We start from the raw sequence: 207,472 nt of genomic DNA, 5'->3' as shown, positions 1-207,472 counted from the left end.
CGGTTTTCGGGCGTCTATTGATTTGAATTTTTCAAGACGATTTGTTGTAAGCCGCCGTTCATGCGTCTCGCAGCATTGGTCATAGTGGGCTCTCTTTTTCTCTTTTGCCGCGCGGTGCGCGAACGGCCGATCTGGGGGTGAAGCGACCTGCGCTGCACGGCTGACGAACTGGTAAGATGCGGGACAAACAGACCTTGACCAGTCAAACTCGAACGTCCGCTTTAAGCTGGCGATCTGCAGGTAGAGACCGTAAACACCCTTGAATTTAGCGATCGCTCCAGATGCTCAGACACTTCCTAGCTTGCTATCGTCTCCGAAAGACAAGGGCGAGATTGTTCGCGGGCATGTCGATCGCCTGTATGAACTCTAGGTTTGCTTCCTTTCCCTCAGATTTGACCCAGGCATCATCCTTATATCCAATTTCGGAATCAGATGTGCGCAAGCTGGCGTCAAACCGCGCATCACCCTCGCTCGTCAGCTCACCATCCCGTTTGAACGGTCCGTAAACTAACAACAGTCCTGTTCGGATCAAAGCTTTTGCTGCCTCTGCCAACAGTACCCTGGCCTCGGCTGCGCTGATAAGATGAAACAGGTTAGCCGTTAAAATAAGATCATTAGGAGCGATAGTGTTGCCCCAACCAGGTTGGGTGGCGTTCAACACAAGCGGAGGCGCGATGTTGGATAGACCGCTCTCAAGAGTGTAAGCTGTGATGCTGTTTAATCGAACCTGCTCCACTTCGGATGGGTGCCAATGCAAAGCTCGCATTGCTGCGGCAAAGGCAACGATATGTTGGCCGGTGCCGCTTGCGATCTCCAAAGCATCGCCAGTTAAGGGTGCGATGGACGAGACTGTTTCGCACAAGCTTTCAGTATTTCGCGATGCCGAAGGCGCATAAAGCTTCCCGCTTGCGTCAGGTACGGTCGCAATAGAGGCACTGGGTGGCGGGACGCGAATTTCCATCAAACATCGGGTTCCCGGTGGAGGGTTAAAGCTGAAAAACTCTGATCGGTTGGCATGATTTCTATCTGGTTGATATTCACATGTGAAGGCTGCGAGATCACCCAACTTACAGCCTTTGCCACATCGACAGGCTGTAATCCTCGAAAGTCTTGAGAGGCGGCTGTCGCCTTTCCTTCATCGCCGCGAAATCTAACGGAAAAGAACTCGGTATCTGTTACAAGTCCCGGTTGGATGTCTGTGGCGCGTATGCCAGTTCCTGCAAGGTCCGCTCTGAGGTTGAGGGTGAAATGACGAACAAAAGCCTTTGAAGCACCGTAAACATTCCCACCGGGGTAGGCATAGGATCCAGCGATCGAGCCGATGTTTATGACATGACCTGTGCCTCGTGCCACCATGTCCGGTAAGAACGTATGAACCACCGACAGCATTCCGGTGACATTGGTTTCAACCATTCGTGCCCACTCATCAAAATTGGCGGAACTAGCCATATCTACACCAAGTGCGAGTCCAGCCGCGTTTACGATGGCGTCGACAGAGACTGCCTGATCCTCAAGGGCGTCCCGTAAACTGCACACTGCAGCGCGGTCAGTGACATCAACTTGAACAGGCACCAAGCTGTCACCCAGCTTGGCTTTAAGTTCATGAAGCTTTTCGATCCGACGAGCAACGGCAACAACGACATGCCTTTGCTTAATCAACTCTTCGCAAACGGCAGCACCAATCCCGCTTGACGCTCCAGTGACAAGGATGTTCATCGCTCACTCACCTGCAATTTGTGCTTCGCCATTGCCAAACGACCAATCAATCAGATCGTTTTCGTTTAGAATTATCATTACGTCCTGTTTGCGCCACGCGACTCTGGAGTGCAGGTTTTCGGCAATCGCATTGTACAGGGCCCTTTTTTGTTCCGGCGTGCGGCCATGCTTCATGGTGATCTGAACAAAAATACACTTTTCCGAGCGATCTACGCCAAGGTAGTTGTCGTCATACATCAACTCGCCCTCGCCGTGTTCGGACAGAACCTGAAATTTGTCATCCTCAGGAATGTTGATCGTTTTGAACATCGCGTCGTGAATGGCTTGGCCGACGTTTTGTTTGAAAGACACAGTTTCTCCAGCGGGGATAGCGATACGGACGAAGGGCATAGTGTTACTTCTTTCTTAGGTTGTTGCCATTGCGGCGTTATCTACGACGAGCATTTCGCCGTTTATGAAGCGGGACTCGTGGCTGGCCAAGAACAGGACAGCGTCTGCAATTTCATCAGGTTCAGCCATGCGCCGTTGAAGGGCTGTGATAACTTCGATGCCGTTGATCGCCCCAAGCGCTTCCAATTCGCGAAGTTCATGATTCCCATGATCCGTTCGGATGAAACCGGGGCAAACAGCATTGCAGCGCACGCCACGGTCGCGAAACTCCGCTGCGATTGCACGTGTGAGTTGGACACAGGCACCCTTACTTACGCAGTAGGCCGCCTCCATCGCTGACGCACTGAGCCCTGAAATCGAAGCCATATTTACGATGCTGGCGTCTACTGATTCCAACATATGTGGTAGGAAACATCGAATAGAGCGGACCATACCCATGAGGTTGGTTTCCATGATCTCGGTCCATTCCCCATCCGAAGTTTCGAGGAACGGCTTTACGAGGATCGTGCCCGCATGGTTATACAACACATCAATCTGTTCGAACTGCTCCACCGTTGCTTTTGCTACGCGCTCAAGCTGCTCAACAGATGTCCAGTCGCACTGCCAAAAACGGGCCGAGAGGCCTCGATCCGTAAGGTGTTTAGCAAATGCGTCGCCTTCATCGGCGCGCAAGCCCAACATCACAACATTAGCACCCTGTTCAGCAAATTTACCGGCAGCAGATTTTCCAACCCCACTGGACGCGCCAACAACGACAACAGTTTTGCCATCAAAGCGCATTTGGTTCCCCTGCAGTGTAGGGTTCGATTGCGGACAGTTCGCAGGCGAGATTTACGGCATCTACCAGATCATTGCCTCCACGCCCTTGCGCTTGCAGCATGCGGTAAATGGACAGGCCCAGATTATTCAACGGCATCGAAACTTTGAGGTCACGCGCCAAGTATTCACAAAGCCGCAGGTCTTTATGCTGTAGATCGACAGAGAATCCGGGCGCATAGCTTTGCGCCCGGACCCGAGGCGCAAAGTAGTTTTCCAACCAGTAACTATTGGCATCTGTGTGTGTGAATGTCGTAAGCATCGTCTCAAGATCAATGCCCGCCGCTTTACCCAAAGCAAATGCTTCTGCTGCCACTAGATTGTGCAGGCCAGAGATATAGTTGCTGATCAGTTTAACGATGCTCCCAGTCCCGGCAGGCCCGAGCAATAGTGGGTGCTGACCAAGGACATTCATCAACGGCAGTGCTTTTTCAAACGACACTTCGTCAGATCCAGCCATGAAAGTCACATTGCCGTTTTTTGCGCCATCAACGCCTGCGCTCATCGGTTCACCACCGCTAACAGGCGCTTCAACGTAGTGCAGTGACGCGTCATGAGACGCTTGGTAATTCTGACGCGCAGTAGCTGGGTCTATCGTACTTAGGTCCAGAACGACTGCGCCGGGTTTTGCGGACGTCAAAAGGGGGCCACTCTGCGCGAATATTGATTTGCTTGCAACGGGATCCGGTAATGCAAGCAGGATGAAATCAGCATCTGCGACGGCGCTTGCAACGTCATCATGAAATGCCGCGCCCAAGCTTTCGACCTCAGAGCGTTTGGTGCTGTCCGTGTCGTGAACGTGGACGTTGTTGAATGCGGTTACGAGGTTGGCAAGGTAGATCCGACCAATAGACCCTACGCCGATTTGTGTAATTAGGTGTGACATGGCAATCGCTCCGTTTCAGTCTGGGCGTCTCGACAGGTATCGAACCGCCGTTGACTGTGACTAACGCGATATATACGATTTATTATAACGAATATTTTCAAAGCAATGATTTAGGAAATCTAATGGATAGAAATTTCGACACTTTGGTCTTACGCACCTTCGTCGCGGCGGCCGAGTGCGGTGAATTTGCGCATGCATCACGGGTGGTTGGTCGCTCTCAAGGTGCCGTCAGCATGCAAATCCAAAAACTCGAAAGGGTTGTCGATCAAACGCTTTTTCTGCGCCGCAAGGCGGGTGTGTCACTGACCGACGCGGGTCGCCGTTTTCTACCGCATGCAAAAAATATTTTGGATGCTAAGGACCATGCTCTGCGGGAAATGGCGGGGTTTAATGTGCAAGGTGACGTGCGTGTCGGGATACCACAGGATTTTGCGGAAACCTTCCTCCCTGGCATTCTGGGGGCGTTTACACGGTCGCATCCATCTGTCCGATTGACGGCGCATGTTGATCGCAATGTGGACCTTGGCGAGGCTGTACGCCGTGGACACCTCGACCTTGCTTTAACCTTTGGTCTTCACACCGCCGCCGAAGGGCAGGTGCTTGCAGAAGTTCCTGCGGTCTGGATTGGACCCAAAGACTATCGTGTTAGCGTTGAAAAACGCGTCCCACTCGTTGCGTTCACCGCACCGTGTATATTTCGCGAAATTGCCCAGAACAGTTTAACTTCTTGCGGGTTAGGGCACCTTGTTTCGATGAACAGTACAAGTTTGCAGGGACTATGGACGGGCGTGAATGCGGGTTTGGGAATTGCGGTCAGAACGCCCATTCAACTTCCTCCACATCTTACGGTCTTGGGTGCCGAGGCTGGGCTCCCGCCTTTACCATCCGTGAAAATCAGACTGCACCATGCAGAACATACTGCGAGCGAAGCCATGGTTAGGCTGAAGAATATTCTAAAAGAAGAGATCGCGGCTCATCTGCCGATGAATCTCATGCAGTAGTGGCAGCTGACCAGCATCTAGCCCATAGCTGGCCTACAAAAGTAACTGCCGCGCCTTACTTAACATAACAAGATAACTGATCGAAGCGGACATTCATGCGCCGTGCAGCATCTGTTAAAGTTGGGCTCTTTGCAGCCATCGGATGCGGCGCAGCATCTGCAATCTTGGCCTCGGCTGGCGTCACTCACGGCCCATTGCGGCCGTTGACCGCGTCATCTCGTTGCTGCGGTTGCAGTCGCATAGCAGACGTTCAACGTCGGCGCGAAATCACAGAATGCGTAGACATCGCCACCGATCAAACACTTCCAGTCGGAACATGATGACCGTTGCCCCACTGTCGTGGGGACTGCCCATACATGCGTTTGAACTCCCGACTGAACTGAGAAAGGCTGACGTAGCCGACGCCGATAGCCGCCTCGTTCACTGTTATGCCCCCTGCAATCTTCATGGCAGCATTGTTGAGCCGCATTGATTTCACGAATTGGATCGGAGCCATTGTTGTGACTTGTTTAAACTTGCGATGAAAAACGGCACGGCTCATGCCTGCACGGGACGCCATCTCATCAATAGAGATTGGCACATCTAAATGGGACGACACATGCGCAATGGATCGTGCAATGGCGTTACCAGCACCAAAGGCTTGCCGTGCAAACAAGCCAGCCTCGCCTTGCAGGATCGCATAATAAAGTTCACGCAGTCGAGCATCGCCAAGAACTGCCACGTCGGTTGGATTTGCGCCAAGCTGTAAAAGACGCAAAAGCGCATCGGTGAAACCTTCATCCCATTCTGCCAGTCTGATCCCATGCGCCCGCAGGTCGCCTTTGACCATGGGAAGCGCGCCGTCGACATTTTCCATCTCTAAAGTCAGTTCCGTCATGACCCGTTGGTTCAGCGAAATAAAAACACCATAGAGAGGATCATCAATGGATGCGTTAGGTGTCCCAGCCTTCACTGGCATCGACATAGGGCAGCACAAATACTTGCTGTCGTCGTAAATAAATCGATGGCCATCCAAGACTGCCTCCTTGGACCCACTAACGATAGCAACGACGCTGGGTTCATACACCGCCGGAACACAAGGGATCGCTTGTGTTGCGCGAAACAAGCGCACACCCGGCATGCCGGTTTCCATCAAACCGTCTTGGTCCGTGCGATCTTCGATAAGTTGTTTGATACTTTGTTTGCTCATGCAGCCAATTTAGTGTCTCAGAATCCGCGCTGGCAACCCAAACGATACAATCAGGCAAATATTAGCGACGATCCCGCCTATTTCAAGGAACCAGCGAGAGTTATCTACACCTTTAAGACGCGAACAGGCACCGCGCGGCTGGTGTGCCGACTCATAAGGACCAACACGATGGCAGATATGACATTCGGACCCAAAGGCTGGACGACAGAACGCCTCGGCTCACTCGTAGGAAAAACCTATGTGATCACCGGTGCCAACTCGGGTGCTGGTTTCCAAGCTTCGCGCACCTTTCTATCAAAAGGCGCAAAGGTTGTGATGCTGAACCGCAGCGCAGAGAAATCAACCGCCGCTGTGAAAGACCTGAAAGACGAATTCGGTGCGGAGGCCGATGTCAGCTTTGTACGGATGGACCTGTCTGATTTGGCAAGTGTACGCACCGCCGCAGAAGAGCTGATGAAGACTGTTCCACAAATCGACGCGCTGATCTGCAACGCAGCTATCGCACAAGTGCCAACCCAGAAGTTCACAGTTGATGGGTTTGAAAGTCAGCTTGGCACAAACCACTACGGCCATTTTGTGCTGTGCGGGGTGTTGTTTGACAGGATCGAAGCCAGCAAAGGCCGTATCGTCGTTGTTGCTAGCCTTGGCTACAACATGGGGATCAAAACCATCCAATTCGATGACATGAATTGGGACAAGAACTACGGCGCCAATCCTGTTTACAGCCAGAGCAAGCTGGCCCAGATGATGTTTGCATACGAGTTACAGGATCGCCTGAAGGGAACAGGCTTGAACGTTCAGGTCTACGTCTGCCACCCCGGTGCCTCCGCGACATCACTTATCAGCACGAGTGGAGGTCTCATAACGCGGTTGACGTGGTGGCTGATGAGTAAGACGCCGATGGTCCAAACGGCCGAGAAAGGGGCTTACCCCGAGATCATGTGCGCGACCGAGGACGGGCTGGAACAGCGCGCGCTTTATGGCCCGACCGGGTTGATGCAAACGGGCGGACCTGTTGGCAAGGGCACGCTCAATCCTCATGCCTATGACAAGGCGGTCATGGAAAAGCTGTGGAGAGTTTCTGAAGAAGCCACGGGATTCAGTTGGGCCTTCTGATTGCCTCACTGATGCGGAGTGCTCAAGACTGTACGTAGCAGCAGACATCACACTGCAGCCGGGTCACCACCCAGGCCTCGAGGTCTCGGTCATCAAGGGCGGCCCATAGCGGGCTCTCAACTCCTTTATCGGATGCTGCGGTTGCAGCCCGCTTTGCGGTCATTCGCCGCATGAGCGAAACTGGTGGATGGACGAACTCACACATCGCGGGACTATGCGGACCTTAGAGCGTTCTCAACCAATGGCTGCTTACAATAAGTGTGATCAAGGCCTCAACGAAAGCAAAGAGCAGTCGGACAAAAGGCCTACATCGACTACGAGAACGGTGTGGCCGGATCAAAACTCGTGCCCGGTCGTCTTGAAAACTGCTCGGCCGATCTGGAGCGATACGCAATTAGAACGCCATCAGAAAGCTCATCGGCGCAGCATCAAACTGATGCGGCACCGGTCAAAAGTCTGCAGATGGCTCTACACCTCGCAACGATAGAGGGGCATTTGCGGGGGAGGGTCGAATCCTACGTTGGCCGAGCAGGAGACGGGCGACGTCTTCTGCAGTGAAAATTGCTCACGCGAGGATCACGTGATCGGCGGTCAGGATGTCGGGGCTGACATCGGTCAGGAACACCACCGTGTCGCCGTCCAGATCAATGCGCGTATCGTGACCACCGGGCCCGTCTGCACTGACAACCGCCGAGAATTCGGCGAAATCGGCGAACCCAAAGTCGCTCACATCCAGTCTGTCGCCCTCGGCGCCGTCGAAATCAATCACCGTGGTGGACCCGTCGAGGTTGCGGAACGTCATGATGTCCGCGCCCTGCCCGCCCGAGATCCGGTCCGTGCCGCCGCCACCGTCGATGGTATCGTCGCCGGTGCCCGCAAAGATCACGTCATCGGCCACCGTGCCGGTCATCGCATCATCGCCCGTGGTGCCGATCTGCGTCGCGGCGCCCGAGAAATCGCCGCCGAAGATCACGAAGCTCGCGCCGGAGTCGCTGCCATTCGGATCGTCTCGATATGCCCCGACGATCAGATCGTCGAAGCCGTCACCATTCACATCCCCCGCCCCGCTCACTGAGATACCCGACTGGTCAAACTCCGACACCCCGTTGATCACAAAGCCACCAATGCCGCTCTCGATGTCGGACAGCTCCACTGCTGTCCCATCGCTCTTGCCGAAGACCACAAAGCTGGCGCCGGAGAGACTGCCATTCGGATCGTCTCGGTAGGCTCCGACGATCAAGTCATCCAAGCCGTCGCCATTCACATCTCCTGCCCCGCTCACTGACCAGCCAGACCTGTCAAGCAACGCCACACCATTGATCACAAAGCCGCCAATGCCGTCCTCGATGTCGGACAGCTGCACCACTGTCCCATCACTCTTGCCGAAGACCACAAAGCTCGTGCCGGACGACTCTCCATTCGGATCGTCGAGGGGCGCCCCCACGATCAGATCATCGAGCCCGTCGCCATTCACATCGCCTGCGCCGCTGACCGACCGACCGGAGTAGTCAAGCGCCGCCACACCGTTGATCACAAAGCCACCGGTGCCTGCTTCGATGTCGGACAGATTCACCGCATCGCCGTCCCCCTTGCCAAACACCACAAAGCTTGCACCGGAGGACTGGCCATTCGGATCGTCTCCCCAAGCCCCAACGATGAGATCGTCGAAGCCGTCGCCATTCACATCTCCCGCCCCGCTCACCGACCGGCCGGACAGGTCACCCGCCGAAACGCCATTGATCACAAAGCCGCCGATGCCGCTCTCGATGTCGGAAAGCTGCACAACGGTCCCATCGCCCTTACCGAAGATCACGAAACTCGCGCCGGAGCTGGAGCCATTCGGATCGTCTTGTTCTGCGCCAACGATCAGATCGTCCAAGCCGTCGCCATTCACATCGCCAGCCCCGCTCACCGACCAGCCAGACCCGTCACCCTCTGCCACACCATTGATCACAAAGCCGCCAATGCCACTCTCGATGTCGGACAGCGCCACCGCGGTCCCGTCACTCGTGCCGAAGATCACAAAGCTCGCACCGGAGTAGTCGCCATTCGGATCGTCCTGATATGCTCCGACGATCAGATCGTCGAACCCGTCGCCATTCACATCCCCCGCTCCGCTCACCGAGCGACCCGACTGGTCATCCTCCGACACACCATTGATCACAAAGCCGCCAAGGCCGTCCTCGATGTCGGACAGCTGCACGGCTGTCCCATCGCTCTTGCCGAAGATCACAAAACTCGCGCCGGAGTCGTCGCCATTCGGGTCGTCTCGATATGCCCCGACGATCAGATCGTCCAAGCCGTCGCCATTCACGTCCCCGGCCCCGCTCACCGAGTAGCCAGACCTGTCAAACTCCGCCACACCATTGATCACAAAGCCGCTGGGATCCGTGCTGCTCTCCAGTGCAGCAAGCTGGATCGCATCCGACACGCCCGTGATCGTGACGGTGACGGTCTCCTCGGTGCCATCCGCGCTCAGCACCGTGAAGCTGTCGGTGAGCGTCTCGCCTGCGCCCAACGTCTGGATCGCCGCTTGGGTGTTATCCGCCGTGTAGGTCCAGGCGCCATCTGCATCAATGTCAAAGCTGCCGTAGCTGCCAGCCGTGCCGCTCTGCGCCTCAAAGCTGGCCTCGCCGGTATCGACATCCGTCACGCTAAGCGCGCCAGTCGCCGTGAGCGTTGTCGCCTCATCCTCAATCACAGCACCAGTCGTCTCGCCCGTGATCACCGCCGCATCATTGACCCCGGTGATCGTGACGGTGACAGTCTCTTCTGTGCCGTCCTCCGTTTCAACGACGAAGTTGTCGGCCAGAGTCTCGCCCTCACCAAGGTTCTGGATGTCCATCAGCCTGGTGTCCGCCGTGTAGGTCCAAGCGCCATCCGCATCGATGTCAAAGCTGCCGTAAGTCCCGACCGTGCCATTTTGCGCCTCAAAGCTCGCCTCGCCGGAATCGGAATCCATCACGCTCAGCGCACCCTGTACGGTCAGCACAGTGGCCGTGTCTTCCGTCAAAGCCCCGGTGGTCTCGCCGGTGATCACAGCCGCATCATTTTTTCCAGTGATCGTGACCGTGACGATCTCAGGTGCGCCATCCTCAGGGGTGCCGTCGACGCTGAGCACCGCGAAGGTTTCCGTCAACGTTTCGCCTGCGCCCAACGCCTGGATCGCCGTTTGACTGTTATCCGCCGTGTAGGTCCACACCCCGTCCGTCCCTAGGTCGAAGCTGCCGTAGTTGCCCGCCGTCCCACTTTGCGCTTGGAACGACGCCTCGCCCGTATCCGCATCCGTCACGCTAAGCGCGCCCGTCGCCGTGAGGGTCACCGCATCATCCTCGGTCACGTCACCCGTCGTGTCGCCCGTAATCACCGCCGCATCATCGACCCCGGTGATCGTCACCGTCACGGTCTCACTGGTGCCGTCCACAGTCTTGACCGTAAAGCTGTCACTTACTGTCTGGCCGTCAGCAAGGCCCTGTACCGCCGTCAGACTGTTGTCTGCCGTATAGATCCAGGCGCCATCCGCATCGATGTCAAAGCTGCCGTAGCTGCCCACCGTACCGCTCTGCGCCACAAAGCTCGCCTCACCGGTATCGACGTCCGTCACGCTCAGCACACCCGTCGCCGTGAGGGTTGTCGCATCATCCTCAATCACTGCGCCCGTCGTCTCGCCCGCAATCACTGCCGCATCATCGACCCCGGTGATCGTCACCGTCACGGTCTCTTCCATGCCATCCGCCGTTGTCACCGTGAAGCTGTCACTTACTGTCTGGCCATCAGCAAGGCTCTGGAGCGCAGTCAGACTGTTGTCTGCCGTATAAATCCAGGCGCCATCTGCATCGACATAAAAGCTGCCGTAGCTGCCAACCGTACCGCTCTGCGCCTCAAAGCGCGACTCGTCCGCGTTCGGGTCCGTCACATCCAGCTGACCAGCGGCAGTGAGAACATCATCCTCGGTCACAGCACCGGTCGTCTCGCCCGTGATCTCCGCTGGGAAATTCTCTAAAGCGTCCAAGCCACCTGTCAAAGCCGCAAGCCCTAATCCCGTGAACACCGTCAGTCCGGTCGGAACACCCTCGGCGACCCCAACCCCAACCGCCGCTTGCGCAATCGCCTCCGCGACATCCGCAGGCACCAGAACCGAACCGTCCGCCATCACTTGAACGGACCCGGCACCAACCTGCACCTGCGCGCCGTTCTCCAGCGTAATCCGCACCGAACCATCGGCCTGAACATCGACCGATACGACCCCGTCAATCTGACTCAACGAGGTCGATGCCGTCTGCGCCGCGGCCTGTGACGCAAAGGCCGGCAACACCAAGATCAACCCCGCCAACGACGCGGGTTTGCCAAAAGCCGCAACATGACGGCGCATCGCCTCTGACAAAAGCTGACGCCCACGCACGCGCGGCGTTTCACCCTGCGCATCGTCAAGATTGACGTCTTTCATACCGGTAGCCCCTGCGTTCAAATATCATGAGATCAGCCAGCCATGCGGCGCACGAACAGCTGTCACGGCGCACATGCCCGTGATCGAACGCCACAAAACGCAGGTCAGCGGCACGATTGAAATATCGATCCACAGCTTTGGCCAACATCGGCAAACATTTGGCCGAAAAGCGATGTTCGCACATCAGGCCGTTTGAAACGTATGGTGAAAGATTACCGAGGTCATCGACACATAATGTCAGCGTCAGCCTCGCCCTCCCTGACGCTGGAATGGTCAAGCAAGCAGGCCTAGCGCCCGAAACCTCAGCACTTGTTGAATTTTTTGGGCTCTTTTCGCGGCCGTCGGAGCCAATGCAGCATGTGGGCTTCTAGGCTGGCTTGCGAGGTAGAGGACGGCCCAAAGCCGACCTCCACGCATGGTCTGAGATGCTGCGTCGCGGCCCGTCAGACCGGACATTCGCTGCAAGTGCAAAATCAGGGACCGCTCGAATTCACAGACTGCGGACAAAGTGTGAATTCGCTGCGGCGGCGCCAATGGCAGCTTTCATCGGACTGGTCCGCTTCGTCGCAGCATCAACTCAGTATTCATGCAGCCCATCGAAATCTGCCTTTCCAAGTGTGACGCCGGCATGGCGCAGCCCAGCATAGGCCAGGGTCAGGTGGAACAGCATGTTCGGCAGCGCAAAGCGAGCGATGTAGTCGGTGGTTGACTGATCAAGTGATGCCTCTCCTGCCACGTGCCGCACACGCGCCGTCCATTCGAGCGTCGGAAGATCGCTGATGCTCTTGGCAACAGCCGTATGCAGAGCCCGTACAGAAGCAATGCTGTAAGGCTCTTCAATCTCGGGCACATCTGCGCCAGCAGGAAGACACAGGGCCCGACCCGCAAATTGAATCGCAACCGCGAGATGAAAGCCAGTGTCAAAGCTGTCGGGGGCGAGCCTGATCGCCATTAGCGTCTCGGTCTCAGGTTCGTTCTCTAAAATGCCCAACAAGTGATCCGCTTGGCTGAGATAGTGTTTGACCGAGCGGACGAGCGCCGTCTCTGCGGTGAGCGTCATCGCAAATCTCCTTCTGCGAATAACATTTTCGCAGTTTGCATTGATTGTTGAACAGCCTTGGCAGCATAGGCATCCAGTATAATGGTCATTTGACCATTGCGCAGCATCCGTCACTCCGGGCTCACAGCGGCCATCGAATGCGGCGCAGCATCTGTTCAAACACCTCTTGCGCGTCGCCACGAAAGGCCCCTTAGGAGACATTCAACGCCCACTTCCGATGCTGCGGTCGCAATCCGCATTCCTGCCATTCCCTGCATGCGCAAAATCAGCATTTGATTGAATTCACGTCCTGCGGGAAAATGTGCGAATTCGCTAAGTTAACACCAACATCTGCTTTCCCAAGTAGAACCTAGACTTATGCGATGGGTGCCTACTTTGCGATGGCCTCGTCATATGTCTCGCGCGCAGCATCGATCTTGGATAGGTTTTCCAGTGCCCAAAACCCCAAGGCACTGACGGGTTCGCGAAACGACTCCCCCATCTCGGTCAGGTTATATTCGACCTTTGGCGGGATCTTAGGATGATAAGTTCGGTTCACAAGACCGTCGCGCTCCAACTCCTTCAACGTCCGGCTGAGCATACGTTGCGAAATCCCGAGGTTGCGTTTCAGTTCATTGAACCGCAGCGTTCCATATTCGGCCAATGAGATCACGACCAGCACGCTCCACCTGTCACCAACGCGCGATAGAACCTCGTTGATGCGGTGGCAATCTGGGCAACGGTCGTCATCTAACATAGTGGTTCCCTTTTTGTGACCGAGGTTCAGGCATGTGCCTTCTTGCGGCAGTCTTTGGTATCGATTAGATCGTCAGTTACAAATGTATACTGACCCAAAAGGGTCCTGACAATAGGATCAGATCTATGACCGCCAAGCCACTCGACGACCTTTTGAACTGGCGCTATGCCACTAAAAAGATGGACCCGTCAAAAGCCGTCCCACAGGAAAAAGTTGATGCGATCATCGATGCCATCCGCATGGCACCGACGTCCAGTGGCACGCAGCCATTTGAGCTAATTGTTGTGACCAATCCCGACATTCGCAGCAAAATTGCTGAGGCCGCCGGTGGTCAAGCGCAGATCACAGATGGGTCTCATGTGTTGGTTTTTGCGGCTTGGGATAACTATACAACCGAACGGATCGACGAGGTTGTTGACTTGAACGTTGAGGCACGGGGCGACCTTCCGATGCTGCACGCCTATTATGACAATCTGAAGTCCAATTACCTGCCACGCGATGCGGAGACGAACTACGCCCACGCCGCGCGCCAAGCCTATATCGCGCTCGGCATCGCGCTGGTCGCCGCGGCAGAACAAGAGGTCGACAGCACGCCAATGGAAGGCTTTGACCCTAATACAGTCGATACGATCCTTGGCTTGAAAAAGCGCGGTTTGCGGTCAGTTGTCTTGATGCCTTTGGGTTACCGCGACCCGACTGCCGATTGGTTGCTGCCAATGGATAAGGTTCGCAAATCCCGCGACACGATCGTGACTGAGGTCAACTAACATGGGCTTTCTTCGCAAACTTTTCCGCGCGCAACCGCAACCGACGGCCGACGGTGCATTCAGCCCGTCCCCTCTTGCGATCAAATTAGGTACGTCGTCCACCACGGATTATGACGGCGGTGCCTACGCGAAACGCTATGAGGGCACTCGCAACCGCGTCCTGATGATCTGCACCGAAGAGCGCAATATGACGATGGCCAACGGTAAGAAATTCTCGACCGGGAACCACCCTGTCGAGATGGGCCTGCCGATGCTGCATCTCATGAACGCAGGGTTCGAAATCGATGTCGTGACGCCAAAGGGCGCCCCTGTCGCGATCGAAGAATGGGCGATGCCTGCGGATGACGCGGATATTCAGAAATTGTACCGCGACTTGGCCGACGCATTTCAGAACCCCGGCAGCCTTGCCGATTTCGCCGCAAACTCCATGACTGACGACACGCCTTATGCGGCGGTCTTCATTCCGGGCGGTCACGGCGCAATGCTTGGGCTGCCTGACAATGCGGACCTTGGCAAAGTACTACACTGGGCGCACAACACGGGCCTTCATACCCTTGCATTGTGTCACGGTCCTGCTGCGTTGTTGGCAGCAAAGAACGACGCAGGTTTCTTGTATGACGGCTATAAGATCACAGTGTTTCCCGATGCAGTAGACAAGCAAACGCCGATGATTGGTTATTTGCCCGGGCCGATGCCGTGGTGGGTTTGCGAGAAACTGAACGCATTGGGCGTGGAAACCATCAACAAAAAGGCCGACAATTCAACCCATGTCGACCGCCGTCTCGTGACGGGCGCAAGCCCACAAGCTGCCAATACCTTCGGCAGGCTCGCCGCAGAAACATTGCTAAAACGCACTGACGCGAACTCCTAAAACGAAAGGCGCACATCATCACTGACACAAAATCCCCGCTTCGCATCGATATTGTCTCGGACGTGATGTGCCCTTGGTGCGTCATTGGCTACCGCCAACTTGCGACGGCTTTAGAGGCAAGCGATGTGGATCATGAAATCCACTGGCATCCGTTTGAGCTGAATCCGAATATGCCGCCCGAAGGGCAGGACATCGGCGAACATTTGGCCGAGAAATACGGAACAACGCCTGAACAATCGGCAGACAATCGCGCGATGATGACCGCGCGCGGCAAAGAACTGGGGTTTGAGTTCAACTTTGCCGACGGTTTCCGTATGCACAACACGTTCAACACCCACCAGTTGCTGCATTGGGCAAATGAGGTTGGCCGCAAGAGCGATCTCAAGCAGGCGCTGTTCACGGCCCACTTCACCCACGGTCGGAACTTGTCAGATGATGCCGTCTTGGTCGAAATTGCGGATGCGATTGGTTTGGGCGCCGTGGATGCCAAAGCCGTTCTGGAAGATCAAAGGTTTGCGGCCGTCGTGCGGCAAGAGCAGCAGTTTTGGATCCAGCAAGGGATCAACGGTGTGCCTACCTTCATCTTTGAACGGCAGCATTTGGTGACGGGTGCTCAGAGCGTTGAAAATTTCAAAAGCATACTCACTCAGTTGCAACATCAGGATGCCTGACCAGTCCTTTTCTGCAAGTGGGGCAAAAATTTTGTAACTGGATTCTACATTGACCGGTGAATGCCGACATTCGCGGCACGCAGAAATTCGGTAACGTGGAAACTCTGCGGACCTCCGATGCGGCGCAGCATCTAACGGATGAGCTGAAACCTGCACGCCAAGGACGGCCCTTTGCGGACCTTCGCCCAACCATCAAGATGCTGCACCAGCAGCCCGCAAAGCTGCCATTCGTCGCGCGTGCAAAATGAAGGCTGCTCGAACTCACAGATCGCGGGACTTTCCCGACCTTCGCTGCGCCTGCGCCAATGACCGCTTGCTGACTTCAGATCACTGGCCTCGATCAACTCACGCCGTTATGATCCTGTCAAAATAATCGAATTTGAGCAGGTATTAGAGATGTTGCGCAGCAAACAATTTTATCTTTTTTCGGGAGCGCTGATGGCAGGAGTGCTCGGCTTTGCACTTGCATCGTGTGTGCAAAACCCCGCCACAAACCCGGAGTTGGTCACTGCTTCAGACATCACAACAGCACCATCACGTGTCGCCATTACCATTGATGATCTTCCTTATGTCATGCCATCGCGTACCAGCCCAGAAGACGGCTTAAGATACACCAATCAAATCACGGCTGTTCTGCGAGAGCATGGTATTGTCGCAACTGGCTTTGCAGTAGGGCAACAAGTCAATCCCCAATCACTACATGCGCTACAAGCTTTCGCAGATGCTGGCCACACAATTGGAAATCATAGCTGGACGCATCCTGATTATGGAACGCTGACACGCGATGCATTTTTCGAAGAAACGCGTCGGACTGACGAAGTGTTGGCGCAGTGGATTGATGAGCAACGGTTTTATCGTTTTCCGTTCTTGCGTGAAGGGGAGACTGAAGCAACGAAGGCGGCAGCGACAGAAGTCCTATCGGAACTAGGGTATCAAAATGTCCCAGTAACGATTGATAACGATGAATGGCAGTTCAATGCGGATTATGTTGCTGCTCTGGAAAACGGCAATAACGAAGCAGCTGCGATTATAGCACAGAACTATTTGGCCCACATGCACGAGCGCACGTCATTCTTTCAAAGTCTAGCGATTGAAGAACTCGGTGGCGATGTTGATCATATCCTGCTCATTCACCTCAATCGGATCAATGCAGATCACCTTGGGACACTTCTTGATTGGTATGACGAACAAGGCTGGGCTTTCATTCATGTTGAAGAAGCAATGATGCATCCTCTTTTTTCTCGCCCGGACATTTATGTAGGACCGCGTGGGCTGTCTCAGATTGAAAGAGTGCTTGGCGGGAAGCGGGAACCGGCAAGCGCCGCCTGCGGCGTCGGTTCCGGTCGAGAATTCCGGTTCCTCCCCCGCGCAGGCGCGCGGTTCCCTCCCAAATTCACGCCCTCCACCCAGTTGTCATGGCCCCGCCAGGCCGCAGGACGGGCTTTGCCCTTACCTGCTCTGCCCTTCGGAATGCATGGGCATTCCAAACAACAAAACAGGAAGGCCCGCCCATTGGCGGAAAGGGACAAGAGCCCCCGATCGCGTCACTCTAGGAGGGTCACAAATGACCAAAGAGAAGTTTCACGTTTACGCGCATGTCACCAATCAGATTGTTGCGCAGATCGAGGCGGGAACACCGCCCTGGCGCGCGCCGTGGACCGGCGGCGGGACATCGGCCAGCTTGCCGGAACGGTTCAACGGCGAGGCTTATCGGGGCATCAACATCCTGATGCTTTGGGCCACGGCGATGAATAAGGATTACAGTTCTGCCCGCTGGATGACGTTTAATCAGGCCAAGCAACTGGGGGGCCATGTACGCAAGGGGGAGAAATCCGCCACCGTTGTGAAATATGGCACCGTCGAGCGTGAGGATGAAAACGGCGAGGAACGCCAGATCCCCTATGCCAAGGCCTACCGCGTGTTCAATGCCGACCAGATCGAGGGTTTGCCCGCTGACTTCTACATCCTGCCCGATCCGCCCCGTGATCTTGGCACCGTGGCCGATCCTACGTTAGAGGCGTTCTTTGCCGCAACCGGTGCGCAGATCGACGTGACCGAGGAGCCGCGCGCCTATTACAACATCAAGACCGACCGCATTCACATGCCACCGATTGGCACGTTCCACCGAGCGGCAGGATATTACGGCACCTTGGCGCATGAGCTGACCCACTGGACAGGGGCGACAAAGCGGCTGGACCGTCTGGGCCGGTTCAATGATTGCAAGGCCTACGCGTTTGAGGAGCTGGTCGCGGAAATCGAAAACTGCATGCTTTGTGCACAGATCGGGGTCGAGCCTGAATTTGACCAGAGCGCGGCCTATGTGGAAGGCTGGCTTGAGGCGATGACGGAAGACAACCGCGCGATTTTCCGCGCCTCATCCGAGGCGGAGAAGGTCGTGGATTACATCATGGCCCGCACAGCACAGGCTGACCGGATGGCCGCCGAGTAACGGCCCGCACCACCGAAAGACCAAGGCCTCTTCCATCAGACTGGGGCCTTTTGCGTTGGGGTCTGATCCTGGCCATTGGGGGTGTCAGGATGATCTGTCGGCGGGCAACCTGAAGCCCACCCGCCGATAGGCCCGGCGCTTCGCGCGGACGGACATTTCATGCCCAAATCAGCTATTCGTGCAGCACGTAGCTAATGCTACCGCAGTGCCCTAAGTGACCGATGCTGCGGATTGCACGAAGGTCTGCTATTGCGGGTGGGTTAGACTCGACGTGTCGATCTCCCTCCGGTTATGTTCGTTAGCGACTTAATGTGTGTAAGGTGAGACCGTAATGCCGATGCCGTGGACATACCGCCACGCTTCCAAAGAGTGGCGCGCCTTTCTTGATGATGTGAAAGAACGCATGTCTCTTGAGTCCGACAATATGGCTTACACCGCTGTGGATGCTGTTTTGCAAGTCTTTAGACGCCGTTTGACTGCAGAACAGGGGCTAGCTTTTGCGGGCATACTTCCGGCGGTCCTCCGCGCGATTTTTGTGAAAGATTGGGATGTTTCCAAACCGCCGGTTCCATTTGCGGAGCGACAGGTCCTCACTGATGAGGCCAAGCAGGTCCGCGTGAACCACAACCTAACACCAGACAACGCGATCGAAGCAACAGCATGGGCAATCCGACGCTGCACCAACAGTAGGGATTTCGAAAGAGTGCTGATGCAGCTTCCAAATGGGTCAGTGGCGTTTTGGCATGTCGATGTTGAAGACCCAACGGAACTGGATCAGCGGATAATCTAGCAGCGGAAGCGGACCTTCCGAATGAGAAAACGAACGGGAGAAAAGTCCGCATTGTGTGAGTTCAGGTAGGGCGTGGAGAATGCCCGGTCTCGCACCGAGAGTGGCAAAAACGGTCGTTTGCGGCATCTGATAACTGTTGACATTATTAGTGTTACGGCTGACGGCGCATGAATTCCGCAAAAAGCGGAACTGAAAAGTCGAGGAAACCGTGTTCAGTACTGTAAATCATCCCTTTCGAGATAGTGTTGGCGCGAACGGGGCCGAGCGAAGACAGTTTTTTATCCAAAGCCTTCGCAATATCGTTCATGGCGTAGGGACCATCCCCTAGTGTGGCCATGACCGTTACAAACTCTGTTTCCTTCGGCGTCAATCTATCGAGACGTACTCGAAAGAAGCCGTCGTCAAGTGATGCGATGGTCTCGGTATAGGCGTTGTCTACATCCTGTTTGGTGATTTTCGGACCTTCGGCATTGTCCCAGGCCTTAGATGACCACTCTTGCAGAAAAAACGGATAACCTTGTGTCTTGGTCACTATCTCTGCGAGGGCATCATTTGAAATCGTCGCAGCTTCCTCGATAATAGGTTTCTCCACCGCTTGTCTTGCTGATTCTGGGTCCAGCGCGCCGACACCTGGGTAGAGGAACAGTCTTTCAGAGTACGATTTAGCCTCACCAGCAAGGCGTGCAATCTGTGGAAGACCTGCGCCAACCATAATGACGGGCAGGCCCTCTTGTGACATTCGGTGAATTGATACGATGAGAGCGGATAGGTCAGCTTCAGATAGGTATTGCACCTCGTCAATCAGTAGCACCCAACCTTTGCTCCCAGCTTTTGCTGCTTTCCCAATGGCAGTGAAAAGGTCTGGGAGGTCGAACTGAATATCGCCACTGTCCGCAAGTCCAGGTTCGGGTTCGACGGCAATTTCCGCACCAGCCACCTCAATCTTGAATATCGAGGCGAAGCCGCGAAGTCCCTTAAGGCCAAGTTGTGCGAGTTGCTTTGCGGCTTCTATTGATGATAGTGCGCGCAATACCTTACGCATTTCTGGATAAAGAAGGCGCGCTAGACTCTGGTGTTCAGGAGCCTCGATTTTTGAGATGTAATAGCCTTGCTCTTCTGAATTGGGCCGATTTCATTCAGCAAGACTGTCTTGCCAGTTCCCCGCAATCCAAGAAGCATCATGGGTCTCGGATTGCGCCCCAGCAATGCGCGTCCACATGCGATTTTAGCGGCATGCAAGATGTGATCACGCCCTGCCAACTCAGGAGGTCTACTTCCTGCTCCAGGGGCAAATGGATTGCGGTAGGGATCCATCCTAAAACTCCAAAGTGTAGATAACCCTAACTAGGTATAAGGTAGTATAACTTTTAGAGCTATATTTTATTATACATCCTTAGATATGAAGCTGATGGGAAAAGGGCCCCCGCTATGGTTTGAAACGGTCCTTTGTGCCGGTCCGCTCTGCCCCACGCAAACCCGATCACTTAGACATGACAAAAACCTCCGGCAAAACCTATGCAGTTTTGGCAGGTTTTTGACCACCGTCTTAGCGGCGTCTAAGCCACAAACATAGCCGAGCCGTTCCCATTTATGCAGCAAAATCAACAGCCACGATTGGTCACATATGTGACCAAAATCGCAAGGGTTTCCGCCATCCACGGTTCATTGGACTGACCTGCAAGCGAAAAGCGGCTGTTGAGACGTGGACTACACCCGATTGTACCAACCAAAGCAGTAGTGGCTCGCTGACATATCGAAACGTGCCAAGCGATCCAAAGACTGGGGGATGCACTGGGGGATCAGGATCTAAGAAAATCTTCTAACCATATGAACTGAATGTATTTTTATTTTAGTAATGGTGCCCGGGGGCAGAATCGAACTGCCGACACGAGGATTTTCAATCCACTGCTCTACCCCTGAGCTACCCAGGCACGGGAAGGGGTAAACCCCTTGGGTGAGCGCGTTTTAGAAGCCATGCAATCGACTGTCCAGAGCCTTATTGCATTTCGATGAAATGACTTTGCCAATCAGTTAGGTCGGGGCGGTTTTAGGGCGTCTTCACCCTGTGCAATCGCCTGTTCCAGCGCTTCGGTCAGCTCATCCAGATCATCTTCGTTCTGGGATGGCACCGCGTAGCTTCCGCCCAGCCATTTGGCCAAATCCACATCCGCGCAGCGTTTGGAACAGAACGGGCGATACGCCGCGTCGGTGTCTTTCGCGCAGATCGGACAGACCATTACAGCACCTCCAAAGGAACGGGCAGCCTTTCGCGTTTGCGCTGCAATTCATAGTGGCCCAGTGGGGTCCAGCCGACCAAGGCCGTATCAATCCCGTCCGCCTTGAACGCAGACCGCAAGGCAGATTCAATCTGTTTGCGGTGGGCTTTAGACATCGGCGCGAGATCAATGACGATCTGCCCGCCCAGCCCGCGCAGACGCAACGCACGTGGCAGCGCCTTACAGGCCGCTAGATTGGCCTTGAGCGTGGATGCCGGGGACGTGTCCCCACCCGTGTTGACATCCACCGCCACAAGCGCGCGCGTGGGTTCAACATACATGAAGGCCGATGCCTCCAGTGCGACGCGAGGCTGGCCCAATGTCGCCATCTGGTCCAATACGCCATGGTCTTCGAACCCGCCTGCATCCGTTACGACCGTGGCCGGTTCAACCCATTCGCGCCACGCCAAACCGTGCGGGCCGTCGCCATCGGTCAACGCCTCGGGGTCTCCGGTTGCGTCGGCCATGATGGCGCTCGCCATAGCGTCCATTGCGGCGATATCTTCGATAATGTCGTCATCGCTGCCATTTTCACACGACGAGCGAAGGATAAGCCCGAAGCCGTCAGAGACCTCGACCTCATGGGCGCAAGCGAGAATCCGTTCGCGCGCATCATCATCTTTGATCGATCTGCTGACATTTATGCCCGGTTTACCCGGCGTCACGATGGCATAGCGCGATTTGAACAAAACACGGTCGGTGACCGGAATGGCCTTACCGCCGTCCGCATAGCCCGTAACCTGCACCAAGATCGCTTGACCGGGGGCAAGCCCCTTGCCCTGACGCAGAAAGGCCGTTTCACCCTCTGGCAGGCGCAACATCATGCCACCCTGCCCTTTTAGCGGGCGATCACAGACCGCACGAAATATCGATCCCGGACGGGGCGCGCCTTCATCATCAATCAATAGGTCTTGCAGTTTGCCATCAATCATCAAAGCAGCCGCCTCACGGCCCGCTACGTGATCCAGAACGATCATACGCCCCTTCATGTCCAAATCTCCAAGCCCGAGGATTGCAATAAATTCGCTGTTTCCGCCAAAGGCAGCCCAACAACGGCGGAATATGATCCCGAAATCCACGGAATGAACGCGCTGGCTGGTCCTTGGATGGCGTAGCCGCCCGCCTTGCCGCGCCAATCGTCCGTCGCCAGATACCCAGCGATTTCCGCATCTGACAGACGTTTCATTTTAACGTCCGTCACCACATCCTTAACCCGCACGCCGCTTTGTATCTTAACAGCAATCGCGGTGATAACCTTATGGCGCCGCCCCGACATCAGACGCAGAAATGCCTCTGCTTCGGTGGCATCAACAGGTTTTCCCAAAATACGCCGCCCTACCGCAACAGTAGTGTCAGCGCACAGTACGATTTCATCCGCGCCGCACTCTGACGCCAGCGCCTTTTCCCGCGCCATACGCCGCACGTAATCGCGCGGTTTCTCTGCGTCCACGGGGTCTTCGTTTATGTCGGGTGCGCGCACAACATCAGGCGTCAGCCCAAGCTGCGCCAAAAGCTCCAACCGTCGCGGTGAACCGGAGCCTAGAACCAACCTCATGGTCGATTATTTGAAACGGTAATTGATCCGACCCTTGGTCAAATCATAGGGGGTCATTTCAACCTGCACCTTGTCGCCTGCCAGAACGCGGATGCGGTTCTTACGCATCTTTCCTGCCGTGTGCGCGATGATCGTATGGCCGTTTTCCAGCTCGACCAGGAATGTCGCGTTCGGCAAGAGTTCTTTTACGACACCTGGAAATTCGAGCAGTTCTTCCTTGGCCATGTTCTCTCCATCAAAAAGCTCCGCTATGTGCGGACACTGCTAGATGCGACGGTCCGCGCGGATTTTCAAGGGCTAACTAGCTTTTAACGGCTGCGACACGGTGTGCTCAGCATCAAAAGTGAGGCAAAGCGCGTCAATCCGCGTCGTTTCGCGTGCCCCAACGCGCAATCAGGCGATCATGTATCTGATCACGCGCCTGACGATAGGACACAAGGCGCGCATCGCGGCTTTCTCCCAATCCGGTCGGGTCCAGAATCGGCCAGTATTCAACCTCAAGATGGCTGTGGCGCGTCAATTCTTGTGCGCGGCGCTGGCTTGCCGGGGACAATGCAACAATGAGGTCAAAGGACGACAAATCATCGCCCCAGTTTTCCATTTCATCAAAAGATCTGCTGCGATGGCGCGACAATTCCACCTCCAGTTCCTGACAGACAGAAATGGCGAACCCGTCAATATCAAGATCCCCCTTCACGCCAGCAGATTGCAGATACACGTCTGTTCCAAAAAGCTTTTTGGCGATCCCTTCGGCCATGGGGGAGCGCACAGAATTGTGGTCACAACAAAAAAGAATGGACTGGGGAAGTGTGTCCAACTCAGCCTCCGAAGTGCAAAACACAGATAAGCGTGAATAGGCGGCGCGATGTGTCCGTGTCCACTTCCGCCTTACCTTCAAGGCGTTCTTCCAAGACGCGCGCGCCTTCATTGTGAATTCCGCGTCGCGCCATATCGATGGTTTCGATTTGGCTGGGGGCCGCCGTTTTCACCGCATCAAAGTAGCTTTCGCAGATTTGAAAATAATCCTTAACGACCTGACGGAACGGACCGAGGGACAGATGGAATTCCCCCGCTGATTCACCTTTTTCAGTCGCGATTTCAAAAACCAGCCGTTTCTGACGGATCGACAATCCAAGGCGATATGGCCCCGCAGGAACGGCCCGCCCGTCCCGATCCGGCAGAACGAACGAATTTTCCTCAAGCAGATCGAACATCGCGACTTTGCGTTCCTGTTCAATCTCTGGCGTGGGCGGCGGCAGCGCGCTGTCGTCCAAATCGATGTGAATTATCTTCGCCATTACCTTAGTCCCTGTTCAAACGGTCAAGCCGCGCCCGCACGCTCAACCCATGAGCCTCTAAACTTTCGGAAATGGCAAGCCGTTCCGCAGACGGGCCAATCGCGGCGAGGGCTTCTGGTGACATCCGCGCAAGGGTCGTGCGTTTGACAAAATCCATCACCGACAACCCGCTTGAGAACCGGGCAGAGCGCGCAGTTGGCAACACATGGTTCGGTCCGCCAACGTAATCGCCAATCGCCTCGGGCGTCCAAGCGCCGATGAAAATCGCACCCGCGTGGGTGATTTGCGCCGCAAGACCGTCGGCATCTGCCACACAAAGTTCCAGGTGTTCAGGTGCGATTCTGTCAGATAGTTCAACCGCTTGTGCCATATCTTCAACCGTGATGATCGCGCCGTAATCCCGCCAGCTTGGCCCAGCAACCGCGCGGCGTTCCAGTGTCTGCAACCGCGCCTCAACCGCGTCAGCGACGGCCTGCCCGAACGCCACATCGTCGGTGATCAGGATGCTTTGCGCACTTTCATCGTGTTCGGCTTGTGACAACAAATCCAGCGCGATCCAGTCAGGATCATTGTCTTTGTCCGCGATAACCAAAATTTCGGATGGGCCGGCGATCATATCGATCCCGACTTTACCAAACACGCGGCGTTTCGCAGCGGCGACAAAGGCGTTGCCGGGGCCGGTAATTTTATCAACGGGTGCGATCGTGTCTGTGCCATAGGCCAGTGCGGCAACGGCCTGCGCACCACCAATGCGGTACACTTCATCAACACCCGCAATCCGGGCTGCGAGTAAGACAAGCGGGTTCACTGCACCATCCGGCGTCGGGACAACCATGGCCAAACGCCCAACCCCTGCGACCTTTGCGGGCACCGCGTTCATCAACACGCTGCTGGGATAGGTCGCAATGCCACCGGGAACATACAATCCAGCCGCCGAAACGGGCGTCCAGCGCCACCCAAGCTGGGCCCCCGCCTCGTCAGTCCACATCGCGTCTTCGGGAATTTGGCGTTCGTGGTACGCGCGGATGCGGGCCGCAGCCAGTTCCAGCGCCGCGCGATCCTCGTCAGACACCTGCGCGCAATAGGCGTCAATTTCTTCATCTGAAAACCGCAATCCCGTTGCGTCCAGATCAAGGCGGTCAAATTTCGCTGTCAGTTCAAGCACCGCCGCATCACCGCGCGCACGCACGTCAGCGATAATATCAGCCACAACAGCGTCAACATCGGGGCTATCTTCGCGTTTAGCCCCCAAGAGCGCTTGAAACGCGGATTCGAAATCGGGGTCGGTGGTTGATAGAAACTGTGGCATGGCAAACTCCTGTCCGCGATCCATAAAGCGGACGTAGCGGGTCTTCAATCATTTGGCGCACAGGCGACGGCGCGTTAAATCCCCGCAGCAAGCAAAGTCAGGGTGATGCTTACCTTTTGCACCAAAGGATCGGGGTTATTGGCTAGGAATTCCTCAAAGCTCAGGTTTGCAGCGCAGGTCAGTGGGTCTTGCACTGACGCGGCTATCACCGCCTGTCTCATGTCCTCTGACACGTGGTCCTGATCGCCCCATTGTTCCAGTATCATCAGGACTTCGCCGTGACTGGCGGGCGCATGTTCTACGGGCGTATCGCGCCCCGCGGCCAGTGCCAGAAACGTCGCGTTGGCGGATTCCGCGATGAGCTCAAGATTAACCTGGTCAATCTGGTCCAGCCGCAACGCCGCCCCACCCATCAACGCATAGGTCGCGCAAATGTCCGGTGTGTCCGACAAATCCTGCAAAATCGCGACGTTGGCGATCCGCATCCGGTTGATCGCGTCATAGGGCGCTGTTCCGATGTAATGCGCATTCGAAATGCGCAGATTGGACGTAAACTGCTGACCGATCGCAAAACCCTGCTCGCTTGATGCCGCATTCAGCCCACCCGCGTCGTTTGCGAAGGCTGTCGTTTCGCTCAAAAAGGCTTGGTATTCTGGCGAAAAATTATCGCGCAAGATTTCATAAAGCTCGCGTTGTTTGCCCTGTCCGGCGGCCTCGAACAATGCGGCTTCGACATCTGCGTTGGTTGCCAAAGGCGGCTTGGTGCTAAACTGCCAGCCGACGATACCCGCAATCACAACCGCTAAAACCGCTAGAATGTTCTTCATTACCGTCTCCTGATCCGGTTAGGCACCGTGGTCGGGTTTCCCTTTGGAGGGGGCCACATAGGGGCGCGTCACATCCTTCAGAACCACCTCAAGCGCTTCGACTTGCACGCGGATCACGCCGTCCCCCGCAAGGGTTAGTTCAACAAAACCACCACCGTCTTCGCCAGCATCAAACGCGATCGCAAGAACGGACAAAACCATATCTTTGTCGCGCGGATCAACGCCCTGACTTTGGACGCGCATCGCGTCTTCGATCACCAGCACCGACTGGACGCGTTCATAATCGCGCTTGCGGGCTTCGGCCTTGTCTGCGTCTTCCCACCGGAATCTGTTCAGCAGAAGGGCAAAGCGGCGCGCGGCGCGATCCCATTTCATTTCAGACCCCGGAAAGACCGCGTCCTGAATCAAGCCGGACAACACGCCCAGATCTTCAACGTCGAGCGCTTTCAGCCGCAGGGGTTGTTCTGCGCCATCTTCAAAGGTTGCATCGTCGCTCACCGTCCTGCAACCCGTTCGATGTCGGCACCGACTTTGCCAAGCTTTCCGGCCACGTCCTCATAGCCACGATCAAGGTGGTAGACGCGGTTCACTTGTGTTTCACCCTCGGCCCGAAGGCCTGCAAGGATCAAAGACACCGAAGCACGCAAATCCGTCGCCATCACAGGTGCCCCCTTCATCCTGTCAACGCCCGTTACCGTGGCCGTGCCACCGTGGACTTCGATATCAGCGCCCATCCGCACCAATTCAGGCGCATGCATAAAGCGGTTTTCAAAGATCTTTTCTTCCAGAACAGATGTGCCGTCCGCAAAGCAAAGCATCGCCATCATTTGCGCCTGAAGGTCTGTCGGAAAGCCGGGGAACGGTTCTGTCGTCACATCAACGGCGTGGGGGCGATCCCCCTTCAGCTTTACCACAAGGCCGGTTTTCGTTTCCGACACGGAAACCCCAGCGGCATCCAGTTTCTCGGCAAACGCACCAACCAGCGACATACGCCCGCCAAGGCATTCAACTTCGCCGCCTGCAATCACGGGGGCCAACATATAGGTGCCCAGTTCAATGCGATCCGTCACAACAGGGTGCGTGGCGCCGTGCAGGCGATCAACGCCCTGAATGGTAATGCTGGATGTTCCGTCACCGTCAATCTGCGCGCCCATTTTACGCAGGCAATCGGCCAGATCGACGATCTCGGGCTCGCGCGCGGCGTTGTTGATCACGGTTGTGCCTTTGGCCAAAGTGGCCGCCATCATGATGTTTTCAGTCGCACCAACGGATGCAAACGGGAAGTCGATGACAGCGCCCTTAAGTTTACCGCCGTCTGCTTTCGCGTGCAGGTACCCGTCGCGCAGATCAATTTCAGCGCCCATTTTCGCAAGGCCGTCAGTATGGATGTCCATGGGGCGTGCCCCAATAGCGCAACCACCCGGCAAGGACACAATCGCATGTCCCTCGCGCGCCAGAAGCGGGCCAAGCACCAGATTGGATGCCCGCATTTTGCGCACGATGTCGTAATCTGCGGTGGTGTTGATCGCGCCGTGGCATGACATCGTCTGCACTTTGCCGTTCTGCAACGACGTGATTTCAGCGCCCAAAGATTCCAACAGCAACGTCATCGTCTTGATGTCGCTCAGGCGCGGCGTGTTTGTCAGGGTCAGCGGCTCATCGCTCAGCAATGTGGCGGGCATCAATGTCAGTGCGGCGTTCTTGGCGCCTGCAATTTCGATCTGACCAGAGAGCGATTTGCCGCCCCGTACAACGATAGAATCCATGCCTGTTACTCTTTCTCTTTCGCCGGCTTGTCGCCGGACTGTTGTGCCGCCTTTGCGCGCGCCTGTACCTTACGCCGCCCTAGGTTTGCCTTCAACGCGGCCTTAAGGCGATCTTCGCGCGTTTGCGGTCCTTTGGGGGGCTGTTTGCTGCTCATGGGAACCTGTTACACGGTGGCGCAAAAACCGTCCAGTGAGGGCTTGCGGATTGACGGATTTACCTCTACTCCGCGCTCATCGGTCGCTGCTGTAGCTCACTGGCAGAGCACTCCCTTGGTAAGGGAGAGGTCGAGAGTTCGATTCTCTCCAGCAGCACCATATCCCCCACCGTTCAGACCTGTCGTCATCCAGAACACCGGAGCGGCGCGATTACAGTTTGTAGCTGGGCAGTTGGGCCAGTGCATTGCGCAGCGCGTCGCCCCAACCGGATGAAACGGCTTCGTAATAATCATCGCCCAGCTCAATGCGGGGTTTATCGCCGGTTTGAAAACTGCCCGTTTCATAGACTTGCAGGTCAAGGGGTAGCCCCACGGACAGGTTCGCCTTGATCGTGGAATCAAATGAGACCAGCAACAGCTTGATCGTGTCTTCAAAGCTCATGTCAGGGTCATAGGCGCGCACGAGGATGGGTTTTCCGTACTTGGCCTCACCGATCTGGAAGAACGGGTTGTCATCCGTCACTTCGATAAAGTTACCTTCGGGGTAGACCATAAACAGGGTTGGATCGCCGCCCTTGATCTGCCCGCCCACGATGACAGACGCCTTGAATTTTGTAGATGCCTCTGGCCCTGACGCGTTGCTGTCATCGATGACCTCTTTCAACGTCGCACCCACCAACCGTGCGATCTGGAACATGGTCGGCAATTCCAGAATTGTCGGATTGCGTTCTGATGTGATTTTGGATCGCTCATCCAGCAGACTGATCAGCGCCTGCGTTGTGGCCAAATTGCCAGCGGTCATAACTGTAATGACCCGGTCCCCCTCAACGTTCCATGTGAACATCTTTTTGGTGGTCGAAAAGTTATCAACGCCAGCGTTGGTGCGGGTGTCCGACATGAAAACCAAGCCAGAGTTAAGTCGCAGTCCGACACAATAGGTCATTTATGAAATCCAGCAGGTTGTCAGGGGCACCGCGTGCCGACCGCCTATTTATTGCTGAACTTGCAACGATACAATCATTGATTCAGCCGCCGATCCCATACGCATGCCCGTCAGCGGTGCTGCGTCCCGCGAATCCAGTCCAATTGCGATCCTGACGTACCTTTCATCAGGGCTAATGCCGTTGGACACATCAAACCCGACCCAGCCCAGCCCATCAACATGGGCCTCTGCCCAGGCATGGCTTGCGTCCTGATCCACCCTGTCGTTCATCATCAAATACCCACTGACATATCGCGCAGGAATCCCGAACGTCCGTGCCGCAGATACGAATATCTGGGCGTGATCCTGACACACGCCGCCTTTGGCGATGAGGGCCTGTTCTGCGGTCGTACCCGCAAACGTCTGGGCCTCACCGTAGGGTACGACGTCCACAATCGCCTTTGAAAGATCATGCAACGCGGCGAGCGTATCAGTGCGGCCACTGATACCATCCGTCAGTGCCTTCACATGCGCCCCGGCAAGCGTGCGCGGCGTGCTTTGTAAAAAATGCCACAGCGGCGCTGTTCCATAAACCTTACCAAATATCCCGTCAGTGGAATGGGTTTCGATATGGCCAGACACCTGCACGGAAACTTCGCTGACGCCGTTTTCCACCTGCAACAATAAGGTTTCATTCTGATATTGGTCTTGAAAATTCAGTTCCTGATTGGCCCCGGTCAGGGTGACCGCCCAATCCAACACTGTCTGGCTTTTCGACGACACGGGCGTCAGGCGCACCTGTTGAAGCCCGTATGAAACGGGGGCGTCATAAGAGTATTTGGTCGTATGAGTGATTTTGAGTTTCATCGCGCCATACCTACCCTATGAACCTGTAATCTTGTTCAATCTGGCGTCCGATGACTGTCGTATCGTGGATGAAATCCGTGATGAACGCGTGCAAACCATCCTCGAAAATTGTGCCAATCGTGTGTTGGCGCATCTTGTCGCGCTGTCGTTCGATCAAGTCATGGCACGGCATCTTTTGATCGTAGTCTTTTGCGATAAACCCAAGATTTTGTTCAATAATACGGCTGCAAAACGACAGCGATCTTGGAAAGCGACTGTCGAGGATCAGGAATTCGGCGATTTTGGCAGGCGACATATCATCCGTGTTCAGCCAACGAAAAGACCGGTGCGCCGACACGGAACGCAGGATCGTTTCCCATTGCACATTGTCCAACGCAGAGCCCACGAAACTGGCAGACGGAAGCAGCGTGAAATACTTTACGTCAATGATCCTGGCGGTGTTGTCCGCACGTTCCAGCGCGATGCCGATCTGGGTAAAATCAAAGGCGTCATTGCGCAGCATCGTGCCGTGCATCGCGCCGCGCACCAAGGCCGTGTGACGGCGGATTTCACCAAGAACTGAGGGCAATTCAGTATCTTTGACAGGCTGTTTCAGCACGTCGCGCAGGGCCATCCAGCTTTCGTTGACGGCCTCCCAGACTTCTGTTGTCAAAGCGGTGCGCACCATGCGTGCATTCGTGCGTGCCTTGTCGATACACGACATGACGCTTGATTGATTTTCGAGGTCACGCAGCAGGAAATCAACGACGTGCGCCGCTGTATAGCTGTCATATTTCGCATCATATCCGACACGCACACCCGCGGTTGTGACAACCGATTTCCATTCAGATGCAGGATCACTGGAACGGGTCAACGCAATGCGAAATCCGGCCTCTATCAGACGGGCCGTGTTTTCACTGCGCTCCAGAAACCGGAACATCCAGTACAGCCCACCTGCGGTTTTTCCTAGCATGCCACTAGTCCTCCAAAACCCAAGTGTCTTTGGTGCCGCCGCCTTGGCTCGAATTTACCACCAGCGATCCGTCCTTGAGGGCAACACGCGTCAAGCCACCCGCCGTGATGTCCATGCCCTTGGGCGACATCAGCGCAAAGGGGCGCAAATCGACGTGGCGCGGCGCAAGGCCTTTGTCCGCAAAAATCGGAACGGTCGACAACGACAGCGTCGGCTGCGCGATGTAGTTGTTGGGCCGCGCGCGCAGTTTATCCGCGAAATCTGCAAGCTCTTTTTTATTGGCCGCAGGCCCGACAAGCATCCCGTAGCCGCCCGATCCGTGCACTTCTTTGACGACCAGATCAGACAGGTTGTCCAAGACGTATTTCAACGAATCCGGTTCGGAACAGCGGTAGGTTTCGACGTTCTTCAGGATCGCCTTTTCACCTGTATAGAATTCAATAATATCAGGCATATAGGAATATATCGCCTTGTCGTCGGAAATGCCTGTGCCCGGCGCATTGGCGATGGTGATGTTGCCTGCGCGGTAAACGTCCATGATGCCGGGAACGCCCAACATTGAATCCGGGTTGAAGTTCAACGGATCAAGGTAGTCGTCGTCGACACGACGGTACAAAACATCAATGACTTCATAGCCTTGGGTCGTGCGCATGGCGATATGGCCGTCGACAACGCGCAAATCGTGGCCTTCCACCAGTTCAACGCCCATCTGGTCGGCCAGAAAGGAATGTTCGAAATACGCGGAATTGTGGATACCCGGCGTCAGGATCGCGACAGTCGGCTTGCCCTCACAATGGGCCGGCGCGCAATGCGCAAGGGAACGGCGTAGGTTTTTGGGATAATCGCTAACGGGCTGCACCTTGATCTGGCTGAACAGCTCCGGAAACATCTGCAACATCGTTTCACGATTTTCGAGCATGTAGGACACACCGGACGGTGTGCGGGCGTTGTCCTCAAGTACGAAAAACTCGTTTTCGCCTGTGCGCACGATGTCCGTGCCAACGATATGTGTGTAAATCCCGCCCGGCGGCGTCACCCCGATCATCTGCGGCAAATACGCCTCGTTGCGTGCGATCAAATCGACAGGAACAATACCCGCGCGCAGGATTTCCTGCCGGTGGTAAATGTCGTGCAAAAACGCGTTGATGGCGCGCACCCGCTGTTCAATGCCTTTTGACAGCTTGACCCATTCACGGTTCGCGATGATGCGCGGGATCAGATCAAACGGGATCAGGCGTTCTTGCGCAGCATCTTCACCATACACGTTGAACGTGATGCCCGTGCGGCGAAAAAACGCTTCGGCTTCTTGTGATTTCTGGATCAGGCGCGCGGGGTCTTGTTGCTCAAACCACCTACCGTATTCGGCATAGGGCCCACGCATCCCATCGGAATCCAAAAGCATCTCATCAAAGTGTTTGCGTTTCGACGTCATAACCAGACGATAGAGGTTAACCCGCGATCCGCAATGGTATGAGCAATATTAACTGCTAGGCGCGACACGCGAGACCTCAACCGTCTGTTTTATAAGCATCAATTCACCGTAGGAGGTCATGAAAGATACATCCGCCGCATCACGACCCACCCCGATGCGCACAATTTCAGGCGCCTGTGCCATGCCTGTGGGATCAACCAGATGCCAGCGCCCCCCAAGATAGACCTCGGCAACGGCGTGAAAGTCCTGCGGGGACACGTCCGGCGCATAGACGCTCACGAAGCGCGCGGGAACGCCCACCGCCCGCGCCATCGCGATCAACACATGGGCATAATCGCGGCACACACCGGCGCGCGCCGCAAAGCTTTGCGTGGCGGTCGTCTTGGCATCGCTGGCGCCAATATCGTAGGTGAAGTGCGTCTTGATCCAATTGGACATCGCCGCAATCAGCGCCCCACCCGACAGCGCCCCAAATTGTGTGGCGCAGAATTCAAAGAAATCTTCGGGGTAGCAATAGCGCGATGGCATCAGGAATTTCGTCACATCGCCGGGGATAGACGCCAGCGCCGTCTGTGCGCAGCGATCCAGCGCAACGCCGCCGCGCACCACATCCACAATCGCGTCATAAGTACATTCAAATTGGCGTTCCACATGCACCCATCTGCGCAGGCCAAGCCCCTCATCGCCCGAAACCACGTTTGATCCCGCCGCGGTTACCGCATCAACCCCGCCCTTTAGACACAGCTGTTCGTCGTCATGCAGGGCCTCGATTTGCAACAGAACATCGCTGGGCCGGGCCGCTGAATAGACCAGATGCGTTTTAATTCTAAACTGCAAAGTAACCTCTGGGATTTGGAAGGGTGGCGGGCTGTTTTATCGCTAATCCGGCACCATTCACCTGCGATCGGTCGCAAGGTCGGGATGCCCGTAGGCGTCGGGGTATGGCATGGGACGCATGGGGCCTAAAGGGACAACATTGTTCCAGGACCGTCCAAAATACCCCTGCCGGCAATGGATCAATGAATTGCTGTCAGCAACGCCCGGCAACGCATACACACGGCACACCCATCGCCACAGATGCGGATAATCCAATATGCGCGCACCGTTCAGCTTCATGCGTACGTAATACACCGGATCATGACGATACAGCGTCGGAAACAGACGCAAATCTGCTTCCGTAAACGTGTCGCCTGTCAAAAAGGGGCGGTTGTCGGATGCCAGCAAATTTTCCAACTTGGAAAGCGTGTCAAAATAGGCCGTGAACGCCGCCGCATAGATCGCTTGATCAGACGAGAACCCCGCCTTGTAGGCCCCGTTGTTAATGCCGACATAAATCTGCTGGTTGAGGGTATCAATCACGTCGCGCAAAGGCGCAGCCTCATCGCTCTGCGGATAAAGGTCAGGCCGTTTATCGTCTGGAATGCTGCTCCCTAAGGCGCGCGCTTGTGCGTTAAACATGCGGATAATATCAGCGCTTTCGTTTGTAACGATCCGTTTTGTTTTCTTGTCGTACAGGATCGGAACAGACGCCTCATCAGACCCCTCGGCCTCATAAATCTGCTTGGCGAGGCGAAAGGCCTGCCCTGTCGCGGTCTCGCCTGTACATTCGCGCAGTGTCGTACCCGTTAAGGATGCCACGCGATCAGGGTTGAATTCCCAACGGTTCGGCGCGATCGGGTCGTCTTCGGTGGTGCGGCTTGGGAATGCCACGTCCATCGTAATGCTGTCTTGCAACCCCAACACGTTGCGCGCAAGCGTCACGCGGTGGCACCACGGGCAGTTAAGGGCGACAAACACGTGATAGCGCCCCGCCTCAGCTGGAAAATCCGGATCTTCGCCTAGGATTGAACGAAACCCGCTGATTCCGCGTACAAATTCACCCTTTGCGCGACGTGCTGCCGCGTTTTGCTGGGATTCTTCGATGGATGTTTTGGTCACACGCGGGGCTCCTTGTTGATCTGGCGAAGCGTGGTTTAGAATGATCGGCACTGCCAGCCCTAAACGGGTTTCAGCCAGCCTTGATAATGGATCAACGTCGCCCCTGTCGGTGCTTTAAGGTGGACATCAAAATGAAACGTCCCGTCGATCACTGCCTCAGTCGCGATGGATTGGGGCAGCAACATACGCGGAATCGCAATGCCCCACATACGGCCCCTTTTGACGGGAAAATGCAGCTTACCTCCCTGAACTTGAAGGTCTAATTCAAACGTCATCGCGCCAAACCGTTCCGTCATGCCACTAGATCTTGCGCGCAAATGGGATTGAAACGTCGCGCGCCCAAAACGGCGCACCCATGTTTCACCGTTTGGTGTCGGGGTTTTAGTGACCTCAACCTCGATCTCATCGGCGCTAGGGGGAAAGCCGAACAAGGCAGCCGCAACACGGGCTTGCAATCCATTGCCACGTGTCACGCGCGCCAGCCCTTTGAATCTACGTGTTGTTACAGCATCGTGGGTGGCCTTAACGGCCGCAGGCAAACGGTCCATGTCCGCCCCAAGAACCTGCCTGAACATCGGGATACATTCGGCTTCGGTAATTTGCGTTTCGATGTTGAGATCGTCAAAACACGCTTCGATTTTGTCCAATGATATTAAAGACAAAGCAGGCCCCGCACCGTGTGGCAGGCTGGAAATATCACGACAGGCCGCGCGAATTGCGATGGCGGGCGTGTAGGGCCCATCCCCGTTCGTCGCCCGCATGATCCACGATTTGCGTTTGACTTCATTCCCTTGCGCTAAATCGATCTGGACAATCATGCCGCCCCGATCCGTTCCAAACGGCGCCAACACCCGTGCCCCGAACGTCATCAAAGACACGAACCAATCGGTGATCCCAAAGTCCAGCTTACTGCGCAAATAGGATAACAAACCAAGCCCGTACCGCATCACGCCGAGTTCCAGCCCCGCGCGAAAGGACACATTGGGGCAGTCGAAATGATCGGGGAACAGGCGTTGATCCGGCACTTCAATGCGCCAACCTTGGCGGCGATAACCCCCGAAATCATAGGTCTTCGGATCAGACCACGAGCGCACATCAATATCCGAACCTCCCTGTTTTTCGGTGTAATACCGCCCCGTTTGATCCAAGATGCTTTCAACGACAGCGCGCCCGCGCGGCGCTTTGTTGCCCGGTAGAATGGCCGTTTCAATCGCCAACGGGCGTGCGTCGCCGCGCAGACCATCCACAACAGCAGACGATATCGCCGGAACAGACGACATCCCTGAATAAACACATACTCCAGCAACCTTAGCATCGCGCGACAACACGTTGATCCCTTGGCAAAAATCAGCGTTGTCGCACAAATCAAAGTAATGGGCACCTGCGGCAATCGCCGCCTTGGGAACACGGTAAGGATCAGTTCCATACGCATGAAACGGTCCCGCGGCATCAACGATCACATCAAAGGTGTCAAATCCCGTAAGCGGCCCGTCTCGGTCAAATTTCAGATGCTTAAAGTCGGCGAGATTTGGGGCCTTGTTTCCGTTTCGCATGACGCGCCCCCGACCTGCCGGATCGCCTGCTGTTGGCTTTCGTCGGCTGGCAATCGTCACATCATGCCCGTCGCGCCACAAGAGGTCACACAACCGCGCGCCAAATGCGCCCGTGCCGCCGATCACCATAATCTTCATGGCAGCAATCGCGCCCTTAACGCCTCATTGGGAATGTCACACATTTCGGCCCGCCCGAACATTGCATATCGATTGCGCGCAACGCGGGCATACATCCAATCACGGGCTGGTTTGGGAAAAAGTTTGAGCCACGTAAGAAGCCAGCCAAGCCCACCGGTGCGACGACCCAAACGGATCAGCGCATCAAGATCGCACGTCACGGTACCGTCTTCCTCAATGAACAGCCAGCTGTCGGGATCAAGCGGATCAAGCCCATGTTCCACCATCAAAGCCGCCCCGGTTTCACCTTGGATCGGGGCAATACGGATATCGCCCGACCGATCCAACCAATGCACCATTTTCGCGCCAAACGCACATAGCGCACAGGTGCCGTCCATCACAGCAATCGGGTATTGAGCAGGCATCGTGGCCCCTTCCTGATGCGCACTGTGTAAACGCAAAACGCCGCCCCGTCAGGGCGGCGCTTTGTCTCAATTTGCCGAAACCGGATCAGTCGGCCCAGACCCAAGGGCGCGTGAATGACCCAAGAACATCTTTGACCTGTTCGTCCGTCGCGTCACCCGTTCTGGACAGATGCGCAACAAGGCCCAGTTTCTTGTCTTCCATCACGGCTGTCACCTGTGCCCCCACGCCCGCCTTGTCCAGCGATGCGTTGTAAACGCGGGTGATTGCAGATCTGCGCAAGTCGGGTTTGAAGATTTTGCCGACGGCGGTCTTGGGCAGTTCATCCATAATTTCGAGGTGTTTTGGATAGGCCGCACGTTCGTGGATGTGATTGTTGGCAAATTCCATCAGTTCCGCGACCGTGACAGTGGCACCGTCTGTCAGTTCGACGTAGGCGGCGGGTACTTCGCCCGCATGGGCGTCCGGTTGGCCAATGGCACCTGCAAAGGCGACTTCGGAATGGCCTGCAAGGGCTTCTTCGATTTCGGCAGGGTCGATGTTATGACCCCCACGAATGATCAAATCCTTAGCGCGGCCTGTGATCCAAAGATAGCCGTCCTCATCAATGCGGCCCAGATCGCCTGTGCGCAGATACTGGCGGCCTTTGACGTTGGCGCCGGGATAATAAAGGTCCGCGTTTTTGGGCGCTTCGGTATAGGTGTCGCCCTGGGAAACACCGGGCGAATAAACGCAGATTTCCCCAATTTCATCCGTGCCTAGGTCAAGCTGTGTTGCCGGATCGATGATACGGACATTCGTATAAGGGAACGGACAGCCGATTGATCCGACCTTCTTTTCACCCTGTGGCGGGTTGATGGACACCAGACAAGTGGCTTCGGTCAAACCGTAACCTTCGCAAATTGTGACGCCTGCGGCGGCTTCGAATTTCTTATAAAGCTCAAGCGGCAGAGGGGCCGACCCACAGAACGCGATTTTCAACGTAGATGTATCGGCGTTCACGGGGCGCTGCATAAGGGCCGACATGGCCGTCGGCACGGTGATCATAAAGGTCACTTTGTGGCGTTCGACCAGCTTCCAGAAATTGTCGAACACGCCTTCACCGCGATACCCTTGCGGGGTCGGGAAAACGATGTGCGCACCAGACGCAAGCGATGCCCCCATGCACACAATTGTCGCGAACACGTGGAACAGCGGCAGCGGGCATATCTGCACATCGTCCTCAGTGAACAACAACCGATGTCCAAGCCAGCCGTTGTATACGATGCCCGAATTGCGGTGCTGGGCGACCTTGGGCATGCCCGTGGTGCCGCCTGTGTGAAAATACGCTGCTACGCGGTCTTCGGTTGGGTCTTCGAATGTCAGGGTGGTCGGCTGTTTGGCGATGGATTTATTGAAATCCACGATCTTTGCGCCGTGTTTGACCTGCACCTTTGGGCGGATCAGCGGCACGATCAGCTTTTTGATCCCGCCGATGTATTTCAGCAAATCCATTTCGACCACGGTTTTGACATTGGGGGCCATGTCGACGGCCTCAGCCGCCTTTTGCGCAACGTCGGTTTTTGGGAACGCCTTTAGCGTCACAAGAACCTTGGCACCGGTTTCTTTCAGGATCGCGCCGATCTGGTCCGCATCCAACAGCGGGTTGATCGGGTTTACGATCCCCGCAACTGTACCACCCAGATACGTCAGCACTGTTTCCATTGAATTGGGCAACAAGAACGCCACAACATCATCGGACCCGACCCCAAGGTCGCGAAACAGGTTGGCGGTTTGGGCGACTTTACCCTGCAACTGCGACCACGTCAGCGTTTCCGCCGGATCATTGTCGCCAGAAAACATCTGGAACGTAACCGCGTTGCGATCGCCATGTTTTTCAACGGTCTGTCCCAACAGGGCCCAGACGGAATGGGGCAGCTTACGCTCCTCCCACGGCATTTCATTTTCGATAGCATTCCGATCGGCCATTGACGCAAATGTCATTGGTCGCACCTCCCTGTTGATTGTTCCGCCTCCTCCGGCGGTTTTGTCCCTGTAAGCAAGATGTGGCCTATTAGCCCGCCGCGCAAGCCTGACGCTACGAAAAAGGGCATCCCCCCTTTCGGAGGAGCAATCCTACATCAAAATCAAATGAGCTGATTATGCGCTAGTCCCCGTGCGGGATGCGCAGAACTTGACCGGGATAAATATTGTAAGGGTCCGGCAATATTGGTTTACCTGCCTCAAAACCCTTCATGTAAAGGCTCGCACATCTCATTGGATACAGCTTTGCCTTTGACCGCGGCTTTCGCCTTCAACCGAAATGTCCGCAGCTAGACCAAGCTCTGCAATTTCCGTGTTATGCGTTTCAACCGTTGGCGCGTCCGCTATCGATTGGACGAATTCTCCCAAAAATCAAACAGTCCCATCTCGGATCTGCCTGCATTGATCATGGTAGCGGGGCCCTACAGCGCCCAGTGGCCGCGACAGCAGCGGACTTATTCAGCCGCGACCCCATCGGTGAATTGCAGTCGCGCCAGACGCGCATAAAGCCCGTTTTGCGCAACCAGCGCATCATGCGTGCCAATGGCTGCGATTTTACCGGCTTCAAACACGATAATCCGATCCGCCTTTTTGACCGTCGCAAGACGGTGCGCCACGATCAGTGTCGTGCGGTTCTGCGACAGATGATCAACCGCGTGCTGCACCGCACGTTCGGATTCTGCGTCCAGTGCTGAAGTCGCTTCGTCCAACAATAACACAGGTGCGTCGCGCAGGATCGCACGGGCGATGGCAATGCGTTGCTTTTGCCCGCCAGACAGCATCACACCACGTTCGCCCACATAGCTGTCATACCCTTCGGGCAGCGCGGACAAGAAATCATGTGCTGCCGCGGCTTTGGCGGCAGCGATGACTTCGGCGTCTGTGGCATCGGGGCGACCAAAGCGGATGTTTTCACGCGCGGAGGCGGCGAAAATAACAGGGTCTTGTGGGACAAGCGCCATATGGCGACGGAAATCAGCACGATCCAGATCGCGCAGGTCCACACCATCGAGCGTAATTTGGCCTGATGCAGGATCATAAAACCGCAACAACAGCTGGATAATGGTCGTCTTGCCCGCACCTGACGGCCCGACAAGCGCAACGGTTTCACCCGGCTTGACGGTAAACGACACCCCGTCAAGCGCCTGAACGCCGGGGCGCGCTGGGTAGGCAAACCCAACGTCGTTAAACGCAATTTCACCATGGCGCGTTTCCGGGGCAGCGTGCGGCGCAATCGGATCGGCCACAGCATCTTGCGCTGTCAGCAGTTCAACAAGGCGTTCAGTGGCCCCTGCCGCGCGCTGAAGTTCTGACCAGATCTCGGTCAACGCGGCGACCGCACCTGCAACCATGATCGTATAAATCATGAACTGAACAAGTTCCCCGACGGTGATGATGCCCGCCTGCACGTCCGCAGCGCCCATCCAAAGGAACCCGACAATGGCACTAAAGGCCATGAAAATAACAATGGCCGTCAGAACTGCGCGGGTGGCAATGCGTCGGCGGGCGGCATCAAAACTGTGTTCGGTTACACGGTGGAAATTACCACGGCTGACGCCTTCGTGCGTGAATGCCTGCACCGTCTGTGCGGACAGCAATTGTTCGGACGCATCACCGGAACTTTGCGCAATCCAATCCTGGTTTTCCTTGCTCAACTTACGAACACGACGCCCGAGTATAATAATTGGAAAGATAATCACAGGGATCGGCCACAACACCATCAGCGACATTTTCACCGACGTATACAGCATCAAACCGATGCCGCCGATCAGGATCAGGCTGTTGCGAAGGGCAATCGATACGGACGATCCAATCACGCTCAGGATTAGGGTCGTGTCCGTGGTGATCCTGCTCAGGACTTCGCCGGTCATGACTTTTTCATAAAACGACGGCGACATGCCGATCATGCGATCAAACACCGCCACACGAATATCGGCCACAACCCGTTCGCCCAACCGCGTCACAAAATAATAACGCAATGCCGTGCCCACGGCCAAAATGGCGGCAATACCCAGCGCGGCGCCGAAATATCCATCCAGCAAACCCGGCTCTGCGATTTCAAAATTATCAACAACACGGCGCACAGCAATCGGCAACACCAGCGACATAAGCGCCGTAATCACAAGGGCCGTTCCGGCCAGCGCGATCATCCAGCCGTAAGGTTTCATGAACGGCCAAAGCGCACCCAGCGCGCTGATTTCTTTTGATCTTGCGCGTTCTTCGATGGCAAGTTTCGGGGCGTCAGCCATGATCAATCCTTGGGGTCGTCATTTTGGTCACCGAAGACTTAGTCCCGCCTCGCCAGACGCACAACCGCCACCATGTCGCATTTGGCAAACGATCCCCCGAACGCCATCAATTCATAAAGCATCACGAACGCTGAAGGCGCCCAACCCAAGTACAAGTCGATTGCAATCGCAGTACGCAAAAAGGAATTGGTGGAGGTTGGAGCGGGTGGGGGGAATCGAACCCCCATCTCCAGTTTGGAAAACTGGGGTCTTAACCATTACACAACACCCGCTCAACAAAAGTACGCATATTTCATGGATTTGAGGGCGTCAAGACGGCGATCGTCAATGTTTCGCTAACAAGCGCAGTGTCGACGCGACAAACAGCCCAAGTCGCCCCTTACCGATCTATCTGGCTGCTGCAGTGCGGCTTTTCCAATACGCCCATCCTCGACTATTTCTATTAGCGATCTTCAAACTGGAACGCCAACTGACGGTTGATCGTGAGGTGGGAAAACGGCGAACCTAAAACGTCTTCTGCCCTCAATATGACTGTCGCCGCGGCACGCGCGTCCTCGCCTGCGTCATGGTGATGAAACTCAAGCCCTAGGTGCTTTTTGAGGTTGGCCAAACCGTGTCCCCCTGCCCCCTTCAACGCAGGCCAAGCCTGACGGGCAACGGTGACGCTGTTGGTCCAATGTGAGGTTATCATTGGCACGTCATATCGCGCGCAAGCGGACGTGAGGGCCTTTTCATCAAATGTGCTGTGTTGCACAAGTCTGTGCGTGTTCAGAAGGTCAAACAAAAACCCATAGACCGTTGGAAATGATCCAGCGCCCGCGATGGTTTCAGCGCTAATCCCATGCAGCTCGGTATTGAACGACTCAAAAGGTTCCTCCGGGTCAATCAAGACGGAATAGGTCTGCACAGCCCCCGTTTCGCTGACAAAGCAAAGCCCGATCTGACATATGCCACCAATCGTTTTGCCCGCTGTTTCGACGTCTAACGCAATGAAACGAAAGGGGCCCTCGGGCAGCGTCGTGAGGTGTCCGAATTTGTTCAACACGTCAGCAACCTATCCTGCACTCTTCCATTCAATCGGGGTCACGTAGACAATGGCGTCATCGACACTAACCATGACCTCGCCTTCCTGAATGTTCACCTGCACCTTCATTGAGCGATTTGCCAGTTCTCCAAGATCACGGGTCTCCTTCTCCAAAAGGTTCATGACCTGAAGGTTATCAAAACGGGTGGTGCTATTTTTGATCTTTTCCCACCACATTTCCGCGGTCCTACCGCCGTAAGTATAGACAATCACTTTGCTGGCTTTGCCGGAGGACTGACGCACAACCTTTTCGCTCGGAAGCCCTAAAGCTACCCACAAATCCAGCTCCCCACTCAGGCTTTTCTGCCAAATGTCGGGCTCATCATCCGTTGAGAGACCTTTGGTCATCTCCAAATGCTCATGGGCATTCAGGGCAAAGGCGAGGATACGCACCATTAGTCGCTCATCCGTCTCTGAGGGATGTTTTGCCACAGTCAGTTTGTGGGTCTCATAATAATGATGATCCATGTCGGAGACGGAAAGTTCAACTTTGTAGATGGTAGCTTTTTGCGCCATGACGTGCTCCAGATTTGTGAAGATAAACGTACCTAATGCGTTTGGTGGCTTTCTGAAAGAACTTAACGGCTCTGCGCATTGCGGGCGTCAAGACAATGGTCTTAGATCCCTCCAACTATGCAACCAAGACGAAATAGGGGCCCAAACAAGACGTTGGCCCCTGTAGTCATCACCAGTAGGGTACGACTTGGCAAAGCCATCACACATAACAAGCCTTCATCGAGAAAGCTCCAAAATGAAAATCATTCAACACACACTCGCTTTGGTAACGTCCATTGCGTTTTGTTCATCCGCGCAGGCCCAACCGGAGCATGAAGCGCTGCTGTGCAAGGCCGCTGAAACAGGCCGCGTCGTCGAAGTTGTTTTCCACGAAGATGCAAGCAAGGACTGCCTACCACGGCTCGTTGACGTGCACCAAGTCGGCGTCGGAAACAATGGTCAGCTTTATATGCATGGCTGGCAGACCCGAGGCTGTACCAACGGGCGGGACTACGAGTCCGAGCGTATTTTTCGTTTCGACCGGATTCAGTCAGCAGAAATTGTAGAAGGCGAGTTCGGCGAGAGATCCCAGTCGATTAAGACCGGAGGCTGGGATGGCTGCATCGGTTCGAATTGCTTCATTGCCGAAAATATTTGCGAATAGAGCGAAAACAAGAAACGCTTGATACACCGCTTACGGCCCTGAGCAGACATTCATCCTACCAGTCCGATGCTGCAATGCAGCCTGCCAACGCAGACATTCGGGCATTAGAGCGCATTCGAAGGGTTAAGTCTCTTTATCAGCGGCTTAAGTTGCTATCTTAAACCCAGTTGATACGCTTCCATGGTTGCAATTGCGCGTTCGACCGATGCTAGGATTCTTTGACCATTGGGCTGCTGTCTGGAAAAACAGTCGCGGTTATTGGTTCTATCTTCTTCCCTAGCTAAGACCTCAGCATTCAATTTTTCAAAGTATGGGCTGCTTGATCCAAGTTCGGCATACCAATCCGGCGCAGATTCTGAAAAGTTGCTGGTGCGGGAGTAGATTATTACGCTTGGTGAATATTCTTCGAACACCGCTGCAAGAAACAGGGAAATCGTCAAATCCTCACCACCGATAGAGTCTAGGAAATCTGTGCCGTCGAATGCGCCGTGGTGAAGCACTATGAGTTCAGGTTCATGCATGACTATCCTTTCCACTAATTGCTCTGCCTCTTTAGAACCAAAGCTATTGAATGACACTCGCTCTGCAAAAAACTGAAATGGTAGATGCCGCACAATCGGGAAGATATCGTCGATGTTTGTTCTCTGATTTCCAGCCGAAGCATCGCAATAGGCATTGTTTTCGTGCGATGAGTCTATGAAGATAGCTTTAGGTGCGGTATCGAGCACGCTGTTCAGCGCAGCAAGCTCCGGATCATGTTCTGGGCGTCCTTCTTCGACCACTGATTGCGCGATCTGCTGAAGCGCTCGGATGGTTGCGCCAGAGCGATTGAAAGCTTCGATTTCTAGTGCACGCTGAATGCCCGAAATCTCTGCCACCAAACTGATAGCTCTTCGTTGCGCGTCATAATCCGATGTTGATTGTAGACTGGTTACGATTTGAGAAAGCAATCGATCCTCTGCAATCGTTAGCTCGCGATTTCCCTGCTCTCTAACGATCTCCAATTCGGCCTCAAGATGCCCTTGGCTCGTTTCAAACTGGCTTTGTGTTTGCTTCAGATTGAACAAATCTATGCTCAGAACGGCAACAGTTCCAGCGACCGCGGAGACGAAAGGTAAGATGATGTTGGCGCCCGGCCAACGGGACTTTTTTTCTTGAGCCTCCTCTAGAACGAGGTGAATTTTTCGTGGTTCTGCCATACTTCCCTCCGGGGTTCGCATTGATTGATCGCTCAATCATTATCATGGCTTGAGCCCTGTCGTCTGCGGCCCATACCGGCCATTCACCTGACCATAGCAACACTGTGGTGCGGCCCGTCATTTCAGACATTCGTTGCGATTGCGCCAAGTGGTCCGATCCCAACAATCCATACCGATGGTATGGTTCTTTGAAGCGATTACAAATATGCAGAACGGCAGCATGGAATCCAAATGCCGGGGATGCAAAGATTACGAATGACCGCTCCACTCTTCCTGTATTTCAAGATACACCCAAAAAAGAAAAGATTGGAGGTCGAGAAATGAACCCATATGAAGAGCTTTCAGGGGACGATCATGTGGCGTTCCTACAGATCGAAAAAGAATTTCGGCAGCAGATGGAGAATATGCAAGAGGATCAAAATTCGAACTGGTCCTATCTCACTGCTGACTACATGAACAAAACCCTTGCTGCAGCAACGGCATTGAACATTGACGCGCTAACCGGGTTTTCTGTGAGCACACGAGACTCAGATGAACATCGAGAAAACTTCGATGATTTCTTGCGGGCGGTGGATAATGTTATTGTCCAGATGCGCATCATGAATTCGAGAACCCGTAATGCAATGACAGTGGGTTTGACCGAGGCGCAGAAGTCGAAGATCCATCACCTGATTGAAAAAATCAGAACGGAGGTGGAGGGATCGACCACGCCTGAAGATAAAAAAGACAAGCTTTTTGATATCCTCAATAACCTCGCCAAGGAGGTCAGTAAAAACCGGACACGGTATGAGCGTTTCGCAGACCTCGCCCGGTCACTTGCTGGTCTCAGCGGGGATGTTGAGCGAGCGGGCGCACGCCCTTGGTGGCCGTGGTTCGAGAAAATCATGGATCTTATCGATGATGCGAAGGAGGCGGAACCGCAGCTTCCAAAACCACCGGAAATCAGGAAGATCGAACCGCCACGTAAAGAACTTCCGAAGCCATCTGGGGGGTACGGTGACAGGGGAGGATATGATGCAAAAGATCCAGATGATGAGATTCCGTTCTGAATCCGGCTAAGTCAATGTGTGTCAATCGACCTTCACCTAAACCCACTGCTATAAAATCTGTAGAGGCGTAATGAATCAAGTCATCCTTGCGTACGAATGATCTCATCCATCTTATCGGCATAAAAGGATGGGAACTCTGACATCCAGATTCTGGAAATATCGGGATTCGCACGCAAGAGAAGCTTGATTGAATCTTTGTCCCCGATTTCTTGCCCTAAGGCTTCGTACAGCTGAAGAGCTACAACTCTGTCAGAAAAGCCAATTTCGTGAATCGCAATAGCTGTTTCGTTGGGCAACCCATATTTGAGGGCCTTTAATAACAGTTGGAGCCGTTCAATTAGCTCGCCGTCGCCACCTTGGTCGCCATCAGTTTGATGTTGATCAATCAGCTCAATTATTGCGCCTATGATCAAAGTTCCGTCAAAGGAGAAAGCACCGTCACATAAGTTAACGATGTGCTGAATGGTCAGAGATCTAAATTTTGAACCCCAAGTCAGTTTTGCCCCAGATGACTTTAAGAAATTCCATATCGCGTTGTAGGAGCGCCCCTGCGCCCACATCTTCGCCGTCTCGGGCAAAAGTTCTGGATTTGTTAGTTTTTGAGCAGTTTTATTTGTTATGATCTCACCAAGCAGAGGCCAAATATAGTCTACCAATTCATCTCTATCTTGGATGTGTCGTAGACCTTCAATGTTGCTGTCTAACCAACCGGAAATTGCTCGTGCATCATGAAGGCCGAAGAGGGTTCTTCCAAAGTGCTTTACCTTAGGTAGTTGCCTGATCGCGTCAGCAACATTGTCCGAAAGCAACTGGAAGAGCGACAGAATTGTAGCGCGCATTGCTTCGTCTGCTAAGTGAAAAGCCAACGTTCCTTTAGCCAATTCAACCGCGAAACTTTGGCCGATCGCTTCGTCGGTGTCTGGCCAATTTGACACTAAGAAGCTCTCAATTGCTGAAATCAGATCGGCCCGCCATCGGATTCCAGAACGACGTCGGTTTCAGCATTAGAGTCCTGTTCGATGTCTAAGCTCCTTACACGTAATTTCCATCGACGGACGCAGCGCGTCCAGAGAAGGCTTCACATACCGTCGCCCAGTTATCGACAGTGGCGTATGATTGAGCAAGCGACCGACGATCTCTTCAAGAACACCAGCCTCCATTGCCACCGTTGCAAAGGTACGCCGGTGAGTATGTGGGGAATACATCATCCGTTCCGGCCGTCCGAGATATCCAGTTGAAGACTTGGGGGATGGGAACACCCATTGAGAGCTCAGGCCATTGAGCGGCGCTAGGATCTCATGGTGAAACTGCAAAATCGGTAAATCAAAGCTACGACCGTTCTTGGTCATCGGCAGGTGGATATGGTGCTCATGGACGTGCTTCCATTCGAGCGACAGCGCCTCGCTTCTTCTGAAGCCGGTGAACAACAGCAGTTCGTAAAAGACTTTGTGGATTGGATTGAAGAGTTCATCAACAGTCCTCCGCCAATTCCCCAGATCGTCAATAATCTTCGCTTCAAGCGCCTCTTCATACCATTCAACTGCGATAGTCGGACACTCTGGCAATTCGTGGATACGGCGAGCGTGGTTCCAGACTGTGCGAAAGCACTTCAGCACGTGATTTGCCCCCGACGGGATCGAACGCAGGTCGCGGTGGCGTTGCGCAACCATCGACTTAGAGATTTCGTCCAGCGGAAGCTTCATCCAGTCCTTAATGTGGTTGGCGAACTGACGACGGATTTCTTGCTTGTTCGTTTCAGAGCGCAGCTTTGGACGGGCGAGGTACGTTTCCATCGCCGCCTCAAGTGTTGGCGCTCCTATCTGGATCCGCTTACCGGCCCCCTACCCCATTCCAGCGCAAACCCAAGCGCAGTCTGCCGTGCTGCCACAGCCGAAATGACAGGATACCTACCGATCAGAACCCGCTTGGTTTGCCCACCGACGTCCTTCTGAAAATACCATGTCTTAGCCTTCTTCCCGACGAAGAGGACGAGCCCCTTAATCTCGCTATCCCAGAGCTTCTGGGTGCCCGATTTTGTCTGGGAAATCTTTCGAACGTAGGTCTCTGTGAGCTTTGGCATTTTGTCTGCTTTTTGTCGGTAACGGCATGCTAGTTGGTGATATCAGATGATACCCCATGCAGTTCATTATTAAATGAAATGAGGCTGTTAGCAACACCGCGCGACTAGCTGAAACTCAACCACCCTGCTTGGAAAACTGGGGTCTTAACCATTACACAACACCCGCTCACACCGTGTTCCTAAGTGATGGGTGTTGGGGCGTCAAGACGGCGATGACACGCTTCGCACATGCGGACGTAAACCGGCCGGATACCCCGCGTCCGGGATCATATCGAGGATCAACCAGTCAAAGAAATAGCCCCTGTCGACAACGGGAGGTTTCGGCGCGTCACGAACAAAGCGATTGGCCCCGTCCGCGCCCACAACGAAAAAACCGACCACAGCAATTCCGTCCGTGATGTCGCTGGATTCTTCATCGGCGCTGGTCCAACATCTGGATCATTCGAGAGGTGCACTATGATTGATCACATGACGTTCGGCGTTACGAAATTCGACCGTTCTGTCGCGTTCTATGCGGCGGCATTCGCCCCTTTGAACGTCACGCGGCTTTTCACCGTTCCGATAGAACACACGGGCGGCGCAAATGTGACAGGATTTGGGGACGACAGGCCATGGTTCTGGATCACCGACGATGCCCCGACAAAAGGCCCGTTGCACATCGCACTTGCCGCCCAAACCCATGCACAGGTTGATGCATTTTACGCCGCCGCTATCGCAGCGGGCGGCGCCGACAATGGCGCACCAGGCCCACGGCCCCACTATCATGAAAACTACTACGGGGCTTTCGTTCTTGACCCTGACTGCCACAACATCGAAGCCGTCTGCCACGTGGCGCCAGCCAGCAAAAACCACTGATCCGCCCTAAGCGAGATGTACAATTATTTAATATAAGCTTTCAGGAAATCGCCGGTCTTTTCATAGTGCGAACGCAGCAATGCCACCGCATGATCCGAATTTTCTGCAATCACGGCATCCAGAATGTCCTGATGCTCGTCCTCGACCTTGCGTCCCTTATAGTCCTGCGACCGGCCCGCAATATAGCGATACCGAATGTTGAGATCATACAACTGGTCACAAATCCGCAACAACAAAGGCGAATTGCAGTTCCCGATCAGCGTCATGTGAAAATTCTTGTGCTCATGTTCAAATTTGTCTGAACCAATCGCCTTCATGCGCGTCATGCGGTGATGAACAACAACCACATCTTCGATCCATTCAGGGGTCGCGCGCTGCATGCTTTGACACAGTGCTTTGCCCTCTAAGGTACTGCGAAGGCTCAGGATTTCATCAAAGTTTTCACGGCTGGTTTCAGCGGCTTGAAAGCCGCGCTGTTCGTGCCGGACCACAAGCTGATCCGACACCAACAGACTTAGCGCTTCTCGAATGGGTGACGCACCCACATCCAGCACCCGACGCAACCGATCGATTTTGAGCTTCTCGCCCGGTGCGAGCCCGCCCGTCAAAAGCAGCTCGCGAAGCTGACGATATGCCAACTTGGTCGCTGATTCAGACTGGGTTGGAAGGGACTGGAATGGAATGATCTTACCCTCGGTTTAGGCCGCCTTCACTGAGGCAACGATGTTTGCGAATTCCTCATTGGACAAAACATCGCGTTTGGCAATACCTGCCTTTTTAACCTCATCAAGAATAACGGCGATTTTGTCGTCTTCCAGCTCGCCCATCCCCATCTCTCCCATCTTATAGATGATCGATGCTTTGCCGGATTTTTTGCCCAAAACGACCTCACCAACTTTACCAGTCAAGGACGGGTGCGTGGCGAACATCACAAGCGGATCGTTCATCACATAGTTGATGCCAATCCCGCTTTCGCGGATGAAATTGCCGTGGCCCAAAACAGGTTTGTTGCGTGCAATCGGGATATTGGATTTCTGCGCAATCATGTCCGCCAGTTCAGGGATTTTATCGAGCTTGTACTGCGTGTCATATCCATAAAGCAGGTGCAGACCCATCATCAGTTCTTCGAGGGCGGCATTGCCTGTGCGCTCCCCCAGACCGTTTGCGCAAGAATGCACGCACACAGCGCCCGCCGTCACCGCAGCCAGTTCGGTGGCAACACCCATACCGAAATCGTTGTGCGTATGGATTTCAATCGGCAGGCCCGTCATGTCGTTGACCCAGCGCACCATGTGCTTGATCGCCTCTGGCGTCGCGCAGCCCATGGTGTCCACGATGCCGATGGAATCCGGTGCCGTGTGATCCATGATGTAATTGCACAGGTTCGTCAGATCATCCTTGCGCGCGCGGGTCGTGTCGTAGGGAAAGAACAGCGCATGCAATCCGTTGTCTTTGGCGTATTTGATAATCGGGGCGGTTTTTTCAGCCACGTCGCGCCATGTCCAACCGAACTGGGTCACAAGTTTTGGGTAACCAATCGGCACCTCGATCACGACGCCATCCGCGCCACATTCCAGCGCCAGATCGATGTCGGTTTTCATGGCCCGCGCAAAGGTGAAAATCTTGGAGTTCAGCCCGAGTTTCGAAATCTCCTTGATCGCGGTTTGGTCATCCACGGACACAGCGGGCATGCCTGCTTCGATGCGATCAACACCCAATTCATCCAGCTTGGTCGCGATCTCGATTTTGTCATCCACCGAGAACACAACACCCGGCGTTTGTTCACCGTCGCGCAGGGTTGCATCATGGATTTCGACCTTCGGCGGCAAGTTCAATTCGCCGCGCACTTCGGGTTCAAAGTTGTAGGGGCTGACCCACCATTTGCCATCTTCGAGATGTGTTTCGCGCATCTTATGTTCCTTTTCTAAGGGCAGGATTTATGTGTTTTCAGGGACAAGGACGAAATCGAAATCGACCTTGTAATAAGGGACGGTCGCATTGCGTCCGATTTCCAGATCATCGGGCAGCGCGTTAAGATCCGTACTTTCGACGTAGTCCATAATAAGGTCGGATCGCACACCAAACACGGCGTCACGATCAAGGTAGGGATCACCATTGGCGAACACTTCGGTCACGAGAGAGCGCAACCCGTCTGCTTGAACGATAAAATGCAAATGCGACGGCCGCCAAGGCGTGCGCCCTGTGGCGCGGAACAATTCCCCAACAGGGCCATCATCGGGCACCATATAGGGCGCCGGTTTCACGGTTGTCATTGCATAGCGACCATCAGCGCCGGTTTTCATCGAACACGTCAGGTTGAAATCGCCCTGCCCGCCGTCTTGCGAATAATACAGTCCGTTTTCCGCCGTCTGCCAAAGTTCGATCACGGCGCCCTCAACGGGGTTGCCGTCCAGATCACGCACGACCCCTTCGACGACGACTGTCGCGCCCTCGTTGTCTTTCTTCAGATCACCACCAACAGGCAGTTCGGGCGCGCCGACCGAATGGAATGGCCCAAGAACGCTGGAGGACGTGCCATCATGCTGCGATCCGATCATATCCACCAAAGACGACAACCCCGTCACGTCGGAAATGAGCACGAATTCATTGCGTTCATCGTCGGTTATCTTGCCCGCATCCGTCGCAAATTTCAGCGCGCGGCTCCATTCGGCGTGGGTCAGCTGGGTTTCTTTGGCAAAGGCATGCAGATGTTCGACCATTTTGGTCAGCAAGAACATCGTGCGCGGATCGGTGTCATCTGCGCAGTAATCCACAAATGCCTGCGTGATTGTGTCGATTGAGACGTTTTTCATGGGTCTGTGACTCCGGCAGAATTAAAGAAGGGCGGTGGACAGGATCGGGAACTGAATGATCAAGATCAGGACCAACAACATCAAAAAGGCGAACGGCAGTGACCCCAAAAATACATCCTTGAGAGAGATATTCGGATCGTTCAGCGTGCTTTTGATCACGAAACACGAAATCCCTAAGGGCGGTGTAAGAAGGCCAATTTCAGCGCCGATCACAGTCACAAGGCCGAACCAGATCAGGCTAAGTTCCATGCTTTCGATCAATGTGATAAACAGCGGCACAACGATCAGGATGATCGACGCCGTGTCGAGCAATGTGCCCAAGACCAACATCAAGACCACATAAATCAGCATGATCTGAAAGAACGACATCTCCCAGGATTGCAGCAACGCATCCAGCTGATTGGGCAGGCCAGCATAGCCTAGCATCCGGCTGTAAAACGACGCCATCGTGATCAACAACAAGATCGCCGCAGTGATGTGGCCTGTTTCCACAAGTGTTTCCCAGAATTCGGCCCACGACATGGACCGACGGGCAATCGCCACGATCAGCGCAAGCGATGCACCGGCCGCGCCGGCCTCAACTGGGGTCAGCCAACCGGTATAGATACCGCCTAAAACCAATAGGATCAGGGCAACAACGGGCCATGCCTTGCGAAACATTTCACCCCGATCCATCGCGGGGATACTGTCGGTTTTGATGTCCTCGCCGATGAACGACGGCCAGAACCGCGCCATCAAATAAATCGCGATCATGTAAACTGCTGTCAGGATCAGGCCTGGAATGATCCCCGCCAGAAACATATCCCCCACGGACACTTCGGCCACGAAGGAATAGATGATCAACATCGCGGATGGCGGGATGATCATGCCAAGCACGGACGATCCGGCCACAACCCCCACAGCAAAGCGTTTGTTATAATTGTAGCGCAGCATTTGCGGCACAGCGATCTTCGTGAACACCGAAGCTGACGCAATGGACGATCCGGTGACAGCCGCAAAAATCGCATTCGCGCCAACCGTTGCCATACCAATGCCCGCCAGAACCTTGCGGAACGCCGAATTCATCACATCATAAATGTCCCTGCCCAACCGCGCCTTTGACACAAGCAAGCCCATCAACGTGAACAGCGGAATGGTCGCAAAGTTGTATTCCGTGACACCGTCACCCACAGCGACCTTCAGGAAATTGAACGCAAGGATGGGTTTGTCGGACATGATCCAGATCGACACAAACGACACAAGGCCAAGCGCGACGGGAATATAAAGGCCAAGGTACACAAGCACCACGATGGCAAGAACGGACAACATGCCGATTGTAAGAGGATCCATGATCTAAACCTCGCCGCTGGATTGCGCTGTGACGTGATGCGGACCCTGGCTGTCCCCCAAAGCGGTCTTGAAAAAGAATAGAATTGCCGCCCACGCGCAGCCAAACGCGATCACAAGGCGCACGGGCCACCATGGCGCCTGCAAAATTCCGGGCGTCCCGAAATAATCGCACCGCGCAAGGCCGGTTTTGAAATCAGCCCAGATGTTGCCAGTCGGTGCGGGCCCAAAATCAGGTTGGGAAAAGAAATGGCAGCTCTCAAAGCTTTCGGTGAACTCGGGCCAGACCGTCCAGACGATCAGGCACATGAAAATGCACGCGATACCATCGAGGATGCGCGCCAATACGCCACCAAGGCGCGGGGATCGGCTGCGCACCAGCCCCAGAAACCCGTCAGAGCGCGTCAAACGCCCCGTGCGAACCACATCAGGAAGCTGCAAAAAGACAATCAACGCCAAAGAGAAAATCACAACCTCAACCACACCGCGAAACGGCGCGTTGAAGATATTTCGCGACACCACATCAACGTTCATGATCGCCACCAAAGCCAGCAACACAAACGCGCCGCTGACGTTGGCAATGATCGCGACCGTCACGACCCAACTTTCAATTTTTCGAAGACCCGTGACGATCATTTTCATATCCCTATGAGCAGACTTATTCTGCTGCCCAGTCGCGCAGCGGTGTGAAACCTGCATCCGCAAGCTTGCCCATATATGCGTTCAGCATATCGGTGCCCGGCGCGCCTGTACCATCAAGGTTAGCCGCCCATTCAGCAGCAATATTGGGCATGCTGTCGGCCCATGCCTGACGCTCATGCTGGCTCATCTCGACGATTGTGCCACCTGCCGCGACATAGGCCTCGCGGGATGCTTGCGCGCGGTCCATCGCGATGCCTGCCACGTGGTCGCGGTATTCGACCGAAACTGTTTGCAGCACGTCTTTTACCTCGTCGGGCAGTTCGGCCCAAATATCGGCGTTCACTGTGACGGTTTTGGAATTAACCGCACCCAGATCAGCCACCAGCATGTAAGGCGCAACTTCGGCCATACCGAAAGTCACAGCCGCCTCTGGCCACAGCATCGCCGCATCCACAACGCCGGTCTGAACCATGTTGTAAAAGTCTGGCAAACCGCCACGCACACCGGCCGCACCGGGGATACCTTCAAGGTAACGCAGGTTATAACCCGCACCGGCAATCTTCATGCCTTCCATATCCGACAGGCCGTTGATCGGGGTGGTCGAAAATACCTGATACGTGTCCAGCACGACGCCGGTCGCAAGGTACACTTGGTTTTCAGCAGCAAGTTCAGCACCCATCTGTGGGAATTCGCGGGCGATTTCGTCAACCGCTTGTGCGACCACGCGCGCATCCGCCGCGACGAAAGGTGTCACCGCAGAAATACCCTGGGATGGCAGCGAAGAGTTGTGGAAGATCGTGGTCACAATACCGATGTCGCCCAAACCCAGCTTGATGCCCTCCAACACCCCGCGTGGTTTTACGATCTGGCCACCATAGGCTTCCATCCAGTTGATCTGGTAATTGCCCTGCTCTGCCAGCAGTTCATCCACGCGCGGGATGAAAAAGCCGGAAAATTCGGCGACCCACATGGATCGCTCAGGGTACCCATCGATGGCTGTCAGGTTGATGGTTTCCTGGGCTGAAACAGCCCCCCCCATCGCGCCCGTTAAACCCAGCGCAACTGTCGTGGCTAAGGCAATACGTCGTGTCAGTTTCATAGTCTTCTCCTCCCAGAAAAGTGGTTAGTCGGCTTTACGCCAGTCTTCGTTGATGACAGTGCCCGCCCCGCGAAACAGCTTCGCGAGCGGGCAATACTTGGCGACCTCAGCGGCCACGTTGTTCAATTCGTCCTGCGTGACAGGGCCATCGGCAATGACCACAAGATCGATTTCCTCAAACGGGACATCGATCTCTTCGGCCAGCGTCACGCCAAGCCGGTTGAACCGGCATTTGACAGAAATATTCAGGTTGCCGATGTCGACGCCCAGTTTGTTGGCGCACTTGTGGCCAATGGTGTTGGTGCATCCGGCAAGCGCGCTTAGCGCGGTATCGGTTGGCGTGAATCCAAGGTTCGTGCCATGCCGTTCAACCGGTTCATCGATGATCTGCGCCAGATCGCGTGTTCGAACCTGCGCAACCGAATGACTGGAACAAACCGCATCAATCGACAACGTCACTGAGGTTTTCATCTTAATGGCCATAGGCGGGCGGTCCTTAAATTATATCGCACACGTCATCGAAATCGAAACGTGGCAAACGTTGGAACAGCGCGTTTTCATCAGCGTAACCGAGGTTGCACAGAAAGTTGGATTTTAGCGGCGTGCCCGCAAAAAACTCAGCGTCGACAACCGCATTATCAAAGCCAGAGATCGCCCCGACATCCAGCCCAAGCGCCCGCGCAGCAATCATGAAATACGCACCTTGCAAGGTGCCGTTGCGGTAAGCTGTATCTTTGGCGTGTTCCGGCTTGCCCTCAAAATGCGGGCGGCGGTCTTCGTGGGGGAACAGGCGGGGCAGCTCTGTCCAGAAATCAACGTCATAGGCGATGATCGCCGTAACCGGCGCCCCCATAACTTTCGGAACATTCGCAGGTTTTAACGACTTAGAAAGCCGATCTTTGCCCGCGTCAGATCGCACAAAAACAAACCGCGCAGGGCAGGTGTTCATGCTGGTTGGGCCCATTTTGGTGATATCAAAAATACGGTGCAGCAGATCATCACCGACAGGTTTGTCGGTCCACGCATAATGGGACCGCGCCTTGCCAAGGATCAAATCGATTTGCGCCTGATCCAGTGTATCCAAGGTGCCGCGCATGTCGCGCACATCCGCCTGCGCTGCTGTCCGCAGATCATCAAGTGACACATTGTCTGTCATCGAGCCCTCCCAGATTCGTGCACCAAAAGTGTCGTGTTTTCCCGCTCGTGTCCAATAAAATCGATTTTTTTATTTTGCGGCTGAGAATATCGAGGCTAAGGTTAGGCAACCAAGGGGGAGTCGCATCATGCCGAAGTGGGAAGACTACAAGAACGAAGCAAAAGGCCGCGGGGCGCTTGCGATGGAACTGTTTATCGTCAAATCAGTGCCCGCGGGTGATATGGATTTGGTCAAATCGACCCTGCCCGCCCACCTCGCCTATCAAAAAGAAGTAGAAGCAAAAGGAAAGCTGGTCATGGCCGGGCCGGTCTCGGATGCAACGGGCGATATGATGGAAGCCGAAGGCATGATCATCTACCGCGCCGCCAACCTTGATGATGCGCGCGCCATCGCAAACGCGGACCCGATGCACGCAGTTGGCGCGCGGACCTATGATGTTCGCAAATGGCTGGTGAACGAAGGATCCCTGAGTTTCACGGTGTCCTTGTCTTCGCAGTCCGTCACTTTGCCCTAACGCGACAGGAGCATCCCATGCAACGCAATCGATTTCTACCGGACATCCTGACAACCCTGTTTGACCGCAAGCGGGCTACAGGCAATGACACGGACCCGCGTGATATCAACCAGTTGTGCAATGCGTTGCTTGCAGAAGAAGGTTCTGTGTCCGGCCAAAAGCTCGCTGAGGTAATCCTGGCACGCTATCGCGGATTAGACGACGACGAAAAACTGGCTTTTTTCCAATTCCTAAACGATGCGCTGGATATTGACGCCGAAAAGCTGGCTGAGCTGGCCAGCACATATGCCCAAACCCGCGCCCTTGATGATTTTGAACAGCTTGCAAATGCCTCAGCTGCCAAACGCCGCAAACTGCTGCGCCGTTTGAACCAGCCCACGGGTGCGACGGCTGATCTGGTATCAATGCGCGTTGATTTGCTGCGTCTGATGAAATCCCATCCCGACCTAGGACGCACGGATATCGACTTTGCACTGCTTTTGCGCAGCTGGTTCAACCTCGGGTTTCTGGTTCTCAAGCAGATTGACTGGATGGCGCCTGCGTCACTGCTCGATAAGATCGTCGCCTACGAGGCCGTTCATGAAATCGACGATCTGGATGATTTGCGCCGCCGGCTAAGCCCGCCGGACCGCCGCTGTTTTGCGTTCTTTCACCCTGCCATGCCGGATGAACCGCTTATCTTCGTCGAAGTCGCGCTCAGTGATCACATCCCCGGGTCCGTCGATGACGTTTTGTCGGAAGGGCGCGAACCACTTTTGCCCGAACAGGCCACGGCGGCGGTGTTTTATTCGATCTCAAACTGTCAGCAGGGCCTCAAGGGGATCAGCTTTGGCAATTTGTTGATCAAACAGGTCGCCAGACAATTGTCGCTAGAATTGCCGCACCTGACCCACCTTGTCACGTTGTCGCCGATCCCGCGCCTGAACACATGGTTGACCAGCCAGTTGGACAACCCCGATTTCGGCCACATCGCCGCGGATATCCTTGAGGGCACTGCCCCTGCCGAAGATGTGCGCGCCCTCGCTGCGCGCTACCTGCTAGAGGCCAAAGGCGCGTCCGGCGCGCCCGTTGATCCTGTCGCGCGGTTCCATTTGGGCAACGGCGCTGAAGCCTATGACGTCCACGCTAACGCGGACAGTTCAGCCAACGGGCGGGCGCAATCCAGCGGTGCGATGGTCAACTATCTTTATGACCTGACACAGATTGAACGTAACCACGAAGACTTTGCCTTGCGCGGGAAAATCGCTGCCTCGCGCGCGCTCAAGGCGTTGGCAAAGGCACCGTTCAAATCAAAACCGAAAGAACTGGCCTCATGATGCAATCGCGCCAGCTGCCTTGCAAAACAACTGCGAAGGCGCCTCAATAGCAAAAACACGGAACAACTGAAGACCGGCAAAACGCCACAAACTATCTGGGAGGATACACATGAAACTTATGAAAAAACTTGCCTGCGGCACGTTGCTTTTGGCATCAACGGCCGTTGGCGCGCAAACCGTTGAGGGGCCCGAAGTCAACTGGAGCCTGTCGATGTGGGGCAACCCGCGCGCATTGTCTGCTGGCATGGAAGCGATTGCCGATGAAGTCCGTGAACAAACGGGCGGCAACTTTGACATCACCGTTTTCTATGGCGGCCAATTGTCCGGCAGCCGCGAAAATCTTGATGGTTTGCAACTGAACGCTTTTGAAGGCGCGGCGATCTGCAACTTCTATCACCCCGGTAAAAATCCGGCTTGGATGGTGTTCTCGTTGCCGTTCCTGCCCCTTGGCGACCCTGCGGTCGATCAATACGTGCGCTCTCGCATGTTCGAACATCCTGCGATCGTTGCTGACATGGCCGCCTGGAACGCCATTCCGTACCTGTCCGGCCTGTTGCCGCAATACGAAGTCCTTGGCAAAGGCGACGCGCCAACAGATTTGGCAGACTGGGAAGGTCTGCGGGTGCGTGCAGGTGGTGGTCTTGGCGACGCGATGGAAGTCTTGGGCGCAACCAAACAAACGCTGCCTGCGGGTGAAACGTCCACGGCATTTCAGCGCGGCGCGCTTGATGCAGCGGCATTTCCGTACACTTACGCGCACGTGTCCTTCGGCATCGCGGACGAGGCCGATTGGTTCACATCCAACCTCGCCCCCGGCACATCCGAATGCGGCTGGGTTTTGAACGCGACCGCCTATGACGCCCTGCCAGAACAGTACAAGACATTGCTGATGGATCTGCGCGGTATGGGGATGGACGTTGAACAGGCCGCCTATGCGGAACAGGACGAAAAGAACCTGCCCGTCTTTCGCGATACGATGACCGAAATCGTCTACACGGACGAACAGTTGGCCCAGTTCCGCGAAGTTGCAGGCCAACCGGTTTGGGATGCGTGGATCGCCGCAAATTCCGATGACTTCGACGCCCAAGGCGTTTTTGACGCGATCTTCGAATACGCAGAAGAAGCCCAAAACCAGTAAGTCACTGGCCCTAGACCCCGGCGCGGGCGCAATCTTTGCGCCCGCGCCTCAACATGTTTTGCAAAGGATCAGTGATGGCGACGCAGCAACAGGCAACGGGCGGTCTTCTGGGACGGCTCAATCGGGGGCTGATGCCCATAGAAGACGTTGCCAATTTGCTGGCAGCCGCCGCGATCATGGCTTTGATGATGCTCGGAGTGCTGCAAATTGTCATGCGCACCGTGTTCAACGCCCCCATCGACGGCTACATTGATCTCGTTGAACTTTCGATGGCCAGCATGGCGTTCTTGGGCGCCGCCTACACCCAACGCATGGGCAGCCATATCCGTATGGAATTGCTGATGGGCCGTCTGTCGGGACGTGCTCTTTGGGCGGTTGAGGCATTTGGCGCAGCCTTGGCGATGTTTATCATCGGCGTGCTGATCTATTACAGCTACGGGCATTTCCTACGTGCGTTCACATTGGGCGACACAACCATTGATGCTGAATATGTCACGTGGCCGTCCAAGCTGCTTGTCCCGATAGCATTTTCGATCTGGTGGTGCCGCTTGGCTTTGCAATTTGTCGGCGCTTTGCGTCTGGTCGCCGATCCCACCAAGGCCCCGGTTGCCGTGGTCGTCATGAAAGACGTCGCTGAACAGGCACAAGATGAAATTCACGAAGTCATGGGGGACGACGCCGATCTTCCAGAACCTGGCGCAGATTTGGGGGGCAAGTCATGATTATCGGAATTGGAATGTCCGACCCATTTTTGGTCGGGATCATAACACTCAGCCTGCTATTGGTGTTGATTTTCCTGGGGGTGCGCGTTGTCTTTGCAGCGGCCGTTGTCGGCCTTTTGGGCTTGGTTGAATTGCGGGGCTGGGGCCCTGCGGCGGGTATCATCGGGACCATACCCCATTCGAAATCTTCGTCGTACGCCCTCAGCGTTTTGCCGATGTTCATCTTTATCGGCTTCCTTGCGTTTCATGCGGGCATGACACAGCAGTTATTTGATGCTGCGCGCAAATGGCTCGGCTGGATGCCGGGCGGATTAGCTGTGGCGACGGTATTTGCCACCGCTGGGTTTGCCGCCGTTTCTGGTGCATCAACGGCCACTGCGGCGGTGTTCAGTCGCGTCGCGATCCCTGAGATGCTGAAATACGGATATGATCGGCGCATGGCGGCGGGCGTTGTGGCGTCCGCGGGCACATTGGCCACGCTGATCCCACCATCCGCAATCCTTGTGATTTATGCGATCATCGTTGAACAATCGGTGGGCAAACTGCTGCTCGCGGGCTTCCTGCCCGGTATTTTCTCGGCTTTCGTTTACGCGGGCATCATCGTCGTCTGGGCCATGTTGAAACCCGGATCAGCGCCGTCGGTCAAAGGGTTCACATGGGGCGAACGTATGCGCACCCTGCCCGGCATTTCGCCAATCGCTCTGGTGGTCCTCATCATCATGACAGCGATCTACGGCGGTTGGGCCACCCCGACAGAAGCAGGCGCGCTGGGTGCCTTTGTTGTCTTCGTCTTGGCCATTGCGCGCGGCACCCCGATGAAATCGATCAAAGACAGCCTGATGGAATCCGCCAAGCTGACAGTGATGATCTTTTCCCTGATTTGGGGCGTGCTGATCTTCGTGCGCTTCTTGGGCTTTTCCGGCATCCCGGGCGCGTTCACAGAATGGGTCGTAAGCCTCGATGTGGCGCCCATGACAATCATGATCTGCATCCTACTCGCTTACGCGGTGCTGGGCATGTTCATGGACGCCATCGGCATGCTGCTGTTGACGCTTCCGGTGGTCTACCCCGCGGTCATTGCCCTTGGGTTTGATCCGATCTGGTTTGGTATCATCGCAGTAAAAATGGCCGAGGTCTGCCTGATCACACCGCCCATTGGCCTCAATTGTTTTGTGGTGAATGGCGTGCGGCCCGACATTCCGCTCGGCACCGTGTTTCGCGGCGTTGCGTTGTTCTTCATCGCGGATGTCATCACCATTGCAGCCTTGCTCATGTTCCCCGAAATCGTGACATGGTTGCCAAACTTTGATTTCGCTGCATGGTGGGATGGCCTTTGGGCCGCCACCAATTAAGGATCTGACATGCGTTTGCAAACCACCCTCCCGCTGAACCGTGCCAATGCGATTATTGAACAGGCCATTGCCTTGGGGCGCGCGGCGTCGCTGTTGCCCCTGACCGTCGTGGTGCTTGATGCGGGGGGCAAATTGGTGGCGATGCAATGCGAAGATGGATCTGGCCTCACACGGTTCGATATCGCCTTTGGCAAGGCCTACGGCGCGCTTGGAATGGGGATTTCCAGCCGTCTGATCCGCGATCGACTGTCCGAACGCCCAGCCTTTCAAAACGCAATTGCAGCTGCGTCTGACGGGCGCTTCATCCCCGTTCCGGGCGGCGTTTTGATTGAAACCGCTGACGGGATCACAATTGGCGCTGTCGGGGTTTCGGGCGACACATCGGACAAAGACGAATACTGCGCGATTGAGGCGATCAAATCCGCGGGCTACGCATCCGAACCCGCAGAACCGAACCCCGATTGGCGCACATCGTCCCTATCGGACCACTACCCCGCATCAACCTAAAGGACGTGATCGACATGCCGATGGGTCACTTGCAAGCGCGGCAATGCGGCGTCTTCGGGGTCACACAACTGGAACGTCGAACGCCCCTTATAGGCTGTGGGGATAACCATACAGCGCACAAAACGGGTCATACCAACGGTCTGCAACGCAACGGCGCGCACGGGGCTGTTGGCAGGTTCAAACCAGCTCATCCCCGGGTGCATGATCTCGGCTCCGTGCTCGGCCTCGATGCGCAACGACCCGCTGACCAGATGGCGCCAACCGCTGCCCGTATGCGTGTGGCGATGCGCGACGGCACCCACCGGAAACGCGACCTCATCAACACGCAGGGCCCATGGGCGTTGCACCCCACTGACCTCCTGACAGCCCAGCGCCTCATCGCCAGACATCACCGCCGCCGTGATCGCAAAAAACAGATCGCCCTCGCGCCCGTTCATCTGTGCACTGCCAGCAGGAACCGACGCATCCTGCCCGCCAGTGTCACGCCATGCCACACACAAATAAGCCTGGTGCGGGGGCGTTTTCAGAACACTCAAGAACATCATAAATCCCGATCCTATTTATGGTGTCATCCTACATGAAACCCGGCATCCTCGCTACGATCTTGGTCGTTCTGTCGGTTTTTGTGCTCTGCGCGCGGACAATAGGCGGGCCCGCGTTCGAGGTGGGCGCGGGCGTCGGGTTTGGCGCACTTTGCGTGTTCGGGTTGCGAAGCAGCACCATCCGCGAAGTGTTGTTGTTGGGTGTAAGCCTGATCCTAACGGCGGTCTATTTTTGGCGCGAAACGTCCGGTGACACGTTCGCGCAGGCCATCGATCTTGCCGCCTTTTTTGCGGCTTTTATCCTGCTGCTGACGGCCCTGAAAATTGCGGCTGAACGGTCGCGGTCTGTCTTGGCTGTGGGCCGCTATCTGATCCGCCAACCCGCATCGGGCCGCTACGTGGCAACGGCAACCGGTGGGCATTTCCTTGGCGTGTTCCTGAATTTCGGGGCGATCAGCCTGATGGCCCCACTGATCCAGAATGCGGCAAAGGACGACAACGGCATCGTCAACACAGACCTTGAACGTCGCCAGATTTCTGCCCTGCTGCGCGGGTTCGCGTGGATACTACTCTGGGCGCCAACGACCCTAACGCAGGCGGTATTGCTAACGCTGTTCACCGAAATCTCGTACGGCAAAATCATAGCCTTGGGCGTCGCCACGTCTGTCTTGATGGTGTTCATCGGGTTCCTGTTTGATCGTTTTGAATGGCGCGATCTGGCGAAAGACACAGCACCTTCCCCCGCTTTTCCGATGCTGGAATTCGGCCGCCTCACGCTGGTGTGCGCCGCATTGATCATCGCGACGGCGGCTTTGCAAATCGTCTTCGGCTACACCACGGCTCTGTCGCTCATGTTCGTTGCGCCCACGGTGACGGTCCTTTGGTTCATGGCGCAGCGCCCGCGCGCCACCACACGACCCAGCCAGATGGCATTATTCTGGCCCGCCCTAACAGACAATGCCCCCGGTCTGGCAAGATCCGCCATCGCGTTGGGGCTGTCAGGGTTTATCGGGCGTATGTTGGCCGACGTGTTGCCAATGGACACGCTGACCGCATTGATTGATCTGGAAAACGTTCCGGGCTGGTTGTTTTTGGCAGCCCTGCCCGTGCTGATCACATTGGGCGGCCAGATTGCTCTCAGCCCGATCATCCTTGTGGTCTTCATCGGGCAAGTGATCCAGACATTGCCCGTTCTGCCCGCCGACCCGACACACATTGTCTTCGCGCTGAGCGCCGGATGGGCCTTGTCTATGTTTGCGTCCCCGAATGCGACCGCGACCTTGCTGATCTCTGCTACAACAAAGGTGGCCCCGACGACCCTGACATGGGCGTGGAACCTGCGATACGGCGCGGTATGCTACGCCGTTCTGGTCGCTGTGTTTGTTGTCCTTGAAACTTAGCGCGCAGGGATGCCTTTGCCTTTGCCGGTCTCGGTTACCCCGTCGATCAGGATAAACATGATCGTGCACGGTTCGGTCCCGCGATTGGCCCAGGCGTGATTTGTGCCACGCTGAACAACGACATCGCCCGCCTTTAGCAGCACGTCATCTTCTTCGTTGTCCATGACCATCCAGATTTCACCGTTCATCACGATGCCATAATCAACACTGTCGGTGCGGTGCATCCATGGGTGCCGCCCGCCTTGCACGATATTCGCCCCTGCGCCCATTTCTGCAAACGCCGCGGCACCGTCTTCGGATGACAATTTGGCCATGACCTCGGGATCTTCGGGCAGGAATTCGACGCAGCGAAACACCGATCCATTCGCGGGGGGGTGCAGTATGAAGTCCCCCTCACAGGTTTCTGTCGGGCCATCATATTGCGCGGGCGTTTCATGGGTCAGCCAAAAATTGGTCAACCGCACACCCGGCCTGTTGGGGCGTTCCAACATCTGGGTCGCCAACTGATCGCTTTCAATAATGGCCGTTCCATTGGCATCATGGCCTGTGACGACGCGGCGGTAATTTTTGTGCTTCATGGTGTGCTCGTTTTTATGGAGGATGGATGGGAGGCGCGGTCATAAACAACAACCAACGCGAACAGAACCGCGCCGATGGCGGCCGAAATCAGCCCTTGGAACAACAGCAAAAGACCAGCCAACGCCGCGATCAGCCGCAGGGCCGCTGGCAGTTTGCCCGACAAACAGCCGATGATCGCCACTGCGATGGCAAAAGTGCCAGTTGTAGCCGTTAGCACTGCAGCAATGTTGTCAATCCACGTGCCGCCCATCAACAAACCGGGGCCGTAGACAATTGCGAACGGCAGCACAAATGACGTGGCCGCATAGGCCGCGGCGGTCCAACCGACCTTGTTCACATTCGCCCCCGCAATGCCGCCCGCCACATAAGACGCCAGCGCCACGGGCGGGGTAATTGTGGAAATGCAGCCATAGTAAAACACGAAGAAATGCGCCGTCAGCGTCGGCACGCCGAGCTTTACCAGCGCAGGTGCGACAACCGTGGCCAAGATCAAATAGGCCGCTGTCGTCGGCAGACCCATGCCCAAAATAATCGACGTGATCATCGTGAAAAACAGCGCGAGGAACAGATAGCCCCCCGACGCCACATCAATCAGCGTCGCGATTTTGGATCCCAAACCCGTCACGCCCAGCACACCCGCAATGATGCCCGCCGCCGCACAGGCTGCCGAAATCGTCACGACAGACCGCGCGCCCTCTGACACAGACCGCACCAGTTTCTCAAGGAACACGCGGTCCAGCTTTCGGTTCCAGATGACATCGCCCGCGATCAAAACGACCATCGCCCAAAGGGATGCCATGAACGGCGAATAGCCCATCAGCATCATGGTGATCAGCGTGGCAAAGGCACCGATAAACGGCCCCCCCTTGATCAAGACGGCTGACAATGGTTCTTCGCTGACATCGGCCCCCGCATTGGGCGCGATGCCGGATTTCACCGCCTGAAGGTGGACGACCATAAAGGCCGACCCGAAGAACAACAGCGCGGGCAAGATCGCGGCGGCCATGACGGCCGTGTAAGGCACGCCGACAATTTCGGCCATGATGAACGCCGCAGCACCCATCACGGGCGGCATGATCTGCCCCCCGGTTGAGGCCACGGCCTCAATCGCGGCGGCTTGGTGGGGTTGATACCCTTCGCGTTTCATAATCGGGATCGTCACCGTGCCCGTGACCGCAACATTGCCCGCCGCCGACCCGCTGACCATTCCGATCAGCGTTGAAAACAGCACAGCGGATTTGGCCGAAGCCGCGCGAAGCCCACGGGTACACCGCACCGACAATTCAAAGAAAAAATCGCCCGCGCCGAAATTCGACAAGAGCGATCCAAAAATGGTGAAGACAATAATATAAGTCGCCGCCACGCCCACAGGAATACCGTAAATCCCTTGGGTGTCTGTTGTCAGAACAACGATAATCCGATGCAGCGTCGATCCACGCCCCTCAAGCACACCGGGCAAATACGGCGCGAGGAACGGATACAGAAAAAACACCAACGTGATGCAGGCCAATATGTTGCCAATGCCACGCCGCGCGGCCTCAAACACAATCAGCACAAGCACGACGCCCGCGTAAAAATCGGCATCCGTCGTAATGCCGCCCGAAAACGCAATGGGTTTCCACCGGCTAAGCATCCAAAGACTGGCCGCGACGGTGGCGCCAACAAGGATGAACGTTATCAGCGTGTTAAGCTTCGTCCCCTCCAGCCTCTCGCTCGCGGGTTTGATCACGAACAGCAGCGACAACGCCAACATGACATGCGTGACCCGCATCGGCATGGTGGAAATCGCAAACACACCTGACACCACCATCAAATGATAAGCGCCAAGGGCAAACCCCGCCAGAAAGACAGCGTTTTGAACACTCAAATGCCGCGTGATCGATGTCATTGGGGCCTCTCCACCTACAAGGCCAGGGCGCAGCGCGCGCCCCGACTGTTCTTAATCCGAAGGCGAATATTACTGCGCGTCGAAGTAGGCCTGCGCCCCTGCGTGCAGCGGGATCGCGAGGTTCAGCGACATTGCCGGATCGATCTGGCGTGCATTGGCATTTTCGTCCTGCAACTGCGCAAGATTGTCAAAAATAGCCGCCGTGACCGCCTGAACCGTGGCCGCATCAAGATCATTGGGCGCGACCAGCATGTTGTTCACGCCGATCAACATACCCGCATCCGCCATGCCATAAACATCGGCAGACACTTCGACCGGAACAAAAGCGGGGTTGGCCTCTAGTGCGGCGTCAAGCATCCCGTCAGAAAAGCTGATGAAACGCAACTCAGCGCCCGCAGCGGCCTGCATCACGGCGCCCGCAGGATAGCCGGACAAGGCAAGCGTCGCATCAACCGTGCCGTCTGTCAGTTGGCTAAAGCCATCCGAATAGGACACAAAGCTGGGCGTGATATCTTCGATGGTCATATCATGCAGCGGGAACAGAAAATTCACAAATCCCAATGTGCCACCACCCGCAGGACCAACAGCAACGCTTTTGCCGCGCAGGTCTTCGATGGTCTGGATGTCACTGTCTGCCAGCACAACCATGTGCAACACGGACGGGTGCAAGGCCGCGACGGCACCGATATCAATCGGTCCGGTGGCTGTGTAGGGGCCAATGCCCTTCGTTGCCAAAACCGCGAGGTTGTTGTTGGTGATCGCGATCTCGACTTCGCCGCTGGCAATCAGGTTGGGGTTCTGGACGGAACCACCTGTGACAATCGGAACCATCGAAATGTCACCGCCTGCGTGTTCGTTCACGACGTTCGAAATGCTTTGCCCCATCGGGTAGAACGCGCCGCCCAAAGATGCGGTCCCAATCCGGAGCTCTTCGGCGGTCGCTGCTGTGCCCAACCCGGTCAACGCCAGCACGCCGACGGCCTTGCGAATAGAATGTTTCATTGATTCCTCCCTATCTGATGTCAAAACAATACCCACTTTTCACATCAAATCTATAAAAAATCGATATTTTAGGGAGTTCCCATATTAGCCGTTTAGAAACAAAGCATTGCCTTTCGGGCCGACAACAGGCCACCGAAGGGGTGCAGGGTGCCAAGCGCACCACCGCTGTCAGAAATCATGAATACCGGAAAATAGCCCTAAGTCGCGCCAAACGTCAGAGCGTCGGCCCCGCCACAAGGCGTGATCCGTCCGTGAACCGCCCCAACCTAAACCGGGACAAATCATGGCCGGGATCATCACCTGCAACCATATCTGCAACCACACGCCCAAAACCCGGCCCGATGCCAAAGCCGTGCCCGCACATCCCTGTCGCGATGATCAAACCAGGAATGGTGTCGGCGTGATCCACGACAGGCACAACATCGGGCAGCGTGTCGATCATTCCAGCCCACGCCGCCGCAACGCCGACCTGCCCAAGGGCCGGAAATGTCTGTCGAAGATCATCAATCAGCTGGGCCACCTTTTTCGCGTTGGGCGCAGGATCAAGAATACGCATGGCTTCAAACGGGCCGGGGCGATCCATGCGCCAGCGGCGCGGCGTGCCCCACGCATCAGGGTATCCGCGCGGTGCAAACGGGCGCAGCGCCGTTGCGGTCGGGTTTGCCAAAAGCTGCGGCAAATACCGGCGGAACGCACGAAAGGCATCCGGCCCGATATACATCTCGTGGAACCCTTCAGGTGCAAGGGTATACCCACCGTCTTCGCGACGACGAAACGCGAAACGATCATCCACCGCGCCGCCCGCATAAACGTCCGGTACAGGGTGCGTCGCAGCAACCGTCGCGCGCACAGACAACTGCGGAATGGCAATTCCGTGGCGGCGCAAGAACAGGGATGACCATGCGCCGCCAGCCAGAACCACCTTTTCACACGCAATTGTGCCGTGTTCCGTCACCACACCGCGCAACGCACCTGCGGCGCGGTCCAACCCACGGGCCGCGCAATTTTCGATAATCTGCACGCCTTGTTCTACTGCGGCACGCGCCAATCTGGGCACCGCGACCCAAGGTTCAGCGCGCATGTCAGACGCGGTCCACAGCGCGCCTGTCCAACTGCGCGCCGCCGTCGGCATCATCTGCGCGACCTCGCGACTGCTGAGAAGTCGGGTATCAAGCCCGTGATGTTTTGCATGGGGCAACCACGCCTCATACTTGGCCAGTTCCGCGTCATTGTGGGCCAGAAACAGGGTTCCGGTTTGCTTCAATCCGATTTCAGCGCGCAGCGGCGCATCCAGCCCCCGCCAGATACTGTTCGCCTCGATCATAATCGGAAGCTCGGCCGGGTCGCGCCCCTGCTGGCGAATCCAGCCCCAATTCCGGCTGGACTGCTCCCCCGCGATCCGCCCCTTTTCGATCACAACAACACGCAGACCTTTGCGTGCGGCAAACCATGCCGTCATGATGCCAATCACCCCGCCGCCGATAACGACGACATCTGCCACCTTCGGCAGCGGGGCCGTATGTTCGGGTGGATTTTCGATGCGGATCGGAAAAGCTGTCATGCCGATACGTTCCCGCAACTGCGACCAAGGTGCAAGGCCGCGTTAGGCGGGACGGATGGTTTGCGTTTACCAAAAGGACGGCTAGGCTGAACCAGAACGACAAAAGGGGACAGCGCATGCAACGATCCAAAGGACCACGACCATGATTAACCTCGCAATGATCCATCTGCGCGACGATCTGAACACGCATCTGTCCAATCAATTGGGCGTAAGCGAGGATTTGGTGGTGCTCGGCCCTTTGACGGATGCACAGGGGCAACCCACCGCGCAAACACGCAATCGCTTGGCCATGTTTGTCACAAACATCCAAACAGGAAGCGGCACCGCTGTCCCGTCAGGGGTTCGCATGACAGACCGCACGGCAACGTCACCGCAAAGTTGGGCCATAACCGCCAACTTCATGATCGCATCGGGCTATGACACCTACGAAGAAGGACTGAAACTGCTGTCCAGCGCGGTCAAGTTTTTCGCCTTCGAAAAGAATTACACGCCCCAAAGCGCGCCCAGCGTGCCGATACCGATCCAAAACCTGCGGATCGAACCAGTCGACATCGACACCGCAGACATCGGGCCTGTGTGGGCCGTATTCGGGGGGCGGTACGTGCCGTCCGCCATGTATAAACTGACCGCGCTCGGCCCTTACGACAGCATCCAAACAACCGACCCGACCATAACGGGAATTGATCGAGAAAGCAGCTCATGAACAGATTAAGAGAAGTCCTGCGATTGCGACTGCGCCATGATTTCTATCAAGGCGATCCTGCTCCGATCACAGTGGTGCCGAGCGATCCAGAAACTTTCACCACACAATCCCTTTTTCTGAAACCGGATGGCGCGGACTGGAGTATCGCGTCCGATGCGACTGATCTGCCCGCATCGATTGATTTTGAGCTGCGTGCCGACAACGGTGATATCTGGTCAGTCACCGCCAGCGCCAATTGGGCCCAGCGCCCGCTTATCTTGGCCCTGCTCGATCAGGATGACGTGGCGCTTAGCGATGATACCGACACATCCGGCCCCCAAGACAGGGCGCATCCTGTTCTCGCGTTAGTGCGCGCTGCGCCGCACACCGATGGCCGCGTGGTTACGGTATCTTTTGCGGCACCTAGCGTGTTCTGGACGTACTGCATTATCGGCAACGGCAGTGAAGACACCTTCGTCAAAGACCCGCGGGGTGAGGTTGATTTCGAAAACATCGGCCCCGAAACATTACCTTCGGGTGAGATTGTCCAGCGATGGCGGTCCGGCGTTGCCTTGCCTGCCCGCGCCCGCCCCACCCATCAATTCGCCCTGATGAAACATGGGCCCATTGGTGACGAAACGCTCATTCCCGTTTTGCCCGCCGCTGGCCTCGACATTACCACGATCAAGGACGGCGAACCTGATCTTCACTGCAAAATCTACGTCAGCTTATTTTAGGAACCCGTCGGATCGATCCAAAAACGTCATGTGTCTGGCCCGACAATAAGATCGCTTAGGCTTCTTTCAAACGTCTCCATGAAATCCAGCGTGATCTTTGACGGTATCTTGTGAATCGGCCGCACGATCGAAATCTGGTGCGGCACGTTCGGTGTAAACGGGCGATAGCGCAGACGGTCCTGATAGGTCCGCGCATCCAGTTCGCTGACCACCGAAACCCCCAACCCACGCATGACCAATTCGCACGCGGCGGTAAACTGGCGCGTTTCAACAAACGAATGTGGCGTGACAGCGGCCTTGCGAAACACATCCGCAAGGTCTTGATAAAAACTGCTGTCGCGGCGCGTGTGAATGAACCGTTGCCCATCAAGGTGTTCAGGCCCGACGCTGTCCAGCGCCTCAAACGGGTGGCCGGTCGGAAAGATGCAGACCGTTCGAATGTCGAGCGTGTTGCTGTCAATCGCCGGGTGGCCGCCAAAACTGTCCGTGATCCCGCAATCGTACTGCTCGCCTATGATCCATTCGAGGATCCGCTCAGGACGGTCGGGTTCCAGCGTCAGGGTCACATCGCGCCGTTCGGTCAAGAAATCCGTGACAACATCCGGCAGATGGCTTGTGGCGAACCCCGGCAGGCACGCAACCCGAAGGTGCCCGGCGGTGCGCGCGTTCAGGTTCTGGCTGGTGTCGGTGATGTTTTTCATCATCTCAAGAACACGCGCGATATCGGGCAGAATATAACGGGCTTCTTGGGTTGGCACCAACCGCCCGTCCTTGCGATCCAACAGCGCAAAACCAAGCTCATCGGACAAATCCGCCAACAGCCGGCTGACCGCGGGTTGTGAAATTTCCAAACTATGGGCGGCCCGTGTCATCGTCCCGTGATCTGCGACTGATTTAAGGGCCTCGAGCTGTCGTAGCCTTGGTCTGTTTGTCATCGCTTTGCCTGCATGATGGGTGTTTCATAATACTATGTTATGGATTTGCGTTGAGGAATAGCCTTGAATTATGCGAACGCTCGGATAACGTGTAGAAATTCCGCGCTGGCGAAAGGGCTGTCGCGATTCCTGGGAGGAACACATGAAAAATCTAACAACTGGCGCATTGATCGCCGCATCAACGATGTTGTCGCCATTCGCGGCAATGGCAGAAACAGAAGTCCAGTTCTGGCACGCCTTCACGGGCCGTTTGGGCGAATTGGTTGCGGCCCAAGTTGAAGAATTCAACGCAAGCCAAGATGAATTCACCGTCGTTGCGTCCCACAAAGGCAACTATTCCGAAACGCTGAACGCAGGCATCGCCGCATTCCGCGCGGGCGAACAGCCACAAATCCTGATGGTCTTCGAAGTCGGCACAGCCACAATGATGTCCGCGGAGGGCGCCGTGCGTTCTGTCACCGAAGTCATGGAAGCATCCGGTGCTGAGTTTGACCCGGACGCCTACATCGGCGCGGTCAACGGCTATTACACAAGCACAGATGGCGAAATGCTGTCACTGCCCTTCAACGCATCCACGCCCGTTCTGTGGGTGAACCGCGACGCGTTTGAGGCCGCTGGCGTTGACCCTGACACAGACCTGTCCACATGGCAGAACGTCGGTGAGGCCCTCACGGCACTGCAAGAAGGCGGCAGCACATGCCCGCTGACAACCGCATGGCAGTCCTGGATTCACCTTGAAAACTTCAGCGCGTATCACGATGTGCCGTTCGCCACACAAGACAACGGCTTTGCAGGCGTCGATACCGAACTCGCGTTCAACGGTCCGGCACAGGTTGCGCATATTTCCGCGATGGGTGAATGGGCCGCAGACGGCAAATTCTTCTATGCTGGTCGGCGCAATGAAGGTGGCGCGAACTTCCGTGCTGGCGAATGTGCGTTGTTCACCGAAAGCTCTGCGGGTTACGCTGGCATCAAGGCCGAGGCTGAATTCCCGTTTGACGTGCGCCCGCTTCCGTACTGGGACGGCGTCGGCAACAGCCCTCAGAACACCATCATCGGTGGTGCATCCTTGTGGGTGATGGAAGGCCACGAGGCCGCAGAATATGAAGGCGCGGCACAGTTCCTTGCCTATCTGTCTTCGTCGGACGTTCAGGCCAAATGGCACCAGGACACGGGCTATCTGCCAATCACGAACGCTGCCGCTGATGCGACACGCGCCGCTGGCTTTTATGAGGAAAACCTCGGCACCGAAGTGGCCGTGATCCAGATGACCACGAACGAGCCGACGGCGAATTCCAAAGGTCTGCGTCTTGGATCGTTCGACCAGATCCGCGGCATCATTGACGAAGAGCTTGAGGCCGTCTGGTCCGGCGACAAAGATGCGCAAACGGCCCTTGATAGCGCTGTTGAACGCGGCAACGGCCTGCTGCGTCGCTTTGAGCAAGCAAACCGTTAATCGATCAGCACGGGCGGCCAATCGTGGTCGCCCGTCGCACCTAAGGGGCGGGGCACAATGGAAAAACGGGTCACATTCAAGGGCTGGCTTTTGCCGCTGTTGCTGATCGCGCCGCAGGTTATTATTTCTGCGATCTTCTTTTTCTATCCGGCAGGACAGGCCATCTGGCAGTCACTGTTCATCCCAGATCCATTCGGGCTGTCGATGCAATATGTCGGCCTTGGCAATTTCGAATACCTACTGTCGGACCCGTATTATCGCACATCCTTTCTGACGACGGCGATCTTTTCGACCCTTGTCACTCTGTGTTCAATGATCCCTGCCCTGTTCTTGGCCGTTGTCGCGGACCGATTGATCAAAGGCGCAGGCGTATATCGCACCATGCTGATCTGGCCTTACGCCGTAGCCCCCGCCATTGCGGGCGTTTTGTGGCTGTTCATGTTCAACACCCGCGTTGGCGTGGTGTCATGGTATCTTGGCCATCTGGGCTATGACTGGAACCACGTGCTGAACGGCGGCGAAGCCATGGGGCTGGTCGTCGTGGCCTCCGCATGGGGGCGTATCAGCTACAACTTCCTGTTCTTCTTTGCGGCCCTTCAGGCGATCCCGAAATCAGTGATCGAAGCCGCCGCGATCGACGGCGCGCGGTTCTGGCGCAGGTTCTGGACAATCGTGCTGCCACTGCTGTCGCCCACGACATTCTTCTTATTGGTCGTGAACATCGTCTATGCGTTCTTTGAAACCTTTGGTGTCATCCACACCATCACCAGCGGCGGACCACAACAATCGACCACCATCCTTGTCTACAAGGTCTTTTCTGACGGGTTCGTGGGCCAGGACCTCGGATCATCTGCGGCGCAATCCGTGATCCTATTGGTCGTTGTCGGGGCGCTTACGGTGTTCCAGTTCAAATTTGTGGAACGGAGGGTACACTATTGACCCATCGCAGCGATCCCCCTCCCGGTATGGTCGAAAAACGTGGCGCTGGTCTGTGGCTCAGCCATGTGATGATGATTTGCGGCGTGCTGATCGTGTTCTTCCCGATCTGGCTGGCCTTTGTGGCCTCTACGGTGACGCAACCCGAAATCGTGCAACCGCCCATGCCGCTTTGGCCCGGCGATCAGTTTTTCAACAACTACCGAGAGGCGCTGCTGTCGGGCGTAAATGTCCCCGTCGCGACGATGCTTCTCAACAGTTTGATCATGGCAATGGGCATCGCGATTGGTAAAATCATCATTTCGCTGCTGTCCGCCTTCGCGATTGTGTACTTCAAATTTCCGGGCAAGATGATCTTCTTCTGGCTGATCTTTCTGACCCTGATGCTGCCCGTCGAAGTGCGCATCGTCCCAACCTACGAAGTCATCGCAGGCTTCGGGATGCTCAACAGCTATGGCGGGTTGATCCTGCCCCTGATCGCGTCAGCCACGGCGACGTTCCTGTTTCGCCAATTCTTTATGACAGTGCCGGATGAGCTGGCCGAGGCAGCGCGCGTGGACGGGGCATCGCCCATGCGGTTCTTCTGGGACATCCTGTTCCCGATGTCGCGCACCAACATCGCCGCCCTTTTCGTCATTTTGTTCATCTACGGCTGGAACCAGTACCTCTGGCCGCTGCTGATCACCACCGACCCTGAAATGAACACCATCGTTATGGGCATCAAACAGATGTTCCCGTCCGGTGACGATGTGGCGAATTGGCCTGTCATTATGGCGACTTCAATTCTTGCGATGATCCCACCCGTGATTGTCGTGATTTCAATGCAAAAACTCTTTGTTCGCGGACTTGTGGACAGTGAAAAGTAAGGGCGCCCAATGGCTACTGTAGACCTCACCGCCGTCAAGAAACGCTTTGGCAAAACCGAAGTCATTCATGGTGTCAGCACCGCCATCAAGGACGGTGAATTCATTGTCATTGTCGGGCCATCAGGCTGTGGCAAATCCACATTGTTGCGGATGGTCGCAGGCCTTGAATCCGTATCCGAGGGAGAGATCCAGATCGGCGGCAACCGCGTGAATGAGCTGGAACCGATGGACCGCGACATCGCGATGGTGTTCCAGAACTACGCGCTTTATCCACATATGTCCGTGCGTGACAATATGGGTTACGGCCTGAAAATCGCAAAGATGTCCAAGGCCGAAATCGACACGAAAGTCGACGCCGCGGCCAAGCTGTTGCAGCTGACCGATTACCTTGATCGCCGTCCGCGTGATCTGTCGGGCGGTCAACGCCAGCGGGTTGCCATGGGCCGCGCGATCGTGCGCGAACCTGCGGTGTTCCTGTTTGATGAACCCCTGTCAAACCTCGACGCGAAACTGCGTGTGCAAATGCGCCTCGAAATCCGTGATCTGCAAAACCGCCTCGGGATTACGTCGCTGTATGTGACCCACGATCAGGTTGAGGCGATGACCATGGCGGACCGGATGATCGTCATGAACGCAGGCCGCGCCGAACAGATCGGCACGCCACTGGAAGTCTACGAAAAGCCGCAGACATTGTTTGCCGCGCAGTTTATCGGCAGCCCGTCGATGAATGTTCTTGATGGAATGGTCGATGGTGGCACGCTGAAAATTGGCGATGCAATCGTGCCGTCCAATTTAAACGAAAACGGCCCTGTCACGGTTGGCATTCGCCCCGAACACATCATCCCGGATGAAAACGGGCCCCTGTCTATCACCGTCCAGATGGGCGAACCGCTGGGCGCAAACACGCTGCTGCATGGCCGTATTTCAGGGACGCAAGACGCCTTTACCCTCAGCATTGCGGGGGTTCACCACGCAACGACTGGCGATGTGATCCGTTTTGGTGTTGATCCCGGGAACCTGCATTTCTTTGATCCGCAAACCGGCGACAGATTGCCCGACTAGGAACACTGGCGATTTACATATCGTAAGGCGCCCGTTTGGCGCCTATCGATATGCGGGCAGATCAAATCGCCCTTTTTTTCAAACTTTCACCACACGACCACCCTGCTGTAACGCGGCGGATCATCAGGTGCGCGCAAGTCGTGGAAATGGCTGGCGAATGCTTGGGCCAGCGCGATCCGAACGATCATGCGCAACGGTCCCATATGGCGATTCTGATACCCGCATAACGGGAAAATAAGAAGTGAGGGATTCCATACTATCCCCAAAAACAGCCCGTGCTAACGTCATAGTTGCATTTAGGCAAAACGACCAATTTTTCGATTTTATTTTTTCCGTTCTATTTCCCGCATTTTCGCGGATTGGATTGGGTCATGAATTATGTAGACAAGACATTCCTCGCTTTGACGAGCCCTGTAACTGCTTCTGGCGTATTCTCTCAAGAGGCGCTCAAGGCAATTGCCGCGTCGAGCTACGGCATTGCAATGACGGATTTGATCGGTGCGGCAACGCCACGATTTGACAAACTGGACCTTGCTCCTTTTTCAGGATCATTAAGCACCGACATTTCCCGCGACGGGTATTCCGTCCAATACGGCGGGTCGTCAGGATCAGGCGCGATGGCGCTGGACAGCAGCGTGCAGCTCGTCTGGAACGGTGTCATCACAACATCAGCGGCTTTCCCGCAGGCGACCATCGGTGTCGAAAAATCGGTACCCCTGACATTGGCTGCCCTTGACGCTGACATTCCAAATCCTGCACCAACCGTCCCCGCAGAACTCGAAGCTGCGCGGCGGGTTGCACTGCTGGCCCGCCTTGCCGCAAATGCCAACGACGCAAACGGTATCACCGACCAATTGATAAAAGACTGGTTGGCTGACAACGGCGTCACAGACGTGGCGACCCTGCTTGAAACACAATCGGTCATGGCCGCGCTGAGCCAATGGGTGCTGTCCTTCACGCCGGTCCCCGGAACGACGTCCGCGTCCCAAACAGAATTCCCGGTGTCCGCCGCGATCATGGTGCGGGATGTGTCCACACCAGGGTTCAGATTGGTCGATCTTGTTCAAGCATCCCAGAACGTCACCGCGCGGCTGCGCCTTGACGGCATCACCCCAAAAGCAGGCGGCGATCATCTGCCTCGTGGGCGGCCCGTCGTGGTCTGGGTGGTCGAAAAAACATGGTTTGACGACGCCGACTGGCCCGGCGCTGACGCCAACGCACGTATTCAAAATGCCAGCGCTTGGCTTGCCACATCAGGCATAGCCCTCGCCCCGACAACGTAACGACCCCGTCAATTTCGGCGGATTTTTATAAAACTGAATTGCAACGATAAAGGAGGTTACAACATGGCAATCGCATTCCCATTTGTCGAAGTTTCCATTGATACAAAGGGGCTTCAACCCGAGGTCCAACGCGCACCCGGCGTCTTGGCGATCGTGGGTGGCACGAACAACAAAGGATCCGCATCAAACAACGATCCCATTGTTGTCAATAGCTTAGATGACGCAGCCCCGCTGTTCAATGAAATGTCCGGCCCCAATATTGTAGCCAAATCCGCACTTTACAGCGCACTGGAAATTGCATTTCTGCAAAACCCCAGACCTTCCAAAATCTATGCGGTCAAAGCGTCTGCAATCGCCGCAGGATTGACCGCACTTGAGGCCGTTGATGATGTAACATTCGTCGCGGTGGCCGACAAACCCGTCAAATCCGGTTCAGGCGGCAAGACAGCCGTGGCCGCCCTGAAGGCCCACGTTGAAAACCAATCTGCTGCCGGCAACAAACGCATCGGCGTCGCAGCGATTGATCCCGAAATTGCTGTGTCGGCATCCTACGGCGCAGACACTGTCGCACTGGCCACGTCCCTGAAGGCGACAACGCCGCGCATGGTCATGGTGGCTGCACGCGGTGCTGTAAATGGCGACGGCGACAGTGCGGATGTGGCAGCGGCGGCGGCATCTGCCATTGCAGGACAAGCCCCCGCATCCTCAATGGTGCTCAAGAAAATATTTGGCCTGACCATGCCACTATCCACGCAATTCAAACCCGGCGAAATCACTGCGCTGTCCGATGACGGCATCATCCCGATCATCGATCCGGCACTGGTTGCGGGGGAAAGCCTGCACTTTGCCGAAGGCACGCTTTACACAACGGACGCATCCCAGAAATACATCGATCTTGTCCGGCTTTTGGATGATGTTGAGTTCCGCCTGCGCGCCGGATTGATCGGCTTGATTGGCGACGCACGCATCACACGCACGGGCCTTGCCGCAGTCATCCGCAAAGCAGAAGGCATTTTGGGCGTGGTCAAATCGACCGGCGCAATCACGGGGTATTCATTCAATATCCCGGCGTACAACGCGCTCCTCAAACCAGAAGCGGCGCGTAGTGCGACGGAAACGCAGGTCATTTTCACGGCCCGTTCAGAACGGCTGGTGGATATGACGGTGACCATTGTCATTGGCCCTGCAATTCACCGTTTGAAAATTGCGTTGCAGCCAAAATTCTAATTTGAACATTCGAAAGGACAATTGATATGCCCACATGGAATTCACATCTTTCTATTAAATACGACACTGGCGATGGTGAAAAAACAATTACACCGATTGAAAGTTTCCAGCCGACATTCGCGATGAATGCCGAACCGATGCATTCCGTCGAAGCCATCAACATCGGCGTCGTCTATTTGCCCGAACAATTGAATTTTTCAATTACGGTCAAGGCCGTCGGCACTGCCACCGCAGAACTGACGATGTTGGCGGCCAAAGGCACGCCTTTCAATATCGTCATGGAAGAAGTCGACGAAGGTGATGTCGAATGGTCCCTGACAGAAGTTCTTCTGTCGGACTGTATCATCACCAACGCCAACCCGTCGTCAGCCGCAATCTCCGGCGCGCCGACGGCGACGTTCTCGGGCTTTGCGCTTGGCGGCAAAGTGTCGTCTGCGGCCGACAGCGCCGTCGCCGGCGCGCTGTAGGTCGGGGCGGATATGTCTGGTTCCGGAACACCCGGCGGGCGAACGCTGGCCTCGATTGTCGGGGGCGGCGGGCGCAATGGCCCCAAGCGGATCACGCGCACGGGGCTGGCGTTGGTGCACGAAAATGAAATCGTGTACCCCGCCGCCGGATCTGCCGCACAAGCCGTTGCCGCCATCGGTGACGCCAAGGGGGCGGTGCAGGTGTACTTCCCCGTCCAGATTGAAATTCGCGATGTGTCCGCGCGGGAAACCTCCGCCCCGGCGGACACAACCGAAGACATCTTGTTACAGGCTGCGGCTGCCATCGATCCCTGAACGGGGGCAGCCCAACCGCCAAACGGCCACAACAGCATCCCGCTGAACCGTCACGCACGTCTGAAATCCTAACTCCAACCCGAGGTCTAAATGCCCGTTAACGTCCAAATTCCCCTCAAAATCGCGATCGACCCAGCGTTGTCAGGGTCGGCGTTGAGCGGGCAATTGCGCGGGGCTGTGGCCAGCGGGGTTGGGCGTGCATTGGCCGAACTTGATCGCGAAGTCATCGCCCCGCGCGGCGGGTATGCATGGCCCAGCTACGCCGCACCCGATATCACATGGTCCCTTGGTGCGGGCGCCGACGCGATGCCAGCAGATGATTGGCGCGCGGATGTCGAAAACGACATTATGCTGGCGCTTCAGGCGGCGGTAACAGCGGCGCCAGCGACCCACACCAAAGCACTAGATGACGCCCCCGAAGCCGTGCCAAACGCCCCGTCTGAACCATTTGATGCCAGGCGGCTGGACGGTGACGGCAAGTACCGCGTGCATTCCTATGACACCGATCTTCCATCGCCCAGCGCCCCGATTTCGTTGGAATATTTCAACGAGAACACGCAATGGCACACGACGCACAGGACCGCGATTTGGTACTTCAGCGGCACACGCAGCCAGTTCATCCAATTGATGCAGGCCCATCTGGCCCATCACGTCACGCCCCGCCCCCGCGCCGGGCAAGTGTTTGGTCTACTCTACCGCGCAGATGGCAAGTACCAGATCGCTATCATTTCGATAAACCGCGTCACCGACGATGCGGTCTATTTTGACATCACACGCCAATTTTCGCCCGGCGACCGGATGAATATCGTAAATTCCGATGACGGGTCACGCAGAGGCGGCACCCTTGGGAAACGTCCGTGGATGGATCTGGAAAAGCTGTGGCGGTTCACGTCGCGCGACGACCTTGCAGACCGTCAATACGTCCGCTTTTGCGGCATCAGGAACGTCACCCAAAACCCGGTTTCCGGGGAAACCCAAGACGTTGCCGAACACCGCGCTCTTCTTCGCAGGCTTGCCGAAGAAGACGCCAACCAAGCCTACAACGGAACAGGCAGATCAGGGCCCCAACAGGCAGCCGAACTCGACGGGTCATTTTGTATTATCCCCAATGATGCATTTTCAGGCCAATCCCTCCGCCTTTTGCCGATCTGGCGCGTGATCGAAAAAAGCGACGCAGAAGACGGTGATGGCGGTGAACCACCCGCCCATCCAAGTGAGGCAGGCGGCGAAAACGCAGGCGCAGGCCGATCCGGTGGCGACGGTGATGAAACGGGCGGCGGTGGCGGGTCTGATATGGCTGAACCGGGCACGCAACACGGCGCGGGCCAGTCCTCCCGTTTTCCGATGACGATTGGCGGCGAAACCATCACGCTTGATCTGGCCCCCTTCGAAGGTGAGCCAAGCTTTGATGATCTGGGCGCCTTGGGGGATCGCCTGCGCATTTTGATGGGTCAGATCGCGTTTCGCCTTGAAATGCCGACGGGCGAATACCCCGCGTCTTTCATCATCGCGGCAGGTCAGGTTCTGGGCGGACGCGCAAGCGCGGTTGGCCAATACGCGGCCCGCACGCCCGCTGCCACCAATGTGCGAAACACGGCACCAGGGGCCGGAAACCTCGGCGATGTTGACATGGGCGCAACCGACAGCCCGTCCATCCGCGTTCTGCGGTTTCTGGCCGCAACGACACCTTTGATGACCCAGTTCGAACGCATCTTGCATGACATTATCGGGCTGCCCGACGTCACAGCCCTGATCGAAGGGCGCCACGCGGGGCAATATCCGGCGTGGGGTCTGGCGTTCTACAAAACCTATACCCCGATCATCACCGCCAGCGGATCACAGATGTTCCTGCGGGCCTGCCAGATCAAAATGCTGGAAGCCCTGCGCGCATCCCAAGTCGCCATCGAAACCCGTTTGAACCGCTTTGACGACTACTACGCCACGGTGCGCACGATGCTTCTTAGCTTTGTGTCGACCCAGACGGAATTACAGGCGCTGCGCGATCGCCTCGCCGAAGAAGACCCAAGCGTCTCGAGCTTTTCAGCAGGTGTATCCGCCGTCTACAGCACATGGAGCAGCGCACGCGAAGCCCTGTCCCTCAGCATGTCCGACCACTACCTGAACCGGAATTTCCTGACCGAAACACAGGTCGACGGGCAAATTGTGCGCGAAGGCAACACCGTAAAAATCCGCGACGACTCGGGGCGCGATTGGACTCTGGCAGAACTTGACGAAGCAATTGCATTTCGCACCCGCACTGCGACCTCTGCGGACCCGTTGGTTAATCATTTCCGCGACATTCCCGAGGTGGTCGAAACATTCCGCCAGCGCCCCGAAAGCGCATATCACTACCTGCGCTCCCTGCTGACAGAAATGCAGTCCGACAACGCGGACATGCAACGCACTACCCAAAGCAGCGTCAATTTCGCCTTTCGCGCCGGCAAAATCCGCGAAGACCTGCCAAACCGGACCGTGCCGGGCACCGCCGTCGCGCTGCAAGGCATCCACCTGCTGGCACACGAAGCCATCGGCGATGCGTTTCTTGGTGACAAAATCTACGGCATGGGCATCGACCAGTTGATGGATTTCGAACTGGGTCTTCAGGGGCTCATCCTGTTTGGCGAAACAGTGTCTGTGCTGGCGCTGGCTGTCATTTGCCCCCCTGCTGCGGCAGTTCTTGGTGCGGTTTACGCGGGCGCACATTACTACCACGCCTCACAGATGAGCACGCTTTACAACGCGCTGCTGGACCCGGACGGGATCCTCAACAAAGCCGAAGTCGAATTTGATCTGTTTCTTGCAGAATTCGAAATCGTGCTGTCCGTCATCCCAGAGGCAGGCCCCCTACTGCGCGGGGGATCGTTTGCGGGTAAAACAGTTTTGCGCAGCGGTGTGCGTCAAGGCGGGCGGATCATTGCACGGCGCGCACGGCGCGAATTGCTGGTTTCTGTGGGGCGTCAATTGAAACGTGGCCTCGCGCAATCCGTGGTGACAGCCGTGCTGACGGACCGCGCAATGGCCCTCGCCCTGCCCCACCTGATTGGTCCGGTTTTCGCGGAAGTAAACGCCGCAATTTCGCGATCTTCCGGCATGCCGCCACCACCCCCCGTCCCCACAGGCCCAGCGCCCGAAGATATTTCCGGCCCCGAAGAACCCGCATTGATCCGCCGCCTCGAAGAATACGACGACACCTTGCACTTCGATGACAGCACCCATTCCGGGTTGGAGGACGGCGAATGATCATCAATTTCGTCAGACAGGGCTTTCGCGGGTCACTTGATATTTCAGCGACCGTGCGCGGCAATCAAGAATTTCGCGCAGTCGTGCGCCGGATGACGGATGAGCTTGGTATCCCCCACCGCCGTGCACGTCGGATCGCGGAAGACATGGTGGGTTGGGCGGCCTTGCGACACGGCGACAACTTGATCGCAGGGCGCTCAGCGATGATTGACGATATTATCGCAATTCGGTCCCGACTTGATGAACTTTATGCAACGGTTTTGAATTACGACACCACCATTAGGGGCACAGAGCGCCGCGTCGCTGCCCCGCGCGATCTTGATGTGCAGTTGGGTGAACTTGCACAGGCTTATCGCCAGCTTGATGAGCAAATGACACAGCTGCAATTGCCGCTGTATGCATCGCCTTACACATTAGGTGACGTCGGGCTACCCCGCCACCTTCTGGATGAAATTGACAACGCACCAAGATCATCCACATCGTCCCAAACCCCACGCACCCACGCCGAAGACGTACGTGCACAAACGCAATACGACGGAGGCTTTCGTCGCCGCCTGACCGGCATTCGTTACCATTTTGTTCGTCAAGCTGACGGCAGTTATGTACGCTCGTTCACGGACGGATCAACCGCCACCTTGCGCCTGATCGACGGGCGCTACCGTATCACCACGCGCAACCGTGCGGGCACGTTGCTCAGCGAGTTTAGCGAATTCGACATTCTGCACACACCGTTTGGCCGCAAGCCACGCACAAGCGCCGTAATGCAGGCCCACCACGGGATGCAAGATAGCCTGATGGCATCCCTGTTCAGCAGCTATGGGTACAATCGCAATTCTGTTCCAACGATGTGGTTGCGCAATTCACGATCCGGATCGCCGCATGGCATGATCACAAATGCCCAGCACACGCGTGGTGCCCGTCGCCGTGCGGCAGCAGCTGGCACGCCACCACCCGCCGCCGGTGCCACACCGCCCGTTGCCGCCGCCACGCCTCCTGCATCCGGTGTAACGCCACCCGCAGCCGCAGCAGTTACACCACCTGTTGCAGGCACAGGCACCCCTGCACCCAGCACCGGCATGACCTATTCCGACATCCGCACAAGAGCGATCGAGGACTTCCGGCTGGGACAAGTGCCACATCATAAGGCCGTCGAATACCTCGCTGCATTCGACACCTATTTCGAGGCAACCGTGTTGCCCCAATTAAGAGCTCAGGGAGCCCTGCATTTACTGGGCACCTGGACCCCAAGAGGAGGGCTGTAGCAATGACCGATGATACCCGCCCTGACCTGCAAGAAATCATGGAGCTCGTCGCACCGCGCCCAATGTGCCAGCCCGCAACAGAGGCCGACATCCGCGACATGAATATGGCGGCCCGATTGCCGACAGACTTGGCCCGCCTTTATGCCCACGACGGCGCATTCTACCGACCTGGGTTTGAGCTGTTCCCGCCTGACATCTATTGTGATGTCAACGCCAACCGCACCGGTTTCGATCTTTTGCGCGACATGATCTATTTCGCGGACGATGGGGGTGACGGTTTCTATTTTTGCGATCCTGATGACGTCCTTGGGCTCGGTGCCGACGCCATTGGCTGGGTGGATCGATCAAATCTGCACCCCGACGCGATTGTGCCCGTCGGCGATGATTTGGCGGCGGTTTTGCTGCGCCTGTCGCGCGACGAAGACATCGCGCGCGGTAAAACCCTGTCAGAACGCGCGCTGGATCGGTTGCGCCAACGGTTTGCAACCGGATTGCCCAACACGGTGATCGCACGCCCCCCCGCCGATCCACAGGATATTTTCAAAGCATGGCCCGAACGCGGGATCACCATCACCTTCGCCACAGCCGATATTCTAGGCTTGGCAAACGGGCTGCATTGGCCTGCATCCGGTCGCACCATCTATGGCATCGACAAAATCACGATGGCCGAAAACAACAGCCTCGCGGTGGTCGGACATGATCCCGATCTCGGCACGCTGGCCGTGACACGCGGCGATTTCGTCAATCTGCCCGCAGACCGTCTGCTGGCCATCCCCACCCTGAACGAACCATCCAATTATAAAATCCTTGGCCGCATGGCCGACGTGATTGGGTTCTGGATTGATCAACACCAACAGGAGCAAACACCATGACGCGCAAAAGTTTTGAACGCGGCCTACTTGCGCCAGCCCGCGACATGAATATCGGCGTACCCTCTGCGGTGATCGGCTTGTTCCCCGTCGTCGTGCCGCTGTTTTCGGTCTCAACTATCTCGATCACCGAAAGCTTCCATTTGCCGCCCCTCGGGTCGGGCGGGGATCGCGTGTTGATGGACACCCATGACGACACGATATCCATTTCCGCCGTCCTGCCCGGCACTGAACGGTTCGTGTGGAAAAGCGCGCTGGAACTTCTCGCGCAGGTGACCCTTGGCGTGAACCCGTGGCAGTCGATGACGGGTGGTTTGACGGGCGGGATGCAGCTTTGGACGTCGATGACCCTGCGCTCTGACATCTACATCAAGAACCTGTCGTTCTCTGCCACCGCCCAGAAACGCGACGCGATCGATGTGTCTATGACGCTTGCCCATTTGCCGCGAAACCAGCTGCTGACACTGGGGCTTGAAGCCGTCGGTGTTGGCGCCGCTATCGCCATAGATATGACATAGGGAGGGACGCAAAATGAACCTGAATTCCCCGATCACCGCCCGCCTAACACCCGAGGGCCGCCGCCCGCCACGTGATGGCGTGACACTGCTGCGATCCGACATCACACGCGGTCTGCCCCACCGCATCAATATCGCACCGCAGGGCCTTCGTGTTATGTTGACCGTCGCGACGGGTCAGTTTCGCAGCCTTATGAACCTGCCATCCGAAACGCAGGTGTCCCACGGGGCCGCGCAAATGGCGGCGGATGATCAGGCCAACCTTTCAACGCCGCGCAACTTCGCAGACTTGACCGCCCGCAAAGCAAACCAAACCCGAACCGCGCTGGCCCAATCGCGCCAACGTGCATGCCCGCGGCTGGTGTTCGTCAATGATGGAAAATTCGTCGGCCAATGCCCCGCCATCATCGGGCAGGCCGTTTTGATCCCAAGCACTCCGCGCCGGCCAAACAGCGCGGGCACGTGGATCGAGGTAATAGGCCTATCGATACAGGCCGGCGCACTGGTGGGCGGGGCAAGCACATCAAGCTGGATCGAACTGGCATGGCGCGACATCCGCGCAGGCAGCACAACATTTGATTCCCGCGTGCTGCGCCCGGACCTTGCGGACCGTCTGTTTTACGCCCGCACCGACGCCGACGGATCGATCGAGATTGTCCCGTAGAGGCAGAGCTCGCATCAGATGATGCAGACGTGCGCGCACAGGCCGGTGGCCTGAACTGGAGGCTGGCACATGACCGTTTTTAAGCCCACCGAACATCTTAGCCGCGTCCCCTGCTGGGCGTTGCAGTTTTACAAAGCAGGCCCGAACAACAAACCGGACCTGTCGCCCGGATCTGAATTGCTGACCATCGATCAAAGCACGCATTTTGCCGAAACCTCCCTGTCCCTCGAAGGTGGACTGACACCGGGGCGCCTGCAAATTTCGCTGGCCCGTTTGACAGACAACGATTTCGGACTGCTGGCCAAGGAACGGCTGGGTGCAACGGCGGATGATCCCAAACCCATTTACGTGGCAGTATCCATGTATTGGCGCGGCGCGCTGGATCTGTTCGGCGGCAGTTTCGACAAAGACAAAGTCATCGAAATTTTCCGGATCACCAAGCTGAAACGCAAGACCGAAGGGCTTGAGGTGATGACCGAAATCACAGGTCGTCGCGCGGTCTATGACGGGCTCGCCGCGAGCGTGACACCACAAGATCAGGATGCCGTCACGGGTGCCACGCCCCTTGATCGTATCCAGGCCGCCCTTGAAAGCATAAATTGGCAGATCAACACAGACTTTGAAATTCATCCCCATGTACCTGACGCCGAGGGGGAAGATGTTTCCATCGCGCCAAAATCCAAAATGATAGAGGTGCTGACCAAAGCCCGCGAAGAAATCCACCGCCGTCCACCCCATCGGCGCGGTCGCCCGATTTATCTGATACGCGACGGCAAACTACACGCGGGGCCGGGCCGCCCGATCCCGTACGGCGACGCAGACGTAAAAGCACTGACCCCAGACACAGGCCTGATCGAACCCGTCGAAACCGGAACCGTCAATGCGCTTGGATCAGGGCAAACCGCCATCGGGGACGCACCGGATGATCGCGACAGCTGGGCGCTGAAATGCGTGGGCCGGATGGATATTCAACCCGGTGATGTTGTGTGTTTCACGCGCCCGTCCCAACTGGCCGAAACGTTCGGCGGGTTTGGATTGCCGTCCCTTCCGGCAGGTTTGGGCGGGGGCGAGGACGCGCAACAACACCTCTACGTCGCAAGCGTCACCCACACCATGTCGCGCACGACGGGCTGGATCACGACAGTCAACGGCGTGACCGTGGCCGCGACCAATTTCAGCGACACCGCATGGGACGTGTTCCAGATCGACGACCCCCATGAACCCGCCATCAACGAAGAATCCGCGCAGGCGCAGGGCGGCGCGGCGGCCATCAGCCGTGCCATCAACGCGCGAATCCGCCTTGAAATGTCACAACGCCCCGTGTCCGACATCGCAGAAATCCGGGCCCATCACACCGAAACAACCGCCGAAGGCGGCCGCGTGCGTGAAGCGGGGCAAACCTCAACGGTGTTGCGGGGCATTGTTGACGAAGGCGGCCCGGGCCAAGCGCGCCTTGACGAAATCCGCCGCGAAAACGGCACAACTCAGGTCAACGTGCCCTACGCTACCAGTTTTGCATGGGGGCCGTTCGGGCATGTTTTGCCCCGCTATCCGGGCATGCGCGTGATGACAGTCAACAACGGCAACAGCCGGTCTGATCCGGTCGACATCGGCGCGCTGTGGCAGACCCGCGAAGGGTCCCCCATACCAACCCCTGCGCAAACGGGTGACTGGTGGCTGATCCTGCCCGCCTATGAGGGTGACCCGCCGACCGCCGCCGAAGGCACGGACGCGATCCCCCCCAGCGACGCACAGGCGTCCCATGATCTGATCACGGCAAACGGGGGCCGCGGGATCACAGTGAACGGCTTTTCGATCAAAGCCTTCACCGCCGACAGCATGCCCGGTGCAGATGCACGCCCCGACATGGCAGATGACGGCGGCATCATCATCGAACAAGCAAATACAGGGTCTGCCATCAGGATGTTTGCTGACGGACGGATCGAAATCGAAGCCAACACCGACCTGAAATTTACAGCAGACAATATCGCATTGGTCGCGCGTGGCTCTGGCAAGGTGGATGTATCAAATGAATGACAACACACGCACGTTAACCCCAGCGCAAGAACGCAAGCTCCTTAAGTGGGCGCCGACGCTTCAACCGATCTTTCCGGATGCGCACCAATACGGTGACATCAAACTGGGCACAGGTCCAAACGGTACGCTTGATCTGGAACTCGCCCAAGGTCAGGACAATCTTGAACTTCAGATCCGCACGGCCATCGTCACGGCGCTTGGGTCCGACCCGCTGAACATGGATCACGGATTTGGCGGGCATACTGTTATCGCGCAAGAACGCGATCCGGTGATGCGGCGCGAATTGCTGCGCTTTGCGGTGCTGGCCGTTCTGACAGCCGACCCACGGGTCAAGCACGTTGAACGGGTGCTGATCGGCCCCGAAATCGCCGCCTTCTATGGCACCGAAACGCCCCCCAAAAGCATCGACACCTACGGCACGCTCACCGTGGAAGCCCAATTTCATATCGCCCCCGGCGAACCCGTCAGCCTGACTGTTGGCCCCTTGCCAACCGACGCGCTGCTGTAACTGATTTTTAAAGGAGACATTTGGATGACCAATTCAATTCAACAGGATCTGGCCGAAATTGCGGCCATTGATGCCGCCCAATTGCTCGATACCGGGTCTGATGTTTACGGGCTGCAACCGGGGGGATTTGTGCCCAAACCTTATGGGCGGATCGTGGCAGAACAGCTCGCGCTGGCGCAGCGGTTGTTCGGCTCTGACGTTGATCTTGCGGCCGGGTCCGTCATCCGCCGCATTTGTGAACTGACGTCGGCGGAACATGCCCGCACCTATCAAACCTTGTCGGGCATCAACGATGATCAGACCGTGCCAACCGCACGCGGACAGGGGTTGGATCGCCTTGGCGAAGAACTCGGCCTGCCCCGCCCGTTTCTATCTGCCAGCGGTGACGTGACGCTCACTCTTGTCGGGGCGCTACCAGGCGGGCGCGATAGCCTGACAATTCCGGTCGGTGCGCGCATGTTGACCAAGGGCGGCCATCACGTCGCGACCACAAAATCGGTCAGCTTGTCAGCCAACCAGCCCTCCCAAACCGTGACCGTCATGGCATTTTTCCCCGGACCGGAACACAACCTGTCCATCGCTGACTCAAACCAGATCATCACCACATGGAATGCCTTGGACGACGCATTGGGCGCGGTTGAATCCGTCATGACCATCCGCGAAGACAAAACATTGGAAGAGGTCGTGGAGATTTCGCACAGCGTTGATTTGCGTGGCGGTGATCTGCGCTGGAGCGATGATAGATACCGCCAGCTGTTGTTGCGCGCACCGCGGTCCGTCTGGTCGCGCGAAGCCATCGAAATCGCCGTGTCGCTTGTCCCTGGCGTTCGCAAAACAAAGACGATTGATGAATTCGGCGGGCTGGACATCGAAAAATCGATCTTCGGCAATTTCAACTTCGGCGAACGGGTGTTCGGAACCGAACGCGACATTGCATCGCCTTATATGTTCACCATTCTGGTCGCCCCGACAGCGTCAGCAATTTGGCAAGGGCCAGACGGTTTAGCCGCACAGATTGCCGAAGCCGTCGAAGATTTGCGCCCGATCGGGATTTTCCCCGAAATCCGCGAGGCTGCACAAATCGGTGTCGGGATCGAATGTGAACTGGTGGTCGACGGTGTGCCACTGCCATCTGGCAGCCGCGCCACTGTCAACGGATCAGCGCCCGCACGCGCCCTTAAGGCGCGGTTGATCGAACGGGTGCAATCCTACATCGACGCCCTGCCCTTCGGTGAGGCCGTAAGCCCCGCCAAGATCAGCTGGCTGTTGATGAACGAACCGGGTTTGGCCGATGTGCGCGATTTGCGCCTCACGCGTTATCCCGTGTCCGCAGGAGAAATCGATTTCGATCAAGCGCAACAATCAGGTGCGGTTCAACGGCTGGCCTGCGGCGAAAGCCTGCGCACGGGCAAGGATCAGATCGCGATTTTCGCGGACGATCCCAATGATCTGGTCATCGTATAAGGAGGCTTTGCTATGGATGGTACATTCGACATAGACCGCTGGTCTGGCGATTTTATGGGCCAACACGCGGACACAATCGCAGGCCCGCTTTCGTCCACTTTGCGTCAAGAAGAACTGATCGTGAATGCGCGCGGAACCGTGGTATTGCCCGCGGGCAGCTACGCGCCGCTGTTGTGGATCTGCCCAAGGGACGATTTGGGCGATGTCACCCTGCGAGTCGAGGTGACGCAGACCGCACCCGGGCGCAGCCAACGGCTCGATGGGTTGAAATTTGCGCCCTATTCCGAACGGGACGGATTTTTGCCCTACATGTCGCCCACCACCGGCCCGGGTGACAAAACGCTGACCCCTTTCCAGTTTCAGATTGTCGTGCGCAAGGGCGCGCAGGTCATTCCCTTGGGACAGATCAAAAACCATATCAAAGTGCGGGTCACCAATGGCCGTTTCGCAAAACTGATGGCGTTCACCCAAGTCGAAACACTGCGCGTCCGCCGCCTCGGGCGTGAAATGGCGGCGCGTCGGACGTTAATGGGGGCGGCTGGCAACGGGCTTGATCGCATCGGGCGTGAACTCGCCGTGCCACGGCTGGACGACAAAATCGAAGTCAAGAACGGTGAAATGCTCGTCCGTCAGGAAACGGAAACCGACGCTGCGTATCGGCGGCGGCTGGGCATTTATCGCCCGTTTTCGATGCCCACGCGCAACGCGGTGCTGGATCGGTTGAACAACGCCAATTCGGTGCTGCGCCAAACCGGTTTCAAATCAGCATTCGACGTTCTTGAAACTGACAACCCCTTTATGATCGGCTTCAAAATCGTGGCCGTCGGCGAAACCGCGACCGCGGCACGGCGGGCACGGCTGAATTACCTCGCGTATCTACGCGATACCGTTCTGATCGATGCAGCCGCAAACGTCCCCGCAACACGCCATCTGCCCAAAGTACAACGCACACGGGAACAAGCCATGCGCACCCGTTTGCGGGGTGGTTTGCGGTTCAAGTCAGGGATTGAACGATCAATGGCACCGTGGCTTGCCGTGGCGTTTGACCGCCTCGTTCGGTTGGCGGACCGCCTCAATATCACGACTGCGAAATGGCAAATCCTGCAAGCACAAGACGATGGATCCGACAGCCGGTTCGAACTCGGCCTTGCTGCGCGTATCAAGGCGCCGACAGCCGCCCAACTGCGAGCGTTTCGCACGAAATTGCGCAGTGTCAGACTGCCAAAAAATGACCCCGAACTCGCCGGTGTGATTGCATCCCTCAAGGTCAGCGACAATCGCTCAAACGATGGAGCATGGCTGTTCAATGCCTGCGGTTTCAGAACATTCCAGTCGCTTCGGGCTGGTGAAATTCTGGTGTCGCATGCTTCTTTCGGGCCGCTGAACATTTCCGGCCCAAACACGATGACGTTTGAAGACAGCCGTTTAGGCAAAGGCCTGCATGCGCGACTGAACAACAACAGCGGATCGGCGCCTGATCTGGCTCTCAAGAACGCGCTGGCCGCAAATACCCGAAACTGGCCCAACAACCTTGAAACAGGATCGATGCAAACGCAGGCGCAAACATCAGCGGCGTTCAATGACATTGAACCTCCGACGATTGATCTGGAAGGCCTGCTCAAAGAGGTGGGGCTCAAGGGGCCGACGGACTTCACGCATTTTGGCAAGGCCCTGTCATCCTACCCGCGCCATGTGTTTCGCATTTTGGTCTTTGAAGATGGCGTCACCGATGCCCTTGATGACCAGTCTGATGATGCCATTGATTTTCTTGGCTCAATTGCCGACACGCTTGGCTCCAACGGGGCGTCGTCTATGGCCTTTGTTTCGATAAAAGGCAAACTGGCACTGGTCGTGTCATCGATTGGTCTGCCACAAGTCGGCACGAACCTCGGCCCGCGCCGCTCCTCTGACTTTTTCTGGAACGTCCAGGCCGTATCCGCCCCCAACGGGTCGGGCCGATTGCGACTGGCCGGCCAAGGGACACGCGCGGTTCTCAAGGCCCCAAAAGAAGGCGTCTATGCCGTCACCTGCCTTGCCTATTCACGCATCGGCAAAACAGACCCCTTTGAATGGCGCATCACGTTGCCCCGCGACGCAAAGCTGACCTATCCGCAATATGAAATCCTGATGAACATGCTGTCTCGCATGTTCCCGGTTGGTGTCGAAATAAACACATGGGACATCCGCCGCCACAACGTCGCGCTGGACGGGCGCACCCAACAGGCCCTGTCCCCGCGATTGTCGCGATCCTACCGACCTTTCAAACGATCACGTTTCCACGGGACAGGCGACACACCCGCCCTGTTACCACGCACATAAAAAGGAACCAGTATCATGCCTTCAAATGAACTTTATCTGACCGAAAACATCACGTTCGCCACCGCCTATGATCAAATGGTTAGTGCCGAACTCAATGAAACGCAGATCAACACCATGATCTGGGGGATACTGGGCGAAAACCTTGGCACCACACGCCATGTTTTCAACTACTCGGAAACCTTCGACGCCACCCAACCGGGGTGCACTGTCAGCTTTGAACGCAGTTTCACCCATACGGACTGGATTGATGGCGAAAGCGTCGTGCAGGCCGAAGAAACCACCATCGAAGAAGGGTTCAACACCCGTTTTCACCGCATTGAAGACGACCTCGACAGCCTCGGCACGGCCCTTGAAAAAGTATCGGGATGTTGTGGTGACATGCGCGCAGAACTTGCCGCGCGGCTGGGGGAGCTCAGAACAGAAATCAACCGGATCAATACTGAAATCCACAGCAATCACGGAAGCCCGCAGCAGCCGTGGCCGTATTACCCGACGCCGATTAACCCGCCCATCGCGCTGCCCAATCCGATCGTGACACCTTCCCCGATCACCAATCCGGTCGTCGGCCCCTATCCGGTCACCACCTACCCCGGTATCGTTAACCCCTACCCCGGCGGGATCGGTGGTATTGGTGGTATCGGCGGCATTGATATTGGCGGCCAGCCTGTGATGCAGCCTTGGCAGCCCGACAGCACCCCAACCTTTGGTGGCTTCTATGAGGCGACATTGGCCGGAATGGGTCAGCCCGTCTACGACGCCAGCATGGTGATGCGATCAAGCAATAACCCGACGATTGGGACTGTGGCAGGTTTGCCTGCCCGCAGGCTCGACATCGACGAATTCAACGGCACCATGCACGAAGTCTGGTCGACCTCGGCAGGCATGGTCCTCACGCCCGCAGGCGAAGGTATCCAAAGGGAGGATCAGGTCGAACAATCGTGGGTCAACCCCGCCACCAAGGCCGTTGGCGATGTCGCGCAATGGTTCGGCGACAACCCCAAGGCCACCAACGAATTGTTCAACGACAACGAAGTCAGCGTCGGGCAACTGGTCGAAAAATTCGGGTCGGATCGTCTGGATGGGGGCGCAATGCTTGAAACGCGTCTGCGTAGCCTTCCGTCCGGCATGAAGCTAAAGCGCCCGAACGACCTTATCGAAGCCCTTGCAGACCGCGCCGTGACATCCAGCCAACGCGAAGGCGTCGCCATGGAAACGCTGGTGTCCAGTATCGGTATCTCCTCTGGTGCCAAAAACGTCGCAGAGGTCAGCATCGAAAACTACAAAGGCATTCCGGCAAACGTGCGCAACACTCTGATGGAAAAAGGCATCAAGACCGTGGGTGATTTCACCGCGTCTCCAGCGAAAGAAATCGCCGGTATTTTTGAGAATGCGGGCCTTCAAAATGCGGCGTCTTCCGCCGCGCGCCTACAGGGTGAGGCCCAGATGGTCACAAAACTCGGCGCAAGCCTGACAGGGCGAGGAAAGTAAAATGGCACTTAAGGCACTTGCTGTTGTTGGCGATACATCGGCCACCGCGGGCGGACCCGCGGGGCCCGATGGGTCGGCGGGTGCGTGGACACCAAGAACAGTATCAGAAAGCAGCTACACCCAGATGACCAACCACGGCCCAAAGGTCATCTTTGAGGCTGAATGCACGTTTGACTACCTCGGAACTAAAACCAACACGAACGATACGGTCGGCGATTCAACCGTCACGCTCACCGCATCCTCAAGCGTTCTGCGGGTTGATGGCGGCGACGTGCTGCTGGACGGGGACACCGCGCAGGATTCGTGGGGCAACACGCTGACAGTCAGCGCGTCCGCCCCCGCGCAGGTAAAAGTCTGACGCACACACCCGCCGAACCGGCCCTGTTGCAATCCGTCAGTCGGCGTCTGGTGTCTTGAACCCCTGCCGGTAATCTGTCGGGGGCACATTCAACAGACGGATGAACGCGCGGCGCATGCGTTCTTCGTCGTTGAACCCACACAGCGCGGCAATCTGCTTAATCCCGAAATCTGTGGTTTCCAGATAATCACGCGCCGCATCCGTCCGGATCGCTTCGACAGCTTTGGCCGGCGTGATCCCCATCTGGCTGGAATAGGCACGCGCGAAGGTGCGCGGGGTCATGTTCATCTGCTCTGCCAAGGCATCAACATGCAGCGGCAGGGCCAGATTATCCGCAATCCATTGATGCAAGTCCTCAAAACGTCCCGCTGCATCTGTCACCTGCCGCACAAGCACCGGACTGAACTGCGACTGGCCGCCAGACCGTGCCATGGGCGTCACCATAGACCGCGCCATCTTTAATGCAGCGGTGCGGCCCAGATCTTCGGCGACAATGGCCAAGGCCATATCCATCCCCGCCGTGATGCCCGCTGATGTCCAAACGTGATCGTCCTTGATGTAGATAGGGTCCATTTCAACACGCACATCTGGAAACCCGTCAGCCAAGGCTTTGCAATCTTCCCAATGGGTCACGGCGCGCCGTCCGTTCAAAATGCCCGCTGCCGCAAGGATCAGCGCGCCCGAACACACCGAACACACCCGCTGCGCACGCCCCGCAAGGGCATTGAAATCTTCCAGAAAAGCGGCGTCTTTCATCATCGTATAGGCCCCGTCCCCCCCAACGATGACCAGCGTGTGAATGGGACGATCTGCATAGGTCGACATCGGTTCAGTCGCAATCGGCACGACTGTATTTGTGTCCACCATGCCACCGTGATGGGACGTCACCGCACAGCTATACCCATTGTCGCGCGCCGCTTGATCCATCGCATGGCTAAACACCTGCAACGGCCCCGAAAGATCGAGAAGCACAATGTCTGGATAGACAACGAACACCACTTGTTTGGGCTGAAAATGTGACTTGGCAGAAAATGAGGTCATATTGTCATTTATGCCACGCACCACGCTGTTAGTCTAGCCACAGATCACACAGGAGACAGCCGATGCTCACCCTCAAACCCAACTGCGAATGTTGCGACAAAGACCTGCCCCCAACTGCCGACGCGCGCGTTTGTTCTTTTGAATGCACGTTCTGCGCGGACTGCGGTGATACCGTCTTTGCCAACACCTGCCCCAATTGCGGCGGCAATTTTGTCCCCCGCCCGATCCGGCCCGCACGCCTGCTTGAAAAATTCCCAGCCTCAACAGAACGGTTCAACAAGGACCATCCTGAATGCAGCCACCTGCACGCATCATGAACGGAAACTCTATGACCGACCTCCCCCAAATCATAAATTGGCGGCGCCTTGATGGGAATATCACGACGTCCGGCCAACCCACCGAAGACCAGTTGGGCGACATTAAATCCCTTGGCGTGACCCACATCATCAACCTCGGGCCGCATCACAACAAAGGCGCGCTGAACGACGAAGCCGCAAGCGTGGCCGCACTGGGGATGGAATACGTCTATATTCCGGTGATGTTCCAAACCCCGACGGACGCGGATTTCGACGCCTTTTGCGCCGCGCTGGATCGGTTGTCGGATACGAAAATCCACGTCCATTGCATCTACAACGCCCGCGTCACCGCGTTCTTTTATCGCTATGCCAAAGAGGGCCGCGGCATGCCCGTCGCGGATGCATTCGCGATCATGGACGGAATCTGGCGGCCCGGTCAGGATTGGGCCGCGTTCATCGGCGAAGACAGCGCCTTGGGCCAGCTAAACCGCTATGCGGGCGACGATTACGTGGCTGAGAATTCGTCGTAAGCCTCAAGCGCTTTGGCACCGTAGGCAATCGACGGACCGCCACCCATATAGGCGATCATGGCCAGCGCCTCGCACAGCTCATCCCTTGTCGTGCCAAGGCGCACCAGCGATTTGACATGAAACCCGATGCAGCTGTCACAGCGGGTCGACACCGCGATGCCCAGCGCGATCAGCTCTTTGGTTTTCTCAGACAACGCGCCGTTGGTTTTCGCGGCCTTCGACATGGCGCCAAACCCTGCAAATGTGTCAGGCACTTCTTTGGACAGCGCGCCCATCCGGTGATTGGTTTCAGCTAGAAATTTGGTCCAGTTCATCTGCGTCGTCCTTATACTTTGCTCTCGTCAGAGCCCATTTTACGTTCCAGCCAGCGCACGAAGAAACTGATGATCAACACCAGAACAAGGTATTCGAGGATCAGCAGCGAATAGATTTCAAGCGGCCGGTATTCGGTGACGACCAGTTCATTGGCGCGCCGTGTCAGTTCCTGCATCCCGATCACAGACGCGAAGGCCGACATTTTCACAATATAGATAAATTGGTTCGCCAAGGGCGGCAGGATGCGTTTGATCGCTTGGGGCAGGATCACATAGCGCATGGTTTGACGATAATTCAGACCAACGGTTTTAGCGGCCTCCGTCTGACCCTTGTTGATCGATTGAATGCCGGATCGATAGATTTCCGCCGTGAACGCAGAATCCGAAATCGCCAGCGTAATAACAGCCCCCCAGAACGCATCAATGCTGACACTGATGCCCATGGATTTCAGCACCACAGGAAGGCCGTAAAACACCCAGAACAGCATCGGCAACAAAGGGATGGCGCGCACGAATTCGATGTAGACGCGCGATGGCAGCCGGATCCACCGGTTCGCCGACATCCCCGGCAAGGCCACCAACATCCCGATGGTCATCGACATCGCCGCAGCCACCAGCGACAGCACAATCGTCGCGCCCATCCCGTTGATCAAAAACCTGATGTTGTTGTAGCCATTGGGCGTGCGCGGGTCGATCACATACCACCCCCATGTGCCCGGCGTGGCCGCACAACCCGCCAAAGCCACGCACGACAAAACTATGAATGCGGTTCTTAATTTCATGTGCCCGCCCCTAGTGCTGCAAGATTTGCGCAAGGAATTGTTTGCAACGTTCGGTTTTTGGCGCCTCGAAAAATTGCTCGGGCGTTCCGGTTTCGATAATCTCACCGTGGTCCATAAAAATCATCCGGTCCGCCGCACGCCGCGCAAAACCCATTTCGTGGGTGACGACGATCATGGTCATCCCGTCTTCGGCGAGGTCCACAATCACGTCCAGCACTTCGGAAATCATTTCAGGGTCCAGCGCGCTGGTCGGTTCATCAAACAACATGATTTTAGGTTCCATGCACAGGCTGCGCGCAATCGCGACCCTTTGCTGCTGCCCGCCCGACAGCCCACTTGGCTTTTTGTGCGCCTGATCGGGAATGCGCACCCGTTCCAGCAGGGACATGGCCCGTTTCTCAGCGTCTTTGCGCGACATCCCGCGCGCCTTCATCGGGCCCAACGTCAGGTTCTGCAAAATCGTCAAATGCGGAAACAGATTGAACTGCTGAAACACCATACCGACCTCGGCGCGGATACTGTTGATAGACGCCTCGTCCTTCATCAATATCCCATCCACCGTAATCGACCCGCTGTCATGGCTTTCCAGCGAATTGACGCAGCGGATCAACGTCGATTTTCCAGACCCGGACGGGCCGCACACGACGATACGCTCACCGTGTTTCACATTCAGCTCAATATCCTTGAGGGCGTGATAGTCATCGTACCATTTATTCAGGCCGGAAATTTCAATCGCATTGCCGTGAGGCATGATGGCGTATCCTTGAACTCGTGGGAAAAGGCTCTAAAATCTATCTCAATGAAAAATAGAGCTAAATCGCCGAATGAACAGACGCGATTTGGTGCAAATCAACCAACTGGGAAAATAGTATGAATTTTATGAAAACACTCGGCCTTGCAGCGGCCTGTGCAACATCACTTATGGCCGCACCAGCGCTGGCGCAATCTGCCCTGAACGACATTTTGTCGAACGGCGTATTGAAGGTCGGAACGACTGGCGACTGGAACCCGATGTCCGTGCGCGACCCCGCCACGAACGCCTATGTCGGCTATGACGTTGACGTCATGACCCAGCTCGCCGCTGATCTTGAGGTCGAGCTTGAATTCGTCCCAACCGATTGGAAAACATTGGTAAACGGCGTTGTCGCAGGCAACTACCACATCACGGGTTCTGCCTCTATCAGCCCGCCACGCCTGCGCGCTGCGGGTTATTCCGACAGCTACCTGCGCGTTGAAATCCTGCCGTTTACAACAACCGACAAATCCGACCGGTTCAACGATTGGGACAGCATCAACCAGGACGATGTGACCGTAGCCACGACGCTGGGCACCACGTTTGAAAATTCCGTGCGCGAATGGTTCCCAGATGCCAACATCACAGTGGTTGAGGCCCCTGCACGTGGTTTCCAGGAAGTCCTGTCAGGCCGCGCGGATGTGTTCATCACATCCAACATCGAAGGGTCCACCTTGCTGGAAAAATTCCCGAACCTCGCACAGATCGAAGTGACGGAAGCCCGCGCGCCGCAGCCCATCGCAATGTTGATGCAGCAGGACGACCAAGTCTGGATCAACTTTGTAAACAGCTGGATTGAGCTGAAGCAAACCCAAGGATTCTTTGACGAAGTGGCAGATCGCTGGGGTCTGTAAAGCCTTTCACATAAACACTCCGAACCGCGGTCCTGAGACATCAGGGCCGCGGTTTTTCTTTGGACAAAGGCCCGGACAAAATGATCAACGAAGACCTTACCACAGGCCCGATTAACGGGCATTTCCGACGCATCGCCATTCCCGCAGCGGTGGGGATGCTGTTCAGCACGCTTTATAATGTGGTCGATACGTTTTACGCGGGCTTCTTTGGCACGCAGGCCCAGGCGGGGCTTGCCGTTGGGTTTCAGGCGTTTTTCATTCTGGTCGCTGTCGGGTTTGGCCTCGGCTCTGCGATGTCCGCGTTGGTGGGCAACGCCAAGGGGCGCAAGGATGATGCAGACGCGCGCCACCTTGCAGCGCAGGGCATTAGTTTTGCGGTGCTTGCCACGGCGGCCATGATCGCGCTGGCACTGATTTTCGGATCAGCGCTGATTTCCGTCGTGTCCGAACCGGGCGGATACCGCGACGCGGGCCAGTCCTATTTCAACTGGCTGGTCTTTGCCCTGCCCGGTTTCATATTCGCGGGCGCAAGCAACGGCATTTTACAAGCGCGCGGGGACACCGTTTCCATGCAACGTGCATTGATGGTCGCGTTTGGTGCCAATATCGCGCTGAACCCGTTATTGATGTTTGGCATTCCCGGCGTGGTCCCGGGCCTTGGGTTCAACGGGATCGCATTGGCGACAGTGTTCAGCCAATCGGGTGTCGCAGTGTTTATTCTGTACAAGGTGTTCGGCCGTGATTTGATGCAGGATTTGTCAGTGCGCGAATTCGTCCCCACGCTGGAAAAATACGGCGAAATCGCAAAGCAGGCCGCGCCAACGAGTTTCGCGTTGCTGATCACCTTTGCCAGCGGGTTCATCGTGCAATACGCCCTGAAAGGCTACGGCGAAGCGTCGCTAGCCGCCTACGGAATTTCACTGCGCGTCGAACAGATATTCCTGTTGCCCGCCCTTGGGATCACCATCGCCTTGGTGCCCATCGCCGCGCAAAATTTTGGTGCCGGAAACGATGACCGGGTGCGTCAGGCGTTTCGCCGCTGCTGGCACATGGGCGTCATCGGGACCGCTGCCGCGTTTCCGTTTTTGTGGTTCGGGGGCGGGTTTGCAACGTCGCTGTTTTCCAGCGATCCAGAGGTCATCGAAATCGGCGCGCTGTTCCTGAAAGTAGAGGCCGTGGTGCTGCCGATTTACGTCATTCTGTTCTCGGTCAATTCGCTTCTTCAGGCGCTCAAGAAAGCCGTCTGGACAATGTGGATCGGCATCTACCGCCAAATCATCGCCATCGCCCTGTTCATCTGGCTTTTCACGGATGTGTTCGATTGGGGCCTGACGGGGGTGCGGGTCGCGATTGCCGTCGCGGTCGCGACAGGTTTGGTGATGTCGCTGGCCGTGGCACGCCGTGTGGCACGCGACAAAATCGGTGGTCTGACCGAACCGCGCACATAAAAAAACCCCGCAGCGCAATGCTGCGGGGTTTTCTTGATTTATGCGGCGAAGGTTACTCCGCTGGTGTTACGTTCAGATTGGTTGTCACAGCTTCAACGCCCGCCTTTTCACGACGACCATCGTTGTAGATCGCCTTGAGCAATGAAATCGCCATCAACACCATCACGAGTGAGAACGGCAGCGCGCCGATCACCATGGCTGTCTGAATGGCACCTGTACCGCCCGAAATCAGCAGGCCCGCAACAACCAGTCCAAGGGCAGCACCCCAGAACAGAATGTGTGGGCGCGCCTTTGGGCCTTCGTCGCCCGCAGCATTAATGGTGTTCACAATCAACACCGCCGAGTCAGCGGATGTAACAAGGAACGTCATCAAAAGAACCACGATCAACAACGCCATACCCCAAGCAAGGATATCCGCGATGGGGGCCAGCATGAATTCGGTCATGGCAAAGATCTTGTCACCGTTTTGCGCCGCAAAGATAACACCGTCTGCTCCGCCGTTCAGTTCCAGATCAATCGCGGTGCCACCGGCCCACGCAAACCAGACGAAACACATCAACGCAGGCACAACGAGCGCGCCGAGAACGAATTCGCGAATGGTCCGCCCGCGTGAAATACGCGCAAGGAACAATCCGACGAATGGTGCAAACGCGATCCACCAAGCCCAATAGAACACGGGCCACCAGCCCTGCCACTGCGCAAGCAAGAAGGATTCAGACCCTTCAACACCGTCAGAACGGAAGACATTAAAGCTGAGTTCCGGCAGTGCAATGATGTAGTCCCACAGGCCGATGAACATCGCATTGAAGCCAAACCATGTGGCACCAAAGATGATGAAGAAACCCAGCAGGATGATCGACAGCACCATGTTGATGTTGGACAACCACTTGATGCCTTTGCCAACACCGGACAACGCCGACAACGTCGACGCACCCATGATCACCAGCAAGGCCACGATGATACCGACAGTAGATGCACTGCCCGTTTCATCTGTAAGACCGCCGATACCGATACGTGTCAGGCCAGCAACAAACTGGTCCACACCAAAGCCCAGTGTTTGGGCCACACCAAGAATGGTCGCAACCACGGCGACGATATCAATGATGGTTCCCAAAACGCCCGACAAAGCAGACCCGAACAAAGGCGTGAGGCCAGAGCGGATCGTAAGCGGCAGACCACGGCGATAGCTAAAGAACGCGAGCGACAGACCACAAATCGCGTAGCACGCCCATGCGCCAAAGCCCCAGTGCAGGAACGACCATTTGTACGCCATGCGCACGTTGTCGGCAGTGCCGCCATTGGTGATCCCCATGATGGTTTCGGGGTTGGACCCGAAATGCGCGACCGGTTCGGCCACAGCCCATGTCAACATGCCGACACCGATACCGGCACCAAACATCATCGAGAACCATGAGAAATTGGAAAACTCGGGTTTTTCGCCTTCAGCCCCGAGGTTCATTTTTCCTGCCGTCGGCCAGATGGCCAGAACGATACAGACGATAACAAAAAACGCGACAACCCAAATATACCACGCCGCGAAACTCGCGAGGATCGCGGAATTCCATGCGCCGAGCACTTCGCCAGCCCACTCGGGCCACACGATGCACCAAACGACAAGAACGCCGATGATGATTTTACTGATGACCGTCACGTCGACGCTGAAGCCGCGGTAAAAACCGGTCTCCGCCGTCTTGATCGGAAGGTCCGAAAGTGGTGGTTGAATAGACATATCTGTTCCCTGTGCTTATTTTATTGGCGACAGCATCACGCGAAAGTCGCCGTGTGACAAGGTTTGTATCTAAAAAGGTAACAGTGTGTCTTGAAATTCACGAAAAACGACCCATCAGACCGCTAAACGACACCTAATTAGCCATTTTTAAGCGGGTCGATTAGGTGTGGGCCTGCCGCGCGGTTGGAATTTACGGCGGTATCAACGCGGTGAAACTGCAATGTGTCTTCGCTGGTGGCCTGCATCAATGGTGCAGCCCCCTTGCCTTCTTCGCCCAGCCAAAGCGCCCAGTCGTCCGGTTCCAGAATGACCGGAATACGGTGATGGATTTTCGCCATCGCAGCATTCGCCGCGGTTGTGACGATCGCCGCAGTCGCGCCCTGATCCCCCCAATCCTGCCAGATCGCGGCAAAGGCCATGGGCGATCCATCACTGCGCTGCACATACCACGGCAGCTTGCTGCCATCCTCGGGGCGTTCCCATTCGTAAAACCCTGATGCCGGAATAATGCACCGCCGCTGCCGACACGCCGCCATGAATGCGGGCTTTTGCGCAATCGTTTCGGCCCGCGCATTGATCAGCAACGGCCCGCCATTCGCCTTTTTGTACCAATGCGGGATGAAACCCCAGCGCACCGGGGCGTAGCGCCGCCCGCCTTCGCCTGCTGTCACGGCGGACACCTGCACCGTGGGGCAGACATTATAATTGGGCACATCCGGCAGATCGTTCGCGGGGGCGGCGCGGAACAATTGCGACATCGCCGCATGTGGAAGGGTCAGGGCCATACGTCCGCACATGGCGCGACCTTGCACCATGCCCGCAACGCAGCGCAACACCCCAACGCACGCTGTCTTCATCTTGCGTTCACGCCCACGCGGCACACTCGCCCTTGGTTAACCCGTGGGCCTACCTTAGGTCTGCGCCATGGAATTTCGGGACAGCCGGCCCCCTAGACCACCCCAGCCCGTTGCGGGCAGATCGGGTGCAGGGGCGGGTCTATTTGCAGCGTGACCCTGACGGTTATCACCCGTCACGGCGCCTTCCCCGCACCAAACAGTCCTTTCCTAACGATGCCGACTGACACCAGACGCCACTACGAAAAAACCCCGCCGCACAGATCGCGCGACGGGGCCAAAAGACGTGTGAAACGCCGTTTATTTCATGTTGATACGGCCATCCGTATATGGCTGGTACGGCGCATTTGCCGCGATGTATTCCGCCGTCACGTCCGCCAGATCAGGGCCGAAATCATAGGCGTTTTCTGCGTCCGTAAACATCGAGAACCCGTCGCCCCCGTTGCGCACAAAGTTGTTGGACACAGCACCATAGGTTTTACCCATATCCAGTGCTTCACCGCCAACCATCACGTCGGAAATCCGGCTGCCCGGTTCTTGTGACAGATCAACGCTGAACGTCATGCCCGCGACCTGCAAGAAACGGCCAGATCCGTCTTCGTGCTGGGACACTGCATTTTCCAAGGCGGCCATCAGCGTTTCACCAGAAATCTGGAACGTGGACAGCGTGTTCTGGAACGGCAGCACCGTCAGGACTTCGCCCATGGTCACTTCGCCCGCGTCGATATCCGCACGGATACCGCCAGAGTTCTGCAAGGCCACGTCGATGCCTTGATCAGCCACACGGTCAAGCATGGCATCGGCAATCAAGTTGCCCATGTCACATTCCATCTGGCGGCATACGGCGCGATCACCGGTCAACACGCCTGCGGTTTCAGCCACAACGCGGTTGCGGATTTCATCAAGCGGCAGCGCAAGTTCAGCGATACGTGCAACCGCAGCTTCGTCTTCTGCCACAGTCCCGTCAATGATGATCGCTTCGCCGGATGCTTCGGTGATCACACCGTCATCATCAAACGTTACGTTCAGCTCACCGAGGAATTTACCGTAGGCGTAGGCCTGAACAATCGCCGTATCGCCGATCATTGTCGGATACAAACCAGCCGCATCCTCATCATCGCCAAGATACGTGTTAGAATGCCCGCCAACGATAACATCAACACCTGTCGTCGCCTCTGCGATCGCAATGTCGACGTTATAACCAGAGTGGGACAGAACGATAATCTTGTTCACGCCCTCAGCGGTCAGACGATCAACCTCGGCCTGAACCGCATCCGCAGCCGGTGTGAAAATCACATTCGGACCGGGGCTTGCCAGCTCATCCGTGTTTTCAGGTGTCAGGCCGATCATGCCAATGCGTTCGCCGCCACGTTCGATGATCGTGGATTTCTGGATCGCGTCGGACAACAGCGGTTCACCGGACACATCCGCGTTGGACATCAGCACAGGGAAGCTCACCGTGTCGACAAACCCGCGCAGAACCTCTGGGCCATCGTCAAATTCGTGGTTGCCCACGGTCATGCCATCATAACCCAGCTGGTTCATGAATTCGGCCGCCATCGCGCCCTTATAGTAAGTGTAGAACAGCGTGCCCTGAAACTGGTCGCCGCCATCCACAAGAATGGAATTGTTCGTCCGCGCGCGGGCATCGGCGACGGCTGTGATCAAACGGGCCGTACCGCCGAAACATTCACCAGCGTCGTTGTCTTCTGCCGAACAGCCGGAATCATATTTGCTGATCGGTTCGAACCGCGCGTGGAAATCATTGGTGTGAAGGATGGTCAGCGAATAATCCGCTGCGGCCATACCCGCGATCATCGTGAAAGCGGCGGACGTGGAAAGAAGTCGTGCAAGCATTGTAGCCCCCATTGGTTTTTCTGGTTCCAGCTTGGGCCGTTTCGGGTGACAGAGTCAAAGGCAAGCCGCGAAATTGGCGTAACGTCGTCTTGTAACAGCGTGCCGACACTTGACCTTCGCCCAAGGCTTGGGCACTTCGGAGGTATGTTGATCTTTAAAATACTCACCGCTGAACAATGGGCCACGCTGGACGCCACAGGCAGTTTTGCTGGCGCGCCGATTGATCTGGCCGATGGCTACATCCACACCTCGACCGCGACACAAGCGCAAGAGACAACGGACAAACATTTCGCAGGTGTCGAAGGGCTGATGCTCGCTGCACTTGATGTCAAAAGTTTTGGCGATGATCTGGTGTGGGAACCATCGCGCGGCGGCGAAGATTTTCCGCATATCTACAATCGCCCCCTTTTGCGGTCCGAAGTGGTCTGGGCGCGCGCCATGCCGATCCTTGACGGGCGTCATGTGCTTGATCTGGCATGAGGGCGCTTGAATCCATCGGCCTGAAGGCCTTGCGCGCGTTTGATCCCGAAACCGCCCATGGATTGGCGCTCAAGGCGCTCAACACCGGGCTTGGCCCACGCACAGGGCCGGTAACATCTGATCGATTGAAATCCCGTGTTGCGGGGTTGGACCTTCCCAATCCGGTCGGGCTCGCCGCGGGATTTGACAAGAATGCCGAATGTCTGGCCGCCTTGGGCCGCACAGGGTTCGGATTTCTTGAAGTCGGCGCAGCAACGCCCCTGCCCCAAGACGGCAACCCGCGCCCCCGCCTGTTCCGCCTTACCGAAGACGAGGCTGCGATCAACCGGTTCGGGTTCAACAACCAGGGCATGGAACCCATTGCGACGCGATTGGAAAACCGCCCCGCCGGGTCCATCGTTGGCCTGAACCTTGGCGCGAACAAAACCAGCGAAGATCGCGCCGCCGATTTCGCCCGCGTGCTGGCCCGGTGCGGCCCCTTCGTTGATTTTGCCACGGTCAATGTGTCGTCGCCCAACACCGAAAAACTGCGCGACCTTCAGGGCAAAGAAGCACTGGCCGCACTTTTGGGCGGCGTCATGGACGCCAACGCGACTGGCATCCCGATCTTTCTGAAAATCGCACCCGACCTGACAGATACCGACCTCGAAGATATCGCATCAGTTGTTGGCACATCCGGCCTGTCGGCCGTCATCACCACCAACACAACATTGTCACGCGACGGTTTGAACAGCCCCCACAAAGGCGAGGGCGGCGGATTGTCAGGCCAGCCCTTGTTTGAAAAATCAACGCGGGTGTTGGCAAAACTGTCGACCCTCACGGACGTGCCCCTGATCGGGGTCGGTGGCGTGGGATCAGCGCAGCAGGCCTATGACAAAATCCGCGCGGGCGCCTCGGCGGTCCAACTGTATACGGCCTTGGTCTATGGTGGCATTTCGCTGGCAAACGACATCGCAGACGGGCTTGACGCTCTGCTTGCGCGCGACGGGTTTGCAAATGTCGCTGACGCTGTCGGAACCGCACGAAAGGATTGGCTATGATGCCATCGCAGATGACAATCTGGCACAACCCGCGCTGCGCCAAATCGCGCGAAACGCTGGCGCTGCTACAAGACGCAGGGCATCAGCCCGCCGTGCGGTTGTACCTTACCGATACCCCGTCCGAGGCTGAGGTCATCGCGGTGCGCAACGCCCTTGGCGTCACCGCCGACGACATGATGCGCAAAGGTGAAAAGATCTTCAGAGAGCTGAACCTTGCCACCGCGACGGAAGACCAGCTGATCGATGCCATGGTCGCCCATCCGATCCTGATCGAACGCCCCGTATTGCTGAACAACGGCAAAGCCGCGATTGGCCGCCCGCCGGAACGCGTTCTCGATATCGTTTGATTTAGGGCCCCACGGACCTCTCAAGCGCAGGATACCGCGCCCCCAAAGTCAAACCGCGCGCCGCAAAGCTGATCAGCAACGCCATCCAAAGCCCATGATTGTTGAACGCGGGCATCAACGCCAACGCGGCTGCAAAATAGATGACCGTCGAAATCACCATCATGTTGCGCATGTCGCGGGTGCGGGTTGCCCCGATGAATATTCCGTCCAGCATGAACGGCGCGGCGGACAACAGCGGCGTCAGCGCGACATAGAACAAAAATTCGCGCGCGGCTGATCGCACGTCAGGCGCGGTTGTCATCCAGTCAATGATCGTCCCGCCAAAAACGGCAAACACCACCGCGAGCATCAGGCCCGTTCCAAAACACCACAGCGACACCATCACGCTGGCACGGCGAAAGGCGCGGCGTTTTCGCGCGCCCATCGCCTGACCAACAAGGGATTCAACGGCAAACGCAAATCCGTCCATGGCGTGGGCCATGACAGTCAGGAACTGCAAAAGAATGTGGTTGGCCGCAAGGCGCGTGTCACCGTAGCCCGCCCCGAAGAACAGAAAGCTCATGAAGATGGATTGCAGCAACAACGACCGGATCATGATGTCCGCGTTCACACTGGCAAATCGGCGCAGCTTACCGGGGTCCAACAGACGCGCGCGGTCCCGCCACGGGGCCCCATCAAAGGCGTGGCGGCAATACCAAAGGCCAAGCGCGCAGCCAGCCAATTCTGCGATGACTGTCGCGATGGCCACGCCCTGCACGCCCCAGCCAAGGCCAAGCACAAACACCAGATCAAGCGCGATGTTGATCCCGTTCATCACCAATTGCATCACAAGGATCGCACCCGTGCGTTCTGCCGCCACCAGCCACCCTGTGATCGCGAATGTCGCAATCAGGAACGGCGCGGACCACACACGGATTTGCATATAGCTGCGCGCAAGGGTTTCGACCTCGCCGCTCGCGGGGGAAAGCCAGAACCCGAAGGCAAACAGCGGGCTTTGCAATACGAAAATCAGCACACCACCCATCGCAGCTATGCCAAGCGCGCGGATCAGGATGGCCGCGTTTTCTGCAGCGTCCCCCGCCCCGATCGCTTGGGCCGCGAACCCCGTGGTGCCCATGCGCAGAAACCCAAAAATCCAATACAGGCCCGTCAGGATCACAGCACCGATACCAACAGCCCCGATCGGCGCAGCAAGGCCCATTTGCCCGACAACGCCGGTGTCCACCAACCCCAGCAGCGGCACGGTGATGTTGCCCAGAACCACCGGCACCGCGATATGCAGAATGCGGCGGTGGCTTAGGACAACGTCAGCCATCGCTGGGCTTTTGTGGCATCAGGAAATGCCCGGTGGCTTGGGCGAACAGACGGCTGCGGTTGTCCTGCCATGCCTCAACGTGGACTGACGCATAGCGCCGGCCGGACCGGTTGATCGTCGCGCGCGCATAGGCATCGCGCGGCAGCCCGGGGCGCAGATAATCAACGGTGAAATCAATCGTCTTGGGAAGACGCAGCGCGGTGACATCCTCGCCCGCTTCCATGCGGTCCCACATGGCGGCCCAGCTGAGTTCAATAATCGCGGTGGTTTCCAGAAACGCCGCCGTCGCCCCGCCATGGATCGCCGGAAGCATCGGATTGCCGATCAACATATCCTGATAGGGCATAACCCCCGTCAGCTCATCCCCGCGCCGATCAAACCGAAAGCCCATGAATTGAATATAGGGCACACCTTCGATCAGCGATTGAAGGGCGGCGTCGCGGCGTTGTTTGATCACTTGGACGGGTTCGGGGCGTTTCATGATGCTGGCCCCGTTTGAATGGTAAACGCACCTGTGGCGGTCGCGACGGGGCGATCGGTGTCTTCGTCCAGTGCCGTGGCGCGCACAAACGCGACCGAACGCGTGACATGATAACATTCCGCCCGCGCCGTGATGGTCTGACCCGGTGTCGCCGAACGCATATAATCAATCCGAAGATCCAGCGTGGCCGTGCCAATCGGCAGGCTGTCATGCACCATCACGGACGCGCCCGCACAGGTATCCAGCAGTGCGGACACCGCGCCACCATGGATCACGCCGGTTTCAGGATCACCCACAAGACGGGCATCATAGGGCATCGTGATGGTTGCCGTGCCCCCGCCAATATCCGTCAGCGACATCCCCAAAGCATGGGCATGGGGCAATGCGGCGATAAACTGTTTGGCGATTTTGGCTTGGCGTTCGCTGGTCATGCCCCTGTTGAACCCTGCACGACGCAAACACACAACCCTGAAATCACATCTGCGTCGCCAACATTGCCCCAAACCGTTTGCCCGCGTAGAGTTGTCCCAACAACGACGACCCCCGGAGTATATTATGGCAGAGCCGCGTCTGAGCTTTAAAGAAATGTGTGCCAAGTTCGACGTGACCCCACGCACGTTGCGCTATTATGAATATATAGAATTGCTGTCGCCTGAACGGGTCGGGCGATCCCGGTTTTATGGCGCACGCGAATTGGCGCGCATGACGCTGATCCTGCGGGGCCGCAAATTCGGATTCCCCCTTGAGGACATCCGCCAATGGCTGATGATTTACGAAAACGAAGGCACCGAAGCACAGATGAAATTGTGGGTTGAATTGGCCGACCGCCAGTTGAGCGAGCTGACAGAGCAGCGCCGCCAGCTCGATGAAACCATGGACGAGCTTCAATCCCTGCGCGATCTGACAGCAAAAACACTTGGCTAAATATCTCGTCCTTGCCCTGCTGTTGGGGGCCGCGACCCCAGCGAGCGCGCAAATGGCGCTTTTGCCGGATGGCGATTACGCGGTGCAGCTTGGCGATGTGGTGGTGCGTGCGGATGTATCACAAAACCAAACCACGATTTCAGGGCCCGATGTTACAACGTGGAGTGTGCCCGCAACGCCGCGCCTGTTCGGGCTGTCCCCATCCGGCGACCAGATGCTTGCGATCCACGAAGGCAGACATATCGATGCGGTTGAACCGTTTTTGTTGGTGGCGACGGTGTATCGGCGCGACGGCGACGGTTTCACATTTCGCCACATTGCTCTGTCGACCCTTCGCCTGCCCCAAATCCTCCCGCGTGATGACCTTGGATTGCGCTGGCTTGATGCCTTTTCCACGGTGGCGGACGGATGGATTTTGTCTTTGTCGGACGGCAAAACCGCGAAGATTCCATTCAACTAGCGCCTAGGTTGCACCCACAACGGCGACCTCACCGCACCTGCGCTGAGTCGCAGGGTATGGAATTCCATACCGTAAGACCCTTATAAAATAGGGCTTAGGGGGAAACCTCGACCATTCTTCCCTCTTAGATTGTTGCGCAATTTCGTGCGATTTCTTTCCTGACCTTTCGTAAACCCCGTTTTGACGCGGCGTTACGTTTACGTTTACGTCACCGATGCTTGTAGGGTGTGTCAACAACCCTCAGGTGCCGGTCACCCAAACCGCTTTGAGGAAAAGACAATGACGGACAAAACCATGACCATTCGCCAAATGTGCGAAGATTTTGATGTGACGCCCCGCACGCTTCGGTTCTACGAAGCTAAGGAACTGCTGTTCCCGACACGCGAAGGCCAGAAACGCCTGTACGGCAAACGCGACCGTGCGCGCCTTAAACTGATCCTGCGGGGCAAGCGTTTTGGCTTCTCCCTCGAGGAAATCCGCCAACTTCTCGACCTGTACTACATGGACGACAGCCAAGAGACCCAATTGCGCGAAACTTTCGTACTGGCCCAAAAACATCTGGCCGACATGCAAGCCCAGCGCGCCGAATTAGATGAAGCCATCGCCGAGCTGAAAACCCAAATGGATTGGGGTTCTGCACGGTTGGCCAAAATGGAACCAAAGCACGCAGTGGCCTAACGTCACTGCCTGTTTCACAAACGAAGAGAACCCATATGCCGATCTACAACGCCCCCACCAAAGACATGCAGTTCCTCCTTCACGACGTGCTGAAGGTGTCCCAGCAAGACATCCCCGGTTACGATGAACTGGACCGTGATTTCACCGGGGCCGTATTGGAAGAAGCCGGCAAAGTCGCAACCGAAGTGTTGCTGCCGCTGAACCATGTGGGCGACGTCGAAGGCTGCACCTTGGAAAACGGTGTCGTGCGCACACCAACCGGTTTCAAAGAAGCCTTCAAGGCAATGAAAGACGGCGGCTGGACGGCAATGGATTGCGATCCTGAATACGGGGGCCAAGGCCTGCCGTATGTCATGCACACCGCCGCACAGGAAACATTGGTCAGCGCGAACATGGCGTTCCAGATGTACCAAGGCCTGACCCACGGTGCCTATTCCGCGATCTACATCCACGGATCAGACGCGCAGAAACAGACGTACCTGCCGAAAATGACGACCTGCGAATGGACAGGCACGATGAACCTGACCGAACCGCACTGCGGCACCGATCTGGGCCTGATGCGCACGAAGGCAGAGCCACAAGACGACGGCAGCTATGCGGTGACGGGCCAGAAGATCTTTATCTCGGCCGGTGATCACGACATGGCTGATAACATTATCCACCTTGTGCTGGCGAAAATCCCCGGTGGGCCCGAGGGCATCAAAGGTGTGTCGCTGTTTATCGTACCAAAGTTTATCGTGAACGAAGATGGATCACTGGGTGATCGCAACCCCGTCACCGTCGGCAAGATCGAAGAAAAGATGGGCATCCACGGCAACGCAACCTGCGTGATGAACTATGATGGCGCCAAAGGCTATCTGATCGGCGAGATGCACAAAGGCATGCGCGCCATGTTCACCATGATGAACGAAGCCCGCATGGGTGTTGGCCTTCAGGGCTACGCACAAGCAGAAATCGCCTATCAAAACGCAGTGGCCTACGCCAATGATCGTCTTCAGGGCCGCGCTGTCACGGGTGCTGAAAACCCCAACGGTCCTGCCGATCCGCTGATCGTGCACCCCGATATTCGCCGCAACCTGATGGATCAGAAATCCTTTGTGGAAGGCGCGCGCGCGCTGACATTCTGGGGATCAACCCTGATTGACCGCGCCCACAAGAACAACAACGAAGAGGCCGAAGGCCTGATTTCGCTGATGACACCCGTCATCAAAGGCTTTTTGACCGACAAGGGTTTCGAATACGCCACAGCAGCACAGCAGGTCTACGGCGGACACGGCTACATCGAAGAATGGGGCATGTCCCAATATGCCCGCGATGCCCGTATCGCGATGATCTACGAAGGGGCCAACGGCGTTCAGGCGCTTGACCTTGTGGGTCGCAAACTGGCGCAGGACGGCGGCAAGCACGTCATGGCGTTCTTTGAGATGATTAAAACATATGTGTCTGAAAACAAAGGTGATGAGGCGTTCGAAAAGGACTTCCTCGATCCGCTGAAAGCCGCGTCAAAAGACCTTCAGGCCGCAGGTATGTATTTCATGCAGAACGGCATGAAGAACCCCAATCACGCGCTGGCCGGATCTTATGATTTCATGCACATGATGGGACATGTCTGTTTCGGTCTGATGTGGGCACGCATGGCAAAGGCATCCATGGAGGCGTTGGCCGCGGGCGACACCGACACCGCGTTCCACGAAACCAAGATCGCGACAGGCCGCTACTACATGGCGCGCCAGCTTCCGGCGACGGCGATGCACCTTGCGCGGATCAACACAGGTGGTGACACCGTGATGGCGCTGGACGCTGCGAACTTCTAAGCGCACGATACCAAGATCGGGGGTGGCAGGTTAACTCTGCCCCCTTTCGTTCCTATATTAGAGGTCACATGCCCAAACGTTTCCGCCTCACCCGTCGTTTTCCCGTCGCCATGACGGAAGACGGATACCGTCGCCTAAAGAAGTTTTCGCGCGACGCTGGACTAGACGAAGGAGAGGCGTTGTCGTTCCTGTTTGAACACTTCGATTCAATCATCGACGACGACACGTTTGCCCACAGGTTGCGGATTTTTAATTCTGAACTGGAGGCGCGCAAGAAATGAGACGCCACCGCGTGCGATGCAAACCGACCCTCCGGGGGGAGTTTTTTGGCCTAGATGAAGGGGCGCGGCGCTCCACCCCGACCGGCCGAGTGTTCTCCGTTTCAGGAGCGCTGCACGACGGATCGGGGCTTCACCTAGGACGCCGAGTCGCTCTCCAGCTATCGCCGCGCCCTAACCGTATGGCGTTAACCTTAATGGTTTATGAAAGCGCACACCGCGCCCCTTCATCTAGGCCAAAAAACTCAAACCCGCCGCCAGCCACAAGGCGCATCCCTTGAAAGGGGCAACATCATGATCAAACTGCATTGCTTTGGCGAAAGCGGGAACGCTTATAAGGCGGCCCTGACGCTTGAGCTGTCGGAGGCCGAGTGGGAACCCGTCTATGTTGATTTCTTCAACGGCGGCGCGCGCACTGATGAATTCAAAGCACTCAACGTCATGGGCGAAGTCCCTGTGATGGAGGACGGTGATCTGGTTTTGACGCAGTCTGGCGTGATCCAGGATTACGTGTCCTCCAAGACAGGCAAACTGGGCGGGCGGTCTGCTGCGGAACGTCGCGATGTGCTGCGTTGGATGTTCTTTGACAATCACAAGATCAGTGGCGTGGCAGGTGGTCTGCGTTTCATGATGAATTTCATGCCCGAAGAACGGCGCAACGCCGATGTGATCGCGTTCCAGTCCGCCCGTTTGATGGGTGGTTTGAAAGTGATCGAAACCCAACTGAGTGATACGAAATTCCTGACAGGGGCTGATCTGACAATCGCCGACATCGCCTGTTCCGGCTATCTGTTTTACCCCGAACCGTTCGGGTTTGACCGTGCAGATTTCCCCCACATTGACGCCTGGTTGTCCGCCATTGAGGCCACGCCACGCTGGAAACATCCCTATGATCTGATGCCGGGTTCACCCGCTGACAGATCTTAAACATGGCCCTAAAGGAGAGACCATGACCGACGCTTATATCTACGACACCATCCGTACCCCACGCGGCAAGGGCCGCAAGGACGGCGCGCTTCACGAAGTGACCTCCGCCAAGCTGTCCGCAGGCGTTTTGAATGCCCTGAAGGCCCGCAACAACCTTGAGGGCCATGCCGTTGAGGACGTCATTTGGGGCAATGTGACCCAAGTCAAAGAACAGGGCGGCTGTCTGGCGCGCACGGCCGTTTTGGCGTCTGACCTCGATCAATCGATCCCTGGTCTTGCGATCAACCGCTTTTGTGCGTCCGGCATGGAGGCCGTCAATCTGGCCGCCAACCAAGTGCGCGGCGGGGCCGGGATGGGTTACATCGCTGGTGGCGTTGAAATGATGGGCCGTGTGCCCATGGGCAGTGACGGGGCGGCGATTGCCGTTGATCCATCCATCGCAATGGACACCTATTTTGTGCCCCAGGGTATTTCTGCCGACATCATTGCGACGGAATACGGGTTCAGCCGTGACGATGCAGATGCCCTCGCCGTGGCGTCCCAAAACCGCGCTGAGGCCGCTTGGAAAGACAACCGTTTTGCCAAGTCTATCGTGCCCGTCAAAGACCAGAACGGTTTGGAAATCCTGGCGCATGACGAATACATGCGCCCGCAAACGGACATGCAAAGCCTTGGTGGCCTGAAGGCCGCGTTCAAGGACATGGGCGAAGTGATGCCTGGTTTCGACAAGGTCGCGCTGATGAAGTACCCGCATCTTGAGCGGATCAACCATATCCACACGGCGGGCAACTCGTCTGGTATCGTGGACGGGGCCGCTGGTGTCTTGATCGGGTCGAAGGAATTTGGCGAAAAGTTCGGCCTGAAGCCACGCGCGCGTATCCGCCAGACGGCGAAAATCGGCACGGATCCAACTATCATGCTGACCGGGCCTGTGCCTGTGACGCACAAGATCCTTGAAGACGCGGGCATGGCCATTTCAGACATCGATTTGTTTGAAGTCAACGAAGCGTTTTCATCTGTCGTGCTGCGTTTCATGCAGGCGTTCAACGTGGATCACAGCGTGGTCAACGTAAACGGTGGATCGATCGCTATGGGTCATCCGCTGGGTGCGACAGGTGCGATCATCATCGGCACGTTGCTGGATGAACTTGAACGCTCTGACAAAGAAGTTGGCCTTGCCACGCTTTGCATCGCGTCTGGCATGGGGGCAGCAACAATCATTGAACGGGTGTAACCCTGATGGCCGTCGACCCGACTGACCCTGTCGCACTTTATCAAGCGCATATCGATGTCTTGTCAGACGCCCTTTTGCGGGCGGACGCCGAGACGTTTATTTCGCGCATGAGCTATCCGAACGTGATGGTGTGCGATGGGGGCACGACGGTTATCAAAGACGGCGCCCACGAACGCGCGATACTGGCCGAGTATTTCGAAACTTTGCGCATGCAACGTGTCACCGCGTTTATCAGGCTTTGCACAGAGGCGGAATTCATCACGCCAGACCGGATCGAAGGCACCCATATCTCTCATATGATGAGCAGCGGACATCGCCTGAACAAACCCTACCCCAATCGGCTGCGGTTGGAACGGATCAACGGACACTGGCTCGAGACGGCCAGCGCCAACGCCCTGAGACGGGCGGGCGGCATTATGTCCCTGCCCATCGTGGCCGATGATCCAAAGATCCCGCAGCTGCCGAAATTTGACCCTGAAAGGATCACACATGACTGATTTTACAATGAAAACGGACGCTGATGGCGTCGCTATCATCACATGGGACGTGGTTGGTAAATCCATGAACGTTCTTAGCCTCGAAGGCTGGGATGATCTGGATGCTTGCGTCGACACGGCGCTGGCTGACGACGCCGTGAAAGGCATTATCATCACGTCCGGCAAAAAAGACAGCTTTGCGGGTGGGATGGATTTGAACATCATCGCCAAGATGAAGGCATCGGCGGGCGATGATCCGGCACGTGGCCTGATGGACGGTTTGATGAAATCCCACGGCATCCTGCGCAAGATCGAACGCGCGGGCATGGATGCGAAAACCAACAAAGGCGGCAAGCCGATTGCAGCCGCCCTGCCCGGCACCGCGCTTGGCATTGGTCTGGAAATCCCGCTGGCGTGTCACCGCATTTTTGCCGCTGACAATGCGAAGGCAAAGATTGGTTTGCCGGAAATCATGGTCGGTATTTTCCCGGGCATGGGCGGCACAACCCGTCTGGTGCGCAAGATGGGCGCGATGATGGCATCGCCGCTGTTGCTTGAAGGTAAAATGAACAACCCGACGAAGGCCAAACAAGCTGGCGTCGTGGATGAGGTCGTTCCAGCGGACGAGCTATTGGCGGCTGCCAAAGCCTGGGTTCTGTCCGAACCCAAGATCGTCAAGCCATGGGACGAAAAGGGTTACAAAATGCCCGGCGGCGAACCCTATCACCCGGCTGGTTTTATGACCTTTGTGGGTGCCTCTGCGATGGTCAATAGCAAGACGCAAGGCGTCTACCCTGCGGCTAAGGCGATGCTGTCAGCCATCTACGAGGGCGCGATGGTCCCGTTTGATACGGCCCTCAAGATCGAAGCGCGTTGGTTCACGAACGTGCTGATGAACCCGAGTTCCGAGGCGATGATCCGGTCGCTGTTTATCAACAAAGAAGCCTTGGAAAAGGGTGCGAACCGTCCTGATGTGGCCGATCAGACCGTCAAAAAGGTTGGCGTGTTGGGCGCGGGCATGATGGGTGCTGGTATTTCGCTTGTGTCCGCTTTGGCTGGGATCGAAGTCGTACTGATCGACCGCGAACAGGCCGCTGCCGACAAAGGCAAAGACTATACCACCGCCTACATGGACAAAGGGATCGCCCGCAAAAAGGCGACCGAAGAAAAGAAAGAGGCCGTGCTGGCATTGATCAACGCCACCACCGACCTTGAGGCGCTAAAAGATTGCGATCTGATCGTTGAGGCCGTGTTCGAGGACGTTGGCGTAAAGGCCGAGATGACCAAGAAGGTCGAAGCGATTGTCGGTGACGATGCAATTTTCGCGACCAACACATCGACCCTGCCGATCACCGAATTGGCCAAGGCATCTGTGCGCCCTGACCAGTTTATCGGCATCCACTTCTTCAGCCCCGTCGACAAAATGGCGCTGGTTGAAATCATCCGAGGTAAAGAAACCGGCAATGTGGCCGTCGCGAAGTCTTTGGATTTCGTGCGCCAGATCCGCAAGACACCGATTGTCGTAAATGACGAACGCTTCTTTTACGCCAACCGCTGCATTCTGCCCTACGTCAACGAGGGCGTGCGGATGCTGCAAGAAGGCGTCGCCCCTGCCCTGATCGAAAACGCCGCAAAACTGGTCGGCATGCCGCTAGGCCCGCTGCAGTTGACGGATGAAACCTCCATCGACCTCGGCGTGAAAATCGCCAAGGCGACGAAGGCCGCGATGGGGTCTGACTATGATGATACGGCAGACGAGCTGATCTTTTGGATGGCCGACGAAGGCCGCCTTGGTCGCAAGACCAAAGCAGGCTTTTACGACTACGACGAAAAGGGCAAACGCCAAGGTTTGTGGGCTGGCCTGACTGAGCGCTACACACCTGCCGCAGAACAGCCTGACCTGACAGACGTGCAGCATCGCCTGCTGTTTTCCCAAGTGCTTGAGGCCGTGCGCGCCCTGGAAGAAGACGTACTGATGGACATCCGCGAAGGTGATGTTGGCGCGATCCTTGGCTGGGGCTTTGCGCCTTGGTCCGGTGGCCCGTTCAGCTGGCTTGATATCCTTGGTGCGCCCTACGCCGCCGCGCGGTGTGATGAGCTGACAAAAACCCACGGAGAGCGCTTTGCCTGCCCTGCCCTGTTGCGCGAAATGGCCGACAAGGGCCAATCGTTCTACGGACGGTTCGGAACCGGACAGGACAGCAAAGCAGCCTAAACGCCCTTTGCCAAAAAACTGCCCCGCCGCTGTCACCAGCGGCGGGGCCCGTTCGACCCTCGTTTTTTCTGGGGGAAAGCCCGAGGCCCGAACGGCTGCAATCGAAGGAACAGCCCCCGGTTGCAACTCGTACGTGGCGTTAGGCCGCCACGGTTTGTGTGGAAAACGATGGCGCGTGGCCTTCGTCTTCAAACATCAGGCAATCGATCAGGTCCTCGGCCACCTCAATCGACAAAACGTCATAGGACGATGCTGGCGCGTCTGACATCAGGTCAGCCTGCGCACGGCACAAGAACAACGCACCAATGTTGGCGAATACGATTTCGTCCTGCGCAAAGTGCAATTGGATCACCTCAACCCAATCGGACGCGCGCATCTGGGTGATGCCGCGAAAGCCGGACAATGCCGCACCCGGGATCAGCGCAAAGGGATCGCCTGTCATATCTTCTGCCGCGTCGCTTTCGATCATAACGGATTGGTGCGGCAGGATCGTCATGTCAGCGCGGTTGCCCAAAGCACCGGCAGGCACGAACAACGGCCAGCTTGCGATTTCGCCGGTGTCGGCCATCAACGGATGACGTGTGACTGCGATGACGGTTTGAAGCCCGCCATCAAATGTCAAAACCTGCTGGCCCTCGCGGATCGTTTCGACGTTCGCCCATCCAGCGTTCGTGGCGACCTTTGTGCCCGCAACCATTCCGGTTGTCCGTGCGTCCAGTTTTGGCAGTGCGGACTCGTTTTTAGCAGCGTCCCAAGCGGTGTTTTTCCAAGCAAACATTTTGACATCCCCATGTCTTGTTTTGATTTTCGACCGCGCCGTTTTTGTTTTGGCAGTGACGTGGTCGGTAGCAACAAAATCATTTGGGGTGATTCCCATGGCGCTCCTTGGCGCACAAAGGGGCAAGTTTGGGGCATTGATCAAACTTAACGGGGAATGAATTGGTAAACGGGCGATTAACCATGAAACTGGAAACAATCAGGCCCGCGCGTCATGCCGGATCGAAGGTATATCCATGGGTTTTGATGTCCGTGGCGCACAATTCCCCAAGAAGTTCAGCATCTGATTCCGTATAGAACCCGCGCCAATCACGGGGCCGTGCGCTTGCGTTGGCGATTTTCATGTCCGGCATAAACCCCAATAGATCGGCAAGCGGGGCGATATCATCCGCGAGGTGTTCGAGCCGGATATAAAGATCAGCGTGCTGCACCCCCGCACTGTCAGTCAGATAGGATGCATAGGGGTTTTTGCGAAACGTGGCCTGTGTCAGCGGCGCGTTCAAAAACCCCGAAAACCCTTTGGACTGCGCCAAGGCCACTGCGGGATGATCAAAACTTTGGGTTCGGAGCCAATGGAAATAGCTGACCATGCGGTCCCACGGATTGCGCACGAGGGTAAAGGTGAACAGATCGCGCATGTCATCGCGCGTGATCAAACCTTCGGCGTCCGCCAGCGTGGAATGTTTCCACAACCGCCCCGCCGTCTGCACGCCCTTCACCTTGCCACGCCGTTTCACCGCCTTCGGAGTATCGCCAATCATGATGTCATCCGCCTTGGCACGATCTTCCAGCGCGAGGGCCATGGCCGTTCCGCCCGTCTTAGGGATGTGCACAAAGATATAGCCACGCCCGCGCGAAATAATCATTTTGACCTCAGCGCGATGATGGACCCTGATGCAATGATCATCGCAATCCCGATCAGTGCCACAAGCCCAAGGGTTTGCCCCCACATCAGCCAGGCAAAGAACGATGCGAATACGATCAGGGAATATTCGTTAATCGCGACATAGGACGCTTCGCCCAATTGATAGCCCCGGGTCAAAAGAACGACACCGATGATGCTGCCCACAGCCTGCGCCACCACGACCCAAGCCACTGTCAGGTTCGGGGCGACGTAGCCGCGTTGCATCCAGCCGTCTGCCAATGGTGCGGCGTCCAAGGGGAACACCGCCAGCACGGCCACCCCAATTGCGCCATAGATCCCGAGGATCAGAAAATACGCGAAGGCCATCACAAAGGCATCTTCGCCTTCGCACCACGCCCGTGTTCCAATCGCCCCGATGGCATAAAAGACACCCGCCACAATCGGGAACAGCGACAGCCATGTCAGCCCGCCATCCTGGGGCCAGACCACCAAAAGAGCACCGCAAAACCCGATCCCCACGGCCAGCCAGCGCCACAGGCCCACCTGTTGGCCGCGAAACAGAACAGAAAAGACCAACACAAAGATCGGCGCGGTGAACAGCCCTGCGACGACCACCCCGATGGGCAGCACCGCAAGGCAGCCAAAATAAATCAGCAGGGCTGTCGCGGTGAAAAAGTTGCGCGCCAGAACCATTGCAGGGCGATGTGCGCGAAACACGCCCAAGCCCAGCAGTGTCAGCACAAAGATCAGCGGCATCGCCACCGCAGAGCGGGCCGCGTGAAACAGCCAAAGCGACGAAATTTCAGAGACAAGGACAATCAGGTTGTCGCTGACCCCAAGAACAAACATGCCAGACAGGGTGCACAGCGTCGAAAGGGTGGAATTGGTTGATTGCATAATCCCACTGTCGTGAATGGGCAGACCAAGTGCCAGTCTAAAAACGACGCATGCAAGCAATGATCTGCGTTTGACATTTCCAAACACTCACCACTTTATATGTCAGACAATTGAGAGAGCATCTGGGAGGACACGCTATGGGTTGGATGAGGGACGAGACAGGTCTGGACAAGACCCCCGCAAACTATGTGCCGTTGACCCCGTTGAGCCATTTGGCGCGCGCCGCCAAGGTGTTCCCAACCCGCGAGGCGTTGGTTTATGGCGACATGCGCCTGACCTACGCGCAGTATCATGCGCGCGTATCACAGCTGGCGTCGGCCTTGGTGCAGGCGGGTGTGCAGCCCGGTGATGTTGTGGCGACACTGCTGCCCAATATCCCCGCCCAAGCAGAGGCGCATTTCGGCGTGCCGGCGGCGGGCGCCGTCCTGAACACCATCAACATCCGGCTGGATGTGGACACGATCGCCTATATCTTTGATCACGGCGAAGCCAAGGTCGTGATCTGTGACAGCCAGTTTTTGCCCGTGTGCATGCAGGCGATTGATCTGATGGAGGGCGACGCGCCGCTTGTCGTCGAAGTGCCCGATGCCCAGGCCGGTGTGCCTGAAATTGGCGAACAAATTGATTACGAAACGTTCCTGGATGCGGGTGACCCCGCGTTCAACTGGATCATGCCGCAGGATGAATGGGAAAGCCTTGCGCTGAATTACACATCCGGCACCACAGGGCGGCCCAAGGGCGTCGTGTATCATCACCGCGGCGCGTATCTGATGACCATGGGCACGCCCGTCACATGGCGTATGACGCTGCACCCAAAATTCCTGACCATCGTGCCGCTGTTTCACTGCAACGGCTGGAACCACACATGGATGATGCCGATGCTGGGCGGCACGGTTGTATGTTGTCGCGATATTTCGGCGGCTGCGATTTATGATGCGATTGCCGACGAAGGTGTGACCCACTTTGGCGGAGCGCCCATCGTGTTGAACCTTTTGGTGAACGCCAAAGACACCGAACGTCGCGATTTTGATCACACGGTTGAGGTGTTCACAGCGGGCGCACCGCCTGCCCCCGCCACATTGGCCGCGATCGGCACGCTGGGGTTCAACGTCCAGCAGGTTTACGGGCTGACAGAAACCTACGGCCACGTGACCGAATGTTTGTGGAATGAAGATTGGGACGATCTGCCCCAAGACGAACAGGCCGCGATCAAAGCCCGACAAGGCGTCGCATTTCCGCAAATGGAAGACATCACCGTCATGTCAGATGCGATGGAACAGGTGCCGATGGACGGCGCGACGCAGGGCGAAATCGTGATCCGCGGCAATTCCGTGATGAAAGGGTATTTGAAAAACCCCGACGCCACCGCCAAGGCATTCAAAGGCGGATATTTCCATTCGGAAGATCTGGCTGTTCAACACGCGGATGGATCTATCCAGATCGCAGACCGCGCCAAGGATATTATCATTTCGGGCGGTGAAAACATCAGCTCTGTCGAAGTTGAAAGCGCGCTGATGGGGCATCCTGACGTGATGCTATGCGCCGTGGTCGCTATGCCAGATGATAAATGGGGTGAAGTGCCCTGCGCCTTTGTTGAACTGAAAGAAGGGCACAACGGGGACGAGGCCGCGTTGATCGCGTTTACCCGCGAACGCCTTGCAGGGTTCAAATGCCCCAAGAAGGTCGTGTTCGGCGAATTGCCAAAAACATCGACCGGAAAAATCCAGAAATTCGAATTGCGAAAGTCGTTTAAGTCGGCCTGACCGACCCTAGCCCAGACGCCCATAAAACGTCATACGCGCGCTTTCCGACAGCTCAACACCCGCTTGTGCGTTGTAAGCCAGCACGGCCAGCATCCGCATTTTGTCGCTTTCGTTGGGCGATACACGGTGAATGGAATTGCGCCCGCGAAACAGCACGAGCGTGCCCGGCTCCATTTCAAGAACACGCGGCGCCACGCGCCCGTCAAGCAAATCCGCGACGCCGTCAAAGTTCATCTCGCCTGCGTCCGCATCGCGCAAATCACGCAGATATTCAAACCGCGATCCCGCATCCGGTTTCTGGATCAACAGGGTGATCGCAAAGGACGAATTGTCAAAATGCCAACCAAGTTCCTGCCCGCGCCCCGCGTAGTGGATGTTGATGGACGACAACGGGTCGGCGTAGGCATGAAGCTGCGTTTCGCCAGTCGTGCGTTTCACAAAATCGCGAAACCCGACATCGTCATACAGGGTGCGCAAAGGCGACGCCGCGCCAACCATATCATCGCAAATGCACCCTTTGGAGGATTCAACCTGACGGTTGGCGGGATGATCGGGACCAAAGGCAGGATCAGCAGGTGTCAGATAAACCGAATGGTTCTGGGCACAAAAATAGGCGCTGTCTTGTCCTGCAATCGCTTCGGCCTGCATCGCCGCCAGCGCATCGGGGCGAATGAATTCGGGCAGCACCAAAACGCCGTCTGCGTCCAAGGTGGCGGCACACGCCGCACCAAACGCGGCGTCCATCGCGTAGTGATCCAGATTGATAATATCAGCGATTTTCATGAACAGGCTCCGAAATACATCCGACATATCATGACCTGCCTGCGGATGCCGGACAAGGCATGCATTGCGGCCCTGTCTTTTCAAATCCGCCCGCGTTATGATGCAAAAAACCGGAGGCAGAGCAGGCCCCAACATGACAGCACTGACCGAATTTTCGCGATTGGAAAGCGGCGGCCTTTGGCGGCCCGATCCGGATGCGCAGCGCCGTGAAGTCACGGTGTCCTTCGGCGAGGCCACATTGGTGATTTCAGACAGTGCTGGACGCCCGTTAACCCATTGGTCCCTTCCGGCAGTTCAGCGCCTGAATGCGGGCGAACGCCCTGCCCTGTTTACGCCCGCCAGTGACGCGGTCGAGACCCTTGAAATCAGTGATGATTTCATGATTGATGCGATGGAAAAGGTACGCAAAACCGTCAAACGGCGGCGCAGCAGGCCGGGCCGATTGCGCAGCGTGGGCATTCTGGCCGTCGTCGCAGGGTTTGTCGGTTTGGGTGTGTTCTGGCTGCCCAACGCGCTGATAAGAGAAGCACAATCTGTCGTGCCCACCGTCAAACGCGCCGAAATCGGGGCCACGCTGCTTGGCCATATCCAGCGGGTCACGGGGCAAACCTGCCGCAGCCCGCTTGGCACCCAAGCGCTGGGAAAACTGCACGCACGCGCCCTTGGTCCAGATGCGGGCGGGCAGGTTTTTGTTGTCCCCTCCGGCCCTGAAACGGCTGTTTATTTGCCTGGCGGGTTGATTGTGATGAACCGCGATCTGATTGAAGACACCGAAGATCCCGCCGTGGTCGCCGGCCATATCATCGCAGCGGCTGCACAGGTGCGCCGACAAGATCCCCTTGCGGCGGTCCTGCAAGAGGCCGGGATCGGGACGACGTTTACCCTGCTGACAACCGGCGACATCGCCCCTGACACATTGCAGGATTACGCTGTAACTCTGTTCGCCAACCCGTCACCGCGGGTGGATGATGCGGGCCTGCTGGCACTGTTCGAACAGGCGCAGGTGCCGAGCACGCCCTTCGCCTATGCCCTTGATGTCACGGGCGAAACCACCCTTGGCTTGATTGAGGCCGATCCGATGAAAACCACGCAACCAACCGCACTGCTAAGCGACGCGGAATGGATCAGCCTGCAAGGGATCTGTGGTTAAGACGTGAAAAAGCCCCGCGACTGGATCGCAGGGCTTTGTGTAAATTTCGCAAGTCTTAGCGGCGTGTAAACGCGCCCGAATAACCAGCGCCACGTGCTGTCCCCAGCGCGTTTTGTAGCTGGCTGTCACTGCCAAACGGTCCAGCCAGAACCATGCGCATTTCCTGACCGTTCTGATTGAACACACCGATCCGCATTGGCAAGCCACGCGCGCGCAACGATTGTGCGATTGATTGTGCCTGATCGCGGGTCGCAAATGTGCCGACCTGAACGTAGCGGTGGCCGCTGAGTTGTTCGCTGCGCTGGCTTGGTTGCGCGGCGGCGGGCGTCACAGCGCGGGGCTGCTGGGCCGCCTGCGCGCGCGGGGCCGTTGCATAGCGCACCGTGTTTGTCGCGCCTGACGGGCTTTGGATTTGTGGGCCCGTGCGAATGCCGCGCTGCGTGTTCAAACGGCCATCATTCCATACCGATTGGTACCCGGGCGCGACTGTGGGCGCTGGCAGGGCATAGCTGCGGGCCGGGTTAGAATAGGGTGCGGGTTCCTGGCCCAAAATCTGCGCGACGATACCCTGCGATGAGGGCGATGTGCGCGCACGCGCCACAAGGTTGGTCGCCTGACCTGATGGCGATTGTGCCTGTGGCCCGCACCGTCCGGACATCGATCCGGTTGAGCCGCCAAAATTACAGCTTGCCGCAAGACGCGTGTTCACGCCCGGGGTAAATGTTGTCGAACCGGGTGCCCCGTCGAGGGGGTTGGAATAAGGAACGGCACTCGTCGATGCGACGCGTGGGCGAATGCCGGGGGCGAACAAAGCACCCGGGGCCGCATCAAGCGGATTGGAATAGCTGCGCTGTGGGCGGGCAAGATCTGCACGCAGGCGATCAAATGTGCTGTTGCCAGATGTGATGGCCTGGCTTTGGGGGCCGCATCGCATGGGCAAACCTGTCGTCGCACTGACGTATTGGCGTCCTGTTGCTGCAGAGTCCGCACAGGCCTGCGCCCGTGACATCCGCGATTGTGTTGCCGGTGTTGCCGCCGCGGGGCGCTGTGTTGCCGCCGCGATCTGAACGCCCGTACCACCACCGCAATTGATTGGCTGACCCGTGCGCTGGCTGATCAAATTAGGCTGCACACCGGTAAGGCCCGCACAGGCCTGCGCGCGTGTCAAAACCCGTGGGCTTGTCGTCGCGGCTGGTGCCGTAATGACCCTTGGCGATGGGGCCGCTGTTTGAACTGGCACGCGCGGTGCGGCGGCACCAACAGGGCGGCCCGTCAGCGGGTTGATCGCATTGGCGGAAGACGTCGGAAGGTTGCGTCGCGATGTGGGCGCGCTGACGGTTGGGGTCGGTGCAGGTGCGCGCACGACAGGCGCCGGGGCTGCGGCGATGACAGGGGCTGCGGCTTGCACCGGTGCAGGCGCGCGTGCCTCAAGTCCGGCAACGGGCGTGTCCAATGGGTTGGGTGCGTTGACGCGCGGCGCCACCGAGGACGCGCCAGCGACCTGCGTGGGCGCAAAGCCACACAATTGTTCGCGGCTGCGCGAAACACGTGGGACCCATTCCGTTGCCCCGCCAATTCCGGCGCGCACAAAGACGCATCCGCGGCTGTCGACGTATTGATTGGCCGTGAAAGATGATGGTGGAAATTCAGCCGGACCGCCCGCATCACGCAGCGATTGCGCGGACGCTGATCCAGCCCCTAGCGCTGCGATCACCGCAACTGTCGAAAGAAAGCCAGATCGTCGATCAGACGTTTGTCCAAAATACAGCATTGTTGCCCCCACAAGATATTGTGTGAGGATGCAGAACAATGCCTATAATGTAAAGGGATTGTCCCCTCTATTTTGTGCCAAACATTCGATCGCCCGCATCCCCTAGCCCCGGAACAATATATCCATTGTCATTCAAGTGACTATCCACCGAAGCTGTTACAATCGGCACGTCAGGATGGGCTGATTTCATGGCGGCAATCCCTTCGGGTGACGCCAGAAGGCACAAAAAGCGGATGTCTTTTGCGCCAGACTCCTTCAACAGATTGATTGCGGCGATGGATGAATTTCCCGTCGCCAACATCGGATCAACCGCGATGACCATGCGGTCCTCCATCGCTTCGGGGACCTTGAAATAATACTGCACCGGCTGAAGCGTTTCTTCGTCGCGGTACAACCCCACAAACCCGACACGCGCCGAAGGGATCAGTTCCAGCATACCGTCAAGCAATCCGTTGCCCGCCCGCAGGATCGAAATCAACGCCAGTTTTCGCCCTTTGAGGGTCGGGGCCTCCATCTGTTCCATAGGGGTTTCGATGGTCTTTGTGGTCATCGGCAGTTCCCGCGTGACCTCATAGGCCAGCAGTTGTGAAATTTCGCGCAGAAGCTGGCGAAACACGGCCGTCGATGTGTCTTTGTCGCGCATCAGTGTCAGTTTGTGCTGCACCAACGGGTGGGTGACATGGGTCAGGTGGGGCAGTTTGCTCATGTGGTCTCCAATCGTTTGGCGATTTTGGCCCGGGTCGCATCATCACAAAACGCGGCCTCAAGGGCTGTTTGGTTGATCTCGTTGAAATCCGCGTCGCCCCACCCGAACGTCCGGGCGAGCATGTCAAATTCATGGGTCATGGTGGTCGCAAAGAAGGGCGGATCGTCGGTGGACACCGTAACCTTCACGCCCGCGTCGCGCAGTTTCTGGATCGGGTGATCGGACCATCCCCCCGTGGCCTGCAAAAACACATTAGAGCCCGGGCAGACCTCAAGCGTGACGCCGTTGTCGGCCAGTTCAGCGACAAGATTGGTGTCCTGGATCGCGTTCACACCGTGGCCAATGCGCTGAACTTTGAGATCGCGCAGCGTGTCGGCCACCATATCGGGGCCGCCCCATTCGCCCGCATGACAGGTCAGCGGCATGCCTGCTTCTCGTGCCATATCAAAGGCATAGTCGTAATCACCCGGACGGCCGACCATTTCACCGCCCGCCATGCCAAACCCCGTGATGAAATCACCGAAGGTTTCAACGGCGCAGATGGCCGTGGGTTTCGCAGCATCCGGCCCAAAATGGCGGATACATGTGATGATGCCCTTCAGGGTGATCCCGTGCTCTGCCTCGGCCTCGGCGGCGGCGGATTCCATGGCCGCAAGATAATCGCGCCACGCGGCCAGATCACCGCCGCCGCAAAAATCGGGCGACACAAACGTTTCTTGATAAACAACACCGTGTGATGCGCTTTCTTCGAGAACGGCCTTCACGAGGCGATAGAAATCCTGCGGGCTTTGCAGGGTCGTGCATGCGGCCTCGTAGACCTGCAGAAAATGGTCAAAGTCACGATAGGCATAGGTGCCGTCGGGGTTGAATATGCCGCTGATATCAAGCGACTTTTCCTTGGCCAACCCGCGAATAAATGCAGGTGGCGCGCACCCTTCGAGGTGGGTGTGCAATTCAATCTTCGGGAGTGTCTTATGGGTCATAGAAAGCTCTTTCCGGGGCCGCGAACGGGCACGTCCAAATGGGTTGCGATGGACGCCGCGACATCAACGAACGCAACATGACCAAGGTCTTTTGCGCCGATTCCGTGTATCAGCACGGGCACACGTTCGCGGGTGTGATCGCCGCCAATCCATGTCGGATCGTTGCCATGATCGGCGGTGACGCACAACAGATCACCGTCGCGCAGTTTGGGCAACAGATCACCCAAGGCAGCATCGAACCATTCAAGGTGACGCGCATATCCTGACACGTCGCGGCGATGGCCATAAAGGCTGTCAAATTCGACAAAATTGGCGAACACGAACCCGCCATCTGGCGCGGTATCGATCATGTCGGACAGGTGGTTCATCAAGGTGACGTCGGCGCCCTTACGCACCTCGTCTATGCCCCGCATTGAGAATATATCGCCAATCTTTCCAATCGCTTGCACGGATCGACCCGCGTCATGCACCCAGTCGCACAATGTTGGCGCGGGGGGGGCGATTGCGTAATCGTGGCGGTCGAGCGTTCTTTCAAAATGGCCTTCTTCGCCTTTGAACGGGCGGGCGATCACGCGACCTACTTTCATGTCGTGCAACATCGGAGCGAGGTCTTCGCACAGCTTTAACAATCGATCCAACCCGAAGTGATCCACGTGCGCGGCAATTTGCAGAACGCTGTCGACGGAGGTGTAGCAAATCGGCTGGCCCGTGCGGATGTGTTCAACGCCAAAGGTTTCAATCACCTGCGTGCCGGATTCATGGCAATTGGCGAGGATGCCGTCCGTCCCCGCGAGTTCGCGTATCCGGTCGGTGACGTTCTGCGGAAAAGCCGGTGTTGTGTCGGGAAATGTGTGCCAATCCCACGGGACGGGCACCCCTGCCAATTCCCAATGGCCTGACGGTGTGTCCTTGCCGATGCTGACTTCGGTGGCGGCCGCAAAGGCCCCCGTCGGCGCGGGCCAGCCAACATCAAGACCCGTCGCAAGCGCCATCGCGGCCCCTGCCCCAAGGCTGTTCAGATGCGGGATTTTCAGCGGCCCGCTGCGCCCGTCTTCGGCCTGACCTTCGGCGCAGGCCTGTATGATATGGCCCAGCGTATTCGCACCGGTATCGGGCACGTTGCCGTTGAAAAAATCGCCAGCATCAGGCGCACCGCCGATGCCAACACTGTCGATCACAATCAAAAAGGCGCGCGTCATCGATCAATCCGTTCAATAATTAAATCATTCAGCTCAGCCGCTTCGCCGATGTCGACGGCGCGCAAAACGGCGTGGGCTGCGGCCTCTGCGCTGTCTTCGTCGGCGGCGTGAATTGTGGCGATCGGGTCGCCGCGGCTGACCGTTGCGCCCAATTCTATCACATCTGACAGCCCCACGCGCGGGTCAATGCGATCACTTTCGATCTGGCGACCACCGCCCATTGCGACAACCGCGAGGCCCAAGGATTCACCGTTGATTGCGCGAATGACACCGGATTTCGGGGCGGGCACATCCCCCACGACAGGTGCTTTGGGCAGGTGGGTGTGCCAATCGTCGGCGATATCTGGGGGGCCGCCCATGGCGCGTACCATCGCGGCAAAACAGACCATTGCATGCCCTGATGATATCGCCGCTTTAACGCGCTCCTCTGCCTCGCCCTCCGCATGGCCCGCCAGCGCCAGCACGCGCGCGCACAACGCCAAGGTCAAATCATGCAGGCGCGGGGCGGCGGCGCGGTTGCCCGACAAAACCTCAAGACACACCGCAACCTCAAGCGCGTTGCCCAGCGCAGGGGCCAAGGGTTGTGACATATCGGTGATGAAGGCGGCCGTGGGCGTGCCAGCCCCATTGGCCGTCGAGGTCAGCGCGCGGGCGAGTGCCGCGGCCTCTTGCGGGGTTTTCATGAACGCGCCGCTGCCTGCCTTCACATCCAGAACCAAGCCATCCAATCCCGCGGCAAGTTTTTTGGACAGGATTGACGCGCAGATCAAATCAACACTTTCCACAGTGGCTGTGACATCGCGAACAGCATATAAACGTTTATCTGCGGGCGCGATGGCCTTGGTCGCGCCGACAATCGCGCAGCCGATATCACGGGTGATTTTGCGAAAGGTAGCTGTGTTCTGTGACGTGGACAGGCCGGGAATAGATTCGAGCTTATCAAGGGTGCCCCCCGTGTGGCCCAGCCCGCGCCCGGACACCATCGGCACAAAAACATCACAGGCCGCCAAGGCAGGTGCCAGGATCAAGGACACAGGATCACCGACACCGCCTGTGGAATGTTTGTCCAAAACAGGCCCCGGCAAATCCCATTTCATGACATCCCCGCTGTCGCGCATTCCTGCGGTCAACGCGACGCGGCCTTCATCGCTCAGCCCTTTCAGGCACACCGCCATCGCAAAGGCGCCCGCCTGTGCGTCCGACACTTCGCGTGTTGCTAAACCATTGGTAAACCACGCAAGTTCCTGCGCGCTCGGGTCTTGCCCGCGCCGAATTTTCGCAATGATCGCCCTGCTGTCCATCAGTTATGTATTGGCCATGTGATCCGCGGTGAAACGTCCGGGCAACAGATCTGACACTGTCATTTGCAAGGTCGTGCCATCCATCGTCGACATAGTAACGACGACGTCCCCTTTCGCGAATTCCGCTATTTTCTGGCGGCACCCACCGCAGGGCGGCACGGGCGCCGGTGCGTCTGCGATCACAGCGATTTCCGCGATTTCACGCGCGCCCGCCGCGCACATTGCCGCAATGGCCCCGGCTTCGGCGCAGGTGCCTTCCGGATAGGCGACGTTTTCCACGTTGATCCCTGTGAACACATCCCCCTGCGGCGTGCGCAAGGCCGCGCCCACGGCAAAATTTGAATAGGGGGCATAGGCGTTTTCGCGCACGGCGCGGGCATCATCGAGAAGGGACATCAGGACTCCTTGGTTGGAAGAAGTTTGGCTTTGCGGGCCATCAAGTGCAAGTGGAACCCGACAGCACCCTTGCGCGTTAAGGCCGCGAAAGAAGAATATTATGCCCAATATGTTGAAAGCTGCCAATCGCGTTATCGCGCTGGACGAACCGGCCGAAAAACACCCTAAATCAGCGTTGTGTCAAAGGCCCCCGCCAGCGTGACCTCAAGCAATTCGACGTCATCGGTCGGGTCGCTGTAGCGGGTGGCCATTCCCGGGGGGATCACAAATGCATCCCCCGGCGCGAGGCGGTAGGGATCTTTGCCCTCCCCCTCAAGCGTGATTGCGCCTTCCATGACGAAGGTGAAATGAATGTCCGCGTCATGTGTGCTCCAGCGCGGATCGCCCTTGCCACGACGGATGACTTGCACGCCCGCCACGGATTTTGTGGCGTCATTGATCGTTGTGTCGCGCGCGATGTAGCCCGGCAAACGAAAGGGGTGCCATTCGGACGCTGCGCCAATGTTGCGCACAAACCGCTGCCCCTGCCATTCACGATCTGGCCGCAAATCGGGGGTGGGCAACGCCATTACATGATCAATTTCAGTGACATGTTCTGCGGGAACACCAATTTCGATCACTTCGATTCCGTCCGACGCCTCGAGCACGCGGTGGCGGATTTCGGGTGGTTGGATGAAACAATCCCCCGCATGCAGGCGGATTGGGCCGCCTTGATCCTCGTACACCACATCGACCCAACCGCGATAACAATAGATCAACTGAAACCCGACGCGGTGAAAATGCACCATATCGGGCACGGGGCCGCCATCGGGAATACGGATGTGGGACGCAATGATGGACCCGCCAAGGCGCGTCGGGATCAGATCGCGGTAGTGCATGCCCGCGCGCCCGATCACCCAAGGCGCCTGATCCGCCAAGCGGCGCACAACAAACGCGTGATCTGTTTCCGGCAGATAGAGCGGCGGGTTCAGTGGTGCAATTTCAACGGTCGTGCCACCAGGTGCGGTTAGCGTGGTTTTATCACAGAACCCGTTATCATCTGTCAAAATACGCAAATGGCCTGTGGGGCCCGACTGCCCCTGATCCATCCGCACGCGCAGGCCGTGCCCTTCAAAAACCGCAACAGAAGGATCATCTGCCGGATAAATCGACGCCATCCGCATCCGTAAGGTTTTGGTAAAGAACGCAATATCGTCAGTCAGGGCCGTGGTCGGCAGGCAGACTTCGGCGCGAATTTCAGCTTCATTTGTCATTCAAACACCGTGACTTCCAGTTTTCGGATTTGCAAGAGAGTGCATCTTGTCCGTATAGCTGTCATAACGCTTCCCTTGCGGCAGCCAGATAGTTTAACGTTAAACTACTTTTTGCACGCCTTGAATTGATAGGTCAGATACATGCCCGATACGCCAAACGACGCCCACAAAGAAACGCTTCGACAGGCGGCCTTGGATTATCACCGCCACCCGAAACCCGGAAAGCTGGAAATACGCGCAACCAAACCGTTGGCCAACGGGCGCGATCTGGCGCGGGCCTATTCCCCCGGCGTCGCGGAAGCCTGCATCGAGATCAAGAACGACCCCGCAACTGCGCGCGATTACACCGCGCGCGGCAATCTGGTGGCGGTTGTGACCAACGGCACAGCGGTGTTGGGGTTGGGAAACATCGGTGGTCTTGCGTCCAAGCCGGTGATGGAAGGCAAGGCGGTTTTGTTCAAGAAATTTGCCAATATCGATTGTTTTGACATTGAGCTGGACCAGCCCGACCCCGAAAAGCTGGCCGATATTGTTTGCGCGATGGAACCCACATTCGGCGCCATCAACCTTGAAGACATCAAAGCGCCCGACTGCTTTATCGTGGAAAAGATTTGCCGCGAGCGGATGAACATCCCCGTGTTTCACGACGACCAGCACGGCACCGCCATCGTCGTCGGGGCCGCCGCGACGAATGCGTTGCAGGTTACGGGCAAGAAATTCGAAGATATCAAAATCGTCAGCACGGGCGGCGGCGCGGCGGGTATTGCCTGCCTCAACATGTTGCTGAAACTTGGTGTGAAACGCGAAAACGTCTGGCTGTGTGATATCGAAGGGCTGGTTTATAAGGGCCGCGAAAAAGACATGACGCCGCAAAAGGCAGAGTTCGCGCAAGGTACAACAGCAGCCACGTTGGGGGATGTGATCGATGGGGCTGATTTGTTCCTTGGCCTGTCCGGCCCCGGTGTTTTAAAACCAGACATGGTGGCCAAAATGGCCGATGCGCCGATTATTTTTGCGCTGGCCAATCCAAACCCCGAAATCACCCCCGAGGACGTGCGCACGGTCGCGCCGAACGCGATCATGGCCACCGGGCGCAGCGATTTCCCCAATCAAGTCAACAACGTACTGTGTTTCCCGTTTATCTTTCGCGGGGCGTTGGATGTGGGCGCGACGGAAATCAACGACGCCATGCAGATCGGTTGTGTTGAGGGCATCGCCGCCCTTGCCCGTGCCACGACCAGCGCAGAGGCCGCCGCCGCCTATCAAGGCGAACAGCTGACATTCGGGCCGGAATACCTGATCCCCAAACCGTTTGATCCGCGCCTGATGGGCGTCGTGGCATCCGCCGTCGCCAAGGCCGCGATGGAAACCGGCGTGGCCACCCGCCCCGTCGATTTGCCTACCTATAAGGCGTCTTTGGATGCGTCCGTGTTCAAATCCGCCCTGCTGATGCGCCCTGTGTTCCAAGCCGCCGCAACCGCCGCCCGCCGCATTGTCTTTACTGAGGGCGAAGACGAACGCGTGCTGCGCGCCTGCCAAGCGGTGTTGGAAGAAACCACCGAAACGCCAATCCTGATCGGGCGACCCGATGTTATCCGCGCCCGTGCAGAGCGCGCGGGTCTAGACGTTGATCTTGATAAACTTGATATCGTGAACCCTGAAAACGATCCGCGCTACCGCGATTATTGGGATACATATCATAGCCTTATGGCCCGCAAAGGCGTGACACCCGATCTTGCCAAGGCCGTCATGCGCACCAACACCACGGCGATTGGTGCCGTTATGGTGCAACGTGGTGAGGCCGACAGCATGATCTGCGGCACCTTCGGGCAGTTCCGCTGGCATTTGAATTACATTGAACAGATCTTGGGCAAGGACCTGAAGGTGCAAGGCGCGCTGTCCATGATGATCCTTGAGGACGGGCCGCTTTTCATCGCCGACACCCACGTGCGATCCGAACCCACGGGCGAACAGATTGCCCAAACCGCCATTGCCGCGGCGCGCCACGTCAAACGCTTTGGCCTGAAGCCGAACATCGCGTTCTGTGCGCAATCACAATTCGGCAATCTAGATTGCGATACGGGCACACGTATTCGCGCCGCCATGCGCATTCTTGACAGCCAAAAGGTCGATTTCACTTACGAGGGCGAGATGAACGTCGATGCCGCGCTGGATCCTGATCTGCGCGAACGTTTGTTGCCCGGCAACCGGATGAAGGGCCCCGCGAACGTGCTGATCTTTGGGCATGCGGATGCCGCAAGTGGTGTGCGCAATATCCTGAAGATGAAGGGGGGCGGGCTTGAGGTTGGGCCGATCTTGATGGGCATGGGCAACCGCGCGCATATCGTGACGCCATCGATTACTGCGCGGGGTTTGCTGAACATGGCGGCCGTCGCGGGCACGCCGGTTAAGCATTACGGTTAACGGGGCATCAAAACGCCCGTGGCCACGTTGCCCGACTGCGTATGCGCGAAAGTGACCTGCGCGCCATCCAGCGACAGCGTGGCGCATTCAAAACTAGCCATCAGGCCTTCGTCTGCAGCGATGCAAAACCGATCGCCCTGCAACGTCCACGCAACATCCTGAGCCCCGTCCGGGTTTGCGATAAATTCAACCGTGCCAGTGCCATCCGCGCGCATCCTGAAAAGCGCCTCTCGGGTGGTGGTGTTGGGCCGGTTCATCGCGATATCCCGCGTGCTAATCACAGCGCGCACATCCGCCATGGGCGCGCCAGTTGGCACCGCAACATCACATCCCGCCACCGCCACACACGCTATCAATATCAACCACCGCATCACCGACTCCTCACAAATGTTAAGGAGGTCTTAATTGGTGAAGCATCCGTTAGCCTAGCGACATGCGATTCAAATTCTCTGCAAATTTTAGCAGAAATGTTTGCAACTTTGCATAGAAACAAGACCGACTTCGCAATGATGGCGCCCTGTGGGTGGTTTGCAAAGATTTGCAATTTTGATCTGCGATCATCTGCAAACTCTGACAATTGTGGGCGCAAACAGGCTTGCCCCAGTGGCCAACCACGGCCTATCCCTATGACCAAGAGGGGGACCACAACATGGCATATCGCGACGTATACAAAAGCTGGCAGGACGACCCGGAGGCATTCTGGATGAAAGCCGCAGAAGCGATTGATTGGGACACGCCGCCAAGCAAAGCCCTGTTTGACGACAATGCCCCGATTTATGAATGGTTCCGCGATGCCCGTGTGAACACCTGCTACAATGCCGTGGACCGCCACGTCGAAGCAGGGCGCGGTGATCAGGTGGCCATTATCCACGACAGCCCGATCACGAACACGATCAGCAAAATCACCTACCGCGAATTGCAGACCCGCGTGGCGTCGCTTGCCGGGGCATTGCAGGCAAAGGGTGTGGGCAAAGGGGACCGGGTTATCATCTACATGCCGATGGTCGCCGAAGCGCTGGACGCCATGTTGGCCTGTTCGCGGATTGGCGCGATCCATTCGGTCGTGTTCGGTGGGTTTGCGGCCAATGAACTGGCAGTGCGGATCGATGATGCCACCCCCAAAGCCATCATCGCGGCGTCCTGCGGGTTGGAACCAAACCGCGTCGTGTCCTACAAACCACTGCTGGACGGCGCGATTGAACTGGCGACCCATAAACCCGATTTCACGGTGATCCTGCAACGCGACCAAGACCGCGCCACGATGACGGACCGTGATGTTGACTGGTACGAATTCCAGCAGGGCGTTGCCCCGGCTGATTGTGTGCCCGTCGAAGGCACGCACCCCGTTTATATTTTGTACACCTCCGGCACCACGGGCGCCCCAAAGGGCGTTGTACGCCCCACTGCGGGCCACCTTGTGGCCCTCAATTGGACTATGAAAAACATCTACAATGTCGATCCCGGTGATGTGTGGTGGGCTGCATCCGATGTCGGTTGGGTCGTCGGGCACAGCTATATCTGTTACGGGCCGCTGATCCACGGCAACACGACGATCGTGTTTGAAGGCAAGCCCATCGGCACACCGGATGCGGGCACGTTCTGGCGGGTCATCCAGGACCACAACGTCAAATCCTTTTTCACCGCCCCCACCGCCTTTCGCGCCGTGAAACGCGAAGACCCGACAGGGGAGTTCGTGAAGAAATACGACCTCAGCTGTCTTGATCAGGTGTTCCTTGCGGGCGAACGCGCGGACCCCGACACAATCATCTGGGCGCAAGACCAGTTGCAAAAGCCGGTTATTGACCATTGGTGGCAAACCGAACTTGGCTACCCGGGGGTGTGTAATCCCGTTGGCATCGAACTTCTTGATGTGAAACTGGGCAGCCCGTCAGTGCCGCTGCCGGGGTTCGGTATGAAAATTCTCGATGATGACGGGAACGAACTGCCGTCAGGCGAACTAGGCGCGATTGTGATCAAGCTGCCCCTGCCCCCCGGCACGTTCCCCACGCTTTGGAATGCGCCAGAAAGGTTCCTATCCAGCTACCTCAACACTTTCCCCGGTTATTACGAAACCGGCGATGCGGGCATGATCGATGAAGACGGATATCTTTATATCATGGCGCGCACGGATGATGTGATCAACGTGGCCGGGCACCGTCTGTCGACGGGCGGTATGGAAGAAGTCCTTGCCGCGCATCCCGACGTCGCCGAATGCGCGGTGATCGGTGTCACGGATGCGTTGAAGGGCCAGTTGCCCATGGGGTTCGTCTGCCTCAACAAAGGTGCCACCACGACCCATGAGGATATCGTCAAAGACTGCATCAAACTGGTGCGCGACAAAATCGGCCCTGTTGCGGCGTTCAAACTGTGCGCTGTGGTGGACCGCCTGCCCAAAACGCGATCCGGTAAGATCTTGCGCGCCACGATGGTCAAGATCGCGGATAGCGCTGAGTTCAAGATGCCCGCGACAATTGACGACCCTGCGATCCTCGATGAAATCCGCGAGGCGTTGAAACCGTTGGGTTACGCCAAATCTTAGGCGAATTGTTCCTGGATCAGGCGTTCTTCTAATCCGTGGCCGGGGTCGAACAAGATACGGTGTTCGATCTCTGGCGCGGACCAGACTTCGACGCGTGCGACGTCTTTCACAGACACCCCGTCTGCATCCGCGTTCACGGGGCGTTTGGCCGCGTTTGTCACTTCAAACGTCACGCGCGCCGATTTGGGCAGCAATGCGCCGCGCCAGCGTCGCGGGCGAAACGCCGCCACGGCCGTCAGCGCCAGCACGTCTGATCCAACGGGTACAATTGGCCCGTGCGCAGAGTAATTATAGGCCGTTGATCCCGCAGGCGTGGCCAGCAGTGCGCCGTCGCACACCAGTTCATCCATCCGCAATCTGCCATCCACATGAATGCGCAATTTTGCGGCCTGCGGGCCTGCGCGCAGCAGGGAAACTTCGTTGATCGCCAATGCCTTATGGTCTGTTCCATCCACGCAAACGGCATGCATGTGCAGCGGATTTATGACCTCTTCTTCGGCCTGTTCAAGACGTTTTCGCAGCCCTTGATCTGAAAAACTGTTCATCAAGAACCCGACAGTGCCGCGGTTCATCCCGTAAACGGGCGCGGGCAGATGTTGGGTGTTGTGCAGGGTTTGCAGCATGAAACCATCCCCACCCAGCGCGATGATGATGTCTGCATCTTCAATGTCGACGCCGCCGTATTGGGACGTCAGCGCAAGCTGTGCCGCCTTGGCAATTGGCGCATCACTTGCCACAAACGCGAGCTTTTTTTGGGCAGCCATTGGCCAATCCTTCAATGTTTCCCAAACCTTGTCGCCCGCGCCTTTCGGAAACGCAAGACGCGCATCGTCAGCGCTAACAGGCGCACACGCCATCAAACACGTCGTTTTATGGGTTTTCCGATAGGAAACTTCGCCCTATGTCATGGCGCAACCAAAGGCTTCAAAAGGGAATCCCTGCCATGAATGCACGTATCAAAGACGACGGTTTTTTCACTGAAAGCCTGTCGACCCGTGATCCTGAGATCGCAGCCGCCATCGGTGCGGAACTTGGCCGTCAGCGCAAAGAGATCGAGCTGATCGCGTCTGAAAACATCGTATCCGCCGCCGTCATGGAAGCCCAAGGCAGCGTGATGACGAACAAATACGCCGAAGGATACCCCGGCCGCCGCTACTACGGTGGGTGCCAACACGTTGATGTTGCAGAAAACCTTGCCATTGATCGCGCCAAGCAGCTGTTTGATTGTGGATTTGTAAACGTGCAGCCAAACTCGGGTTCTCAGGCGAACCAAGGTGTGTTTCAGGCGCTGATCAAGCCGGGTGATACCATTCTGGGCATGTCGCTGGACGCAGGCGGGCACCTGACCCACGGTGCAAAACCGAACCAATCCGGCAAAATCTACAACGCCATTCAATACGGCGTGCGTAAACAGGACAGCCTGTTGGATTACGATCAGGTGCAGGAACTGGCCACTGAACATCAGCCCAAGCTGATCATCGCAGGCGGCTCCGCCATCCCGCGGATCATTGATTTCAAACGCATGCGCGAAATTGCGGATTCTGTGGGTGCCTATCTGCTGGTTGATATGGCCCACTTTGCGGGTCTGGTTGCGGCTGGCATCTATCCGTCGCCATTCCCCCATGCCCACGTCGCGACAACGACGACGCACAAAACCCTGCGCGGCCCACGCGGCGGCATGATCCTGACGAACGACGAAGCCTTGGCCAAGAAGTTCAACTCAGCGATCTTCCCCGGCATTCAGGGCGGTCCGTTGATGCACGTCATCGCCGGTAAGGCCGTCGCCTTTGGCGAAGCGCTGCGCCCCGAATTCAAAGCCTACCAAGAACAGGTCGTGAAGAACGCCCAAGCGCTTGCCGATCAGTTGATGAAGGGTGGTCTTGATATCGTCACGGGCGGCACAGACAGCCATGTGATGCTGGTTGATCTGCGCCCCAAAGGCGTGAAGGGCAACGAGACCGAGCGCGCACTGGAACGCGCCCACATCACCTGCAACAAGAACGGCATTCCGTTTGATCCCGAAAAGCCGATGGTCACATCCGGTGTGCGTCTTGGCTCCCCCGCGGGTACAACGCGCGGGTTTACCGAGGCCGAATTCCGCATGGTTGCGGATTGGATCGTCGAGGTCGTCGATGGTCTGGCCGCCAACGGTGCCGACGGCAACGCAGAGGTCGAGGCCAAGGTGAAAGCCGAAGTCGAAGCCCTGTGCGATACCTTCCCGATGTATCCAAACCTGTAAGCCACTTATCAGAATTTGCACAAAGCCGCCGTGGACAACCATGGCGGCTTTGTTGCATTTGGGGGCATGACTGATGCCCTCGCCCTAGAACAAAACCGCGCTGGATGGCTGCGCAAGACCCTTCCGGCATGGCTGGCGGAACTGGTTATTTTCATCGCCAAACAGGCGTGGGCCTGCCTGTTCGCGATCTCTTTGTTGCTGGCGGTGATTATCACAAATGCAATCTGGAGCGACAGTTGGGCCTTGGCCAGATATGACGCATTGGTGATCTTCGCCGTTCTCATGCAGGCCGCTATGCTGTTGTTTAAGCTGGAAACTTGGGCTGAGGCCAAGGTCATCGCCCTGTTTCACATCACCGGAACCAGCATGGAGTTTTTCAAGGTCAGCGCCGGATCATGGGAATACCCCGAAGCGTCCGTATTGGTCATCATGGGCGTGCCGCTGTTCAGCGGGTTTATGTATGCGTCTGTGGGCAGCTACATCGCGCGCGTGATCCGCATTTTCGACATTCGGTTCACCCCCTACCCGCCGTTCTGGACGACAGTTGTTCTGGCAATTGCCATCTACGTGAACTTCTTTGCCCACCATTTTGTGCCAGACATCCGGTTGGGTCTGTTCGCCGCCACCGTGCTGTTGTTCGGGCGCACGATGGTGCGGTTCACGGTTGGGCGGCGGTATGGATTTCCCCTGCCCCTCGCCGCACTGATCGTCAGCTTTTCCCTGTGGCTCGCCGAAAACATCGGCACGCTAACGGGCACATGGACCTACGCCGGATCGCCCCCGTTCGATTGGACGTCGCTGCAGAAAATGGGCAGCTGGTATTTGCTGATTTACGTCGCTTTTGTAACAGTCACGCTTGTCATCCGCGCACCGCTGGACATCAAAGGTAACCGCGCCACATCAGGAAACTGACCAAGACCACCGCGACAATAATAAGGTTGAAACTGACAACGCCCAACGTGCCAAGAACCCGAGTCTTGCGTCTGTCGCTCGGGTCGATCGCACTGAGGTGTTCGACCAAGTTTTTATGGGCTTTTTCGACTTTCGCCTCGTCGATCATCAGGCGCAATTTCGGATGCCCCATGAACTGTCCGGCCTGTGCCAAATAGCGCCCTTCGCGCTGTGCCCACTTCGGCAAAAGACGCCCCGAGCGCGACAACGCTTTTTCCAGCGTCGCGCCCTTAATGCGCAAACGCTGTTCGATAAGGTGCTTTACCTCATCCGTATACTTATCAACCTGACCCCCAGTCATGCGACGTGATTAACCAACCCGCCCGCCTCTTTCAATTCGGCCCGTGTCGGTCTAGATCAAAGCGATGCTGAATGTCCTCACTCATGGTGATAAATCCAATCCGACGCTTCTGATCGCGCATGGATTGTTCGGGTCCGCGCGCAATTGGGGCGTGATCGCAAAACGGCTGTCTGATCGATTTTACGTCATCGCGCCGGACATGCGAAACCACGGCGACAGCCCCTGGTTTGACACGCACAGCTATTTTGATTTGGCCGACGATCTAGCGCAGCTTCTGGATGGCCCTTCTTATGTCGTGGGCCATTCAATGGGCGGAAAGGCCGCGATGGTCATGGCCCTGCAACACCCTGAATTGGTTGAAAAATTAGTGGTCGCTGACATCGCGCCCGTCACCTATTCGCACACGCAAACCCAGCATATTGATGCGATGCGCGCGGTGGATTTGGCAGCCGTTGAAAGGCGATCGGATGCAGGCAAATCCCTTGATCCCGAGGTGCGGGATTTCTTGCTCCAATCGCTGGATGTGCGGGAAAAGAAATGGAAATTGAACCTCGATGTGCTGCACGCGGACATGCCAAAGATCATCGGTTTTCCGCCAGTGGCCGGATCGTTCGGCGGCCCGACGCTTTTCCTGTCCGGGGCTGACAGCGACTACGTTCAGCGCGATCACCGCGACGGGATCAAGGCGCTGTTTCCGTCGGCGCGCTTTGCCAAAATACCCGGTGCGGGGCACTGGCTGCACGCCCAAAAACCCCGCGAATTCGAGGCGGCGTTGCGGGCATTTCTAGCCTAAAATCACGATATGGGTCTGGTATGGGTTCGGTATGGTTCTGGTATGGGCGATTGTCTGGGCCTGATGGGCCAATCCGGCTAAACCACTCCAGACGTTAGAAAAACCGTCAATGAAACGAAGCCCGCGCTGGCGAGGAAGATGTGGGGGAGATAATACATGGTGTGACCCTCATGTTTGGTGGTTGTGAGGGTGATACGGGCGGGGGTTGGGGTTCCGTCGCAGAAACCTGTCAGGACCGAGCTTGTGAGCCGTAAGGATCGCGCTGGGCGGGGTGATCTGGATGCACCCTGACCGACACTATCGCGCCCGAGCCGAGAGGATGGTGCGAAGCGCCCTCCCCATGGGGGAGGGTGAGACCCGTCTTGGAATTGATCCAGTGGATCAATTCAGGGGTGAACGCGCGAAGCGCCGGGACCGGGCGCTGCCAAACCCGTGGGTAGAGAACAGATTAGTTATTTTTTCTTTTCATACATTTTTAACGCGAAATCGAGTGTGTCGCCTTTTAGAGCCATTTTGATCGGACCAGAAATATATTTAAGACCGAAATTAGCTATCTTGCCCGTCTTACTACACTTCCAAAATTTCGACCTAAGCTCACGCATATAGCGAAACTCAGGGTGGCCAAAATTCGAATGGCTCTCGTTTACACTTTGATAAAGACTAAATGCAGTCAAATCTGCAAGCGCAAGGGCTTGATCATCTCCTTTCTTCACCGCTCGAATAGCAAGCGGGTCAATTTTAGCCATGCTATTTGCCCTCTCATCAATAGGACGCTTTCTTATAGTGTGGATAAAATTACGCAGCCTTTGATAATCATGCTTCTTTTCTTCAAATATTACTGAAAGTTGGTCCGGACCATATTCGTGCTCTTTCATGAAATCACCGACCCGCTCGAGTAAGTATGAAGCGCATTTATTGTAATAGTCTTCGGCTTGCTTTCTTCCCTCAATGTCGGATTTGTAATCGCCAACTGTCGCTTTTTTTGACACAACGCCGAACAATTGGATTCGCAATTGGGAGGCTTGGCGAGCAAAGTATGCAGTCTTCAAGTGACTCATTTCTTTACAGTGTAATGGGTCACACTTCAGCTTTTCGGCAAGGCTATCAAGTTCAGACCGTATCGCGGGAAGCAATTCCGTTGGAACCAAGGCCGCACCAAATACAAGAAAAGGGTCGGAACCGTGGGAGCGTTCGTCAGTTCGGAATTTGTCCAAATCCTGATCGCCGCTTTCATCAATGAATAAAGTAAAATGAGTTCCCATCACTTATCAAAGTGGATCAAGAGCATTGCAGTGTCGAGCCCAAACCCCGTGTGGGCACGCGATTGTCCTGCGGCCAATAGCTTTCGCCCACCGCCTTCATCACGCGTCAAAATGGATTAAGAATCCATTTTGAGAGCGCTGATGAAGGCTTCCTGCGGAATATCAACCTTACCAAACTGGCGCATCTTTTTCTTACCCGCTTTCTGCTTATCCAGCAGTTTACGTTTTCTTGACGCGTCGCCGCCATAACACTTCGCAGTGACGTCTTTGCGCATCGCGGACAATGTTTCGCGGGCGATGACTTTGCCGCCGATTGCCGCTTGGATCGGGATTTTGAACATGTGACGGGGGATCAGGTCTTTGAGCTTTTCAACCATCGCGCGGCCACGGGTTTCGGCGCGGTCGCGGTGGACCATCATCGACAGCGCGTCGACGGGTTCGTCGTTTACCAACACGGACATCTTGACCAGATTGTCCTCGCGGTAGCCCATGAGGGAGTAGTCGAAGGACGCGTAGCCTTTGGTCACGGATTTCAGGCGGTCGTAGAAGTCGAACACCACTTCGTTCAGCGGCAGGTCATAGACGGCCATCGCGCGCGAACCTGCATAGGTCAGGTCTTCTTGGATGCCGCGGCGATCCTGGCAGAGTTTCAGAACCTCGCCCAGGTATTCGTCGGGCACGAGGATCGTCGCCTTGATGCGCGGTTCTTGGATGTGGTCGACCAGCGTCATGTCGGGCATGTCGGCGGGGTTGTGCAGATCAAACTGCGTGTCGTCCTTGAGGTGGACGTGGTAAATGACCGACGGCGCGGTGGTGATCAGGTCGATGTCATATTCGCGTTCAATCCGGTCGCGGATCACTTCGAGGTGGAGCAGACCGAGGAAGCCGCAACGAAAGCCAAAGCCGAGCGCGGCAGAGGATTCCATTTCAAACGAGAACGACGCGTCGTTGAGGGCGAGTTTGTCGATCGCTTCGCGCAGGTCTTCGAACAGGGCGGAATCGACGGGGAACAAGCCACAGAAAACAACGGGTTGCGCCGGTTTGAAACCGGGCAGCGGCGTGACCTCTTCGCGCTGGTGGGTGATCGTATCACCGACGCGGGTGTCGCGGACCTGTTTGATCGACGCGGTGAGAAAGCCGATTTCGCCGGGGCCGAGTTCGTCGACGTTTTCCATTTGCGGGCGGAACACACCAATGCGGTCGACGTGATGGATCGTGCCGTTGGAGATGAATTTGATCTTCTCGCCCTTGCGCAGTTTTCCGTCGATGATGCGCACCAGAACGATCACGCCGAGGTAGCTGTCATACCATGAATCGACCAGCATCGCCTTGAGGGGGGCGTCGGCGTCGCCTTTGGGCGCTGGCAAGTGTTGGACGATAGCCTCGAGCGTTTCCATGATGCCTTCGCCGGTTTTGGCGGACACAGCGATAGCGCCGGATGCATCGATGCCGATGACGTCTTCGACCTGTTCAGCGACGCGGCTGATGTCGGAGGCGGGCAGGTCTATCTTGTTGAAAACGGGGACAATTTCATGATCCGCGTCGATGGCGTGGTAGACGTTGGCCAGCGTCTGCGCCTCAACCCCTTGGGTGGAGTCCACGACCAAAAGAGAACCTTCGACGGCGCGCATGGAGCGGGAGACTTCATAGGCGAAATCGACGTGGCCGGGGGTGTCGATCAGGTTCAACACATAGGATTCACCGTTTTCGGCGGTGTAATCGATGCGGACCGTGTTGGCCTTGATGGTGATCCCGCGTTCACGCTCGATGTCCATGGAATCGAGCATCTGCGCCTTCATATCGCGTTCCGCCACGGTGTTCGTGGACTGGATCAAGCGATCAGCGAGGGTGGATTTGCCATGGTCGATGTGCGCGACGATGGAGAAATTGCGGATATGTGAAAGGGCTGTCATGGTGAGGATATGAGTGTGAAACGTCGGGGGGTCAAGCATGACTAGTGGATCAAAGGGCAAGGTATCAGTCTCCTCTGCAGAATTTCGCACGCAAGCAGAGGAAAATATTAGAATTTTTCGCGAAACAATCGCAAGAAAACTACCCCACATTGCACTGTTATCAGGCGAGCTTCTTGAGTCAGAGACGCAACGTTCGTACCTCCTTTCCGAATTCCGCCATGCGCTTAGAATATTTGTTTTGTGCCGCTATTTTCTTTGTTTTGCAGAGGATGCAATTTCGGGCAGTAACACTAACGAAAGCTTTCCGACATTTAAGTCCTTTGCAGAACAATGGTCAGAGTATTTTGAACAATTCAACGATGCAAAATCTGGAGCCATGGTCGCTTCAATTTCACACGCCTTTTCCTCAGTGTTCAAAGTTGACGAAAGTGGATTTTTGGAGGCATTTACCAATGCGTCCACTAAGGAGGACGTTGCTCGTGTTTTTGCAGAGGCAATATCAGAGAAAGATCCAGAGGCGTCGGCTGATGATGTTCAGGCGCGGTTACTTGATCAGCTAAGCAAACGGAAAGATTCATCCGAAAAGTTAGTAGCAGATAGCATTTCAGAATTGTGGAAAGCGCCACTGCCAAAGACTGACGAAGGAGCAGTGGACCGTTGTCTAGCCTTCTTAGAGGCTGATGAAAATTGGCATTACTGGTCTGTTTTCTTTGGAAAACTCTTTTCGGGAGAACAACCTAGTTTGGAGTTAGCCGAACAGATTTCCAAGATTCCTGATGAAATTTGGATGACGGGATTGCGGCTGTTGCTGAGCGAATTGAGACCTTATCAGCAGCTCTGATCATAGACGAAACGGGCTTAATTGAAGAGCTTTACTACAATGTTGAGCAAGGTCACATTGCGCGAAAGATTCCTCCCGCTGCCAATCAAAACTCTATCTCACTCACACTGACAGCTGTCGAAGACGACCTCAATGAAGCCGTGCGAGGCAATTACTTAAGCGAAAATACCTATGTTGTCCGGGTTTTACGCAGAACAATTGAAATCCACGCCAAAAACCCGGAACGGGTTGAGATGGACTTGGTCAAAGTTAGCAAGAACCTTCGCGGTCAAATTGACAAGGGCGACCTACCTGATGCACCCGAACTTGAAGGGCTGCACGACACCTGCGTAACAGGTGCGTTGGATATTCGTGCGTTGCACCCAAACATCGCCGAGGCAAGGGCACAACGCGGACTTCAAGCTATCCGAGAAGCATCCACTGAAGAAAAGGCCTCAATTGCGGAGTCGTTTGAGACAATCAGAGCGATCTCTGAGGTTACATTAGCCGATGATGTAATCGATGACTTGAAAGAGCTGACAGACGGAGATGCTGTGCCGATGTCTGGTGACGTCGAGCTTACTACAGACGCCATTATCAGAAGCAGCAGCAGAACTGCCAAAATGTGGCTTATTGCCAAGAAAGTCGCGGCTGGGACCCCGGGTGCCGCTGCGACAATTGTCGTTTTTGATCAAGCAATACCAGTTTTGCAAAAAGTATGGCCAATTCTCATGAAACTATTGGGGTTTTAGAAGCTCATCATCGGAGCATTAGACGCCGCGCCCGAACCGAGGAGGTGGTGCGAAACACTGTCTTGGCAAAGTTTGCAGTGGGGGTGGCCTGCCGGCTTTGCGATGGGTTGGCCGGATGCGGTAAGACCTTTACTTATTTTCTGTGCGTTGTGCGGGGATTGGGGCCGGAAACGTGATCGCGTTGGGGCTTTCGCGGGGGGCGATAGTGCGGCATACTGGGGCAGAGCAGTCAGGACACCAAGGGGACAACCCCGCGCCAATCAGGCAGGTCCAGTGAGCGAGGCGAGATGAAGACCCTATTGATTTTATCGACATTGGTTGTGTTAACCGCCTGTTCGGGCGGACGTGACCGTTTGAGTTCCGGATCAACGGCCGGGGCCACGGGGCCGATCAGCCGGGCCTGTCTGGCGGCCGATCGATCCGCGGCATCCACATCATTGTGCGGATGTGTGCAGCGGGTCGCCAACGCAGAGTTGAGCAGCACCGACCGCAGCCGTGTCGCCCGGTTCTTTGCTGATCCTGAATTTGCCCATTCAATTCGCATCAGCGACACCACGGCCAATGACAATTTCTGGCGCCGCTATCAGGCCTTCGTGAGGTCTGCGCGCAATCAGTGTGGCTAAGCGCATTGTCGTCCTGACGGGCGCGGGCATTTCCGCCGAAAGCGGCATGGGCACGTTTCGCGACAAGGGCGGTTTGTGGGAAAACGCGGACCTGATGAAACTCGCCACGCCCGAGGGCTTTGCGGATGACCCTGCCGCCGTCCATGCGTTTTACAATATGCGGCGCGCAAAGGTGCGGGCCTGTCAGCCCAACGCGGCCCATGTGGCGCTGGCGGCGCTGCAACAGGATCCGCGCGCGGATGTGACGCTGATCACCCAGAACGTCGATGATTTGCACGAACGGGCGGGATCGCGCGATGTGATCCATATGCATGGCACGCATCTGGTGGCGCTGTGTGCGGCCTGTGATGCACGCTGGCCCGCGCCCGAGGTCATGCGTGCTGATGATCAATGTAATTGCGGTGGGCAGGCGCGCCCTGATGTCGTGTGGTTTGGCGAAGTGCCCTATCACATGGACCGGATCGGCGCGGCCTTGGCCCGGGCAGATTTGTTTGTGGCCATTGGCACAAGCGGCGTGGTCTATCCGGCGGCGGGATTTGTGCGGGTTGCCAAACAGGCGGGCGCGGACACGCTGGAGCTGAACCTCGCGGCGAGCGAACGCGCATCTGATTTCGCCGACGCGCGCTTTGGTCCCGCCACGCAGGTTGTGCCGGACTGGGTGGGCGAGGTTCTGACCTAGGCCAAGCCATACTGCCCCCCTAGCGTGGCACATGGCGCGGACAGGCCGCGCCATGATGTCGTTCAATCGCATTGGCGGCGTTGGTTAGCCGTCTGACCCATGGTCCATGTCGCCGTGATCCGTATCGCCGTGATCCATATCCATCCGGTTTTGATCGACGGGGATTTCAACGACGACTTCGCCCGCGTTTTCGAAGACGAGGGTGATTGTAATAACCTCGTCTTGTTCGAACGTGTCGGTCAGCCCCATGAACATCACGTGTTCTGCGCCGCGTTTCATGGCGATTTCACCGCCCGCAGGCAGATCGAAACCTTCTTCGACGTGGGTCATGCGCATGACGCCGTCCGCGTCTTCGATGTGGGTGTGCAATTCAACCCGCGCGGCCGCATCTGATGTGACGCTGATCAGGTGGTCATCGGTGTCGCCGTGGTTGTGGATCACCATGAATGCGGCACCCGCCATCGCGTTTGAGGACCGTGCATATTGATCGTGGATTTCAATGTCGGCCAAGGCGGGTGTGGCGAGGACGAGTGCGGTGAACGCACCCATGAGAGTGGATTTGAGGGACATAAGCCTCTCCTTCGTGGTTTGTCTGAATGTTGCAAAAGTGAAAGTTGGACTTCAGGCAAATTCAGGCGGGCCACGGGCATGGACGGGGGTGGGGATAACCGGGGTTTCCAACGCCGCCACAGGGAGTTGCAGCAGCGTTTGAATGTGGACAACAGCACCATCAGCAAGGCCAACCGCGCGCGGAACATCCGCGAAGGTCAACGCGCAGTCAGGGCAGAAATGTGCTGTTTCGTCTGATCCTTCGACCAGATTGCCCATCGCGTCCAAGGTGACAGTGATGGTGCCGTCGCCCGTGCACAGCACGACCTGACCGGAGGCATCTACCATCATGGCGCGCGCGGTAGCCATCTGCTGTGAGGTCACAGCGATCAACAGGGCCAACGCGAGGGTGAACATTCGGGTCATGGGTTAGCAGTATCAGCGGCGCGACAGGGCGAAAAGGGTGCAATCGTCGCATCAAATGCAAAAGGCCCGGACGCTACCGTCCGGGCCTTTTGAAATCTAGCGCAAGGGCGGCTTATGCTTCGGCCATCGCCTTGTTGATGTCTTTCTTGACCTTCAGCGCATCAGCGGAAAGTTCGGCATCTTTGGCTTTCGCCATGAATGCGTCCAGACCACCGCGGTGATCAACGGTGCGCAGGGCAGCGTTGGAGATGCGGAATTTGAACGAGCGGCCCAGAACGTCGGACAGCAAGGATACATCCTGCAAGTTCGGCAAGAACCGACGACGTGTGCGGTTTTTGGCGTGGCTTACGTTGTTGCCCGTCATGGGGCCTTTTCCGGTCAATTCGCAACGGCGCGACATGGCTTATCCTCTCATCAGGGCCAGCAGTGCTGCGCACGCGGTCCCTTTTTTCTAACGGCAACGGCCCCGTACGCGACAGAGCCTGAATTCATTTGGGCGGAATTAGGAGGATTCCTTGGCCCCGTCAACCCATAACCCCCGTTTGGAGCGACGTTTGGCACGGATTTACCTGTTGCGTGGGAAAAACTGCGTGATCAAGGTTTCTGCGGCCTGTCCGGGGCGGGTTTTTCCAAGGGCCACGTCGTTTTCCAACGCGTTGAGCTGCGCCTGCACGGCGCTGTCCGATGTGAGCTGCGCCAAAAGCCCAGCGCGGACTTCTTCGTGGAACCAAAACCGGGCCTGTTCGGTGCGCCGTGCGTCCCAGATGCCGCTGTCTTTGCGCCACGTCGCCAGCGCCTGCATTTCATCCCAAGCGGCTGCAATTCCGTGATCTTCGAGAGCAGACACCGCCACCGCTTTGGGGAAATCGGGCGGGTCTTGGGGGCGTTTTCGCATCAGGTGCAACGCGCTGGCGTAATCCGCACAGGTGCGCATGGCCTGTGGTTTCAGATCGCCATCGGCCTTGTTTACAAGGATCATATCGCAGGTTTCCATGATCCCGCGTTTGACCCCCTGCAATTCATCCCCGCCCGCCGGGGCCAGCAGCAACAAGAACAGATCAGACATTTCGGCCACGGCGGTTTCCGATTGGCCGACGCCGACGGTTTCCACCAGCACGATGTCAAATCCGGCGGCTTCGCACAGCGCGATCGCCTCTCTCGTGCGGCGGGCCACGCCGCCAAGCTGGGTTTGGGACGGTGAGGGCCGGATGAAGGCATTTGGGTCGCGCGACAGCAAATCCATGCGCGTTTTATCCCCGAGGATCGACCCGCCGGATCGGGTTGAACTTGGGTCAACCGCCAGCACCGCGACGCGCAATCCTTGCGCCGTCAGCATCATGCCGAAACGTTCGATGAATGTGGATTTGCCGACACCCGGCGTGCCGGACAGCCCGATCCGCAGGGCCTGACGGTGCGTGCCAAGCTCGGCCAGCAACGCCGCCGCAGCTGCGCGATCTTGCGCGCGCGTGCTTTCGACCAGCGTGATCGCGCGGGCCAAGGCACGGCGATCCCCGTTTTGGATTTTATCTGCGGTGGTCTTGATATCCATGGGGGCTTTATGCGCGGGTCAAGGCGACGCGTCCAGACGCACGGTTGCCTTCGCGCCGTTTTGATCGGAAGAAGGAGCCATGCAGGATGTTTTGCCGATTGATGATGTGCTTGATGACCTGATCGGGGCGGTGGCGGCGCGTGGTTGTGCGGTTTTGCAGGCCCCACCCGGTGCAGGCAAAACGACGCGGGTGCCTTTGGCGCTGTTGCGCGCGGGCACCATTCAGGGGCGCATCATCATGCTGGAACCGCGCCGGTTGGCTGTGCGCGGGGCGGCGGAACGGCTGGCGCAGCAATTGGGCGAAGACGTGGGCCAGACCGTCGGGTACCGGATGCGCGGTGAGACGACGGTGTCAGGTGCCACGCGCATTGAGGTTGTGACCGAAGGCATCCTGACCCGCATGATCCAGAGTGATCCCGAACTGTCAGGCATCGGCGCTGTGATCTTTGACGAATTTCACGAACGGTCGCTGAATGCGGATTTGGGGTTGGCGCTGACGCTGGAAATCCGCGACGCACTGCGCCCCGATCTGGTGCTGTTGGTGATGTCGGCAACCTTGGATGCGGGGCCGGTGGCGGAACTGGTGGGCGCGCCGGTGATCACATCGCAGGGCCGCGCCTTTCCGGTTGATCCCAAATGGCTGGACCGCCCGTTGCGCAAAGACGTGCGGTTCGATGCAGCGGTCGCGGATTTGATCGTGCGGGCGGCGGGCGAAACCACGGGGGGCGTGTTGGTGTTCCTGCCCGGTGAAGGTGAAATCAGGCGCGTTCAGGCGCGGCTTGACGGCCAGTTGCCCGCCGATTGTTGCGTGCGCCCGTTGTTTGGCGCCCTGCCCTTCAAAGACCAGCGCGCGGCGATTGCGCCCGTAGATCGGGGCCGCAAAATCGTGCTTGCCACATCTATCGCAGAAACGTCCCTGACGATTGAAGACGTGCGCGTTGTGGTGGATGGGGGGCGTGCGCGCCGTGCCCGGTTTGATCCAGGGTCAGGCATGTCTCGGCTGATCACCGAACGCGTGACCCGCGCCGAGGCAACCCAGCGCGCGGGCCGTGCGGGCCGCGTCGCCGAAGGGGTGGCCTATAAACTCTGGAGCCGCGGCGAGGACGGCGCATTGCCCGCCTTCCCCCCCGCCGAAATCGAGGCCGCCGATCTGACGGGGTTGGCATTGGAACTGGCGCTGTGGGGCAGTGATGGTTTGCCATTCCTGACGCCCCCGCCCGACGGCACCTTGGGTGAGGCCCGCGCATTGCTTGGCGCGCTTGGCGCGCTGGATGGCGGGCGGATCACGCCCCACGGGCGGGCGCTGGCGAAACTGCCCTTGCACCCGCGATTGGCGCATATGCTGATGCGCGGCGGCAAGAAGGCGGCGGGGCTGGCCGCACTGCTGTCTGAACGCGACATCCTGCGTGGCGCACCTGCTGATGTGGGGCTGCGCCTCAAGGCGCTGGACGGCGCGCGCACCGCACACGAGGTCGACAAAGGGGCGTTGGCGCGGGTGCGGGCTGAGGCCAAACGACTGGCGAAAATGGCACCGGACACCGCCTCGCAAGCCCCCGAAATCCACGCCGCCTTGGCCTATCCCGACCGCATTGCGCAGCGCCGCGCCGGCGATGCCCCACGCTTCGTTTTATCGGGTGGAAAAGGGGCGGTGATGGACGCGGCAGACCCGCTGGCAGGGCAGCCCTATCTGGTCGTCACAGACACGGACGGCAACCCGAGAGAAGCAAAAATTCGCGGCGCACTGGCAATCTCTGAAACCGATATTCGCGCAGTTGCCGCCGATCAGATCGACAGGGTGAACCTGTGCCTTTGGTCCAAACGCGATGGCCGCGTCATGGCGCGCCAACAAGAAAAACTGGGCGCGATTGTGCTATCAGACGCGCGCTGGGCGGACGCGCCGCAAATAGATATCGCAACGGCGATGCTGGACGGTGTCCGCGACCTTGGCTTCAAATTCAGCGCCGCAGCCGAACGGTTTCGCGCCCGTGTCGCCCTTGTGCGCGCCGTGGTCCCCGATTTGCCGGACCTGACTGACGCAGCCTTGATGGAAACCCTGCACACATGGTTGCTGCCCCATCTGGGGGCGGTCCAAACAGCGTCACAGTGGAAGGGGTTTGATGCCCTGCCCGCCTTGCGCGGTCTGCTTGATTGGTCACAGATGCAAACGGTCGACACGCAAGCGCCAAGCCATTTCACCACCCCCTTGGGGCATCAAAAACCGATTGATTACAGCGGGGATGCCCCCGAAATCACCCTGCGCCTGCAAGAAATGTTCGGCACAACACGCCACCCGATTGTGGCGGGCCGCCCTCTGCGCGTGACGTTCCTGTCACCGGGTCAAAAACCGATCCAGACAACAATGGACGTGCCGGGGTTCTGGACATCGTCCTATAGCGATGTGCGCAAAGACATGCGCGGGCGCTACCCCAAACACCCGTGGCCCGAAGACCCGACACAAGCCGATCCAACGGTTCGCGCCAAACCCCGCAAATAATCCGCACTCTACCACCTTCTTTGGTTGCCAAATATCCCGGGGTGAGGCCACAGGCCGAGGGGCAGCGCCCCCCCCCCCCCTTTCAAGCGCCCCGCAGGCGCTGATCGCCAGATCATTCAGACCCTAATCATTCCCACCACGGGCCGTGTTGGTCGCGGCGTCCATCCAGTCGCACAAATCCATGCCGCCCGAAAAAATCGCGCTGCGCTTGGATCAGGTCCGTTGTGCCGCGCGCCACGCGCATGGTGTCCAAGAATGCCAGCGCGCTGGCCAATGCGGGGATCGGGTGGCCCGCGCTCGATGCGGCGGCCACGACGCGGCGCAGGCTTGGCAGGCCGTCGCGCAACAGGGTCACAAACGTCGGCGCAAAGATCAGCTCACCCTTGGGCAAATCGGCGCGAAAGGCGGTGGCGATATCATCCAGCAGTGCCGAGCGGATGATGCACCCCGCGCGCCAGACTTCGGCGGTGCGGGCGTAGTCAATCGACCAGTCAAATTCTGTACTTGCGGCGGCCAGAATACGGAACCCTTGCGCATAAGACACGATGCGCCCCGCCAAAAGCGCGGCTTCCAGATCGGCGTCAGGCAGATCAATCGCGCCGCGTTCCCCGCCAAACAGCTCCGCGCCGATGTCGCGTTCTTCGCCCTCGGCCGACCAGGCGCGCGCGGCGACGGCCGCCTCAATGACGTTGGCGGATTGGCCCATGCGGATGGCCTCGATCGCAGTCCAGCGGCCCGTGCCCTTTTGGCCCGCCGCATCAAGGATCACATCCACAGCGGGCTTGCCTGTTTCGCTGTCCGTCGCCTGAAGGACGGCGGCGGTGATTTCAACGAGGTAACTGTCGAGCTTCCCTGTGTTCCAGCCCTCAAACACCGCGCCGACCTCGGCCGGGGATTGCCCGCGCCCGTGGCGCATCAGCCCGTAGGTTTCGGCGATCAGTTCCATATCCGCGTATTCGATGCCGTTGTGCACGGTCTTGACGAAATGGCCCGCACCATCGGGGCCGAGGTGATCGGCGCAGGGCTCATCCCCGAACTTCGCGGCAATCGCTTCGATGACGGGGCGCACTGCATCCCATGCGGCGGGCGTGCCACCGACCATGATCGACGGGCCGCGCCGCGCGCCTTCTTCGCCGCCAGACACGCCCATGCCGATATAGGTCAGACCCTTGGCTTCAACGTCTTTGGTGCGCGCAATCGTGTCGCGAAAATCGGAATTACCCGCGTCGATGATTGTGTCACCTTCCGACAGCAGCGGGATCAACGTGTCGATGGTCGCATCGACGGGTTTGCCGGATGGGACCATCATGATGATCGCGCGCGGGGTCGCCATGGCGTCAACCATTGCTTCAAGGCTGTCGGCGCCGTGCAGATCAGCGGCCAGATCTTCGCCTTTGGCCTCTGACACGAAATCACGCACCGCGTCGGCGGATCTGTTGGACACATGCAGCGCAAAGCCGTTGTCGAGGATGTTGAGCGCCAGCGCGCTGCCCATGGTGCCCAGACCATAGAGGCCCAAAGTTGCGGTGTTGCTCATGATTGTGTCCTTCGTTGATGTTCGCAAACAGCTAGGCCGAAGGGGGCACTATCACAAGGTCACAACCCGCGGTCCTCGCGAATTTGTGCAACGATCAGGTCTGCCCAGAAGGCGTAGACTTTGGGGCCGGGATGAAAGCCGTCCCGCGCCATGTTGTCCGCCGTGAGCGCCATATCAGCGGGGATCAGGGTTGTGTCGTCGCGCGTGCTGACCAAGGCGCGCAGGCCGCGATCAAAACGTTCGGCCTGATGGCCCATGCTCCAGCGGAGGGGGTTGGGCAGGCGCGGAAATTGTGACACTGCGGGCAGCCCCGACAGATACACATGCCCGACGCCAATGGTGCGGGTCAAATGATCCAGCAGGTGTTCGGTTTGTTCCAGCCAGCGGGCCAGCCGTGTGCCGCGCATGATGTCATTCACGCCCAGCGCCACGACGGCCACATCCGCACGCCGTGGTTGGGCGGCCTTCACACGTTTAAGCGCCATGGGGGTCGTATCACCACAGCGCGCCACCATTTCCCAATCCAGCCGCGCATAGGGTGCCAGACCGTAGGCCAAACGCCCGGACAAGGCCTGTGATTGTGTCGCCACGCCCACGCCCGCCGCCGAACTGTCGCCCACGATCAGCACACGCAAATCCGGCCCCTGCCCTATGACACCTTGCCGCGCGCCTTTGGGTTCTTGCAGCCGTTCGGTGCGAAATTTGATGAAAGGGCCTTGCGTGACAAGCACGGGATAAAACGCAAGCCGATGCAGCGCCGCCATCGGTTTTGACAGCGGGGCGGGATGAACCAGAGACGGCGCGTATGGATCGAATGTGACAGCCATGAGAACACATAAATGGTTTAAACACCGCTTTACCTAAACGTCAGCGGTGTTCAGGCAAGTCAAAGACACGACAACGTAACGTAACGCAAACATCGATGGGCGGAGTTAAGCCCAAAGCGGGTTTCGGTTTATGGCGATGTGCCAGCGCGCAGATTGGCCTGCTATGTGGTTTATGTATGCTTTTCGCACCCAAAGCGGGCCATCTGTCGTGTGGCCCGCATAATGCACGTGCGCCTGTAGCGACATTTTTAGGCAACTGCCTCCAAATGTGGCGAAATTTCAGAAGAATTGAGGGCCACGCCGGATAAGTTCAGGTCTGAAACTTTAAGCCCCAAAAGATCGAACGCATGGTCAGCCCGTCCCGCATCGGGACACTCATAATGCCACGCGAGGGTGCAATCCTGGCAGATAACGACCCCCGCATGGCTGCAACGTTGAAGCTGCGTAATCCGAATAGCACTCAGGTGTGGCGTTTAAAAGCGTGGATGACGGATCCGCAGCCGCACTTTTGGGGGTTAATCCTTTGACTTTACGTACCACTCTGCTCACGTCTATGTCCGCGCTTGCGCTGTCTGTTGGCGCCACGTCCGCCTTTGCTGAATGCGCTGAACCGATCCAAGTGGGTGTTTTGCATTCCTTGTCCGGCACCATGGCGATTTCCGAAACCACGTTGAAAGACACCATGTTGATGCTGATCGAACAGCAAAACGCGGCGGGTGGTGTTTTGGGCTGTCAGATTGAAGCGGTCGTTGTTGACCCCGCGTCCGACTGGCCGTTGTTTGCGGAAAAGGCACGCGAATTGCTGACGGTGAACGAAGTTGACGTGATTTTCGGCAACTGGACGTCCGTGTCGCGCAAATCGGTTTTGCCTGTCATCGAAGAACTGAACGGCCTGCTGTTCTATCCTGTTCAATACGAGGGCGAAGAATCGTCGCGCAATGTGTTCTACACAGGTGCCGCCCCCAACCAACAAGCCATTCCAGCCGTTGACTATTTCCTGGAGGAACTGGGCGTCGAGAAATTTGCTCTGCTTGGCACAGATTATGTCTATCCCAGAACCACCAACAATATTCTTGAGCAATATCTGCAAGATAACGGCATCGCGTCCGAGGACATCTTTGTGAACTACACGCCGTTTGGTCAGTCTGACTGGGCGACGATTGTGGCGGATGTTGTGGCCTTGGGTGAAGACGGCAAGCAGGTTGGCGTGATTTCCACGATCAACGGCGACGCCAACATCGGGTTCTACAAAGAACTGGCCGCGGCGGGTATTTCAGCCGATGACATCCCTGTCGTTGCGTTTTCCGTCGGTGAAGAAGAACTGTCGGGTCTTGATACATCCGATCTGGTCGGTCACCTCGCGGCGTGGAACTACTTTATGTCTGCGGACGGCGATGCCAATGCCGCCTTTATCGAAAGCTGGCAAGCATTTGCCGGTGAAGACCGTGTGACGAACGACCCAATGGAGGCCCATTACATCGGCTTCAACATGTGGATCAACGCAGTCGAAGCGGCTGGCACAACGGATGTTGATGCAGTGCGCGCCGCGATGTACGGGCAGGAATTCCCGAACCTGACTGGTGGCACGGCCGTGATGTTGCCCAACCACCACCTCGCTAAGCCGGTCTTGATTGGTGAAATCACCGCGGATGGTCAGTTCGACATTATTTCCCAGACGTCCGAGGTTCCGGGCGATGCGTGGACGGATTTCTTGCCGGAATCCGCTGTGCTGACGTCTGATTGGAAGGACCTTGGGTGCGGTATGTTCAACACCGAGACCGAGACCTGCGTCCAGTTGACATCCAACTACTAAATCAAAGTTCAGGCGCACGGGGCTGACCCTTCGTGCGCCTGTTTTACGACCTAGTACCGAAAGAATACCATGCGCCACGCTTTTCTTGCCTTGATGATTTTGATGGGCTCTGTGCTGGCGGTGTCGGCCCAAACGCTCCAGCCGATTTTGCAAACCCACACAGATGAAATCGCCAGCCCGTCGCGCAATTCCGTCAGCGTGGCCCTGGATGATCTGGTGGCGTCAGGCGTGCCGCAAGTCACCGATTTCCTTGAACAATGGGTGGAGCGCAACATCTGGCAGCGCGACGACGGGGTGTTCTACATTGCGGTTGAAGACGGCGATGAATTGACCCTGACAGACATCGATACGGGCGCACAAAGCATGGCCCCCGCCGCGGGGTTCACGCAGCTTCGCCCCAATGGTGGCGTGCGCCGTGTGATTGGCACCGCATTGGTGCAATTTCAACTTCTTGATCCCGATTTGACCCGCCGCGAAACCGCAGTTGCATCCATCGCGCGCCGACCAGAGGCCGGGCAACTTGCGCCGCTTTTGGCATCCATTGACGGGGAAACAGACGCAGCCCTGAAGGCGCGCAAGGTGCAATTGGCGAATTTCATGTCGGCGCGATTTGCCGACAGCCCAGCGGATCGCATCGCGGCGATCACGTCCCTTTCGGCAGATACATCCGTTGAGGCACGCGCGGTGTTGAACCAAATTCTATCGACATCAAGCGGCGTGGCAGAGCGCGCGCCGGACGGCAATATCGCAATGATCCATGATCCGATGCTGGACCCCGAGGCATCCTATGGGCTGTTGGTCGAGGCTGATCTGGCCCCGCCGCGTCAAACGCCATCCGATATACGCACGACGTTGGAGGCCAACATTGACGCAGACACAATCGCGGGGTTTGCGGTGGCCGAAATGAATGATCCCGCCAAACGAGAGGCCGCCTACGCCGCGTTGTCGGATGCAGGATTGGCGCCTTTATTGATCACGGCACCCGTGCGCGATGCAGCGCTGTCGGCCCATGTATTTTATGACCTTTACGATGAGGATGACGTCGAAATTACGGCTGCGGCCAGTATCGCACTGCGGTCGGTTGAAACCCGCGTGTCCACGGCACAGGCTGTCGATCTGACGTTGGACGCACTGTCGCTTGCGTCGATCTTTTTCTTGGCCGCGATTGGGCTGGCGATCACGTTCGGGGTGATGGGCGTCATCAATATGGCCCACGGCGAATTCATCATGATGGGCGCCTATACGGGCTTTGTGGTGCAGCAGTTCATCCCAAATTACACCGTGTCGATTATCGTCGCATTGCCGCTGGCATTTGCGGTGACGTTTGCGGCCGGGGTGGCGATGGAACGCCTCGTGATCCGCCATTTGTATCACCGCCCCCTTGAAACCCTGCTGGCGACGTTCGGCATTTCGATCGCGTTGCAGCAACTGGCCAAGAACATCTTTGGCACGCAGGCACGGCCCCTTACGTCGCCCGATTGGCTGGCGGGGGCGTGGGTTTTGAATGATGTGATCCAGATCAGCTATATCCGCATCGCGATCTTTGTGCTGGCGCTGATTTTTCTGGGCTTGATCCTGTATATCCTCAAACGCACGCGGCTGGGGCTTGAGGTGCGCGCGGTGACGCAAAACCCCGGCATGGCATCAAGCATGGGGATCAATCCCGACCGCATCAACATGATGACCTTCGGGCTTGGGTCCGGGATTGCGGGGATCGCGGGCGTGGCCATTGGGCTTTATGCCAAGGTCACGTCTGAAATGGGGTCCGATTACATCGTGCAAAGTTTCATGACGGTCGTTGTGGGCGGGGTCGGCAATGTCTGGGGCACGTTGGCGGGGGCTGCGATGATCGGCTTTGGCCAAAAGGGGATCGAGTGGTTGAACCCGTCAAACACGCTGGCCGCGCAAACCTACATGATCCTGTTTGTCATTCTGTTCATCCAGTTCAGACCCAAGGGCATTGTCGCCCTTAAGGGTCGCGCGGCGGGGGATTAAGCCATGCAAAACACGTTTATTGGCAAAAATCCGTCGGTGTTGTGGTTCCTGTTGGGGCTGTCGGTGTTCACTGTTGTGGTGACGCTGTGTTCTGAGGCTTTGGGCGCTGACATCATCTCGACCTCGTTTCTCAAGACGTTGGGCAAGACGTTGTGCCTGTGTCTGGTGGCCATCGCGATGGATGTGGTCTGGGGGTATTGCGGTATCCTGAGCCTTGGGCATTTTGCCTTTTTCGGCATCGGTGGCTACGCGATTGGCATGTGGTTGATGTATGCGCGCACCGAAGACATCGTGGTCGCATCGCTGCAAAACGCGACGTTGCCGCCCACACCGGATGAGGTGACGACCGCCATTGGCAGCCAGATTTTCGGGGTGGTGGGCAGTTCGGATTTTCCGATGATCTGGGCGCTGTCCCATTCCCTGACTTTGCAGCTTTTGGCGGTGGTTCTGGTGCCCGGTTTGCTGGCGCTTGTGTTTGGCTGGCTGGCGTTTCGCAGCCGCGTCACGGGGGTTTATCTGTCGATCCTGACACAGGCGATGACATTGGCGCTATCTCTGTATTTCTTTCAGAACGACACCGGACTGCGCGGCAACAACGGGTTGTCGGGGTTGCAGAATGTGCCGGGCCTTGAGGCCGTGTCACAGGCCACGCTGTCACTGTGGTTTTTCTGGGGGTCCGCGTTCGCCCTTGGGGCGGGGTATGTTTTGTTTGCGTGGATCGTGTCGGGCAAGCTCGGGTCTGTGATCCGTGCCATTCGCGACAACGAAGCGCGGGTGCGGTTTCTTGGCTATCATGTCGAAAGCTACAAGTTGTTTGTGTTCACTGTCACGGCCATGGTCGCGGGGATCGCGGGTGCGCTGTATTATCCGCAGGCGGGCATCATCAACCCCGCCGAAATTGCCCCCATCGCATCGATTTATCTGGCGGTTTGGGTGGCGATTGGCGGGCGGGGCCGGCTTTATGGTGCGGTGATCGGGGCCGCTGTCGTGTCGTTGATGTCGTCGTGGTTCACAGGCGGTGCGGCCCCTGACATCAACCTTGGATTTTATGTGGTGCAATGGACGGATTGGTGGCTCGTGCTGCTGGGGCTGACGTTCGTGGTGGTCACGCTGTTCTTTCCGAAGGGCATCGGCGGAGTGTTCGACCTGATCGCGAAACGAAAAGGGGACACCGCATGAGCACGCTTCTTGAAGTGTCGGGTGTGTCCGTCAATTTTGACGGATTCAAGGCGATCAACAATCTGTCGATCCAGATCGCAGAGCCGGAAATGCGCGCCGTGATTGGCCCCAATGGCGCAGGCAAAACCACGTTTATGGATATCGTGACGGGCAAAACCAAACCCGACGAAGGGCGTGTGATCTGGGGCGAAAAATCTGTGTCGTTGTTGGGGATGAACGAAAGCCAGATTGCGCAGGCCGGGATTGGCCGCAAGTTCCAGAAACCCACCGTGTTCGAGGCGCAAACTGTGCGCGAAAACATCGTCATGGCCCTGAAAAACCCGCGCCGCCCGTTCGATGTTTTGTTCAAACGCGGTGGCAATGACGCCGAGGACCGTGTGCGTGCGATCAGTGATGATATCGGGCTGACGGGTGCGCTGGACCAGACGTCAGGCGCGCTGAGCCATGGGCAAAAACAATGGTTGGAAATCGGGATGTTGCTGGCGCAAGACCCGCGTTTGTTGCTGGTGGATGAACCCGCCGCGGGCATGTCACCTGCGGAACGGGAACAGACGACGGATATTCTTGTGCGTGCCGCCAAAACCCGTGCTGTCGTGGTCGTGGAACACGATATGGAATTTGTGCGCCGCCTGAATTGCAAGGTGACCGTGCTGCATCAAGGGTCGGTTCTGGCCGAGGGCAGCCTTGATCACGTGACGAAAAATAAAGACGTCGTTGACGTTTATCTGGGGCGTTAAAATGTTAGATGTCAAAGACTTGACCCTGAAATACGGACAAAGCCAGATCCTTAACGGGGTGAGCCTAAGCGCGAAGGCGGGCGAGGTGACGGCGTTGATGGGCACCAATGGCGTCGGCAAAACCAGCCTGCTGAAGGCGATTGCGGGGCGGCATCCTTATGTGGATGGTACCCTGACTTTGGACGGGCAAAACCTTGGCCATCCGACGCCGTTCGAAGCAGCCAAAGCCGGGATCGCCTATGTGCCCCAAGGGCGCGAGGTGTTCCCGATGATGACCGTGACAGAAAACCTAGAAACCGGATTTGCGTGTCTGGACAAAGCGGATCACCAGATTCCCGATCATATTTATGATCTGTTCCCCGTGCTGCGCGATATGGCGCAACGGCGCGGCGGCGATTTGTCGGGCGGGCAACAGCAGCAGCTGGCCATTGCGCGCGCGCTGATCACCCGGCCCAAAGTGTTGTTGCTGGACGAACCGACCGAGGGCATCCAGCCCAATATTATCCAACAAATCGGTGAGGTGATCCGCATCCTGTGCCAAGCAGGGACGATGGCGATTGTGCTGGTGGAACAATATTTCGATTTCGCCTTTGATCTGGGCGACGAATTCACTGTCATGAAACGCGGCGAAGTGTCGTTCAACCGCCGCGCCGATGGGTTGGCGCGCGAAACGCTTTACCAACAAGTGTTGGTATGACGCGCCCCTCGCGGTTTGCAGTTTCCTAAGGCGATCTGTGCCGTGGCGTCTGCCCTTTGGGGGCGCGTTATCTCCCCAAGCAATGGCGCATGACTGCTTTCTGGGCGTGCAATCTGTTCTCTGCTTCGTCCCAGATGACAGAATTGGGGCCGTCCATGACTTCGGATGTGGCTTCGTCGTCGCGGTGCGCCGGCAGGCAGTGCATGAACAGGGCGTCGGGTTTTGCCTTGTTCATCAGCGCCGTGTTCACCTGATAGCCGCGCAGCTGGTTATGGCGGCGTTCACGTGCGGATTGCGGATCGTGCATCGACACCCAAGTGTCTGTAACGACAAGGTCAGCGCCCGCAACAGCGGCGTCAGGATCGCGCACTGTCGTGTAAAGACCATCCAGTGCGGGTTCTGGCTGTAGGGTCTCTGGCCCTGTGAACACGAGGTCAAATTCGAACTGTTTGGCCGCATGCGCGAAGGAGGCGAAGACGTTGTTGCCGTCACCCGACCACACGACCTTTTTGCCTTTGATCGGGCCGTTGTGTTCCTCAAACGTCAGAATATCCGCCATGATCTGGCAGGGGTGCGTGCGGTCGGTCAGCCCGTTGATCACGGGCACAGAGGCATATTCCGCCATTTCCAGCAGCGTCTGTTCTTCGAACGTGCGGATCATGATCAGGTCGACGTAGCGGGACAACACGCGCGCGGTGTCTGCAATGGTTTCGCCGTGGCCCAGTTGCATGTCTTTTCCAGACAGCACCATCGTTTCACCGCCCATCTGGCGCACGCCCACATCAAACGAAATGCGCGTGCGAGTCGATGGTTTTTCAAAGATCAGCGCGACCATGTGATTGGCCAGTGGCTGATCGACGTCCGGCGTGCCTTTGGGCAATCCAGCGCGGGCCGATTTCATGGCGGCGGCGTTGTCGATGATCGCGCGCAGATCGTCCGGCGAAGTTGTGTGAATATCGAGGAAATGAGTCATATCGGTTCGCTTAAATTAGGGATGGACCATAACTTGGACGGGGTCGCCGTCTTCGCAGGGTGTGATTTTTTCGGGCCGGAACCCGGCGCGGGTGTATGCGGCGATTGCACGTTTGTTTGCCGGGTCGGGATCCGTGAGGATGACAGGATAATGTCGTCGCAATTCAGACAGGCGCGCGGCGAGGTAGCCTGTGCCATGCCCTTTGCCAAGAAACGCCGGATCGCCCAGAAACGTGTCGATCGCACGGGCGTTTTCATCAAAGCCAACATATTGCGGCGCGCCGAATGCATGGGCGTTGTAATCTTGGATATAGGCGAAGGGTGCGCCATCCACATGTACGATGCGCATGTCCACGATGTCTTTGTCCATGTCGTCTTGCGCAAGGCGGGCCTCTGCGCCGCCCTCGCCCCACCAGCCGTCGATGTGGGGCTCGGACAGCCAGTCTTTGAACATCGGCAGGTCTGCGCGTGTCATGGGCCGGAACGTATAGTCAGACATTGAGGGCGACCTGCGTTGCGGTCTTTTCAAGGCGGGTGAATGCCTCATCAATCTCGGGCGTTGTGATGTTGAGGGGCGGCAGAAGGCGCACCACATTGTCTGCCGCAGGAATGGTGATCAAATCGTTGCTGTAGCCCGCGTTGACCACATCCATATTGCTCGCCACGCATTTGAGGCCAAGCATCAGGCCACTGCCGCGGACCTCAGCAAAGACTTGCGGATGTGCGGCAACGAGGCCTTCGAGTTTCTGGCGCAGCAGGCCTGCCTTGCGGTTTACGTCGGCCAGAAAATCGGGGTTTGTCACGATGTCCATCACCGCGCAGCCCACAGCACAGGCCAGCGGGTTGCCGCCATAGGTGGATCCGTGGGTGCCTGCAGTCATGCCGCTTGCCGCGTTTTCAGTCGCCAAGACCGCGCCCAGTGGAAAGCCCCCGCCGATGCCTTTGGCGACCATCATGATGTCAGGCGTGATGCCGGACCATTCATGGGCGAACAGTTTGCCCGTGCGGCCAACGCCGCATTGGACTTCGTCGAGGATCATCAGGATGCCGTGTTCATCGCACAGATCGCGCAGCCCCTTGAGGCAGGCGTCGGGCAGCGGTCTGATCCCGCCTTCGCCCTGCACGGGTTCGACCATGATCGCGCCGACGGTCGGGGATTTCGCCGCCTCGGTGAGTGCATCGTGATCGCCGAACGGCAGGTGGATAAAACCGGGCAGCAGCGGGCCAAAGCCAGCGGTCATTTTCTCGGATCCGGCGGCGGCGATGCCTGCGGATGATCTGCCGTGAAACGACCCATCGAACGTGATGATATCTGTGCGTTCGGGCGCGCCATTGTCGTGGTGGTATTTACGGGCCATTTTGACAGCCAGTTCACAGGCTTCGGTGCCGGAGTTGGTGAAAAACGTCGTGTCGGCAAAGGTGTGTTCGGCCAGCTTATCCGCCAGGGCCTGTTGCGGGCCGATGTGATACAGGTTGGACACATGCCATAGGGTGTTTGCCTGTTTGGTCAGCGCATCCACCAGCGCCGGGTGCGCATGACCCAACACATTCACCGCAATGCCTGCGCCAAGATCAAGAAAGCGTCGCCCGTCTTGTTCCACCAGCCAGGTTCCTTCGCCGCTGACGAAATTCAGCGGGGCACGGGTGTAGGTGGGCAGGACAGTAGCGATCATGACGATCTTCCTTTGCTTAGAAAGGCCCCTTGGTGCGTGAGCGCGTGGGCCGTGTCAATAATTTTGAGGAGTTAGAGGATGTTTAGGCGACAAACGTCGAAACGCGGGATCAGTTGATCAGCGTCGGCGTCGGTTGAAAAGGGGCGTTACAAACATCATCATGCGCAACCTCTAGGACACACGGCCGGATTTGAAAACCCCCTAAGCGTCACCACGCAGGCACGCCCTGATCCATTTGGCGGCGGATCGATAATGCGATGGTCCCGCGGCCTCTGCCCAGCGCCCGGTGGTCCACGCGTTGCTGGCCCCATGCATCGGACCACCATAAAGCTGCGCGTCTGTCATCGCTTCGACCAAATCAGTCAGACGAACATGGGCCTGTGCCAATGCGGCCTTTGCATCCTGCCATCCAAGATCTGCCTGATCTTTGCGCAGCTTGGCGTTGTAAGATTTCAGATCATTCCATTTATACCCTTTGGCCGGGATGTGAACGCGCCGCCCCGCCTGCCCGTCGCGATACCACCCCAAAAACAGATCGATCCAGTGCGCGCGGTGGGCGATGATATCTTTGATTGATGTATCATCGGCGCGTTTTCGCTGGGCTTGATCATCGGGTATATCCGCGATCAGTTTTTGCAGTTTATCAAAGTCCTTTCGCGTCACAGTCAAAAGGTCGGTTTTCGTGGTTGCAGCGGGCATGTCAGGGTCCTTTCAACGCGATACTACCGCATGCGTGGCGCCTGCACCTTGATCCTGCGCAAACGACATGAAAGACGAAACTATGATCCAAACTGCCCCCCTTCGTGCCCAGAATCCTGCCGCCGCCGTCGCGCTGATGGTACTGGCGACCGTGTTTATCGCGGGCACGACGCTGGCGGCCAAGGCGCTTGGCACGGACACGTTGGGCGCGCCGTTGCATCCGTTGCAGATCACCCATGGGCGGTTTGTCTTCGCGTTTATGGGGTTGTTGTGCGTCGCGGCGGTGCTGCGTCCGAAGATCAAGGCCCCCAACCTCAGGCTTCACCTCTCGCGTACGGTGTGCGGGGCGGCAGGTGTGACGCTGATGTTTGCCGCCGTGGCGTTTATTCCGCTAAGCGATGCGACCGCGATTTCGTTTCTCAACCCTGTGTTCGGGATGCTGTTGGCGATTCCGTTTCTGGGCGAAAAGGTCGGGCCGTGGCGCTGGGCGGCGGCGGCCATTGCCTTTGTCGGCGCGCTGATTTTGCTGCGCCCGGGGCCGGATACGTTTCAGGTGGCGGCACTGCTGGCGCTTGGGGCGGCGATGGCCATGGGGTTTGAGCTGATCTTCATCAAAAAGCTGGCGGACCGCGAACCGGCGATGCAAATCCTGTTGATCAACAACCTTATTGGATCGATTTTGCTGTCCATGGTGATGATCCCGTTCTGGATTTCACCCACGATGGCGCAATGGGGTGTGTTGATCGCGCTGGGGTTGATGATGGCCGCAGCGCAAACCTGTTTCATCAATGCCATGGCGCGCGCGGATGCGTCTTATGTGACGCCGTTCAGCTATCTGACGCTGATCTTCGCGAGCCTGTATGACTGGGCCATCTTCCGCGCCATTCCCGATTGGGTGAGCATCCTTGGCGCGGCGATCATTGTTTCCGGCGCGGCGTTGCTGGCGTGGCGCGAGGCGGTGAACAGTGCGCGCCTGCGCCGTGTGACGCACAGTGGCGGTGGGCGGGTGTAATGGCAGAGCCGTATTGGTATCGAAGGCCGGGGCGCAGTCCAATGAGCGCCCTTTCGCTTGCAGGAATGATTGGGTTCTTTGTCGTGTGGGTGATGAACGCCCCACAACCCTTCTGGGCTCTCGCGATCGTGCCTTTCGCACTTAAAGCAATCTATGATCTATGGAAGAATCCGACATATGGCGTTGAGGTAAATGACCATGTCATAATCATCCTTCCCAAAGGGCCTACCATTGAATTATCGGCTATCTTGCACGTCAATTATCGTCACGGCGATGACGCTATCGCTTGCGTGGTTCACTTAAAGAACGGCAAAAAGCACAAAATTTCAACCGACCTTCTCCATTGGGACCACACAGAATTTGCAGAGGTTTTGGAAGAACGTAACATCACGGTAAAACGGCCTTGGGCGTGGCCTAAACCGAAAAACTAAGCCTTCATGCGGTAGCCAGTTTTCAGCCAGTACCACACGATCCCTAGCACCGCTGCAGACCAGATCAACACCACACCCAAGCCAACCCAAGGGGAGCTGTCACTGACGCCCAAGGTGCCAAAGCGCACGCCGTCAATGATATAAAAGAACGGGTTCCAGTGGCACAGGGTTTGCAGGAACGGGGGCAAGGCTTCGATGGAATAGAAGGTGCCTGACAGGAACGCGAGCGGGGTCACGAGGAAGTTGCTGATCGCGGACAGCTGGTCAAATTTATTGGCAAACACAGCCGCCACCATGCCCAGCGCGCCCATCAGGATGGAGCCAAGTAACACAAACCCCAACGCCCAGATCGGATAGGTCATCGGCATGCCGATAAACAGCATAGCCCCTAGGGTGATAACCACGGCGACAATCATGCCCCGTGCCACGGCCCCAGCGATATAACCGACCAACAATTCAGCAGCAGACAGCGGCGGCATCAGGGTATCCACGATATTGCCGCCCACCTTGGCGGACGCAATAGAACTGGACGTGTTGGCAAAGGCGTTCTGGATCACTGTCATCGTCAGGATGCCCGGCGCGAGGAACACCATAAACGGCATGCCCATCACATCGCCGCGCCCGGGCCCAATGGCGATGGTGAAAATCAGCAGGAACAGGCCCGCATTCACCAGCGGCCCCATGATGGTCTGGGACCACACATTCATAAACCGCAGCACTTCGCGGCGGGCCAATGTCCATGTGCCAAGCCAGTTCACCGCGCCGAAACGGCGCACGCCCATATCTGTCGATCTGCCCATCATGATTCCTTTTTGACGGTCGGTGGTTGTATCCGCCGCTGGGGTGCTTAAAATAGGGGATTGAAAGATTTCTCAACCCCAAGCGCTTGAATTGGGGCCAGCCAGATAAGTGGAACAAATATGTCGTGGACCGACGAACGCGTAGACGTCTTGAAAAAGATGTGGGGCGAAGGCCAATCTGCCAGCCAGATCGCCAAGGAATTGGGCGGCGTGACGCGCAATGCCGTGATCGGTAAAGTACACCGCTTGGGCCTGAGCAACCGCGCCGGATCAGGTGGTGCTGCAAAGACCGCAGCCCCCAAGGCGGCCGCGAAACCAAAAGCACCCGCCAAGCCCAAGGCCGCGCCCAAGAAGGCCGCCAAGGAAGAAATCCAGGAGCCGCGCACCGAATCCGCGTCGCCCCCGCCCCAGCCTAAATTGCCCCATGCGCGCCGCCAGATCATTCCGGCAGGCCAGCCCTTGCCGCCACAACCCAGCGCGAACGAAATCTCGCCCGAGGCATTGGCCAAGGTCAACGAGGTGGAAAAGACCGCCAAGAAAATCAGCCTGATGGAGCTGACGGAAAAAACCTGCAAATGGCCTGTCGGTGATCCGGCAACAGACCAGTTCTGGTTTTGTGGTTTGAACGTGCAGCAGGGCAAACCCTATTGCGAAGCCCACGTTGGCGTCGCGTTCCAACCGATGTCATCGCGCCGCGACCGTCGTCGCTAAGCCGACCAGTATCATTTAGAAAAGGGCCGGAAACGCATGATTTTATACGCGTTTCTGGCCCTTTATCGTTTGGCATGGGTGCTGTTGACGCCAGTGGTGTTGATTTATCTGTGGCATCGCGGGCGGCGTGATCCGGCATACACACCGCACATCGCCGAACGGTTCGGATCCTACGGCACCCTGCCCCAGAACCCGATTTGGATACACGCGGTCAGCCTTGGTGAAACGCGATCCGCCGTGCCTTTGGCGCGGGATCTGCTGGCCGCAGGTGAAAGCGTTGTGTTCACCCATTTCACACCAGCGGGGCGCAAAGAAGCACGGCGGGTTTTTGGGGATGACATCGCGGCGGGGCGTGTTGCGTCCGTTTGGGTGCCGCTGGATATGTTTTGGGTGTTCAAACGGTTCTTTCGCGCGTGCCGCCCCAAGATCGGCCTGACTATGGAGATCGAGATTTGGCCCGCGATGATCTTTGCCGCGCGCGCCGCTGATGTGCCGTTGTTTATGTGCAACGCGCAATATCCCGACCGGTCTTTGGCGCGGGATTCATCGGGGTTACGTCTGCGTCAGCGGATCATGACAGGGTTCGCAGGCGCCTTTGTGAAATCGCAATTGCAGGCGGACCGGTTTGCCAGTGTCGGCGTGCACAACATCCATATCACGGGGGAGCTGCGGTTTGATCAACCCGTCCCTGCCGCTCTGCTGGATGCCGCAGATGCCTTTGCGCCGATGTTGCAAGACCGCCCTGTGATTACAATCGCCAGCGCGGTTGAGGGCGAAGACCAGATGTTCATTGACGTGATCAAGGCCGTTCAATCCGCGGATGTCGCGCCGCTGGTCGTCTATGTGCCCCGCGCACCGGAACGGTTTGGCGTGGTTGGTGATCTGATGGCGCGATCCGGCCTGCGGGTTGCGCGACGATCCGACATTTTTGATGCTGATCTGACCGCCCGCACCGATTGGCCGAAAGACGTTGATGTGCTGTTGGGCGACAGTCTGGGCGAGATGTATTTCTACCTTTCGTTTGCGCACAAGGTCGTTGTTGGCGCGGGGTTCGTGCCCGCTGGGGCGCATAACATCATCGAACCTTTGGCGCTGTGTAAACCTGTTGTAACGGGCCCTTACACGTTCACAATTGAATATCCGTTTGTTGAGGCAGAGGCCGCAGGCGTTGCCAAATCGGTCCCCGACGCACCGGCGCTGATCGCTGCATTGACGGGGGCGGCATGGACAACGCCCGACCAGATTGCAGAATTCATGGCGGCCCATTCAGGGGCGAGCGCCAAGACGCTCGCCGCGATTTCATCCCAGCTTAGTGCGCGGGTTTGATGAACGTGCCGTTGCGCAAATCACGCATCGCGGTTTGCAGTTCTTCTTGCGTGTTCATCACGATGGGGCCGTGCCATGCGACGGGTTCTTCGATGGGCGCGCCCGAGATCAGCAAGAAACGCACACCGTTTTCACCCGCCTGAACCGTAACTTCATCGCCTGTGCCAAAGCGGATCAGGGTGCGGTCGCCGGACAGATCGCGGATGTTGACCTCCTCGCCCATGACTTCTTTTTCCAAAAGCACACCGGTGGGTGCCGATGCATCGGCAAAGGCGGCCTGACCTTCAAAGATATAGGCAAAGGCGCGGCGGTAGGTATCGATCTTGAACGTCTTTTTCACGCCAGCGGGCATGGACACATCAAGGTATTGCGGATCAGCGGCGATGCCATCCACAGGGCCGCGCTTGCCCCAGAATTCGCCCACAACAACGCGCACGATGGTGCCGTCATCGTCTATCACCTCGGGGATTTCTTTGGATTCAACGTCTTGGTAACGCGGATCGACCATCTTTTGTGCCGACGGAAGATTTCCCCAAAGCTGGAACCCATGCATCTGGCCTTGCGCGTTTCCGTGCGGCATTTCCTGATGCATGATGCCTGATCCGGCGGTCATCCATTGCACATCACCTGCACCCAGCGTGCCTGTGTTGCCAAGGCTGTCACCGTGTTCCACGGTGCCGTTCAGCACATAGGTAATCGTTTCGATGCCGCGATGGGGGTGCCATGGGAACCCTTTTTCGAAATGCGCAGGGATTTCGTTGCGAAAATCATCGAACAACAAAAACGGGTCTAGTTCGGACGGGTCCTGAAACCCGAACGCGCGGTGAAGATGGACGCCGGCGCCTTCCATGGTGGGTTGGGCGGCGCGGGATTCCAGGACGGGTCTGATGGACATGATCGTTTCCTTTTACACTGTTGGATCGGATTTAGGGCCTTGCATCCATGCAAACAAGCCGCGCGACAGAACTGACATTGTGCGGATACGCACAGGACTTGCGGCGGGCGTGCGTGGCTTTTAGAGAGGGGATGAAATGAGAACCATAGAAAACGCCCCCTGGTCCGATTGGGCCAAGAATGCCATTCTTCGCGGCTTTATTCGAAGTGCATTGATCATGCCCTATAAGATGCGTGTGCGCGCGTTCGGGGCATTCGTGCAGCGCGTGGTTGCACCGCTGACAGGATATGACGCGCGGGCGCACAAACAGCTGTCTTTCATCTGGCCGGACATGCCCGAAGACGAGCGCACCAAGCTGGTCAAAGGTGTGTGCAACAACTTTGGCCGCACGATGATCGAAAACTATTCCGGCGCGAAATTTGGCAAGCAGTTGCAAACGGCCAAGGTGGATGGTCCAGGCATGGAAGCCTTGGCAGAGGCCAGAGCAGCGGACCGCCCCGTTTTGTTTGTGACCGGACATTTCGGCAATCACGAAGCGCCGCGGCGCACATTGGCGCAGCAGGGTTACGTTATTGGCGGGCTTTATCGCCCGATATCAAACCCCTACATCAATGCGCATTACGAAAAAACGATGATCGAAATGTCTGGCCCCGTGTTTGCCCAAGGGCGGCGTGGCACGACTGGATTTATGCGCATGCTCAAGGGTGGTGGCATGGGGACGTTGCTGTTTGATGTTCGTGTCAACGGCGCGGATCGTATTCCGTTTATGGGGCAACCTGCGCAAACGGCGACGTCGGTGGCCGATATTGCCCTGAAAATCGATGCGCTTGTGCTGCCCTATTTCGGGATCAGGCAGCCGGACGGGTTGTCGTTTGAAATTGCCATCGAAGAACCGATTGAGCACAGCACGCCAAGCAAGATGATGATTGATCTGACAACGCGCCTTGAGGCACGTATCAACGCCAATCCCGAACAATGGTTCTGGGTGCACAAGCGCTGGGATTAGGCCGCGCTAGAAATCAGCCACGCGACGTGGCACATAGGTTCAAACACCAAAGAGGCCCCCATGAAAATTGCTAACCGTCAGATCGGGCCGGACCATCCGCCCCTCGTGATTGCAGAAATCGGCATCAACCATGGGGGCAGCCTTGAAGTTGCCAAAAACATGGTGCGCCTTGCCGCGTTGTCGGGTTGTGAAATGGTCAAGCACCAGACGCATATCGTCGAAGATGAAATGACCGAGGAAGCCAAGCAGATTTTCCCACCCAACGCAGATGTATCGATCTGGGAGGTGATGGAGCAATGCGCGCTGAACCGCGAGGACGAGACTGCGTTGAAAGACTATGCCGAAAGCCTTGGCATGATCTTTATTTCCACACCGTTCAGCCGTGCGGCCTGTGATTTTCTGGAAACGCTGGACGTGCCTGCCTACAAGATCGGGTCGGGTGAGGCGGACAATCTACCGCTGATCCGCCACATCGCGGCCAAGGGCAAACCTGTGATCATGTCAACGGGGATGCAATCGATTGAAACGGTGCGCGCATCGGTGCAGATTTTGGAAGACAGCGGTGTAGAATACGCGCTTTTGGAATGTACGAACCTGTACCCGTCGCCGCCTGAAATCGTGTCTTTGCAGGGTGTTACGGACCTGAAAAACGCGTTTCCGAATGCAGTTGTGGGCTTTTCTGACCATTCCATCGGGCCGGAAATGGCACTGGCGTCTGTTGCGCTTGGGGCGTGCATTCTGGAACGTCATTACACCGACACGCGCTATCGCAAGGGGCCGGATATTTCGTGTTCCATGGACCCGAGCGAACTGCGCCATCTGATTGACCGGTCCCGCGAAATCCACACAGCGCTGCACAATCCCAAAGAACGCACGCCCGCCGAAGAAGATGTTTATCGGTTTGCCCGCGCATCTGTTGTGGCGGACGCGGACCTGCCATCGGGTCATGTGATCACCGAGGCCGATATCTGGGCGCGCCGCCCCGGGTCGGGTGCGATTGCGGGGTATGATTTTGACAAGGTCGTGGGCAAAACGCTGAAGGTGGCCGTGACGCGCAACCAGCAATTGACGTGGGATGATCTGGGATGACAGGCCGCGCGCCCGACCAGATCGGGGCGGTGCACTTCATCTGTCTTGATCCGCGCAAAGCCAAACGCGCAAAGATCGCGCAGGTTTTGGGCCGTGTCGGGCCGATCCGTTGGGTGAAACTGCCGCCCTTTTCGCTACGTGCAACTGCGGCCGCAAAACAGGCCGCGCAAACGGCCATGCGCATGTCCAAAAATCGCGGCTGGTCGGGGCTGCGAAAATGGGTCAACGGCTGGTTATTGGCGCGCCAATATGCCGGCACTTATGCCCTGTTTCGCGCCAACCCGCAGGCCGTTGCCGTGTGTTGGAACGGGTTGAACGGCGGGCGGCGTGTGTTCATGCAAGCGGCCAAAGATGCCGGTGCGCGGTGTTTGTTTTTTGAGCTCGCCCCCCTGCCCGATCGCATCACGATGGACCCCAAGGGCGTGAATTTCCACAATGCACTGCCCCGTGACACGGCCCCCTATTTGCACTGGGGTGCACAGGCGCGCGAGGCTGAAAACACGTGGCACGGCCTGCGTGATCACATCACACAGCGCCCCAGTGATCAGGCCCGCGCGGCGGCGGGTGATCTGCCACCGCTGGGCGATCCGTTCGTTTTTGTCGCGCTTCAAACGCCCGGTGACAGCCAGTTGCGCCTGTTTGGCGGGGCGTTCCCGACGGTTGAGGGTTTTGTGGCGGCCTGCATCGAGGCCGCGCATCATTTGCCGGACGGCTGGCACATGCGCATCAAAGAACACCCGACCGCCCCCACCGATCTGGCCGCGGCCTTTGCCGCAAAGGGCGATGCGCGGGTCTTTCTTGATAATGACACCAACACCTTTGATCAGGTTCGCGCGGCGCGCGCGGTTGCGACAGTGAATTCGTCCGTCGGGCTTGAGGCGATGATGTTTGAAAAACCCGTGATCGCCTGCGGGCAGGCCTTTTGGGCGATAGACGGTATTGCAACACAAGCCACGGATCAGGCGGCCTTGAACGCGGCCTGTGCGGCGGCTGACCGCCTGGCGTTTGATGCGCGCGCGCGGTCCTGTTTCCTCGACTACATCGATCAAATCTATTACCCCCGTCTGGATGCACCACCTGAACAGGTGGTCGCACGACTACAGGGGCGCGACGCGCACGGCTTTTGGGAGGTTTGAACAGATGTGGCCATTTCGCCCCAAGACCCCGCCGCGCGCCAGCCGGATCGCGATAAAGCCGCCCGTCGCCGATGCGGTTCAGGCCCCATTGGCGTTGGTTTTGATCGTGCGCAACGAGGCCGCGCGCCTGTATGATTGGCTGACCTTTCACGCGCTGGCGGGCGTAAGCCATGTGTTCATCTATGACAACGCATCAGACGATGACACCGTCGCGATTGCGCAGGCGTTTACCGGTTGTGATGTGACGGTTATCCCTTGGGTGTTGAACACGTCCGAGGCGCGCACAGGTATGATCCTGCCGCGTCAGATCCTTGCCTATGCACATGCGATTTCCACCTTTGGTGGCGGGTTCAAACGCATGGGGTTTATCGACACGGACGAATATCTGGTGCCCAAAGATCACGCGACCCTGCCTGCGGCCTTGGCCGCCCTGAACCATCCCGCCAATCTGTCACTGCCGTGGGCGATGTTTGGGCACAACGGCCACGACGGGCCCGCCAGCGACGCCGTGCCATTTGCCTACACCGCGCGGGCCGCTGTTAGTCAGGGGCCGTTGTTGAACTACAAATGCATCGTTGATCCCTGCGCTCTCACGCAGGTCAGCACCCATAAATTCGAAGTCGCGGGCAGCAACAAAACGACCAACACACGCGGCGCCATCGCCACGAACAAAACCCGGTCCGGGGCGTTCGTGTGCGATGACGTAATCCAGATGAACCATTATTACCTGATGTCGCGCAGTGAAATGCGCGCCAAAATGGACAATCCTGCCGTGTCGGGCACCGACCCTGCCAAACGCGGTGCCGCCATCGCCAAGAAGGCCGCCCTGATTGAGGCAGCACCTGTGCAAGACGATGCCGCGGTTGCCTTTCTGGCCCGCCACGGAATCACGACCACCGCGCAGCTGCGCGCCAAATTCGCGGGGCCCGCATGAACGTCGTATTCCAACATCTGCGCGACACGCCCAACCTTGGCGATCGTTGGTGCAGCCCGTTTGACTGGTTTGATTGGCCTGACAGCTACAGCGCCCGTGATCTGCGCCAGCGCGGGGATGCCTATGATGTCGGCATTTATGGCGGCGGCAAGATTTTCGGGGGTCTGCCAACCTATGACGGCGTGCGCGCGTCAGAGGCGACGCTGAACATCGCCTGGGGTGTGGGCACGCTGCAATCCTTTCCGATTTCGCGGCGGTATGCGCGTGCGCGCCGGATGTGTGATGTGATCGGCAGCCGTGATTATAAGGATCGCGGGTTCAAATGGGTGCCTTGCGCGTCCTGTATGGCGCCCGCGTTTGATGCACCTGCCGATCCCGAACACGACGTGGTTTTTTACGGCCATGGCAGCAAGTCCGCCAAACAGGGCCTGCAAGTTCCCGACGCGATGCCAAAACTGACCAACAATGCCGACACGCTGGAAGACGCGCTTTCGTTCATCGCGTCCGGCCGCACGGTGATCAGCAATTCGTACCACGGTGTCTACTGGGGGCTTTTGATGGGCCGCAAGGTGATCTGCGTGCCGTTTTCCAACAAATTCAACAACTACCGCGAAGCCCCCGCCTATGCGACGCCGCGCAACTGGCTTGACAGGCTGGACAGCGGCATCGCGCGCATGGACATGTTATCGCTGTGCCGCGCCGCAAGTCGGGATTTTTATGGCGACGTGATGCGCCGGATTGAGGGCCTATGATATTTCGAAACCCAAATACATTTCCGCAAGTTAAACGAGGTCTACAAAATGGTTAATTGGTCTCCAAACATGTCAGGCAATGCGACCCAGTTAGAACGCGGCCCGAAAACACGGAAAATGGCGCGCCTTCCGGCGTCAGATCGACGGGCTCGAAAGATTTTCCGACTGTTCAAACAGCACCGCTTGGCAAAAGTGGCCACTTCGATGTCCAAGATATTTTTCGACACAAAAATCAGGTTTTCCTACGACAGCACGGCCGACATTTACCGGTCGTATGATCCCGAACCCCATGTCACAATTCACAAACGCAGACTGGGCATGATGCTTGCGGGCCACCTCGTGCGGGGGCGTAGACTGGCATACGATTATTTATTGGACCAGATCGATTTTCAGGACGATGACTGGATTATTGACGTCGGCGCCAACACCGGCGATCTCGCGTTGGCGTTCAAGGCGATGGGGCGTACAGTAAACGTGGAAGCGTTCGAGCCCTCGCCTCTAGAATTCTCTGCCTTGCAACAAAATCTCGAAGCCTGCCCCGCAATCGGACATTATACCGCTCATCAACTGGCGCTCTGGAACGAGGCAAACGAAGGGCTGACATTTTATCTCAAAGCGTCAAAAGCAGATAATTCCCTGTTACCCATTGAAGGTGCAACGGACACGATCACTGTCGAGTGCAAGAAGCTATCGGACGTGCTAACGGACCCCAACCGGCGCTATCGCCTTCTCAAATTGGAAGCAGAGGGCGTGGAGCCTGAAATTCTGTTGGGCGCGCAAGATCTGTTGCAAAGAGTGGATTACATCTCGGCGGATGTCGGTTTTGAACGGGGCATCGAAAAGCAGTCGACCCTTCCTGACGTGACAAACTATCTGCTGGGCCAGAATTTTGAAATTGTGGGTTTTGGAGCGACCCGCTTGGTAATCCTCTTCAAAAACAAGAGGGCTCCATGACATCCAGATCCATCCTTTTTGTAACCGGAACCCGTGCCGATTTTGGTAAGCTGGAACCTTTGGCCATTGCCGCGCGCGACCGCGGGCATGACGTCGGGTTTTGGGTGACGGGCATGCATATGCTGGATCGCTACGGGATGACCAAACACGAGGTCGCGCGCACGCAAGGGGTGGCCGTGCACGAATACATCAACCAGCGCGCCGGTGATCCCCAAGACCACGTGCTGGCCAAAACGGTTACCGGATTTTCCGATTTCGTCGCTGAATACAAACCTGATCTGGTGGTGATCCATGGTGATCGCATCGAGGCACTGGCCTGTGCGTTGGTTGCAGCCACCAATTACATCCGCAGCGCCCATATAGAGGGTGGCGAAGTCAGCGGCACCATCGACGAGATTTTTCGCCATTGTAACTCAAAGCTCGCGAGCCACCATTTCGTGTCCTCACAGGCCGCGCGAAAGCGTGTGATGGCTATGGGGGAACCGGACGGGTCAATCCATGTGATCGGATCGCCCGAGCTTGATTTCCATTCCGGCCCGTCTGGCGTGACCATGGATGATGTGCGCGAACGCTATGAATTGCCCGCCGGACCGTTTGGCATTGTCGTCTTTCACCCCGTCACGTCCGAGGCCGCGAGCATGGGCCAGCAGGCCCGCGATCTGTTCGCAGCCCTGACCGCATCAGGCAAGAATTTTGTAGTGATCGCCCCGAACAATGACCCCGGATCGGATGATATTTTCGCGGTGTTGGATGATTTGCCAAAGGATCGGTTCCGCATTCTGCCTTCAATGCGGTTTGCCCATTTTTCCGAACTGATGAAAAACGCCGCCTGTATGATCGGCAATTCGAGCGCGGGCGTGCGCGAGGCGCCGTTCCTTGGCACGCCGTCCCTGGACATCGGAACACGCCAGACCAACCGCGCCGAGGCCCCGTCTTTGCATGCCGTTGCCGCATCTGACGCCACAGGGATCGCAGCATTTCTAAGCGGCGAATGGGGCAAGCGGTATGATCGCCATGACGCATTCGGGCAAGGCGACGCTGCCGCGCGGTTTGGCAATATCATGGATGATCCGGCCTTCTGGGAAGGCGCGCTGCAAAAACGGTTCCATGACCAGTAAGCCCAAAATCGGGCCTATGCTGCGGCTTGTGCTGGGGGTCGGCGCGCTGTTGCAGCCCTTTGCGCGGCCCGTCCTGACGCGGCGGCTGACCAAGGGCAAAGAAGATCCCGACAGGTGGCGCGAAAAGCTGGGCCAAACGGATGCGCAGCGCCCGGACGGCCCGTTGATCTGGATGCATGGTGTCGGCGTGGGGGAGGTTATGGCCCTGCGCGGGTTGATTGATGCCCTGTCGCGCGAACGCCCCGATCTGAATTTCCTCGTGACGTCGTCCGCGCGGTCTTCGGGCGATGTTTTTGCCAAAAACCTGCCTGCGCGCACGCAGCACCAATATCTGCCGCTTGATTTGCCCGGCCCAGTGGCCGCGTTTCTGGATCACTGGCGGCCCGATCTGGCGGTGTGGTCGGATCAGGAAATCTGGCCAAGGTTCGCGGTTGAGGCCGCCCGCCGATCGATCCCGCAGGCCTATGTCGCAGCGCGCATCACCGATGCCTCAGCCAAGGCGAAATCGCGGTTCGGGCAGGCCTACGGTGATTTGTACCGCATTCTCGATCTGCGCCACGCGCAAGACGCGGGCACGGCCGCGCATCTGCACGCCCTGATGGGGGATGATACTCCCGTCGCGGTGACAGGGTCGCTGAAACCCGCCGCTGCACCGCTGACATTTTCACAAAACGATCTGACGGCGTTTGTCGACATCCGCACACAGCGGGGCCTGTGGCTGGTCGCGTCTTCGCACAGCGCGGATGAAACGGTGGCCCTGAAGGCGCATAAAATCCTGCGCCAGACGCAGCCCGATGCCATCCTTCTCATCGCGCCGCGTGATGCCGCGCGCGCGCCCGCCATTGCGCAGACCGCACAGGATATGGGCCTGCCCACCAGCCTGCGCAGCGACACCGACCGCCCCGGCGACAGCGATGCCGTTTACATCGCCGACAGCTATGCAGAACTGGGGACATGGTATCGCGCCACGCAGATTGCCCTGATCGGCGGCACGTTTGACGCCACCGAAGGCCACAACCCGTGGGAGGCCGTGCCCCTGCACGCCGCGATCCTGCATGGTTCGCGCACCGCTAATTTCGATCTTGATTTCAAAGCGCTACACGCGGGACAGGCCTGCAAAGAGGTCACGGATGCCGCGTCGCTTGCCACCGCGCTGTTGGATCCAGCGACGATTAATCTGCACGCCGCGGCGATTACGGTACGCCGCACCGCGCTGCTGAACGTGCGCACGATTGCGGATGATCTGTTCGCCCTGCTGCGCCCTTAGGCCAGCCCCAAGCGGTCTTTCATCAGGAATTCCACGATCTTCCAGTCAATCGGCTCGTCGATATCAAGACAGCGTTCGGCGGGGATCACATAGGGGATGACGCGGCCTTCGTAGATGGCTTTGGCACTGCGCAAATAGGCCGGGTCCAGCACATACACGAGGCCGACGTGATCATAAACGACAGGCGCATTCTGGCGCGCCCACGTCCCGCCGGGCAGCGGTTTGGACACCTGCAATGCCCCGGTTTCATCCGTTTCAACCATATTGAAATACGGGTTCTTGCGGCTTTCACAGACCGACATCACCATATCGGGGCGGTCATTTTCAAACAGATCAATCGCGCCGTTGATGTCTTCAAGAAGGCGCAGGGGCGATGTGCAATCAAGATCAACAAAGCCTGTTGCCGGGCCCAACGTCGCCTCAACCGCATCAAGCGCGTGCTGCCACACCCCCCATTTGGGCGCGTCATCAGTGGCCAAATGCGCAGGCCGCAACCCGATATCGAGAGCCCCTTTGGCGACGGCGTGATCATACATTTCCTGGCTGTCCGTGCTGACGACAACCGCATCAATGCGATCACTGTCAAACAGCGGATCCAGCGACCAATCAATCAACGGTTTGCCACATAGATTGCGGAAATTCTTGCCCGGAACCCCCTTAGATCCCGCCCGCGCGCCGATGTGTCCGATGATCATATGGGTGCCTCCCTTGCTTGGTATTTCTATGCCCGCACGGCCAAATCAACGCAACCGAAACCGCGTGCGCAGGCCAAGGCCAAGGAAAAAGAGGAGGATAAAGGCGAGGACGGTTTGGGTGGCCGTCAAGAGCTGCACAATCCAGTGCATTTCCTGAATACCTACCGCCCCGAAATATGTTCTCTGAAAGCCAAGGAACTTGAAAATACTGGCAAATGACAATCCCGCAGCTTTGCCAAATGCAGCCCCACCCGCAGGCCCGAGGGACGCAAAGTACACCCCAAGCGGTGCGATAAACAGCCAAAGCAGCCCGAATGCCGGCCTCTCGATTGACCCGCCGTATCCAGAAATCCAGCCAAACAAGCGATAGGGTAAGCGTTGTAGCTGACCTCCTATTCGCGCAGCATGATGCATTTCACGAGCAAAGAAAAAATGTTCCTCCTCGGGCAAGGATTGCCGGTTCATCGCGTGGCGTAGTGCGGCGGCAGATTCTTTGGCAATTTCAGCATTTTGTTCATGGGCGATACGCCCTTGTCGCCATCCGATGTGGATGAGCGGCCAATGCGTATCCCGTGCAGTCACCCTTGTTGAAGCGGGCAATGTTGTATTGCTAAGGACCGGCATGAGATCGGGGAAGATTGCTGCTTCGAAAGACACTGGCTGTTCAAACATTGCATTCGCAAAGGTCAGAACCGTTGCGCGCGGCGCGTTGGCTTCTGGCGGTCCAAACCTCCGCAAATAGAAATCAACCCGTCCCTTAAAATGCGCCGCTGAGAAAAGAGCCTTTGTCCCGAAATGGGCGGTTTCCCGTTCCTTCTGGAAACCGCTTCTGCCTTTGAAAGACGCGCGACCATCGATCGTCGCTTCGTGAAAACTCAATCTGCCATCAACAATGGTTCCGTCGAAATCCAAATCCCCACCAAACTTGGCTTTTTCGAAACCTGCCTTTCTTTTGAAGGTTGAATCGCGAAACGACGCCGCGCCACTACAAGACGCGTCTTCAAATGAGGTATCCCGTTCAACGGTCATTTCGACTGCGTTAATCGTGCCGTCAATCGTCATCATTTTGCATTTAAGCCCGCCCGCCACCTCAAGCTGGTCTGTGATAAAATCGCCAATGACTGTTGCTTCGGAGAATGAGGCGTCTTTGGACAGAACTGCTTTGGTAAGGTTCACGCCATCTTCGAAATGGGCGACTTCGCATTTCAGATCATCTTTGAGCGTCGCATCAATCAAAGACAATCGCCCGCCGAAAAAAGCCGTATTCGCCATCAATCCCTCCGAAAAGTTTGACCCGTCGAAGATTGCCCCTTTCGGCAAGAAGAACCCGTGCAAGTGAACTGGGCGAACAAAATGCAGCCGAGATAAATCGCAAGGCCAGGTCTCGTAGCTAAACTCAGTAGGCCATTCAACGCCTGCATTGCGGCTTTGATATTCCGCCAGCCAAAGAGCCTCGATTGAGCGGTGTTCCTTGTGCCAATCACCGCTGGGAGGCAATGTTATTCCCGATTCGCGAGCCTTGTCCGACATCGGGCCAGAGCCACGTTGCAGGATCGTATTCCAAGCTTCACGATTGTCGCGGTGACGCTCTGAATTGAGCGCACCGATCTCTTGTTCGCCGTGCAGCGTCATCAGCACATACCACGGGTTTTCATTCGCGGGGGTTCGTACAACTTCGTCCATCACTCACATCCTCAATACACCTGCGCACGATACCGCCCCCGCCTTGTACCGCAAGTCTTCCCAACCGCGTGCGCAGTCCCTATACGCGCCCCATGTCCCAGAACCCGCCATCCCTGCGCCCCGACCTCGCCCCGAAGATCAAGTTCTCTGAACCCAAACGTGACGGCCAGCCGACCATTGGTATGGTGTCCCTTGGGTGTCCTAAGGCGCTGGTCGATAGTGAGCGTATCCTCACCCGTTTGCGCGCCGAAGGGTATGCGATTTCGCCCGACTATTCCGGTGCCAATGCGGTGATCGTCAACACGTGCGGGTTCCTTGATTCCGCCAAGGCCGAAAGCCTTGATGCGATTGGTGAGGCGCTGGTGGAAAACGGCAAGGTCATCGTCACCGGATGTCTGGGCGCAGAGCCGGATTACATCCGCGAACACCACCCCCAGATCCTTGCCGTCACAGGCCCGCATCAGTACGAACAGGTGCTGGATGCCGTGCACGCCGCCGTGCCGCCCTCGCCCGATCCGTTCATTGATCTGCTGCCCGCCAGCGGGGTGAGCCTGACGCCGCGCCACTACAGCTACCTCAAGATTTCGGAGGGGTGTAACCACAAATGCAAGTTCTGCATCATCCCCGACATGCGCGGCAAACTGGCCAGCCGCCCCGCCCACGCCGTGATGCGCGAGGCCGAAAAGCTGGTGGAGAATGGCGTTAAAGAACTGCTTGTTATTTCGCAGGATACGTCAGCCTACGGGGTGGATATCAAACATGCCGAAGACCGGGGGCATCGTGCGCATATTACCGATCTGGCGCGCGATCTCGGGTCGCTCGGGGCGTGGGTGCGCCTGCACTACGTCTACCCCTACCCGCATGTGCGCCAGCTGATCCCGCTGATGGCTGACGGGCTGATCCTGCCCTACCTCGACATCCCGTTCCAACACGCGTCAACGGATGTGCTGCGTCGCATGGCCCGCCCCGCTGCGGCTGCCAAGACGCTTGATGAAATTGCCGCGTGGCGCGACATTTGTCCCGATATCACCCTGCGCTCGACCTTCATCGTCGGCTACCCGGGTGAAACGGAGGCAGAGTTCCAGGTGCTGCTCGATTGGATGGACGAAGCGCAATTGGACCGCGTCGGGTGCTTTCAGTACGAAAACGTGGATGGCGCGCGCAGCAACGCCCTGCCCGACCATGTTCCGGCGGACGTGAAGCAAGACCGCTGGGATCGTTTCATGGAAAAGGCACAGGCCATTTCCGAGGCGAAGCTGGAGAAAAAGGTTGGTCAGTTCATCGACGTGATCGTGGATGATATTGACGAAGACGGCATCGCGACGTGCCGCACCAAATCGGATGCGCCAGAGATTGACGGGAACCTGTTTATCGATGAGGGCACAGACGGGGTAAACGTCGGGGATATTGTTCGCGTCGAGGTTGATGAGGCGGGGGAATATGATTTGTGGGGAATGGTTGCGCGAACGCCCGGTTAGCGGACCAAGCCAACCTTTAATTGAAACTCGCACATGAGCGCGGCCAAATTTGTGGCGCGTTCTACTTGTTCGGCGACTAAGACCTCACGTTTTGCGCAAGCGGTGAGATCCGAATGATTGCGCCAGATCAATGCTCCTTTCCTGTCGCTTGTTATTCATAGGCATGTTTTTCGAAGGACATTGGAAATGAACACCCCCTCAGATGCCACCGTGAATGGCTTTGTGAGTTCGAGGTTTGCGGGCGTGCAAACAGCATTCGAGGAGAATTTCACGAAGCGCGGTGAACTGGGCGGTGCTTGCTGTGTCTATTTAAACGGCGAAAAAGTGGCTGATCTTTGGGGTGGTGTTCGCGATCCAGCGACCGGTGCGCCTTGGGAAGAAGACACCATGGTCCTTGTCTTCTCTCTCACCAAAGGGATGTCAGCATTGACGCTCGCGCTGGCGCATTCGCGCGGGTGGCTCGACTATGAGGCGCGTGTTTCAGATTACTGGCCAGAGTTTGCCCAGAATGGCAAAGGGGCAATCACCGTGCGACAACTGCTGGCCCATCAGGCGGGTCTGCATGCGTTCCATGAAAAGATCGATCGCGCCGTTATTGCAGACCCAGACCGGCTGGCGGCAATTTTGGCGCGCGAGAAACCAGCATGGGAGCCCGGCACCCGCAACGCTTATCATTTTTTGTCGCTGGGCTTTTATGAAGGTGAAGTGCTGCGCAGGGTTGATCCGGCGCACCGCACGCTTGGGCAGTTCTTTCAGGACGAAATCGCGACGCCGCTTGGCCTCGATTTCTATATTGGTCTTCCGGATGTGATCCCCAACGAACGGCTTGCGCCGCTCACCCAAGCTGGCCTGATCAAGTCGGTCTTCGGATACCCATTTGCGATGATACGGGCATTGATGAACCCTTGGTCTGATACGTTTCGGGCCTGCATTGTAAACCCGGGCGCAGGTGTGGTTATGGACAAGGACCGGATATATGCGCGTGATCTTGAGGTTCCGTCCGGCGGCGGCGTCGGCACAGCACGCGCTATCGCAAAGGCCTACGGCGCCTTCGCGACTGGTGGGTCGGAACTCGGGCTGCGACCGGAAACGCTGGCAGCGCTCAGGGCCCCCGCCATACCCCCATCACACGGTTTTTTCGATGAGGTGCTTCGGGACGACGCGCAATACGCACTGGGTTTCATGAAGCCGTTTGCGGGCTTTTCGTTTGGTCACGCGGACGCCTTTGGTGCGCCGGGTGCGGGCGGTTCGCTTGGCTATGCCGATCCGTCGATCGGGTTGGGGTATGGATATGTGACCAACCGCATCGGACCCGGCGTTGAGCCCGACCCAAGGGACGTCGCATTGCGAAAGGCCATATCGGCAGCGCTGGCCTAGCGCCAACCAAAGCCCGCATCAGTCAGTTGCTTCCACTGCTCTGCGTGGTGGTCTGTCACATCATCCGTTCACGGCGCTCAATTTCGCTATAAACGTATCGATGGCGGCCTCGTACTGGCCACTAACAACCTGATCATGAGGCAGCGCTAATGTGGCCTCCAACGGGACAGACAGAAGGCTTTCCACCATTTTCACGGCCTTTTCAGCAGGAGAATGCCCGCCAAAGGTAAAGAACACTGCGACCCGCCCCGATAATCGCGGCTTTTGCGCCAAGAAAGATCGCAGCGGCAAGGCAGGGTAGCTCGTCCAGATGGGCGCGCCGATGATGACCAGATCATAACCTTCAATCGACAGGTCCGGAACGTCGATCGGCGGCAATCGGCCTTTGACACTGTCATACCCTGCTCGCAGATAGGCAAACCAACCGCCTTGGTAACGCGGGCATTTGATCTCTTTGATGTCAGCCGAGAGCGCAGCCCCAAGCGCATTTGCGACGTTCATCGTGGTGCCCGTACGCGAATAAAACAAAATCAAGGATTTCATCTACTTGCTCTCTTTCCTCGGCTTTCAACAGACATCACGGCGCGCCAGATGATGCGGCCCATCTTTTTAACTGTCACGGGTGCCCCCTTTCATACCTCTTTCATTTGTCGCGGGACGCATCGCACGCTTTGGCGACCTGCCCCTTGATATGGGTCAACGCCTTGTGCGCAATTGTGCGCGTTGAACAGGATTGTTGAGGCGCCCGAGGTTGAATACTCGGGCGCCCCCGTTTTTGCCTTAACCCCTTTTTGCCTGTTGCTTTGTGATCCGGCGGACCAATTTGCCGAACGCTTTGTCTTTGGATCTGCGCTCGGCCAGGCTCGATGAATTGAATGCCTCTTCAGCTATCAACTTTCGCCAGCGGCCCAAGCGGGCGCCGTCAATCTCACCGTTTTCAATTGCCTCCAAAACAGCACATCCCGGTTCCGTCATATGCTGGCAATCTTTGAACCTGCATTGGGTTGAAAGGCTGTGAATATCCGCGAAAACATCATCAATGCCGGATGCCGCATCGGTCAATTGCAGTTCGCGCATCCCGGGTGTGTCCAGCACGATGCAACCATCTGGCACAAAGTGTAACTGTCGGCTTGTCGTCGTGTGACGACCTTTGGCGTCATCTTCGCGGATGGCTTGCGTTTCGATCATCTGGGTACCCGATAGGGCATTGGCCAAGGTTGACTTGCCCACGCCAGACGACCCCAGAAACGCGACAGTCTTGCCTGGCTTGCACCATTGCGCCAACTTCACCTGCGGCTCATCCCCTCGTGCATCAAGGGCGACGACAGAAACAATTTCCGAGATCGATTGCGCCTCATCGACATAGTTTTGCGTATCAGAAGCCAAGTCAGACTTCGTAATGACGACGACCGGTGTGATATCCGCTTCGAACGCTAAGGCGATATAACGCTCCAGGCGGGCGATGTTGAAATCTTGATTGCACGACGTCACGACAAACGCCGTGTCGATATTAGCTGCGATCAACTGTACCTGACGATCCGTACCGGGAGCGCGGCGTTTCACAAGGCTTTTTCGATCCAAAACGCGCCCTGACTTTGGATGCCCACGGTCAAGCAAAAGCCAATCACCAACCGTGACGTCCGATTGCGGGGGAATTGCCTCGTCGATGCCATCGCCGACAACATGCAGCGCGTTACGATGCACTTGGACAACGCGGACAGGTGGCGTTTCTGCCAGTTCGTCCACGCTGATCTGTTGCGCAAAATATGGCTGCCAACCGAGTGTTTCGAGTGTTGATAAGGGTCGTGTTGATGCTGCGCCCTTCATATTGGGCGGAAGAAATTTGGAATAGTCCCGGGTCATTGGGGATCAACTTTCATGTCTTAGCCATAAGCAACGCTCAGGCTTGAAGTGTCAGTATTTTCTGAGATCGCAAAACAACAGGCCGACCAAATAGGTTTTGGCCGCACATTTGGAGTGTTGATTTGCATCGGGAGGACTGTTGCCTCCCCACTTTACCGGGACATGAAATCTCCATGATTGTGGTGGCTAGAATAGTTTCGGATTGTTGGTTTTTCAAGCGTGGCCAGCCGCAATGGGGTAAACTCTGGACATCGGACAGACTGCTTTCATCAGTTTTTGCGATGTTGAACACGCAAGATTTCGTTGGGGTGTCGATATAGAATTCCCAGAAAATGGCAGCTCGCCTTGCTTTCGTGACACCAGATCAGCCGCCACAGCGCTAAACCTGCGGGCACCACATTCGCCCACACCCATGAGCGGAACGAAGCCCAAGGGTTGACGCCCCCGCGCTGGCCCTATCTTTCCTTCCATGGGCAAACACACCACCAAAATCCTGCACAACGACACCTGCCCGATTTGCGCACGCGAAGTTGCGTCTTATGATCGGCTGGCGCGCAAGTCCGGCGTGACGTTCCAGCTTGATGGGTTGGACCGCGCGCACGATTGGGGACTGGACGAAGACACCGCAGCACAGGTGTTTCGGGTTCAACGTGACGGCCAAACCTATGAGGGCGTTGCCGCGTTTCGTGTGCTTTGGGCGCAACTGCCCTATTGGCGTCATGTGGCGTGGTTCAGCGGGCTGCCCGTCATCCGCACGCTTGGCGAATGGGGGTATAAATACGCGGCCGCACCGTTTCTGTACGGGATGCACAAACGGCGCGAACGGCGTTCTCAGGGGGCGTCCCAATAGACCCGCACGGCGTCTTGCACCCGTCGAAAACGATCCCCGCCCAAGTGAACACCGCCGAACCAGCGGGTGACGACGATGATTTCGCCAACCCGTTCTTCGCGTTCCAGCATCCGCAAGATCACAAGACCTGCGCCTGCTTCGCCATCGTCGTTCTTGATCGGGGTGCCGTCGGGCAGGATCACCGCCCATGTGTTATGCGTCGCCTTGGCAAATTTCTTGCGGCGACACAGGGTTTTGACAAAGGCTTTGGCCTCATCCGCGGATTGGCAGGGCCCGCCGGACACCGCGTATTTTGATCCCCTGTCGGTGAAGATACCCATCAGAACGCGCATAAAAAACTCCCGCCTGTGCGCAACAAACGGGAGCAGTGTCATCGTGTCAATCAGCGCCGTTTAGTAGGACGGGCCTGTGCCGCTTTCGATTGCCATGCGCAGGGCAATTTCTGGCCATGTCTGGCGGCCATCGCGGGCGCGAATTTCAGACAATTGCGTTTGCGCGCCGATCAGATCGCCCATTTCGACCATGCCCTGCCCCATGTAGGACCGCGCGAGGTTGTTGTCGGGATCAATCGCCAACGCTGCGGCGTAAAACGACATTCCGCTTTCCAAGTCGCCTAGTTTGCGGGCTGTAAATCCGTAATAGGTTTGCACCATGCTGTCAGCAGGATCGAGCAGATCAAGAACGTCGCGCGCATCCGCAAAGCGGCCGTCATAGGCAAGTTCGCGCACCGCATCCATCATCGCGTTGTCGTCATTGCTCGACGCGGCGGGCGTCATGCAGGTTTGCGTTGCCAGATCAAACACAAGACCATCGGCGCAGGTTTCGGTCGTTTCTGTCGGCGTTGGCGGCGTGTCGGTTTCCGATCCGGCGGCAAAGCCCATGGCGGGGGCAATCGCGAGGAGGGTCGCGGCGAGGGTGCGTTTCATAAGATGTCCTTTCGTTGTGTCCAATCAGGAACGTAGCGCGGCACGCGGCAGTTTCAAAACGGCAGGCTTGCGCGCCATAGGTAAGGGCCTAAACTTGCCCCGATTATAGTTGAAAGGTTTGCCATGCGCTCGTTTGTGTTGTCCTTGATGTGCGCGCTTTGCCTTAGCGGCGCGGCCCTTGCCGATATTGAAAAACCGGCGTCGTTGAACGACACGCTTGATCTGTTGTTGGACCGCATATTGCCCACATTTCCGCAAGCGCAAGTGAACCGCACGGATCGCAATATCACGCTTGATCCTGCTGATGGCAGCATCGTGAACCCCGACAATATCCACGCCGTATTACAATCAGCGCAAGACGGGGCAGACGTGAGGCCGCGCTGGATAATTTCGTAAACTCCATGATGGCAGCGATGTCAGAAACGCCCCGCGATCCGGGTGATCTGCCGCTTGATCGTCTTTTTCCGGTGCTGCGGCATGCATCGTTTGCACAGTCTACAGGCGATGGTGGTATCATACCGTCGGGCGACAACGGGCTGTATTTTGAACCCTACATCGGTGACATGATCCTTGTGTATGCCATCGATTATCCGGACCGCGTGGCCTATGTCACCCGCGCCAATTTACGCGACGCCAATGTGCGCACATCCCAGATGGAGGACGCCGCGTGGAAGAATTTTCAGGCCAAGCGCGACATCGTTGAATTTCAGGGCAATGGCGTGTCTTTTATGGCGGTGATTGACGGGTTCTACGAAAGCTCACTGGTGCTCGACTCTGAACTTTGGGTGTCTGTGGCGCAGCAAATGGAAGACGACATCGTGATGATTGTGCCCGCGCGTGATCTGATCATCGTGGCCCCCGCCAGCAACACCGCTGAGGTCGCGTTTCTTCGATCAGTGCGCACAGATATTCTGGAAAACGGCACCCACCAATTGTCTGACCTGATGTACATCTGGCGCGACGGGCGGTGGGCCGTGTTTGATGAATGACGCAACGGCATCATAGGTTCGCAACCTTTTGTGCCTAAGTTGGTCTGCATGACCCATTGTGACCCCTACCCGACCTATTCACGCGGCGAACGGATTGCGGATGGTGCCGTGCATGTGGCCGGCATTGTCTTTGCGATTGTGGGCACCGTGCTGTTGATCCTGTGGGCGAGCGAGCAAACAACAGGTATGATCGCGGGGCTGTGGGTGTACGGGGCCGCGCTAATCGCGTCCTTCGTGGCATCATTTTGTTACCATTTCACGCCATGGGAAGGCCCGCGTCCCGTGTTGCGCCGGATTGATCATGCGGCAATCTACCTCAAGATCGCGGGGACATATACGCCGCTGGTCGTGTTGATCGGATCGGCCTTTGCCTACGGCATCCTTGCGGTGGTCTGGGGGTTGGCCGCACTCGGCGTCGCGATGAAGCTGTTCTTTTGGGGCCGTCCGACCCGCTGGGGCGTTGGCCTTTATCTTGGATTGGGCTGGATCAGTCTGGCGCTTGCCACATCGCTGGTGCCGCTGGTGTCGGGCGCTGTGATGGGGCTGATCGTTGCGGGTGGCCTTGTGTATTCGGCTGGTGCTGTTTTGTTCAGCCTTGAGGGGCTGAAATATCAAAACGCCATCTGGCATAGCTTCGTTCTGATCGCGTCTGTCTGCTTTTTCGCCGCAATTGCGCTCGGTGTTTTCGCGCCCGCCTGATCCTTATTGCAGGTATGGAATTGCCCACCTGACGCAGGCGTCAGGCGCGGCGTAGTGTTGTCCTATTAAAGACGATCAAACGCCAATGCGGGCAATTTTCGCCCCTCACTTTTGGCACACCATATTTTATATCGGAGACCTTTTATGTCCCAGACATTTCAAATGATTCCGCCGTCCCTGCTTGAGGCGATTGGCGTGGTGGGGTTCGGCCTATACGTGCTGAACTATACGATGTTGACCATGCATCACCTGACGTCCCATTCGAAAACCTATTTCATCATCAACATCGTCGCGGCGAGTTGTGTGCTGATCGGATTGATCCATTCGTTCAACCTCGCGTCGGCGCTGATCCAGGGGTTCTGGATCGTGATTTCTTTCACAGCAATCTTCGTGCGGTTGCGCCCGTCCAAGGACGCCAGCCTCGCCTAAAGGCCGGCGGCCGTGCGGCGCACAATGTCCACCCGTTCCGCATTGGGCGGATGGGTGCCAAGGAAACGATCACCCGGATCGGGCACACGGAAAAAGAACTCCGCACCGCGCACGGGGTCATATCCGGCGCGTGCGGCGATGATGGTGCCAAGGCGGTCTGCCTCAAGCTCGAAATCTTTGGAATAGGTGCGCGCACCAACGGCGGCCCCCAGTTCTTGAGCGGTGCGCACCGCATCACTGCCCCCACCCGTTACACCTGCCAGCTGGCCAAACACGACGGCCCCCAGCGTTGCATTGCGACGCTGCTGGGCAAGATGGTTTTCAATGTGGTGCGCGGCCTCATGCGCCATAACGAATGCGATTTCATCGGCATTTCGGGCGTCTGCAATCAGCGCAATTGTAAAGGCGATGATCGGGCGCCCCGTTTCATCCACCGTTTGGAATGCGTTGGCAGGCTGGCGGGGGCGGTCATCCACCACAATCCGAAAATCACAGTTCAACCCCGGTGAGCGGCGGCGGCATTCGCGTTCGGCCACGGGTTCAAGACGATCCACAACAGCCACAAACGCCCGCGCCATGGCCCGTTGTTCGCGCGGAATTTCGGCCACAGGGCTGGATGCTGGCACGGGGGCTGACGTCGATGTGTCTGATTGCGGCGTCACCACCGCATCACATCCTGCCAGCGTTAAGGCCGCAACACAGGTCAAAATCATTAAACGCATTGCTGGCTTCTTTCGTTGGGCTTGCACAAACATATTCACAAAGGTTAGCGCAATCAACCTGCGGGTCTATGGGGATGACAAACGATTGTTCCCGTAACGGCAAAGATATGTCAGAACGGATAAAAGGTAACCCAAAACCAAGAAGCTTCCCATGAAAACCAGACGCCATATCAAACGGTCCATTCGTACGAACTTCGCCGAACGTTGGACCACGTTCCTAGACTTTCCGATGTATGCGGCCAACAGCACCGGCCCGTCGAAATTCCCGCGCGACCTGACGTTGCAAGGCATCAACGATATCGTTCCGCGCTTTGCCGATCTGGCAGCGTTGAGCTCGGGCCAGACGGTTCAGCATGTGAATGTCGAAAGCTTCATCAAAGACGAAGCAACCCGCGCCCGCAGCGAAATTTTGGGCAATATGCTGACAGAACATGGGTCCGAAAAAGCCCGCAAACACAACTATCACTTGCTCCTGGCCCACGCGCTGCAAGCCCCTGAAAAGGCAAGCGCCATCCTTGAAATCGGGATGGGCACGAACAACACCGACGTCGTGTCCCACATGGGCAAACGCGGACAACCCGGCGCATCCTTGCGCGCGTTTCGCGAATTTCTGCCAAACGCCCATGTCTATGGGGCTGATTATGATAAACGCATCCTGTTCACAGAAGACCGCATTTCAACATTTTTCGTCGATCAGACATCGGTCGAAACCCTGACCGATCTGGCCACGCATTTGCCCGCACAGCTGGATCTGATCATTGATGATGGCCTTCATTCTGCCCATGCCAACCTTGCGACATTGGCCTTTGCGCTGCCCAAGCTGGCAAAAGGCGGCTGGTACATCTGCGAAGATATCCATGCGGCCGCTATCCCTGTCTGGGAAGCCGCCACGCATATGATTTCCACCGATTTCACCCCCTATATCGTGCAAACAGCCGGGGCGATCGTGTTTGCCGTCCATCACAAAGGCTGACCCATGTTTACCATTGAACACGAGTTTGACGCGACGGTTGTCACATTGGTGGACGATGGCGACACCCCGTTGCGCGAAGACGTGGTCATTTCCGCGTTCGAGGATTGCGTCACCCTGACCCAGATCGACACACGCACCGATATGCCGGTGTCGGTGACAATGTCGATGTCGCAGCTGCGCGATCTGCAAATGGCGCTGAACCTGCCCGAAGGGTCCTACCGTTTGAAAAAGGATGACGCATGACCAAGACAGGTTTTTTCTGGGACGAGCAGTGTTTCTGGCACGGTGGCGGCAATTACGCGGGCATGTTGCCTGTGGGTGGTCTGGTACAGCCTATGGCGTCAGGTGGTTTGCCCGAAAGCCCCGAAAGCAAACGCCGCTTGATGAACCTGATGGATGTCACCGGATTGGCCCGCGATCTTGATCTGTGCCACGCACCTGCCGCCCCCACCGACGATCTGCTGCGCGTCCACCCTGCGTCCTATCTGGACACATTCAAATCCACGTCCGATGCGGGGGGCGGTGAATTGGGCCGCCGCACGCCGTTCGGCCCCGGCGGATATGAAATGGCGGCGCAATCTGCTGGCCTGTCTATCGCAGCGCTCGGGTCGGTTCTGAACGGCACGCACACCAACGCCTACGCCCTGTCCCGCCCGCCGGGCCATCACTGCCTGCCCGATTACCCCAACGGGTTTTGTCTGTTTGCCAACCTCGCGCTGGCGATCCAATCCGCCCGTGCCAAGAAGCTGACAGAACGCGTTGTCGTGCTGGATTGGGATGTGCACCACGGCAACGGCACCGAAGCGATCTTTTACGATGATCCCGACGTGCTGACGATTTCGATGCACCAAGACCGCAACTATCCAATGGACACCGGCGATTTCGCGGATCGGGGCACGGGAAAGGGCGCGGGCTTTAACCTCAACATTCCGCTGCCGCCGGGGACGGGGCATGTCGGATATCTGGCAACGATGGAACGGATCGTCCTGCCCCAAATCCGCGCCTTCAACCCCGATGTTATTGTTATTGCATGCGGATATGACGCCGCCGCGATTGACCCCTTGGGGCGGATGCTGGCCACCGCAGAAACGTTCCAGATCATGACCCGACAGGTCAAAACGCTGGCCGCTGACATCTGCAATAGCCGTTTGATGATGGCCCATGAGGGCGGCTATTCCGAAGTCTACGTTCCGTTTTGCGGCCATCATGTGCTTGCGGAAATGTCCGGCAGCAAAATCACCGCCCCCGACCCGTTTGGCGATGTCTTTCCCCTGCGCCAGCCCGCAGCCGCGTTTGATCGGTTTCTGGAAGGATGGATCGGCGAAATGGCGGATGCTCTTTAGGGCGCGGTTTACCAAGATGAAATAATTTGCGCGTAGATCGCCCCCAAAGACAATGGGGGCCGCATGGCTGAAATCGATGGCGACAACACCAACAATACGCTGACAGGCACCAATGGCAGCGACACCATCAAAGGGTTTGATGGCAACGATTCCATCAATGGCGGGTCTGGCAATGACACGTTGTATGGCGGGGATGGCGACGATTCCATAACGGGCGGCGGCGGGGATGACGTCATCGTTGGCGGACGCGGCAATGATACGATGGCCGCGGGGTCCGGATCGCCAAGCGATACTTTCGTGATCCGCGACGGGGATGGCAACGACACCATCACGGACTTCGACCCAAACGAACCGGACATCGTCGATTTCCGCATGGATGAAATGAACACCTATCAAGATGTGCTTGACCGGATGTCGCCGTTCAACGGCGGCACTCTCATCACATATGACAACGGATCGACGCTGTTTCTTGAAAACGTGCGGCAGGGTGATTTATCGGCAACCAATTTCACATTTGGCACCGGCCCCGTCTGTCTGCATGCAGGTACAATGATCGACACGCCCTATGGTGCGGTGCGCATTGAACACCTTTGTGCAGGTGATCTGGTGCTCACGGCCGATCACGGCCCGCAACCTGTGCGCGCCATTGTTCATCAGGTGCTGCATTTTTCCACGGCCTGCGATGACGGCAAACCGATCATGATCAAACGCGGGGCATTGGGCCAAGGCGTGCCTGTCCGGGCCACCATCGTGTCACCACAACACCGTATAGTGCTGCATGATGCTGCGCGCGGGGGTGATGTCTTTATCGCCGCCAAACGGCTGACTTCCGGCCAAGGCATGCGCCAGATGCGCGGGCGGCGACGGGCAGAATACCACAACCTTTTGTTCGCACGTCATGAGGTTATTTTTGCAAACGGCATGGCCGTTGAATCGCTTCTGCTCAGCGCTCAGGTGTTGGCCGCCGCGCCGAAATTACACGATGCGATACCCCAACCCCGCCCGCCTATGACATTGGCGCGTGCCGTGGTGAAACAAGACCCGCGATCAGCGGGCCGAAACGATCACCTTGCAGCAAACGGCCCGCCCGTCAGCGAACATCGTATGCCGCATCTACAATAAATTCGACCTTCAGTTCGGGGCGCGCCAGCTTTGCCTCGCCGCAGGCCCGCGTTGGTGCATGGCCGGCAGGCACCCATGCGTTCCACACCTCGTTGAGCCCCGCAAAGTCGGACATATCAGCCAGCCAGATCGTCACCCGCAGCATATCTTCGCGCGATGATCCCGCCTTGATCAACAACGCATCGATCTTATCAAGACAGGTTTGCACCTGATCTTGGATGGTGTCGCCCTCGGCCACTTGGCCCGTCAGATAGGCGACCCCGTTGTGTTTTACGATCTTGGACGATCTTTCACCAGTTTCTATGCGTTCAATCATGGCGTTTCCTTTCGCTGTTGCCCCAGACCTAACAAGGTCGCGCGCCCACTGGAACCCGCGCCTGCGAAGTCTTATGTCTAGGCCAACAAAAGGATCGCCCATGCCAACGCCAAACCCCGCCGCCCTTGAATTTCTACTGTCGCGCCGTTCGCGCCCCGCCAAAACCCTGCGCACGCCGGTGCCGGACCGTGACGTGATCAAGACACTGCTAACAGCGGCCGCACGCACGCCCGATCACGGCAAACTGGAACCTTGGCGGTTCATCGTGTTGGAAAAGGAAGCGCTGATGCGCCTTGCGGCGATGGTCCCTACCCGCGCGGCGGCACTGTCCATTGATCCAGACAAAATCGACAAAGCCATCGCGCAATACCGCGATGCGGACCTTGCGATTGTCGTCGTGGACAGCCCCGTGCCATCCGAAAAAGTGCCCCAGATCGAACAGACGTACTCCTCAGGCGCGGTCTGCCTGTCACTGCTGAATGCCGCGCTTGCCGCTGGTTGGGGGGCGAACTGGCTGTCGGGTTGGACATCCCATGATGCCGAATTTTGCCGCACAGGCCTGAACCTTGAGGCCCATGAAAAGGTCGCAGGATTGATCCATATCGGCACGGAAACCAATGCCCCGCCAGAACGCCCGCGCCCCGATCTGGCGCAGAAAACCACGTGGATGTCCCAGTGATCCTGACCGATTTTTTCAAAGCGCTCGGGCAGATGGATGATCGCGCCTTTCGCCGCGTGTTGTTTCTGGGCCTCGGGCTGACAATTGCGCTGCTTGTCGGGCTTTATGCGGGCTGGCTGGCGTTGGTGGATTACATCGATGACGGCCCGTTGACCCTGCCGTTTGTCGGCGAAGTCACCTGGATCGGGTCGTTGCTGAACTGGGGCGGGCTTGGCGTAATTATCGTCATGTCGATCTTTCTGATGATCCCTGTGGCCTCTGCGATCACGTCCTTTTTCCTTGAGGATGTCGCGGACGCCGTCGAAGCCAAACATTACCCGACCCTGATGCCCGCCCCCAAAGTGCCCTTCGTCGAAGCCCTGAGCGACACTGTTATGTTCTTTGGCGTGTTGATCGGCGCCAATATTGCAGCGCTGTTTGCCTACGCGTTTTTGCCGTTCCTTGCTGTGCCGATTTTTTTCGCGCTTAACGGTTATCTGCTCGGGCGGGAATATTTCACCATCGCGGCCATGCGCCGGGAAGGTCGCGTCGGCGCGAAGGCGATGCGGCGCAAACACAGCGGCGAAATCTGGGTGGCCGGGGTGTTGATGGCCCTGCCGTTGACCATCCCGATTATGAACCTGTTTATCCCGATCCTTGGGGCGGCGACGTTCACCCATTTGTACCATAGACTCGCCAAAACCCGCGCAGACTAGCCAGATTGGGCTGTGTGGCCTAAGCTCAGATCAGAGTTTATCTGTTTTTGAGGTCTTATTTTGCCCGCACACGGAAAACCAAGCCCCGCGTTTCATTTTCGCGCGACCCATGAAATGGGCGCGCTGGACGCGCATTTCGATCTGCGCAATGTGCCGCCCCGCAGCGATGACACCCTGATGTTGGCCTGCTGGAATATCGCCAATTTCGGCATCCAGAAACGCAGCGACAACGCGATCAAACTGCTGGCGCATATGTGCCGCCGCTTTGATCTGATCGCCGTGCAAGAGGTCAACGAGAACTGGCACCCCCTCGCGGATCTGGTCGATGAATTGGGCCCGTCGTGGGATTTCATCATGTCGGATACGGCGGGCAACTACGAACGCCTGGCCTTTGTGTTTGATCGCGACCGCGTGACGCCCAAACAGTTGTTCGGCGAAATTGCCTTGCGGGCGCGGGATTTCCCCAAACGCGATGTCACCGTAAATTACACCTACCGCCGCGTGCCGAAATCCAAGACGTTCAAAGACCTTGAATTTGAACCCTATGATCGCAATCCGTTCATCGGATCATTTGCCTGTGGGATGCTCGATTTTACATTGGCCAATTGCCATTTGTATTGGGGGGATGGCGGCAATCCGACCAATCTGGAAAAGCAAACCAAATACGCCCGCCGTGTGATGGAGATTCACGCGCTGGCCGCTTGGGCGGACAAACGATCAGAAAAATCCACGACCTATGATCAGGATATCATTCTGTTGGGGGATATGAATGTCCCCAGCATGACGCCGCTTCAGGCAAGCTATAGCGCGTTGATTGAATACGGGATGAAGCCGTTGAAATATGCGTCCCGCGTCGGCGGGTCCAACCTGTCGGGCAAAAACACCTATGACCAGATGGCGTTTGCCCCGGATCGCCTGCAAGGCAAGATCATGGATTATGCCGTGTTTGATTTTGACAATGCGGTGTTTGCGGGGCTTTGGCAAAAACTGTCATCCATCGACAGCGACAAGAAACGCGCCTCCGCCTTTCGCAAACACGTGAATTATCATTTATCCGATCACCGCCCGCTTTGGGTTCAGTTGGATGTGTCCTGAATGGATGTGGGCGTGGACATACGATCAAACCAATCGATGTCACGCACGCTGATCCAGCCCGACAGAATGACAAACGCCAGAACCGCCCAAATCGGGATCGCCCAATAGGTCGTGATGCGCGCCTTGCGGCCCACATCAGCATTCGCGGGGGCAGATTTATGGGTTCCGGGCACGACCTCGCCTGCCTCACCTTGGGTTTTCAACTGCAACGGAAGCACGATGAAAAACGTCATGAACCAAACAACGGCGAACAAAACAATGGCAGATGTAATACCCATTAGACTTGCTCCAACTCGATCAGGCAGCCATTAAAATCCTTGGGATGAAGGAACAGAACCGGCTTATTGTGTGCACCGATCTTGATGTCACCCAAAACCCGTGCCCCTTCGCCAAGCAATTTGTCGCGCGCGACTTCGATGTCATCGACCTCATAACAGATGTGGTGAATGCCGCCCGACGGGTTCTTTTCAAGGAATCCCTTGATGGGGCTGTTGTCACCAAGAGGATAAAGAAACTCGATTTTGGTGTTGGGAAGCTCGATAAAAACGACCGTGACGCCGTGATCGGGTTCGTCCTGCGGTTCGCCCACTTTTGCACCCAAAGCCGACGCATATTGCGCGCAAGCGGCCTCAAGATCCGGCACCGCAAGGGCCACGTGGTTCAAACGTCCAATCATTTTGTGTCCTCCAGCATGTGTTGCCCGCCTTATCGGATATGGTGGGCGCGCGCACAATGTCCATCATGTCGCGGCCACTTTCTTGCGCGCCATTAACCTTAGATTCATCACGCTCCCGTCTAATGACTAAAATTGCAACCAAATCGGGGGACGACATGGACAGCCTGGACGACTTTATGCAGACCCGCCCACCGACCAGCGCACGCCCCCTGCTTGGGCTTACGGTTCTGGTCGTGGAAGACAGTCGTTTCGCATCAGAAGCGATGCGCCTTTTGTGCCTGCGATCCGGTGCCCGCATCCGGCGCGCCGATAGCCTGTTTCACGCCAACAAACATCTCGCGGTGTATCGCCCGTCCGTCGTGATCATCGATATCGGCCTGCCCGACGGGTCCGGCGTTGACCTGATCCGCGAATTGGCCAATGGCCGCCCGCGGGTTGAGGTCGTGTTGGGAACCTCCGGCGATCCTGACGGTGAACGCCAATCCATCAAGGCAGGTGCAGACGGATTTTTGCCCAAACCCTTGTCCAGCATCGGATTTTTCCAATCCAAAATCCTCGAACATCTGCCCGCAGATCGTCAGCCCAAGGGCATTCGCATGTTAACGGACGAGGTCGTGGTGCCAGACCCCGTTGCCCTGCGCGATGATCTGACATCAGCGGCAATGGCGCTCGAAGATCCCAACGATGACCGCACGCTGCGGTATCTCACACAGTTTCTGGGCGGCATCGCGCGCAGCGTGGACGACACGACCCTCGAAAAAGAAACCGAGGCTTTGGCCGACCTGCAAACCGCAGGGCAAGCCGTGCACAGCCAAGTCGCGCGCGTGGCCGCCATGGTGCAAGATCGCATTTCACGTTCCGCGATAATCTAGTCCGTTTGCGCGGGATCACTTGCAACACGGCACGGCGCGGTCAGGGCGCGCAGGCTTTGGCGCTGCTGGCCCGTTGCGTCAAAATTATCGGGCGACAACCAGTCCTCGAATGCGGCGCTGATCTGGGGCCAGTCGCCGTCTGTCATCGCAAACCAGGCCGTATCACGATTGCGCCCCTTCACGACGTAGTGCTGCCGGAAAATGCCTTCCCACGAAAATCCGAACCGCTGGGCGGCACGGCGCGACGGCATATTCAACGCGTTGCACTTCCATTCATAGCGCCTATATCCCAGCGCAAAGGCCTCGCGCATCATCAAATACATCGCTTCGCTCGCCGCGGGCGTTTGCTGCAATGCGGGCGAAAAATTGATATTCCCAACCTCAATCGCGCCCATCGCCGGGACAATACCAAGATAAAACGCGTAACCCAGCGGCGCACCCTTCAAATCGCAAATGGTGTAACCCTGACAATTATCACGCGCGGCGGTGGCTTCCAGCCCCGCCACAAACGCGGCCTCGTCCACGGGTGGCGCCTCAAAAAGGTAGTCCCAAACGGCATCATGCCCTTTGATCTGGGCCCAAAGCCCCGGCCCGTGCCGCGCTGGATCGACTTTTTCAAGCCGCACATACGCACCAATCAGATCACGCCCGTCAGGCCAATCCGCGCCAAAAAATTCGACCAAAGGGCCCACTGGCCGCTTCGTATTTATCATGACTATTCCCCCAAATGCCCGCACCGGTGCCGCAGTCCCGTCGGAGTATTGCCCCATTCCACAGACATACCAACCCCAAGACCATACGACGCAGCAAGAGGAAAATTGACATGGAACGCTTTGTTAAAAAATTCTGGACTGAAGAAGACGGTAACACCACAGTTGACTGGATGGTTTTGACCGCGGGCCTTGTCCTGCTGGGCGCTGCGGTTATGGCATCCGTCGGCGGCGGCGGCACTGATCTGGCCGACACGACAGCCATCACAATCGAAGATGTGGGCACAAACGCCGGTCTTTAAACCACTATTTTACAACACCAAACCGGGGTTCGGGCCCATCTGCAAGCCCGGGAAAATCGCCTGTTCCAGCGTACTTTGATCCAGCCCGATCAACCCGCGCATGACCCAAGCCGCGTAATCACGCACATCACGGGTCGGCAAAAGATCGCGTTGGTCATAAAGATCGCCCTCAGCCAATCCGGGCCATTCGCCGATCACCTGACCACCGCGCAAAGCACCGCCCGCATATAACATCGCACCACCCGTGCCATGGTCCGTGCCAAGGCTTCCGTTTTCGCGCGCCGTGCGGCCAAACTCTGTCAGACACAGCACTGCCGTTTTATCCCAAACCGGCCCAAGACCCGCCCGCAGCGTCAAAATGGTGTCATTCAGCGCACGCGCACCGCGCCCCAACGTGTTGCCCTGACGCGCATGAGTGTCCCAACCGTTGATAGAAAACGACGCAATCCGCGTGTCACCGCGCAGCCGTGACGCGGCAAATTCGGCTATCTTGACGTGTTCCCCATTGCTTTGAACCGCCTCCATCATCGGGCTTTGCGCCATCATGTCTTCGGTTTGCGCATCGACGTCGCCTTGCAGCGAAATCTGTTCTGCAATCTCGATCGCCGCTGCCGATGCATCGCGAAACAGCGGGTCATCGTGGTGCACAACATTCAACAGCTGGCGCGCATTGGATGAAATCTGCAACCGCGCATCCGGCGACCAACGCGATGCAGGCGCGTCCCCTGCCAACACCAACATCTGTTCGCGCCCGATGGCAAAGGCAACTTCGGGTTCAAGCCCGGGCACAACCTGCAACATCCGGTTCAACCAACCGTCGCGCAACCCGCCGCCCGACAAATCAGGCAGTCCCGCCTCAAGAATATCCTGCCCGTCAAAATGGCTGCGCTTATCGCGGTAGGGTGTGGACACGGCATGGACCGCGCCAAACTGCCCCGCGTTCCACAACCCCATCAGCGGTTCAAAATGCCGGTTGAGCGCATAAAACCCGTCCAGATCAGTCGCTTCGCCGGCTTCGCCCGTCAACAACGTCGGGCGCAGCGCGGCCAAATCCGCATCACCGTAGGGCTGGATCACATCAAGCCCGTCCATCGCCCCGCGCAAAATCACAACCACCAACCGCGCATCCCAGGGCGCGGCCGCCATCGCAACCGGTGTCACCAAAGGCGATGCAGCTGCCGAACAGCCCAGCGCGGCACCCCCGATCAGGAAACGTCTGCGATCCATCGTCATCTCCTTTGGAAGGCGGCGGAGGCCAGCACAATGCCGATCCCGTCGCTTACGGTTTCGGCGGCGTTTGCTGCAAACAACACAGGTTCTGGCGGCGTCGGGCCAAGCGCGTGAAACACGAAATCGCGCGGGTCGGGCAAATCATCCAGCACATCGCGCGGGATTTTCATCGACCATGTGATGCGCCCCGCCATGCCTTGCGGCGTGATCCAGTTTTCAGCGTCCTCAGACCAGCCGTCAGGGCCAACGGGGCTTTGCCAGGTTTGCCCCATCACCGACAAGGGCCGCTGCGCCACGCGCCGCACATCCTGCAAGGTCGCGTTCAGGATCGTATCCAGCGGCACGGCTAAGGCCCGCATAGATGATGCAATAAAATCAAATGGTTGCTTTACCTTCAGCGCTTCAGGTGACCACGATCCTTCATCTTGCAACAACACGTCATACATCGCCGAAAGGTCACCGTCGGCATCAAGATAGGCCGCCGCCATGGCCTGAACCACGGCATCATCCGGTTCGGGCGACACGAAATGCACAGCCAATTTATGTGCCAAATGACGCGCCGTATCAGGATGCACTGCAAGGTCGCGCAGGGCGGCAGTCACATGATCAAGCGATGCGTCACCACCGCCATATGACACGCCCAAAACGGTTTCGGCGCCGGGTTCTGCCTGCTGGGCGCGAAAATACCCACCGCGCTGCGCATTGGCAGTAACGCCCGTCAAAAGTTCGGCCAGTTCGCGCACGTCTGTCTGGGTATATCCGCCGCCAACGCCCAGCGTGTGCAGTTCCAACAGCTCCCGCGCGAGGTTTTCGTTCAATCCGCGATCGCGTTGTTGTGCCGTGCGGCTGTTGGGGCCCATGGATTGATGCTGATCGAGGAAAAGGATCATCATCGGGCTGCCCACAACGGCCACCAACATATCCGCGAACGATCCTGCCACATGGGGCCGGATCGCTTCTTGGATGTAGGGCGACACAAGGTGGCGGCGGATTCCGCTGGTCGCACGCACGGTGAAATGATCCGCCCAAAACCGCGTCAGACGTTCGCGAAACCCGTCGTTGGTGTGCACCGAACGCGCCAATTCTGCCTGCAAAAACAAAGCAACAGCCGCGCGGCCATCTTCACGCAGCTTCGACTGAAGTTCAGTCGCGGCCTCTTCGCCGTCCGTGCCGCGTGCTGCGTTCAAGGCGCGCGATGCGTTTCTAAAATCCATCGAAGACGGGTAAACATCTGTGTAGGTCGGAATTGGCGCAATCACCGCCGCGGCGTCCGGCCCCGTCAGACGCGCCATCATATCATCTGCCGACGCCGGCGGCGCAATATCGGGCGAAAGCCCCATTCCAAACCGGATTTCTGCGATTGTCGGATCAAACGGCACGGTATTCTCCTGTTACCGCCTTAATGTGTGGGCTTTGGGACGCAACGACAAGGTCCAAGGGCGCACCAAAACCAAAATGCGCGGGGATTTGCACCACATTATTTAGCCGAACGTCTTGTCCGTCAAATCCCGACGCCCGGTTTGCGCCATCGCCGAAGACAGCTCTTCGCTCAGCACGTCCCACAGTTTGTGCAACCCCGCCTCACCCGCCGCAGCGATGGCAAATTGCAAGGATCGACCGAAGAACGTAAAATCCGCCCCCGCATTCAGCGCCTTTAGCACGTCTTCGCCAGACCGCAGGCCACTGTCATAAAACAGCGGATAATCAGCACCAACGGCAGCGCGGATCAGGGGCAACCGATCAATCGGGGCGGGCGCGCTTTGCAACTGGCGTGACCCGTGGCTCGACACCTGAACACCGTCCACGCCCGCGTTCTTCAACGCCACCGCATCCTCCGCATTCAACACGCCCTTCACCACCAGATTGCCGGACCACATATCGCGCAAACGCGACAGCGTGTCCCAATCGGCCTTGGCGCGGCTTTCGGTGCGGTCAAAGTCATAACCGTCCATATCAAAATTCGCCATTTGCGGTTTGCCTGCGGCCAGTTGCGTCAACGACCAGCGCGGATGCAGGGCGAAATCGACAAATTGGCGCAGGCCGATGCTGAACGGCATTTTGAACCCGTGGCGCAATTCGCGTGGGCGGCGCCCGACCTCTGGCACATCCACCGTCATCACGAGGGTCTGATATCCCGCCGCCTTCGCGCGTTCGGCCAGCTTGAACGTGCCCGCCCCATCGCCGGAAAAATACAACTGGAACCAGGCGTGCCCGTCCGCAACATCGATGATCTTTTCTAGCGGAGTAGACGCCACCGTGCTGACGCCATGGGGCACGCTGTACTTGGCCGCCAATCGGGCCAGCATCACATCAGCGCCCGGCGCGCTCAGGTTGCACATGCCCATGGGGGCGATGCCGAACGGGCGCTGCGCGGTGGTGCCAAACACATCCGCTGACAGATTGCGGTCGGACACATCACGCAGAATGCGCGGTTCCAGCGTCAGCGCATCAAGGGCCGCACGACTGCGCGCCGCCCCTGTTTCATTTCCCGCCGCCCCGTCGATGTAATCAAACACCATCCAAGGCAGGCGTCGTTTCGCCAGCCGCCGTGCGTCATCGCTTGAATGAATATGCGCGGCGGCTGACAACATGATTAGGCTTTCACGGCTTCCATAAATCGGTGTTTGATCACGACCGGATCCATCGTGATCACGGGCAGCTTGATATTACCGCTGTCACATTTGCAAACGATGATTGTCATCTCGTCACTGTCGATGGCCGATTGCAGCACAGGACCAAGGTCTTTGTCCTGCACTTCGATCACCGTGTCACAGCCACAGGCACGCGCGACGTCCGTCAGGTTGGTTTTCTTACCCGCATAGGTCGGCTGATCCCCGGTTGATCCATAAGATCCGTTGTCGATGATCAGCAGCGTGTAATTCCCCGTCGCGTTGTTGGCGATGGTCGGCAACGTGCCAAGGTTCGTCAGGACAGACCCGTCCCCATCAATCGAAATGACAGGTTTCGGCTGGGACAAAGCCAGACCAAACCCGATGGACGAACTCAGCCCCATGGTGCCGAGCATGTAAAAATTCGTCGGCTGATCGTCGATCATATGCAGCTCTTGGCTGGGCAGACCGATGTTACAGACAACAAGGTGATCACGAATGATCGGCGCGATTTCTTTCAGGATTTCAGAACGGATCATTGGTCGCCATAGCCTCCCCAGAAATTGGCGTCCGTCAGGATCGCCACAGGTTTGTTGCACATGAATGTGTATTTCAGGATGTTGTCGAATTCCTCGACGTCCTTTTGCCAATGGAAATGGTAGGTCGGGATGTTCATCTGGTTCAGCAGCGCCTTGGTGTGCACAGCCATTTCCACCTGACAGGCCACAGGTTCGCGCAGTTCACCGCGGTAGGAAATGATCATCGGCAACGGCATCCGGTAATATTGCGTCAGCGTGGCCAGCGTGTTGATCGTCACACCAATCGCCGTGTTCTGCATGATGATGGCAGACCGTTTGCCCCCCATGAACGCACCCGCGCACAGGCCCATGCCCTCGTCTTCTTTGTTGGACGGGATGTGGAAAATTTCGTCGCGTTGATCGATCTCTTCGATGACCCCGGCCAGCTGTTTGCACGGCACAGTTGTCACGAACGAAACGTCATTGGCGACAAGATCATCAGTGATCTTCTTGTCGATGTTCATAAGGGAAAAACCTTTCAGGGTTGATGTAAGTATTTGGAAACGTATGAAATTCAGCTGCGATAGACATGCACGGCACAGGGCGCGTGGCGCACAACGCGCGCCGCCGTGGACCCCAAAAGGTAATCACTGAACCCCGGTTTATGTGATCCCATCACGATGCAATCCACCCCATGGTCGGTCGCGTAATCAATGATGGATCGGTAGGTGTGCCCAATCACCATTTCGGCTGTCACGCCCTCCAGATGATCGGTCTTTGCGGCCAGATCGGCACGGGCACGGGCCACGGATTCCTTTTGCGCATCTTCGCTCAGGTAGGCATTTACGGACCCTTGCGGCGCCTCATAGACGTGCAGCGCAATAACATCCCCGCCCCCCGCCGTCAGCGCGCGCGCGATGTCCAATGTGCTGGGTGACACCCCATGATCAAGAGCCATAGGAACGAGGATTTTCTTATACATCTCAAGTCTCCTGATATGGGGTCACGCCCATGGATTCAGCATGATTTTGGGCGCGGCAACCACCCCGCCAAGGATATCGCGAAACGCCGCCTGCCCGTCTGCAAGGCTGCGGGTTTCGGTCCAGTCCAGCGCGCCAAGGCTACCATCAAAAATGGCCGCCGCCGTGTCGCGAAAATCTTGGGCGGTGTAGGTGTAGGTGCCAATAAATGTGACTTCTTGCAGGGTGACGCGACGCACATCTATGCCGCCCGTGTCCTCACCCAGACCGACATGGGCAATCACACCGCCCGGTGCAACGCACGCACTGGCCACCGTGCGGGTCGCCGCGTATCCGACAGCATCCACCACAATGGAAAACTGCCCGTTCGCCGCAGCGACGACGGTTTGCTTGCACGTGTCGATAAGGAATGCGCGGCGCGTGTCATTGGGTTCCGCGATGGTCACCGAGTCGATCCCCATGGCTTTCAACGCCAAAGCAGCCGCCAGCCCGATGGCACCACCCCCCACCACAAGCGCCGTGCGCTCCATCGACGGATGCAGGGCTTGCATGGCCAAACGCGCGGCATGCCAGCTCACCGCGAGGGGTTCAGCAAGCGCGGCCTTTGTCATCGAAACACCATCCGGCACCTCGACCAGATTACGGTCTGGCATGGAAATATATTGCGCAAACGCCCCTTCGCGCGGGGCCATGGAAATGATCTGGCGCGTCGGGCAAAGATTTTCGCGCCCCGCGTTGCAGGCCGTACACGTCCCGCACGTCACCAAAGGGTTCACAGTCACGCGCATCCCGTCACGCGGCCCGCCAACAATAGTCCCCGCCGCCTCATGGCCCAAAATCAACGGCGCGGGTCGGCGCGCATCATGGCCCAGATAGGCGTGCATATCACTGCCGCAAATCCCCACGGCCTCGACCTTGATCAGGTGCTCGCCTGCGTTTGGCACAACGTCGGGCACGTCGCGAAAGGTCAGCGTTTCAACGCCGTCATACACCAATGCCTTCATTTCGCGGTGAACCCCCCATCAACCATCAGTACCTGCCCCGTCACATAGGATGACGCATCAGAACACAGGAACAACACAGGCCCGTCCATATCCTCAAGCCGGCCATTTCGGCCCGCGCAGGTCTGGGCAGCATTGCGCGCGGCGCGGTCTTCGTCGTCAAACACCGCTGCCGTCAATTCGGTCGGGAAAAACCCCGGCCCGATGGCATTGGCGGTGATCCCGTGGGGGGACCACGCCTCGGCCATGGCGCGGGTCAACTGGGCGATGCCGCCTTTGGTCGCGCCATAAGCAATCCCGCCCGGAAAGGCGCGTGTCGTTTGCAAAGAAGCAAAATTCACGATCCGCCCCCAACCCTTTTCTTTCATCGCGGGCACCATCGCTTGGGATAAAAAGAACGGCGCGCTCAGATTCAGGGCCAGCGTTTGGTCCCACCCTTCAGCCGTCACATCATCAGCAGCCTCGCGGGTGTTCACACCCGCCGCATGCACCAGAATATCCGGCGCGCCAAAGGGTGCAGAAATGTCGGCGACCAATTGGGCCAGCCCGCTCCGCACAGCCACGTCGCCCGCAACCCCCGCAGCACCGTCACCGATATCCGCGCACAGGCTATCGAGCGCGTCTTGTCGGCGCGCGACACCCACAACCTTGGCCCCCGCCGCCGCAAGAACCATGGCCGCACGCCGCCCCAAACCGGAACTGGCACCGGTTATGCAGGCGACCTTACCGTGCAGATCAAATGATGGGCGCGGATCAACCATTGGCGCTCAGATCGAAATTTTCACCAGGGAAATATTTGGCCAACCGCACATCCGCTGCGCGCGCATGGCCTTCCATGCCTTCAAGGCGGGAAATCCGCGCCGTCGCGATGGCGACTTCTTTTGACGCCTCTGGCGTGGAACGCTGCCATGTGACGATCTTCATATATTTGTGCACAGACAGACCGCCCGTATAACCCGCCGCACCCGATGTGGGCAGCACGTGGTTGGTGCCAGATGCCTTGTCGCCATAAGACACGGTGGTTTCTTCGCCCAAAAACAGCGACCCGTAACAGGTCAGGTTTTCAAGCCACCAATCCAGATCATTGGCCATCACTGTCAAATGTTCGGGCGCATATTCATCGCTACAGGCGGCCATATCGACACGGTCGGCACATACAATCACCTCTGCGTAATCGCGCCACGCGGCGAAGGCATTGTCGCGGTTCAGCTCTGGCAGGTCTTCGATCAGATCAGGCACCATCGCCATCACCTTTTCCGCCAAATCGCGATCATCCGTGACCAGCCAAACCGGGCTGTTATAGCCGTGCTCTGCCTGTGACACCAAATCGGTCGCAACGATATGCGCATCGGCATCTTTGTCCGCAAGGATCAAACTGTCGGTCGGGCCCGCGATCATATCGATCCCCACACGGCCGAACAGAATGCGTTTGGCCTCAGCAACAAATTGGTTGCCCGGCCCCACCAGAATGTTCGCCTTTGGTAGCCCAAACAGACCAAACGTCATGGCCGCAACGCCCTGCACACCACCCATCGCAAGGATATTGTCCGCACCACAAATATGCGCCGCATAGACAATCGCGGGGGCAACACCAACGTCGGGGCGCGGCGGCGAACAGGCGGTGATATGTTTACAGCCCGCAACCTTTGCAGTTGTCACCGTCATGATGGCCGACGCGATGTGGCTGTAACGGCCACCGGGCACATAACAGCCCGCCGCATCAACGGGGATGCTTTTCTGGCCCGCGATATAGCCCGGCGAAATCTCCATCTCGACGTCTGCCACGGTGCCCTTTTGCAGTTCGGCAAAGCGTTTGACGTTGTCATGGGCGAACCGGATATCTGCCTTCAGCTTTTCGGGCACCAGGGCACAGGCGGCCTCAATCTCGTCCGCGTTCAGCATGACACTGCCTTCATAGCGGTCAAATTTGGCGGCATATTCCAGCGCTTTGGCGTCCCCGCCCTGTTCAATATCAGACAGGATGCCAACGACCGTATCATGCACATCAGATGCGCCAGAGGCAGACGTCAGGGTTGCTTTTTTCAGGTATTCACGGGTCATACGGGGGCGATCCTATTTGTAGATTTCAGGTAGCAGCGTTGTCGAAACAGCAGGCACATAGGCAATAAACAGCACGACAACGAACATGCACAGAACAAACGGCACAGCACGCGCCGCGATCTTGAGTATCGATTCACCGGTAATGCCCGAGACAACAAACAGGTTAAGCCCAAGCGGCGGTGTAATAAAGCCCACGCCAAGCGCGGTGATCATCATGATACAGAACTGGATTTCGTTCATCCCGATGTTTTCGGCCAACGGCTGAAGGATCGGCGCAAGGATCACGATGTTGGGCGTGGTTTCCATAACGCAACCCGCCGCGATCAGAATGCCGATCATCAGCAGGATCAAAATCCAAGGCTCGTTCGTCAGGCCGGTCACGGATGTCACAAAACCCTGCGGCACACCCATGATCGCTAGCGCCTCGGCAAGGGGGGCCGAAAATGCGATGATCGGCAGGATCACACCGTTGACCTTGGCCGAACTCAGCAACATGGCTGGAAAATCCGCGAACGACAGCGTGCGCAGGATGAACCCCATAGAGATCGTCACGACCACAGCCAAAGCACCTGCTTCGGTGGGGGTCAAACGGCCCGAAAAGATACCGTAGAAAATGATGCCGGGCACGATAAACGCATACCAGCCCGATTTCAGCGACCGGCCCAGATTGGACAGCCATTCCATGAACGTCAGGTTGCCCCCGCCCTCGTAAGAATAGATGCGGTTCACCACGAGGTTCGTGATCAGGATCGACAGCAGGATGCACAATCCGGGGATCAGGGCTGCCAAAAACAGGGTTGAGGCCGATATCCCCAGCACAAGACCGATGATGATATAGGCAATAGAGGGCGGGATCAGGATGCCCGTACAGGCACCCGCGGCCACCAATGCGCAGGCGTAAGGGCGCGGATATCCGGCCTCGACCAGACGGGCGATCGTCATACGGCCCACCGCCGCAGCACCCGCCGCGTCCGATCCCGAAATGGCCGCGAACATGCCGCAGACCAACACCGTGGCCGACCCGAACCCGCCCTTGGTAAAGCAAGTGAGCGCCTCTGCCACATCAAGGAACTTGCGCGACAACCCCGTGCGCACCAACACATCCCCCGTCAGGATAAACAACGGGATCGCGGTCAACGCGAAGGCATCAATACCTGTAAACAGGCGTTCGCCAACCAGCGACAGCGGCAAATCGCCCGACATCAGCAACATCAAAATCGCGGATGATCCGATGGCGGCCCAAACAGGCACAGCCATCGCGATCAGGGCGACAAATATCAGGACGGGAACATAGAAATCCCAGCCAAGTTCAACGGTTTGCGCGACAGTATTCCAAAGCATCGAACGCCCCCCTAATCAAACAACGTGTCGCCCTCATAGACAGGCTTACCCGTCTTGAGAGAGATGAAATCACGGCGAAAAGATTGCAAAAGACGCCAAATCATAAGGCCAAAGCCAAGCGGGACGGACATCAAAAACCACACCTTGGAAATGCGCAGGCCGTCGGTAACCGACCCGAATTTCCAGGACACATGGACAGATTCAAACGACCAATACAGCGCGATCACGGCAACGATCATCATGATGATGTCCCCGAACATATACAGCAGCGCTTTGGGCCGTGGCCCAAGGTAGTGCATGACCACATCGATACGGATATGCGCGCGTTCTTTCACGGCGGCGGCGGCGCCGACCCATGCAAGGTAGATGAAAGAATAGCGGACAATTTCTTCGCCCCAGATCGACGAATAGGCGAATATTTCGCGGCGCAGCACCTCGACCGCCATCGTGATGACAAGCATCACATAGAAGGTCAAAAGCAGCCAGCGCTCGGCGTTTTGATCAAGTTTGCGCAGGAAATCCATAGTGGGCCAATCGGTTCCCATGAAGAAAGACAGCGCTTACGCGCAGCGGCTTTCATCATGCCAAAAAAGGGAAAATCGGGCGCCTGATCTTGCAGGCGCCCGACACATCTTTAGGCGTCGTGGACGTAGTATTTGCCCTGCGTGCCTGCGGCCTCTTCCATCTGCGCGAACGCATCCATGGATCCGGCAAGCTCGACCTTGAACTCGTCCCATTCAGAACGCTGGTAGCCGCCCGCGTCTTTCCATTCCGCCAGCTGATCATCGCTCAGGCTGTGGAATTCAACGCCGGCTTTGGCAAGTTCTGCCATCGCATAGGCACGTGCAGACGGAACCTTGGCAAGGTTCTGGTGCGCGGTCATTTCAGACCCCCACATGATGCCTTCCTGAACGTCGGCAGGCATGGAATTGAACCATTCAAGGTTACAGGAATAAACCTGTGAATCCGGCACGGCCTGCGTGAATGTCACGTGCGACAGGATATCCTTGAAACCAAACACGAACAGCGCGCCCACTGACGGATCGAGAGCATCAGCAACACCCTGCTGGATCGCAGACGGCGTTTCACCCCAAGCAACCGGCGTCGGGTTCGCACCCACAAGGCGGTAATATTGCTGCAACATCGCAGAACCCGGCACGCGGAATTTCACACCGTCCAGATCGCCCGGCGTGATAACGGCGCCAGCACCGCCCTTACGAACAGCAACAACCCGCGGGTCAATGTTGACGTAGAACAATGGCTTGAACCCGTTTTCTTCGATTTTGGGCGTGACATTGCCGTTCCAAAAATCGGAATTCACAAGGTTCGTGAACCGCTGGTTGGATCCGCAAAGATACGGCATGTTGATCAGATCAACCGTGGACGCAAACGGCGCAAAGTTGGAAAGCGAATGCTGTGCGGCCTGAATTGTGCCACCCTGAACGGCCTGCACCAATGCACCACCCGCACCAAGCTGACCACCCGGCGCCAGTTTCACATAAACCTTACCGTTGGTCGCGTTCTGGATGTTTTCCTTCAGGTCCAGCTGCATGATCGGATAGCTGCGCGACGCGCCCAGCACGTAGGCTGTGGCAATTGTCATTGTGTGCTCGGCTGCGGCTTCGCGATCACGTTCTTCGTTCGCGGACTGCGCGGCGGCCTCCGTGGACCAAAGCGTGCCAGCTGCACCTGCAACCAAAGCAGCCGTAAAGCCACCCGTCGCGGTCAATTTCAGGAAATTCCGGCGCTCTGCCGACGCAAGCTCTTTGCGGTCTTGATTGTCCATATGTGTCTCCTCCCAGAGTCGTTATTCGGCGTCGTCACGATTGCGCGCAGCCTCTTTTTTCAAAATCGCGACGACAAAAAGCACCGACGCAATAAACAGAACCACCATCTCCCCCACATCCCCAAGGAACGACGCATCGCCAAAAGCCCCCATAGCCACGTTCACAAAGAACACGGCAAAAACAATGAAAGAGCTGATGAGAAACACGTGAAGGCCTCCGTAATGTATGGTTCACCCCGCGAGTGTAAGCGCTTACATTTGATTCGTGCAAGCGCTTACATCGCATCCATGGAAACATGTTCAGTTTTTGAAAAATATGATATCGATT

Annotated in this window: 212 protein-coding genes, 3 tRNA genes and 2 pseudogenes; 103 read left to right on the top strand and 114 right to left on the bottom strand. The window is 57.2% G+C overall.

Annotated features, from left to right (window positions below; translation table 11 throughout):
• Positions 1 to 304 precede the first annotated feature (304 nt).
• The 5 genes from L0664_RS16290 to L0664_RS16270 are packed head-to-tail and all read right to left on the bottom strand — an operon-like array spanning position 305 to position 3,808.
• Entirely contained in the window at positions 305 to 961 is a 657-nt protein-coding gene (locus L0664_RS16290; protein ID WP_235226950.1) for a DUF938 domain-containing protein, read from the bottom strand.
• Positions 961 to 1,716: an SDR family NAD(P)-dependent oxidoreductase gene (locus L0664_RS16285; protein WP_235226949.1), complete on the bottom strand. Its 756-nt coding sequence runs from the start codon at positions 1,714 to 1,716 to the stop codon at positions 961 to 963. Before L0664_RS16285 ends, L0664_RS16290 begins: the two co-directional genes overlap by 1 nt.
• Positions 1,717 to 1,719: 3 nt before the next feature.
• Positions 1,720 to 2,106, bottom strand: coding sequence for a tautomerase family protein (locus L0664_RS16280; protein WP_235226948.1), 387 nt, complete (start codon positions 2,104 to 2,106; stop codon positions 1,720 to 1,722).
• A 15-nt stretch (positions 2,107 to 2,121) separates the two neighbouring features.
• Positions 2,122 to 2,886: an SDR family NAD(P)-dependent oxidoreductase gene (locus L0664_RS16275; protein ID WP_235226947.1), complete on the bottom strand. Its 765-nt coding sequence runs from the start codon at positions 2,884 to 2,886 to the stop codon at positions 2,122 to 2,124.
• Positions 2,876 to 3,808 (bottom strand): NAD(P)-dependent oxidoreductase, encoded by a 933-nt coding sequence (locus tag L0664_RS16270; protein WP_235226946.1) that lies wholly within the window; start codon positions 3,806 to 3,808, stop codon positions 2,876 to 2,878. Before L0664_RS16270 ends, L0664_RS16275 begins: the two co-directional genes overlap by 11 nt.
• A gap of 56 nt (positions 3,809 to 3,864) precedes the next feature.
• Between L0664_RS16270 and L0664_RS16265 the strand changes: the two genes are divergently transcribed.
• Positions 3,865 to 4,809 carry a LysR substrate-binding domain-containing protein gene (locus tag L0664_RS16265; RefSeq protein ID WP_235226945.1) on the top strand — a complete coding sequence of 315 codons (945 nt, stop codon included), beginning with the start codon at positions 3,865 to 3,867 and terminating at the stop codon, positions 4,807 to 4,809.
• A gap of 295 nt (positions 4,810 to 5,104) precedes the next feature.
• Here L0664_RS16265 and L0664_RS16260 read toward each other — a convergent pair whose 3' ends face one another.
• Positions 5,105 to 5,998 (bottom strand): AraC family transcriptional regulator, encoded by an 894-nt coding sequence (locus tag L0664_RS16260; RefSeq protein WP_235226944.1) that lies wholly within the window; start codon positions 5,996 to 5,998, stop codon positions 5,105 to 5,107.
• Positions 5,999 to 6,166: 168 nt separating this feature from the next.
• On the opposite strand from L0664_RS16260, the gene L0664_RS16255 reads away from it, so the two are divergent.
• A complete protein-coding gene (locus L0664_RS16255) occupies positions 6,167 to 7,114 on the top strand; it encodes an SDR family oxidoreductase (RefSeq protein WP_235226943.1) in 948 nt (315 codons plus the stop codon).
• 565 nt (positions 7,115 to 7,679) lie between these two features.
• On the opposite strand, the gene L0664_RS16250 is transcribed toward L0664_RS16255, so the two are convergent.
• Entirely contained in the window at positions 7,680 to 11,561 is a 3,882-nt protein-coding gene (locus tag L0664_RS16250) for a VCBS domain-containing protein (protein ID WP_235226942.1), read from the bottom strand.
• 73 nt (positions 11,562 to 11,634) lie between these two features.
• On the opposite strand from L0664_RS16250, the gene L0664_RS18590 reads away from it, so the two are divergent.
• Complete coding sequence (locus L0664_RS18590) at positions 11,635 to 11,757, top strand: hypothetical protein (protein ID WP_268821727.1); 123 nt, start codon at positions 11,635 to 11,637, stop codon at positions 11,755 to 11,757.
• 381 nt (positions 11,758 to 12,138) lie between these two features.
• On the opposite strand, the gene L0664_RS16245 is transcribed toward L0664_RS18590, so the two are convergent.
• Together L0664_RS16245 and L0664_RS16240 are read right to left on the bottom strand one after the other, a co-directional pair.
• Positions 12,139 to 12,621: a DUF1993 family protein gene (locus tag L0664_RS16245; RefSeq protein ID WP_235226941.1), complete on the bottom strand. Its 483-nt coding sequence runs from the start codon at positions 12,619 to 12,621 to the stop codon at positions 12,139 to 12,141.
• Positions 12,622 to 12,991: 370 nt separating this feature from the next.
• A complete protein-coding gene (locus L0664_RS16240) occupies positions 12,992 to 13,357 on the bottom strand; it encodes a winged helix-turn-helix transcriptional regulator (RefSeq protein ID WP_235226940.1) in 366 nt (121 codons plus the stop codon).
• A 125-nt stretch (positions 13,358 to 13,482) separates the two neighbouring features.
• Here L0664_RS16240 and L0664_RS16235 point away from each other — a divergent pair, with 125 nt between their 5' ends.
• The 7 genes and pseudogenes from L0664_RS16235 to L0664_RS16205 all read left to right on the top strand — a co-directional run bounded on the left by L0664_RS16235 (position 13,483) and on the right by L0664_RS16205 (position 18,905).
• Positions 13,483 to 14,124 (top strand): NAD(P)H-dependent oxidoreductase, encoded by a 642-nt coding sequence (locus L0664_RS16235; protein WP_235226939.1) that lies wholly within the window; start codon positions 13,483 to 13,485, stop codon positions 14,122 to 14,124.
• Between the two features lies 1 nt (position 14,125).
• Entirely contained in the window at positions 14,126 to 14,995 is an 870-nt protein-coding gene (locus L0664_RS16230) for a DJ-1/PfpI family protein (protein ID WP_235226938.1), read from the top strand.
• A gap of 17 nt (positions 14,996 to 15,012) precedes the next feature.
• Positions 15,013 to 15,666: a DsbA family oxidoreductase gene (locus L0664_RS16225; RefSeq protein ID WP_235226963.1), complete on the top strand. Its 654-nt coding sequence runs from the start codon at positions 15,013 to 15,015 to the stop codon at positions 15,664 to 15,666.
• 95 nt (positions 15,667 to 15,761) lie between these two features.
• On the top strand, positions 15,762 to 15,914 hold the full coding sequence (locus L0664_RS16220; RefSeq protein ID WP_235226937.1) for a hypothetical protein: 153 nt from the start codon (positions 15,762 to 15,764) through the stop codon (positions 15,912 to 15,914).
• Positions 15,915 to 16,062: 148 nt separating this feature from the next.
• Positions 16,063 to 16,593: pseudogene (locus L0664_RS18585) on the top strand (polysaccharide deacetylase family protein); the annotation flags it as partial.
• Between the two features lie 547 nt (positions 16,594 to 17,140).
• Positions 17,141 to 18,115: an ArdC family protein gene (locus L0664_RS16210; RefSeq protein ID WP_418888037.1), complete on the top strand. Its 975-nt coding sequence runs from the start codon at positions 17,141 to 17,143 to the stop codon at positions 18,113 to 18,115.
• Between the two features lie 331 nt (positions 18,116 to 18,446).
• Positions 18,447 to 18,905 (top strand): DUF2267 domain-containing protein, encoded by a 459-nt coding sequence (locus tag L0664_RS16205; protein ID WP_235226935.1) that lies wholly within the window; start codon positions 18,447 to 18,449, stop codon positions 18,903 to 18,905.
• Positions 18,906 to 19,056: 151 nt separating this feature from the next.
• On the opposite strand, the gene L0664_RS16200 is transcribed toward L0664_RS16205, so the two are convergent.
• From L0664_RS16200 to L0664_RS16140, 13 genes are all read right to left on the bottom strand, one after another.
• Entirely contained in the window at positions 19,057 to 19,947 is an 891-nt protein-coding gene (locus tag L0664_RS16200; RefSeq protein ID WP_235226934.1) for an ATP-binding protein, read from the bottom strand.
• Positions 19,948 to 20,761: 814 nt separating this feature from the next.
• A tRNA-Phe gene (locus L0664_RS16195) sits at positions 20,762 to 20,836 on the bottom strand.
• 96 nt (positions 20,837 to 20,932) lie between these two features.
• A complete protein-coding gene (locus tag L0664_RS16190; RefSeq protein WP_235226933.1) occupies positions 20,933 to 21,142 on the bottom strand; it encodes a DNA gyrase inhibitor YacG in 210 nt (69 codons plus the stop codon).
• Positions 21,142 to 22,170: a ribonuclease E/G gene (locus tag L0664_RS16185; RefSeq protein ID WP_235226932.1), complete on the bottom strand. Its 1,029-nt coding sequence runs from the start codon at positions 22,168 to 22,170 to the stop codon at positions 21,142 to 21,144. Before L0664_RS16185 ends, L0664_RS16190 begins: the two co-directional genes overlap by 1 nt.
• The gene (locus L0664_RS16180) at positions 22,167 to 22,736 is read right to left on the bottom strand and encodes a Maf family protein (RefSeq protein ID WP_235226931.1); all 570 of its coding nucleotides are present in this window, start codon (positions 22,734 to 22,736) and stop codon (positions 22,167 to 22,169) included. The genes L0664_RS16185 and L0664_RS16180 overlap by 4 nt, the downstream gene beginning before the upstream one ends.
• 6 nt (positions 22,737 to 22,742) lie before the next feature.
• Positions 22,743 to 22,961 (bottom strand): translation initiation factor IF-1, encoded by a 219-nt coding sequence (gene infA / locus L0664_RS16175; RefSeq protein WP_008186030.1) that lies wholly within the window; start codon positions 22,959 to 22,961, stop codon positions 22,743 to 22,745.
• Positions 22,962 to 23,094: 133 nt separating this feature from the next.
• On the bottom strand, positions 23,095 to 23,553 hold the full coding sequence (locus L0664_RS16170) for an arsenate-mycothiol transferase ArsC (protein WP_268821726.1): 459 nt from the start codon (positions 23,551 to 23,553) through the stop codon (positions 23,095 to 23,097).
• Between the two features lies 1 nt (position 23,554).
• Positions 23,555 to 24,034: a UPF0262 family protein gene (locus tag L0664_RS16165; protein ID WP_235226929.1), complete on the bottom strand. Its 480-nt coding sequence runs from the start codon at positions 24,032 to 24,034 to the stop codon at positions 23,555 to 23,557.
• A gap of 4 nt (positions 24,035 to 24,038) precedes the next feature.
• Positions 24,039 to 25,343 (bottom strand): histidinol dehydrogenase, encoded by a 1,305-nt coding sequence (gene hisD, locus L0664_RS16160; RefSeq protein ID WP_235226928.1) that lies wholly within the window; start codon positions 25,341 to 25,343, stop codon positions 24,039 to 24,041.
• 74 nt (positions 25,344 to 25,417) lie between these two features.
• Positions 25,418 to 26,170, bottom strand: a complete 753-nt coding sequence (locus tag L0664_RS16155; protein WP_235226927.1) for a hypothetical protein — start codon at positions 26,168 to 26,170, stop codon at positions 25,418 to 25,420.
• Positions 26,171 to 26,188: 18 nt separating this feature from the next.
• Positions 26,189 to 26,668 carry a DUF2948 family protein gene (locus L0664_RS16150; RefSeq protein ID WP_235226926.1) on the bottom strand — a complete coding sequence of 160 codons (480 nt, stop codon included), beginning with the start codon at positions 26,666 to 26,668 and terminating at the stop codon, positions 26,189 to 26,191.
• Entirely contained in the window at positions 26,665 to 27,936 is a 1,272-nt protein-coding gene (murA, locus tag L0664_RS16145) for a UDP-N-acetylglucosamine 1-carboxyvinyltransferase (RefSeq protein WP_235226925.1), read from the bottom strand. The genes L0664_RS16150 and murA overlap by 4 nt, the downstream gene beginning before the upstream one ends.
• A gap of 5 nt (positions 27,937 to 27,941) precedes the next feature.
• Positions 27,942 to 28,091 (bottom strand): hypothetical protein, encoded by a 150-nt coding sequence (locus L0664_RS16140; protein WP_235226924.1) that lies wholly within the window; start codon positions 28,089 to 28,091, stop codon positions 27,942 to 27,944.
• An 85-nt stretch (positions 28,092 to 28,176) separates the two neighbouring features.
• Here L0664_RS16140 and L0664_RS16135 point away from each other — a divergent pair.
• Positions 28,177 to 28,251: transfer RNA gene (locus L0664_RS16135), tRNA-Thr, on the top strand.
• Between the two features lie 51 nt (positions 28,252 to 28,302).
• Here L0664_RS16135 and L0664_RS16130 read toward each other — a convergent pair.
• The 13 genes from L0664_RS16130 to L0664_RS16065 form a co-directional block, all read right to left on the bottom strand.
• On the bottom strand, positions 28,303 to 29,034 hold the full coding sequence (locus L0664_RS16130; protein WP_235226923.1) for a proteasome-type protease: 732 nt from the start codon (positions 29,032 to 29,034) through the stop codon (positions 28,303 to 28,305).
• A 48-nt stretch (positions 29,035 to 29,082) separates the two neighbouring features.
• The gene (locus tag L0664_RS16125; protein WP_235226922.1) at positions 29,083 to 29,880 is read right to left on the bottom strand and encodes a transglutaminase family protein; all 798 of its coding nucleotides are present in this window, start codon (positions 29,878 to 29,880) and stop codon (positions 29,083 to 29,085) included.
• A gap of 10 nt (positions 29,881 to 29,890) precedes the next feature.
• On the bottom strand, positions 29,891 to 30,832 hold the full coding sequence (locus L0664_RS16120) for an alpha-E domain-containing protein (RefSeq protein ID WP_235226921.1): 942 nt from the start codon (positions 30,830 to 30,832) through the stop codon (positions 29,891 to 29,893).
• Between the two features lie 4 nt (positions 30,833 to 30,836).
• Positions 30,837 to 32,264, bottom strand: coding sequence for a circularly permuted type 2 ATP-grasp protein (locus tag L0664_RS16115; protein WP_235226920.1), 1,428 nt, complete (start codon positions 32,262 to 32,264; stop codon positions 30,837 to 30,839).
• A 48-nt stretch (positions 32,265 to 32,312) separates the two neighbouring features.
• Positions 32,313 to 33,101 (bottom strand): transglutaminase-like domain-containing protein, encoded by a 789-nt coding sequence (locus L0664_RS16110; protein WP_235226919.1) that lies wholly within the window; start codon positions 33,099 to 33,101, stop codon positions 32,313 to 32,315.
• Between the two features lie 57 nt (positions 33,102 to 33,158).
• Complete coding sequence (locus L0664_RS16105) at positions 33,159 to 34,202, bottom strand: glutathione S-transferase C-terminal domain-containing protein (protein WP_235226918.1); 1,044 nt, start codon at positions 34,200 to 34,202, stop codon at positions 33,159 to 33,161.
• A 59-nt stretch (positions 34,203 to 34,261) separates the two neighbouring features.
• Positions 34,262 to 35,893: an SDR family oxidoreductase gene (locus tag L0664_RS16100; protein ID WP_235226917.1), complete on the bottom strand. Its 1,632-nt coding sequence runs from the start codon at positions 35,891 to 35,893 to the stop codon at positions 34,262 to 34,264.
• The gene (locus L0664_RS16095; protein WP_235226916.1) at positions 35,890 to 36,297 is read right to left on the bottom strand and encodes a thiol-disulfide oxidoreductase DCC family protein; all 408 of its coding nucleotides are present in this window, start codon (positions 36,295 to 36,297) and stop codon (positions 35,890 to 35,892) included. Before L0664_RS16095 ends, L0664_RS16100 begins: the two co-directional genes overlap by 4 nt.
• An 85-nt stretch (positions 36,298 to 36,382) precedes the next feature.
• Entirely contained in the window at positions 36,383 to 38,278 is a 1,896-nt protein-coding gene (locus L0664_RS16090; RefSeq protein WP_235226915.1) for an acyl-CoA synthetase, read from the bottom strand.
• Between the two features lie 494 nt (positions 38,279 to 38,772).
• Positions 38,773 to 40,566 (bottom strand): ABC transporter transmembrane domain-containing protein, encoded by a 1,794-nt coding sequence (locus L0664_RS16080; RefSeq protein ID WP_235226914.1) that lies wholly within the window; start codon positions 40,564 to 40,566, stop codon positions 38,773 to 38,775.
• A 197-nt stretch (positions 40,567 to 40,763) separates the two neighbouring features.
• Positions 40,764 to 40,838 (bottom strand) — tRNA-Gly (locus L0664_RS16075).
• Positions 40,839 to 41,008: 170 nt separating this feature from the next.
• A complete protein-coding gene (locus L0664_RS16070) occupies positions 41,009 to 41,608 on the bottom strand; it encodes an exonuclease domain-containing protein (RefSeq protein ID WP_235226962.1) in 600 nt (199 codons plus the stop codon).
• 12 nt (positions 41,609 to 41,620) lie between these two features.
• A complete protein-coding gene (locus L0664_RS16065; protein WP_235226913.1) occupies positions 41,621 to 42,166 on the bottom strand; it encodes a YaeQ family protein in 546 nt (181 codons plus the stop codon).
• A gap of 235 nt (positions 42,167 to 42,401) precedes the next feature.
• Here L0664_RS16065 and L0664_RS16060 point away from each other — a divergent pair, with 235 nt between their 5' ends.
• Positions 42,402 to 42,809 (top strand): WYL domain-containing protein, encoded by a 408-nt coding sequence (locus L0664_RS16060; protein ID WP_235226912.1) that lies wholly within the window; start codon positions 42,402 to 42,404, stop codon positions 42,807 to 42,809.
• A 152-nt stretch (positions 42,810 to 42,961) separates the two neighbouring features.
• On the opposite strand, the gene L0664_RS16055 is transcribed toward L0664_RS16060, so the two are convergent.
• A complete protein-coding gene (locus L0664_RS16055) occupies positions 42,962 to 44,008 on the bottom strand; it encodes a hypothetical protein (RefSeq protein WP_235226911.1) in 1,047 nt (348 codons plus the stop codon).
• A gap of 188 nt (positions 44,009 to 44,196) precedes the next feature.
• On the opposite strand from L0664_RS16055, the gene L0664_RS16050 reads away from it, so the two are divergent.
• Positions 44,197 to 45,057, top strand: a complete 861-nt coding sequence (locus L0664_RS16050; RefSeq protein WP_235226910.1) for a hypothetical protein — start codon at positions 44,197 to 44,199, stop codon at positions 45,055 to 45,057.
• An 80-nt stretch (positions 45,058 to 45,137) separates the two neighbouring features.
• Here the strand turns inward: L0664_RS16050 and L0664_RS16045 are convergent, their stop codons facing one another.
• Together L0664_RS16045 and L0664_RS16040 are read right to left on the bottom strand one after the other, a co-directional pair.
• A complete protein-coding gene (locus L0664_RS16045) occupies positions 45,138 to 45,992 on the bottom strand; it encodes a hypothetical protein (protein ID WP_235226909.1) in 855 nt (284 codons plus the stop codon).
• 69 nt (positions 45,993 to 46,061) lie between these two features.
• A pseudogene (locus L0664_RS16040) lies at positions 46,062 to 47,137 on the bottom strand (tyrosine-type recombinase/integrase).
• Positions 47,138 to 47,593: 456 nt separating this feature from the next.
• On the opposite strand from L0664_RS16040, the gene L0664_RS16035 reads away from it, so the two are divergent.
• On the top strand, positions 47,594 to 47,992 hold the full coding sequence (locus tag L0664_RS16035) for a VOC family protein (protein ID WP_235226908.1): 399 nt from the start codon (positions 47,594 to 47,596) through the stop codon (positions 47,990 to 47,992).
• Between the two features lie 23 nt (positions 47,993 to 48,015).
• Here the strand turns inward: L0664_RS16035 and L0664_RS16030 are convergent, their stop codons facing one another.
• From L0664_RS16030 to L0664_RS15995, 8 genes are read right to left on the bottom strand one after another with little or no spacing between them, the layout of a single operon-like run.
• Positions 48,016 to 48,630 (bottom strand): GntR family transcriptional regulator, encoded by a 615-nt coding sequence (locus L0664_RS16030; protein ID WP_235226907.1) that lies wholly within the window; start codon positions 48,628 to 48,630, stop codon positions 48,016 to 48,018.
• 60 nt (positions 48,631 to 48,690) lie between these two features.
• Complete coding sequence (locus L0664_RS16025) at positions 48,691 to 49,902, bottom strand: 2-isopropylmalate synthase (protein ID WP_235226906.1); 1,212 nt, start codon at positions 49,900 to 49,902, stop codon at positions 48,691 to 48,693.
• Positions 49,903 to 49,929: 27 nt separating this feature from the next.
• Positions 49,930 to 50,805 carry a dioxygenase family protein gene (locus L0664_RS16020; RefSeq protein ID WP_235226905.1) on the bottom strand — a complete coding sequence of 292 codons (876 nt, stop codon included), beginning with the start codon at positions 50,803 to 50,805 and terminating at the stop codon, positions 49,930 to 49,932.
• 21 nt (positions 50,806 to 50,826) lie between these two features.
• Positions 50,827 to 52,134, bottom strand: coding sequence for a TRAP transporter large permease (locus L0664_RS16015; protein WP_235226904.1), 1,308 nt, complete (start codon positions 52,132 to 52,134; stop codon positions 50,827 to 50,829).
• Positions 52,135 to 52,137: 3 nt separating this feature from the next.
• Entirely contained in the window at positions 52,138 to 52,773 is a 636-nt protein-coding gene (locus L0664_RS16010) for a TRAP transporter small permease subunit (RefSeq protein WP_235226903.1), read from the bottom strand.
• Positions 52,774 to 52,789: 16 nt separating this feature from the next.
• Entirely contained in the window at positions 52,790 to 53,872 is a 1,083-nt protein-coding gene (locus L0664_RS16005) for a C4-dicarboxylate TRAP transporter substrate-binding protein (protein ID WP_235226902.1), read from the bottom strand.
• A gap of 24 nt (positions 53,873 to 53,896) precedes the next feature.
• Positions 53,897 to 54,355 (bottom strand): OsmC family protein, encoded by a 459-nt coding sequence (locus tag L0664_RS16000; RefSeq protein WP_235226901.1) that lies wholly within the window; start codon positions 54,353 to 54,355, stop codon positions 53,897 to 53,899.
• Between the two features lie 13 nt (positions 54,356 to 54,368).
• On the bottom strand, positions 54,369 to 55,028 hold the full coding sequence (locus tag L0664_RS15995) for a malonic semialdehyde reductase (RefSeq protein ID WP_235226900.1): 660 nt from the start codon (positions 55,026 to 55,028) through the stop codon (positions 54,369 to 54,371).
• A gap of 127 nt (positions 55,029 to 55,155) precedes the next feature.
• Between L0664_RS15995 and L0664_RS15990 the strand changes: the two genes are divergently transcribed.
• The 6 genes from L0664_RS15990 (at position 55,156) to L0664_RS15965 (ending at position 60,577) form a co-directional block, all read left to right on the top strand.
• Positions 55,156 to 55,542 (top strand): YciI family protein, encoded by a 387-nt coding sequence (locus L0664_RS15990; protein ID WP_235226899.1) that lies wholly within the window; start codon positions 55,156 to 55,158, stop codon positions 55,540 to 55,542.
• 17 nt (positions 55,543 to 55,559) lie between these two features.
• Positions 55,560 to 56,858, top strand: a complete 1,299-nt coding sequence (locus L0664_RS15985) for a malonyl-CoA decarboxylase domain-containing protein (RefSeq protein ID WP_235226898.1) — start codon at positions 55,560 to 55,562, stop codon at positions 56,856 to 56,858.
• A gap of 109 nt (positions 56,859 to 56,967) precedes the next feature.
• Positions 56,968 to 57,996: a type 2 periplasmic-binding domain-containing protein gene (locus tag L0664_RS15980; protein WP_235226897.1), complete on the top strand. Its 1,029-nt coding sequence runs from the start codon at positions 56,968 to 56,970 to the stop codon at positions 57,994 to 57,996.
• 74 nt (positions 57,997 to 58,070) lie between these two features.
• On the top strand, positions 58,071 to 58,718 hold the full coding sequence (locus L0664_RS15975; protein ID WP_235226896.1) for a TRAP transporter small permease subunit: 648 nt from the start codon (positions 58,071 to 58,073) through the stop codon (positions 58,716 to 58,718).
• Between the two features lie 14 nt (positions 58,719 to 58,732).
• Entirely contained in the window at positions 58,733 to 60,070 is a 1,338-nt protein-coding gene (locus tag L0664_RS15970) for a TRAP transporter large permease (RefSeq protein ID WP_235226895.1), read from the top strand.
• A gap of 9 nt (positions 60,071 to 60,079) precedes the next feature.
• Entirely contained in the window at positions 60,080 to 60,577 is a 498-nt protein-coding gene (locus L0664_RS15965) for a GlcG/HbpS family heme-binding protein (protein ID WP_235226894.1), read from the top strand.
• Here L0664_RS15965 and L0664_RS15960 read toward each other — a convergent pair.
• Complete coding sequence (locus tag L0664_RS15960; protein ID WP_235226893.1) at positions 60,574 to 61,071, bottom strand: cupin domain-containing protein; 498 nt, start codon at positions 61,069 to 61,071, stop codon at positions 60,574 to 60,576. The two genes, L0664_RS15965 and L0664_RS15960, sit on opposite strands and share 4 nt — an antisense overlap.
• An 83-nt stretch (positions 61,072 to 61,154) precedes the next feature.
• On the opposite strand from L0664_RS15960, the gene L0664_RS15955 reads away from it, so the two are divergent.
• Positions 61,155 to 62,519: a hypothetical protein gene (locus L0664_RS15955; RefSeq protein ID WP_235226892.1), complete on the top strand. Its 1,365-nt coding sequence runs from the start codon at positions 61,155 to 61,157 to the stop codon at positions 62,517 to 62,519.
• Here the strand turns inward: L0664_RS15955 and L0664_RS15950 are convergent.
• The 4 genes from L0664_RS15950 to L0664_RS15935 all read right to left on the bottom strand — a co-directional run bounded on the left by L0664_RS15950 (position 62,516) and on the right by L0664_RS15935 (position 67,549).
• Positions 62,516 to 63,097, bottom strand: coding sequence for a cupin domain-containing protein (locus L0664_RS15950; RefSeq protein ID WP_235226891.1), 582 nt, complete (start codon positions 63,095 to 63,097; stop codon positions 62,516 to 62,518). The genes L0664_RS15955 and L0664_RS15950 overlap by 4 nt on opposite strands.
• Complete coding sequence (locus L0664_RS15945; protein ID WP_235226890.1) at positions 63,094 to 64,986, bottom strand: TRAP transporter permease; 1,893 nt, start codon at positions 64,984 to 64,986, stop codon at positions 63,094 to 63,096. The genes L0664_RS15950 and L0664_RS15945 overlap by 4 nt, the downstream gene beginning before the upstream one ends.
• Before the next feature lie 69 nt (positions 64,987 to 65,055).
• Positions 65,056 to 65,988, bottom strand: coding sequence for a TAXI family TRAP transporter solute-binding subunit (locus L0664_RS15940; RefSeq protein WP_235226889.1), 933 nt, complete (start codon positions 65,986 to 65,988; stop codon positions 65,056 to 65,058).
• A 214-nt stretch (positions 65,989 to 66,202) separates the two neighbouring features.
• Complete coding sequence (locus L0664_RS15935; protein WP_235226888.1) at positions 66,203 to 67,549, bottom strand: NAD(P)/FAD-dependent oxidoreductase; 1,347 nt, start codon at positions 67,547 to 67,549, stop codon at positions 66,203 to 66,205.
• Between the two features lie 142 nt (positions 67,550 to 67,691).
• Here L0664_RS15935 and L0664_RS15930 point away from each other — a divergent pair, with 142 nt between their 5' ends.
• Positions 67,692 to 68,252, top strand: a complete 561-nt coding sequence (locus tag L0664_RS15930; RefSeq protein WP_235226887.1) for a Pvc16 family protein — start codon at positions 67,692 to 67,694, stop codon at positions 68,250 to 68,252.
• Complete coding sequence (locus tag L0664_RS15925) at positions 68,249 to 68,968, top strand: hypothetical protein (RefSeq protein ID WP_235226886.1); 720 nt, start codon at positions 68,249 to 68,251, stop codon at positions 68,966 to 68,968. The genes L0664_RS15930 and L0664_RS15925 overlap by 4 nt, the downstream gene beginning before the upstream one ends.
• A 26-nt stretch (positions 68,969 to 68,994) precedes the next feature.
• Here L0664_RS15925 and L0664_RS15920 read toward each other — a convergent pair whose 3' ends face one another.
• Positions 68,995 to 69,903 carry a LysR substrate-binding domain-containing protein gene (locus tag L0664_RS15920; RefSeq protein ID WP_235226885.1) on the bottom strand — a complete coding sequence of 303 codons (909 nt, stop codon included), beginning with the start codon at positions 69,901 to 69,903 and terminating at the stop codon, positions 68,995 to 68,997.
• Positions 69,904 to 70,045: 142 nt separating this feature from the next.
• On the opposite strand from L0664_RS15920, the gene ugpB reads away from it, so the two are divergent.
• The 19 genes from ugpB (at position 70,046) to L0664_RS15825 (ending at position 92,239) form a co-directional block, all read left to right on the top strand.
• Positions 70,046 to 71,359, top strand: a complete 1,314-nt coding sequence (gene ugpB, locus L0664_RS15915) for a sn-glycerol-3-phosphate ABC transporter substrate-binding protein UgpB (RefSeq protein ID WP_235226884.1) — start codon at positions 70,046 to 70,048, stop codon at positions 71,357 to 71,359.
• Between the two features lie 57 nt (positions 71,360 to 71,416).
• The gene (ugpA, locus tag L0664_RS15910; protein WP_235226883.1) at positions 71,417 to 72,298 is read left to right on the top strand and encodes a sn-glycerol-3-phosphate ABC transporter permease UgpA; all 882 of its coding nucleotides are present in this window, start codon (positions 71,417 to 71,419) and stop codon (positions 72,296 to 72,298) included.
• A gap of 26 nt (positions 72,299 to 72,324) precedes the next feature.
• On the top strand, positions 72,325 to 73,161 hold the full coding sequence (gene ugpE / locus L0664_RS15905) for a sn-glycerol-3-phosphate ABC transporter permease UgpE (RefSeq protein ID WP_235226882.1): 837 nt from the start codon (positions 72,325 to 72,327) through the stop codon (positions 73,159 to 73,161).
• A gap of 9 nt (positions 73,162 to 73,170) precedes the next feature.
• Positions 73,171 to 74,223 carry a sn-glycerol-3-phosphate import ATP-binding protein UgpC gene (locus tag L0664_RS15900; RefSeq protein WP_235226881.1) on the top strand — a complete coding sequence of 351 codons (1,053 nt, stop codon included), beginning with the start codon at positions 73,171 to 73,173 and terminating at the stop codon, positions 74,221 to 74,223.
• 371 nt (positions 74,224 to 74,594) lie between these two features.
• The gene (locus L0664_RS15895; RefSeq protein ID WP_235226880.1) at positions 74,595 to 75,506 is read left to right on the top strand and encodes a hypothetical protein; all 912 of its coding nucleotides are present in this window, start codon (positions 74,595 to 74,597) and stop codon (positions 75,504 to 75,506) included.
• A 63-nt stretch (positions 75,507 to 75,569) separates the two neighbouring features.
• A complete protein-coding gene (locus L0664_RS15890) occupies positions 75,570 to 76,733 on the top strand; it encodes a hypothetical protein (protein ID WP_235226879.1) in 1,164 nt (387 codons plus the stop codon).
• 26 nt (positions 76,734 to 76,759) lie between these two features.
• Positions 76,760 to 77,200, top strand: a complete 441-nt coding sequence (locus L0664_RS15885) for a hypothetical protein (protein WP_235226878.1) — start codon at positions 76,760 to 76,762, stop codon at positions 77,198 to 77,200.
• 12 nt (positions 77,201 to 77,212) lie between these two features.
• Positions 77,213 to 77,515 carry a hypothetical protein gene (locus L0664_RS15880; protein ID WP_235226877.1) on the top strand — a complete coding sequence of 101 codons (303 nt, stop codon included), beginning with the start codon at positions 77,213 to 77,215 and terminating at the stop codon, positions 77,513 to 77,515.
• A gap of 90 nt (positions 77,516 to 77,605) precedes the next feature.
• Positions 77,606 to 80,755, top strand: coding sequence for a hypothetical protein (locus L0664_RS15875; RefSeq protein WP_235226876.1), 3,150 nt, complete (start codon positions 77,606 to 77,608; stop codon positions 80,753 to 80,755).
• Entirely contained in the window at positions 80,752 to 82,017 is a 1,266-nt protein-coding gene (locus L0664_RS15870; protein ID WP_235226875.1) for a hypothetical protein, read from the top strand. Before L0664_RS15875 ends, L0664_RS15870 begins: the two co-directional genes overlap by 4 nt.
• Positions 82,018 to 82,019: 2 nt before the next feature.
• Positions 82,020 to 82,889 carry an SMI1/KNR4 family protein gene (locus L0664_RS15865; RefSeq protein WP_235226874.1) on the top strand — a complete coding sequence of 290 codons (870 nt, stop codon included), beginning with the start codon at positions 82,020 to 82,022 and terminating at the stop codon, positions 82,887 to 82,889.
• Positions 82,886 to 83,404, top strand: a complete 519-nt coding sequence (locus L0664_RS15860) for a hypothetical protein (protein WP_235226873.1) — start codon at positions 82,886 to 82,888, stop codon at positions 83,402 to 83,404. Before L0664_RS15865 ends, L0664_RS15860 begins: the two co-directional genes overlap by 4 nt.
• Before the next feature lie 13 nt (positions 83,405 to 83,417).
• Positions 83,418 to 84,065 (top strand): hypothetical protein, encoded by a 648-nt coding sequence (locus L0664_RS15855; RefSeq protein ID WP_235226872.1) that lies wholly within the window; start codon positions 83,418 to 83,420, stop codon positions 84,063 to 84,065.
• 69 nt (positions 84,066 to 84,134) lie between these two features.
• Positions 84,135 to 86,102 (top strand): hypothetical protein, encoded by a 1,968-nt coding sequence (locus L0664_RS15850; RefSeq protein WP_235226871.1) that lies wholly within the window; start codon positions 84,135 to 84,137, stop codon positions 86,100 to 86,102.
• Positions 86,095 to 86,610: a hypothetical protein gene (locus L0664_RS15845; RefSeq protein ID WP_235226870.1), complete on the top strand. Its 516-nt coding sequence runs from the start codon at positions 86,095 to 86,097 to the stop codon at positions 86,608 to 86,610. Before L0664_RS15850 ends, L0664_RS15845 begins: the two co-directional genes overlap by 8 nt.
• A gap of 24 nt (positions 86,611 to 86,634) precedes the next feature.
• Positions 86,635 to 88,074: a baseplate J/gp47 family protein gene (locus L0664_RS15840; RefSeq protein WP_235226869.1), complete on the top strand. Its 1,440-nt coding sequence runs from the start codon at positions 86,635 to 86,637 to the stop codon at positions 88,072 to 88,074.
• 12 nt (positions 88,075 to 88,086) lie between these two features.
• On the top strand, positions 88,087 to 90,393 hold the full coding sequence (locus L0664_RS15835; RefSeq protein WP_235226868.1) for a hypothetical protein: 2,307 nt from the start codon (positions 88,087 to 88,089) through the stop codon (positions 90,391 to 90,393).
• 15 nt (positions 90,394 to 90,408) lie between these two features.
• Positions 90,409 to 91,881, top strand: a complete 1,473-nt coding sequence (locus L0664_RS15830) for a hypothetical protein (RefSeq protein ID WP_235226867.1) — start codon at positions 90,409 to 90,411, stop codon at positions 91,879 to 91,881.
• Position 91,882: 1 nt separating this feature from the next.
• Positions 91,883 to 92,239 carry a hypothetical protein gene (locus L0664_RS15825; RefSeq protein WP_235226866.1) on the top strand — a complete coding sequence of 119 codons (357 nt, stop codon included), beginning with the start codon at positions 91,883 to 91,885 and terminating at the stop codon, positions 92,237 to 92,239.
• 36 nt (positions 92,240 to 92,275) lie between these two features.
• Here the strand turns inward: L0664_RS15825 and L0664_RS15820 are convergent, their stop codons facing one another.
• Positions 92,276 to 93,280, bottom strand: a complete 1,005-nt coding sequence (locus tag L0664_RS15820) for a GlxA family transcriptional regulator (protein WP_235226865.1) — start codon at positions 93,278 to 93,280, stop codon at positions 92,276 to 92,278.
• A gap of 62 nt (positions 93,281 to 93,342) precedes the next feature.
• On the opposite strand from L0664_RS15820, the gene L0664_RS15815 reads away from it, so the two are divergent.
• Together L0664_RS15815 and L0664_RS15810 are read left to right on the top strand one after the other, a co-directional pair.
• Positions 93,343 to 93,597, top strand: coding sequence for a DUF1272 domain-containing protein (locus tag L0664_RS15815; protein WP_235226864.1), 255 nt, complete (start codon positions 93,343 to 93,345; stop codon positions 93,595 to 93,597).
• An 11-nt stretch (positions 93,598 to 93,608) separates the two neighbouring features.
• Positions 93,609 to 94,106, top strand: a complete 498-nt coding sequence (locus L0664_RS15810) for a protein tyrosine phosphatase family protein (protein ID WP_235226863.1) — start codon at positions 93,609 to 93,611, stop codon at positions 94,104 to 94,106.
• Here L0664_RS15810 and L0664_RS15805 read toward each other — a convergent pair.
• From L0664_RS15805 to L0664_RS15795, 3 genes are read right to left on the bottom strand one after another with little or no spacing between them, the layout of a single operon-like run.
• Positions 94,082 to 94,420 (bottom strand): carboxymuconolactone decarboxylase family protein, encoded by a 339-nt coding sequence (locus L0664_RS15805; RefSeq protein ID WP_235226862.1) that lies wholly within the window; start codon positions 94,418 to 94,420, stop codon positions 94,082 to 94,084. The genes L0664_RS15810 and L0664_RS15805 overlap by 25 nt on opposite strands.
• Before the next feature lie 11 nt (positions 94,421 to 94,431).
• Complete coding sequence (locus L0664_RS15800; RefSeq protein WP_235226861.1) at positions 94,432 to 95,202, bottom strand: amino acid ABC transporter permease; 771 nt, start codon at positions 95,200 to 95,202, stop codon at positions 94,432 to 94,434.
• Positions 95,203 to 95,212: 10 nt separating this feature from the next.
• A complete protein-coding gene (locus tag L0664_RS15795) occupies positions 95,213 to 95,953 on the bottom strand; it encodes an amino acid ABC transporter ATP-binding protein (RefSeq protein ID WP_235226860.1) in 741 nt (246 codons plus the stop codon).
• A 119-nt stretch (positions 95,954 to 96,072) separates the two neighbouring features.
• Between L0664_RS15795 and L0664_RS15790 the strand changes: the two genes are divergently transcribed.
• Entirely contained in the window at positions 96,073 to 96,849 is a 777-nt protein-coding gene (locus L0664_RS15790) for a transporter substrate-binding domain-containing protein (protein ID WP_235226859.1), read from the top strand.
• 80 nt (positions 96,850 to 96,929) lie between these two features.
• Positions 96,930 to 98,297, top strand: a complete 1,368-nt coding sequence (locus L0664_RS15785; protein ID WP_235226858.1) for an MATE family efflux transporter — start codon at positions 96,930 to 96,932, stop codon at positions 98,295 to 98,297.
• 52 nt (positions 98,298 to 98,349) lie between these two features.
• Here L0664_RS15785 and L0664_RS15780 read toward each other — a convergent pair whose 3' ends face one another.
• The 3 genes from L0664_RS15780 to L0664_RS15770 form a co-directional block, all read right to left on the bottom strand.
• Positions 98,350 to 100,026, bottom strand: coding sequence for a BCCT family transporter (locus L0664_RS15780; RefSeq protein WP_235226857.1), 1,677 nt, complete (start codon positions 100,024 to 100,026; stop codon positions 98,350 to 98,352).
• A 137-nt stretch (positions 100,027 to 100,163) separates the two neighbouring features.
• Entirely contained in the window at positions 100,164 to 100,823 is a 660-nt protein-coding gene (locus L0664_RS15775) for an SOS response-associated peptidase (RefSeq protein WP_235226961.1), read from the bottom strand.
• A gap of 357 nt (positions 100,824 to 101,180) precedes the next feature.
• Complete coding sequence (locus tag L0664_RS15770; protein WP_235226856.1) at positions 101,181 to 102,737, bottom strand: bifunctional metallophosphatase/5'-nucleotidase; 1,557 nt, start codon at positions 102,735 to 102,737, stop codon at positions 101,181 to 101,183.
• Between the two features lie 144 nt (positions 102,738 to 102,881).
• On the opposite strand from L0664_RS15770, the gene L0664_RS15765 reads away from it, so the two are divergent.
• The 3 genes from L0664_RS15765 to arsC are packed head-to-tail and all read left to right on the top strand — an operon-like array spanning position 102,882 to position 104,604.
• Entirely contained in the window at positions 102,882 to 103,217 is a 336-nt protein-coding gene (locus L0664_RS15765; RefSeq protein WP_235226855.1) for a DUF952 domain-containing protein, read from the top strand.
• Positions 103,214 to 104,257 (top strand): quinone-dependent dihydroorotate dehydrogenase, encoded by a 1,044-nt coding sequence (locus L0664_RS15760; RefSeq protein WP_235226854.1) that lies wholly within the window; start codon positions 103,214 to 103,216, stop codon positions 104,255 to 104,257. The genes L0664_RS15765 and L0664_RS15760 overlap by 4 nt, the downstream gene beginning before the upstream one ends.
• Complete coding sequence (gene arsC, locus L0664_RS15755) at positions 104,254 to 104,604, top strand: arsenate reductase (glutaredoxin) (protein ID WP_235226853.1); 351 nt, start codon at positions 104,254 to 104,256, stop codon at positions 104,602 to 104,604. The genes L0664_RS15760 and arsC overlap by 4 nt, the downstream gene beginning before the upstream one ends.
• 1 nt (position 104,605) lies before the next feature.
• Here the strand turns inward: arsC and L0664_RS15750 are convergent, their stop codons facing one another.
• The 3 genes from L0664_RS15750 to L0664_RS15740 are packed head-to-tail and all read right to left on the bottom strand — an operon-like array spanning position 104,606 to position 106,831.
• Positions 104,606 to 105,919, bottom strand: coding sequence for an MATE family efflux transporter (locus L0664_RS15750; protein ID WP_235226852.1), 1,314 nt, complete (start codon positions 105,917 to 105,919; stop codon positions 104,606 to 104,608).
• Positions 105,912 to 106,400, bottom strand: a complete 489-nt coding sequence (locus L0664_RS15745) for a PaaI family thioesterase (RefSeq protein WP_235226851.1) — start codon at positions 106,398 to 106,400, stop codon at positions 105,912 to 105,914. The genes L0664_RS15750 and L0664_RS15745 overlap by 8 nt, the downstream gene beginning before the upstream one ends.
• Positions 106,397 to 106,831 (bottom strand): PaaI family thioesterase, encoded by a 435-nt coding sequence (locus tag L0664_RS15740; RefSeq protein WP_235226850.1) that lies wholly within the window; start codon positions 106,829 to 106,831, stop codon positions 106,397 to 106,399. The genes L0664_RS15745 and L0664_RS15740 overlap by 4 nt, the downstream gene beginning before the upstream one ends.
• Positions 106,832 to 106,955: 124 nt before the next feature.
• Between L0664_RS15740 and L0664_RS15735 the strand changes: the two genes are divergently transcribed.
• From L0664_RS15735 to L0664_RS15695, 9 genes are all read left to right on the top strand, one after another.
• Positions 106,956 to 107,324 carry a MerR family transcriptional regulator gene (locus L0664_RS15735; protein WP_235226849.1) on the top strand — a complete coding sequence of 123 codons (369 nt, stop codon included), beginning with the start codon at positions 106,956 to 106,958 and terminating at the stop codon, positions 107,322 to 107,324.
• Positions 107,317 to 107,784, top strand: a complete 468-nt coding sequence (locus L0664_RS15730) for a hypothetical protein (protein WP_235226848.1) — start codon at positions 107,317 to 107,319, stop codon at positions 107,782 to 107,784. Before L0664_RS15735 ends, L0664_RS15730 begins: the two co-directional genes overlap by 8 nt.
• A 279-nt stretch (positions 107,785 to 108,063) precedes the next feature.
• On the top strand, positions 108,064 to 108,462 hold the full coding sequence (locus tag L0664_RS15725; protein ID WP_235226847.1) for a MerR family transcriptional regulator: 399 nt from the start codon (positions 108,064 to 108,066) through the stop codon (positions 108,460 to 108,462).
• A 35-nt stretch (positions 108,463 to 108,497) separates the two neighbouring features.
• Positions 108,498 to 110,276 carry an acyl-CoA dehydrogenase C-terminal domain-containing protein gene (locus tag L0664_RS15720; RefSeq protein ID WP_235226846.1) on the top strand — a complete coding sequence of 593 codons (1,779 nt, stop codon included), beginning with the start codon at positions 108,498 to 108,500 and terminating at the stop codon, positions 110,274 to 110,276.
• A gap of 68 nt (positions 110,277 to 110,344) precedes the next feature.
• Positions 110,345 to 110,557 (top strand): hypothetical protein, encoded by a 213-nt coding sequence (locus tag L0664_RS15715; protein WP_235226845.1) that lies wholly within the window; start codon positions 110,345 to 110,347, stop codon positions 110,555 to 110,557.
• A gap of 291 nt (positions 110,558 to 110,848) precedes the next feature.
• A complete protein-coding gene (locus L0664_RS15710) occupies positions 110,849 to 111,481 on the top strand; it encodes a glutathione S-transferase family protein (RefSeq protein ID WP_235226844.1) in 633 nt (210 codons plus the stop codon).
• A 22-nt stretch (positions 111,482 to 111,503) separates the two neighbouring features.
• Positions 111,504 to 112,715: an acetyl-CoA C-acetyltransferase gene (locus L0664_RS15705; RefSeq protein ID WP_235226843.1), complete on the top strand. Its 1,212-nt coding sequence runs from the start codon at positions 111,504 to 111,506 to the stop codon at positions 112,713 to 112,715.
• A 5-nt stretch (positions 112,716 to 112,720) separates the two neighbouring features.
• On the top strand, positions 112,721 to 113,212 hold the full coding sequence (locus L0664_RS15700) for a hypothetical protein (RefSeq protein ID WP_235226842.1): 492 nt from the start codon (positions 112,721 to 112,723) through the stop codon (positions 113,210 to 113,212).
• Positions 113,205 to 115,406 carry a 3-hydroxyacyl-CoA dehydrogenase NAD-binding domain-containing protein gene (locus L0664_RS15695; RefSeq protein ID WP_235226841.1) on the top strand — a complete coding sequence of 734 codons (2,202 nt, stop codon included), beginning with the start codon at positions 113,205 to 113,207 and terminating at the stop codon, positions 115,404 to 115,406. Before L0664_RS15700 ends, L0664_RS15695 begins: the two co-directional genes overlap by 8 nt.
• 139 nt (positions 115,407 to 115,545) lie before the next feature.
• Here the strand turns inward: L0664_RS15695 and L0664_RS15690 are convergent, their stop codons facing one another.
• The 3 genes from L0664_RS15690 to L0664_RS15680 all read right to left on the bottom strand — a co-directional run bounded on the left by L0664_RS15690 (position 115,546) and on the right by L0664_RS15680 (position 117,897).
• Positions 115,546 to 116,184 (bottom strand): Hint domain-containing protein, encoded by a 639-nt coding sequence (locus L0664_RS15690; protein ID WP_235226840.1) that lies wholly within the window; start codon positions 116,182 to 116,184, stop codon positions 115,546 to 115,548.
• 211 nt (positions 116,185 to 116,395) lie between these two features.
• The gene (locus L0664_RS15685) at positions 116,396 to 117,049 is read right to left on the bottom strand and encodes a sulfotransferase family 2 domain-containing protein (protein ID WP_235226839.1); all 654 of its coding nucleotides are present in this window, start codon (positions 117,047 to 117,049) and stop codon (positions 116,396 to 116,398) included.
• On the bottom strand, positions 117,046 to 117,897 hold the full coding sequence (locus L0664_RS15680; RefSeq protein ID WP_235226838.1) for a DMT family transporter: 852 nt from the start codon (positions 117,895 to 117,897) through the stop codon (positions 117,046 to 117,048). The genes L0664_RS15685 and L0664_RS15680 overlap by 4 nt, the downstream gene beginning before the upstream one ends.
• Positions 117,898 to 118,082: 185 nt before the next feature.
• Here L0664_RS15680 and L0664_RS15675 point away from each other — a divergent pair, with 185 nt between their 5' ends.
• Positions 118,083 to 119,708, top strand: a complete 1,626-nt coding sequence (locus L0664_RS15675; protein ID WP_235226837.1) for an AMP-binding protein — start codon at positions 118,083 to 118,085, stop codon at positions 119,706 to 119,708.
• Between the two features lie 6 nt (positions 119,709 to 119,714).
• Here the strand turns inward: L0664_RS15675 and L0664_RS15670 are convergent, their stop codons facing one another.
• Positions 119,715 to 120,518 (bottom strand): HalD/BesD family halogenase, encoded by an 804-nt coding sequence (locus tag L0664_RS15670; RefSeq protein WP_235226836.1) that lies wholly within the window; start codon positions 120,516 to 120,518, stop codon positions 119,715 to 119,717.
• A gap of 106 nt (positions 120,519 to 120,624) precedes the next feature.
• Here L0664_RS15670 and L0664_RS15665 point away from each other — a divergent pair, with 106 nt between their 5' ends.
• Complete coding sequence (locus tag L0664_RS15665; protein ID WP_235226835.1) at positions 120,625 to 121,641, top strand: hypothetical protein; 1,017 nt, start codon at positions 120,625 to 120,627, stop codon at positions 121,639 to 121,641.
• A gap of 55 nt (positions 121,642 to 121,696) precedes the next feature.
• Here L0664_RS15665 and L0664_RS15660 read toward each other — a convergent pair whose 3' ends face one another.
• The 7 genes from L0664_RS15660 to L0664_RS15630 form a co-directional block, all read right to left on the bottom strand.
• A complete protein-coding gene (locus L0664_RS15660; RefSeq protein ID WP_235226834.1) occupies positions 121,697 to 123,412 on the bottom strand; it encodes an SPOR domain-containing protein in 1,716 nt (571 codons plus the stop codon).
• A 67-nt stretch (positions 123,413 to 123,479) separates the two neighbouring features.
• A complete protein-coding gene (upp, locus tag L0664_RS15655) occupies positions 123,480 to 124,118 on the bottom strand; it encodes a uracil phosphoribosyltransferase (protein WP_235226833.1) in 639 nt (212 codons plus the stop codon).
• Positions 124,115 to 125,101, bottom strand: a complete 987-nt coding sequence (locus L0664_RS15650; RefSeq protein WP_235226832.1) for an adenosine deaminase — start codon at positions 125,099 to 125,101, stop codon at positions 124,115 to 124,117. Before L0664_RS15650 ends, upp begins: the two co-directional genes overlap by 4 nt.
• Positions 125,098 to 126,300, bottom strand: a complete 1,203-nt coding sequence (locus L0664_RS15645) for a phosphopentomutase (protein ID WP_235226831.1) — start codon at positions 126,298 to 126,300, stop codon at positions 125,098 to 125,100. Before L0664_RS15645 ends, L0664_RS15650 begins: the two co-directional genes overlap by 4 nt.
• Positions 126,297 to 127,601: a thymidine phosphorylase gene (locus L0664_RS15640; RefSeq protein ID WP_235226830.1), complete on the bottom strand. Its 1,305-nt coding sequence runs from the start codon at positions 127,599 to 127,601 to the stop codon at positions 126,297 to 126,299. The genes L0664_RS15645 and L0664_RS15640 overlap by 4 nt, the downstream gene beginning before the upstream one ends.
• 3 nt (positions 127,602 to 127,604) lie before the next feature.
• Positions 127,605 to 128,096, bottom strand: a complete 492-nt coding sequence (locus tag L0664_RS15635) for a cytidine deaminase (RefSeq protein WP_472850257.1) — start codon at positions 128,094 to 128,096, stop codon at positions 127,605 to 127,607.
• Between the two features lie 65 nt (positions 128,097 to 128,161).
• Positions 128,162 to 129,250, bottom strand: coding sequence for a cupin domain-containing protein (locus tag L0664_RS15630; protein ID WP_235226828.1), 1,089 nt, complete (start codon positions 129,248 to 129,250; stop codon positions 128,162 to 128,164).
• Between the two features lie 141 nt (positions 129,251 to 129,391).
• Here L0664_RS15630 and L0664_RS15625 point away from each other — a divergent pair, with 141 nt between their 5' ends.
• Positions 129,392 to 131,674 (top strand): NADP-dependent malic enzyme, encoded by a 2,283-nt coding sequence (locus tag L0664_RS15625; protein WP_235226827.1) that lies wholly within the window; start codon positions 129,392 to 129,394, stop codon positions 131,672 to 131,674.
• Here L0664_RS15625 and L0664_RS15620 read toward each other — a convergent pair.
• Positions 131,671 to 132,045, bottom strand: coding sequence for a hypothetical protein (locus L0664_RS15620; protein WP_235226826.1), 375 nt, complete (start codon positions 132,043 to 132,045; stop codon positions 131,671 to 131,673). The genes L0664_RS15625 and L0664_RS15620 overlap by 4 nt on opposite strands.
• A gap of 278 nt (positions 132,046 to 132,323) precedes the next feature.
• On the opposite strand from L0664_RS15620, the gene L0664_RS15615 reads away from it, so the two are divergent.
• Positions 132,324 to 134,213, top strand: coding sequence for a propionyl-CoA synthetase (locus tag L0664_RS15615; RefSeq protein ID WP_235226825.1), 1,890 nt, complete (start codon positions 132,324 to 132,326; stop codon positions 134,211 to 134,213).
• Here L0664_RS15615 and L0664_RS15610 read toward each other — a convergent pair.
• Positions 134,210 to 134,977, bottom strand: coding sequence for an NAD kinase (locus L0664_RS15610; RefSeq protein ID WP_235226824.1), 768 nt, complete (start codon positions 134,975 to 134,977; stop codon positions 134,210 to 134,212). The genes L0664_RS15615 and L0664_RS15610 overlap by 4 nt on opposite strands.
• A gap of 179 nt (positions 134,978 to 135,156) precedes the next feature.
• Between L0664_RS15610 and glyA the strand changes: the two genes are divergently transcribed.
• Both glyA and L0664_RS15600 read left to right on the top strand, forming a co-directional pair.
• On the top strand, positions 135,157 to 136,452 hold the full coding sequence (gene glyA, locus L0664_RS15605; protein ID WP_235226823.1) for a serine hydroxymethyltransferase: 1,296 nt from the start codon (positions 135,157 to 135,159) through the stop codon (positions 136,450 to 136,452).
• 66 nt (positions 136,453 to 136,518) lie between these two features.
• A complete protein-coding gene (locus L0664_RS15600) occupies positions 136,519 to 137,364 on the top strand; it encodes a DUF817 domain-containing protein (RefSeq protein ID WP_235226822.1) in 846 nt (281 codons plus the stop codon).
• On the opposite strand, the gene L0664_RS15595 is transcribed toward L0664_RS15600, so the two are convergent.
• Positions 137,333 to 137,704: a hypothetical protein gene (locus L0664_RS15595; protein WP_235226821.1), complete on the bottom strand. Its 372-nt coding sequence runs from the start codon at positions 137,702 to 137,704 to the stop codon at positions 137,333 to 137,335. The genes L0664_RS15600 and L0664_RS15595 overlap by 32 nt on opposite strands.
• Before the next feature lie 64 nt (positions 137,705 to 137,768).
• Between L0664_RS15595 and L0664_RS15590 the strand changes: the two genes are divergently transcribed.
• A complete protein-coding gene (locus tag L0664_RS15590) occupies positions 137,769 to 138,497 on the top strand; it encodes an alpha/beta fold hydrolase (protein ID WP_235226820.1) in 729 nt (242 codons plus the stop codon).
• 452 nt (positions 138,498 to 138,949) lie between these two features.
• Here the strand turns inward: L0664_RS15590 and L0664_RS15585 are convergent, their stop codons facing one another.
• Together L0664_RS15585 and lepA are read right to left on the bottom strand one after the other, a co-directional pair.
• Positions 138,950 to 139,759: a DUF3800 domain-containing protein gene (locus L0664_RS15585; protein ID WP_235226819.1), complete on the bottom strand. Its 810-nt coding sequence runs from the start codon at positions 139,757 to 139,759 to the stop codon at positions 138,950 to 138,952.
• A 116-nt stretch (positions 139,760 to 139,875) separates the two neighbouring features.
• The gene (gene lepA, locus L0664_RS15580) at positions 139,876 to 141,672 is read right to left on the bottom strand and encodes a translation elongation factor 4 (protein ID WP_235226818.1); all 1,797 of its coding nucleotides are present in this window, start codon (positions 141,670 to 141,672) and stop codon (positions 139,876 to 139,878) included.
• A 37-nt stretch (positions 141,673 to 141,709) separates the two neighbouring features.
• On the opposite strand from lepA, the gene L0664_RS15575 reads away from it, so the two are divergent.
• The 4 genes from L0664_RS15575 (at position 141,710) to L0664_RS15560 (ending at position 144,546) form a co-directional block, all read left to right on the top strand.
• Positions 141,710 to 142,513, top strand: a complete 804-nt coding sequence (locus tag L0664_RS15575; protein ID WP_235226817.1) for a hypothetical protein — start codon at positions 141,710 to 141,712, stop codon at positions 142,511 to 142,513.
• A complete protein-coding gene (locus tag L0664_RS15570; protein ID WP_235226816.1) occupies positions 142,456 to 143,244 on the top strand; it encodes a hypothetical protein in 789 nt (262 codons plus the stop codon). Before L0664_RS15575 ends, L0664_RS15570 begins: the two co-directional genes overlap by 58 nt.
• 287 nt (positions 143,245 to 143,531) lie before the next feature.
• Complete coding sequence (locus tag L0664_RS15565) at positions 143,532 to 143,867, top strand: arginine transporter (RefSeq protein WP_235226815.1); 336 nt, start codon at positions 143,532 to 143,534, stop codon at positions 143,865 to 143,867.
• Complete coding sequence (locus L0664_RS15560; protein WP_336247112.1) at positions 143,860 to 144,546, top strand: NAD-dependent deacylase; 687 nt, start codon at positions 143,860 to 143,862, stop codon at positions 144,544 to 144,546. Before L0664_RS15565 ends, L0664_RS15560 begins: the two co-directional genes overlap by 8 nt.
• A gap of 84 nt (positions 144,547 to 144,630) precedes the next feature.
• Here L0664_RS15560 and L0664_RS15555 read toward each other — a convergent pair whose 3' ends face one another.
• The 4 genes from L0664_RS15555 to meaB all read right to left on the bottom strand — a co-directional run bounded on the left by L0664_RS15555 (position 144,631) and on the right by meaB (position 147,070).
• Positions 144,631 to 145,116, bottom strand: coding sequence for a copper chaperone PCu(A)C (locus L0664_RS15555; RefSeq protein ID WP_235226814.1), 486 nt, complete (start codon positions 145,114 to 145,116; stop codon positions 144,631 to 144,633).
• 51 nt (positions 145,117 to 145,167) lie between these two features.
• Complete coding sequence (locus L0664_RS15550; RefSeq protein WP_235226813.1) at positions 145,168 to 145,521, bottom strand: hypothetical protein; 354 nt, start codon at positions 145,519 to 145,521, stop codon at positions 145,168 to 145,170.
• Between the two features lie 112 nt (positions 145,522 to 145,633).
• Positions 145,634 to 145,921 (bottom strand): 50S ribosomal protein L28, encoded by a 288-nt coding sequence (gene rpmB, locus L0664_RS15545; RefSeq protein WP_235226812.1) that lies wholly within the window; start codon positions 145,919 to 145,921, stop codon positions 145,634 to 145,636.
• A gap of 165 nt (positions 145,922 to 146,086) precedes the next feature.
• Positions 146,087 to 147,070, bottom strand: a complete 984-nt coding sequence (gene meaB, locus L0664_RS15540; RefSeq protein WP_235226811.1) for a methylmalonyl Co-A mutase-associated GTPase MeaB — start codon at positions 147,068 to 147,070, stop codon at positions 146,087 to 146,089.
• Between the two features lie 79 nt (positions 147,071 to 147,149).
• Between meaB and hrpB the strand changes: the two genes are divergently transcribed.
• Positions 147,150 to 149,564 (top strand): ATP-dependent helicase HrpB, encoded by a 2,415-nt coding sequence (hrpB, locus tag L0664_RS15535; RefSeq protein ID WP_235226810.1) that lies wholly within the window; start codon positions 147,150 to 147,152, stop codon positions 149,562 to 149,564.
• A 127-nt stretch (positions 149,565 to 149,691) separates the two neighbouring features.
• On the opposite strand, the gene gndA is transcribed toward hrpB, so the two are convergent.
• Positions 149,692 to 151,101, bottom strand: coding sequence for an NADP-dependent phosphogluconate dehydrogenase (gene gndA / locus L0664_RS15530; RefSeq protein WP_235226809.1), 1,410 nt, complete (start codon positions 151,099 to 151,101; stop codon positions 149,692 to 149,694).
• A gap of 59 nt (positions 151,102 to 151,160) precedes the next feature.
• Positions 151,161 to 151,928 (bottom strand): SGNH/GDSL hydrolase family protein, encoded by a 768-nt coding sequence (locus tag L0664_RS15525; protein WP_235226808.1) that lies wholly within the window; start codon positions 151,926 to 151,928, stop codon positions 151,161 to 151,163.
• Between the two features lie 553 nt (positions 151,929 to 152,481).
• Between L0664_RS15525 and urtA the strand changes: the two genes are divergently transcribed.
• The 5 genes from urtA (at position 152,482) to urtE (ending at position 158,349) form a co-directional block, all read left to right on the top strand.
• On the top strand, positions 152,482 to 153,741 hold the full coding sequence (gene urtA, locus L0664_RS15520) for an urea ABC transporter substrate-binding protein (RefSeq protein ID WP_235226959.1): 1,260 nt from the start codon (positions 152,482 to 152,484) through the stop codon (positions 153,739 to 153,741).
• A gap of 69 nt (positions 153,742 to 153,810) precedes the next feature.
• On the top strand, positions 153,811 to 155,736 hold the full coding sequence (urtB, locus tag L0664_RS15515) for an urea ABC transporter permease subunit UrtB (protein ID WP_235226807.1): 1,926 nt from the start codon (positions 153,811 to 153,813) through the stop codon (positions 155,734 to 155,736).
• 3 nt (positions 155,737 to 155,739) lie between these two features.
• Positions 155,740 to 156,915 carry an urea ABC transporter permease subunit UrtC gene (gene urtC / locus L0664_RS15510; protein ID WP_235226806.1) on the top strand — a complete coding sequence of 392 codons (1,176 nt, stop codon included), beginning with the start codon at positions 155,740 to 155,742 and terminating at the stop codon, positions 156,913 to 156,915.
• On the top strand, positions 156,912 to 157,652 hold the full coding sequence (urtD, locus tag L0664_RS15505) for an urea ABC transporter ATP-binding protein UrtD (protein WP_235226805.1): 741 nt from the start codon (positions 156,912 to 156,914) through the stop codon (positions 157,650 to 157,652). The genes urtC and urtD overlap by 4 nt, the downstream gene beginning before the upstream one ends.
• A 1-nt stretch (position 157,653) precedes the next feature.
• Complete coding sequence (gene urtE, locus L0664_RS15500; RefSeq protein ID WP_235226804.1) at positions 157,654 to 158,349, top strand: urea ABC transporter ATP-binding subunit UrtE; 696 nt, start codon at positions 157,654 to 157,656, stop codon at positions 158,347 to 158,349.
• 67 nt (positions 158,350 to 158,416) lie between these two features.
• Here the strand turns inward: urtE and argF are convergent, their stop codons facing one another.
• The 4 genes from argF to L0664_RS15480 all read right to left on the bottom strand — a co-directional run bounded on the left by argF (position 158,417) and on the right by L0664_RS15480 (position 161,693).
• The gene (gene argF, locus L0664_RS15495) at positions 158,417 to 159,322 is read right to left on the bottom strand and encodes an ornithine carbamoyltransferase (RefSeq protein ID WP_235226803.1); all 906 of its coding nucleotides are present in this window, start codon (positions 159,320 to 159,322) and stop codon (positions 158,417 to 158,419) included.
• 15 nt (positions 159,323 to 159,337) lie between these two features.
• Complete coding sequence (locus L0664_RS15490; RefSeq protein ID WP_235226802.1) at positions 159,338 to 159,820, bottom strand: GNAT family N-acetyltransferase; 483 nt, start codon at positions 159,818 to 159,820, stop codon at positions 159,338 to 159,340.
• Positions 159,813 to 160,994: an aspartate aminotransferase family protein gene (locus L0664_RS15485; protein WP_235226801.1), complete on the bottom strand. Its 1,182-nt coding sequence runs from the start codon at positions 160,992 to 160,994 to the stop codon at positions 159,813 to 159,815. Before L0664_RS15485 ends, L0664_RS15490 begins: the two co-directional genes overlap by 8 nt.
• 201 nt (positions 160,995 to 161,195) lie before the next feature.
• Positions 161,196 to 161,693 (bottom strand): ClbS/DfsB family four-helix bundle protein, encoded by a 498-nt coding sequence (locus L0664_RS15480; protein WP_235226800.1) that lies wholly within the window; start codon positions 161,691 to 161,693, stop codon positions 161,196 to 161,198.
• Between the two features lie 67 nt (positions 161,694 to 161,760).
• Here L0664_RS15480 and L0664_RS15475 point away from each other — a divergent pair, with 67 nt between their 5' ends.
• The gene (locus L0664_RS15475; protein WP_235226799.1) at positions 161,761 to 162,705 is read left to right on the top strand and encodes a DMT family transporter; all 945 of its coding nucleotides are present in this window, start codon (positions 161,761 to 161,763) and stop codon (positions 162,703 to 162,705) included.
• Between the two features lie 41 nt (positions 162,706 to 162,746).
• Positions 162,747 to 163,136 carry a hypothetical protein gene (locus L0664_RS15470; protein WP_235226798.1) on the top strand — a complete coding sequence of 130 codons (390 nt, stop codon included), beginning with the start codon at positions 162,747 to 162,749 and terminating at the stop codon, positions 163,134 to 163,136.
• Here L0664_RS15470 and L0664_RS15465 read toward each other — a convergent pair.
• A complete protein-coding gene (locus L0664_RS15465; protein ID WP_235226797.1) occupies positions 163,133 to 163,936 on the bottom strand; it encodes an ABC transporter permease in 804 nt (267 codons plus the stop codon). The genes L0664_RS15470 and L0664_RS15465 overlap by 4 nt on opposite strands.
• A 120-nt stretch (positions 163,937 to 164,056) precedes the next feature.
• Between L0664_RS15465 and L0664_RS15460 the strand changes: the two genes are divergently transcribed.
• Together L0664_RS15460 and L0664_RS15455 are read left to right on the top strand one after the other, a co-directional pair.
• Positions 164,057 to 164,647 (top strand): GcrA family cell cycle regulator, encoded by a 591-nt coding sequence (locus tag L0664_RS15460; protein WP_235226796.1) that lies wholly within the window; start codon positions 164,057 to 164,059, stop codon positions 164,645 to 164,647.
• 36 nt (positions 164,648 to 164,683) lie between these two features.
• The gene (locus L0664_RS15455) at positions 164,684 to 165,973 is read left to right on the top strand and encodes a 3-deoxy-D-manno-octulosonic acid transferase (protein WP_235226795.1); all 1,290 of its coding nucleotides are present in this window, start codon (positions 164,684 to 164,686) and stop codon (positions 165,971 to 165,973) included.
• On the opposite strand, the gene L0664_RS15450 is transcribed toward L0664_RS15455, so the two are convergent.
• Positions 165,957 to 166,868, bottom strand: a complete 912-nt coding sequence (locus tag L0664_RS15450) for a pirin family protein (protein WP_235226794.1) — start codon at positions 166,866 to 166,868, stop codon at positions 165,957 to 165,959. The two genes, L0664_RS15455 and L0664_RS15450, sit on opposite strands and share 17 nt — an antisense overlap.
• 136 nt (positions 166,869 to 167,004) lie before the next feature.
• Between L0664_RS15450 and L0664_RS15445 the strand changes: the two genes are divergently transcribed.
• The 8 genes from L0664_RS15445 (at position 167,005) to L0664_RS15410 (ending at position 175,124) form a co-directional block, all read left to right on the top strand.
• Positions 167,005 to 167,874, top strand: coding sequence for a lysophospholipid acyltransferase family protein (locus L0664_RS15445; protein WP_235226793.1), 870 nt, complete (start codon positions 167,005 to 167,007; stop codon positions 167,872 to 167,874).
• A 60-nt stretch (positions 167,875 to 167,934) separates the two neighbouring features.
• A complete protein-coding gene (locus L0664_RS15440) occupies positions 167,935 to 168,963 on the top strand; it encodes an N-acetylneuraminate synthase family protein (RefSeq protein WP_235226792.1) in 1,029 nt (342 codons plus the stop codon).
• Positions 168,960 to 170,099 (top strand): capsular polysaccharide export protein, LipB/KpsS family, encoded by a 1,140-nt coding sequence (locus L0664_RS15435; protein WP_235226791.1) that lies wholly within the window; start codon positions 168,960 to 168,962, stop codon positions 170,097 to 170,099. Before L0664_RS15440 ends, L0664_RS15435 begins: the two co-directional genes overlap by 4 nt.
• 4 nt (positions 170,100 to 170,103) lie before the next feature.
• A complete protein-coding gene (locus L0664_RS15430) occupies positions 170,104 to 171,033 on the top strand; it encodes a glycosyltransferase family 2 protein (RefSeq protein WP_235226790.1) in 930 nt (309 codons plus the stop codon).
• On the top strand, positions 171,030 to 171,785 hold the full coding sequence (locus L0664_RS15425) for a polysaccharide pyruvyl transferase family protein (RefSeq protein ID WP_235226789.1): 756 nt from the start codon (positions 171,030 to 171,032) through the stop codon (positions 171,783 to 171,785). Before L0664_RS15430 ends, L0664_RS15425 begins: the two co-directional genes overlap by 4 nt.
• 204 nt (positions 171,786 to 171,989) lie before the next feature.
• Positions 171,990 to 172,739: an FkbM family methyltransferase gene (locus tag L0664_RS15420; RefSeq protein WP_235226788.1), complete on the top strand. Its 750-nt coding sequence runs from the start codon at positions 171,990 to 171,992 to the stop codon at positions 172,737 to 172,739.
• Positions 172,736 to 173,857, top strand: a complete 1,122-nt coding sequence (gene neuC, locus L0664_RS15415) for a UDP-N-acetylglucosamine 2-epimerase (protein ID WP_235226787.1) — start codon at positions 172,736 to 172,738, stop codon at positions 173,855 to 173,857. Before L0664_RS15420 ends, neuC begins: the two co-directional genes overlap by 4 nt.
• The gene (locus L0664_RS15410; RefSeq protein ID WP_235226786.1) at positions 173,847 to 175,124 is read left to right on the top strand and encodes a 3-deoxy-D-manno-octulosonic acid transferase; all 1,278 of its coding nucleotides are present in this window, start codon (positions 173,847 to 173,849) and stop codon (positions 175,122 to 175,124) included. Before neuC ends, L0664_RS15410 begins: the two co-directional genes overlap by 11 nt.
• Here L0664_RS15410 and L0664_RS15405 read toward each other — a convergent pair.
• A complete protein-coding gene (locus L0664_RS15405) occupies positions 175,121 to 175,819 on the bottom strand; it encodes an acylneuraminate cytidylyltransferase family protein (protein ID WP_235226785.1) in 699 nt (232 codons plus the stop codon). The genes L0664_RS15410 and L0664_RS15405 overlap by 4 nt on opposite strands.
• Before the next feature lie 45 nt (positions 175,820 to 175,864).
• Positions 175,865 to 177,502 carry a pentapeptide repeat-containing protein gene (locus tag L0664_RS15400; RefSeq protein WP_235226784.1) on the bottom strand — a complete coding sequence of 546 codons (1,638 nt, stop codon included), beginning with the start codon at positions 177,500 to 177,502 and terminating at the stop codon, positions 175,865 to 175,867.
• A 92-nt stretch (positions 177,503 to 177,594) separates the two neighbouring features.
• On the opposite strand from L0664_RS15400, the gene rimO reads away from it, so the two are divergent.
• Positions 177,595 to 178,980, top strand: coding sequence for a 30S ribosomal protein S12 methylthiotransferase RimO (gene rimO / locus L0664_RS15395; protein WP_235226783.1), 1,386 nt, complete (start codon positions 177,595 to 177,597; stop codon positions 178,978 to 178,980).
• Between the two features lie 186 nt (positions 178,981 to 179,166).
• The gene (locus L0664_RS15390; RefSeq protein ID WP_235226782.1) at positions 179,167 to 180,357 is read left to right on the top strand and encodes a serine hydrolase domain-containing protein; all 1,191 of its coding nucleotides are present in this window, start codon (positions 179,167 to 179,169) and stop codon (positions 180,355 to 180,357) included.
• Between the two features lie 60 nt (positions 180,358 to 180,417).
• On the opposite strand, the gene L0664_RS15385 is transcribed toward L0664_RS15390, so the two are convergent.
• Together L0664_RS15385 and rsgA are read right to left on the bottom strand one after the other, a co-directional pair.
• Positions 180,418 to 180,900 carry a flavodoxin family protein gene (locus L0664_RS15385; RefSeq protein ID WP_235226781.1) on the bottom strand — a complete coding sequence of 161 codons (483 nt, stop codon included), beginning with the start codon at positions 180,898 to 180,900 and terminating at the stop codon, positions 180,418 to 180,420.
• Between the two features lie 237 nt (positions 180,901 to 181,137).
• Complete coding sequence (gene rsgA / locus L0664_RS15380) at positions 181,138 to 182,220, bottom strand: ribosome small subunit-dependent GTPase A (protein WP_235226780.1); 1,083 nt, start codon at positions 182,218 to 182,220, stop codon at positions 181,138 to 181,140.
• Positions 182,221 to 182,689: 469 nt separating this feature from the next.
• On the opposite strand from rsgA, the gene L0664_RS15375 reads away from it, so the two are divergent.
• Positions 182,690 to 183,070, top strand: coding sequence for a thiol-disulfide oxidoreductase DCC family protein (locus tag L0664_RS15375; RefSeq protein ID WP_235226779.1), 381 nt, complete (start codon positions 182,690 to 182,692; stop codon positions 183,068 to 183,070).
• On the opposite strand, the gene L0664_RS15370 is transcribed toward L0664_RS15375, so the two are convergent.
• Positions 183,052 to 183,402 (bottom strand): YigZ family protein, encoded by a 351-nt coding sequence (locus L0664_RS15370; RefSeq protein ID WP_235226778.1) that lies wholly within the window; start codon positions 183,400 to 183,402, stop codon positions 183,052 to 183,054. The two genes, L0664_RS15375 and L0664_RS15370, sit on opposite strands and share 19 nt — an antisense overlap.
• A gap of 60 nt (positions 183,403 to 183,462) precedes the next feature.
• On the bottom strand, positions 183,463 to 183,996 hold the full coding sequence (locus L0664_RS15365; protein ID WP_235226777.1) for a tetratricopeptide repeat protein: 534 nt from the start codon (positions 183,994 to 183,996) through the stop codon (positions 183,463 to 183,465).
• 123 nt (positions 183,997 to 184,119) lie between these two features.
• On the opposite strand from L0664_RS15365, the gene L0664_RS15360 reads away from it, so the two are divergent.
• The 4 genes from L0664_RS15360 (at position 184,120) to L0664_RS15345 (ending at position 186,113) form a co-directional block, all read left to right on the top strand.
• Complete coding sequence (locus L0664_RS15360) at positions 184,120 to 184,392, top strand: hypothetical protein (protein ID WP_235226776.1); 273 nt, start codon at positions 184,120 to 184,122, stop codon at positions 184,390 to 184,392.
• 17 nt (positions 184,393 to 184,409) lie between these two features.
• Positions 184,410 to 184,985 (top strand): DUF1444 family protein, encoded by a 576-nt coding sequence (locus L0664_RS15355; protein WP_235226775.1) that lies wholly within the window; start codon positions 184,410 to 184,412, stop codon positions 184,983 to 184,985.
• Positions 184,986 to 185,033: 48 nt separating this feature from the next.
• Positions 185,034 to 185,684, top strand: a complete 651-nt coding sequence (gene trhA, locus L0664_RS15350) for a PAQR family membrane homeostasis protein TrhA (protein WP_235226774.1) — start codon at positions 185,034 to 185,036, stop codon at positions 185,682 to 185,684.
• A gap of 144 nt (positions 185,685 to 185,828) precedes the next feature.
• Positions 185,829 to 186,113, top strand: a complete 285-nt coding sequence (locus L0664_RS15345; RefSeq protein WP_235226773.1) for a CBU_0592 family membrane protein — start codon at positions 185,829 to 185,831, stop codon at positions 186,111 to 186,113.
• On the opposite strand, the gene L0664_RS15340 is transcribed toward L0664_RS15345, so the two are convergent.
• On the bottom strand, positions 186,110 to 186,835 hold the full coding sequence (locus tag L0664_RS15340; protein WP_235226772.1) for a M48 family metallopeptidase: 726 nt from the start codon (positions 186,833 to 186,835) through the stop codon (positions 186,110 to 186,112). The genes L0664_RS15345 and L0664_RS15340 overlap by 4 nt on opposite strands.
• Positions 186,836 to 186,986: 151 nt before the next feature.
• On the opposite strand from L0664_RS15340, the gene L0664_RS15335 reads away from it, so the two are divergent.
• The 4 genes from L0664_RS15335 (at position 186,987) to L0664_RS15320 (ending at position 190,273) form a co-directional block, all read left to right on the top strand.
• Positions 186,987 to 187,808: a class I SAM-dependent methyltransferase gene (locus L0664_RS15335; RefSeq protein ID WP_235226771.1), complete on the top strand. Its 822-nt coding sequence runs from the start codon at positions 186,987 to 186,989 to the stop codon at positions 187,806 to 187,808.
• Between the two features lie 3 nt (positions 187,809 to 187,811).
• Complete coding sequence (locus L0664_RS15330) at positions 187,812 to 188,051, top strand: hypothetical protein (protein ID WP_235226770.1); 240 nt, start codon at positions 187,812 to 187,814, stop codon at positions 188,049 to 188,051.
• Positions 188,048 to 189,151, top strand: a complete 1,104-nt coding sequence (locus L0664_RS15325; RefSeq protein WP_235226769.1) for a class II histone deacetylase — start codon at positions 188,048 to 188,050, stop codon at positions 189,149 to 189,151. Before L0664_RS15330 ends, L0664_RS15325 begins: the two co-directional genes overlap by 4 nt.
• A gap of 63 nt (positions 189,152 to 189,214) precedes the next feature.
• On the top strand, positions 189,215 to 190,273 hold the full coding sequence (locus L0664_RS15320; protein WP_235226768.1) for a Hint domain-containing protein: 1,059 nt from the start codon (positions 189,215 to 189,217) through the stop codon (positions 190,271 to 190,273).
• Here L0664_RS15320 and L0664_RS15315 read toward each other — a convergent pair.
• Positions 190,242 to 190,589, bottom strand: a complete 348-nt coding sequence (locus L0664_RS15315; RefSeq protein ID WP_235226767.1) for a RidA family protein — start codon at positions 190,587 to 190,589, stop codon at positions 190,242 to 190,244. The genes L0664_RS15320 and L0664_RS15315 overlap by 32 nt on opposite strands.
• Before the next feature lie 100 nt (positions 190,590 to 190,689).
• Between L0664_RS15315 and L0664_RS15310 the strand changes: the two genes are divergently transcribed.
• The 3 genes from L0664_RS15310 to L0664_RS15300 are packed head-to-tail and all read left to right on the top strand — an operon-like array spanning position 190,690 to position 193,058.
• On the top strand, positions 190,690 to 191,268 hold the full coding sequence (locus L0664_RS15310; protein ID WP_235226766.1) for a nitroreductase family protein: 579 nt from the start codon (positions 190,690 to 190,692) through the stop codon (positions 191,266 to 191,268).
• Positions 191,265 to 191,963: an EI24 domain-containing protein gene (locus L0664_RS15305; RefSeq protein WP_235226765.1), complete on the top strand. Its 699-nt coding sequence runs from the start codon at positions 191,265 to 191,267 to the stop codon at positions 191,961 to 191,963. The genes L0664_RS15310 and L0664_RS15305 overlap by 4 nt, the downstream gene beginning before the upstream one ends.
• 60 nt (positions 191,964 to 192,023) lie before the next feature.
• Entirely contained in the window at positions 192,024 to 193,058 is a 1,035-nt protein-coding gene (locus tag L0664_RS15300; protein WP_235226764.1) for an endonuclease/exonuclease/phosphatase family protein, read from the top strand.
• Here L0664_RS15300 and L0664_RS15295 read toward each other — a convergent pair.
• Positions 193,040 to 193,336, bottom strand: a complete 297-nt coding sequence (locus L0664_RS15295) for a DUF1467 family protein (protein WP_235226763.1) — start codon at positions 193,334 to 193,336, stop codon at positions 193,040 to 193,042. The two genes, L0664_RS15300 and L0664_RS15295, sit on opposite strands and share 19 nt — an antisense overlap.
• Positions 193,336 to 193,734 carry a methylmalonyl-CoA epimerase gene (mce, locus tag L0664_RS15290; protein ID WP_235226762.1) on the bottom strand — a complete coding sequence of 133 codons (399 nt, stop codon included), beginning with the start codon at positions 193,732 to 193,734 and terminating at the stop codon, positions 193,336 to 193,338. Before mce ends, L0664_RS15295 begins: the two co-directional genes overlap by 1 nt.
• A gap of 155 nt (positions 193,735 to 193,889) precedes the next feature.
• Here mce and L0664_RS15285 point away from each other — a divergent pair, with 155 nt between their 5' ends.
• A complete protein-coding gene (locus L0664_RS15285; RefSeq protein ID WP_235226958.1) occupies positions 193,890 to 194,606 on the top strand; it encodes a response regulator in 717 nt (238 codons plus the stop codon).
• Here the strand turns inward: L0664_RS15285 and L0664_RS15280 are convergent.
• Positions 194,603 to 195,319 carry a GNAT family N-acetyltransferase gene (locus L0664_RS15280; protein WP_235226761.1) on the bottom strand — a complete coding sequence of 239 codons (717 nt, stop codon included), beginning with the start codon at positions 195,317 to 195,319 and terminating at the stop codon, positions 194,603 to 194,605. The two genes, L0664_RS15285 and L0664_RS15280, sit on opposite strands and share 4 nt — an antisense overlap.
• Before the next feature lie 110 nt (positions 195,320 to 195,429).
• Here L0664_RS15280 and L0664_RS15275 point away from each other — a divergent pair, with 110 nt between their 5' ends.
• Complete coding sequence (locus L0664_RS15275; RefSeq protein ID WP_235226760.1) at positions 195,430 to 195,618, top strand: hypothetical protein; 189 nt, start codon at positions 195,430 to 195,432, stop codon at positions 195,616 to 195,618.
• A 9-nt stretch (positions 195,619 to 195,627) separates the two neighbouring features.
• Here L0664_RS15275 and L0664_RS15270 read toward each other — a convergent pair whose 3' ends face one another.
• The 13 genes from L0664_RS15270 to L0664_RS15210 form a co-directional block, all read right to left on the bottom strand.
• On the bottom strand, positions 195,628 to 196,845 hold the full coding sequence (locus L0664_RS15270) for a DUF1501 domain-containing protein (protein WP_235226759.1): 1,218 nt from the start codon (positions 196,843 to 196,845) through the stop codon (positions 195,628 to 195,630).
• Positions 196,846 to 196,847: 2 nt separating this feature from the next.
• Entirely contained in the window at positions 196,848 to 198,227 is a 1,380-nt protein-coding gene (locus tag L0664_RS15265) for a DUF1800 domain-containing protein (protein ID WP_235226758.1), read from the bottom strand.
• Positions 198,228 to 198,329: 102 nt separating this feature from the next.
• Complete coding sequence (locus L0664_RS15260) at positions 198,330 to 199,439, bottom strand: alpha-hydroxy acid oxidase (RefSeq protein ID WP_235226757.1); 1,110 nt, start codon at positions 199,437 to 199,439, stop codon at positions 198,330 to 198,332.
• Between the two features lie 2 nt (positions 199,440 to 199,441).
• Complete coding sequence (comE, locus tag L0664_RS15255; protein ID WP_235226756.1) at positions 199,442 to 199,996, bottom strand: sulfopyruvate decarboxylase subunit beta; 555 nt, start codon at positions 199,994 to 199,996, stop codon at positions 199,442 to 199,444.
• Entirely contained in the window at positions 199,993 to 200,499 is a 507-nt protein-coding gene (gene comD / locus L0664_RS15250) for a sulfopyruvate decarboxylase subunit alpha (RefSeq protein ID WP_235226755.1), read from the bottom strand. The genes comE and comD overlap by 4 nt, the downstream gene beginning before the upstream one ends.
• A 50-nt stretch (positions 200,500 to 200,549) precedes the next feature.
• On the bottom strand, positions 200,550 to 200,957 hold the full coding sequence (locus L0664_RS15245) for a universal stress protein (RefSeq protein ID WP_235226754.1): 408 nt from the start codon (positions 200,955 to 200,957) through the stop codon (positions 200,550 to 200,552).
• Positions 200,958 to 200,978: 21 nt separating this feature from the next.
• Positions 200,979 to 201,959, bottom strand: a complete 981-nt coding sequence (locus tag L0664_RS15240; protein ID WP_235226753.1) for an alcohol dehydrogenase catalytic domain-containing protein — start codon at positions 201,957 to 201,959, stop codon at positions 200,979 to 200,981.
• A complete protein-coding gene (locus L0664_RS15235; protein WP_235226752.1) occupies positions 201,956 to 202,717 on the bottom strand; it encodes an SDR family NAD(P)-dependent oxidoreductase in 762 nt (253 codons plus the stop codon). The genes L0664_RS15240 and L0664_RS15235 overlap by 4 nt, the downstream gene beginning before the upstream one ends.
• Positions 202,710 to 204,017 (bottom strand): histidinol dehydrogenase, encoded by a 1,308-nt coding sequence (gene hisD, locus L0664_RS15230; protein WP_235226751.1) that lies wholly within the window; start codon positions 204,015 to 204,017, stop codon positions 202,710 to 202,712. The genes L0664_RS15235 and hisD (L0664_RS15230) overlap by 8 nt, the downstream gene beginning before the upstream one ends.
• A gap of 12 nt (positions 204,018 to 204,029) precedes the next feature.
• Positions 204,030 to 205,358 carry a TRAP transporter large permease gene (locus L0664_RS15225; RefSeq protein ID WP_235226750.1) on the bottom strand — a complete coding sequence of 443 codons (1,329 nt, stop codon included), beginning with the start codon at positions 205,356 to 205,358 and terminating at the stop codon, positions 204,030 to 204,032.
• Positions 205,359 to 205,369: 11 nt separating this feature from the next.
• Complete coding sequence (locus L0664_RS15220; protein ID WP_235226957.1) at positions 205,370 to 205,882, bottom strand: TRAP transporter small permease; 513 nt, start codon at positions 205,880 to 205,882, stop codon at positions 205,370 to 205,372.
• 110 nt (positions 205,883 to 205,992) lie between these two features.
• A complete protein-coding gene (locus L0664_RS15215; protein ID WP_235226749.1) occupies positions 205,993 to 207,144 on the bottom strand; it encodes a TRAP transporter substrate-binding protein in 1,152 nt (383 codons plus the stop codon).
• 21 nt (positions 207,145 to 207,165) lie between these two features.
• The gene (locus L0664_RS15210; protein ID WP_235226748.1) at positions 207,166 to 207,351 is read right to left on the bottom strand and encodes a hypothetical protein; all 186 of its coding nucleotides are present in this window, start codon (positions 207,349 to 207,351) and stop codon (positions 207,166 to 207,168) included.
• Positions 207,352 to 207,472: the final 121 nt, after the last annotated feature.

This window comes from Octadecabacter dasysiphoniae (assembly GCF_021532615.1).
Taxonomy (GTDB): domain Bacteria; phylum Pseudomonadota; class Alphaproteobacteria; order Rhodobacterales; family Rhodobacteraceae; genus Octadecabacter; species Octadecabacter dasysiphoniae.
Note: the sequence above shows the minus strand (reverse complement) of the source record. Positions and strands in the feature narration are given on the sequence as shown.

Bases quoted from the DNA above. Each gene is read 5' to 3' on its own strand.
- L0664_RS16120 (WP_235226921.1), bottom strand. From the start codon at position 30,832: ATGCTAGGAAAAACCGCAGGTGGGCTGTACTGGATGTTCCGGTTTCTG.
- urtC (WP_235226806.1), top strand. From the start codon at position 155,740: ATGCAAAACACGTTTATTGGCAAAAATCCGTCGGTGTTGTGGTTCCTG.
- L0664_RS15765 (WP_235226855.1), top strand. From the start codon at position 102,882: ATGTTGATCTTTAAAATACTCACCGCTGAACAATGGGCCACGCTGGAC.
- L0664_RS15245 (WP_235226754.1), bottom strand. From the start codon at position 200,957: ATGTATAAGAAAATCCTCGTTCCTATGGCTCTTGATCATGGGGTGTCA.
- urtB (WP_235226807.1), top strand. From the start codon at position 153,811: ATGCGCCACGCTTTTCTTGCCTTGATGATTTTGATGGGCTCTGTGCTG.
- rpmB (WP_235226812.1), bottom strand. From the start codon at position 145,921: ATGTCGCGCCGTTGCGAATTGACCGGAAAAGGCCCCATGACGGGCAAC.
- L0664_RS15490 (WP_235226802.1), bottom strand. From the start codon at position 159,820: ATGTCTGACTATACGTTCCGGCCCATGACACGCGCAGACCTGCCGATG.
- arsC (WP_235226853.1), top strand. From the start codon at position 104,254: ATGATGCCATCGCAGATGACAATCTGGCACAACCCGCGCTGCGCCAAA.
- L0664_RS15310 (WP_235226766.1), top strand. From the start codon at position 190,690: ATGCCAACGCCAAACCCCGCCGCCCTTGAATTTCTACTGTCGCGCCGT.
- L0664_RS15275 (WP_235226760.1), top strand. From the start codon at position 195,430: ATGGAACGCTTTGTTAAAAAATTCTGGACTGAAGAAGACGGTAACACC.
- L0664_RS15690 (WP_235226840.1), bottom strand. From the start codon at position 116,184: ATGTTTGCTTGGAAAAACACCGCTTGGGACGCTGCTAAAAACGAGTCC.
- L0664_RS15975 (WP_235226896.1), top strand. From the start codon at position 58,071: ATGGCGACGCAGCAACAGGCAACGGGCGGTCTTCTGGGACGGCTCAAT.
- L0664_RS15480 (WP_235226800.1), bottom strand. From the start codon at position 161,693: ATGCCCGCTGCAACCACGAAAACCGACCTTTTGACTGTGACGCGAAAG.
- L0664_RS15920 (WP_235226885.1), bottom strand. From the start codon at position 69,903: ATGACAAACAGACCAAGGCTACGACAGCTCGAGGCCCTTAAATCAGTC.
- L0664_RS15790 (WP_235226859.1), top strand. From the start codon at position 96,073: ATGAATTTTATGAAAACACTCGGCCTTGCAGCGGCCTGTGCAACATCA.
- L0664_RS16080 (WP_235226914.1), bottom strand. From the start codon at position 40,566: ATGGCTGACGCCCCGAAACTTGCCATCGAAGAACGCGCAAGATCAAAA.
- L0664_RS16130 (WP_235226923.1), bottom strand. From the start codon at position 29,034: ATGACCTATTGTGTCGGACTGCGACTTAACTCTGGCTTGGTTTTCATG.
- L0664_RS15215 (WP_235226749.1), bottom strand. From the start codon at position 207,144: ATGGACAATCAAGACCGCAAAGAGCTTGCGTCGGCAGAGCGCCGGAAT.
- L0664_RS16190 (WP_235226933.1), bottom strand. From the start codon at position 21,142: ATGGTCTGTCCGATCTGCGCGAAAGACACCGACGCGGCGTATCGCCCG.
- L0664_RS15375 (WP_235226779.1), top strand. From the start codon at position 182,690: ATGGGCAAACACACCACCAAAATCCTGCACAACGACACCTGCCCGATT.
- L0664_RS16260 (WP_235226944.1), bottom strand. From the start codon at position 5,998: ATGAGCAAACAAAGTATCAAACAACTTATCGAAGATCGCACGGACCAA.
- L0664_RS15810 (WP_235226863.1), top strand. From the start codon at position 93,609: ATGACCGACCTCCCCCAAATCATAAATTGGCGGCGCCTTGATGGGAAT.
- L0664_RS16235 (WP_235226939.1), top strand. From the start codon at position 13,483: ATGACCGCCAAGCCACTCGACGACCTTTTGAACTGGCGCTATGCCACT.
- L0664_RS15345 (WP_235226773.1), top strand. From the start codon at position 185,829: ATGTCCCAGACATTTCAAATGATTCCGCCGTCCCTGCTTGAGGCGATT.
- L0664_RS15820 (WP_235226865.1), bottom strand. From the start codon at position 93,280: ATGACCTCATTTTCTGCCAAGTCACATTTTCAGCCCAAACAAGTGGTG.
- L0664_RS15795 (WP_235226860.1), bottom strand. From the start codon at position 95,953: ATGCCTCACGGCAATGCGATTGAAATTTCCGGCCTGAATAAATGGTAC.
- L0664_RS16140 (WP_235226924.1), bottom strand. From the start codon at position 28,091: ATGAGCAGCAAACAGCCCCCCAAAGGACCGCAAACGCGCGAAGATCGC.
- L0664_RS15970 (WP_235226895.1), top strand. From the start codon at position 58,733: ATGTCCGACCCATTTTTGGTCGGGATCATAACACTCAGCCTGCTATTG.
- L0664_RS16200 (WP_235226934.1), bottom strand. From the start codon at position 19,947: ATGCGTAAGGTATTGCGCGCACTATCATCAATAGAAGCCGCAAAGCAA.
- L0664_RS15225 (WP_235226750.1), bottom strand. From the start codon at position 205,358: ATGCTTTGGAATACTGTCGCGCAAACCGTTGAACTTGGCTGGGATTTC.
- ugpE (WP_235226882.1), top strand. From the start codon at position 72,325: ATGGTCGAAAAACGTGGCGCTGGTCTGTGGCTCAGCCATGTGATGATG.
- comD (WP_235226755.1), bottom strand. From the start codon at position 200,499: ATGAACATCGACAAGAAGATCACTGATGATCTTGTCGCCAATGACGTT.
- L0664_RS15880 (WP_235226877.1), top strand. From the start codon at position 77,213: ATGTCTGGTTCCGGAACACCCGGCGGGCGAACGCTGGCCTCGATTGTC.
- L0664_RS15445 (WP_235226793.1), top strand. From the start codon at position 167,005: ATGAGAACCATAGAAAACGCCCCCTGGTCCGATTGGGCCAAGAATGCC.
- L0664_RS15365 (WP_235226777.1), bottom strand. From the start codon at position 183,996: ATGAAACGCACCCTCGCCGCGACCCTCCTCGCGATTGCCCCCGCCATG.
- L0664_RS15985 (WP_235226898.1), top strand. From the start codon at position 55,560: ATGCAACGCAATCGATTTCTACCGGACATCCTGACAACCCTGTTTGAC.
- lepA (WP_235226818.1), bottom strand. From the start codon at position 141,672: ATGACAGCCCTTTCACATATCCGCAATTTCTCCATCGTCGCGCACATC.
- L0664_RS15775 (WP_235226961.1), bottom strand. From the start codon at position 100,823: ATGTGCGGACGTATGGCCCTGACCCTTCCACATGCGGCGATGTCGCAA.
- L0664_RS16025 (WP_235226906.1), bottom strand. From the start codon at position 49,902: ATGCGCGAAACACATCTCGAAGATGGCAAATGGTGGGTCAGCCCCTAC.
- L0664_RS15435 (WP_235226791.1), top strand. From the start codon at position 168,960: ATGACAGGCCGCGCGCCCGACCAGATCGGGGCGGTGCACTTCATCTGT.
- trhA (WP_235226774.1), top strand. From the start codon at position 185,034: ATGACCCATTGTGACCCCTACCCGACCTATTCACGCGGCGAACGGATT.
- neuC (WP_235226787.1), top strand. From the start codon at position 172,736: ATGACATCCAGATCCATCCTTTTTGTAACCGGAACCCGTGCCGATTTT.
- L0664_RS15485 (WP_235226801.1), bottom strand. From the start codon at position 160,994: ATGATCGCTACTGTCCTGCCCACCTACACCCGTGCCCCGCTGAATTTC.
- rimO (WP_235226783.1), top strand. From the start codon at position 177,595: ATGTCCCAGAACCCGCCATCCCTGCGCCCCGACCTCGCCCCGAAGATC.
- infA (WP_008186030.1), bottom strand. From the start codon at position 22,961: ATGGCCAAGGAAGAACTGCTCGAATTTCCAGGTGTCGTAAAAGAACTC.
- L0664_RS15935 (WP_235226888.1), bottom strand. From the start codon at position 67,549: ATGACAGCTTTTCCGATCCGCATCGAAAATCCACCCGAACATACGGCC.
- L0664_RS15780 (WP_235226857.1), bottom strand. From the start codon at position 100,026: ATGTCTATTCAACCACCACTTTCGGACCTTCCGATCAAGACGGCGGAG.
- L0664_RS15770 (WP_235226856.1), bottom strand. From the start codon at position 102,737: ATGCTTGCACGACTTCTTTCCACGTCCGCCGCTTTCACGATGATCGCG.
- L0664_RS15385 (WP_235226781.1), bottom strand. From the start codon at position 180,900: ATGAAATCCTTGATTTTGTTTTATTCGCGTACGGGCACCACGATGAAC.
- L0664_RS15610 (WP_235226824.1), bottom strand. From the start codon at position 134,977: ATGGCTGCCCAAAAAAAGCTCGCGTTTGTGGCAAGTGATGCGCCAATT.
- L0664_RS15575 (WP_235226817.1), top strand. From the start codon at position 141,710: ATGACTAGTGGATCAAAGGGCAAGGTATCAGTCTCCTCTGCAGAATTT.
- L0664_RS15805 (WP_235226862.1), bottom strand. From the start codon at position 94,420: ATGAACTGGACCAAATTTCTAGCTGAAACCAATCACCGGATGGGCGCG.
- L0664_RS16255 (WP_235226943.1), top strand. From the start codon at position 6,167: ATGGCAGATATGACATTCGGACCCAAAGGCTGGACGACAGAACGCCTC.
- L0664_RS15320 (WP_235226768.1), top strand. From the start codon at position 189,215: ATGGCTGAAATCGATGGCGACAACACCAACAATACGCTGACAGGCACC.
- hisD (WP_235226751.1), bottom strand. From the start codon at position 204,017: ATGACCCGTGAATACCTGAAAAAAGCAACCCTGACGTCTGCCTCTGGC.
- L0664_RS16285 (WP_235226949.1), bottom strand. From the start codon at position 1,716: ATGAACATCCTTGTCACTGGAGCGTCAAGCGGGATTGGTGCTGCCGTT.
- L0664_RS15425 (WP_235226789.1), top strand. From the start codon at position 171,030: ATGAACGTCGTATTCCAACATCTGCGCGACACGCCCAACCTTGGCGAT.
- L0664_RS16005 (WP_235226902.1), bottom strand. From the start codon at position 53,872: ATGAAACTGACACGACGTATTGCCTTAGCCACGACAGTTGCGCTGGGT.
- L0664_RS15615 (WP_235226825.1), top strand. From the start codon at position 132,324: ATGGCATATCGCGACGTATACAAAAGCTGGCAGGACGACCCGGAGGCA.
- L0664_RS15645 (WP_235226831.1), bottom strand. From the start codon at position 126,300: ATGACGCGCGCCTTTTTGATTGTGATCGACAGTGTTGGCATCGGCGGT.
- L0664_RS15745 (WP_235226851.1), bottom strand. From the start codon at position 106,400: ATGAAACGCCCCGAACCCGTCCAAGTGATCAAACAACGCCGCGACGCC.
- L0664_RS15890 (WP_235226879.1), top strand. From the start codon at position 75,570: ATGGCAATCGCATTCCCATTTGTCGAAGTTTCCATTGATACAAAGGGG.
- L0664_RS15455 (WP_235226795.1), top strand. From the start codon at position 164,684: ATGATTTTATACGCGTTTCTGGCCCTTTATCGTTTGGCATGGGTGCTG.
- L0664_RS15430 (WP_235226790.1), top strand. From the start codon at position 170,104: ATGTGGCCATTTCGCCCCAAGACCCCGCCGCGCGCCAGCCGGATCGCG.
- L0664_RS15625 (WP_235226827.1), top strand. From the start codon at position 129,392: ATGCCCGATACGCCAAACGACGCCCACAAAGAAACGCTTCGACAGGCG.
- L0664_RS15825 (WP_235226866.1), top strand. From the start codon at position 91,883: ATGGCACTTAAGGCACTTGCTGTTGTTGGCGATACATCGGCCACCGCG.
- L0664_RS15370 (WP_235226778.1), bottom strand. From the start codon at position 183,402: ATGCGCGTTCTGATGGGTATCTTCACCGACAGGGGATCAAAATACGCG.
- L0664_RS16245 (WP_235226941.1), bottom strand. From the start codon at position 12,621: ATGACGCTCACCGCAGAGACGGCGCTCGTCCGCTCGGTCAAACACTAT.
- L0664_RS15235 (WP_235226752.1), bottom strand. From the start codon at position 202,717: ATGGTTGATCCGCGCCCATCATTTGATCTGCACGGTAAGGTCGCCTGC.
- L0664_RS16100 (WP_235226917.1), bottom strand. From the start codon at position 35,893: ATGAAGATTATGGTGATCGGCGGCACGGGCGCATTTGGCGCGCGGTTG.
- murA (WP_235226925.1), bottom strand. From the start codon at position 27,936: ATGGATTCTATCGTTGTACGGGGCGGCAAATCGCTCTCTGGTCAGATC.
- L0664_RS15735 (WP_235226849.1), top strand. From the start codon at position 106,956: ATGGCAGAGCCGCGTCTGAGCTTTAAAGAAATGTGTGCCAAGTTCGAC.
- comE (WP_235226756.1), bottom strand. From the start codon at position 199,996: ATGATCCGTTCTGAAATCCTGAAAGAAATCGCGCCGATCATTCGTGAT.
- L0664_RS15830 (WP_235226867.1), top strand. From the start codon at position 90,409: ATGCCTTCAAATGAACTTTATCTGACCGAAAACATCACGTTCGCCACC.
- L0664_RS16055 (WP_235226911.1), bottom strand. From the start codon at position 44,008: ATGGCAGAACCACGAAAAATTCACCTCGTTCTAGAGGAGGCTCAAGAA.
- L0664_RS15470 (WP_235226798.1), top strand. From the start codon at position 162,747: ATGAGCGCCCTTTCGCTTGCAGGAATGATTGGGTTCTTTGTCGTGTGG.
- L0664_RS15285 (WP_235226958.1), top strand. From the start codon at position 193,890: ATGGACAGCCTGGACGACTTTATGCAGACCCGCCCACCGACCAGCGCA.
- L0664_RS15855 (WP_235226872.1), top strand. From the start codon at position 83,418: ATGAACCTGAATTCCCCGATCACCGCCCGCCTAACACCCGAGGGCCGC.
- L0664_RS15680 (WP_235226838.1), bottom strand. From the start codon at position 117,897: ATGTTTGTTCTTGGGGTCAGCGACAACCTGATTGTCCTTGTCTCTGAA.
- L0664_RS15295 (WP_235226763.1), bottom strand. From the start codon at position 193,336: ATGGGTATTACATCTGCCATTGTTTTGTTCGCCGTTGTTTGGTTCATG.
- L0664_RS15865 (WP_235226874.1), top strand. From the start codon at position 82,020: ATGACCGATGATACCCGCCCTGACCTGCAAGAAATCATGGAGCTCGTC.
- L0664_RS16180 (WP_235226931.1), bottom strand. From the start codon at position 22,736: ATGAGGTTGGTTCTAGGCTCCGGTTCACCGCGACGGTTGGAGCTTTTG.
- L0664_RS15870 (WP_235226875.1), top strand. From the start codon at position 80,752: ATGATCATCAATTTCGTCAGACAGGGCTTTCGCGGGTCACTTGATATT.
- L0664_RS15325 (WP_235226769.1), top strand. From the start codon at position 188,048: ATGACCAAGACAGGTTTTTTCTGGGACGAGCAGTGTTTCTGGCACGGT.
- L0664_RS16010 (WP_235226903.1), bottom strand. From the start codon at position 52,773: ATGAAAATGATCGTCACGGGTCTTCGAAAAATTGAAAGTTGGGTCGTG.
- L0664_RS16165 (WP_235226929.1), bottom strand. From the start codon at position 24,034: ATGGCGAAGATAATTCACATCGATTTGGACGACAGCGCGCTGCCGCCG.
- L0664_RS15270 (WP_235226759.1), bottom strand. From the start codon at position 196,845: ATGGATCGCAGACGTTTCCTGATCGGGGGTGCCGCGCTGGGCTGTTCG.
- L0664_RS16090 (WP_235226915.1), bottom strand. From the start codon at position 38,278: ATGACATTTGCGTCAATGGCCGATCGGAATGCTATCGAAAATGAAATG.
- L0664_RS15940 (WP_235226889.1), bottom strand. From the start codon at position 65,988: ATGAAACATTCTATTCGCAAGGCCGTCGGCGTGCTGGCGTTGACCGGG.
- L0664_RS16015 (WP_235226904.1), bottom strand. From the start codon at position 52,134: ATGGATCCTCTTACAATCGGCATGTTGTCCGTTCTTGCCATCGTGGTG.
- L0664_RS15465 (WP_235226797.1), bottom strand. From the start codon at position 163,936: ATGGGCAGATCGACAGATATGGGCGTGCGCCGTTTCGGCGCGGTGAAC.
- L0664_RS15590 (WP_235226820.1), top strand. From the start codon at position 137,769: ATGCTGAATGTCCTCACTCATGGTGATAAATCCAATCCGACGCTTCTG.
- L0664_RS15725 (WP_235226847.1), top strand. From the start codon at position 108,064: ATGACGGACAAAACCATGACCATTCGCCAAATGTGCGAAGATTTTGAT.
- L0664_RS15360 (WP_235226776.1), top strand. From the start codon at position 184,120: ATGCGCTCGTTTGTGTTGTCCTTGATGTGCGCGCTTTGCCTTAGCGGC.
- L0664_RS16155 (WP_235226927.1), bottom strand. From the start codon at position 26,170: ATGAAGAACATTCTAGCGGTTTTAGCGGTTGTGATTGCGGGTATCGTC.
- L0664_RS15240 (WP_235226753.1), bottom strand. From the start codon at position 201,959: ATGAAGGCATTGGTGTATGACGGCGTTGAAACGCTGACCTTTCGCGAC.
- L0664_RS15670 (WP_235226836.1), bottom strand. From the start codon at position 120,518: ATGTCGGATGTATTTCGGAGCCTGTTCATGAAAATCGCTGATATTATC.
- L0664_RS15875 (WP_235226876.1), top strand. From the start codon at position 77,606: ATGCCCGTTAACGTCCAAATTCCCCTCAAAATCGCGATCGACCCAGCG.
- L0664_RS15885 (WP_235226878.1), top strand. From the start codon at position 76,760: ATGCCCACATGGAATTCACATCTTTCTATTAAATACGACACTGGCGAT.
- L0664_RS16185 (WP_235226932.1), bottom strand. From the start codon at position 22,170: ATGAAGGGGCGTATGATCGTTCTGGATCACGTAGCGGGCCGTGAGGCG.
- L0664_RS15525 (WP_235226808.1), bottom strand. From the start codon at position 151,928: ATGGCTGTCACATTCGATCCATACGCGCCGTCTCTGGTTCATCCCGCC.
- urtA (WP_235226959.1), top strand. From the start codon at position 152,482: ATGTCCGCGCTTGCGCTGTCTGTTGGCGCCACGTCCGCCTTTGCTGAA.
- L0664_RS15335 (WP_235226771.1), top strand. From the start codon at position 186,987: ATGAAAACCAGACGCCATATCAAACGGTCCATTCGTACGAACTTCGCC.
- ugpB (WP_235226884.1), top strand. From the start codon at position 70,046: ATGAAAAATCTAACAACTGGCGCATTGATCGCCGCATCAACGATGTTG.
- L0664_RS15845 (WP_235226870.1), top strand. From the start codon at position 86,095: ATGAATGACAACACACGCACGTTAACCCCAGCGCAAGAACGCAAGCTC.
- L0664_RS15800 (WP_235226861.1), bottom strand. From the start codon at position 95,202: ATGAAATTAAGAACCGCATTCATAGTTTTGTCGTGCGTGGCTTTGGCG.
- L0664_RS15460 (WP_235226796.1), top strand. From the start codon at position 164,057: ATGTCGTGGACCGACGAACGCGTAGACGTCTTGAAAAAGATGTGGGGC.
- L0664_RS16095 (WP_235226916.1), bottom strand. From the start codon at position 36,297: ATGCCTGCTCAATACCCGATTGCTGTGATGGACGGCACCTGTGCGCTA.
- L0664_RS15950 (WP_235226891.1), bottom strand. From the start codon at position 63,097: ATGAAGCACAAAAATTACCGCCGCGTCGTCACAGGCCATGATGCCAAT.
- L0664_RS15315 (WP_235226767.1), bottom strand. From the start codon at position 190,589: ATGATTGAACGCATAGAAACTGGTGAAAGATCGTCCAAGATCGTAAAA.
- L0664_RS16205 (WP_235226935.1), top strand. From the start codon at position 18,447: ATGCCGATGCCGTGGACATACCGCCACGCTTCCAAAGAGTGGCGCGCC.
- L0664_RS15550 (WP_235226813.1), bottom strand. From the start codon at position 145,521: ATGACCCGAATGTTCACCCTCGCGTTGGCCCTGTTGATCGCTGTGACC.
- L0664_RS16065 (WP_235226913.1), bottom strand. From the start codon at position 42,166: ATGGCGCAAAAAGCTACCATCTACAAAGTTGAACTTTCCGTCTCCGAC.
- L0664_RS15955 (WP_235226892.1), top strand. From the start codon at position 61,155: ATGAAACCCGGCATCCTCGCTACGATCTTGGTCGTTCTGTCGGTTTTT.
- L0664_RS15355 (WP_235226775.1), top strand. From the start codon at position 184,410: ATGTCAGAAACGCCCCGCGATCCGGGTGATCTGCCGCTTGATCGTCTT.
- L0664_RS16290 (WP_235226950.1), bottom strand. From the start codon at position 961: ATGGAAATTCGCGTCCCGCCACCCAGTGCCTCTATTGCGACCGTACCT.
- hisD (WP_235226928.1), bottom strand. From the start codon at position 25,343: ATGCCACAGTTTCTATCAACCACCGACCCCGATTTCGAATCCGCGTTT.
- gndA (WP_235226809.1), bottom strand. From the start codon at position 151,101: ATGAGCAACACCGCAACTTTGGGCCTCTATGGTCTGGGCACCATGGGC.
- L0664_RS15600 (WP_235226822.1), top strand. From the start codon at position 136,519: ATGACTGATGCCCTCGCCCTAGAACAAAACCGCGCTGGATGGCTGCGC.
- L0664_RS16280 (WP_235226948.1), bottom strand. From the start codon at position 2,106: ATGCCCTTCGTCCGTATCGCTATCCCCGCTGGAGAAACTGTGTCTTTC.
- L0664_RS15420 (WP_235226788.1), top strand. From the start codon at position 171,990: ATGTCCAAGATATTTTTCGACACAAAAATCAGGTTTTCCTACGACAGC.
- L0664_RS15685 (WP_235226839.1), bottom strand. From the start codon at position 117,049: ATGATTATTTCGCGCGGGCGTGGCTATATCTTTGTGCACATCCCTAAG.
- L0664_RS15760 (WP_235226854.1), top strand. From the start codon at position 103,214: ATGAGGGCGCTTGAATCCATCGGCCTGAAGGCCTTGCGCGCGTTTGAT.
- L0664_RS16210 (WP_418888037.1), top strand. From the start codon at position 17,141: ATGGGCATTCCAAACAACAAAACAGGAAGGCCCGCCCATTGGCGGAAA.
- L0664_RS15280 (WP_235226761.1), bottom strand. From the start codon at position 195,319: ATGATAAATACGAAGCGGCCAGTGGGCCCTTTGGTCGAATTTTTTGGC.
- L0664_RS15710 (WP_235226844.1), top strand. From the start codon at position 110,849: ATGATCAAACTGCATTGCTTTGGCGAAAGCGGGAACGCTTATAAGGCG.
- L0664_RS15475 (WP_235226799.1), top strand. From the start codon at position 161,761: ATGAAAGACGAAACTATGATCCAAACTGCCCCCCTTCGTGCCCAGAAT.
- glyA (WP_235226823.1), top strand. From the start codon at position 135,157: ATGAATGCACGTATCAAAGACGACGGTTTTTTCACTGAAAGCCTGTCG.
- L0664_RS15630 (WP_235226828.1), bottom strand. From the start codon at position 129,250: ATGACAAATGAAGCTGAAATTCGCGCCGAAGTCTGCCTGCCGACCACG.
- L0664_RS15660 (WP_235226834.1), bottom strand. From the start codon at position 123,412: ATGCTGTATTTTGGACAAACGTCTGATCGACGATCTGGCTTTCTTTCG.
- L0664_RS18590 (WP_268821727.1), top strand. From the start codon at position 11,635: ATGCCCGTGATCGAACGCCACAAAACGCAGGTCAGCGGCACGATTGAA.
- L0664_RS15705 (WP_235226843.1), top strand. From the start codon at position 111,504: ATGACCGACGCTTATATCTACGACACCATCCGTACCCCACGCGGCAAG.
- L0664_RS15750 (WP_235226852.1), bottom strand. From the start codon at position 105,919: ATGGCTGACGTTGTCCTAAGCCACCGCCGCATTCTGCATATCGCGGTG.
- L0664_RS16000 (WP_235226901.1), bottom strand. From the start codon at position 54,355: ATGGCCATTAAGATGAAAACCTCAGTGACGTTGTCGATTGATGCGGTT.
- L0664_RS15650 (WP_235226832.1), bottom strand. From the start codon at position 125,101: ATGACCCATAAGACACTCCCGAAGATTGAATTGCACACCCACCTCGAA.
- ugpA (WP_235226883.1), top strand. From the start codon at position 71,417: ATGGAAAAACGGGTCACATTCAAGGGCTGGCTTTTGCCGCTGTTGCTG.
- L0664_RS15980 (WP_235226897.1), top strand. From the start codon at position 56,968: ATGAAACTTATGAAAAAACTTGCCTGCGGCACGTTGCTTTTGGCATCA.
- hrpB (WP_235226810.1), top strand. From the start codon at position 147,150: ATGCAGGATGTTTTGCCGATTGATGATGTGCTTGATGACCTGATCGGG.
- L0664_RS15620 (WP_235226826.1), bottom strand. From the start codon at position 132,045: ATGCGGTGGTTGATATTGATAGCGTGTGTGGCGGTGGCGGGATGTGAT.
- L0664_RS15925 (WP_235226886.1), top strand. From the start codon at position 68,249: ATGAACAGATTAAGAGAAGTCCTGCGATTGCGACTGCGCCATGATTTC.
- L0664_RS16125 (WP_235226922.1), bottom strand. From the start codon at position 29,880: ATGAAACTCAAAATCACTCATACGACCAAATACTCTTATGACGCCCCC.
- L0664_RS15850 (WP_235226871.1), top strand. From the start codon at position 84,135: ATGACCGTTTTTAAGCCCACCGAACATCTTAGCCGCGTCCCCTGCTGG.
- L0664_RS15220 (WP_235226957.1), bottom strand. From the start codon at position 205,882: ATGGATTTCCTGCGCAAACTTGATCAAAACGCCGAGCGCTGGCTGCTT.
- L0664_RS16230 (WP_235226938.1), top strand. From the start codon at position 14,126: ATGGGCTTTCTTCGCAAACTTTTCCGCGCGCAACCGCAACCGACGGCC.
- L0664_RS16270 (WP_235226946.1), bottom strand. From the start codon at position 3,808: ATGTCACACCTAATTACACAAATCGGCGTAGGGTCTATTGGTCGGATC.
- L0664_RS15740 (WP_235226850.1), bottom strand. From the start codon at position 106,831: ATGACCAGCGAACGCCAAGCCAAAATCGCCAAACAGTTTATCGCCGCA.
- L0664_RS15450 (WP_235226794.1), bottom strand. From the start codon at position 166,868: ATGTCCATCAGACCCGTCCTGGAATCCCGCGCCGCCCAACCCACCATG.
- L0664_RS16250 (WP_235226942.1), bottom strand. From the start codon at position 11,561: ATGAAAGACGTCAATCTTGACGATGCGCAGGGTGAAACGCCGCGCGTG.
- L0664_RS15405 (WP_235226785.1), bottom strand. From the start codon at position 175,819: ATGATCATCGGACACATCGGCGCGCGGGCGGGATCTAAGGGGGTTCCG.
- L0664_RS15400 (WP_235226784.1), bottom strand. From the start codon at position 177,502: ATGGACGAAGTTGTACGAACCCCCGCGAATGAAAACCCGTGGTATGTG.
- L0664_RS15965 (WP_235226894.1), top strand. From the start codon at position 60,080: ATGCGTTTGCAAACCACCCTCCCGCTGAACCGTGCCAATGCGATTATT.
- L0664_RS16060 (WP_235226912.1), top strand. From the start codon at position 42,402: ATGAAAATCATTCAACACACACTCGCTTTGGTAACGTCCATTGCGTTT.
- L0664_RS15665 (WP_235226835.1), top strand. From the start codon at position 120,625: ATGACAGCACTGACCGAATTTTCGCGATTGGAAAGCGGCGGCCTTTGG.
- L0664_RS15700 (WP_235226842.1), top strand. From the start codon at position 112,721: ATGGCCGTCGACCCGACTGACCCTGTCGCACTTTATCAAGCGCATATC.
- upp (WP_235226833.1), bottom strand. From the start codon at position 124,118: ATGAGCAAACTGCCCCACCTGACCCATGTCACCCACCCGTTGGTGCAG.
- mce (WP_235226762.1), bottom strand. From the start codon at position 193,734: ATGATTGGACGTTTGAACCACGTGGCCCTTGCGGTGCCGGATCTTGAG.
- L0664_RS15390 (WP_235226782.1), top strand. From the start codon at position 179,167: ATGAACACCCCCTCAGATGCCACCGTGAATGGCTTTGTGAGTTCGAGG.
- L0664_RS15695 (WP_235226841.1), top strand. From the start codon at position 113,205: ATGACTGATTTTACAATGAAAACGGACGCTGATGGCGTCGCTATCATC.
- L0664_RS15585 (WP_235226819.1), bottom strand. From the start codon at position 139,759: ATGGGAACTCATTTTACTTTATTCATTGATGAAAGCGGCGATCAGGAT.
- L0664_RS15990 (WP_235226899.1), top strand. From the start codon at position 55,156: ATGCCGAAGTGGGAAGACTACAAGAACGAAGCAAAAGGCCGCGGGGCG.
- L0664_RS15840 (WP_235226869.1), top strand. From the start codon at position 86,635: ATGACCAATTCAATTCAACAGGATCTGGCCGAAATTGCGGCCATTGAT.
- L0664_RS16115 (WP_235226920.1), bottom strand. From the start codon at position 32,264: ATGACGTCGAAACGCAAACACTTTGATGAGATGCTTTTGGATTCCGAT.
- L0664_RS15785 (WP_235226858.1), top strand. From the start codon at position 96,930: ATGATCAACGAAGACCTTACCACAGGCCCGATTAACGGGCATTTCCGA.
- L0664_RS16020 (WP_235226905.1), bottom strand. From the start codon at position 50,805: ATGAAAAACGTCTCAATCGACACAATCACGCAGGCATTTGTGGATTAC.
- urtD (WP_235226805.1), top strand. From the start codon at position 156,912: ATGAGCACGCTTCTTGAAGTGTCGGGTGTGTCCGTCAATTTTGACGGA.
- L0664_RS15410 (WP_235226786.1), top strand. From the start codon at position 173,847: ATGACCAGTAAGCCCAAAATCGGGCCTATGCTGCGGCTTGTGCTGGGG.
- meaB (WP_235226811.1), bottom strand. From the start codon at position 147,070: ATGGATATCAAGACCACCGCAGATAAAATCCAAAACGGGGATCGCCGT.
- L0664_RS15260 (WP_235226757.1), bottom strand. From the start codon at position 199,439: ATGTTGTCAGCCGCCGCGCATATTCATTCAAGCGATGACGCACGGCGG.
- L0664_RS15900 (WP_235226881.1), top strand. From the start codon at position 73,171: ATGGCTACTGTAGACCTCACCGCCGTCAAGAAACGCTTTGGCAAAACC.
- L0664_RS15640 (WP_235226830.1), bottom strand. From the start codon at position 127,601: ATGGACAGCAGGGCGATCATTGCGAAAATTCGGCGCGGGCAAGACCCG.
- L0664_RS15715 (WP_235226845.1), top strand. From the start codon at position 110,345: ATGCCCAAACGTTTCCGCCTCACCCGTCGTTTTCCCGTCGCCATGACG.
- L0664_RS15555 (WP_235226814.1), bottom strand. From the start codon at position 145,116: ATGTCCCTCAAATCCACTCTCATGGGTGCGTTCACCGCACTCGTCCTC.
- L0664_RS15930 (WP_235226887.1), top strand. From the start codon at position 67,692: ATGATTAACCTCGCAATGATCCATCTGCGCGACGATCTGAACACGCAT.
- L0664_RS16275 (WP_235226947.1), bottom strand. From the start codon at position 2,886: ATGCGCTTTGATGGCAAAACTGTTGTCGTTGTTGGCGCGTCCAGTGGG.
- L0664_RS15895 (WP_235226880.1), top strand. From the start codon at position 74,595: ATGAATTATGTAGACAAGACATTCCTCGCTTTGACGAGCCCTGTAACT.
- L0664_RS15860 (WP_235226873.1), top strand. From the start codon at position 82,886: ATGACGCGCAAAAGTTTTGAACGCGGCCTACTTGCGCCAGCCCGCGAC.
- urtE (WP_235226804.1), top strand. From the start codon at position 157,654: ATGTTAGATGTCAAAGACTTGACCCTGAAATACGGACAAAGCCAGATC.
- L0664_RS15340 (WP_235226772.1), bottom strand. From the start codon at position 186,835: ATGCGTTTAATGATTTTGACCTGTGTTGCGGCCTTAACGCTGGCAGGA.
- L0664_RS15995 (WP_235226900.1), bottom strand. From the start codon at position 55,028: ATGACAGACAATGTGTCACTTGATGATCTGCGGACAGCAGCGCAGGCG.
- L0664_RS16035 (WP_235226908.1), top strand. From the start codon at position 47,594: ATGATTGATCACATGACGTTCGGCGTTACGAAATTCGACCGTTCTGTC.
- L0664_RS15720 (WP_235226846.1), top strand. From the start codon at position 108,498: ATGCCGATCTACAACGCCCCCACCAAAGACATGCAGTTCCTCCTTCAC.
- L0664_RS15675 (WP_235226837.1), top strand. From the start codon at position 118,083: ATGGGTTGGATGAGGGACGAGACAGGTCTGGACAAGACCCCCGCAAAC.
- L0664_RS15330 (WP_235226770.1), top strand. From the start codon at position 187,812: ATGTTTACCATTGAACACGAGTTTGACGCGACGGTTGTCACATTGGTG.
- argF (WP_235226803.1), bottom strand. From the start codon at position 159,322: ATGACTCATTTCCTCGATATTCACACAACTTCGCCGGACGATCTGCGC.
- L0664_RS16240 (WP_235226940.1), bottom strand. From the start codon at position 13,357: ATGTTAGATGACGACCGTTGCCCAGATTGCCACCGCATCAACGAGGTT.
- L0664_RS15440 (WP_235226792.1), top strand. From the start codon at position 167,935: ATGAAAATTGCTAACCGTCAGATCGGGCCGGACCATCCGCCCCTCGTG.
- L0664_RS15565 (WP_235226815.1), top strand. From the start codon at position 143,532: ATGAAGACCCTATTGATTTTATCGACATTGGTTGTGTTAACCGCCTGT.
- L0664_RS15595 (WP_235226821.1), bottom strand. From the start codon at position 137,704: ATGACTGGGGGTCAGGTTGATAAGTATACGGATGAGGTAAAGCACCTT.
- L0664_RS15945 (WP_235226890.1), bottom strand. From the start codon at position 64,986: ATGACATCGATCACGCGGCATTTGAGTGTTCAAAACGCTGTCTTTCTG.
- L0664_RS15835 (WP_235226868.1), top strand. From the start codon at position 88,087: ATGGATGGTACATTCGACATAGACCGCTGGTCTGGCGATTTTATGGGC.
- L0664_RS15815 (WP_235226864.1), top strand. From the start codon at position 93,343: ATGCTCACCCTCAAACCCAACTGCGAATGTTGCGACAAAGACCTGCCC.
- rsgA (WP_235226780.1), bottom strand. From the start codon at position 182,220: ATGACCCGGGACTATTCCAAATTTCTTCCGCCCAATATGAAGGGCGCA.